At 71.2% G+C, this 224,853-nt stretch carries 212 protein-coding genes and 1 pseudogene (2 of these 213 only partly in view); 108 read left to right on the top strand and 105 right to left on the bottom strand.

Going from position 1 to position 224,853, the window contains the following annotated elements; translation table 11 throughout:
• Both ACQP2T_RS25470 and ACQP2T_RS25475 read left to right on the top strand, forming a co-directional pair.
• A protein-coding gene (locus ACQP2T_RS25470; RefSeq protein WP_433518545.1) for an ATP-dependent Clp protease proteolytic subunit crosses the window boundary here: on the top strand, positions 1-514 show its 3' portion. Its footprint begins 104 nt before the window's first position; only the last 514 of its 618 coding nucleotides appear in the window; the start codon falls outside the window, past its left edge; its stop codon occupies positions 512-514.
• 228 nt (positions 515-742) lie between these two features.
• A complete protein-coding gene (locus ACQP2T_RS25475; RefSeq protein WP_433518546.1) occupies positions 743-1,504 on the top strand; it encodes a TSUP family transporter in 762 nt (253 codons plus the stop codon).
• An 81-nt stretch (positions 1,505-1,585) separates the two neighbouring features.
• On the opposite strand, the gene ACQP2T_RS25480 is transcribed toward ACQP2T_RS25475, so the two are convergent.
• Positions 1,586-2,734: an MFS transporter gene (locus ACQP2T_RS25480; protein WP_433518547.1), complete on the bottom strand. Its 1,149-nt coding sequence runs from the start codon at positions 2,732-2,734 to the stop codon at positions 1,586-1,588.
• A gap of 70 nt (positions 2,735-2,804) precedes the next feature.
• Positions 2,805-3,554, bottom strand: a complete 750-nt coding sequence (locus tag ACQP2T_RS25485; RefSeq protein WP_358186136.1) for a DeoR/GlpR family DNA-binding transcription regulator — start codon at positions 3,552-3,554, stop codon at positions 2,805-2,807.
• Between the two features lie 56 nt (positions 3,555-3,610).
• Here ACQP2T_RS25485 and ACQP2T_RS25490 point away from each other — a divergent pair, with 56 nt between their 5' ends.
• The 3 genes from ACQP2T_RS25490 (at position 3,611) to ACQP2T_RS25500 (ending at position 5,465) form a co-directional block, all read left to right on the top strand.
• On the top strand, positions 3,611-4,582 hold the full coding sequence (locus tag ACQP2T_RS25490; RefSeq protein ID WP_433518548.1) for a helix-turn-helix transcriptional regulator: 972 nt from the start codon (positions 3,611-3,613) through the stop codon (positions 4,580-4,582).
• An 83-nt stretch (positions 4,583-4,665) separates the two neighbouring features.
• Positions 4,666-5,226 carry a LysE family translocator gene (locus ACQP2T_RS25495; protein WP_433518549.1) on the top strand — a complete coding sequence of 187 codons (561 nt, stop codon included), beginning with the start codon at positions 4,666-4,668 and terminating at the stop codon, positions 5,224-5,226.
• Positions 5,227-5,252: 26 nt separating this feature from the next.
• Positions 5,253-5,465: a hypothetical protein gene (locus ACQP2T_RS25500; protein WP_225291204.1), complete on the top strand. Its 213-nt coding sequence runs from the start codon at positions 5,253-5,255 to the stop codon at positions 5,463-5,465.
• Here the strand turns inward: ACQP2T_RS25500 and ACQP2T_RS25505 are convergent.
• Both ACQP2T_RS25505 and ACQP2T_RS25510 read right to left on the bottom strand, forming a co-directional pair.
• Positions 5,462-5,920, bottom strand: coding sequence for a GbsR/MarR family transcriptional regulator (locus ACQP2T_RS25505; protein ID WP_433518550.1), 459 nt, complete (start codon positions 5,918-5,920; stop codon positions 5,462-5,464). The two genes, ACQP2T_RS25500 and ACQP2T_RS25505, sit on opposite strands and share 4 nt — an antisense overlap.
• 186 nt (positions 5,921-6,106) lie before the next feature.
• Positions 6,107-6,979, bottom strand: a complete 873-nt coding sequence (locus ACQP2T_RS25510) for an SCO6745 family protein (protein WP_433518551.1) — start codon at positions 6,977-6,979, stop codon at positions 6,107-6,109.
• Between the two features lie 96 nt (positions 6,980-7,075).
• Here ACQP2T_RS25510 and ACQP2T_RS25515 point away from each other — a divergent pair, with 96 nt between their 5' ends.
• Complete coding sequence (locus ACQP2T_RS25515; protein WP_433518552.1) at positions 7,076-7,600, top strand: CGNR zinc finger domain-containing protein; 525 nt, start codon at positions 7,076-7,078, stop codon at positions 7,598-7,600.
• Positions 7,601-7,731: 131 nt separating this feature from the next.
• Here the strand turns inward: ACQP2T_RS25515 and ACQP2T_RS25520 are convergent, their stop codons facing one another.
• Positions 7,732-8,310 (bottom strand): TetR/AcrR family transcriptional regulator, encoded by a 579-nt coding sequence (locus tag ACQP2T_RS25520; RefSeq protein ID WP_433518553.1) that lies wholly within the window; start codon positions 8,308-8,310, stop codon positions 7,732-7,734.
• A gap of 17 nt (positions 8,311-8,327) precedes the next feature.
• Positions 8,328-9,833 carry a serine/threonine-protein kinase gene (locus tag ACQP2T_RS25525; protein WP_433518554.1) on the bottom strand — a complete coding sequence of 502 codons (1,506 nt, stop codon included), beginning with the start codon at positions 9,831-9,833 and terminating at the stop codon, positions 8,328-8,330.
• A 203-nt stretch (positions 9,834-10,036) separates the two neighbouring features.
• On the opposite strand from ACQP2T_RS25525, the gene ACQP2T_RS25530 reads away from it, so the two are divergent.
• Genes ACQP2T_RS25530 through ACQP2T_RS25540 form a run of 3 tightly spaced genes read left to right on the top strand, consistent with a single transcriptional unit; the run spans position 10,037 to position 12,760 of the window.
• Positions 10,037-10,615, top strand: coding sequence for an ArsR/SmtB family transcription factor (locus tag ACQP2T_RS25530; protein WP_433518555.1), 579 nt, complete (start codon positions 10,037-10,039; stop codon positions 10,613-10,615).
• Positions 10,612-12,090, top strand: coding sequence for an MFS transporter (locus ACQP2T_RS25535; protein WP_433518556.1), 1,479 nt, complete (start codon positions 10,612-10,614; stop codon positions 12,088-12,090). Before ACQP2T_RS25530 ends, ACQP2T_RS25535 begins: the two co-directional genes overlap by 4 nt.
• A gap of 55 nt (positions 12,091-12,145) precedes the next feature.
• Positions 12,146-12,760 carry a YigZ family protein gene (locus ACQP2T_RS25540; RefSeq protein ID WP_433518557.1) on the top strand — a complete coding sequence of 205 codons (615 nt, stop codon included), beginning with the start codon at positions 12,146-12,148 and terminating at the stop codon, positions 12,758-12,760.
• 135 nt (positions 12,761-12,895) lie between these two features.
• Here the strand turns inward: ACQP2T_RS25540 and ACQP2T_RS25545 are convergent, their stop codons facing one another.
• Positions 12,896-14,140 carry an isochorismate synthase gene (locus ACQP2T_RS25545; RefSeq protein ID WP_433518558.1) on the bottom strand — a complete coding sequence of 415 codons (1,245 nt, stop codon included), beginning with the start codon at positions 14,138-14,140 and terminating at the stop codon, positions 12,896-12,898.
• A gap of 217 nt (positions 14,141-14,357) precedes the next feature.
• Here ACQP2T_RS25545 and ACQP2T_RS25550 point away from each other — a divergent pair, with 217 nt between their 5' ends.
• Positions 14,358-15,194, top strand: coding sequence for an SGNH/GDSL hydrolase family protein (locus ACQP2T_RS25550; protein ID WP_433518559.1), 837 nt, complete (start codon positions 14,358-14,360; stop codon positions 15,192-15,194).
• Positions 15,195-15,255: 61 nt separating this feature from the next.
• Here ACQP2T_RS25550 and ACQP2T_RS25555 read toward each other — a convergent pair whose 3' ends face one another.
• Positions 15,256-15,969: an HNH endonuclease family protein gene (locus ACQP2T_RS25555; protein ID WP_433518560.1), complete on the bottom strand. Its 714-nt coding sequence runs from the start codon at positions 15,967-15,969 to the stop codon at positions 15,256-15,258.
• A 203-nt stretch (positions 15,970-16,172) separates the two neighbouring features.
• Here ACQP2T_RS25555 and ACQP2T_RS25560 point away from each other — a divergent pair, with 203 nt between their 5' ends.
• Positions 16,173-17,078: a S1C family serine protease gene (locus tag ACQP2T_RS25560; protein WP_433518561.1), complete on the top strand. Its 906-nt coding sequence runs from the start codon at positions 16,173-16,175 to the stop codon at positions 17,076-17,078.
• A gap of 7 nt (positions 17,079-17,085) precedes the next feature.
• Here ACQP2T_RS25560 and ACQP2T_RS25565 read toward each other — a convergent pair whose 3' ends face one another.
• The 5 genes from ACQP2T_RS25565 to ACQP2T_RS25585 form a co-directional block, all read right to left on the bottom strand.
• The gene (locus tag ACQP2T_RS25565; protein WP_433518562.1) at positions 17,086-18,438 is read right to left on the bottom strand and encodes a glycosyltransferase family 4 protein; all 1,353 of its coding nucleotides are present in this window, start codon (positions 18,436-18,438) and stop codon (positions 17,086-17,088) included.
• Between the two features lie 156 nt (positions 18,439-18,594).
• Positions 18,595-21,705 (bottom strand): S41 family peptidase, encoded by a 3,111-nt coding sequence (locus ACQP2T_RS25570; protein ID WP_433518563.1) that lies wholly within the window; start codon positions 21,703-21,705, stop codon positions 18,595-18,597.
• Positions 21,706-21,765: 60 nt separating this feature from the next.
• Positions 21,766-21,894: a hypothetical protein gene (locus tag ACQP2T_RS25575; protein WP_433518564.1), complete on the bottom strand. Its 129-nt coding sequence runs from the start codon at positions 21,892-21,894 to the stop codon at positions 21,766-21,768.
• A gap of 113 nt (positions 21,895-22,007) precedes the next feature.
• Positions 22,008-24,110 (bottom strand): GTP-binding protein, encoded by a 2,103-nt coding sequence (locus tag ACQP2T_RS25580; RefSeq protein ID WP_433518565.1) that lies wholly within the window; start codon positions 24,108-24,110, stop codon positions 22,008-22,010.
• 230 nt (positions 24,111-24,340) lie between these two features.
• Positions 24,341-25,417: an Rv2578c family radical SAM protein gene (locus ACQP2T_RS25585; protein ID WP_433518566.1), complete on the bottom strand. Its 1,077-nt coding sequence runs from the start codon at positions 25,415-25,417 to the stop codon at positions 24,341-24,343.
• Between the two features lie 133 nt (positions 25,418-25,550).
• Between ACQP2T_RS25585 and ACQP2T_RS25590 the strand changes: the two genes are divergently transcribed.
• Positions 25,551-25,832 (top strand): DUF3040 domain-containing protein, encoded by a 282-nt coding sequence (locus ACQP2T_RS25590; RefSeq protein WP_397305355.1) that lies wholly within the window; start codon positions 25,551-25,553, stop codon positions 25,830-25,832.
• A 456-nt stretch (positions 25,833-26,288) separates the two neighbouring features.
• Entirely contained in the window at positions 26,289-26,984 is a 696-nt protein-coding gene (locus tag ACQP2T_RS25595; protein ID WP_433518567.1) for a PadR family transcriptional regulator, read from the top strand.
• Positions 26,985-27,065: 81 nt separating this feature from the next.
• On the opposite strand, the gene ACQP2T_RS25600 is transcribed toward ACQP2T_RS25595, so the two are convergent.
• The 7 genes from ACQP2T_RS25600 to ACQP2T_RS25630 all read right to left on the bottom strand — a co-directional run bounded on the left by ACQP2T_RS25600 (position 27,066) and on the right by ACQP2T_RS25630 (position 34,969).
• Positions 27,066-28,646 (bottom strand): penicillin-binding transpeptidase domain-containing protein, encoded by a 1,581-nt coding sequence (locus ACQP2T_RS25600; protein WP_433518568.1) that lies wholly within the window; start codon positions 28,644-28,646, stop codon positions 27,066-27,068.
• A gap of 74 nt (positions 28,647-28,720) precedes the next feature.
• Positions 28,721-29,380, bottom strand: a complete 660-nt coding sequence (locus ACQP2T_RS25605) for a lysophospholipid acyltransferase family protein (RefSeq protein ID WP_358443064.1) — start codon at positions 29,378-29,380, stop codon at positions 28,721-28,723.
• A 248-nt stretch (positions 29,381-29,628) separates the two neighbouring features.
• Entirely contained in the window at positions 29,629-30,225 is a 597-nt protein-coding gene (locus ACQP2T_RS25610) for an NUDIX hydrolase (protein ID WP_433518569.1), read from the bottom strand.
• A 36-nt stretch (positions 30,226-30,261) separates the two neighbouring features.
• Complete coding sequence (locus tag ACQP2T_RS25615; RefSeq protein ID WP_433518570.1) at positions 30,262-31,005, bottom strand: siderophore-interacting protein; 744 nt, start codon at positions 31,003-31,005, stop codon at positions 30,262-30,264.
• Between the two features lie 130 nt (positions 31,006-31,135).
• The gene (locus tag ACQP2T_RS25620; RefSeq protein WP_433518571.1) at positions 31,136-31,660 is read right to left on the bottom strand and encodes a PadR family transcriptional regulator; all 525 of its coding nucleotides are present in this window, start codon (positions 31,658-31,660) and stop codon (positions 31,136-31,138) included.
• Between the two features lie 208 nt (positions 31,661-31,868).
• Positions 31,869-34,340, bottom strand: coding sequence for a polysaccharide lyase family 8 super-sandwich domain-containing protein (locus ACQP2T_RS25625; RefSeq protein ID WP_433518572.1), 2,472 nt, complete (start codon positions 34,338-34,340; stop codon positions 31,869-31,871).
• An 8-nt stretch (positions 34,341-34,348) separates the two neighbouring features.
• Positions 34,349-34,969 carry a TetR family transcriptional regulator gene (locus tag ACQP2T_RS25630; protein ID WP_433518573.1) on the bottom strand — a complete coding sequence of 207 codons (621 nt, stop codon included), beginning with the start codon at positions 34,967-34,969 and terminating at the stop codon, positions 34,349-34,351.
• A 61-nt stretch (positions 34,970-35,030) separates the two neighbouring features.
• Between ACQP2T_RS25630 and ACQP2T_RS25635 the strand changes: the two genes are divergently transcribed.
• Entirely contained in the window at positions 35,031-37,007 is a 1,977-nt protein-coding gene (locus ACQP2T_RS25635) for a HelD family protein (RefSeq protein WP_433518574.1), read from the top strand.
• A gap of 114 nt (positions 37,008-37,121) precedes the next feature.
• Complete coding sequence (locus tag ACQP2T_RS25640) at positions 37,122-37,472, top strand: hypothetical protein (protein WP_433518575.1); 351 nt, start codon at positions 37,122-37,124, stop codon at positions 37,470-37,472.
• Between the two features lie 61 nt (positions 37,473-37,533).
• Here ACQP2T_RS25640 and ACQP2T_RS25645 read toward each other — a convergent pair whose 3' ends face one another.
• Positions 37,534-38,505 carry a tyrosine-type recombinase/integrase gene (locus ACQP2T_RS25645; RefSeq protein WP_433518576.1) on the bottom strand — a complete coding sequence of 324 codons (972 nt, stop codon included), beginning with the start codon at positions 38,503-38,505 and terminating at the stop codon, positions 37,534-37,536.
• Between the two features lie 21 nt (positions 38,506-38,526).
• Positions 38,527-39,708, bottom strand: coding sequence for a cysteine desulfurase-like protein (locus ACQP2T_RS25650; protein ID WP_433518577.1), 1,182 nt, complete (start codon positions 39,706-39,708; stop codon positions 38,527-38,529).
• A gap of 42 nt (positions 39,709-39,750) precedes the next feature.
• Between ACQP2T_RS25650 and ACQP2T_RS25655 the strand changes: the two genes are divergently transcribed.
• The 3 genes and pseudogenes from ACQP2T_RS25655 to ACQP2T_RS25665 form a co-directional block, all read left to right on the top strand.
• A complete protein-coding gene (locus tag ACQP2T_RS25655; protein WP_433518578.1) occupies positions 39,751-40,803 on the top strand; it encodes a winged helix DNA-binding domain-containing protein in 1,053 nt (350 codons plus the stop codon).
• Positions 40,804-40,834: 31 nt separating this feature from the next.
• Positions 40,835-42,259 carry a WS/DGAT/MGAT family O-acyltransferase gene (locus ACQP2T_RS25660; RefSeq protein WP_433518579.1) on the top strand — a complete coding sequence of 475 codons (1,425 nt, stop codon included), beginning with the start codon at positions 40,835-40,837 and terminating at the stop codon, positions 42,257-42,259.
• A 461-nt stretch (positions 42,260-42,720) separates the two neighbouring features.
• Positions 42,721-43,629: pseudogene (locus ACQP2T_RS25665) on the top strand (RNA polymerase sigma factor); the annotation flags it as partial.
• Here the strand turns inward: ACQP2T_RS25665 and ACQP2T_RS25670 are convergent.
• Entirely contained in the window at positions 43,626-44,312 is a 687-nt protein-coding gene (locus ACQP2T_RS25670) for a class I SAM-dependent methyltransferase (protein ID WP_433518580.1), read from the bottom strand. The pseudogene ACQP2T_RS25665 and the gene ACQP2T_RS25670 sit on opposite strands and share 4 nt — an antisense overlap.
• Positions 44,313-44,550: 238 nt before the next feature.
• Between ACQP2T_RS25670 and ACQP2T_RS25675 the strand changes: the two genes are divergently transcribed.
• From ACQP2T_RS25675 to ACQP2T_RS25705, 7 genes are read left to right on the top strand one after another with little or no spacing between them, the layout of a single operon-like run.
• Positions 44,551-44,805 carry an acyl carrier protein gene (locus tag ACQP2T_RS25675; RefSeq protein WP_358443030.1) on the top strand — a complete coding sequence of 85 codons (255 nt, stop codon included), beginning with the start codon at positions 44,551-44,553 and terminating at the stop codon, positions 44,803-44,805.
• Positions 44,802-46,151 (top strand): aminotransferase class III-fold pyridoxal phosphate-dependent enzyme, encoded by a 1,350-nt coding sequence (locus ACQP2T_RS25680; protein WP_433518581.1) that lies wholly within the window; start codon positions 44,802-44,804, stop codon positions 46,149-46,151. Before ACQP2T_RS25675 ends, ACQP2T_RS25680 begins: the two co-directional genes overlap by 4 nt.
• Before the next feature lie 47 nt (positions 46,152-46,198).
• Entirely contained in the window at positions 46,199-46,618 is a 420-nt protein-coding gene (locus ACQP2T_RS25685) for an acyl-CoA thioesterase (protein ID WP_433518582.1), read from the top strand.
• Positions 46,602-47,078: a 3-hydroxyacyl-ACP dehydratase FabZ family protein gene (locus ACQP2T_RS25690; RefSeq protein ID WP_433518583.1), complete on the top strand. Its 477-nt coding sequence runs from the start codon at positions 46,602-46,604 to the stop codon at positions 47,076-47,078. Before ACQP2T_RS25685 ends, ACQP2T_RS25690 begins: the two co-directional genes overlap by 17 nt.
• Entirely contained in the window at positions 47,075-48,283 is a 1,209-nt protein-coding gene (locus tag ACQP2T_RS25695; RefSeq protein ID WP_433518584.1) for a beta-ketoacyl-[acyl-carrier-protein] synthase family protein, read from the top strand. The genes ACQP2T_RS25690 and ACQP2T_RS25695 overlap by 4 nt, the downstream gene beginning before the upstream one ends.
• The gene (locus tag ACQP2T_RS25700) at positions 48,273-48,887 is read left to right on the top strand and encodes a hypothetical protein (RefSeq protein WP_433518585.1); all 615 of its coding nucleotides are present in this window, start codon (positions 48,273-48,275) and stop codon (positions 48,885-48,887) included. The genes ACQP2T_RS25695 and ACQP2T_RS25700 overlap by 11 nt, the downstream gene beginning before the upstream one ends.
• Positions 48,884-50,482 (top strand): class I adenylate-forming enzyme family protein, encoded by a 1,599-nt coding sequence (locus tag ACQP2T_RS25705; protein ID WP_433518586.1) that lies wholly within the window; start codon positions 48,884-48,886, stop codon positions 50,480-50,482. The genes ACQP2T_RS25700 and ACQP2T_RS25705 overlap by 4 nt, the downstream gene beginning before the upstream one ends.
• A 126-nt stretch (positions 50,483-50,608) precedes the next feature.
• Here the strand turns inward: ACQP2T_RS25705 and ACQP2T_RS25710 are convergent, their stop codons facing one another.
• The 4 genes from ACQP2T_RS25710 to ACQP2T_RS25725 all read right to left on the bottom strand — a co-directional run bounded on the left by ACQP2T_RS25710 (position 50,609) and on the right by ACQP2T_RS25725 (position 56,016).
• The gene (locus ACQP2T_RS25710) at positions 50,609-52,495 is read right to left on the bottom strand and encodes a non-ribosomal peptide synthetase (RefSeq protein ID WP_433518587.1); all 1,887 of its coding nucleotides are present in this window, start codon (positions 52,493-52,495) and stop codon (positions 50,609-50,611) included.
• Entirely contained in the window at positions 52,492-53,256 is a 765-nt protein-coding gene (locus tag ACQP2T_RS25715) for a thioesterase II family protein (protein WP_433518588.1), read from the bottom strand. The genes ACQP2T_RS25710 and ACQP2T_RS25715 overlap by 4 nt, the downstream gene beginning before the upstream one ends.
• On the bottom strand, positions 53,253-55,331 hold the full coding sequence (locus ACQP2T_RS25720) for a condensation domain-containing protein (RefSeq protein WP_433518589.1): 2,079 nt from the start codon (positions 55,329-55,331) through the stop codon (positions 53,253-53,255). The genes ACQP2T_RS25715 and ACQP2T_RS25720 overlap by 4 nt, the downstream gene beginning before the upstream one ends.
• 82 nt (positions 55,332-55,413) lie before the next feature.
• Complete coding sequence (locus tag ACQP2T_RS25725) at positions 55,414-56,016, bottom strand: TetR/AcrR family transcriptional regulator (RefSeq protein WP_433518590.1); 603 nt, start codon at positions 56,014-56,016, stop codon at positions 55,414-55,416.
• Between the two features lie 70 nt (positions 56,017-56,086).
• On the opposite strand from ACQP2T_RS25725, the gene add reads away from it, so the two are divergent.
• Positions 56,087-57,067: an adenosine deaminase gene (gene add / locus ACQP2T_RS25730; RefSeq protein ID WP_433518591.1), complete on the top strand. Its 981-nt coding sequence runs from the start codon at positions 56,087-56,089 to the stop codon at positions 57,065-57,067.
• Between the two features lie 72 nt (positions 57,068-57,139).
• On the opposite strand, the gene ACQP2T_RS25735 is transcribed toward add, so the two are convergent.
• Complete coding sequence (locus tag ACQP2T_RS25735) at positions 57,140-57,748, bottom strand: PepSY domain-containing protein (RefSeq protein WP_433518592.1); 609 nt, start codon at positions 57,746-57,748, stop codon at positions 57,140-57,142.
• A 104-nt stretch (positions 57,749-57,852) separates the two neighbouring features.
• Here ACQP2T_RS25735 and ACQP2T_RS25740 point away from each other — a divergent pair, with 104 nt between their 5' ends.
• Both ACQP2T_RS25740 and ACQP2T_RS25745 read left to right on the top strand, forming a co-directional pair.
• On the top strand, positions 57,853-58,557 hold the full coding sequence (locus tag ACQP2T_RS25740) for a CTP synthase C-terminal region-related (seleno)protein (RefSeq protein WP_433518593.1): 705 nt from the start codon (positions 57,853-57,855) through the stop codon (positions 58,555-58,557).
• A 53-nt stretch (positions 58,558-58,610) separates the two neighbouring features.
• Positions 58,611-59,048 carry a DUF5335 family protein gene (locus ACQP2T_RS25745; protein ID WP_433518594.1) on the top strand — a complete coding sequence of 146 codons (438 nt, stop codon included), beginning with the start codon at positions 58,611-58,613 and terminating at the stop codon, positions 59,046-59,048.
• A gap of 43 nt (positions 59,049-59,091) precedes the next feature.
• Here ACQP2T_RS25745 and ACQP2T_RS25750 read toward each other — a convergent pair whose 3' ends face one another.
• The 4 genes from ACQP2T_RS25750 to ACQP2T_RS25765 form a co-directional block, all read right to left on the bottom strand.
• Positions 59,092-60,969, bottom strand: a complete 1,878-nt coding sequence (locus tag ACQP2T_RS25750; RefSeq protein WP_433518595.1) for an alpha/beta fold hydrolase — start codon at positions 60,967-60,969, stop codon at positions 59,092-59,094.
• A 71-nt stretch (positions 60,970-61,040) separates the two neighbouring features.
• Entirely contained in the window at positions 61,041-61,616 is a 576-nt protein-coding gene (locus tag ACQP2T_RS25755; protein ID WP_433518596.1) for a TetR/AcrR family transcriptional regulator, read from the bottom strand.
• A 36-nt stretch (positions 61,617-61,652) separates the two neighbouring features.
• Positions 61,653-62,729, bottom strand: a complete 1,077-nt coding sequence (locus ACQP2T_RS25760; RefSeq protein WP_433518597.1) for a zinc-dependent alcohol dehydrogenase — start codon at positions 62,727-62,729, stop codon at positions 61,653-61,655.
• Entirely contained in the window at positions 62,726-63,934 is a 1,209-nt protein-coding gene (locus ACQP2T_RS25765) for a mandelate racemase/muconate lactonizing enzyme family protein (protein WP_433518598.1), read from the bottom strand. The genes ACQP2T_RS25760 and ACQP2T_RS25765 overlap by 4 nt, the downstream gene beginning before the upstream one ends.
• Before the next feature lie 126 nt (positions 63,935-64,060).
• On the opposite strand from ACQP2T_RS25765, the gene ACQP2T_RS25770 reads away from it, so the two are divergent.
• From ACQP2T_RS25770 to ACQP2T_RS25795, 6 genes are all read left to right on the top strand, one after another.
• Complete coding sequence (locus tag ACQP2T_RS25770) at positions 64,061-65,179, top strand: cellulase-like family protein (protein ID WP_433518599.1); 1,119 nt, start codon at positions 64,061-64,063, stop codon at positions 65,177-65,179.
• A gap of 109 nt (positions 65,180-65,288) precedes the next feature.
• Complete coding sequence (locus ACQP2T_RS25775; protein WP_433518600.1) at positions 65,289-66,593, top strand: extracellular solute-binding protein; 1,305 nt, start codon at positions 65,289-65,291, stop codon at positions 66,591-66,593.
• Complete coding sequence (locus tag ACQP2T_RS25780) at positions 66,590-67,474, top strand: carbohydrate ABC transporter permease (protein WP_433518601.1); 885 nt, start codon at positions 66,590-66,592, stop codon at positions 67,472-67,474. The genes ACQP2T_RS25775 and ACQP2T_RS25780 overlap by 4 nt, the downstream gene beginning before the upstream one ends.
• Entirely contained in the window at positions 67,471-68,280 is an 810-nt protein-coding gene (locus ACQP2T_RS25785; RefSeq protein ID WP_433518602.1) for a carbohydrate ABC transporter permease, read from the top strand. Before ACQP2T_RS25780 ends, ACQP2T_RS25785 begins: the two co-directional genes overlap by 4 nt.
• Positions 68,277-69,413, top strand: coding sequence for an ABC transporter ATP-binding protein (locus ACQP2T_RS25790; RefSeq protein ID WP_433518603.1), 1,137 nt, complete (start codon positions 68,277-68,279; stop codon positions 69,411-69,413). The genes ACQP2T_RS25785 and ACQP2T_RS25790 overlap by 4 nt, the downstream gene beginning before the upstream one ends.
• Entirely contained in the window at positions 69,410-70,189 is a 780-nt protein-coding gene (locus ACQP2T_RS25795; protein WP_433518604.1) for a FadR/GntR family transcriptional regulator, read from the top strand. The genes ACQP2T_RS25790 and ACQP2T_RS25795 overlap by 4 nt, the downstream gene beginning before the upstream one ends.
• A 28-nt stretch (positions 70,190-70,217) precedes the next feature.
• Here ACQP2T_RS25795 and ACQP2T_RS25800 read toward each other — a convergent pair whose 3' ends face one another.
• Both ACQP2T_RS25800 and ACQP2T_RS25805 read right to left on the bottom strand, forming a co-directional pair.
• Positions 70,218-71,375, bottom strand: coding sequence for a winged helix DNA-binding domain-containing protein (locus tag ACQP2T_RS25800; RefSeq protein WP_433518605.1), 1,158 nt, complete (start codon positions 71,373-71,375; stop codon positions 70,218-70,220).
• Positions 71,376-71,430: 55 nt separating this feature from the next.
• Complete coding sequence (locus tag ACQP2T_RS25805) at positions 71,431-72,102, bottom strand: TetR/AcrR family transcriptional regulator (protein ID WP_433518606.1); 672 nt, start codon at positions 72,100-72,102, stop codon at positions 71,431-71,433.
• Between the two features lie 72 nt (positions 72,103-72,174).
• Between ACQP2T_RS25805 and ACQP2T_RS25810 the strand changes: the two genes are divergently transcribed.
• The 3 genes from ACQP2T_RS25810 to ACQP2T_RS25820 all read left to right on the top strand — a co-directional run bounded on the left by ACQP2T_RS25810 (position 72,175) and on the right by ACQP2T_RS25820 (position 75,070).
• Complete coding sequence (locus ACQP2T_RS25810; protein ID WP_433518607.1) at positions 72,175-73,659, top strand: FAD-dependent monooxygenase; 1,485 nt, start codon at positions 72,175-72,177, stop codon at positions 73,657-73,659.
• 93 nt (positions 73,660-73,752) lie between these two features.
• A complete protein-coding gene (locus tag ACQP2T_RS25815; RefSeq protein ID WP_357649752.1) occupies positions 73,753-74,337 on the top strand; it encodes an ArsR/SmtB family transcription factor in 585 nt (194 codons plus the stop codon).
• Between the two features lies 1 nt (position 74,338).
• The gene (locus tag ACQP2T_RS25820; protein ID WP_433518608.1) at positions 74,339-75,070 is read left to right on the top strand and encodes an SRPBCC family protein; all 732 of its coding nucleotides are present in this window, start codon (positions 74,339-74,341) and stop codon (positions 75,068-75,070) included.
• Positions 75,071-75,224: 154 nt separating this feature from the next.
• On the opposite strand, the gene ACQP2T_RS25825 is transcribed toward ACQP2T_RS25820, so the two are convergent.
• Positions 75,225-76,712: an FAD-dependent monooxygenase gene (locus ACQP2T_RS25825; RefSeq protein WP_433518609.1), complete on the bottom strand. Its 1,488-nt coding sequence runs from the start codon at positions 76,710-76,712 to the stop codon at positions 75,225-75,227.
• A gap of 94 nt (positions 76,713-76,806) precedes the next feature.
• Between ACQP2T_RS25825 and ACQP2T_RS25830 the strand changes: the two genes are divergently transcribed.
• On the top strand, positions 76,807-77,454 hold the full coding sequence (locus ACQP2T_RS25830) for a TetR/AcrR family transcriptional regulator (RefSeq protein WP_433518610.1): 648 nt from the start codon (positions 76,807-76,809) through the stop codon (positions 77,452-77,454).
• A gap of 44 nt (positions 77,455-77,498) precedes the next feature.
• Here the strand turns inward: ACQP2T_RS25830 and ACQP2T_RS25835 are convergent, their stop codons facing one another.
• Positions 77,499-78,299, bottom strand: a complete 801-nt coding sequence (locus ACQP2T_RS25835; RefSeq protein ID WP_433518611.1) for an aminoglycoside phosphotransferase family protein — start codon at positions 78,297-78,299, stop codon at positions 77,499-77,501.
• 416 nt (positions 78,300-78,715) lie between these two features.
• On the opposite strand from ACQP2T_RS25835, the gene ACQP2T_RS25840 reads away from it, so the two are divergent.
• Positions 78,716-79,468 carry a PIG-L family deacetylase gene (locus ACQP2T_RS25840; RefSeq protein ID WP_433518612.1) on the top strand — a complete coding sequence of 251 codons (753 nt, stop codon included), beginning with the start codon at positions 78,716-78,718 and terminating at the stop codon, positions 79,466-79,468.
• Positions 79,469-79,526: 58 nt separating this feature from the next.
• Here ACQP2T_RS25840 and ACQP2T_RS25845 read toward each other — a convergent pair whose 3' ends face one another.
• The 3 genes from ACQP2T_RS25845 to ACQP2T_RS25855 are packed head-to-tail and all read right to left on the bottom strand — an operon-like array spanning position 79,527 to position 81,249.
• Positions 79,527-80,354, bottom strand: coding sequence for a TetR/AcrR family transcriptional regulator (locus tag ACQP2T_RS25845; protein WP_433518613.1), 828 nt, complete (start codon positions 80,352-80,354; stop codon positions 79,527-79,529).
• Positions 80,355-80,400: 46 nt separating this feature from the next.
• The gene (locus ACQP2T_RS25850; RefSeq protein WP_433518614.1) at positions 80,401-80,625 is read right to left on the bottom strand and encodes a hypothetical protein; all 225 of its coding nucleotides are present in this window, start codon (positions 80,623-80,625) and stop codon (positions 80,401-80,403) included.
• A 36-nt stretch (positions 80,626-80,661) separates the two neighbouring features.
• Complete coding sequence (locus tag ACQP2T_RS25855; protein WP_433518615.1) at positions 80,662-81,249, bottom strand: winged helix-turn-helix domain-containing protein; 588 nt, start codon at positions 81,247-81,249, stop codon at positions 80,662-80,664.
• 197 nt (positions 81,250-81,446) lie between these two features.
• Here ACQP2T_RS25855 and ACQP2T_RS25860 point away from each other — a divergent pair, with 197 nt between their 5' ends.
• The 7 genes from ACQP2T_RS25860 to ACQP2T_RS25890 all read left to right on the top strand — a co-directional run bounded on the left by ACQP2T_RS25860 (position 81,447) and on the right by ACQP2T_RS25890 (position 88,867).
• On the top strand, positions 81,447-81,968 hold the full coding sequence (locus ACQP2T_RS25860) for a MarR family winged helix-turn-helix transcriptional regulator (RefSeq protein ID WP_433518616.1): 522 nt from the start codon (positions 81,447-81,449) through the stop codon (positions 81,966-81,968).
• A 118-nt stretch (positions 81,969-82,086) separates the two neighbouring features.
• Positions 82,087-83,406 carry an NtaA/DmoA family FMN-dependent monooxygenase gene (locus tag ACQP2T_RS25865; RefSeq protein WP_433518617.1) on the top strand — a complete coding sequence of 440 codons (1,320 nt, stop codon included), beginning with the start codon at positions 82,087-82,089 and terminating at the stop codon, positions 83,404-83,406.
• An 87-nt stretch (positions 83,407-83,493) separates the two neighbouring features.
• Positions 83,494-84,648 (top strand): LLM class flavin-dependent oxidoreductase, encoded by a 1,155-nt coding sequence (locus ACQP2T_RS25870; protein ID WP_433518618.1) that lies wholly within the window; start codon positions 83,494-83,496, stop codon positions 84,646-84,648.
• The gene (locus ACQP2T_RS25875) at positions 84,645-85,457 is read left to right on the top strand and encodes an LLM class flavin-dependent oxidoreductase (protein ID WP_433518619.1); all 813 of its coding nucleotides are present in this window, start codon (positions 84,645-84,647) and stop codon (positions 85,455-85,457) included. The genes ACQP2T_RS25870 and ACQP2T_RS25875 overlap by 4 nt, the downstream gene beginning before the upstream one ends.
• On the top strand, positions 85,454-86,623 hold the full coding sequence (locus tag ACQP2T_RS25880) for an LLM class flavin-dependent oxidoreductase (RefSeq protein ID WP_433518620.1): 1,170 nt from the start codon (positions 85,454-85,456) through the stop codon (positions 86,621-86,623). The genes ACQP2T_RS25875 and ACQP2T_RS25880 overlap by 4 nt, the downstream gene beginning before the upstream one ends.
• Positions 86,624-86,969: 346 nt before the next feature.
• Complete coding sequence (locus ACQP2T_RS25885; RefSeq protein WP_433518621.1) at positions 86,970-88,235, top strand: sensor histidine kinase; 1,266 nt, start codon at positions 86,970-86,972, stop codon at positions 88,233-88,235.
• Positions 88,223-88,867: a LuxR C-terminal-related transcriptional regulator gene (locus ACQP2T_RS25890; protein ID WP_433518622.1), complete on the top strand. Its 645-nt coding sequence runs from the start codon at positions 88,223-88,225 to the stop codon at positions 88,865-88,867. Before ACQP2T_RS25885 ends, ACQP2T_RS25890 begins: the two co-directional genes overlap by 13 nt.
• Before the next feature lie 2 nt (positions 88,868-88,869).
• On the opposite strand, the gene ACQP2T_RS25895 is transcribed toward ACQP2T_RS25890, so the two are convergent.
• On the bottom strand, positions 88,870-89,235 hold the full coding sequence (locus ACQP2T_RS25895) for a VOC family protein (RefSeq protein WP_433518623.1): 366 nt from the start codon (positions 89,233-89,235) through the stop codon (positions 88,870-88,872).
• Between the two features lie 17 nt (positions 89,236-89,252).
• Between ACQP2T_RS25895 and ACQP2T_RS25900 the strand changes: the two genes are divergently transcribed.
• The gene (locus ACQP2T_RS25900; RefSeq protein WP_433518624.1) at positions 89,253-90,503 is read left to right on the top strand and encodes an RNA polymerase sigma factor; all 1,251 of its coding nucleotides are present in this window, start codon (positions 89,253-89,255) and stop codon (positions 90,501-90,503) included.
• Between the two features lie 11 nt (positions 90,504-90,514).
• On the opposite strand, the gene ACQP2T_RS25905 is transcribed toward ACQP2T_RS25900, so the two are convergent.
• The 7 genes from ACQP2T_RS25905 to ACQP2T_RS25935 all read right to left on the bottom strand — a co-directional run bounded on the left by ACQP2T_RS25905 (position 90,515) and on the right by ACQP2T_RS25935 (position 96,003).
• Positions 90,515-91,159, bottom strand: a complete 645-nt coding sequence (locus ACQP2T_RS25905) for a LuxR C-terminal-related transcriptional regulator (protein ID WP_433518625.1) — start codon at positions 91,157-91,159, stop codon at positions 90,515-90,517.
• 37 nt (positions 91,160-91,196) lie between these two features.
• Positions 91,197-92,309, bottom strand: coding sequence for a sensor histidine kinase (locus tag ACQP2T_RS25910; protein ID WP_433518626.1), 1,113 nt, complete (start codon positions 92,307-92,309; stop codon positions 91,197-91,199).
• A 102-nt stretch (positions 92,310-92,411) separates the two neighbouring features.
• Positions 92,412-93,623 (bottom strand): MFS transporter, encoded by a 1,212-nt coding sequence (locus ACQP2T_RS25915; RefSeq protein ID WP_433518627.1) that lies wholly within the window; start codon positions 93,621-93,623, stop codon positions 92,412-92,414.
• A 152-nt stretch (positions 93,624-93,775) separates the two neighbouring features.
• Positions 93,776-93,925 carry a hypothetical protein gene (locus tag ACQP2T_RS25920; RefSeq protein ID WP_433518628.1) on the bottom strand — a complete coding sequence of 50 codons (150 nt, stop codon included), beginning with the start codon at positions 93,923-93,925 and terminating at the stop codon, positions 93,776-93,778.
• 83 nt (positions 93,926-94,008) lie between these two features.
• Positions 94,009-95,220: a cytochrome P450 gene (locus ACQP2T_RS25925; protein ID WP_433518629.1), complete on the bottom strand. Its 1,212-nt coding sequence runs from the start codon at positions 95,218-95,220 to the stop codon at positions 94,009-94,011.
• A gap of 37 nt (positions 95,221-95,257) precedes the next feature.
• Positions 95,258-95,809, bottom strand: coding sequence for an FAD-dependent oxidoreductase (locus ACQP2T_RS25930; RefSeq protein WP_433518630.1), 552 nt, complete (start codon positions 95,807-95,809; stop codon positions 95,258-95,260).
• Entirely contained in the window at positions 95,806-96,003 is a 198-nt protein-coding gene (locus ACQP2T_RS25935; protein WP_433518631.1) for a ferredoxin, read from the bottom strand. The genes ACQP2T_RS25930 and ACQP2T_RS25935 overlap by 4 nt, the downstream gene beginning before the upstream one ends.
• Before the next feature lie 175 nt (positions 96,004-96,178).
• On the opposite strand from ACQP2T_RS25935, the gene ACQP2T_RS25940 reads away from it, so the two are divergent.
• Entirely contained in the window at positions 96,179-96,799 is a 621-nt protein-coding gene (locus ACQP2T_RS25940; protein ID WP_433518632.1) for a TetR/AcrR family transcriptional regulator, read from the top strand.
• Positions 96,796-97,485 carry a helix-turn-helix domain-containing protein gene (locus ACQP2T_RS25945; protein WP_433518633.1) on the top strand — a complete coding sequence of 230 codons (690 nt, stop codon included), beginning with the start codon at positions 96,796-96,798 and terminating at the stop codon, positions 97,483-97,485. The genes ACQP2T_RS25940 and ACQP2T_RS25945 overlap by 4 nt, the downstream gene beginning before the upstream one ends.
• Before the next feature lie 330 nt (positions 97,486-97,815).
• Here ACQP2T_RS25945 and ACQP2T_RS25950 read toward each other — a convergent pair whose 3' ends face one another.
• A complete protein-coding gene (locus ACQP2T_RS25950) occupies positions 97,816-98,970 on the bottom strand; it encodes an RtcB family protein (protein ID WP_433518634.1) in 1,155 nt (384 codons plus the stop codon).
• Positions 98,971-99,167: 197 nt separating this feature from the next.
• On the opposite strand from ACQP2T_RS25950, the gene ACQP2T_RS25955 reads away from it, so the two are divergent.
• Positions 99,168-99,905 carry an aspartate/glutamate racemase family protein gene (locus tag ACQP2T_RS25955; RefSeq protein WP_433518635.1) on the top strand — a complete coding sequence of 246 codons (738 nt, stop codon included), beginning with the start codon at positions 99,168-99,170 and terminating at the stop codon, positions 99,903-99,905.
• A 4-nt stretch (positions 99,906-99,909) separates the two neighbouring features.
• Here the strand turns inward: ACQP2T_RS25955 and ACQP2T_RS25960 are convergent, their stop codons facing one another.
• Positions 99,910-100,854 carry a pentapeptide repeat-containing protein gene (locus ACQP2T_RS25960; RefSeq protein WP_433518636.1) on the bottom strand — a complete coding sequence of 315 codons (945 nt, stop codon included), beginning with the start codon at positions 100,852-100,854 and terminating at the stop codon, positions 99,910-99,912.
• Between the two features lie 223 nt (positions 100,855-101,077).
• Here ACQP2T_RS25960 and ACQP2T_RS25965 point away from each other — a divergent pair, with 223 nt between their 5' ends.
• The 6 genes from ACQP2T_RS25965 to ACQP2T_RS25990 all read left to right on the top strand — a co-directional run bounded on the left by ACQP2T_RS25965 (position 101,078) and on the right by ACQP2T_RS25990 (position 106,471).
• Complete coding sequence (locus tag ACQP2T_RS25965) at positions 101,078-101,689, top strand: biotin transporter BioY (protein WP_433518637.1); 612 nt, start codon at positions 101,078-101,080, stop codon at positions 101,687-101,689.
• Positions 101,690-101,696: 7 nt separating this feature from the next.
• Positions 101,697-103,271, top strand: a complete 1,575-nt coding sequence (locus ACQP2T_RS25970; protein WP_433518638.1) for a class I adenylate-forming enzyme family protein — start codon at positions 101,697-101,699, stop codon at positions 103,269-103,271.
• Positions 103,271-104,422 (top strand): thiolase family protein, encoded by a 1,152-nt coding sequence (locus tag ACQP2T_RS25975; RefSeq protein WP_433518639.1) that lies wholly within the window; start codon positions 103,271-103,273, stop codon positions 104,420-104,422. The genes ACQP2T_RS25970 and ACQP2T_RS25975 overlap by 1 nt, the downstream gene beginning before the upstream one ends.
• Positions 104,423-104,515: 93 nt before the next feature.
• A complete protein-coding gene (locus tag ACQP2T_RS25980; protein ID WP_433518640.1) occupies positions 104,516-105,190 on the top strand; it encodes an energy-coupling factor ABC transporter ATP-binding protein in 675 nt (224 codons plus the stop codon).
• Positions 105,187-105,792, top strand: a complete 606-nt coding sequence (locus ACQP2T_RS25985) for an energy-coupling factor transporter transmembrane component T family protein (protein WP_433518641.1) — start codon at positions 105,187-105,189, stop codon at positions 105,790-105,792. The genes ACQP2T_RS25980 and ACQP2T_RS25985 overlap by 4 nt, the downstream gene beginning before the upstream one ends.
• A 151-nt stretch (positions 105,793-105,943) precedes the next feature.
• A complete protein-coding gene (locus ACQP2T_RS25990; protein WP_433518642.1) occupies positions 105,944-106,471 on the top strand; it encodes a DUF6939 family protein in 528 nt (175 codons plus the stop codon).
• A gap of 21 nt (positions 106,472-106,492) precedes the next feature.
• Here the strand turns inward: ACQP2T_RS25990 and ACQP2T_RS25995 are convergent, their stop codons facing one another.
• Together ACQP2T_RS25995 and ACQP2T_RS26000 are read right to left on the bottom strand one after the other, a co-directional pair.
• Positions 106,493-106,708, bottom strand: a complete 216-nt coding sequence (locus ACQP2T_RS25995) for a heavy-metal-associated domain-containing protein (protein ID WP_433518643.1) — start codon at positions 106,706-106,708, stop codon at positions 106,493-106,495.
• Entirely contained in the window at positions 106,705-107,154 is a 450-nt protein-coding gene (locus ACQP2T_RS26000; RefSeq protein ID WP_433518644.1) for a nuclear transport factor 2 family protein, read from the bottom strand. Before ACQP2T_RS26000 ends, ACQP2T_RS25995 begins: the two co-directional genes overlap by 4 nt.
• Before the next feature lie 81 nt (positions 107,155-107,235).
• On the opposite strand from ACQP2T_RS26000, the gene ACQP2T_RS26005 reads away from it, so the two are divergent.
• Positions 107,236-107,901: a TetR/AcrR family transcriptional regulator gene (locus tag ACQP2T_RS26005; protein WP_433518645.1), complete on the top strand. Its 666-nt coding sequence runs from the start codon at positions 107,236-107,238 to the stop codon at positions 107,899-107,901.
• Here ACQP2T_RS26005 and ACQP2T_RS26010 read toward each other — a convergent pair.
• The gene (locus ACQP2T_RS26010) at positions 107,867-109,090 is read right to left on the bottom strand and encodes a PucR family transcriptional regulator (RefSeq protein ID WP_433518646.1); all 1,224 of its coding nucleotides are present in this window, start codon (positions 109,088-109,090) and stop codon (positions 107,867-107,869) included. The two genes, ACQP2T_RS26005 and ACQP2T_RS26010, sit on opposite strands and share 35 nt — an antisense overlap.
• A gap of 141 nt (positions 109,091-109,231) precedes the next feature.
• Here ACQP2T_RS26010 and ACQP2T_RS26015 point away from each other — a divergent pair, with 141 nt between their 5' ends.
• The 3 genes from ACQP2T_RS26015 to ACQP2T_RS26025 all read left to right on the top strand — a co-directional run bounded on the left by ACQP2T_RS26015 (position 109,232) and on the right by ACQP2T_RS26025 (position 112,482).
• Complete coding sequence (locus ACQP2T_RS26015) at positions 109,232-109,834, top strand: hypothetical protein (RefSeq protein WP_433518647.1); 603 nt, start codon at positions 109,232-109,234, stop codon at positions 109,832-109,834.
• Between the two features lie 166 nt (positions 109,835-110,000).
• Positions 110,001-110,528 carry an MFS transporter gene (locus ACQP2T_RS26020; RefSeq protein ID WP_433518648.1) on the top strand — a complete coding sequence of 176 codons (528 nt, stop codon included), beginning with the start codon at positions 110,001-110,003 and terminating at the stop codon, positions 110,526-110,528.
• An 85-nt stretch (positions 110,529-110,613) separates the two neighbouring features.
• A complete protein-coding gene (locus ACQP2T_RS26025; protein ID WP_433518649.1) occupies positions 110,614-112,482 on the top strand; it encodes a bifunctional copper resistance protein CopD/cytochrome c oxidase assembly protein in 1,869 nt (622 codons plus the stop codon).
• A 21-nt stretch (positions 112,483-112,503) separates the two neighbouring features.
• Here the strand turns inward: ACQP2T_RS26025 and ACQP2T_RS26030 are convergent, their stop codons facing one another.
• Positions 112,504-114,804, bottom strand: coding sequence for a beta-glucosidase (locus ACQP2T_RS26030; RefSeq protein ID WP_433518650.1), 2,301 nt, complete (start codon positions 114,802-114,804; stop codon positions 112,504-112,506).
• 223 nt (positions 114,805-115,027) lie between these two features.
• Between ACQP2T_RS26030 and ACQP2T_RS26035 the strand changes: the two genes are divergently transcribed.
• On the top strand, positions 115,028-116,038 hold the full coding sequence (locus tag ACQP2T_RS26035; RefSeq protein WP_433518651.1) for a LacI family DNA-binding transcriptional regulator: 1,011 nt from the start codon (positions 115,028-115,030) through the stop codon (positions 116,036-116,038).
• A gap of 52 nt (positions 116,039-116,090) precedes the next feature.
• Here the strand turns inward: ACQP2T_RS26035 and ACQP2T_RS26040 are convergent, their stop codons facing one another.
• A complete protein-coding gene (locus tag ACQP2T_RS26040; protein WP_433518652.1) occupies positions 116,091-116,828 on the bottom strand; it encodes a phytanoyl-CoA dioxygenase family protein in 738 nt (245 codons plus the stop codon).
• Between the two features lie 93 nt (positions 116,829-116,921).
• On the opposite strand from ACQP2T_RS26040, the gene ACQP2T_RS26045 reads away from it, so the two are divergent.
• Positions 116,922-117,782: an AraC family transcriptional regulator gene (locus tag ACQP2T_RS26045; RefSeq protein ID WP_433518653.1), complete on the top strand. Its 861-nt coding sequence runs from the start codon at positions 116,922-116,924 to the stop codon at positions 117,780-117,782.
• Here ACQP2T_RS26045 and ACQP2T_RS26050 read toward each other — a convergent pair.
• Positions 117,754-119,835 (bottom strand): alpha-galactosidase, encoded by a 2,082-nt coding sequence (locus ACQP2T_RS26050; RefSeq protein WP_433518654.1) that lies wholly within the window; start codon positions 119,833-119,835, stop codon positions 117,754-117,756. The genes ACQP2T_RS26045 and ACQP2T_RS26050 overlap by 29 nt on opposite strands.
• 511 nt (positions 119,836-120,346) lie before the next feature.
• On the opposite strand from ACQP2T_RS26050, the gene ACQP2T_RS26055 reads away from it, so the two are divergent.
• The gene (locus ACQP2T_RS26055; RefSeq protein WP_433518655.1) at positions 120,347-126,484 is read left to right on the top strand and encodes an RHS repeat-associated core domain-containing protein; all 6,138 of its coding nucleotides are present in this window, start codon (positions 120,347-120,349) and stop codon (positions 126,482-126,484) included.
• 42 nt (positions 126,485-126,526) lie between these two features.
• Here ACQP2T_RS26055 and ACQP2T_RS26060 read toward each other — a convergent pair whose 3' ends face one another.
• Positions 126,527-127,162 (bottom strand): TetR/AcrR family transcriptional regulator, encoded by a 636-nt coding sequence (locus ACQP2T_RS26060; RefSeq protein WP_433518656.1) that lies wholly within the window; start codon positions 127,160-127,162, stop codon positions 126,527-126,529.
• Positions 127,163-127,272: 110 nt separating this feature from the next.
• Here ACQP2T_RS26060 and ACQP2T_RS26065 point away from each other — a divergent pair, with 110 nt between their 5' ends.
• A complete protein-coding gene (locus tag ACQP2T_RS26065; protein WP_433518657.1) occupies positions 127,273-127,758 on the top strand; it encodes an RDD family protein in 486 nt (161 codons plus the stop codon).
• On the opposite strand, the gene ACQP2T_RS26070 is transcribed toward ACQP2T_RS26065, so the two are convergent.
• Both ACQP2T_RS26070 and ACQP2T_RS26075 read right to left on the bottom strand, forming a co-directional pair.
• Positions 127,755-128,528, bottom strand: coding sequence for an alpha/beta fold hydrolase (locus tag ACQP2T_RS26070; protein WP_433518658.1), 774 nt, complete (start codon positions 128,526-128,528; stop codon positions 127,755-127,757). The genes ACQP2T_RS26065 and ACQP2T_RS26070 overlap by 4 nt on opposite strands.
• Positions 128,519-129,721, bottom strand: a complete 1,203-nt coding sequence (locus ACQP2T_RS26075) for an MFS transporter (protein ID WP_433518659.1) — start codon at positions 129,719-129,721, stop codon at positions 128,519-128,521. The genes ACQP2T_RS26070 and ACQP2T_RS26075 overlap by 10 nt, the downstream gene beginning before the upstream one ends.
• Positions 129,722-129,801: 80 nt before the next feature.
• On the opposite strand from ACQP2T_RS26075, the gene ACQP2T_RS26080 reads away from it, so the two are divergent.
• Complete coding sequence (locus ACQP2T_RS26080; protein ID WP_433518660.1) at positions 129,802-130,668, top strand: LysR family transcriptional regulator; 867 nt, start codon at positions 129,802-129,804, stop codon at positions 130,666-130,668.
• Between the two features lie 13 nt (positions 130,669-130,681).
• Here the strand turns inward: ACQP2T_RS26080 and ACQP2T_RS26085 are convergent, their stop codons facing one another.
• The 3 genes from ACQP2T_RS26085 to ACQP2T_RS26095 form a co-directional block, all read right to left on the bottom strand.
• The gene (locus tag ACQP2T_RS26085; RefSeq protein WP_433518661.1) at positions 130,682-131,155 is read right to left on the bottom strand and encodes a hemerythrin domain-containing protein; all 474 of its coding nucleotides are present in this window, start codon (positions 131,153-131,155) and stop codon (positions 130,682-130,684) included.
• 90 nt (positions 131,156-131,245) lie between these two features.
• Complete coding sequence (locus tag ACQP2T_RS26090) at positions 131,246-132,277, bottom strand: hypothetical protein (protein WP_433518662.1); 1,032 nt, start codon at positions 132,275-132,277, stop codon at positions 131,246-131,248.
• A complete protein-coding gene (locus ACQP2T_RS26095) occupies positions 132,264-133,250 on the bottom strand; it encodes a LuxR C-terminal-related transcriptional regulator (protein WP_433518663.1) in 987 nt (328 codons plus the stop codon). The genes ACQP2T_RS26090 and ACQP2T_RS26095 overlap by 14 nt, the downstream gene beginning before the upstream one ends.
• A gap of 148 nt (positions 133,251-133,398) precedes the next feature.
• Between ACQP2T_RS26095 and ACQP2T_RS26100 the strand changes: the two genes are divergently transcribed.
• Positions 133,399-137,367 (top strand): S8 family peptidase, encoded by a 3,969-nt coding sequence (locus ACQP2T_RS26100; protein ID WP_433518664.1) that lies wholly within the window; start codon positions 133,399-133,401, stop codon positions 137,365-137,367.
• A 77-nt stretch (positions 137,368-137,444) separates the two neighbouring features.
• Here ACQP2T_RS26100 and ACQP2T_RS26105 read toward each other — a convergent pair whose 3' ends face one another.
• From ACQP2T_RS26105 to ACQP2T_RS26125, 5 genes are all read right to left on the bottom strand, one after another.
• On the bottom strand, positions 137,445-138,386 hold the full coding sequence (locus tag ACQP2T_RS26105) for an esterase/lipase family protein (RefSeq protein WP_433518665.1): 942 nt from the start codon (positions 138,384-138,386) through the stop codon (positions 137,445-137,447).
• A gap of 116 nt (positions 138,387-138,502) precedes the next feature.
• Positions 138,503-138,709 carry a helix-turn-helix domain-containing protein gene (locus ACQP2T_RS26110; protein ID WP_433518666.1) on the bottom strand — a complete coding sequence of 69 codons (207 nt, stop codon included), beginning with the start codon at positions 138,707-138,709 and terminating at the stop codon, positions 138,503-138,505.
• Positions 138,676-141,543 carry an AAA family ATPase gene (locus tag ACQP2T_RS26115; RefSeq protein WP_433518667.1) on the bottom strand — a complete coding sequence of 956 codons (2,868 nt, stop codon included), beginning with the start codon at positions 141,541-141,543 and terminating at the stop codon, positions 138,676-138,678. Before ACQP2T_RS26115 ends, ACQP2T_RS26110 begins: the two co-directional genes overlap by 34 nt.
• A gap of 81 nt (positions 141,544-141,624) precedes the next feature.
• Positions 141,625-142,101 carry a hypothetical protein gene (locus ACQP2T_RS26120; protein WP_433518668.1) on the bottom strand — a complete coding sequence of 159 codons (477 nt, stop codon included), beginning with the start codon at positions 142,099-142,101 and terminating at the stop codon, positions 141,625-141,627.
• 75 nt (positions 142,102-142,176) lie between these two features.
• The gene (locus tag ACQP2T_RS26125) at positions 142,177-142,587 is read right to left on the bottom strand and encodes a winged helix-turn-helix transcriptional regulator (RefSeq protein WP_433518669.1); all 411 of its coding nucleotides are present in this window, start codon (positions 142,585-142,587) and stop codon (positions 142,177-142,179) included.
• A gap of 129 nt (positions 142,588-142,716) precedes the next feature.
• On the opposite strand from ACQP2T_RS26125, the gene ACQP2T_RS26130 reads away from it, so the two are divergent.
• On the top strand, positions 142,717-143,454 hold the full coding sequence (locus ACQP2T_RS26130; protein WP_433518670.1) for an SDR family NAD(P)-dependent oxidoreductase: 738 nt from the start codon (positions 142,717-142,719) through the stop codon (positions 143,452-143,454).
• A 110-nt stretch (positions 143,455-143,564) separates the two neighbouring features.
• On the opposite strand, the gene ACQP2T_RS26135 is transcribed toward ACQP2T_RS26130, so the two are convergent.
• The 5 genes from ACQP2T_RS26135 to ACQP2T_RS26155 all read right to left on the bottom strand — a co-directional run bounded on the left by ACQP2T_RS26135 (position 143,565) and on the right by ACQP2T_RS26155 (position 147,663).
• Positions 143,565-144,200, bottom strand: a complete 636-nt coding sequence (locus ACQP2T_RS26135; RefSeq protein ID WP_433518671.1) for an SRPBCC family protein — start codon at positions 144,198-144,200, stop codon at positions 143,565-143,567.
• Between the two features lie 55 nt (positions 144,201-144,255).
• Positions 144,256-145,152, bottom strand: a complete 897-nt coding sequence (locus ACQP2T_RS26140) for an AEC family transporter (protein WP_433518672.1) — start codon at positions 145,150-145,152, stop codon at positions 144,256-144,258.
• Positions 145,153-145,242: 90 nt separating this feature from the next.
• Complete coding sequence (locus tag ACQP2T_RS26145; RefSeq protein ID WP_433518673.1) at positions 145,243-146,055, bottom strand: SAM-dependent methyltransferase; 813 nt, start codon at positions 146,053-146,055, stop codon at positions 145,243-145,245.
• Positions 146,056-146,199: 144 nt separating this feature from the next.
• The gene (locus ACQP2T_RS26150) at positions 146,200-147,105 is read right to left on the bottom strand and encodes a CHRD domain-containing protein (RefSeq protein WP_433518674.1); all 906 of its coding nucleotides are present in this window, start codon (positions 147,103-147,105) and stop codon (positions 146,200-146,202) included.
• Between the two features lie 195 nt (positions 147,106-147,300).
• Entirely contained in the window at positions 147,301-147,663 is a 363-nt protein-coding gene (locus ACQP2T_RS26155) for a nuclear transport factor 2 family protein (protein WP_433518675.1), read from the bottom strand.
• A gap of 178 nt (positions 147,664-147,841) precedes the next feature.
• Here ACQP2T_RS26155 and ACQP2T_RS26160 point away from each other — a divergent pair, with 178 nt between their 5' ends.
• Positions 147,842-148,375, top strand: coding sequence for a hypothetical protein (locus ACQP2T_RS26160; RefSeq protein ID WP_433518676.1), 534 nt, complete (start codon positions 147,842-147,844; stop codon positions 148,373-148,375).
• A gap of 70 nt (positions 148,376-148,445) precedes the next feature.
• Positions 148,446-149,075, top strand: a complete 630-nt coding sequence (locus ACQP2T_RS26165) for a TetR/AcrR family transcriptional regulator (protein ID WP_433518677.1) — start codon at positions 148,446-148,448, stop codon at positions 149,073-149,075.
• 7 nt (positions 149,076-149,082) lie between these two features.
• On the opposite strand, the gene ACQP2T_RS26170 is transcribed toward ACQP2T_RS26165, so the two are convergent.
• From ACQP2T_RS26170 to paaA, 8 genes are all read right to left on the bottom strand, one after another.
• On the bottom strand, positions 149,083-149,967 hold the full coding sequence (locus ACQP2T_RS26170) for a 3-hydroxyacyl-CoA dehydrogenase family protein (RefSeq protein WP_433518678.1): 885 nt from the start codon (positions 149,965-149,967) through the stop codon (positions 149,083-149,085).
• Positions 149,964-150,704, bottom strand: coding sequence for an enoyl-CoA hydratase/isomerase family protein (locus tag ACQP2T_RS26175; protein WP_433518679.1), 741 nt, complete (start codon positions 150,702-150,704; stop codon positions 149,964-149,966). The genes ACQP2T_RS26170 and ACQP2T_RS26175 overlap by 4 nt, the downstream gene beginning before the upstream one ends.
• Positions 150,701-151,879 carry a thiolase family protein gene (locus ACQP2T_RS26180; RefSeq protein WP_433518680.1) on the bottom strand — a complete coding sequence of 393 codons (1,179 nt, stop codon included), beginning with the start codon at positions 151,877-151,879 and terminating at the stop codon, positions 150,701-150,703. The genes ACQP2T_RS26175 and ACQP2T_RS26180 overlap by 4 nt, the downstream gene beginning before the upstream one ends.
• A gap of 54 nt (positions 151,880-151,933) precedes the next feature.
• Positions 151,934-153,025, bottom strand: a complete 1,092-nt coding sequence (paaE, locus tag ACQP2T_RS26185) for a 1,2-phenylacetyl-CoA epoxidase subunit PaaE (RefSeq protein WP_433518681.1) — start codon at positions 153,023-153,025, stop codon at positions 151,934-151,936.
• A gap of 1 nt (position 153,026) precedes the next feature.
• Complete coding sequence (paaD, locus tag ACQP2T_RS26190) at positions 153,027-153,485, bottom strand: 1,2-phenylacetyl-CoA epoxidase subunit PaaD (RefSeq protein WP_433519833.1); 459 nt, start codon at positions 153,483-153,485, stop codon at positions 153,027-153,029.
• A gap of 92 nt (positions 153,486-153,577) precedes the next feature.
• Positions 153,578-154,486, bottom strand: a complete 909-nt coding sequence (gene paaC / locus ACQP2T_RS26195) for a 1,2-phenylacetyl-CoA epoxidase subunit PaaC (RefSeq protein ID WP_433518682.1) — start codon at positions 154,484-154,486, stop codon at positions 153,578-153,580.
• 77 nt (positions 154,487-154,563) lie between these two features.
• The gene (gene paaB / locus ACQP2T_RS26200) at positions 154,564-154,857 is read right to left on the bottom strand and encodes a 1,2-phenylacetyl-CoA epoxidase subunit PaaB (RefSeq protein ID WP_433518683.1); all 294 of its coding nucleotides are present in this window, start codon (positions 154,855-154,857) and stop codon (positions 154,564-154,566) included.
• On the bottom strand, positions 154,854-155,852 hold the full coding sequence (gene paaA / locus ACQP2T_RS26205) for a 1,2-phenylacetyl-CoA epoxidase subunit PaaA (RefSeq protein ID WP_433518684.1): 999 nt from the start codon (positions 155,850-155,852) through the stop codon (positions 154,854-154,856). The genes paaB and paaA overlap by 4 nt, the downstream gene beginning before the upstream one ends.
• Before the next feature lie 161 nt (positions 155,853-156,013).
• Here paaA and paaZ point away from each other — a divergent pair, with 161 nt between their 5' ends.
• Positions 156,014-158,068 carry a phenylacetic acid degradation bifunctional protein PaaZ gene (gene paaZ, locus ACQP2T_RS26210; protein WP_433518685.1) on the top strand — a complete coding sequence of 685 codons (2,055 nt, stop codon included), beginning with the start codon at positions 156,014-156,016 and terminating at the stop codon, positions 158,066-158,068.
• Position 158,069: 1 nt separating this feature from the next.
• A complete protein-coding gene (locus tag ACQP2T_RS26215; protein ID WP_433518686.1) occupies positions 158,070-158,894 on the top strand; it encodes an enoyl-CoA hydratase/isomerase family protein in 825 nt (274 codons plus the stop codon).
• A 102-nt stretch (positions 158,895-158,996) separates the two neighbouring features.
• Here the strand turns inward: ACQP2T_RS26215 and ACQP2T_RS26220 are convergent, their stop codons facing one another.
• The 3 genes from ACQP2T_RS26220 to ACQP2T_RS26230 form a co-directional block, all read right to left on the bottom strand.
• Positions 158,997-160,151, bottom strand: a complete 1,155-nt coding sequence (locus ACQP2T_RS26220) for a M20 family metallopeptidase (protein WP_433518687.1) — start codon at positions 160,149-160,151, stop codon at positions 158,997-158,999.
• Between the two features lie 94 nt (positions 160,152-160,245).
• Positions 160,246-161,682, bottom strand: coding sequence for an aldehyde dehydrogenase family protein (locus ACQP2T_RS26225; RefSeq protein ID WP_433518688.1), 1,437 nt, complete (start codon positions 161,680-161,682; stop codon positions 160,246-160,248).
• 37 nt (positions 161,683-161,719) lie between these two features.
• On the bottom strand, positions 161,720-163,282 hold the full coding sequence (locus ACQP2T_RS26230) for a GMC family oxidoreductase (protein ID WP_433518689.1): 1,563 nt from the start codon (positions 163,280-163,282) through the stop codon (positions 161,720-161,722).
• A 132-nt stretch (positions 163,283-163,414) separates the two neighbouring features.
• On the opposite strand from ACQP2T_RS26230, the gene ACQP2T_RS26235 reads away from it, so the two are divergent.
• Complete coding sequence (locus ACQP2T_RS26235; protein ID WP_433518690.1) at positions 163,415-163,891, top strand: GbsR/MarR family transcriptional regulator; 477 nt, start codon at positions 163,415-163,417, stop codon at positions 163,889-163,891.
• Here ACQP2T_RS26235 and ACQP2T_RS26240 read toward each other — a convergent pair.
• On the bottom strand, positions 163,888-164,397 hold the full coding sequence (locus tag ACQP2T_RS26240) for an Lrp/AsnC family transcriptional regulator (protein ID WP_357952087.1): 510 nt from the start codon (positions 164,395-164,397) through the stop codon (positions 163,888-163,890). The genes ACQP2T_RS26235 and ACQP2T_RS26240 overlap by 4 nt on opposite strands.
• A 120-nt stretch (positions 164,398-164,517) precedes the next feature.
• Here ACQP2T_RS26240 and pdhA point away from each other — a divergent pair, with 120 nt between their 5' ends.
• From pdhA to ACQP2T_RS26265, 5 genes are all read left to right on the top strand, one after another.
• A complete protein-coding gene (pdhA, locus tag ACQP2T_RS26245) occupies positions 164,518-165,624 on the top strand; it encodes a pyruvate dehydrogenase (acetyl-transferring) E1 component subunit alpha (protein ID WP_433518691.1) in 1,107 nt (368 codons plus the stop codon).
• Position 165,625: 1 nt separating this feature from the next.
• Entirely contained in the window at positions 165,626-166,642 is a 1,017-nt protein-coding gene (locus tag ACQP2T_RS26250; protein ID WP_433518692.1) for an alpha-ketoacid dehydrogenase subunit beta, read from the top strand.
• Positions 166,639-168,309 (top strand): 2-oxo acid dehydrogenase subunit E2, encoded by a 1,671-nt coding sequence (locus ACQP2T_RS26255; protein ID WP_433518693.1) that lies wholly within the window; start codon positions 166,639-166,641, stop codon positions 168,307-168,309. Before ACQP2T_RS26250 ends, ACQP2T_RS26255 begins: the two co-directional genes overlap by 4 nt.
• Before the next feature lie 104 nt (positions 168,310-168,413).
• Positions 168,414-169,469 (top strand): histidinol-phosphate transaminase, encoded by a 1,056-nt coding sequence (hisC, locus tag ACQP2T_RS26260; protein ID WP_433518694.1) that lies wholly within the window; start codon positions 168,414-168,416, stop codon positions 169,467-169,469.
• A gap of 183 nt (positions 169,470-169,652) precedes the next feature.
• On the top strand, positions 169,653-170,471 hold the full coding sequence (locus tag ACQP2T_RS26265; RefSeq protein WP_433518695.1) for an SDR family NAD(P)-dependent oxidoreductase: 819 nt from the start codon (positions 169,653-169,655) through the stop codon (positions 170,469-170,471).
• Between the two features lie 189 nt (positions 170,472-170,660).
• Here the strand turns inward: ACQP2T_RS26265 and ACQP2T_RS26270 are convergent, their stop codons facing one another.
• The 5 genes from ACQP2T_RS26270 to ACQP2T_RS26290 form a co-directional block, all read right to left on the bottom strand.
• On the bottom strand, positions 170,661-170,969 hold the full coding sequence (locus tag ACQP2T_RS26270; RefSeq protein WP_225291077.1) for a MiAMP1 family antimicrobial peptide: 309 nt from the start codon (positions 170,967-170,969) through the stop codon (positions 170,661-170,663).
• Positions 170,970-171,110: 141 nt separating this feature from the next.
• Positions 171,111-171,863, bottom strand: a complete 753-nt coding sequence (locus ACQP2T_RS26275) for an SDR family NAD(P)-dependent oxidoreductase (RefSeq protein ID WP_433518696.1) — start codon at positions 171,861-171,863, stop codon at positions 171,111-171,113.
• 129 nt (positions 171,864-171,992) lie between these two features.
• Positions 171,993-172,631, bottom strand: coding sequence for an HNH endonuclease family protein (locus ACQP2T_RS26280; protein ID WP_433518697.1), 639 nt, complete (start codon positions 172,629-172,631; stop codon positions 171,993-171,995).
• Between the two features lie 212 nt (positions 172,632-172,843).
• Positions 172,844-173,362, bottom strand: coding sequence for a GNAT family N-acetyltransferase (locus tag ACQP2T_RS26285; RefSeq protein WP_433518698.1), 519 nt, complete (start codon positions 173,360-173,362; stop codon positions 172,844-172,846).
• Positions 173,363-173,431: 69 nt separating this feature from the next.
• Entirely contained in the window at positions 173,432-174,004 is a 573-nt protein-coding gene (locus ACQP2T_RS26290) for a carboxymuconolactone decarboxylase family protein (protein WP_433518699.1), read from the bottom strand.
• Between the two features lie 80 nt (positions 174,005-174,084).
• Between ACQP2T_RS26290 and ACQP2T_RS26295 the strand changes: the two genes are divergently transcribed.
• Positions 174,085-174,444 (top strand): winged helix-turn-helix transcriptional regulator, encoded by a 360-nt coding sequence (locus ACQP2T_RS26295; RefSeq protein ID WP_433518700.1) that lies wholly within the window; start codon positions 174,085-174,087, stop codon positions 174,442-174,444.
• Between the two features lie 16 nt (positions 174,445-174,460).
• Here the strand turns inward: ACQP2T_RS26295 and ACQP2T_RS26300 are convergent, their stop codons facing one another.
• Both ACQP2T_RS26300 and ACQP2T_RS26305 read right to left on the bottom strand, forming a co-directional pair.
• Positions 174,461-175,501, bottom strand: coding sequence for a LacI family DNA-binding transcriptional regulator (locus ACQP2T_RS26300; RefSeq protein WP_433518701.1), 1,041 nt, complete (start codon positions 175,499-175,501; stop codon positions 174,461-174,463).
• Positions 175,485-177,956 (bottom strand): glycoside hydrolase family 3 N-terminal domain-containing protein, encoded by a 2,472-nt coding sequence (locus ACQP2T_RS26305; protein WP_433518702.1) that lies wholly within the window; start codon positions 177,954-177,956, stop codon positions 175,485-175,487. Before ACQP2T_RS26305 ends, ACQP2T_RS26300 begins: the two co-directional genes overlap by 17 nt.
• A gap of 277 nt (positions 177,957-178,233) precedes the next feature.
• On the opposite strand from ACQP2T_RS26305, the gene ACQP2T_RS26310 reads away from it, so the two are divergent.
• The 4 genes from ACQP2T_RS26310 (at position 178,234) to ACQP2T_RS26325 (ending at position 181,904) form a co-directional block, all read left to right on the top strand.
• Entirely contained in the window at positions 178,234-179,571 is a 1,338-nt protein-coding gene (locus tag ACQP2T_RS26310) for an extracellular solute-binding protein (protein ID WP_433518703.1), read from the top strand.
• Positions 179,568-180,494 (top strand): carbohydrate ABC transporter permease, encoded by a 927-nt coding sequence (locus ACQP2T_RS26315; RefSeq protein WP_433518704.1) that lies wholly within the window; start codon positions 179,568-179,570, stop codon positions 180,492-180,494. Before ACQP2T_RS26310 ends, ACQP2T_RS26315 begins: the two co-directional genes overlap by 4 nt.
• A 1-nt stretch (position 180,495) precedes the next feature.
• Positions 180,496-181,389 (top strand): carbohydrate ABC transporter permease, encoded by an 894-nt coding sequence (locus ACQP2T_RS26320; RefSeq protein WP_358541287.1) that lies wholly within the window; start codon positions 180,496-180,498, stop codon positions 181,387-181,389.
• A 188-nt stretch (positions 181,390-181,577) separates the two neighbouring features.
• Positions 181,578-181,904 (top strand): STAS domain-containing protein, encoded by a 327-nt coding sequence (locus ACQP2T_RS26325; RefSeq protein ID WP_433518705.1) that lies wholly within the window; start codon positions 181,578-181,580, stop codon positions 181,902-181,904.
• A 36-nt stretch (positions 181,905-181,940) separates the two neighbouring features.
• Here the strand turns inward: ACQP2T_RS26325 and ACQP2T_RS26330 are convergent, their stop codons facing one another.
• From ACQP2T_RS26330 to ACQP2T_RS26345, 4 genes are all read right to left on the bottom strand, one after another.
• Positions 181,941-182,591, bottom strand: a complete 651-nt coding sequence (locus tag ACQP2T_RS26330; protein ID WP_433518706.1) for a hypothetical protein — start codon at positions 182,589-182,591, stop codon at positions 181,941-181,943.
• An 81-nt stretch (positions 182,592-182,672) separates the two neighbouring features.
• On the bottom strand, positions 182,673-182,966 hold the full coding sequence (locus ACQP2T_RS26335) for a hypothetical protein (RefSeq protein WP_358199743.1): 294 nt from the start codon (positions 182,964-182,966) through the stop codon (positions 182,673-182,675).
• 3 nt (positions 182,967-182,969) lie between these two features.
• Positions 182,970-183,287 carry a hypothetical protein gene (locus ACQP2T_RS26340; RefSeq protein WP_357952112.1) on the bottom strand — a complete coding sequence of 106 codons (318 nt, stop codon included), beginning with the start codon at positions 183,285-183,287 and terminating at the stop codon, positions 182,970-182,972.
• An 89-nt stretch (positions 183,288-183,376) separates the two neighbouring features.
• Complete coding sequence (locus tag ACQP2T_RS26345; protein WP_433518707.1) at positions 183,377-183,808, bottom strand: hypothetical protein; 432 nt, start codon at positions 183,806-183,808, stop codon at positions 183,377-183,379.
• A 259-nt stretch (positions 183,809-184,067) separates the two neighbouring features.
• On the opposite strand from ACQP2T_RS26345, the gene ACQP2T_RS26350 reads away from it, so the two are divergent.
• Together ACQP2T_RS26350 and ACQP2T_RS26355 are read left to right on the top strand one after the other, a co-directional pair.
• Entirely contained in the window at positions 184,068-185,285 is a 1,218-nt protein-coding gene (locus tag ACQP2T_RS26350; protein ID WP_433518708.1) for a cytochrome P450, read from the top strand.
• Positions 185,286-185,299: 14 nt separating this feature from the next.
• Positions 185,300-185,494: a ferredoxin gene (locus ACQP2T_RS26355; protein ID WP_433518709.1), complete on the top strand. Its 195-nt coding sequence runs from the start codon at positions 185,300-185,302 to the stop codon at positions 185,492-185,494.
• A 9-nt stretch (positions 185,495-185,503) separates the two neighbouring features.
• On the opposite strand, the gene ACQP2T_RS26360 is transcribed toward ACQP2T_RS26355, so the two are convergent.
• Positions 185,504-186,151 carry a TetR/AcrR family transcriptional regulator gene (locus tag ACQP2T_RS26360; protein WP_433518710.1) on the bottom strand — a complete coding sequence of 216 codons (648 nt, stop codon included), beginning with the start codon at positions 186,149-186,151 and terminating at the stop codon, positions 185,504-185,506.
• A gap of 187 nt (positions 186,152-186,338) precedes the next feature.
• Between ACQP2T_RS26360 and ACQP2T_RS26365 the strand changes: the two genes are divergently transcribed.
• Together ACQP2T_RS26365 and ACQP2T_RS26370 are read left to right on the top strand one after the other, a co-directional pair.
• The gene (locus tag ACQP2T_RS26365; RefSeq protein WP_433518711.1) at positions 186,339-187,793 is read left to right on the top strand and encodes an MFS transporter; all 1,455 of its coding nucleotides are present in this window, start codon (positions 186,339-186,341) and stop codon (positions 187,791-187,793) included.
• Between the two features lie 59 nt (positions 187,794-187,852).
• A complete protein-coding gene (locus tag ACQP2T_RS26370) occupies positions 187,853-188,518 on the top strand; it encodes a TetR family transcriptional regulator (RefSeq protein WP_433518712.1) in 666 nt (221 codons plus the stop codon).
• Positions 188,519-188,575: 57 nt separating this feature from the next.
• Here the strand turns inward: ACQP2T_RS26370 and ACQP2T_RS26375 are convergent, their stop codons facing one another.
• From ACQP2T_RS26375 to ACQP2T_RS26405, 7 genes are all read right to left on the bottom strand, one after another.
• The gene (locus tag ACQP2T_RS26375; RefSeq protein WP_433518713.1) at positions 188,576-189,760 is read right to left on the bottom strand and encodes a tetratricopeptide repeat protein; all 1,185 of its coding nucleotides are present in this window, start codon (positions 189,758-189,760) and stop codon (positions 188,576-188,578) included.
• Positions 189,757-191,178 carry an AAA family ATPase gene (locus tag ACQP2T_RS26380; protein ID WP_433518714.1) on the bottom strand — a complete coding sequence of 474 codons (1,422 nt, stop codon included), beginning with the start codon at positions 191,176-191,178 and terminating at the stop codon, positions 189,757-189,759. The genes ACQP2T_RS26375 and ACQP2T_RS26380 overlap by 4 nt, the downstream gene beginning before the upstream one ends.
• Before the next feature lie 112 nt (positions 191,179-191,290).
• On the bottom strand, positions 191,291-192,241 hold the full coding sequence (locus tag ACQP2T_RS26385; protein ID WP_433518715.1) for a catechol 2,3-dioxygenase: 951 nt from the start codon (positions 192,239-192,241) through the stop codon (positions 191,291-191,293).
• Between the two features lie 12 nt (positions 192,242-192,253).
• Positions 192,254-193,399 (bottom strand): 4-oxalomesaconate tautomerase, encoded by a 1,146-nt coding sequence (locus tag ACQP2T_RS26390; RefSeq protein WP_433518716.1) that lies wholly within the window; start codon positions 193,397-193,399, stop codon positions 192,254-192,256.
• Positions 193,400-193,433: 34 nt separating this feature from the next.
• Complete coding sequence (locus ACQP2T_RS26395) at positions 193,434-194,144, bottom strand: 4-carboxy-4-hydroxy-2-oxoadipate aldolase/oxaloacetate decarboxylase (RefSeq protein ID WP_433518717.1); 711 nt, start codon at positions 194,142-194,144, stop codon at positions 193,434-193,436.
• Positions 194,141-194,929, bottom strand: a complete 789-nt coding sequence (locus tag ACQP2T_RS26400; protein WP_433518718.1) for a PIG-L deacetylase family protein — start codon at positions 194,927-194,929, stop codon at positions 194,141-194,143. Before ACQP2T_RS26400 ends, ACQP2T_RS26395 begins: the two co-directional genes overlap by 4 nt.
• Before the next feature lie 62 nt (positions 194,930-194,991).
• A complete protein-coding gene (locus ACQP2T_RS26405; protein ID WP_433518719.1) occupies positions 194,992-195,642 on the bottom strand; it encodes a GntR family transcriptional regulator in 651 nt (216 codons plus the stop codon).
• 147 nt (positions 195,643-195,789) lie between these two features.
• Between ACQP2T_RS26405 and ACQP2T_RS26410 the strand changes: the two genes are divergently transcribed.
• Both ACQP2T_RS26410 and ACQP2T_RS26415 read left to right on the top strand, forming a co-directional pair.
• Positions 195,790-197,148, top strand: a complete 1,359-nt coding sequence (locus ACQP2T_RS26410) for an MFS transporter (RefSeq protein ID WP_433518720.1) — start codon at positions 195,790-195,792, stop codon at positions 197,146-197,148.
• A gap of 186 nt (positions 197,149-197,334) precedes the next feature.
• On the top strand, positions 197,335-198,027 hold the full coding sequence (locus ACQP2T_RS26415) for a GntR family transcriptional regulator (RefSeq protein WP_433519834.1): 693 nt from the start codon (positions 197,335-197,337) through the stop codon (positions 198,025-198,027).
• A 60-nt stretch (positions 198,028-198,087) separates the two neighbouring features.
• Here ACQP2T_RS26415 and ACQP2T_RS26420 read toward each other — a convergent pair whose 3' ends face one another.
• Positions 198,088-198,837, bottom strand: a complete 750-nt coding sequence (locus tag ACQP2T_RS26420; protein WP_433518721.1) for an SDR family NAD(P)-dependent oxidoreductase — start codon at positions 198,835-198,837, stop codon at positions 198,088-198,090.
• Positions 198,838-198,993: 156 nt separating this feature from the next.
• Here ACQP2T_RS26420 and ACQP2T_RS26425 point away from each other — a divergent pair, with 156 nt between their 5' ends.
• From ACQP2T_RS26425 to ACQP2T_RS26475, 11 genes are all read left to right on the top strand, one after another.
• On the top strand, positions 198,994-199,548 hold the full coding sequence (locus tag ACQP2T_RS26425) for a TetR family transcriptional regulator (RefSeq protein WP_433518722.1): 555 nt from the start codon (positions 198,994-198,996) through the stop codon (positions 199,546-199,548).
• A 109-nt stretch (positions 199,549-199,657) separates the two neighbouring features.
• Entirely contained in the window at positions 199,658-201,730 is a 2,073-nt protein-coding gene (locus ACQP2T_RS26430; RefSeq protein WP_433518723.1) for a hypothetical protein, read from the top strand.
• Entirely contained in the window at positions 201,723-204,035 is a 2,313-nt protein-coding gene (locus ACQP2T_RS26435; RefSeq protein WP_433518724.1) for a TOMM precursor leader peptide-binding protein, read from the top strand. Before ACQP2T_RS26430 ends, ACQP2T_RS26435 begins: the two co-directional genes overlap by 8 nt.
• Before the next feature lie 8 nt (positions 204,036-204,043).
• On the top strand, positions 204,044-205,819 hold the full coding sequence (locus tag ACQP2T_RS26440; RefSeq protein ID WP_433518725.1) for a SagB family peptide dehydrogenase: 1,776 nt from the start codon (positions 204,044-204,046) through the stop codon (positions 205,817-205,819).
• Positions 205,791-205,967 (top strand): thiomuracin/GE37468 family thiazolyl RiPP peptide, encoded by a 177-nt coding sequence (locus ACQP2T_RS26445; protein WP_433518726.1) that lies wholly within the window; start codon positions 205,791-205,793, stop codon positions 205,965-205,967. Before ACQP2T_RS26440 ends, ACQP2T_RS26445 begins: the two co-directional genes overlap by 29 nt.
• A 205-nt stretch (positions 205,968-206,172) precedes the next feature.
• Positions 206,173-208,803: a lantibiotic dehydratase gene (locus tag ACQP2T_RS26450; protein WP_433518727.1), complete on the top strand. Its 2,631-nt coding sequence runs from the start codon at positions 206,173-206,175 to the stop codon at positions 208,801-208,803.
• On the top strand, positions 208,800-209,873 hold the full coding sequence (locus ACQP2T_RS26455; protein ID WP_433518728.1) for a lantibiotic dehydratase C-terminal domain-containing protein: 1,074 nt from the start codon (positions 208,800-208,802) through the stop codon (positions 209,871-209,873). Before ACQP2T_RS26450 ends, ACQP2T_RS26455 begins: the two co-directional genes overlap by 4 nt.
• Positions 209,874-209,880: 7 nt before the next feature.
• Positions 209,881-211,068, top strand: coding sequence for a thiopeptide maturation pyridine synthase (locus tag ACQP2T_RS26460; protein ID WP_433518729.1), 1,188 nt, complete (start codon positions 209,881-209,883; stop codon positions 211,066-211,068).
• A 92-nt stretch (positions 211,069-211,160) separates the two neighbouring features.
• Positions 211,161-212,756, top strand: coding sequence for an AMP-binding protein (locus ACQP2T_RS26465; protein ID WP_433518730.1), 1,596 nt, complete (start codon positions 211,161-211,163; stop codon positions 212,754-212,756).
• 205 nt (positions 212,757-212,961) lie between these two features.
• Positions 212,962-215,313: a CoA transferase gene (locus tag ACQP2T_RS26470; RefSeq protein WP_433518731.1), complete on the top strand. Its 2,352-nt coding sequence runs from the start codon at positions 212,962-212,964 to the stop codon at positions 215,311-215,313.
• A gap of 103 nt (positions 215,314-215,416) precedes the next feature.
• Complete coding sequence (locus tag ACQP2T_RS26475; protein ID WP_433518732.1) at positions 215,417-216,199, top strand: enoyl-CoA hydratase/isomerase family protein; 783 nt, start codon at positions 215,417-215,419, stop codon at positions 216,197-216,199.
• A 57-nt stretch (positions 216,200-216,256) separates the two neighbouring features.
• Here the strand turns inward: ACQP2T_RS26475 and ACQP2T_RS26480 are convergent, their stop codons facing one another.
• Together ACQP2T_RS26480 and ACQP2T_RS26485 are read right to left on the bottom strand one after the other, a co-directional pair.
• The gene (locus tag ACQP2T_RS26480; RefSeq protein ID WP_433518733.1) at positions 216,257-216,598 is read right to left on the bottom strand and encodes an indolepyruvate ferredoxin oxidoreductase subunit alpha; all 342 of its coding nucleotides are present in this window, start codon (positions 216,596-216,598) and stop codon (positions 216,257-216,259) included.
• A gap of 33 nt (positions 216,599-216,631) precedes the next feature.
• Positions 216,632-217,603 (bottom strand): NAD(P)/FAD-dependent oxidoreductase, encoded by a 972-nt coding sequence (locus ACQP2T_RS26485; protein ID WP_433518734.1) that lies wholly within the window; start codon positions 217,601-217,603, stop codon positions 216,632-216,634.
• Positions 217,604-217,852: 249 nt separating this feature from the next.
• On the opposite strand from ACQP2T_RS26485, the gene ACQP2T_RS26490 reads away from it, so the two are divergent.
• The 9 genes from ACQP2T_RS26490 to ACQP2T_RS26530 form a co-directional block, all read left to right on the top strand.
• Positions 217,853-219,139 (top strand): Rieske 2Fe-2S domain-containing protein, encoded by a 1,287-nt coding sequence (locus ACQP2T_RS26490; protein ID WP_433518735.1) that lies wholly within the window; start codon positions 217,853-217,855, stop codon positions 219,137-219,139.
• Entirely contained in the window at positions 219,139-220,107 is a 969-nt protein-coding gene (locus ACQP2T_RS26495; RefSeq protein ID WP_433518736.1) for a hypothetical protein, read from the top strand. Before ACQP2T_RS26490 ends, ACQP2T_RS26495 begins: the two co-directional genes overlap by 1 nt.
• Positions 220,104-221,417 (top strand): M20 family metallopeptidase, encoded by a 1,314-nt coding sequence (locus ACQP2T_RS26500; protein WP_433518737.1) that lies wholly within the window; start codon positions 220,104-220,106, stop codon positions 221,415-221,417. The genes ACQP2T_RS26495 and ACQP2T_RS26500 overlap by 4 nt, the downstream gene beginning before the upstream one ends.
• A 10-nt stretch (positions 221,418-221,427) precedes the next feature.
• Positions 221,428-222,285 carry an alpha/beta fold hydrolase gene (locus ACQP2T_RS26505; protein WP_433518738.1) on the top strand — a complete coding sequence of 286 codons (858 nt, stop codon included), beginning with the start codon at positions 221,428-221,430 and terminating at the stop codon, positions 222,283-222,285.
• Between the two features lie 2 nt (positions 222,286-222,287).
• Positions 222,288-222,422: a hypothetical protein gene (locus ACQP2T_RS26510; RefSeq protein ID WP_433518739.1), complete on the top strand. Its 135-nt coding sequence runs from the start codon at positions 222,288-222,290 to the stop codon at positions 222,420-222,422.
• Positions 222,423-222,430: 8 nt separating this feature from the next.
• Complete coding sequence (locus ACQP2T_RS26515; protein ID WP_433518740.1) at positions 222,431-223,309, top strand: alpha/beta fold hydrolase; 879 nt, start codon at positions 222,431-222,433, stop codon at positions 223,307-223,309.
• Positions 223,309-224,265, top strand: coding sequence for a quinone oxidoreductase family protein (locus tag ACQP2T_RS26520; protein WP_433518741.1), 957 nt, complete (start codon positions 223,309-223,311; stop codon positions 224,263-224,265). Before ACQP2T_RS26515 ends, ACQP2T_RS26520 begins: the two co-directional genes overlap by 1 nt.
• 180 nt (positions 224,266-224,445) lie before the next feature.
• Positions 224,446-224,658: a DUF2933 domain-containing protein gene (locus tag ACQP2T_RS26525; RefSeq protein WP_433518742.1), complete on the top strand. Its 213-nt coding sequence runs from the start codon at positions 224,446-224,448 to the stop codon at positions 224,656-224,658.
• Positions 224,655-224,853: the beginning of a heavy metal translocating P-type ATPase gene (locus ACQP2T_RS26530; RefSeq protein WP_433518743.1), read on the top strand. The gene runs 2,369 nt beyond the window's last position; only the first 199 of its 2,568 coding nucleotides appear in the window; it begins with the start codon at positions 224,655-224,657; its stop codon lies beyond the right edge, outside the window. Before ACQP2T_RS26525 ends, ACQP2T_RS26530 begins: the two co-directional genes overlap by 4 nt.

The following is a 224,853-nucleotide window of genomic DNA, read 5'->3' on the forward strand; positions in this document are numbered from 1 at the left end:
GGGCACGCCGATCGACGACACGAGCGCCAACGACGTGATGGCGCAGCTGCTGACGCTGGAGTCGCTCGACCCCGACCAGGACATCAACATGTACATCAACTCGCCGGGCGGCTCGTTCACCGCCATGACGGCGATCTACGACACGATGCAGTTCGTCCGGCCGGAGATCCAGACCGTCTGCATCGGCGAGGCGTCCTCGGCCGCCGCGGTCCTGCTGGCGGCGGGCACGCCGGGCAAGCGCGCCGCCCTGCCGCACGCCCGCGTCCTGTTGCACCAGCCCGCCACCGAGGGCGGCCGGGGTCAGTCGAGCGACATGGAGATCCACGCCATGGAGATCCTGCGCATGCGCGACCAGCAGGAGGCCATGCTGGCCCGGCACACGGGCAGGACGGAGCTGGAGATCAGGAAGGACATCGAGCGGGACCGGATCTTCACGGCCGAGCAGGCGCGCTCCTATCACCTGATCGACGACATCTACGCCTCCCGGAAACGGACACTGACCACCACCCGCTGAAGCGCGGAACCGGACGCCGGCCGCAACGTCGGCTGAAGGGCGGATACGGCTACTGGCAGTTGTCCGCTGAAGCTGGGCGACGATGAGGATCTGCGGGGCGGCCTGCTTGAGCCGGGTGTGTAGCGGCCGCCCCGAGCCCTTCGGGGCAAAGGGGCATCCCTCCTGTCCGACCACTAAAGCGGGACATATACGCTTCTGGCGGTTCTCGGGGGAAATCGGGGGAGTGGCGTGCCGCTGGAGCATGTGGTGCTGGTGTTGGCGGCTGCCCTGTGCGCGGGCTGGGTCGACGCCGTCGTGGGTGGTGGCGGGCTGGTGCAGCTGCCCGCGGTGATGGTGACGGGCATACCGCCCGTGCAAGCGATGGCCACCAACAAGCTCTCCTCGGTCTTCGGCACCGCCTCGGCCGCCATGACCTACGCGCGCACCACGAAGCTGGACCGGGCGGTCGCGCTGCCCGGCGTGGGGCTGGCCGTGGTCAGCGCCGGGCTGGGCGCCCTGGCCGCGGCCGCGATCTCGGCCGAGGTGCTGCGCCCCGCCGTGATGGTGGTGCTGGTCGGCGTGGCCGCCTTCGTGACGCTGCGTCCGGCGATGGGCTCGGTGCCGCAGCCCCATCTGCGGACGAACGGCCGCGTCGTGGCGGCCGTGATGGTCGCGGGCGTGGGCATCGCCTTCTACGACGGCATCATGGGGCCGGGTACGGGGACGTTCCTGATCATCGCGTTCACCACGATCCTCGGGCTCGACTTCGTGTCGGCCTCCGCGTCGGCGAAGATCATCAATACCGGGACCAACCTGGGCGCGCTGTTCGTGTTCGGCTGGCAGGGGCACCTGCTGTGGGGGCTGGGCCTGGGGATGGCCGTCTGCAACGTGGCGGGCGCGCAGCTGGGTGCCCGCATGGCGCTCAAGCGCGGCACGGGCTTCGTCCGCGTCGTGCTGTTGTGCGTGGTGGTGGCCATGGTGATCAGGCTGGGCTGGCAGCAGTTCGGCTAGGGTCCGACTCGACCGGTCAGGACCTGGACGTGTCCGGCTGGGACCCGACCGGCTGGGCCTCCACCGCTGGGCCCCGGCCGGCTACGATCCGACCGGCTCGGTCGTACGAGTGCGCAGCGCGGTCGCGGCCAGCGCCACGAACGCGGCCAGCAGCGCCGGCACGGCCAGTGCCCGAGGCAGCCCGGAGAGTTCGGCGATGCCCCCGATGAGCACCGGCCCGGACAGGAATCCCAGGTAGCCGATGCTCGCCACCCTCGCCAGCGCCCGCCCCGCGAACGCCGGGTCACGATGCCCGGCGGCGGAGAACACCTGCGGCACGATGCACGACAACCCCGCCCCGAAGCACCCGAACCCGGCCACCGCCGCCACCGGATGCCCGATCGTCAGGGCCAGTCCCAGCCCGGCGGCGGCCAGCAGCCCGCACCCGCGCACCAGCGCAACCGGCCCGAAGCGGGCGGCCAGCCGGTCCCCGGCCAGGCGTCCGGCCGTCATCATGATGGAGAACGCCGCATATCCCGCCGCCGCGAACCCCGCGGACGCGGCCAGGTCCTCCCGCAGGTAGACCGAGCTCCAGTCGGCCGCCGCGCCCTCGCCCACCAGGCAGCAGAAGGCCAGCACGCCGAGGAAGAGGATGCCCTTGGGCAGTCCCGGGCGTACCCCGTCTGTCGAGATCACCGGGGCGGGGCGGGAGCGTAGCGCCCAGGCCGCCGCCCACGCGGCCAGGAGCGCGATCACCGCTCCGACGGACAGGAAGGTGACGGCGGGGGAGAGCGCCAGGTGCGCGAACAGGCCGCCGGCCGCGGCGCCGGCGAACCCGCCGATGCTGAACACCGCGTGGAACGACGACATGATCGGCCGCCCCCAAGCGCGTTCCACCTCCACCGCGTTGGCGTTCATCGAGACGTCCAGCACCCCGTGCACCACACCGAACCCGAACAGTGCCGCGGCCAGCGTGCCCAGGTTGGCGGCGTAGGCGGGCAGGACGAGCACGACTCCTTGGAGCAGCGCGGCCGGGATCATGACGCGGCTGCTGCCGTAGCGGTCGACGAGGCGGCCGACCGCCTGCATGCCCACCACGGCTCCGGCGGCGATGGCCAGCAGTGCCAGGCTCAGCCGCCCGTCGCTCAGCCCGAGGCTCTCCTTGATGGCCGGAATCCGGGCCGTCCAGGTGCCCACGGCGGCCCCGGCGAGGAAGAACAGCAGATAAACGGCTACCCGGGCGCGTTTCACGGCGACTCCTGTACGAGACGGACGGCTACCCGGGCTTTAACGGCGAGACGGATGGCGACCCCGGAACGCTTCACTGGGACTCCTGGACGAGGCGGACGGCGACCCCGGCGGCCGCCAGGGCGTCGTGCTGCTCACGCGGAATGCCGTCGTCGGTCACCACCACGTCGAGCCGCGAGATCGGGCAGACCGCGCCGAACGCCGTCCTGGCGAACTTGCCCGAGTCGCACGCCACGATCACCCGCCTGGCGGCGGCGATGGCGGCCTGCTTGACGGCCACCTCCGGCAGGTCGTGGGCGGTCAGCCCGTGCTCGGCGGACAGTCCGCAGCAGCCGATCACCGCCGTGTCGAAGCGCAGGGCCTTGATGGAGGTCTCGGTCAGGGGGCCCATGAAGTTCAGCTCGCCCTGCCGTACCTCTCCGCCGGGCAGCACCAGACGTACGCGTGGCGCCGCGGCCAGCAGTGACACCGACTGGAGCGCCAGCGGCAGCACGGTGAGCCGGCGGTCCAGCAGCGCGCGCGCCACTTCCAGCGCGGTCGTGCCGCCGTCGAGCAGCACCGCCTCGCCGTCGGCGATCAGCCCGGCCACCTCGGCGCCGATCCGCTGCTTGGTCTCCACCGCCTCGCGCTCCCGCACGCCGAACGGCGGCTCCTCGCCGCGCAGCAGCAGCGACAGAGCGCCGCCCCTGACCCGGCGGAGCACGCCCTGCTGGGCCAGCTCGTCCAGGTCGCGGCGGATCGTCATCTCCGACACGCCGTGCTCGGCGGCCAGTTCGGCGACCGAGACGCTGTCGTGGGTGCGGAGGGCGTTCATGATGGACATCACACGTTCCATGTGTTCATACAAACACGAATAATGTGCGCAATACAATGGGGACCATGCGCGCCAGCCGTCTGCTCTCCCTCCTGCTGCTCCTGCAGGCGCGCGGCCGGATGACCGCCACCGACCTGGCCGCGGAGCTGGAGGTGTCGGTCAGGACCGTCTATCGCGACGTCGAGGCGCTGTCGGCCGCCGGCGTTCCGGTCTACGCCGATCGCGGCCCGGCGGGCGGTTACCAACTGCTCGACGGCTACCGCACCCGGCTGACCGGGCTGACGGCCGAGGAGGCGTCGTCGCTGTTCCTGGCCGGCCTTCCCGGGCCCGCGGCCGAGCTGGGGCTGTCGGAGGTGGTGGCGAGCGCGGAGCTGAAACTGCTGGCCGCGCTGCCGCCCGAGCCGCGCTCGCACGCCTCCCGGATGCGCGAGCGCTTCCTAATGGACGTACCCGGCTGGTATCGCGACGCGGACGACGTGCCGCACCTCAGCGAGGTGGCCGCGGCGGTCTGGGAGCAGCGGCGGCTGCGGATGACCTACCGGCGCTGGGGCCGGCAGGACGTCGAGCGGGAGGTGAACCCCTACGGGCTCGTGCTCAAGGGCGGCTCCTGGTATTTGATCGCCGCCCCCGACGGGCAGAGGCCGCGCACCTACCGGGTGGCGCGCATTCTGACGCTGGAGACCCTGCCCGGCGGGTTCGACCGGCCCAAGGGCTTCGACCTCGGCGATTTCTGGCAGGACTATTCGCGCGAGTTCCGCGAACGCATGTACACCGCCGAGGCCGTCATCAAGGTCGCCCCCGGCACCGACAGCCTGCTCGCGTACACGATGGGCAACGACGTCGTCACCGCCGCCCTGGCCGAGGGCGGCGAGCCCGACGCGGAGGGCTGGCGCACGCTCACCGTACCGATCGAGTCGCTCACGCACGCCCGCTGGCTCCTGCTGCGGCTCGGGGCGAGCGTCGAGGTGCTCGGACCGCCCGAACTGCGCGCGCTGATGGCCGAGGCGATCGCGGAGCTCGGAAAAATCTACGGCTGAATCCGGGCATTTCTGCCACGATGCCCCACATGTATCTCATCGCATTCGTTGGCGCGTGCATCTTGGTGGCGATGGTTCCCGGGGTGAGTACCGCGATCATTCTCAGACAGACCCTGCGGGCCGGGCGCGGTTCCGGCCTGGCCGCCACTCTGGGCAACGAGGCCGGCATCCTCATCTGGGGGCTGGCCGCCGCGTTCGGCCTGTCGGCGCTGGTGCTGGCCTCGCAGGTGGCCTACGACGTGATGCGCGTCGCGGGCGCGGTCCTGCTGGTCGTGATGGGCGCGCAGTCGCTCTGGCAGGCCCGCCGCAAGGACGCGCCGCCGGTCGAGGTGGACGCGGTCAGCGGGCGGCGCAGGTCGTTCCTGGCCGGATTCGGGACCTGCCTGGCCAATCCGAAGGCGGCGGTGTTCGCGATGTCGTTCCTGCCGCAGTTCGTGCCCCGCGGGCAGAACGTCCCGCTCACCCTGGTCACGCTCGCCGTCGTCTGGGTGCTCGTGGACCTGCTCTGGTACGGCCTGCTCATCTGGACCGTCGCCAAGGCCAAGGCGTTCCTCGGCCGCCCAGCGGTCAGGCGGCGGCTGGAGCAGATCTCCGGCGTCGTCCTCATCGGCCTCGGCCTGAGGCTCGTCCTGGATTCGCGATGAGCGGCCGCTGGACTTACGTTAAGGGCATGACGAACGACCTCGCGACGCTGATGCGGCAGGCGCAGGACGAGGATCCGCTGCGGGCGCTGCAGGCCACCACTGCCTTGCGGCACGAACTCGAGCGCATGGAGGCGGTGCAGGTGCGCCGGGCCAGGGTGGCCGGGCTGCCGTGGGCGCAGATCGCCAACGCGATCGGGGTGAGCAAGCAGGCCGTGCACAAGAAGTACGGCAGGGGCTAGCGTTCGCGCCATTTGTCGAGGAGCTGGGGCAGCTCTCGCTCCACGAACTCGAAGTAGTCGCGCATTCTGGCCAGGTTCGCCCCGGCCACGGTGCCGTCGCCGCCGACCGCCTCGACCGCGGCCGACGCCTCGCCGGTGATCTGCCGGAAGATCGGCATCTTGGTCAGCGTGAGCTCGTACCAGGCGTCGTCGGGCAGGCGGTAGACGTCGCGGCGGGATCCGGGCACCGGCTCGCGCACCACCAGGTGCATCTGCGTGAGCAGACGCACCGCGCCGGAGATGGCGGCCGGGCTGACGCCGAGCCGCTCACCGAGCTCGGCGGCCGTCAGCGTCCGCTCCTCGGCCGCCATCATTGTGAACAGCACCCGCGCGGCCATGGGCGGCAAGCCCCAGTCGGAGAAGATCCGCGCCATCCGCTCGACCGTGTGGCGCACGGCCTCCTCGTCACGACTCACAGGCGGATTCTACGGGCTTCACAAACGGGCGAAACTTCCGGCGTGTTCGCGCAGGGTGAGGGCGGCCGGTGTTCGCGCAGGGTCAGGGCGGCCGCACCTGCACCGACGACCAGGGCACCGAGATCGGCATCTGGCAGTCCGCGCCCGGCTTCTGACCGGGCGGGCCGCTCGGGGAGGGTGCGCCCGTCAGTCGGGGACCTTCACGGTGGCGATGCCGAGCGTGCTGGTCATCGGGAGGATGCCCGCCTCGAAGACGGCTCCCAGAACGGGCTGGATGAGCTGAGCCAGCCGATCGGCGCGCTGCTCGCCCAGCTGCCGCCACGGCTCGGCGGCCAGGTCGTCGGTCATCCGCTCGACCTGGTCGCGCAGCGCCCGGCCCTGGTCGGTGGCCTGGCCCTCGGCGTCCACCAGGCCGCGCCCGGCCAGCCGGTCCTGGGCGGCGGCCCACTCGCTCTCACTCCAGCCGCGCCCGGCGAAGTTGGCCACCGGGGCGCCGCCTATCGCGGCCAAGGAGACCAGCGACTCGCACGGGTCCAGCTCCGCCGCCTGCAGCGCCACCAGGTGTCCGTCGCCGCGGTGCTCACGCAGCACGGTGGCGGCGTGCCAGAGCGCCAGGTGCGGCTCATCGGGCCAGGGCAGGTCCAGGTTGGCCGCGGCGAACGGCCGTCCGCCCACCGTCACGCTCTCCGCCACCCGCCGGGCCAGCTCGGCGGCCTCGCCGAGCGCCTCGACCCCGTCGCCGAGCAGGGTCCGATAGGTACGGTCCACGGCCCGATGGCGGGCCGGCAGCACCTCCGCGGGACTGGCGGTGTCCCAGACGGCCGGAACATGTTCGGCGATCGTCCGCGGGCTGAAGCTGTAATAGGTGGCGAAGGCCAGGTTCGTGCCCGCGTGGCCCAAGGGCGCGGTGCGGTAGGCGAAGTAGCTCGGCCAGCGCGACTCCACGTCGTAGCCGATCGCCGCCGCCTCCTCGAAGGCCTGCGGGGAGAAGTACAGCGCCGCGTGGATCGGCTCCAACTGGTGCCACATGCGCCGGGCGAGTCTGCCATCGATGGACATGCCGATTCCTCACTGTCTAGGTAAGCTACGGCAGTGACGATAGACTCCTGGCGCATCACTGGTCAATCGCAAATAGACAGTTATGTTGGCCGGTGGGTGGAGCTCGCCGTCCTCCTGGTGAACGCACTGGCCGTGGGCGAGGCGCATGGGCGCGACCTTGAGCCGCCGGGCGACGGGGCCGCGCGCCATGCCGCCGTACTCGATGCCACGGCCCGCCTGGAGCGGCCGCCCGCCGGGGCGCCGACCGCGGCCGACGCCGACCACCTGGCGGCGGTGGCCGCCGAGCTGCGGCCCGTCTTCGGCGGCGGTCCCGACTCCGTCGCGTCGCTCAACGCGCTGCTGGTACGGTACGCGGCCGTCGCCCACCTGAGCGGAGAGCCGCCCATGCTGGCCTTCCACCAGCCGGGAGCCTCACTGGTCGACGCGTGGGTCGCCGACATCGGCACGGCGCTGGCCATGGTGATCGGGGTGGGGCAGGGGGTACGGCTCCGGTCGTGCGAGGCGGAGGGGTGCTCGCTGGTCTTCTTCGACGTGACGCGTAACGCCTCGCGGCGGTTCTGCGGGCTGTCGTGCCAGAACCGCGCCAAGGCCAGCGCGTATCGGGCCCGGCGGCGGGCCTAGGGCGGCCATGGTTTTCCGGGTGGTTCGTCACGCAACCGGGCTCCATCCGTGTGACGGTCCGTGGTGGCTGGTGTCCTTTTGGAGGGATGCCCCCTTCGGGGGGAGAGGGCGGTCCGTGCGTGGCGGGGAGACTATCGGCGGTTGAGTGCGAGAGGTAGCACGACGTGGTCCACGAGTCGCCGGGCCAGCTCGCTGTCGACGGGCTCGCCGCTCACCAGCGCCCGGAAGAACAGGACCGCCGGGCCCACCTGCCACAGCAGGTCGGTGTCGGCACTGCGGGACAGCTCGCCCCTGGTCCAGGCCCGCTCGAACACCTCCAGCGTCAACCGGCGGCGCGTCGCGACGTAGTTCTGCTGCACCGCGCGTGCCAGGTCGGCGTTGTGCAGGATCTCCCCGACCAGCCCGGCGACGACGTCGCCCAGCCGGGCCAGCTCGCCCACCAGCGACTCCATCAGCCCGAGCAGATCGGCCCGCAGCTCACCCGTGTCGGGCGCCACCGGCGTGGTGGAGACGGCGTTGACGAATGCCGCGACCACCAATTCCGCCTTGGACGGCCAGCGCCGGTAGACGGTGTGCTTGCCCGCCTTCGCGCGTGCGGCCACGGCGTCGATGGTCAGCCGGTCGTAGCCGGTTTCGCGCAGCACATCGAGCACGACGCCGAGTAGTTCGGCCTCGCGCGCCGGCCCGCCCCGCAAGGGCGTCACGGACATGACTTCAAGAGTAGGCGTCAGCGCTGCCAGACTGTCAGATCCATAGTGATGTAGTTGCTGTCACCCTCGCTGACCTTCGTCACCTTGACGAGACCGATCGTGCTCTGGCCGAAGACGCACACGAGTCTGCCTTTGGCCTGGTCGACGTCGTAGTAGTCCATGTATTTGGTGTTGTCGACACACGCTTGGAAGGTGCCGATCTGCCCGGAGTCGAGCACGGCCATCTTGTCCGCTCTGAGGCCGGAGGAGCTGTATCCGACGTCGCCGTCGTTCTCCGTCGGGTGAGTGGGGTCGTCGGTGAAGTTGACCTCGTAGTAGCGGGTCACGTTGATGCCCTTGTACGTGCCGAGCAGCGTCCCGGCTTTCGCCCCGGCCACTGAGCCTTCGGTCGCCGTGCCCTCGGGACTCGGCGTGCTCTCACCGGTGTCAGGGGAGGGCCCGGTGGTGGCCGTAGTCGCCGGTGCCTGTTGGGTGACCGTGACGGTCGTGGCGGGCTGGGCGAGCGGAGTGCCGTCGGCGGCGCCCGGCCTGATCAGCATGGCCGTGGCGGTCGCCGCGACCACCGCGGCGGCCACGGCCGCACCCGCCACGACGCCGAGCCCGAACGTCCGCCGCGTGCGGGCCGGGGGAGGCGAGGGCGGGGCCGCGTAGGCGGGCAGGGCGTGCGTGAGAGGCGGCGGCAGCCACTCGGGCCCAGGGCCGGGCTGCGCGTAGCGTTCGAGCTCGGCGACCAGGGCGCGTGGCGTCGGCCGGTGCGCGGGGTCCTTGGCCAGGCAGCGGGCGATCAGGTCGCGCAGCTCCGGCGGACAGCCGTCGAGCTGCGGCTCGTCATGCACCACACGGTAGAGCACCGCCGGGTCGGGGCCCTCGCCGAACGGCGTACGGCCCGTCGCCGCGAACAGCGCCAGACCTCCCAGCGCGAACACGTCGACCGGCGGCGCGGCAGGATGCCCGAGCGCCTGCTCGGGAGCCATGAACAGCGGCGTGCCGATGCGGATGCCCGTGCCGGTCAGCGGGGTCGCGTCGACGGCCTTGGCGATGCCGAAGTCGATGACGCGGGGGCCCTCGGGGGACAGCAGTACGTTCGAGGGCTTGAGGTCGCGGTGCACCACCTGCACGGTGTGGATGGCCTGCAACGCCTCCGCCACGCCGCAGACCATGGTCAGGACCGTCTGAGGCGGGAGCGGGCCGTGCTGGGCGACGGCCTTGTCCAGCGAGGGCCCGGGTACGTAGGCGGTGGCCAGCCAGGGCGTCCTGGAATGGGGATCGGCGTCGACGACCGGCGCGGTGTAGAGGCTCTGCACCCGCAGAACCGCGGCGACCTCCTGCTGGAACCGCCTCCGGAACTCGGGATCGCCGGTGTATTCGGCACGGATCACCTTGACGGCCAGGAGCCTGCCGCTCTGGGTGCTGGCGAGGTAGACCTGCCCCATGCCACCGGCTCCCAGTCGCGCCACCAGGCGATAGCCGCCGATCTCGGGAGGGTCTTCAGGGGCGAGGGGTGTGAAGGGGGGATTCACCATCGCACTTTACCACGCTAATAAATCTACAATGTAAAGGCCAACGCCGCTCGCCGATGCCGCGCGGAAGACGGCCAGCGTGACCTGGCGCTCGGCCACGCGCCGGCCGCACTTACGAGCGGCGTCGACGGCGGAGTTCAGCGATTGCCAACATCTCTTCGCGAAGAACTCTTTGCGAAGAGATGTTGGCAATCTAAGGTGGGGGCATGACGTCAGTCGTAGTTCTCGATGCCAAAGGCCTGCGGGCCCTCGCCCACCCGGTGCGGGTGGAGCTGGTCCAGTTGCTGCGCAAGTACGGCCCTTCGACGGCCACCCGGCTGGCCGAGCGCCTGGGTGTCAACTCCGGTACGGCCAGCTACCACCTGCGCAGGCTGGCGGCTGCGGGTTTCGTCGAGGAGGACACCGAACGCGGGAACGCGCGGGAGCGGTGGTGGCGCGCGGTGCACGAGGTGACCCGGCTGACCGACATCGACCTGGCCAGGCAGGAGCCCGAGGCGCTGATGGCGTACCTGCGGTCCGTGGCGGCCGCGCACGGCCTGCTCACTCAGCGCGCGCTGAACGAACTGCAGACCATGCCCCGCCCCTGGATCGACGCCTTCGACATCAGCCACTGGGCGCTCCGCCTCACTTCGGACGAGGCGGGGCGGATGCGTGAGGAGCTGCTGTCCGTGATCGACCGCTACCGGCGCGACGCGTCCGAGCAGACGGCCGAGGGTGCCGAACGCGTGTCGCTGGTCATGCACCTGCTGCCGGAACCGGACGGATCGGAGCCGGATCCGTCATGACTCCTCCTGTGACCGGACGGTCCTTACGCCCGCTGGCCGGTGTCCTGGCCGCCATGGCGATGTCGCTCACCGGCACCCGGGTGTCGGCCATCGCGCTGCCGTGGTTCGTGCTCGTCACGACCGGCAGCGCCGCCATGACCGGGCTCGTGGCCTTCTGCGAGATGGCGCCGTACGTCCTGGTCAAGCTGCTCGTGGGGCCACTGGTCGATCACCTGGGCCCGCGCCGGGTCTCGTGGGTCGCCGACGTGGTGAGCGCCGCCGGAGCCGGGGCCGTGGCTCTGCTGCACACGCTCGATCAGCTGGCCTTCCCGGCGTTGCTCGGGCTGGTGGCGCTGATCGGCGCGGCGCGCGGGCCCGGCGACCTGGCCAAGGAGATCATGGTGCCGGAGGCGGCCGAACGTGGCCGGATACCGCTGGAGCGGGCCGCGGCACTGTCGGGCGTCACCGAACGGCTGGCCGCCACCTTGGGTCCGGCGATGGGCGGGGCACTGGTGGCGCTGGCCGGTTCGCTGGTGGGGCTGGCGCTCAGCGGGGCCTGCTTCGCGCTCGGCTCCGTCGTCATCGTGTGGGCGCTGCCACGCGCCCAGGCACGGTACGCGGGTGCCCCGATCTCCGCTCAGACACCCGGCGCTCGGGACGCTCCGACCTCCGGCCAGACGCTCGGCACCCAAGGTGCCTCGCCCTCCGGCCAGACGCCCGGCACCCAGGGCGGCCAGGACCCCGTACGGGAGCCTGGCGAGGGCTCGGTCCGCGACTCGGCGGGCGGTGAGGGGGAGCGGGGGGCTGGTGGTGAGGCGGAGCGGGCCGCGCCGGGCTACTGGCGGCGATTCGCCGAGGGGGTCGCCTTCCTGCGTGCCGAGCCGATGCTGCTGGCCCTCAGCCTCATGGTCGCTGTGACGAACCTGCTGGACGCCGCGTTCGCCCAGGTACTCGTGCCGGTGTGGGCCCGGGAGTCCGGCCACGGCCCGGCCGTGATCGGGCTGAACAGCGCCGCCATGGGATTGGCGGCGGTCGGCGGGAGCCTGGTGGCCGCCGCGGTGGCACACCGGATGCGGCGGCGGGCGGTGTTCTTCGTGGCCTTCCTGGTGGTGGGGCCGCCGAGGTACCTGGTCCTGGCGATGGACGCGCCGGTGTGGGTGATGCTGGTCGTGTTCGCGGTGAGCGGGCTCGGCGGAGGGCTCATCAACCCGATTCTGGGCGCCATCCAATTCGAGCGGGTGCCGCGACGGCTGCTGGGGCGGGTCAACGCGCTGGGAGACTCGCTGGCCTGGGCCGGGATTCCGCTGGGCGGGCTCATGGCAGGCGCGGCGGTGGCCGCCGCCGGACTGTCACCGGTGCTGGTCGCGTGCGGGGCGGTCTACTTCCTCACCATCGGGCTGACCGGGTTGCGGCGTGAATGGCGGCAGATGGACCAGTCCCGTGGCGTGAGCTCGCGCACGGCGCCGGCATCAGTGGAGAGCGGCCGTAGCCCATGACCGGGCGGGGGATGCCAGCCCCAACGGCCTGTCCGGCGAGCACTAATCTGTGGACGTGTCCTCCTATCTCACTCTCAGCGCCGCCATCGAGCACGAGACGGAGGCCCGCCGCTCCCGCTTCATCTGCGCGGTAGCCCCGGCGAGGACACCCGCGGAAGCCTCGGCCTTCATCGCCGAACGCCGCCACCTGCACCCGAGCGCCTCCCACAACTGCACGGCCTACGTGATCGGCGACGACCGGAAGGGTGACGACGACGGCGAACCAGGCGGCACGGCGGGCACCCCCATGCTCCAGGCCCTGACCGGCAGAGGGTTCAACGACGTGGTGGCGGTGGTGACCCGCTACTTCGGCGGCACCCTCCTGGGCGCCGGCGGCCTGGTCCGCGCCTACAGCTCCGCGGTGACCGAGACCCTGGACCAGGCACGACCAACCAGGATGATCCCGGCGACGCTCATCGACGTGACAGTGGCCCACGACCAGGCGGGCCGCATAGAGAACGACCTACGGGCATCGAGACACCCCATCAGGGAGGTGTCCTACGGCAGCAAGGTCGTTTTCACGGTGGCGGTGGCGGACGACGAGACCGCCGCCTTCGCGGATTGGCTGGCCACTCTGACGGCGGGCAGGGCTCAGGTGACACCGGGCAACAGAATCCACGTAGCCGGGTAAGAATGCGGCCGTAACGGCGGCCGGCCCTGTGCGGGCTCAGCGGCCGTGTCCCTGGAGGCCCTCAGCCACGTACGGCGTCTGGGGCCTCCTGTGCTTGCCGTAACAGAAAATCAGACCGTAACAAAAACCGGCAGTTCACCCCTCGAGGGCGTATTGCATCACGCGGAACTTCGCTTGCGCCTCGGCGAGCTCGGAGCTCGGGTCGGAGTCGCCCATGATGCCGGCGCCCGCGAACAGGCGCGCCCGGCGCCCCCGGACGATCCCCGACCGCAGCGCGATCCCCCACTCCCCGTCCCCGTGCGCGTCGATCCACCCGACCGGACCCGCGTAGCCCGCGCGGTCCATCCCCTCCAGCTCCCGGATCACCTTGATGGCGGTGTCGGTGGGCGTGCCGCCCACAGCCGCGGTCGGGTGCATGGCGGCGACCACGTCGAGCACCGACGCGCCGTCGGCCAGGCGCCCGGTGACGTGGCTGGCCAGGTGCTGGACGTTGGGCAGCATGAGCAGCTCCGGCTCGTCGGGCGTCTGCAGCGACGAGCACAGCGGGGCGAGCGTCTCGCGTACGGACGCGATCGCGCACTCGTGCTCGTGCCGGTCCTTGGCCGAGGCGAACAGCGCCGCGCCGCGGGCCAGGTCGTCGGCCGGACCGGTGCCGCGCGGCGTGGTGCCGGCCAGGACGAGCGACTCGATCTCCTTGCCGGTGCGCCGGATGAGCAGCTCGGGGGTGGCGCCGACGAGCCCGGCGACGGAGAAGGTGTAGCAGTCGGGATAGCGCTGCGCGAGGCGGTCGAGCAGGAGGCGTACGTCGATCGGCCGCTCGGCCGTGGCGATCAGGTCGCGGGCCAGGACGACCTTCTCCAGCTCGCCCTCGCGGATGCGCCGGGTGGCCTGGGCGACGACATGCTCCCATTCGGGGGCGGACAGGCTGCCGTCACCGTAGCTGATGCGGCCCGGATCGCGTACGGGCGTGAGGGGTTCGAGGCGCGCGTCGCCGATGGTGGTGAGCCAGGCGCGGCCGTCGCGCCGGGCGAGTACGGTCTGGGGCACGACGAGGACGGAGCCGGCGGCGTTCTCGTCGAAGGTGAAGGAGCCGAAGGCGACGGGCCCGACCCCGGGCATCCCACCGGGACCGTCGAAATAGCCGTCCATGTGGGCGTCGCCGAACAGGTCGGCGAGCCACCGGCTCGCCCAGGCGAACCGGTCGGGACCTGCGGGAACGGCCACCCGCGCGGCCTCACCCCAGCCGACGAGTCCTTCGCCGTGCCGGATCCAGGCATAGGGGGCGGCGGTCCGGGGCAGGGAGGCCAGCAGGTCACCGGGGTCACCTATGGGGGCGGTGCGAACCGGTAGCGGGCGGGTGGTTCCGAGCGCGACACTCACCCAGACACTCTATGCGGGAACTGAACACGTTCGACTGGGACCCCCGTGAATGACCGGTTACGGTCAATGAACCCAGATAAAGGGGGAACCCGCATGATATTCGGAGCATCCCCATCGGATCATGACTGTCAAGCAGCGATATGAACACGGTCCCGAGATGGCAGATGTTGCCTTGACGACATAGTCGGCCTCCGCGCCCATCCCTACTTTGGGCCGCATGATCACTCGTCTCGCACCCCTCTTCGCCGCTGCCCTCGTTCTTCTCGGTTCCGGTACGGCACACGCGTCGTCCTCGGCGGAGCCTGTCCCAGAGATCATGGCGGCGTTGGGAGACTCGATCTCGGCGGGGTTCAACGCGTGCGGCTGGTACGTCTCGTGCACCTCCCGCTCCTGGTCGGCGGGGGACAACACCGAGGTGACCAGCCATTACCTGCGGCTGGCCGGACTGAGCCGGTCGATCATGGGGCACAACCGCAACTTCGCGGTGCCCGGGTCGACGAGCGCGGACCTGATGGGCCAGGTGAAGCAGGCGATCACCGCAAAGGCGACATACGTCACAATTCTCATCGGCGCTCAGGACGCCTGCAAGCCAGCGGAGAAGGACATGACGCCCGTGAACGTCTACCGGCAGCGGCTCGACGCGGCTCTGGCGGAGTTGCGGGCCGGGGTGCCGGGGGTCAGGGTGTTCTTCGCCAGCATTCCCGACCTGCGCAGATTGTGGCAGGTCGGAAAGAGCAACGCGCTGGCGCGCACGTTCTGGACACTCGGCCGGATCTGCCCCACGATGCTGGCCTCCCCTTCGTCGGCCAAGCGCGCGGACGTGGCGCGCCGGGCCCGGGTCCGGGCGCGCGTGATGGCCTACAACCACGAGGCCGCCGAGGCGTGCGCGACGCTCGGAACCGCGTGCCGTACGGACGGGGGCGCGGTGTTCGCCTACCCGTTCACGCTCGACTACATCAGCAAGTGGGACTACTTCCACCCCAACGCCCAGGGGCAGCGGGCCCTGGCCCAGTTGACGTTCAAGAGCGGCTTCGAGTGGATCGACGTGCTCTGAGCGGCGCTGGTCATCTGGGCGGTGCTGGTCTACTAAGCGGTGCTGATCTTCTGAGCGGCGGTCAGCGGCACTGGGCGAGCATGGCGTTCTTGTCCGCGCGGGTGACGGGCAGGTCGTACTTGAGCGCGACCTGGGCGAAGCGGGTGACGTAGGCGCAGCGGATACGGTGTTGCGGCGGCAGCCAGCCCGCCGGCCCTGAGGCGTCCTTCTGCTCGTTGGCGGCGCCGTAGACGGGCAGCAGGTTGAGCGGGTCGTTGGCGAAGTCCACGCGCTTGGACATCGACCAGCGCGGCGTGCCCATCCGCCAGCCGTAGGCGAGCGGGATGACGTGGTCGACCTGGATCTCGTCGGCGTGGGCCTTGCGCCAGTCGATGGTCCGGCCGGTGTAGGGGTCGGTCAGGACGAGGGAGACGACCTCGCAGCGGGAGCCCTGGCGATACTTGACGTCCTGGCCGTCGCGGGCGAGCAGGTCGTCGCGGGTACGGCAGCCGTTGCGGGCGTACGGGACGCCGGTGGCGGTGTCGGCCCAGTTGTCGCCGTACCTGGTCCGCTCGTAGCCGGTCTTGGGGCCGCGGCCCTTGACCCGGAGCCGCTTGATGAGGGTGCGGGCGCTGGCCCGGTCGGCGTCGGTGGCGATGGGGGCGAGTCCTGGGCGGGTTCCGCTGGTGTTGGTGAGGGGGCTGGACGCGGTGGCCGGGCTGGTCTTGGTGCCGCTGACGAGGGAGACGACCAGGACGCCCCCCGCCAGTAGGGCGACCGTTTCCTTTGTGCTCAAGTACGCCTCCGGGGATTCTTGGGCACAGGTTCTCTAGAGATCAATTCCCGACATTGTGGTGTTTGACACAGTGAGAGGTTTGAGGCGGCAGAGAGAGGGGTGTGTGGCGCACGGTCCTGTTGATCCGGGCGTGGATCTTCATGGGTGGTGGCCGTTTTCTCAGTTGCGGAGTAATGATGTAAGCAACTGAGAAGGGTGTCGTCATGGATGATTACTCCCGCGTCGTCTCCTCGGTGGCGGCCGAGCTGCTGCCGAGGGTGGCCAGTGTCCGGGCGGATCGGGGCAGCGGGTCGGCGGTGGTCTTCACGGCCGACGGGTTCCTGCTGACCAACGCGCACGTGGTGGGCTCGTCGAAGGCGGGCACGGTGGCGTTCGCCGACGGGTCGTCGGGTGAGTTCCTGGTGGTGGGGCGCGACCCGCTGTCGGATCTGGCGGTGATCAGGGCGCAGGTGCCCACGCCGGAGCCCGCCGTCCTGGGTGACAGCGACGAGCTGGTGGTGGGACAGCTCGTGGTGGCGGTGGGCAGCCCGTTGGGGCTGGCCGGCTCGGTGACGGCCGGCGTGGTGTCGGGACTGGGGCGGTCGTTACCGGCCCGGAGCGGTCAGGCCGTACGCCTCATCGAGGACGTGATCCAGACCGACGCGGCCCTGAACCCCGGCAACTCCGGAGGAGCGCTTGCCGACTCGCGGGCGCGGGTGGTCGGCGTCAACACGGCCGTGGCCGGCGTCGGGGTGGGGCTGGCCGTGCCGGTCAACAGCACGACGCGGGCGATCATCGCCACGCTGATCAAGGACGGCCGGGTACGACGGGCCTACCTCGGGCTGGTGACCTCGCCGGCGCCGCTGAGCGAGCCGCTGCGGCGGCGGACCGGCCAGGACAGCGCGCTGCGGGTGGTGGAGGTGATGCCCGGATCGCCCGCCGACCGGGCCGGTCTGCGGGCGGGGGATCTGGTGCTGAGCGCGGACCGCCATCCGGTGGGCGACGCGCAGAGCCTGCAGCGGCTGATGTTCGCCGAGGCGATCGGGCGGCCCCTGCCGATCACGGTCCACCGCAACGGGGCGCTGGTGGACGTCATCGCGGAGCCGGTCGAGCTGACGAGCCGCACTTAGCCGGCCGTCAGGAGGACCACGGAGTCCGCGCGGGCTCGGCCGGCGCCGCTTCCGCGGGTGCCGATTCGGCTGGCGCTGGTTCCGCGGGCGCGGGCCGCGCCGGCTTGACGTAGGTGCCGTTGCGGCGGGCCAGGAGCTCCTCGAACAGGGCGTCCCACTGCGCGCCGATGACGTCCCCGTCGTACGTGCGCGCCGTCTCCAGCGCTCCGGCCGCCAGGCGGCGGCGCAGTTCCTCGTCCTCGATGGCGCGCAGGAGCGAGGTGGCGAGGTTGGCGTTGGTACGCGGCTTGACCAGCAGCCCGTCGACCTCGTCGGTGATCATTTCCTTCGGCCCGTGCGGGCTGTTGAAGCTGACGATGGCCAGCCCCTTGGCCATGGCCTCCAGGATGGTCATCGGGAAGCCCTCGTGGCGCGAGCTGAGCACGAAGATGGACGCCTTCTCCAGCTCGGCGCCGACGTCGGAGGTGGCGCCGGGCAGCTCGATCTGGTCTTCGAGACCCGCGTCGATCACCTGCTGGCGCAGGTTGTCCTCCTGGGGGCCGGCGCCGTAGATGCGCAGCTTCCAGTCGGGGTGGGTCTTGGCGACCTCCTCCCAGGCGACGATGAGCCGGTGGAAGCCCTTGAGGCGGGTCAGCCGGCCGACGGCGATGACGACCTTGGAGTCGAGCTTGGCCACGTCGCCGGTCATCGGCGGCACGGCGTTGGGGATGCGGATCAGCCGCTTCGGCTTCTTGGGCAGGGCGGCGCGGTAGTCGCGCAGGTCGGCCTTGGTGAGGGTGGCCAGCGCGTCGAAGCGGCGGTAGCGCCACTTGATCAGCTCCTGTACCGCCTCCGGCTGGGTACGCAGCGCGACGTGCTCCTGGCCGATGGTGATGACGCTCGGCAGCGCTAACTGAGCCATCGCCAGGTTGAGGCCGGGCCTGGTGGAGATGAGGATCCCGGTGTCGAGCGAGCGGATGTAGCGGGCCAGCTTCAGGTCGGTCCACAGGTTGAAGCGGTGGAAGGCCGACTCTTCCGGCGGGATGAGCTTGCTCGGCCTCTTCGACAGCATGGCGCGTACCGGATCCGGGCCGGGGTTCAGCCGGTCGTCCAGGAAGCGGAACTTGACCCGTGGGTCGATCGGGAAGAAGGGCTCCTCAGCCTCCTTCAGGATGCTGACGATCTCCACGTCGTGGTTCTCGGCCAGATAACTGGCGAGGTTGAAGACGGTCCTGATCGTGCCGCCCATGCCGTACGCGTGCAGGATCAGAATCCTGACCTTGTCCGTGGACGGCGGCGGCGCTTTGCGCACCTTGCGGCGGTTGTAGCCCTTGTACAGCCGGACCATCGCCGACTTGCCCTTGCGTGCCAGTGCGCGCACCTGAGAAGTCCCCCTTGAACCGAGAGTGTCCCTACACAAGTGGCCAATGACGATGTGTGCGAATTCGCCACCGGCTTATTGTCCCGCTTCGGTGGAGTGTCCTGTCCATCCCCGAGGACTAACCCCACGCATGATCTATAGACGTTGCAAATCCTCTTAAGGTTGCATCCGTGGCCGATGTGTTGGATCCGGGGTGTGCGGGGGGTGTTCGGCCAGCAGCCCGAGAATCACGTCGATGGCCTTTTCGAGCTGGGTGTCCGTGCCCGCCGCGTAGTCCTGCGGGGTGATGTCGATCTCTATGTCGGGGTCGGTGCCGTAGTTCTCGACCTGCCAGCCGACGTCGTCGAAGGCGAAGGAGAACTCTGGCTGTGTGGTGACAGTGCCGTCGGCCAGCCGGTGCCGCGGCCAGATGCCGATGACCCCGCCCCAGGTTCGCTTGCCGACGAGCGGGCCGAGGCCCCGCAGCTTGAAGGTGTGGCTGAAGATGTCGCCGTCGGAGCCGGCCCATTCGTTGGTGATGGCGACCAGCGGACCGCGCGTCGACTCCGGCGGGTAGGGCTCGGGGTCTCCCCAGCGGGGATAGTCGTAGCCGAGTCTGCGGCGGGCCAGCTTCTCCAGCAGCAGCGCCGAGACGTTGCCGCCGCCGTTGAAGCGGACGTCGACGATGAGCGCGTCACGGTCGTGCTCGGCCAGGAAGCCGCGGTGGAACTCGGCGAACCCGTCGGTGCCCATATCGGGAATGTGTACGTATCCGACGCGGCCGTCCGAGCGCTGATGGCAGCGGGCGCGGTTGAGGTTGACCCAGTCGCGGTAGCGGGCGGGCCCCTCGTCGGCGATGGCGCGTACGACGGCGGTGAAGACGCGATCGTCGCGGCGCAGAGTGAGCTCGACCTCCTCGTCGGCCTGGTTGACCAGGCGTTCGTTGGGGGTGGCGGTCTCGCCGATGGGGGCGCCGTTGATCGCCAGGACCGCGTCGCCCGGCCGTACGTCCAGGCCGATCCGGTTGAGCGGGGAGGTGGCCTCGGGGTTCCACGCGTCGCCGGTGACGATGGCGCCGATGTGGTAGACACCGTCGTGATAGTCCCAGTCGACGCCGAGCTTGCCCTGCGTGTAGTCGGGGCCCGGCCGATACTCGCCGCCGCTCTCGTAGGCGTGACTGGTGGCCAGCTCCCCGTGGAGCTCCCACAGCAGGTCGGAGAACTCGCCGCGGGTGCTGACGCGTTCGACGAGCGGCAGGTAGCGCTCGTAGACGGCGTGCCAGTCGACGCCGGCCATGTCCTCGGTCCAGAAGTTCTCGAGCTGCAGGCGCCACGCTTCCCGGAACATCTGCCGCCATTCCGCCGCCGGGCAGACCGACACCTTGATCCGGGACAGGTCGATCCACCCGGTTTCGCGGCCCGGGGTGTCGCCGTCGTCGTCGGGCGTCTCGGTGGCCTTCAGCACGCGCAGCCGGTGGCCCGCCCGGTACAGGAGCGTTTTGTGATCGCGGCCCAGCTCGAAGTCGCTGACGCCGCGGGCGAAGGTCTCGCTCTCACCCTTGGTGAAGTCGTACAGATCCAGAATGCTGTCACCCTGCAGCGGACTGCTGAGAATGAGAGCCTTGCCCGGCAGCCCGGCGACGCGTTCGTAGCGGCCTTCCGGCAAGGGGAACGCGGTGACGCGGCGGGACAGGCCCTCGAGGTCGACGCGCAGCGGCTCGGGCTCGCCCTCCTCCTCTTCCTCCTCGTCGTCCTTCGCTCCCAGAGGGCGGGGGTTCGGGACGAACGGGTCGGGGACGTCCTGTCGCAGCGCGATGGCGTAGGGGCGGGTGCCGAGGGGGAAGCCCAGGTCGAACTGGAGCTGGTCGTAGACGGGAGAGAAGACGCGCTGGCCGATGAAGTAGAGATAGCGGCCGCGCGGGTCGAAGGCGGGGCGGGAGTCCTCGAGCAGGGGCTCGGTGGCGGCGACGGTCTGGCCGGTCGCGGGGTGGTGCAGCATGATCGCGGCGGTGTGGGCGTTCAGCGGGGTGGCGTACGCGAGCCAATGGCCGTCGTGCGACCAGGCGGGGTCCGCCGGCGGGCCGTGCGGGTTGGCCTCGACGAGTACGGCCCGCCCGGTGGCCAGATCGACGAGGTGCAGCTCGTCGCGGTGGTTGGTCACGGCGACGCGGTCGTGGGCGGGATCGGGCACCAGCGCGGTGATCCGCCCGAGCCGGGCGATCTCCGGGGCGGCCGGGTCGCCGAGGATGACCAGCCGTTCCTCGTCACCGTCGTCGCTGGCGGCGGCGATGAGGCGGCGGCCGTCGTTGAGGAAGGTCAGGAAGCGGTAGCGGACGCCGTCGGGCTCGCCGTGCTGCCGGACCGGCCCTTCCCAACCGGCCATGGTGTACGCCTTGCCGCGGGCGGTGACGGTCAGGGCGCTGCCGTCGGGAGTGAGCGTGGCGCTCTCGAGGTAGTCGTCGGCCTCCACGAACCTGCGGTTGCGCTGGGTCCTGGAGCTGGCCAGCCGTACGTCGATCCGCTGGGGCGCGTCCCCGGGATCGAGCAGGTAGAGGTCGGCGCCCGCGTGGTAGACGAGGCGGTGGCCGTCACCGGACAGATTGCGGGCGTAGTAGTCGTCGTGGTGGGTGTGCTTGCGCAGGTCGTCGCCGTCCGGAGTGCAGGAGTACACGTTGCCGACGCCCTCGTGATCGGACAGGAAGCAGACGCGGTCACCGCTCCAGCAGGGCGAGGCCAGATTGCCGGGCAGCCGGATGAGCCGGCGGAAGCGGCCTTCACCGTCGGGGTCGATCCACAGATCGCCGACGGTGCCGCCGCGGTACCTCTTCCAGCGCGCGGGATCGGCGGTGTTGCGGCCCAGGACGATCATGCCGCGGGGGCCGTGGGCGATGGAGTTCGCCGGTCCGTACGGCAGGCGGTGCGGCACGCCGCCCGGCGCGACCCGGTGCAGCCACTTGCGGCCCTCGAACGGCTGGCACTCGTCGCTGGCGTACAGGATGCGGCCCTCGGGGTCCCAGCCGGTCACGGTGCAGCGGGCTCCGTGATAGGTGACCCGCCGGGCCGCGCCCCCGTCGGCGGGCATGACGTACACCTCTTCCGGGCCCTCCTCGCGCCCGACGAAGGCGAGCTGGTCGCCGCGCGGCGAGATGCGCGGGTAGCCGGCCTCGGCGAGCCCGGCGGTCAGACGGAAAGCGCGCCCCCCGAGGGCGGAGACCATCCACAGGTCGTCCTCGGCCGCGAAAACGACCACGTCCTGGAAGATAGAGGGGAAGCGCAGGTAGGCGGACATGTGTGCTCCGTGATCAGGCAGCCGGGACTCCGGCCGCGGCTGCCTGATCCTTTCACCGCGTCAGGACATGTCCGGCTTCCTGGGCTCCTTCTTGGCGTCCTTGACGTCCTTGTCCGGGCGGGCGGGTTTGATCGTCTGTTTCTTGGTCTTGCCGGGCTTGGCGGCCGGCTTCTTGTTCGTCTGAGCCATTGGTTCCCCCTGAACAGATGATGTGGGATAAGTACATCAACCGCCTTAGTACCCATTTCCGGCAGAAAACCGACATGTGAAGTAACTGTCAGTGGACAACTGGTGACATATCGTTACCTTCGGGCGGGACGATCACCGAAGGGCCGCGACCACCACACGCCCTCGCCATGCGACAGGCCGGGCAGCGCCAGCTCGAACTCACGCACCGCCACGGCCGGGATGTCGCCGCTGACCAGCCACACCGCCTCCCGCCGCACGGCATCGGCCACCACGGCGCCCAGCGCCGCCAGCCGTACGGTCGCCGCGCTCAGCGACTCCGGCGGCACCTCCAGCTCGAAGCGGTGGCACGGCTCGTACACCCGGGTGCCCGCCTGGCGCAGCGCCCGCCGCAGCACGTTCGTCGTCCGCCCCCGGAAGTCGGCCGCCGTGGTGACCGGGCTGTCATAACCGGTTCTGGTCAGCGTGACCAGGAGGTCGGTGACCGGCCAGCCGTGCGGGCCCTCGGACAGCGTGTCGCGTACGGTGTCCTCGATGGCCCGGTGGAAGGCCAGCGGCAGCGACCCCAGATCCACACCCAGCCGATATCCGACACCGGACCCGATGGCGGCGGGCTCCACCCGCAGGCCGACGGTGGCGACGAAGTCGTTACGGCCGTGGCGGGCGATCTCCTCGACGACCTCCGCCCGGCGGGCGGGCCGTTCGAGATAGACGGGCCGGGTCGGCTCGAACACCGCCTCCACCCCGAACTCCCCGGCCAGCGTCTCGGCGATGACCTCCTTCTGCACCTCCCCGTAGAGCAGGACCGACGTCTGGCCGCCGGGCAGGGCGCGGGTGCCGATCAGCGGATCCTGCTCGGCCAGGGCGGCGAGCGCGGCATGCAGCCGGCCCTCCTGCCCGGGAACCCGCGGCCTGACCACCGTCTCCAGACTGGGCGCCGGGAAGTGCCCACTCTTGGGCGTGTCCTCTGGTGGGGTGCTGAGGCGGCCCTCTGCTGAGGTGCCGAGGCGCCTGTCCGGCGCGGTGCCGAGGTGATCGTCAGGCGCGGTGCCGTGGCGGCCGTCTGGTGGGGTGTCGAGGCGGCTGCTTGGCGGGGTGCTGAGCCGGTCGCTTGGCAGGAGGCCGAGGTGGTCGCCGACCCGGACCTCGGGCACGCCCCACACCTTCGCGATGTCCCCGGCCACCGCCTGCGACTCCGCCGACCCGGCCACGCGCACCGCGGTCGGCCGCCCACCGTACTCCTCCACCGTCCCGTCACGGCGAAGGCGATGGAAGGGCACCCGCTGCCGCGCCCGCAGCACGCCGGACCGCATCCGCAGATAGGCGACCTTCTCCCCGGCGGTGCCCCGCTCGATCGCGAACACGGTCGCTTTGAGCGCCTCACCCGACGCGGTCGTGCCCGACCCGGCCGTGCCCGCTATGGCGGAGCTCGTTTCGGGCGTGCCTGGCAGGGCCGTGGCAGGCAACAGCCGGAACCCGTCGAGCAGATCGCCGACACCCCGCCCGGTCATCGCCGACCCGAACAGCACCGGATGCAGCACCCCGTCGGCGCACTGCCGGGCCATCGCCGCCCACACCTGCCGGCCGTTCGGCGCCCGCCCCTCGACAAGCGACTCCAGGATGCCGTCGTCATGCTCGGCCAGCATCTCGGCCACCTGGCCGCCAAGGGCGGAATCGCCGGAACCGTCCGCCTCGTCCGGGCCGATGATGCGGCGCGTACGGGCATCCGGACCGCCGATCTCCTCGACGGTGTTCAAGGCGACGGTGTACGGCGAGAGCCACCGCCGAATGTCCTCCAGCAGCTCCCGCTCCCTGGCCCCGGCCCGGTCGATCTTGTTGACGAAGATCAGCGTAGGCACCCGCAGCCTGCGCAGCGTCTTCATCAGCAGCCGCGAGTGCGGCTGAACCCCTTCGACGGCCGACAGCACCAGCACGGCGCCGTCGAGCACGCCGAGCGCGCGTTCGACCTCGGCCACGAAGTCGGCGTGGCCGGGTGTGTCGATGAGGTTGACCCGTAGGTCGCCCACGGTGAAGGAGGCGACGGCGGTGCGGATGGTGATGCCGCGGCGCCGCTCGATCGCCCCGCTGTCGGTCTGTGTGCTGCCGTCGTCGACGCTGCCCAGCCGGTCGATCGCGCCGGTCTGGAACAGCAGCCGCTCGGTCAGGCTGGTCTTACCCGCGTCTACATGCGCGAGGATGCCGATGTTGAGGATGTACATGCGTGGTCGAAGCCTCGAGAACTCTCGTGCCAATGGGGCGCTGGGAGACTCGAAGGCACCGCATTACATACTCCTGCTGGTCGGCGTCAGAAACGGCCTCATGATGGCACCGGGGTCGGCCGCGTGGCCAGCGATTTATTTCGCCGCTCACTCACCCGCCGGCCCGTCACGGGTCGGAGAGGCCGAGCCGCCACACCACGGGCCGGGGAGGTCGAGCACTACCGCACCTGTCACAGGCCGGGGAGGCTGAGCTGCCGTGCCGTCGGGACGGGCCGGGCCTGTTGAGCGGGCTCGGGGTGGGCTTGCGGAGCGAACTCGGGGCTGGACGGGAGCCGGCGGGCTGATGCCGCGCTCGCCCGGCCGACACCGTGGCGTCGGGCCAGCTCCTTGACCTGGTCGGTGATGCGCCGCTGATAGGCCTGCGGAGCGTAGGCGCCCCTTCCGTACAGCTCCAGGTAGCGCGGCACGAGCCGAGGATGCTCGCGCGACAGCCACCCCAGCCACCACTCGCGCGCCCCGGGCCGCAGGTGCAGGACGATGGGCGCCAGGTGGGTGGCGCCCGCCTGAGCGATCTCCTTGACCGTGCGTTCGAGCTGTTCGGGGGAGTCGGTGAGGTACGGCAGGATCGGCGCCATCAGCACGCCGCAGGGGATGCCGTGGTCGTTGAGCGTGGCGCAGACCTCCAGCCGTCGGCGCGGGGCGGGGGTGCCGGGCTCGACTGAGCGCCACAGGTCGGGGTCGGCGAAGCCGACCGACACGCTGGCGCTCACCTGGGTGACCTCGGCGGCCTCGGTCAGCAGGTCGAGGTCGCGCAGGATGAGCGTGCCCTTGGTGAGGATCGAGAACGGGTTCGCGGCGTCGCGCAGGGCGGCCAAAATGCCCCTCATCAGCCGATAACGGCCCTCGGCTCGCTGGTAGCAGTCGACGTTCGTGCCCATGGCGATGGGGCCGCCCTGCCAGCGGGGCGCCACCAGCTCCTTGCGGGCCAGTTCGGCGGCGTTGACCTTGACCACGATCTTCGAGTCGAAATCGGCGCCGGCGTCGAGGTCGAGGTATTGGTGGGTCTTGCGCGCGAAGCAGTAGACGCAGCGGTGGCCGCAGCCCCGATAGGGGTTGATGGTGTGCTCGAACGGAACCCGGCTGGCCGCCGGCACCCGGTTGATGATCGAGCGGGCCTGGATCTCGTAGAAGGTCATCCCCTTGAACTCGGGAGTGTCGAACGTGCGGGTGACCGCGCCACGGGCGAACAGCGGCACGGCCGGATCGTCCCGGCCGGAGTCGGCCAGGCGCAGGTTGTCCCAGCGCATCCCATGATTAGAACAAAAGTTCGATGAAGATCGCAAATGAAAAGAGGTGGCAATTACCTGCTTGGGCGGGGGCTAATGATCTTCATGGTTGGGCAGAAACCCGGCACAGAGCTTGCGTTCCGGAGGTGCACCCATGGCCTGGTCGCAGGACGAGGAGCGGATGCTGGCACAGATCGAGCAGCACCTCGTCGACGACGATCCGCGACTCGTGGCGAGGTTGGAGTCGTTCAACGAGCGGGCTCGTCGCAGCGAGGAGAAGGTCGACGGGCAGTCCGGCCGCCGGCGCAGGCCGCGCCGCTCGACGGTCATCATCCTGATCAGCTGGCTGCTGATCGCCACTCTGGTCGCGACGCTGCTGATCATGGTCCTGCAGCACGAGGCCGCGACGGCCCTCGCGCTGGCCGCGTCGCTCTAGCGCATCTCCCGAAATATCCGGCGTTTTGTGACGCCCGTACGCCAGACACCACGCGCTGTGCACCCAACGCCGTGCCCATGCCCGTGCTCTGTGCGCCAGACGCTGTAAGCGAGACGCCAGGCGCCAGACGCCGTGCCCCGTGCGCCGCGCGCCGCGCGTGAGACGCCGTGCCGAGGCACCAGAGCGCCAGACGCCGCGCGCCGCGAGACGCCGTGCCCGAGGCGCCGTGCCCGAGGCGCCAAACGTCGTGCGCCAGACGCGAGACGCCGTGCGCTAGGTGCTGACGCAGTGCGTCGGAACGCCGCCGCGTACGCCGACCAACTCGGCGATGCCAGACACCGTGTGCAGTGCCCGCAGGCCGCGATCTCGCCCGCCTGGCGACACAAGCCCTATTGCTCCAGGAATACTCGCATGCGTATAGTCGCCCACGAATATTCGTCTACGAGGATGGTGTGGGTGGCGCAACGACGCCGGGTGGCCAATCTGCTGGCCCTCGCCGTGCTCACGGTGGTCGCGGAACGACCGATGCATCCGTACGAGATGGCATCCGTCCTGCGGGCCCGTGGTAAAGACCGCGAGACGCCCATCAAGTGGGGCTCCTTCTACACAGTGGTACGCAATCTGGAGAAGCACGGTTTGATCAAGGCCACCCAGAGCGCCCGGCAAGGGGGCCGGCCCGAGCGGACCGTCTACCGCATCACCGCCGACGGCCGCGAGGAGGCCGAGGACTGGACGCGCGAGCTTCTGGGGACTCCTGAGCGGGAGCCGACGGGGTTCGAGGCCGGGCTGTCGGTGATGGGCGGGCTCGACCCTGACGAGGTCACCGCGCTGCTCCGGCGGCGGCTTGCGCTGCTCCGTGACCGGATCGCCGTCCAGCGCGAGACCCTGGAGGTCGAGCGCGGCGAGATCCCGCGGCTGTTCCTCATCGAGTCCGAGTACGCCTTGGCCATGAGCGTGGCCGAGGAGGCGTGGACCGGAGCGCTGCTGGCGGAGCTGACGATCGGCACGTTCCCCGGCATCGACCAGTGGCGGGTCTACCACCAGAACACCCGCCCCGCGCCGGTCACGACGGGCCCCGCGGCAAGGGGCCACGCGGACGAGACCGGTCCGATGGAAAGAGTCCGCCTGGACAGAGGCGGCCTGGCAGGCTGATCGGGTCACAGAGGAATGTGACCCGATGTCCAAGCAGTCACAGAGGAACGTGACCGCCCGGGCATAGGCGGGCAGATCAGGTCACAGTTGGCGCAGGAAGGTGGCCGCCACCGGGGCCGCCACCTTGCCCCCGGTGCCGCCGCCCTCCACCACCACGGCGAAGGCCACGTCATCCTTGAACCCCATGAACCAGGCATGAGTCTGGAGCTTGTCGCCGGTGCCGTACTCCGCCGTGCCCGTCTTGCCGCGAGTGCCCGAGGGCAGCCCGGACGCCTTGGCGGTGCCCTTGGAGACGACGGCGGCCATCATGGCGTGCAGATTGGTTTTGACGCCCTCCGGCAGCGGCTGCTCGGCCGCCTTCTGCTTCAGGTCGGGCACCAGCGTGGGCGGCCGCCAGGTGCCGTCGGCGATGGCCGCCGCGACCGAGGCCATCGACAGCGGACTGGCCGTGATCCTGGCCTGTCCGAACGATTCGGCGGCCAGCTCGGCGTCCGACTCCGGTCTGGGGAAGCTGGCCTTGGTGGCCGGCACCCCGATGTTCAGCGGCTGGTTGAACCCGACGTCCTCGGCCACCTTCAGCAGCTTCTCGGCACCCAGCTGCTTCTCGGCCAGCGGCGCGAACGTGGTGTTGCAGGAGTGCGCGAAGGAGTCGAGGAACGACAGCGACCCGAACTCCTCCTTCTCGGAGTTGCGGATCTTCAGCCCGCCCACCGTCGCGTACATCGGGCAGGTCACCTTGTCCTCCGGTGACATCCCGGCCGCCAGCAGCCCGATCGCGGTGACGGCCTTGAACGTCGAGCCCGGCGGGTAGCGGCCGTCGAGCGCCCGGTTGAAGCCGCCCTGGTTGTTGACCACGGCCAGGATCTCGCCCGTGCTCGGCTTGATCGCGACCATCGAGGTGGGCTTCTTGACGTCCTTGACGGCGGCGACCGCGGCGGCCTGCGCGCGCGGGTCGAGCGTCGTCTTCACATCCTCGCCCCCGCTGCCCTCGACCGTCTGCAGCGTCTTGTCGCCGACCTTGATCTCGGTCGCCGGGGTGCCGGCCAGCTGCTTCTGGAACGTCTCCTGCAGCCCGCTGCCCTTGCCGACGGTCTGGCCGACCTGGTAGGCGGAGCCGAGCTTGGCCACGTCCTTCTTGGTCGCCTTGTCGAGGTAGCCGACGAGCTGCTGCACCGACCCGCCGGCCGAGCCGTCGTCGATGCGGCCGCCGTCGGCGTCGGTGATCTTCGCCCGGTCGGGCCAGCGCGTCTTGAGCGCGAACGTGGCGCCGGCGGTCAGCGACGGGTGCAGGGTCTTGGGCGTCCAGTCGACTTTCCAGGCGCGATCGGCCACCTTCAGGTCGATCTGTCCCTCGTAGGTCCAGTCGCCGATGTTCTTCAGCTTCAAGGTCGTGGTGTACGGCACGCGGGCCCGGTCGTCGCCGGACTTGGTGACGGTGCCGAGCTTGACCGAGGTCGACTCGACCGCGAGGCCGGTGCGCATCTGGTCGTACGCCGTCAGTTGCTGCGGCGCGGCCAGCGTGGCGCTCATGGCCGCCTTGTCGCCCGACTGCCAGGCGGCGGCGAAGAGCCGCGCCGTCTCGGCGGGTGTGCCTCTCGTATGAAGCACGTAGTACGCGCCACCGGCAGCGGCCCCCGCCGCCAGCACGGTGACACAGGACACGATCGCGATGGTGCGGCCACGCGCCACTGGTCAGCCCCCATGGTCATCGACAGGTTGCAGAGCTTAGCGACAAATTAGGACATATTGCTGGCAGCTTTGAAGCTCGACGCATAGGTCGGCACGTATTCCTGGCCGGACAGCTCCCGGATCGCGGCCATGATCTCGTCGGTCACCCGGCGGCGGTCGCGGGCCTTGCTGTGGTCGCCCTCGAACCGCATCGGCGCGCCGATCGTGATGCCGATCCTGGCCGGGCGCGGCATTTTGGCGCCGACCGGCAGCACGCGTTCGGTGCCGCTGAGGGCCACCGGCAGCACGGGCGCGCCCGTCTTGAGCGCCAGCCAGGCCACGCCGATCTTGCCGCGGTAGAGGCGGCCGTCGGGGGAGCGGGTGCCCTCGGGGTGGATCCCGAACAACTCGCCGCGGTCCAGCAGGTCGGCGGCGGCGTCGAGCATCTCCTGCGCGGCGTGCGCGCTGTCGCGGTCGGTGGGCAGGCTGCCGCCCAGGCGCATGAACCAGCCGGAGACCGGGTTGCCGGAGAAGTATTCCTTCTTGGCGGCGAACGTCACGTGCCGCGGCAGCAGCGCGGGCAGCAGGTAGGAGTCGAGCACCGACAAGTGGTTGGCGGCGAGAATCGCCGGTCCCGTCCTCGGCACGTGCGCCGCGCCGGAGATGTGCGGACGGCACATCGCATGGGCGATCGGCGTAGCGGCGAACTTGACCACTTCATATAGCAACGGGCTCTCCTGGATGATCGGCGGTCCGGCCACCCACCCTAGAGCAGGCGCCCCGGCCGGAACCGGGGCGCCTGAAAAGCCTAAGGCCGATGTGGCGGTCGCCTCCTCGGCGAGATGCACAACACGGCTCCAGCCGAACGGTATTCCGTGAAGGCGGTAATTTGCGGCCCGGGGGACACAGACCACATCGGCCATTCGATGCTAACGGACATCCGGCTGCACGTATTCCACCGGCCCAAAAGAAACGGTCAGGTTCTGGTCCAGTGTGGTTGGGCGACGTCGAAGACCCGCAGCTCACGGCCACGCAGAGCGACCTCCGCGAACTGCCACAAAATCGCCCCCGTCGGCGCGTGGACCACGATCGAGGGCCCCAGCGGCATCTGCAGCAGCCCACCGCGCCAGCGCGGCACCCCCGGCGCCAGGAACCGCTCCAGCGGCACCGCGTGCACCGAGGCCACCTCGTGCGCGTCGGCGACCGGCCGCTGCTCCCCGCCGAAGGCCACCACAGGCGTGATGACGAACCCGGAGTCGGTGACGAAGTCGTCGAGCAGCCCCGCCACCTCGACGCCGGTGACGGCCGTCTCCTCGGCCAGCTCCCGCAGCGCCGCCTCGACCGGCTGCTCGCCGTCGTCGAGCCGCCCGCCCGGCAGCGCCCACTGCCCGGGATTACGCCCGCGCGGCGCCCGCCTGATGAGGATCGTGTACGGCAGGCCGGCCGGGTCCCTGAGCACGCACACCGTCACGGCAGCCCGGCGCACCCCCTCGGCCGGCGGCACCTCCCGGCGGTCGAAGGCGGTCAGGCGGGTGGCGACCAGCTCACGCAACTCGTCGATCGGAGGAAGCACCAGCCCAGGATCTCACGCCCGCTATATACACGTATGTCAGTCGAGTCCGCGCTTGCCAGGCGCCCAGAAGGGCTTCGTCCGGACGTCCCCGCGCTGCCAGCCCCGCTCGCGCACGAGATGCGCGCGGACGGCCTGGATCGTCCGCGCCTCCCCGGCGAGGTAGGCCACCCCGGGCTCGTCCGGCAGGTCGAGCTTCCTGACCGCCTCCACCAGCAGCTCGGAGCTCGCGGCGGACGCGCCGTCGCGGCAGACCCGGGTGAGCTCGCGCGGCAGGTCCAGGTGGTCGCCGGGCCCATCGGCCTCCACGGCCCCGAACACCGTCTCGCCCAGCGGCATCGCGCGCAGCATCGCGCCGAACGCGACCGACGCCGTCTCCTCCCCGGCGAACAGATGGTAGGGCGCGGGGCGTACCACGAGACTGCCCTCCGGCTTGGTGAAGGCGACCTCCTGGCCGGGGCGGGCGTTCCTGATCCAGGTCGTGCCCGGCCCGTCGCCGCCGTGGTCGAAGCCGATCAGCTCGATGGTCTGCCAGCTGGGGTCGTGGTGCCAGATCGAGTACGTACGCAGGGCGTCGGTGATCTCGCCCCGTAACCACGTACGGGCGGCGAAGATGTCGTTGACCGCCAGCCGGACGTGCTGGCCGGGGGTCCACTTCAGCCCGCTCAGGGCCTCGCCGCCGATCCTGACCTTCCGCATGCGCGGCGTCACCTGCTCGGTCTCCAGCACCTCCCCGACGACGAACAGCCGGTCGCGCAGAGCGCGGGTGATGGTCGTCTTCATTTCAGCTCCTTGCTGAGTGCGTACAGGCTGCGCGCGTACGGGCTACGGGCTGAGCGCGAACGTGCGGACGGGCTTGTGCGCGGACCTGTGGCCGGGCTGAGCGCTGACCTGTGGAGCTCAGCGCGGATGGTCAGCGGCGGCGGGGGTCCAGCTGCTCGATCCGGCGGCGGGCCTCGATGAAGATCGTTTGGATCTCGTCGACCACCCTGGGGTCGCCGTGCGCGTGGGCGAGCGTCTTGACCGCGGCCTTCACCAGGCGCAGGGCCGGGCCGATGATCTCGGCCGCCTCGGGTTCGCGGAACATCCCCCACTCGCTCCGGCTGGCCGCCCGCGCCCAGAGCCGGTCGATCTCCTCGGCCTGCTCACCGACCACGCTCTGGCCCGCCTCGGTGATGTGGTGCACCTTGCGGCCCTCGGCCGCCTCGACCCGGACGAGGCCCTCGTCCTCCAGCATCTGCAGCGTCGGGTAGATGGAGCCCGCGCTGGGCTCGTACGTCCCGTTGAACCGGTCGGCGAGGCGGTTCATCACCTGATAGCCGTGGCCGGGCTGCTCGGCGAGCAGGGCCAGGATCGCCAGGCGCAGCTCACCGGGCCCGAAGAAGCGCCCCGTCGGCCCGAGACCGCCTCCGCCGGGCGCGCGGCGTGCGTTCATCATGGCTCGGATGCTATATCGAACGATATAACGAAGTAAACCTCAGCTCCGCGTGAAAGCGAGCCCCTGTGCGTCGTGGCGGGCGGTGGCGGGCACGCTGCTGCGGTCGCTGCGGACCGCGTAAGCCTCAGCTCTGGGCGAGGGTCAGCCTCCATGTGTCGTGGCGGCGGTGAGGGTCGAGCTGCTGCGGTCGCTGTGGACCGGGTAAGCCTCAGCTCCGGGTGAAGGTCAGCCCTCGCGCGTCGTGGTGGGCGGTGAGGGTCACGCCGCTGTGGTCGCAGCGGACCGACTGCAGCAGGGGAGTGTTGGACAGGACGGTGACACCGGGGTCCGCCCAGCGCGCGGCCGTGGCCGCCGCGTCCGCGCCGGGGAGGACCAGGCACGCGTACGTGGCGTCGGCCGGGCGCGGGCCGTGGTCGAAGCCGACGGTGAACACCTCGGCGGTCAGCGTTTCGGTGGACCCGGTCGCGGTGATGTCCGCCCAACTGCCGCTCCGGCGCTCCACCCGCGCCGACAGCGACCCCCGGTCGGACAGCGGCAGGTAGCCGATGCGCCCCTGATGCACGAAGGGCTCGGTCGTCCCAAGCCCGGTCATCCCCGGCCCGATGGTCCCCGCGCCGGTCATCTCCGCGCCGGTCGTCCCCGCCCTCGTCATCCCCGGCCCGGTCGTCCCCGGCCCGTCGGTCAACGGCCCGATGGTCAACGGGCCGGTTGCCAGGCGCTGGTCGATCGTCGTCACCACCCGGTACGTGGCCGACGGTGCGGTGATCCCGGCCCCGAGCGCGACGAAGACGTCATCGAAGCAGAACCATGCCTTCCAGCCGTCCGCGATCCGGTCGGTCCCCGCCAGACGCATCACGGCCATGCCGTGGCGGCCATCCGTCCAGCCGTCGACGTCCGGTGACGCGCCGTGCCGGTCGTTGGGACGGGGGAGGAGCGCCGCCGGGTCCGAGGGTTGCTCGGCGGTCACACCGGGCAGCCGCGCCCAATCCCAAAGCGGGATGACGGCTCGGTAGCCGTCCTCCGGCCCGTCGCCGACTCGGATGGGGGCGACGCCGTCGCCGAGGTGGCGGCCACGCAGGTTCTCGCCGTTCATGCTCTCGGTGGGCGCGGTGCGGGTGGACGACATACGCACCGACACCGACCAGCCGGGTCGCCGGTGCACGAGGTAGTCGGAACGCGGGTAATAACGACATCCAACGGGCCCGGCAGCGGGTCGTGCGGCCTCGGTCCTGGCAGCGGGCTGTACCCCTTCGGTCCCGGCAGGGAGCCGTGACGCCTCGGACCCGGCACCGGACCCGAGAGCGGGTCCTGCAGTGTCCCTGGGAGTGGGGCTGGGGGTGGGTCCTGCAGTGGAGCCGAGAGCGGTCCCAGCAGCGGCCTCAGGAGTGGAGCCGGGGGCGGGCTCTGCAGCGCACCCGAGAGCGGACCCGAGAGCGGTCTCGGGAGTGGAGCCGAGAGAAGGCCCTGTGGCGGACCCGAGAGGGGTCCCGGCAGTGGCCTCAGGAGTGGACCCGAGAGCGGTCTCGGAAGCGGGCCTGGCAGCGATCCCGGCGGCGAGGCCCGCAGCGGTCACGGCAGTGCGTTCCGCGGGCGGCTGTTCGGCCTCGGCCAGGCGTTGTTCGAACGCCGCCAGTTCGGCCTGCCGGGGCGCACCGGACGCGCGCAGGCGGCGGATCGCGGTTCGCAGGTCGGGGGTGGGTCGGTGGGCGTCCGCTCGGGTGATGTTGCGGCCCATGGTGGTGAAGTCGAAGGCGCCCCCGTGTATCGCCCACTGCAGGCCCTCCAGCAGGAAGTCGGTGAAGAAGCCCACCTCGGCGCCGCCGAACGCCCACGGTGTGCCGTACACCACATAGATCCACAAGCCCAGGTCGGCGGCCAGCGCGAAGCCGTAGCCGCCGGAGTAGAGCTGCGCGCCGTGCTGGTGGAAGCTGAAGTCGTCCTGGATCCCCTCGCCGTGGGTCGGCCGCAGGGTCGTCGCCATCCGCGCGACCGCCGAGGAGAGCAGGTCGGCGTCGTCCACCAGCAGGCCGTGGCGCAGGACGACCGCCTGGGTCCAGACGAGGTTCTGGCCGGTCATCTCCCAAGAGCTCGCGCAGCCCGCGAGCCAGGCGCCCCAGGCCGTGCGCTCGGCCGGGTCGAGCCGGTCGGCGAGCAGCAGGAGGGCGTCTCCGGCCAGTTGGGGTGCGGCGATCTCGTTGTACCACCAGTTGGCGCTGCGCGGCCCGTGGCGGCGCCAGGCGTCCAGGGCGCTGAGCGCGCTGGGGTGGTGCTGTGGGGTGAGTGCCAGGGAGAGGGTCCTGGACAGGTGTTCCAGCGGCGCCCAGTTCCGGCCGTCGCCTCGGTCGGCGTAGTCGAGGTCCGGCCAAGTGCCATCAGCGCCGAGCCGGCTCACCAGAGGACTGGGCCCGTCGGTGCCGGGGCCGGCTGGCGAGCCGAGGACAGGGCCGGCCAGGAGGTCGGGGACAGGGTCGGCCGGTGGGCCGGAGATGGGGCTGGTCGGGAGGCTGAGGACAGGGTCGGCCGGCGGGCCGGGGGTGGGGCCGGTCAGGAGGGCGGGGTCGGCCAGGCCGGTGGCCGCGCCGACGGCGGTGGTGCCGGAGGCGGTGTCCAGCAGCTCGTGCCGCAGCCGAGCCCTGGCCGTTTCGAGGGCCGTTTCGAGGGTCGGTTCGAGGTCTGGCATGTCGCTCCTCAAGCGGGTCGATCGTGGCGCAGCAGGGCGAAGGCGCGGTCGGCGCGGCGTACGGCCTCCGGCTCGACCTCCGCCAGCGCGCGCCCCTCGGCCAGGGCCTGCCAGTTGTACTTGGCCAGTACCCGATGCGCGGCCAGCACCTGCGCCGCCAGCAGCGAGGCGGTGAGGGCGTCGGGGGTCTCCGGAGCCTCCGCGAGCGCTGCGGCCAGGGCGTCCTCATCCATCGACATGTAGTGCAGCAGGCGTACGGCGACGCTGGGCGTGCCGAACACCATGCGGCGAAAGGCGATCACCTCCGGCTGGTCGTTCAGCCCGGTGACCGGGTCGTGCCGGGCCAGGGCGTCGAGGAAGTGCCGGTGCAGGGCCGTCAGCGGATGCTCGCCGGCCGTGCGCTGCCGCACCACCCGCGCGAACTCGCCCTGGTGGTCGCTGATGCGGTGCAGGACGAGGTCCTCCTTGGCCGGGAAGTACTTGAACAGTGTCGGCTTCGACACCCGCGCGGCGGCGGCGATCTCGGTGACGGGGACCTCGTCGAAACCACGCGCCAGGAAGAGCGAGATGGCCGCCGTGGAGATGGCCTCGCGCACGTGTTCCCTCTGCAACTGCCGAAGTCCTGTCATGAGGTCACTCTACCAAAGTGTTAACCTGGTAAAAGTCTTAACCGAGTTAACTGGAGGTGAGATGGCGACGCTCGACGAGGAGAGGCGATACGTCGAACAGTGCGGGGCCGGGCTGCGCAGGATGCTCGACGCGGCGCGCGACAACGTGATCGTCGGCGAGAGCGTGGCGGGCGACCGCTACAGCGCCGAACGGCTCGGCCGCCACCTCAAGAGTCTGGCCAAGGAGCTGAGCGAGGAGCCCGAGGGTCCGCCGTTCTTCGGACGGCTCGACTTCGGCGGCGATTCCGCCGAACACCGGGGGCGCAGCTACCACATCGGCCGGCGGCACATCACCGGTGAGCACGGCGGCCCGCCGGTCGTCATCGACTGGCGGGCGCCCGTCTCGCGGGCGTTCTACCGGGCCGGCGCCCGCGACCCGCTGGGCGTCGAGGTGCGCCGCCGATTCGGCTGGGCCGGCACCACATTGACGTCCTTCGAGGACGAACGGCTCGCCCAAGGCCAGGAGACCGAGAGCCGGATCCTGGCCGCTGAGATCGAACGGCCGCGCGTCGGCCCGATGCGCGACATCGTCGCCACCATCCAGCCCGAGCAGGACGACCTGGTCCGTGCCGGGCTGGCGGAGTCGATCTGCGTGCAGGGCGCGCCTGGCACCGGCAAGACGGCCGTCGGCCTGCACCGGGCGGCGTTCCTGCTGTACGCGCACCGGCAGCGGCTGGAGCGCTCAGGGGTGCTGGTGCTGGGTCCCAACCGGGCCTTCCTCGGATACATCTCGGCGGTGCTGCCCGCGCTGGGCGAGGTCGACGTCGAGCAGACCACGCTGGAGCGGCTGCTGGGCACGGTCGCGGTCACGGCCACGGACAGCCCGGCCGCCGCGCTGGTCAAGCACGACGCGCGGATGGCCGAGGTCCTGCGCAGGGCCCTGTACGGGCGCATCAGCAGACCGGTCGAGCCCGTCTCCGTCGCCGACGGCTCCTACCGGTGGCGGGTCGGCGAGGACGAGCTGCGCCGCGTCGTCGACGACACGCGGTGCGAGGCCATGCCGTACGCGATCGGGCGTGAACGGGTGCGCGCCCGGATCATCGAGCTGATGCGGCGCCAGGCCGAGCTGCGCGGTCACACCGGCAACGCCGTCTGGACGCGCAAGATCGGCAAGGCGCTCACGCCGTTCCTGGACGAGATCTGGCCGGCCGTACGCCCCGAGGAGCTCCTGTGCGCGCTGCTGAGCGACCCGGAACCGGCCGCCCCGATCCTGACGGCCGACGAGCGGGCGGCCATCACCTGGGCCCGGCCGCCGCGCGGCCACAAGAGCGCCAAGTGGTCCGAGGCCGACCTGGTGCTGCTCGACGAGATCGCCGGGCTGCTGGAACGGCCGCGCGGCTACGGCCACGTCATCGTCGACGAGGCGCAGGACCTGTCGCCGATGCAGTGCAGGGCGGTGGCCAGGCGCAGCGAGCACGGCTCGATCACCGTGCTCGGCGACCTGGCTCAGGGCACCACGCCTTGGGCGGCCGCCTCCTGGTCGCGGCAGCTGGAACTGCTCGGCAAGCCGGAGGCCGGGATCGTCGCGCTGACGACGGGGTTCCGGGTGCCCGCGGTGGTGGTCGGCCCGGCCAACCGGCTGCTGGCGGCGCTCGACGTGGACGTGCCCGCCACCACGTCGTACCGCACCGACGGCAGGCTGCTCCTCACCCGGGTGACCGAGCTGGAGAAGGGGGTCGTCGCGGCCGCGCGTGAGGCGCTGACCTTCGAGGGGTCGATCGGCGTGATCGCGGCCGACGCCGACGCCGGCCAGCTCACCGACGCCCTGTGGAACGGCGGCCTCGACATCGGCGAGCGGTTGAGCGTGGTGCCCGCCTCGATGGCCAAGGGCCTGGAGTACGACCATGTGGTGCTGGCCGAGCCCGCCGCCATCGTCGAGGCTGAGGCGCGCGGTCTCAACCGCCTGTACGTCGCGCTCACCCGCGCGGTCTCCCGGCTGGATGTGGTGCACTCCCGGCCGCTACCTCTCGATGTCTTTACAGCCGCCGAAATCACCTGAGTCACCAGATGTCGTAGCCTGATCCGCTCGACAGGACGACTGACACGGTGTGTGATGGCCTCACGTCAGGAACGGGCCGCCGACTTGGTTGTGTTCTCGAGAGGAGCCCAGATCGTGACCTCCCCCCAGGATCAGCCCCCGGGCGACGATCCGTCCCGCCGTGAGGCCCAGTGGGCGCAGCAGCCGCCCCCCGGGCCGCCGCCTCCGCCCCCTTACGAGCAGGCGCCGTACGCGCAGCCCGGCCAGAAGTCGGCCGGGCAGTTGCTGTCGATCATCGCGTTCGTCTGCGCGGCGATATCCCTGCTGTTCATTCCCATTCTGTTCGGCCTGGCCGGGATCGGGCTGGGCATCGCGGGCCACACGCGCGGCGAGACGCTGGGCAAGTGGGCCGCGGTCACCTCGGGTGTGGCGATGATCCTCGGCATGGTCATCGGCTACATCGTGGTGGCCAACATGAACACCTGATCCGGCCGTCCCCTGCCTGCCGCCCGGTCAGGACGGCAGGCAGGGACAGCACCTGGAAGGTTCAGCGGAGCGGTCGCGCGGCAGGCAGGCGGAGCCGGTCGACGGCCTCGCGGCGGGTCTTCTCCGGGCGGCGGTCGTAGCGGGCCGTGGTCGCCGGTGACGAGTGGCCGACCAGCGCCTGGGCGGTGGCCAGGTCGACGCCCGCGTCCAGCAACTCGCCGATGAAGGTGCGACGGAAGTCGTGCGCCGTACGCCGGGACGCCCCCGCCTCGCCCAGCCGCCTGGCCAGGATGTCGGCGATGCCCTGCCCGGTCAGCCCGACGGGGCGGCCCTCGCGCGTCCGCACGCGGCCCATCCTGCTGATCGGGCTGAACAACGCGCCCGCCTCGTCGCCCCGCACCGCCAGCCACCGCTCGACCAGCCCGATCGCGTCGGTCGTCAGGTAGACCATCCGCTCCTTGTCGCGCTTGCCGCGGACCCGGAGCGAGCGGGCGCCCGGGTCGTAGTCGGACAGCGACAGCCCGCCGATCTCGGCGCGGCGGCAGCCGGTGGAGTAGAGCACCGCGATCAGCGCCGCGTCGCGGATCCCGGCGGGCGAGTCGTCGCAGGCCGACAGGGCCGCCCCCACGACCTCCGGCGGCACGTGGTGACCGGTGGGCAGACGGCTCTGGCGTACCGGAGCCAGGTCGGAGGCGCGCGCGTAGTCCTCCGCGCTGCTCTGCCCGAGCCGCCACGCCTCCTTCAGCACCCGGCGCAGCGCCACCAGGTGCTTGTTGACGTAGGCCGCCGACCACCCTTGATCGGTCAGCAGGGTGCGAATGCGTACCGTGTGCTCGTAACGCAGCAGATGCCACGGCTGGCCCGCGCCGCTGGCCGCCTCGTCGCCGGTGAGCAGGCGGGCCAGCCGGTCGAGGCAGCCGCGCATCGTGCGGCGCGACTCGGGGCTGGTCAGCGAGTCGAGGTAGACGTGATAGGGGTCGCGGGCCGGCTCGACGAGCGTGGTCGGCAGGCCCGGTACGGCGGGCAGGCTCACCCGGCGATCTTAGCCCCGCGCTCACTCCTCCAGGCGGGTCACGGCCTTCAGCAGGCGGTCGACGTCAGAATGGTCGTTGTAGTGCACCAGACCGACTCGCACCGCGCTGCCGGAGTCGCGGATGCCCAGCGCGCCGGTCAGCTCCCAGGCGTAGTTGTGGCCGTTCCACACGTTCACCCGGCGCGCGGCCAGCGCCTCCGCGACCTCGCGGGGAGTGCGCCCGGCGACGGTGAAGTAGGCGGTCGACGTACGCCTGGCGGGCTTGCCGTACAACGTGACGTGCGGCATCGCCTCCAGGCCCTCGATCAGCACGGCGTACAGCTCCTGCTCGTACACCTCGGCCGCCGACAGCGAGGTGAGCAGCCGCTCCCTGCGCGTCCCGGTGCCGGGGACCATGGTGGCCAGGTGGTTCACCGCGGCCGTCACGCCGGCCAGGTCGGCGAAGGGGGATGTGCCCCACTCGAAGCGATCCGGCACGGTGTCGGGGGAGGAGGCCAGCTTGTCCGGTCTGATCGTCTCCAGCAGCGCCGGATCGGCGATGACCGCGCCGATGTGCGGGCCCGACCACTTGTAGGCGCTGGTGGCGTAGAAGTCGGCGCCCAGCTCCGCGACGTCCACGGGGCCGTGCGCGGTGGCGTGCACGCCGTCCACGTAGGTCAGCGCCCCCGCCGCGTGCGCCAGCGCGGTGATCGCGGCCACGTCCGGGCGGGTGCCCAGCACGTTGCTCGCGGCGGTCACCGCCACCAGCCTGGTGCGCTCGCCGATCAGGTTCGCATACTGCTCCACCGGCAGCTCCCCGGTCGCCGGGTCCACCTCGGCCCAGCGGATCGTCGCCCCGGCGCGCGTGGCGAGCTGGATCCAGGGCCGTACGTTGGCGTCGTGGTCGAGCCGCGAGACCACCACCTCGTCGCCGGGGCCCCAGCCCAGGGCCAGCGCGCCGGCCAGGCGATAGGTCAGCGTCGTCATGTTCGGTCCGAGGATCACCCCGTCCGGCCGGCCGCCGACCAGGTCGGCCACGGCCGCGCGGCAGGCCGCCACGATCTCGTCGGCGCGGTGGCTGGCCTCGAAGGCGCCGCCCGCGTTGCCGATACCCGTACGGTAGGCGTTCACGATGGCGTCGATCACCGACTGCGGGACCTGGGTGCCCGCCGCGCCGTCGAGATAGGCGTGGCCGTCGTCCAGGGCGGGATAGGTCGCGCGCACCGATTGAACAGGGAATTTAGTGACAAAGGGCATGATGTGTTCATGCTCACCCTGAGAGAGCTCAACCGGGCCACCTTGGCACGGCAGCATCTTCTTCGCCGCCACCAGGGCGGCGTGGCCGCCGTCGTCCACCGCCTGGCCGGGCTGCAGGCGCAGGAGCCGCGCCCGCCGTACCTGGGAGTGTGGACCCGGCTCGACGGGTTCGCCCGCGCCGACCTGCACGCGGCGCTGCGCGCGCGGACGCTCGTGCGCGCCACCATGATGCGCGCCACCCTGCACCTGGTGACCGCGGCGGACTTCGCCGAGTTCCGGCCCCTGTTACAGCCGCTGCTCGCCGCCGCGGCGCGCCGTTTCCCGGAGGTCGACTTCGCCGCCGTCGCGGTGGCGGCCGAGCGGTTGCTGGCCGAGGGGCCGCACACGTTCAACGAACTGCGGCCGAGGCTGGAGCGGGAGTTCCCGGGCGTCTACGACCGGGCGCTCGGCTACGCGGTGCGCATGATGGTCCCGTTGATCATGGTGCCGACCGAGGACCGGTGGAGCTTCCCGCGCGAGGCCGCCTTCGCCCTGCCGGGCGTCGAGCTCGCCGCGGAGCCGGACATCGGGACGCTCGTCGAGCGGTACCTGGCCGCGTTCGGGCCGGCCACCGCCGCCGACATGCAGACGTGGTCGGGGCTGAGCGGGCTCAAGGCCGTGCTGAACGGCATGCGCGACCGGCTGGAGGTGCTGGTGGACGAGCGCGGCCGGGAGCTGTTCGACCTGCCCGAGGCGCCCAGGCCGGAGGGGGACGTGCCGGCACCCGTCAGATTCCTGCCCGACTTCGACAATCTGATGCTCGGCCACGCCGACCGCACCCGCGTGCTGGCCGAGGAGCATCGCGGCGAGGTCGTCACCAAGAACCTGCGCGTCCGCGCCACCTACCTGGTCGACGGCTTCGTGGCCGGGACCTGGCAGATCAGGCGCACGGGTAAGAAGGCCACGCTGCTCCTCACGCCCTTCACCGCGGTGCCGACCGAGGCGCTGGAGGAGGAGGCGATGGCCCTGCTGGCCTTCGCCGAACCCGACGCGGAGGCTCGCTCACTTGAAGTAATGGGCTGAGTCTGATTTGTTCGGGTCGGAGGTATGAGCCATGCCGCAGCTGACCGCCCTGGATGCCCAGTTTCTCCATTTCGAGACAGCGACGAACATCGCCAACATCGCCGGCCTGGCCATCCTGGACGGCGATCTCAACCGCGCCGACCTCCAGGCCCTGCTGGAACGGCGCCTGCCGTACGTGCCCGCGATGCGGCGCAAGCTCGCGTTCGTGCCCCTCGGGCTTGACCACCCCTACTGGGTGCAGGAGGACGACCTCGACCTCGACTATCACGTACGGGAGATCGGGCTGCCGCCGCCCGGCGACGACCGGCAGCTGGCCGACCAGGTGTCCCGGCTGCACGCCCGCCGCCTGGACCGCCGCAAGCCGCTGTGGGAGATCTACCTGATCCACGGCCTGTCCGGCGGCCGCATGGGGCTCTACACCAAGATCCACCACGCGGCCGTGGACGGCATCGGCGGCGCCGACGTACTGGCCGCCCTCCTCGACATGGGCCCCATACCCGCGTCGGCGCCCGCGGTCGCGCCCGAGCGCGACTCGGAGCCGCCGGGAGCGGCCGAGATGGTCCTGCGCGGGCTCGCCAGGCTGGCCGGCAATCCGGCGCAGGCGGTACGGTTCGCCGCCCGCGCGATGCCGCACCTGGACGAGATCCCTGTCGTGTCGTCGCTGCCGGGTAGCCGGATGGTGTCGGGGCTGGCCCGCCGGGTCGCCGGCTCCGGGCAGGCCCCGGAGCTGCCGTCGCTGCCCGCGCCCAAGACGCCGTTCAGCGGGCCGGTCTCCGAGCATCGGCGCTTCGCGTTCGTCTCGCTGCCGCTGGAGGAGATCAAGCAGGTGCGCAAGGCGTTCGGGGTGACGGTGAACGACGTGGTGATGGCCGTGTGCGCGGGCGCGCTGCGCCGGTGGCTGGCCGCGCACGGCGGCGTCCCGCGCCAGCCACTGATCGCCGGGGTGCCGTTCTCGCTGCGGGAGGAGGGGACGGGCGGCAACCAGGTGACGTTCATGACGGCGCCGCTGGCCGTCCACCTGGAGGATCCCGTGGCGCGGCTGCAGCAGGTGCGGCTCGCCATGCAGCGGATCAAGGACAGGTTCTCGCTGGCGCCCGCGCGGTGGCTGCGCGAGCTGAGCGAGTCGATGCCCGCCGCCCTCATGGGGCTGGCGTCCAGATCGGCGTTCGGCCTGGTCGGGCAGACCGCGCCGCCCATCAACGTGGCCATCTCGAACGTACCGGGCCCGCAGTTCCCCCTGTACGTGTGCGGTGCCCGGCTGCTCACCCACTATCCGGTATCGGTGATCACCGACGTGAGCGGCGGGGTGAACATCACGGCCTTCTCCTACGACGGCTCCCTGGACATCGGCGTGGTCACCGACCGGGAGATGGTGCCCGACGCGTGGGAGCTCGCCGACGATCTGCGCGGGGCGCTGGACGAACTGCTCAACGCGGAACAGCACCTGCCGCAGTAGCGCGCCCTGCCTCGTTTTCCACCGGCGGCTTTCACCGGTCGCCGGGCGGGCGCCGAGCATGGCCGGGCAGCGGGTAGCTTGGAAGATGATGGTGGGACTGAGGCCGGACACGCGTCTCGTCGCCTTAACGAGTATGGCGGCGAGTTCACTCTCGCCCTGCCCCGCGCGGCCACGGCGAACCTCTTACGACGGACAGGTGCCGAATCCCCCGCGCGCGGGAAGTAACCGATGATGGCCATCTTCGCCCCCCGGGCCGCGGTCGTCCAGCCGGACCCGCGCATCAGGAGCAGCCGGACAGCGTGGTCGACGACCCGCCGCGTCTCCCGCTCCCTCGCCCCCGAGGGACTTCTTGGTCCGAGATCGATATTCGCCAGTCGAACGACCCGAGCGAGGAGAGTGTCTTGTCCCAAGCAGCAGAGGTTCTCGAGCTAGACGAAAACATCGCCGACGGCGCACCCGTCGCCGGCGCTGACTCGGTCAAGGCGTACCTTAAGGAGATCGGGCGGGTGCCGCTGCTCACCGCCGAGCAGGAGATCGACCTCGCCAAGCGGATCGAGGCGGGACTCTTCGCCGCCGAGCGCCTCAGCACGGAGCCCGATCTGCCCGGTCAGCTCCGCGCCGACCTCGAATGGATCGCCTGCGACGGCCTGCGGGCCAAGGAACGCATGCTGGAGGCCAACCTGCGCCTGGTGGTGTCGATCGCCAAGCGCTACACCGGGCGTGGCATGCTCTTCCTCGACCTGATCCAGGAGGGCAACCTCGGGCTGATCCGTACGATCGAGAAGTTCGACTACCGGCTCGGGTTCAAGTTCTCCACCTACGCCACGTGGTGGATCAAGCAGGCCATCACCCGGGCGATGGCCGACCAGGCGCGGACGATCCGCATCCCGGTCCACATGGTCGAGATGATCAACAAGGTGGCGCGGGCGCAGCGGCGGCTGTCCGGCGAGCTCGGCCGCGAGCCCACGCCCGAGGAGATCGCCGTCGAGACCGAGCTGCCCATCGACCGGGTCGCCGAGGTGCAGGGCTACGGCCGCGAGCCGATCTCCCTGCACACGCCGCTGGGCGAGGAGGGCGACAGCGAGTTCGGCGACCTCATCGAGGACACCGAGGCCGTCTCCCCGGCCGACGCGGTCTCGTTCACCCTGCTCCAGCAGCAACTACGGGCGCTGCTCGACGAGCTGTCCGAGCGCGAGGCGGGCGTCATCTCCATGCGCTACGGCCTGAACGACGGCAAGCCGATGACCCTCGACGAGATCGGCAGGATCTACGGCGTGACCCGCGAGCGAATCCGGCAGATCGAGGCCAAGACCATGTCCAAGCTCCGCCACCCGTCGAGGGCTCTGGCGCTGCGCGAATACCTCAGCTAGGCCGCTCGGCTCGGCTGGGGGCGGGCGGTCAGCCACGTCCGGTCGGGGGTCAGGAAGCGGTCCACGACCAGCCCGGACTCGGCCAGAGCCGTGGTGAGCTGGTCGTCGCTGAGCGGCCGCTCGACGATCGACTGGGTCCAGAGGCGGCCGTCGGTCTCGTACCTCAGGGTGAGATTCATCAGATCCCGCCCTGACGGGGCGAACTCGGTGATCGTGGTGGTGAACCCGGGCGGCCCGAAGGTCGTCCCCACTGACCAGGTGGCGCGTACGTCCAGCGGAATCCACTGGATCACCACCACGCCGTCGTCACGCACGTGGCGGCGGCAGCAGTCGAGGAAGCGCCGCCTGGTCGAGACCAGCGGCACATGAATCAGCAGCGAGGCCAGCAGCACGGCGTCGAAGCGCCGCTCGAGCGCGAGGTCCTCGATCCGCGCCTGGACCCGCTCCGCGCCCTCGACCCTGGCCAGCATCTCGGCCGACTCGTCGACGGCCACCACGTCATAGCCGAGGGCGGTGAGGGCGTGCGTGATCCGGCCCGCGCCCGCGCCCAGTTCGAGGATCGACCCGCCCGCGGGCACGCCCCGCTGAATGATCTCCGGTTCGCCCGCGGCGTCGATCGCGGCGTAGAACTCCACCGGTGAGCCGTCGGAGGTGAACACCCCCGGTCCAGTGCCCGTGTTCATATGCGCACTGTAGATCGGAAAGGCGGCCCGCTGGGGTAATTCCCATTTCCGCTTCATCCTGTGGAATTCCTGTGAACTCCGTGACGCCGGATGCAATTGACGAACAACATCGGTTGGTTCATGCTGGGCGGTGTTGGCGGCCAACAGCCCCGGGATTCCGCGGCCGACCTGCTATTCCGTGACGAAGCTGCCACGTCCTGTGCTGTTCTCTTTACCATGCGCTTTGTCCGGAGGTGTAATGGAGATCGAGGGCACCATAAAGAAGATTCTGGCGACCGAATTGTTCGTCGAGACGCCGGCCGAGGAAATCAGCGACCACGAGAGCCTGCGCGACATCTACGGGCTCGATTCTCTGGGATTCACCGAACTCCGCGTGCAATGTGAGGACATCTTCGATGTCCGCGTCTCGGACGAGGACTTCGTACCCGAGAACTTCCGTACCATCGCCGCCCTCGCCGCGCTCATCCGGCGTTTGCAGGGCGGCGGGACGTGAACCACGCGAGCCCGCACTGCCTGCACTTGGATCACTACGGTGGCAGCCGGCTTCCGTTCGTGTCGGTCGGTGGCCGGGGCGTGCGGCTGCGGCTGGCCGAGCGCGGCGGCGTCGGGGAGCCGTTCGAGGTCATCGACGCCTCCGGCGGGTACGCCAGCGCCTGCCTCGGGGCCGGGCACCCGGCCGTGCTGCGCGCGTTGACGCGCGCGGCGACGGATCTCGGGTACGCGACGGACGAGATCGAGGTCGCCGAACGCACCCGCCTCCTCGCCGCGACCCTCGGCCCCGGCGGGCTGTGGTGCGACCACTTCCCACCGGGCGAATACCACGCGTCCGGCCGCAACTCCGGCTCCGAGGGCATGGAACTGGCCCTGCGGCTGGTCCTGGAGTCGAGATACGACCACCGACGGACGCGGCCCGACCCGGAGCGGGGCGGCCGCGATCTCGTACTCGCCTTCCAGGGCGCGTGGCACGGATGGACGGGCGCGCTCACGCCGTTGCTCAACCGGCGCCACTTCCGCGTAGGGCTCCCGGGGATGGCCGCCGACGGCCCGTACGGGCTGACGGTGGAGCACCTTCCGTTCGGAGTCCCGGAGCCGTTGCGCGAGTTCTTCGACCGCCACGGAGAGCGCCTGCTGGCCGTCGTCGTCGAGCCGGTCCAGGGTGACGCGGGCCTGCTGGTCCCCCCGCCCGGCTACCTGCGGACCCTGGCCGCGCTCGCCGCCGAGCACGGGGCGTTGCTGGTGGCCGACGAGGTCCTCACGTTCGCCAAGACCGGCCGGTTCTTCGCCATGGCGGACGAGGACGGCCCGATCCCCACCGATGTCACCGTCATCGGCAAGAGCCTCGGCATGGGCGTGCTGTCCACCTCGATGGTGATCGCCAGGCGGTCGCTGACCGTACGGCCGTCCGGTGCCGTGGCCACCTCCGACCTGCGCCCGCTGACCTGCGCGGTGATCCACGACGGCCTGCGGCTGATCGAGGAGGAGAAGCTGCTCGAACGCTCGGCCGAGCTCGGCGCGCGGCTGACCGCGCTCCTCGGCCGGGAGGTGCTCGACCGCTTCCCCGAGACCTATCGCGGGCTGCGGGGTACGGGGCTGCTGCAAGGGCTGGAGCTCACGGAGGACGCCGCGGACCGGCTGCGTGAGCTGCGGTCGCACATCATCAGGGCGGGCTGCTACATCGAGTTCATGGCCGGGGCGGGGCGCCGCTCCCACGGCCTGCCGTACGTCTTCCCCACCATGCGTGTGGCACCGCCCCTGGTCACCAGCCCCGCCGAGGTGGAGGAGCTGGTCGCCGCGATTCGGCGGGGGACGGAGACGTTCCTCGGTACGGCGGCTCGGTGAGCGGGCCGACGAGTGGGCCGCGGCCGCTTCGGCGCCGGGTCGAGCACGTGGACACAGACGCCGCTGGGGTTGTCCACTTCACTCGATATGCCTCCCTCATCGAGACCGCGTTGCTGGAGGACCTGGAGGCGATGGGCGTCGGCACCCGCCTGATGAGCGAGCACCAGCTGCAGCCGGCCGTGACCGAACTACGCATGCGCTACGGAGCCGCCGCCCGTTTCCTCGACCGGATCGAGGTACGCGCCGACGTCGACCATGTGGGCGGGGCCTCCTGGCGGGTCTCCGGCACGGTACGCCGCCTGCCCGACCCTCCGGACGACGGGGCCGGGCCGCTGCTCGCCTCGGGCACGCTCGTGCTGTGCCTGGTCAACGTGGCCGACGGCAGTCCGGCGCCGCTGCCCGCCGTATTGCGCGCCGCGCTGCGCGCCCAGCTGAGCGAAGAGAGGGCCGATGGCCGAGACGGGTGAGTCGACCCTGGGGTTCACGGAGATCAAGCAGTGGCTGCGGCACCGCCACCCCATGATCTACATCGACCGGGTGCTCGACTACGCGCCGGGAGAGTATCTGCGCAGCATGCTGTCGGTGTCCGGCACCATGGATGCCATCGCCGGGCACTTCCCCGAGCGGGGCATCTACCCCGGCAGCCACCTGGTCCAGGCCATCGCCCAGTCGGGCATCATCCTCTACCAGATGAGCACGTCGAAGCTGGCCGACGACGAGATCACGCTCATCGGCTCGGCGCACAGCCGCTTCCACCGCATCGTGGTGGTCGGCGACCAGGTGATCTTCGACGTGCGCAGCGACAGGATCATCGGCAACACCTTCCACTTCTCCTGCCGGGCGACCGTGGAGGGCCAACGGGTGGCGGCCTTCCGCGGCTCCCTCATCCGGGTCACGGTCGAGCAACTCGGGCGGCGGCTGTGGTGAACGTCTGGGTCACCGGGATGGCCTGGTCCACCGCCCTGGGCGACAGCCTGGCCGGGGTGTGGCAGCGGCTGCTCGACGGGGACGACGGGTTCCGGGAGGTGCCGTCGGAGCACCGGCTGCGCAACCCGCTCGCCGCGACCCTGACCGACCCGCCGCCGGAGCTGAAGCCGTCGTCACGGCAGCGGGCGCTGGCGGAGAGCACACTGTCGCGCGCGCTCGCCGACGCCGGGCTCGCACCCCGCTCGTTGGACGTCGGTGAGTTGCCCGGGACCATGCCCCGTTCTTCGGATGTCGGCGGGCCGTCCGGGGCCACCCTTGGCGCGGTGGTGGATCCGTACCCCGTGCTGGGCACCAGTTTCGGGGCGCACCTGGACGACGAGGACGGGGACCTGTACCAGTGGGCGGCCGACGTCGCCGCCGCCGTGGGGCTGCGGCTGCCGCCCGTCGCCGTCAGCACGGCCTGTTCGTCCGGGTCCGACGCGATCGCCGTCGGCGCCGAGGTGGTCCGGTCGGGAGCCGCCGAGGTGAGCGTGTGCGGCGCGGCCGACGTGGTCACCCCGGCCAAGCGGCTCGCGCACACCGTACTGGGCACGATGTCGCCCACCCGGCTGCGCGCGTTCGATCGCCGGGCCGACGGGACGCTGCTGGGGGAGGGCGCGGGATTCGTCGTACTCGAACGCGAGGAGTCCGCCCGCGCCCGAGGCGCCGAGCCGTACGCGGTGCTGGCCGGAACGGGGGCCGCCAACGACGGAGCGGGCATGACGGCGCCCGACCCGGTCGGCAGTGGGGTCGGCCTCTCCGTGCGGCGCTGCCTGGCCGCCTCAGGGATCGCCCCGGAAGACATCGCCGTGATCAACGCCCACGGGTCCGGAACACCCGTCAACGACGCCGCCGAGTCGGCCGCCCTGACCGGGCTGTTCGCGGGGTGCGCGGCGCCGCCAGTGGTGTTCGCGACCAAGGGGGCGCTGGGGCACACCCTCGGCGCCACAGGCGTGCTGGAGGCCATCGCGGTCGTGCTGGCGCTGCACTACGGCACGGTGCCGCCGGTCGCGGGCCTGGAGGAGGTGCTGGAGGGGTTCCCGCTTCCGGTCTCCGCCGGTCGGCCTGGCGGGCTGCGGCCCGGGGCGGGGCTCAGCCTGACGCTCGGCTTCGGCGGGTTCATCACGAGCCTGGCCTTCACCAGGGGAGCGCGGGATGTACGGTGATCACCCTCTCGGTCCGTTCGGTATGTCCGGTGATCGCCCCGGCCTGGCCACCCTGGCGCACGGGCTGTGCGAGACCGGTGACCTGGCGGCGGCCGGGCGCCGGACCGCCTCCTTCTATGCCGACCCGGCGGCCTGGCTCGTGGTGGCCGCGGTCGAGGCGGCGCTGGCCGGGGCACCGGAGGCGGTGCGTCGGCGGGTGGCCGATATCGGCGCCCTGGCCGTCAGCGACCACGGGACCCGCCACACCATGCGCTCGGTCGCCGACACGGCCGCCCGGGGCCGCGTCTCCCCGCTCCGCTTCGCCGGCGCGAACCCCAGCTCGCTGGCCGGCCTGCTCTGCATCACGCTCGGCTTCCGCGGCCCCAGCCTGCTGGTGTGCATGCCACCGGAGCGCGCGGGGCCAGTCGTGGCGCTGATCGCGGCGGGCTGGCTGGCGACCGGCCAGTGCCGCTACGTCGCCGTTGTCGAGCACAGCGCGAACAACGGCCACCACACCGCCGCCGCCCGCATTCTGGCCCCGGCACCAGCTCGCCACACCGCCGCCGCGCGGGCGCGAGCAGCGAGGCGCGGCGATGCCGATGGCCAGATCCCAGGTCCGGGATGAGCGCCGACGACCTTGGCCCGCCGCTCGGCGAGGTGGAGACCTACCTCGCCGAGCGAGCCGTTGACGTCGACGGCGGCGACGGTGGAGACGTTGGTGGTGGTGGCGGCGGTGGCGGCGGTGGCGCACAGCCTGGCTCGGCGACGCCCGTCGCGGCCCTCGCCGAGCTGTTCGCCGAGCTGACCGATCGGCGCGGGACCGGTCGGCCGGGGACCGAGCACTTGGGGACCGATCGGTTGGGGAACGTCGTGGTTCTCGCTCTGCCGAGCGGGACGGCGTTGCTGCGGCACCTGTTCGGCGCGCTGCACGGCGGGGCGGTGCCCGTCGCCGTCCCGCCCGCCATGCCCGCGGGTCGCCTGGTGGAAGTCGCCCGCCGTCTCGGTGCCCGCCTGCTGGTCACCCCCTACGGCAGGGCGGTTCCCGGTACGGAGGTCAGGCGCTTCGGCCGTACCGCCGTCGCGACCCTCCCCGGTCCCTGGCAGTACCACGAGCCCGGCCACGTGATCATCCTGACCTCCGGGACCTCCGGCATCTTCAGCGGCTGCCTCCACCGGGCCTCATCCCTGTTCCGGAACGCCACCAGGCACGCCGGGGCGGTAGGGCTGCGGGCCGACGACACGATGCTGGTCACGCTGCCGCTGAACTTCTCCTACGCCCTGGTGGCCCAAGCGCTGGCAGGCCTGGTCACCGGTGCCCGCCTGGTGGTCACCGGGCCGCCGTTCAGCCCGCGTGGCTACCTCGACGCCGTAGGCCGCCACGGCGTGACGAGCTCCTCGCTAACCCCCTTCCTCCTGCGGAACCTGGTGCCCGGCGAGCCGCCCCGGGGCCTGCGCATGCTCACCGTGGGCGGCGACGCCCTGCCGTCGGAGGAGGTCACCGCGCTGGTGCGGGCGCGGAGCGACCTGGAGGTGTACATCACGTACGGCCTGACGGAGGCGGGACCACGGGTCAGCACCCTGGCCGCGCATCTCGAACCCGCTGACCGGCACGGCTCGGTCGGCCGCCCACTGCCCGGCGTCGGGGTGTCCCTGCGTGACGTACGCGACGGGGTGGGGGAATTGCTGGTGACCTCCGACACCGTGCTCGTGCGGCGGGTCGGCGCCACCGACGGCCGTACCGCCCCGGGGGAGGTCGCCACTGACGGCCGCGTTCCCGACCCCCAAGCCGCTCCGGGGCAGATCGCCACCGGGGACCTGTTCCGTCTCGACTCGGATGGCTATCTCTACTTCGCCGGCCGCATGGGGGACTCCTGCGTCGTGGACGGGGTCAAGGTGTCGCTGCCGTCGGTACGCCGTCTGGCCATGAGGCTTCCCGGAGTCGTGGCCGCGACCACCCGCCTGTGCCCCGGCCGCCGGGCCGGGCACGCCGGTGACGATGGGCAGGGCGCTCACGCAGGTGACGACAGGCGCGGCACGCACACGGGCTCCGACGAGCACACCGAGCACGACGGGCAGCGTTTCGTCCTGGAGCTGTACATGCGCGACGCCACCGATGACGCGGTGCGGCGCGTCCGGGCCGAGCTGCACCGCTTCCTGCTCCGCGCCGAACGCCCCTGCCGGATCCGGGGCATCCCCGCCCAGGAGGCCGCCTACAAGTGAGACGGCGGCCTACCGGTGAGTGCGGCGGGCTACAAGGGACACGGCCGCCGACCGTGAGACGGCTCCTCCTCGAATGCAGGAGGACGCCTACAGGTGAGACGGCTCCTCGTCGATGCAGGAGGCCACCTAAAAGCGGGACGGGTCCTCATCGATGTAGGCGGCCAGTTCGCGCACGGTGGGATGCTCGAAGACGGCCCGGACGGGGATCTCCACCCCGAACTCCCCGATCACCGCCGCCGCGATCCGGACGGCCATGAGCGAGTGGCCCTTCAGCTCGAAGAAGTCGTCATCGGCACCCAGCTCCTCACGCTCGAGCACCTCACGCCAGATCGCGGCCAGCCGCCGCTCGGTCTCGGTCTCGAACGCTCCCCGGGAGCGGGCTCCCGAGGTGAGCGTGTTCGGGTCCGGTAGCCGGTTCCGGTCGATCTTCCCGGTCGTGGTGAGGGGGAGCTTGTCGAGCATGACGTACGCGGCGGGCACCATGTACGCGGGCAGGACGGATGCCACGTGGCGATGCAGCACCCGCACATCCACCTTCGCCGCCGAGACCGGCTCCAGATAGGCGGCCGGATGCACGGTGCCCTGCTCGTCGCTGAAGACGCCGACGGCGGCCTGCGCCACGCCCGGCTCGGCCCGCAGCACGGCCTCGATCTCGGCCAGTTCGACGCGGGCGCCACGGATCTTGACCTGATGGTCGCGGCGGCCGAGGAACACCAGCGCGCCGTCGGGCCGCCTGCGCGCCAGGTCCCCCGTCCGGTACATACGCAGGCCGGACTCGTCCTTCGCCGAGAAGACCGCAGCGGTCTCCGCGGGCCGTCCCAGGTATCCGCGGGCCAGGAACCGGGTCCTGATCCAGACCTCACCCTCATCACCCGAAGCACCCGAAGCACCCGAAGTGCCGAAAGCGGCGGAAGCGTCCGAGGCATCCGAAGCGCTGCGCAGCAGGGTCTCCACCCCGGGGATGTCGCGGCCGATGGGGATGTCCCCGGCGCAGTCCGGTTCGACCAGGTGGAACGTCGCCACGGTCGTCTCGGCCGGGCCGTACATGTTGTAGACCGCCGTTCGCGGGAAATGGGCGCGTACCTGGTCGACGGTGGAGCTGTGCAGCGGCTCCCCGTACAGGCTGACCGCCCGCATCCCGAGGTCGGGCGGCTCGCCCGCGCTCTCCCGGGCCAGCAGCAGGCGGCGGATGAGTGTGGGCACGCAGAACACGTGCGTCACCTCGCGGCCGCCCAGCCATGGCAGGAGCTCGGCGCCGTCGGGCTTCACCGTGGGCGGCGGGATGACGATCGCGGCGCCGGCGTCCAGGGCGCTGAGGATCTCCAGGTATGCGGCGTCGTAGCTGAGGCGGGCCAGCTGCAGCATGTGCGATCCAGGGCCCAGCCCCGTCTCCGAGGCGAGCCAGCGGGCGAAGTGCAGGAGGTTCCCGCTGCGCTGGACGATGCCCTTGGGCCGGCCCGTGGAGCCCGAGGTGTAGACCAGGCAGCTGGTGTCCTGCGGTACCGTCTCCGCTCGCGGCCCGGACGGCGCGGCCGAGACGACCGCCGCCTCGTCGCCCTGGACGGTCACCACCGCTGAAGGCGCCCCTGCGGCCCGGTCGCCCTGGACGGTCACCACCGCTGAAGGCGCCCCCTGGACGGTCGCCACTGTGGAAGGCGACCCCACCGCCCGTTCCGCGCCGTTCGGCGTCGTCACCAGGCCCGTCGGGTGACAGTCCTCCAGGATCGCGCGGTGGCGGGCGGCCGGCTGGTCCTCGTCGAGCCAGACGAAGGCGACGCCGGCGGTGAACGCGGCCAGCATCGCGGCGATGCCGGTCGCGCCGTCGGGCAGCGCCATCGCCACGACGTCGCCCGGACGCAGGCCCGCCGCCACCAGCGCCTCGCGGTAGCGTTCCATCCGCGTGGCCAGGCCGTGGTAGGTCAGGACGCCCTCGGCGGACACGACCGCCGGGCTGCCGGGGGCCTGGGCGGCGTGCTCCGCGACCCGCTGGCCGATCTCCGCGTCGAACATCATTCTCCCTCGGCGATGAGTCCCGCGGCGGCGACGCGGGTGATCTCCTGGACGACGAAAGCCTCTCCTTGCCGTACGACGAAATGGCCGGTGGGCACCGCCCCGACCGAGCAGGCGCCAGTGGTGTAGCGGCGCCACGCGGTGACATCGTCCGGCGACAGTGCCGGGTCCTCGGCACCCACCAGAACGCGGACCGGACAATGGAGCTGCGGCTCCACGGATAACGCGTACCCCTGCAAGAGCCGCATATCCGCTCGTAGATCCCGGAGCACGAGCGCCTCCGCCGCCGGATCATCCAGCGCCGCGCCCACACCCCCATCGCCGTCGCGCAGGTACGACAGCAGTACCCGGTCCGCGCCGTTCGCGGCGTAGAGGTCGAGCGTCTCCGCCCAGCGATGTGGCGGCGCCGACGAGATGAACAGGCAGGCCGTGGGGGGCGTACCCGGTGCCGCCCTGGCCGTCTCGAAGGCGAGCAGGGCGCCCAGGCTCTGGCCCACCATCATGTACGGCGGCGCCACGTCCGTGAGCGCGGCCGCGATCCGGGCGGTGAACGTCGCGAGATCGGCCACGGGGGGTCCGGACCGGTCGCCGGGCCGAGGCATCCGCACGGCCAGGACTTCGACGTCGTCGGGCAGCGCGCGGGCGAGTGAGGCGTACGACAGCGCGTCACCGCCGGCGTGCGGGAAGCAGACCGCGCGCAGTGTCGCGCCGGGTCTGCGGCGCGGCGTCCAGAAACAGGCCGTCGCCGCTGCTGACGTGCTCACGAAGCCTCGCTCGGTGGTTCGGCGGCCACGAAGAAGATCATCGGTTCGCCCGGAACCGGCGCGACCGGACCCGACACGGTCGGGCCTGGTGCGTTCCCGACGGGCGCGGCCAAATCCGGCGCGTTCCGGTCGGGCGCGGCCAAATCTGGAGTGCTCCGGTCGGGCGCGGCCAAATCCGGCGCGTTCTGGCCAGGTGCGGTCAGGTCCGGCGCGTTCGGGCCGAGCGCGTTCGGGCCGAGCGTGGTCAGGTCCGGCGTGGTCAGGTCCGGCGCGGTCAGGTCCGGCGTGGTCAGGTCCAGTACGTGCAGGGACGGGGCTTCACCGGGGGAGGGCTCGTCGTTCCAGAGGAAGGTGCCGGGCACCAGGAAGCCGGGCAGCCGCCGGCGGAGCCGGGCGCGCAGTTCGGGCCGGGCCGGTCGGGTCGCGCCGGGCACGGCGGTGAGGCGGGCCGTGAGCTCGCCGCCGTCCCCCGCCGAGACCGCGGCCGCCGCGATCGACGGTTCGTCGAGCAGCGCCCGCTCGATCACCTCGGCCGGCACCCGGTAGCCGCGGACCACGAGTTCGGCGTCCGTACGTCCCAGAACGTCCAACCCGCCGCCGGCCCCCATGCGGCCGAGCAGCCCCGTGGGCGTCCCGTCGAGCCAGACCTCGCCCGGCACCCCGTACGGCAACGACACCCCATGCTCGTCGCGGACCGACACCCGAACCTGCCGAGCATCCCCGCCGAGCAGCGCGTACGCCCCGGACAAGGGCTGCTCGGGGTCGCCGCACAGCAGGCGCAGCACCCGCACGTAGTCATCGGCCAGCCCTGCGACCGTCTCATCGTCGAACAGGTCGGCGTTGAAGGAGATATCCATGACCATGTCGTCGTCGGCCTGGTCCAGCAGGTGGACCTCCAGGTCGAAGCGGGTGGTGGGCTGCGAGACGTCCCGGCCCCAGATCCGGGCGGCGAGGTCGCCCCAGCGTGTCTCGGTGCCGAACGCCGGAGCGACCAGAATGTGGAAGATCACCTGGACCAGCGGGATGTAGGAGGGGTCGCGCCGCAGGGACAGCCGGTCGACCAGGACGTCGAAGGGCAGCAGGTCGTTGTCGTAGGCGTCGAACAGCGCCTCGCGGGCCGCGGCGAGCACCGCGAGGAAGCTCGGATCTCCGGACAGATCCACCCGTACCGGCAGCGTGCCGACGAAGAAGCCCACCGTCCCGGCGTACTCCGGCCGCGAACGACCGGCCACGACCACGCCGATCACCAGGTCGCTCGCGCGGGCGTAGCGGGCGAGCAGGACGGCGAAGGCGGCGTAGGCGACGGTGTACGGCGTGACCCGGTGCGCCGCGGCGAAGGACCGCAGCGTGGCGGTCACGTCCACCGGCACGGGCGTGACAAGCTGGCCGCCGCGGAAGTCCTGGATCCTCGGCCGCGGCCGGTCGGCGGGCAGCGTGATGAGTTCGGGCGCGCCCGCCAGCCGCCGCCGCCAGTATGCGAACACCCGCTCGGCCGCGGGGGAGTCGGCCAGCTCCGCCTGCCAGCGGGCGTACTCGAGGTAGCCGGCCGGTGGCGGGCCGAGGGGCCGGCCCGTGTACAGCAGCCCGAGCTCTTCGTCGATGATCGGCACCGACCAGCCGTCGATCACGATGTGATGGACGCACAGCAGGAGCACGTGCAGCTCGGGGGTGACGCGCAGGAGGTGGGCCCGGATGAGGTCGTCTCGCGCGAGGTCGAACGGTCGCGCCAACCACAGCTGGGCGAACTCCGTCGCCGCCGCCTCCCAGCCGGGTTCGCCCGCGAGATCGGCCGCCGCCGACTCCAAGCCGAGATCGGTGCTGGGCAGCTCGACGTCGAAGGGGGTGCCGCTCACCACCGCGCGGGCCACCCCGCCGTCGGCGGGGAACCTCATGCGTAACGCGACGTGCCGGTCGGCCAGCGCGCCGAGGGCCCGGCGCAGCGCCGCCACGTCCAGCGGCCCGCGCAGCTCATAGCCCCGGAGGACGTTGTACTGCGGCGAATCCGGCGCGAGCTGCTGAAGAAACCACAGCCGTTGCTGAGCGGGCGACGGCATCGGCTCGTGTTCTTCCGGCATCGTCTCCTCACCTGTGAGAGAGGCGAAGTGGCTGGTGTACCGGAGATCTCTGCAAGGAGGCTCTATCAGCCTTCCGGGCTTGTCAAGCGGCCGGTCGGCGCAGCCCGTCCAGGCAGATCTGGATGATCGGCTCGGCCAGCTCCGCCGCCGGTAGCCGGGAATCCACCAGGCACTGCAGCAGGCAGCCCTCGATGGTCCCCACGATGACGGTCGCGTGGCGCTCGTCCAGGCCCTCACGCAGCACGCCTTCCTTCGCGGCCTGGCGCAGGAGCTCGGTGATCACGGCCCGCGCGTCGCCGTAGACGGCCGCCATGTCCACCAGCGAGCCCTCCGAGTCACGGGAGGCCGCCCACAGGTCGACCATGATCCGGGCGGGCTCGCGCCGCGCGGTCAGCACGCCGAGCACCTCGCGTACCATCTCGGCCAGCCGCTCCAGAGCGGGCCCGCGCCCGTTGAGCGCCCGGTCGAAGATGGCGGCCGACATGGTCCGGTAGCCTTCGAAGGCGGCTTCCAGCAGCGCGTCCCTGCTGTCGTAATAGAGATAGACGCTGCCCTTGGCGATGCCCGCCTCGGCGGCGATGTCGTCGATGCGGGTGGCGGCGAAGCCCTTGCGGGCGAACACCCGCACCGCCGCGGTGAGGATCTCTTTGCGTCGCGCGGCCTTGTCGACCGTCCTGGGGGACATATGATCATTATGACTGACCGGTCAGTCAATATCCAAATCGAGATGCGGTCTGTCCGATTCCCTGGCTAGGGTGCTGACAGTGAGAGACGTACGGCTGCTGCCCAAAGCCCACCTGCACGTTCACCTGGAGAGCACGGTACGCCCCGAGACCTCGCGCGAGTTCGGCGGACCATCCGGGCGGGGCGGGCCGTTCGCCACGTTCCGGGAGTTCGCCGATCATCGGGCGCTGGTGCGCGGGCGGTTGCTCACGGCCGAGCACTTCCGGCGGGTGGCGCTGGAGTTCTGCGAGGACGAGGCGGCCCAAGGCACCCGCTACGCGGAAGTGTCCTTCACCGCGGCCTCGCACGGCGAGCGGCTCGGCGCGCCGGAGATGCCGCTGGAGGCGGTGCTCGACGGGCTGGCCGAGGGGTCGCGCCGCTACGGGATCGAGTGCCGGGTGCTGCTCGACCACTCCCGGCGGCGCTCCGTAGACCGGCTCTGGCAGACGTTGCGGCTGGCCACCCGTTACGAGGCGGTCGTCGGCATCGGGCTGGCGGGCGACGAGAGCCACCCGGTGGCGCCGTTCGCGGAGGTGCTCGACGCGGCCCGCGACGCCGGGGTGCGCCTGGTGCACCACGCGGGGGAGTTCGGCGGGCCGGACAGCATCCGCGAGGCGCTCGCCATCGGGCACGCCGAGCGGATCGGGCACGGCGTACGCGTCCTGGAGGATGAGGCCGTGGTCGCCGAGGTGCGGGAGCGCGGGGTGCCACTGGAGGTCTGCCCCACGTCGAACGTCCTGCTCGGCGTCGTCCCCACCCTGGCCGAGCATCCGCTGCGGCGGCTGAGCGCGGCGGGGCTGGCGGTCACGCTCAACACCGACGGCGAGACCGACCTGGCCGGCGAGTACACGCTGGCGCGGGAGGTCTTCGGGTACGACGACGCGGAGCTGGCCGGGTTCGCCCGGGCCTCGATCGACGCCTCGTTCGCCGGGGAGGAGCTCAAGGCGGGGTTGCGGGCGGGGGTGGACGCCTGGCTGGCGGACTCGGGCCCGGCTTCGGCCTCGGGTCGATGACTCGCCGCGCTCGCCGGCGCTGAGGAGGGGTGCGCTGACCGTCGGGGGTGCGGTCAGCGCTCGCGTCCCCGATCAGTCCGAGTGGCTGTCCTTGGTCACCGTGCCGTCGGTCGCGTCAACCGTCATGTCCTGCTTGGACCCGTTGGGCGGAACCACGTCCACCTCCCAGACGATCTTGTCCCGGTGGCTGTCCAGGTTGATCTCGGTGATGCGGCCTCCCGGCACGGCCGCGAGGACCTTGGCCGCCGCCTGCGCGTAGTCGATCTTGGTGGCCTTGACGCGGTCGAGGTAGCGGGCCTTGTCGCCGGCGTTCTCGTCGTCCTCCGCCCGTGGGCCGCTGACGACCTTGGCCTTGTCCGATTCGACGTCCATCTGGTGTTCGACGCCCTTGTCGTCGACGACCTGTACCTCCCAGAGGCTGCCGTTCTCCTCGGTCTCCATCGAGACGAGCGTCGAGCCGGGCACGGCCTTCATCGCGGCCTGCCCCACCTCCTCCAGCTTCTTCACCGAGCGCTTCTGCGAGTCGGTTTGTGCGCCGTACTTGGGCGACTCGGTGGCGGCGATGTACGGCGTGGGGGGAGCGCCGAACTCCCCGGTCATTTGACGGGCGTCGCCCCCGCAGGCGGTCGCCGTAAGCAGCGCCGCGCCGGCCAGAGCGCCCCCGATGATCGTTTTATTCATAGGGCGACACTTATCATTTCCGCAGGTCGAACGGTGTGAACGACATGACCGACGCCGCGGCGCGGACTTGGCTGTCCGGTCCGCCGTACTCGATAGTGGACGCCATGGCTCCTTCCTTGATCGTCGCCGTCGTGGGCGACTTCGACCCGACATTCCCTACGCACGCGGCCACGAACGACGCGCTACGTCACGGCTCGGCCGAGTTGGGGATCGAGATCGAGATCCAGTGGCAGGCGACCGAGGCGCTGGAACGGGATCTGTCGGCCGTACGCGCCGCCGACGCCTTGCTGTGCGCGCCCGGCAGCCCGTACCGCAGCCTGACCGGGGCCGTCGCCGCCCTGCGTCACGGCCGCGAGCAGGGCGTCCCGACGCTGGGCACCTGCGGCGGCTTTCAGCACATGGTGATCGAGTACGCCCGCCACGTGCTCGGGTTCGAGGACGCCCAGCACGGCGAGTACGACCCGTACGCCTCGGAGCTGTTCGTCTCCGCGCTGACCTGCTCGCTCGCCGGCAAGACCATGCCCGTCAGCCTCGTGGAGGGCTCACAGGCGGCGGAGTTGTACGGCCTCACGGAGGTCGAGGAGCAGTATTACTGCAACTTCGGCCTGGAGCCCGGTCATCGGCGAACCCTGCACGACGGAGGGTTCCGGGTGACAGGCGTCGATGAGGAGCAGGAGGCGCGGGTGCTGGAGCTTCCCGGACATCCCTTCTACGTGGCGACCCTGTTCGTGCCGCAGGCCCGATCGACACCGGAGCAGCCGCATCCGCTGCTCACCGGGCTGCTGCGGGCGGCTCTCCAGAACCACTGAAAGGCAGGACCTACCCGACCGTGTGATGTGCGAGCGCGTGCGGTCCGACCAGCATGGAGGAGATCGCGGGCCCGTCTCCGGAGGGAAGGAACCGTCAGATGACTGAGGAGCGACCCGAGCTGCCGCGCGAGGAATGGCGCCGGTTCTTCGACAACCTGTCAAGGCAGTATGAGGGCTCGGACGTGACCGTCGAGGTGCTGAGCCGGACGTTCGGCGATCTCATGCAGGCCGAGAAGCTCCCGCTCGCCTATCTCGAGTACGACGACAAGGACGACATCTTCACCGTGGCGATAGGCGGGCGGGACGGGCGGTATCCGGTGGTGCTCGCTCACCTCATCCAGCGGCCGCAGACGATATTCGCCGATATCGTATTCGCCGATACCGGCGCGCCCGACATGCCCCGGGCCTTCGACATCGTGGACGCGGAAGGCACGCAGACGATCATCATGCTCCATGATCCCGCGGTGTGGAGCGGCCCGCCGACCTTGTGACCTCAGCCCGGCGCGCCAGGCGGGTCCACCCTGACCGCCCTGGTCAGCGGCCTGATGCCGACGTCCGGCGGGTCGCTTCGGCGGCGACGCGCCGCATGACCGAGACGATGGCGGCGGGGTGCGTGAGGTGCGGGTGGTGACCGGTGCCGGGGATGGTCGTGACGGTGGCCGGACCGGGGTCGGCGATCAGCGGATCCAACTGGCCGGCGATGAGGTGGATCGGGACCGAGTCCGTCTCGCTGAGCAGGGTTTGGAGGGCGGCGCGTTCGGCGGGCTGGTTGGCGTCCCGGAGGAGGCGGGCCGTACGGCGGGCGACGCCGGGCCGGTGCAGCTGGGCGGCGGCGCTCGCCACGGCCCGGCGGGCTTCGTCCGAGGACGTGCCATCGCCGAGGAGCGAGGTCGCGAGACGGCCGGCGGAGATCCTCTTGAGGAGCGGCGTGGCGAGCGCCGGTGTGCGGAGCGGTCTCGGGGCCGCCTCCTGGAGGAAATAGGGGGAGACGAGGACCAGGGCACTGAGGCGATCGGGATGGGCGGCGGCGTAGCGGAGCGCCGGTGCGGCGGCCGCGGAGTGGGCGACGATCACGGGCCGGGTCCGTACGGGCGCCAGCAGATCGGTGAGCCAGGCCTGCGAGGTGGCCGAGGTGGGGGCCGAGCGGCCGAGTCCCGGCAGGTCGGCGACGAGGGCGGGTGCTCCGTCCAGTTCACTGAGCACGCCCTGCCAGGACTCGCCGTCGAGGGGGAGTCCGTGCAGGAGTACGAATCCGGGCGAGGTCCTGTCCCCGGCGACGTAGGTACGGGATCCGCCGACATCGTGGAAGCCACCGGGAAGCACGGCAGGAGCCGTCCCGAACCGGTCCGCCACCAGCCGATCGGCCCAGCGGCGCAGCGCGGTTTCGACGGGCGGCTGCCGGAGCCCCGCCGCCTCGGCGATCCGCTCGGCTGAGGCGGTGTCGTAACGGTCCTCGCTCAGGAAGGCCAGGGTCTCGGGATCGGCTCCGGTCAGCGCGGCCGGGAGGCGGCGGATCAGGGACACGGGCACGAGGGTTTTCGGCGCGCGTACGCCCAGGTGGGCCGCGAGCAGGCGTACCAGGTCGGGCAGGTTCGGGGTGTTCTGGTCGAGCACCCAGTGCCGGCCGCCGGGCTCCGGGTCGTGCTCGGGGATCGCGGCCATGAACGACGCGAAGTGATCCACGGTCTCCACGGGCACGAACGTACGTGCGGTTCCCGGCAGCGCCGGAAGACGGCCGTTCCACAGGTCGCGGACCACCTCGGCCAGGCCGATGTACTGGCCGGCCTCGCCCGTGGTCGAGTGGCCGATCACGGCGCTCGGGTTCACCACGGTCAGCGGGACCCCCAACTGCTCCGCGACGACCCGTACGGCGGCGTCCGCCTCGGTCTTGGAGCCCTCATAGGCCCCTTGGCCTCGGTAGAGCTCCGCCAGCTCGGCCTCCGGGAGCGGATACCGAGCCCGTGGGCCCAGCCCGACCCGGTAGCCCGACACGTGGATCAGCCTGCGCAGTCCGGGCCGGGTCGCGGCCCAGCGCAGCACATTGAGGGCACCCTCGACGTTGACCGTCCTGGCCTCCTCGCGCCCCAGCCCGAACCGGTAGATGGCGGCGGCGTTGACGACATCCAGTACCCCGGCGAGCCGCGCGTCGTCCGCCGCGCTCAACCCCAGACTCGGACCGCCCGTGAGATCACCGGCCACGACCGTGAGCCGCCCGGTCCCCGCGCCGTGACCTTGCAGCCAGACCCGCAACTCGCCCTCGCCACCCGCGCCCCTACGGCCCTGAGCCGGGTCGCGGATGACGGCCGCGACCGCCCGGCCCTGTTCGAGCAGGCGCAGCACCGTCCATCTGCCGATGAAGCCGGTCGCCCCGAACACCACGGCGTCCGGCGTGCTCCCTGAAGTCTCGTCCATTCCACGTTCCTCTCTAGACCGATCTACATAATCCGTGGACAACAAAAAACGCCCGACCCCAGCGAAAAGGATCAGGCGGTGCCGAGCAGTTTGGCGATACGTCGGCTGGTCTGCTCGATAGGAGTCCGGCTGCGACCGGCACGAGCCAGCACCAGCGCGCCCTCGATCAGGGCGAGCACCGTCGCCGCGAGCTCATCCGCCTCGGCCGCGTCATGACCGTCGGCCCGCAGGGCGTCGGCCAGTGCCCCCTGCCAGCCCGCGTAGATGTCCCCGCAGATCGGCTGCAGGACGTCGTTGGTCGCGGCGACCTCCAGGGCCACGGTCGCCACCGGGCACCCCTTGGCATAGCCGGCGGCCACCATCCTGTCGGCCAGCGCCGCCAGCAGTGCCTCGATGAGCTCGCGGGAGCTGGGCGCCGTCGAGGCCAGCTCGACCACGATGTCGTCGACCTCGCGCCCGGCGGCGGTGAGGGCCTCGCTGACCAGCTGGTCCTTGCCGCCGGGGAAGTGGTGATAGAGCGACCCCCGAGGAGCTCCCGCCACCGCGAGCACCTCATTGAGCCCGGTGCCGTGGTAGCCCTTGGCCTCCACCAGCGTCCGAGCCGCCTCGATCAGCCGCGCCCGCGTCTCATCACCCTTGACCGCCACGCCATCGAGAATAGACCGATCTGCATAATTCGCAAATCACCCCATGCCGACAATGGTCTTCACGATGTCGCGCGGCGGGTCGGCCAGCCCGCGTGCCACGGCCTCGGACAACGGGACGGTCCGCGTGGGCAGCCGATCGACCCGGATCTGCCCGCCGTGCAGCAGGGCGACCGCGGCCCGCAGATCGGTGTCCCACCGGTGGGAGGCCGACCCCACGACCCGCTTCTCGCCCAGTACCACGTCCAGCGTGGGAAAGGCGGCCGGCTCCGGCGACACGCCGAGCAGGACCACGCTCCCGCCGCGCCGGCACAGCGACAGCGCGCTCTCCACCGCGGCCGCCGGCCCCGCGCTCTCCACCACCGCGTCGGCGCCGCGCCCATCGGTCAGCTCCCGTACGGCTTCGAGGGCGGCGTCCTGCGCCACACCGACCAGGCCGAACGACCGGGCCAGCGCGCGGCGGCCCGGATCAGGATCGACCGCGACGACCGTCGCCGCGCCCCGGCACCTGGCCACCTCGGCGACCAGCAGGCCGACGGCCCCGGCGCCGACGACCGCGACCACGGCCCCGGACACGTCGCCGGCCTTGTCGAGCGCGCGGACGGCGACCGCCGCCGGCTCGGCGAAGACGGCGACGGCGGCGGGCAGGCCATCGGGCAGCGGGACACAGCGCGCGGCCGGCGCCACCAGGTATTCGGCCAGGCCGCCGTCGTCCTGCAACCCGAGCGCCGCGCCACGCTCGCACAGCGGGTAGTCGCCGCGGGCGCACCACCAGCAGTGGCCGCAGCCCAGCACGACGTCCGGCACGACCGCGGTGCCGGGGGCGAGGCTCACGCCGGGGCCGGCCTCCGCCACCACGCCGACGACCTCGTGCCCCAGGGTGAGCGGCGCGGTCCGGCCGGTCAGCGGGTGCGGTTCGACCGGCACCACGACCGGCCCGAACCGGTACTCCTCGATGTCACTGCCGCACAGCCCGCACAGCGTGACCGCGATCAGGACCTGGCCAGGGCCCGGCGCGGGCACCTCGGTCTCGACCAGCCGCACGTCGCCGCGCCCGTACCAGCGCAGTGCGGCCATCCGCCCCCTGCTCACGGCCGGATCCCCGACCACGCTCACGGCCGGGTCCCGGACAGGCGGGTGGTGACGTCGGCGCGTTCGGTGAGGCCGGGGGCGAGCTCCACCCCCAGCCCTGGTCGTCCCTCCAGGCTCACCCAGCCATCCTCCACCAGCGGCAGGCCCGTCGCCAGCTCTTGGTACCAGGTGTGCTGGAAGGCCCGCACGCTCTCCTGGATCAGCGTGTTGGGCTGGCTCAGGGCGAGGTGGACGCAGGCCGCGAAGGAGATCGGGCCGGTGCAGTCGTGCGGCGCGAAGGGGATGTCGTACGAGTCCGCCAGCGCGGCGATCTTGCGAGCCTCCGTGAGCCCGCCCGCCCAGCCCATGTCGATGATCGCGACCCGGATCGCCGATCGCTCCAGCAGTGCGCGGAAGGACCGCTGCCCGGTCAGCGTCTCGCCGGTGGCCAGCGGCGCCGCCGTCGACGCCTGCAGTGTCGCGTAGGAGCCGTGGCTGTCGGACCGCAGCGGGTCCTCCACCCACAAGGGATCGAACCGCTCCAGCTCGCGCACCAGCTCGACGGCCGCGTACAGGCTCCACAGCCCGTGCAGCTCGACCATGACCTCCATCTCGGGCACGGCGTTCTTGATCTCGTCGAGCACCCGCAGACCGGCGCGCAGGTCCGCCCGGTCCAGCCGCATGCCGCCGGTGCGCTCGGCCGCCTGGTCGAAGGGCCACACCTTCATGGCGCGGAAACCCTCCTCCCACAGGGACTTGGCCAGCTCCGCCGGCCGCTCCAGGAAGCCCCGCAGATCGTCGTAGGCCGACGCCGCCGCCAGCCCCCAGTTGGACACGGCCTGGCGCGGCTCGTTCTTGATGTAAGAGGAGCCGGCACAGGTGTTGTAGACGGGGAGGCGTTCGTGGAAAGGCCCGCCGAGCAGGCCGGAGACCGGCTGCCCCGTGGTCTTGCCCAGCAGGTCCCACACGGCGAGGTCGACCGCGCCGTTGCCGCGCGTCTCCACGCCGCTGCCCTGGAAGCCGACATGGCCGGTGAGCAGCCGGCGCAGCCGCTCCGGGCCGGGCACCGGGGCGCCGACGAGGAGGGGTGCGACGGTCTCGTGCAGATAGGCCTCGACCGCCTCGGCCCCGAAGAACGACTCGCCGAGACCGGCCTGCCCGTCGTCGGTGTGCAGCCGCACCAGCAGCACGTTGGGCTGAATCGAACAGCGGATGGTCTCCAGTCCGCTCACGACGGCTCGGGTACTCATGATTCCAGGACCGTATCTGGTAATACCAGTAAGCCGCAAGAAACAAATCACTCTTGACAGTGGCGCTACTGCCAGCAAAGCTCTAGCAATCTGGTAAGACCACGGTCCGGACGGATGTTGAGAACTATGACGTTGACCGGCAAACCTCTGGCGATCACCATGTGGGACTTCTCCTGGCTCGAACGGCGCTGGGACGGTGCCGGGTACGAGGACTGGGACCGCGCGCTGGACGAGCTCGTCGAGCGCGGCTACGACGCGGTGCGCATCGACGCCTTCCCCCACCTGGTGGCGGCCGATCCGCGGCGGACCTGGCGCCTGCTGCCCGTCTGGCACTTCGAGCAGTGGGGTGCGACCGAGCCGGTGTCCGTACGGGTGCTGCCCGAGCTGCTGGAGTTCATCCAGGCATGCGCGAGCAGGGGCCTGCGGGTGGCGCTGTCCTCCTGGTTCCGCCGGGACGAGCTCGACACCCGGTCCCGGATCCGGACCGCCGCCGACCTGGCCGCCGTCTGGGACGTCACGCTGACGGCCATCGAGGAAGCCGGTCTCGCGGACGCGATCTACTACGTCGACCTGGTGAACGAGTGGCCGCTGGCGATGTGGGCGCCTTTCCTGTACGGCAACGACGCGGACGCCGCCGCGCTGTCCCGAGCGGACGAGCGGGTACGGAGCTGGACGCGCGAGGCGATCGGCACCCTGCGCGCCAGGCATCCGCGCCACCGCTACACGCTGTCCTTCGCCACCGAGACCACCGGCGCCGACGGTGAGGACCTCACCGAGCTGGACCTGCTCGAACCACACGTGTGGATGACGCCGCAGGCCACCGGCTTCTACGACGAGATCGGCTACGACCTGGAGCACTCCCAGTTCGACCCGCGCGCCTACGAGCCGCTGTCCGGCCCGGCCGAACGCCTGTACCGGGCCGACCCGGCGCGGTGGGCCGGCGGCCTCACCGACCACATCCGGCGGGTCGCCGAGTGGTCGCGGTCGGCCGGCAAGCCGCTGGTGACGACCGAGTGCTGGGCCATCGTCAACTACAAGGACGGGCCAGGACGGGACTGGGGCTGGATCAAGGAGCTGTGCGAGGTCGGGGTACGCGCCGCGCTGGCCACCGGCCGCTGGGAGGCGCTGTCGACCAGCAACTTCTGCGGGCCGCAGTTCGCCGGCATGTGGCGTGACGTGGCCTGGCACCAGAGCATGACCGACGCCATACACGCGGGGGCAACCGAATTCACCGCCGTTCCGTGAGCGGCCTTCTCTGTGAGCGGCCCCTTCCCTGAGCGGCCCCTTCCCTGAGCGGCCCCTTCCCTGAGCGGTCTCACCCCACAACGGCTCGTGTCCTGAGAGGAACGAACACATGAGTGCCATCCCCCGTCGAGACCTCCTGCGCGGCGCCGCCCTGCTCACGCTCGGTGGCGCGGCGAGCCAGCTCACCCTGACCGGGTGCGGGTCGTCCGAGCCGCAGGCCGGCTCCAGCAAGACCGGGCCCCAGGGCCAGGTCGTCGTCTGGATGCACGAGGAGCCCGCCAACACCAAGTACTTCAACGCCAAGATCGCCGAGTACCAGAAGCAGTTCCCGAAGGTGTCGATCAAACCCCTGTACGTCCCGATCGCCAACCTCGACACCAAACTCTCCACGGCGTTCACCACGGGCGCGCCGCCCGACCTGATCAAGGTCGGCGCCTGGACCCTCGCCGAACGGGCCTCGAAGCAGCAGCTCGCGCCGTTGCCGCCGGCCGAGTTCGGCGCCGCGTCCATCGACGCGCTGAAGGGCAGGTTCGAGACCAACGCCTTCGCCGCGCTGACCTACGAGCAGCAGGTCTACGGCACGCCGATCGACTTCAACTCGGTCCACCTGTGGTATCGCCGCGACCGCTTCGAGAAGGCCGGGCTCGACCCCGACAAGCCCCCGACCACGTGGGAGGAGGTCGCCGAGTTCAGTAAGAAGCTCACCAACGCCGACGGCTCCCAGGTCGGGCTCCAGTGGCAGCTCGCCGACAACATCTGGGCGATGCTGAACTTCATCCCGCTGATCCGCGGACTGGGCGGGCAGATCATCGACGAGGGCTCCCGGCGCGGCACGCTGAACACGCCGGAGGGCATCAAGGCGCTCGAATACTACGGCAGCCTCGGCAACCCGAAGCTGAGCGACCCGGTCGGCGCGTTCGGCCTGTTCGCCAAGGGCACCTCGGCCATGCTGATGTCCGGCCGGTTCACCTCGAGCCTCATCCCGGCCATCAACCCCAACGCCAAGCTCGGCCAGACCTTCGACAGCGCCCTCGTGCCCAGCTGGGAGGGGAAGGAGAAGGTGGCCGCCGGCTACTCCTGGGGATGGTTCGTCGCCAAAAAGGCGAAAAATCCATACACGGCGTGGCATTTCATTAACTGGCTGCTCAAGGGGGACAACGTCAACCAGCAGCTGGCCGCCACCGGCCTGGTCACGCCGACGGCCGGCTGGCAGAAGCTGCCCGCCGCGAGCGACAAGGCCAGCCAGCAGCTGGAGCAGCAGATCCCGTACACCGACTTCGGCCCGGTGCTCCCGCAATGGACCGAGACGATCAAGGCTCTGCTCGACGCGCTCGAATCGGTGATCCACAAGCAGGCGCCCGCCCAGCAGGCCGCGACCGCCTTCGACGCCGCGGTGGGACGGATCCTCAAGTGATCGGCAGCAGGGCCCGCACCATGAGCGCGGTCGAGGCCCGCGCCGGCGCGGGCCTCGCCGCCCCGGCGATCGTGTACTTCGTGCTGTTCTGGGCGCTGCCCGCACTCGCCGCGCTGTACCTGAGCTTCACCTCGTACGACCTCTCCGGCACCCCGCAGTGGGTCGGGCTCGACAACTACCGCGAGATGGTGACGAGCGACGAGTTCTGGAGCAGCGTATGGGTGACGCTGCTGTACACGGTCTTCGCGGTCGGCCCGACGATCGTGATCGCGCTGGTCGTGGCCGTGCCGCTGGCCAAACCCGGCAGGTTCCGCGCCTGGCTGCGCGGGCTGGTCTTCATACCGGCGGTGATGCCGCTGGTCGGTGCCACCGTACTGTGGCAGGTGATCTACTCGACCGGCGGCCTGGCCGACGCGCTGGCCGGCGCGGCCGGGGTCGGCCCGCGTCCCTGGCTCACCGACTCCGACTACGCCATCTGGGCGCTGCTCGTGATGGTCATCTGGAAGTACGTCGGCCTGTACGTGATCATCTTCGTGGCCGGGCTGCAGGCCCTGCCCGCCAACGTCTTCGAGGCCGCGGCCATCGACGGCGCCCGTACGCTGCGTACCTTCTTCCTGGTCACCGTGCCGCTGCTGCGCCGGACCTTCACCTTCGTGATCGTCGTGGCGGTCACCGGGGCCATGCAGTCCTTCGTGCCCGCCTACCTGCTCACCAAGGGCGGCCCGGTCAACGCCACCCAGGTGCTGCCCCTGTACCTCTACAACAACGCGTTCTCCTTCTCCCGCTTCGGCTACGCCTCCGCGATCGCGATCGTCCTGCTGGTCGTGCTGCTGGTGTTCGCATTTACCCAGTTCACATTGGTCAGGAGTGACGACGAATGAGAATCGGCCGGTCGCTCAGCACCGTGGCCCTCATCGGCTTCGTGGCGCTGATGCTGCTCCCGCTCTACTCCATGATCGTGCTCGCGTCGGCGCCGGACGACACCGACCTGTCCGGGCTGAGGTTCACCGGCTTCGCGCTGTTCGACAACATCGGCGAGATCATGTCCGACGGCCGGTTCCCGCGCTACCTGATGAACAGCGTCCTGATCGCGTCGGCGGTCTCCGTGCTCGACGTGGCGATCTCGGCCGCCGCCGGGTACGCGCTGGCCCGGCTGCGCTTCCCCGGCCGGGCCGCCCTGCTGAACCTGGTGGTCGTCGCGCTGTCCCTGACCCCGGCGGTCGTCATGATCCCGGTGTTCGTCATGCTCAGCGAGATCGGCTGGCTCAACAGCTACCAAGGGCTGATCGCGCCGTTCGCCGCCAGCGCGCTGGGCGTCTTCTTGGTGCGGCAGTTCGCGCTGGGCATCCCCGTGCAGATGCTGCACGCCGCGCGGGTGGACGGGGCCAGTGAGCTGCGCATCTTTCTCCGCATCGCCGTACCGCTGCTGCGGCCGGCGCTGCTCACCGTGCTGCTGCTGCAGTTCCTCGCCCAGTGGGACAACCTGATCTGGCCCTTGATCGCGGCCAGCGAGCAGGACCTGTGGACGCTGCCGCTGGCGCTGTCGTCCTTCGAGGGGGAACACGGGATCGTCTACCACCTCCAGACCGCGGCGGCGCTCATCTCGATCCTGCCCCCGCTCGTCCTGTTCTCCTTCCTGCAGCGTTACTACGTCTCAGGTCTCACCCTCGGAGGGGTCAAACGATGACCGACGGCATCCGCGTCGAGCGGGTCACCAAGCGCTACGGCAACCAGGTGCTGTTCGCCGACATCGACCTGCACGTACGGGACGGGGAGTTCCTGGTGATCGTCGGCCCGTCCGGCTGCGGGAAGTCCACGCTCATGCGCATCGTCGCCGGCATCGAGCCGGTCAGCGCCGGCCGGGTAACGGTGGGCGGGCGGGACGTCACCCACGCCCACCCCGGCGACCGCGGGATCGGCATGGTCTTCCAGGACTACGCCCTTTACCCGCATCTGAGCGTCGAGGGCAACCTGGCGTTCGGGCTGCGCGCCCACCACGTGCCGAAAGAGGTCATCCGTCAGCGGGTGGCCGACACCGGCCAGGCCCTCGGGCTCACCGACCAGCTCAAGAAGAAGCCCGGACAGCTCTCCGGCGGCCAGCGGCAGCGGGTCGCGCTCGGCCGCGCCATGATCAGGGAGCCGGCCGCGTACCTGATGGATGAACCGCTGTCCAACCTGGACGCCGCGTTGCGCGTGCAGATGCGGGCCGAGCTGATCGAGTTCCACCGCCGCACCCGGGGCACCGTCCTGTACGTGACGCACGACCAGGTCGAGGCCATGACCATGGGGGACCGGGTCGCGGTGCTCAACGAGGGCGAGTTCGCGCAGATCGGCACCCCGGCCGAGATCTACGAGAAGCCGGCCAGCGTGTTCGTCGCCACGTTCCTCGGCAGCCCCCGGATGAACCTGCTCGACGCCACCGTACGCCCGGCCGACACGCACATGGAGCTGACCAGCGGCGAGCTGAGCTGGCGGCTGCCGCGCGAGGGATTGCCCGCGGACCTGCCCGAAACGGTGCAGGTCGGGTTCCGGCCGGAGTCGGTCCGGCTGCCCGTCGACACCGGTACTCCCGCCTATGAGCTGGCGGCGACCGTGTCGTACCGGGAGAACCTCGGCAACGAGAGCATCTTCCACCTCCGCGACAGCACCGGACGGACCATCATCGCCCGCCTCCCGCCCCGCAGCGGGCCGCGCGACGGCGAACACGCGACCTTCCAGGTGCCGCTCGCCGATCTTCATCTCTTCGGCCCTGATGGGCGGGCGTGCTGGCACGGCACCGAACTCGCCGGCGACGGCCAGCCGCTACCGTGGTCGGCATGACCGCTGGGCGGGGGAAGAAACCGTCGACGACGAATCTCGGCACACTCATCGCCGTACTCGAGAACCGGATCCTGACCGGACAGTGGGCACCTGGTGCCCGCCTGCCGTCCGAACGCGATCTGGCGACCGAGTTCACCGTCAGCCGCCCCGTCATCCGGGAGACGCTGAAGGCCCTGCAGGAGCGCGGGCTGGTCGAGGTCTCGCCGCAGCGCGGCAGCTTCGTCCGCCAGTACACGGCCGAGAACCTGATGCGGCCGATGAACCTCGCGGCCCGCGCGGCGGGCGTCACGGCCCGGCAGCTCATGCGGGCCCGCGTCATGCTGGAGACCGAGGCCGCCGGCCTGGCCGCGGTCAACGCGACCAAGCAGGACCGGACCGACCTGCTGCGCATCCACCAGCTGTTCGCCCAGCCGGGCAACGTGCACGCCAGGGCGCGCGTCGACCTCACCTTCCACGAGACCATCGCGCGGGCCTCCGGCAACCCGGTGATCCACATGATGTTCACCGCGATCCAGGACCTCACCTACGGCCTGATGCTGCGCAGCCTCAGCGATCGCGAGGTACGCGCGGCCGGGGAGCCCCTGCACACCGTGATCCTGGAACACATCCTCGACCGCGATCCCGACGGGGCGCGCGAGGCGATGCGACGGCACCTCGACATCGCCGGGGACCTCTACGGGCCGGACCTGGACACCAGCCTGGCCGAGGTCATCGAACACCAGCTCGCGACGCACCCGGCCGACGAAAACGTGACGGCGGACTCCGCCCCCGCCTGACACGTCATCGCGGTACCCCCGGGCAACGTCAGGCGTGGCCGCCCACGGTGATCGGCCCGAGTGTCAGCTGCGGCTCGCCCTCCAGGATCTGTCCGGTGAGCGCCACCTGCTCGTCGAGCTCGCGCAGCTGGGCAGGGGTGAGCTCGCGCAGCGACTCCACCGTGACGGCCAACCGGCGGCCGGACCGCCGCTGATGCCACACTCCCGCCACCTGCCCGTCCACGAGCAGCACCGGGAAGTTGCCCGCCTGGCCGCCGTTCAGCGCCCGCCCGGCGGCCGGGCCCGGGTACAACAGCTCGCGCGGCCTCCCGGCCACGACATAGGCATCGAAGTACGGCAGCAGCCGTACACCCCTCGGCGGCTCGTCCGGCACCTCGGTGTCACCGGCCGCCACCCAGGCCGGGACGCCGTCGAACAGCACCTGCTCAGGCTCGGCCGCCGCGAAGCCCGCCGCCGCCCACTTGACCGGCGCCCCGATCCACTTGGCGAACTGCTCGGGCGTGGCGGGACCGTATGCCCTCAGATAGGCGTTGACCAGCTCGACCAGGTGGTCGTTGGCCGGCTCGGCCGAAGGCTCGTCGACCGGGCGGCAACCCTCGGGCGGGGCGGTATAGGTGACCTTGCGCCCCCTCGCCGGGCCGAACACGAACGCCCCCCGGTGCGCCGCCGTCGCCATCGCCTGCCGCCAGCGCGGCCACATGGTCTGGAAGGCGGGCATGACGAGATCTCCGGCCCACGGCCCCGTGGTGGCCACGACCGCGTCGCTCAGCTCGTCGATCGTCAGGGCCGCTCCGGTCATCAGCACCTCGCGGATCGCCTCCACGACCTGGTCGGTCTGCGCGGACGTCATGCGTACGTCGTGGGCGAAAACCGAGTACGCGCCCGGCAGCGTCGACAGGGCGCCCACCCACATCGGCAGGTCGCGGGCGGGCAGCAGGTGTACGGTGCCGCGCGGGCCGTGCGTCTTGACCAGGGTGCGCCCGCCCCACAGCGCCTCGCGCACCCCGGTGCGGGTGACGCCGTCGAGGCGGAGTCCGATCGACAGCTCGGCCGCCGACATCACCTGGGCATGGGCGCCGCACATGGCGGCGACCACGTTCGCCGCAGTGGCGTCCTTCGCGGGGGCGGCCAGGCCGTGCCGCTCCAAACGCCTGGCGCTGACCTGGGACCACGACATCTTCATCATGCGATCGACCCTAGGGAGTAATGCGGCAAATTTCGTTCCGCATTGCGGGCCGGGTTCAAGGCTGGTGGGCGCGGACGATGAGGTCGGCGGCTTCGGCGGCGATGGCGTGCCGTCGCGCGGGTGGCAGGGGCAGCATCCCGTACGCCGTCTCGACCCGCGCGTCGGTGATCACCAGGTGCAGGAACTGGCGGGCTGCCCTGGCCGGGTCCGGCACCCGCAGCCTGCCGTCACCGTCGCAGGCGCGCAGGTAGTCCACGACGCCGCTGTCCAGCGACGAGGAACTCGCCCGCCAGGTGCGCTGGAGCTCCGGATGGTGGCCCACCTCCGCGATGGTCAGCCGGTGCAGCGCCGCCACCCGCGGCGACAGCGCGATGTCCAGCGTCCGCTCACCGATTGCGGTCAGGTCCGTACCAGGATCGCCGGTAAACGCGTCCCGGCCCGTGGGGCTGTCGCCGGCGGACGCGCCACGGTGGGCCGGGCCGCCTGGTGCCGCCGCGGCCCGGCCCGGCGCGCCTCCCATCGCTGACCTGGCCTCCTGGACGGCGGCGAGGAAGAGCTGTTCCTTGTCGCCGAAGTGCCCGTAGACGGTCTGTTTGCCCACCCCCGCCGCCGCGGCGATCGCGTCGACGCTCGCGCGGGCGTAGCCCAGGTCGGTGAAGACCTGGATGGCGGCGTCGAGGATGGCCCGGCGCTTGGCCGGTGAGCGTCGCGGGCCGTGGTCGGCCATGGCTTGTCCCCACTTTCTCCGAATGGGTACTAGTATACGAGACTAGACGGTCTAGTCTAGTTTGGAGGGCGCATGGACGCCGATGTTGTGGTGGTCGGAGCCGGACCTGTGGGTTTGCTGCTGGCCGCCGAGTTACGGCTGGCCGGGGTAACGCCGCTGGTGCTGGACCGGCTCGCCCGGCCGACGAGCGAGCCGAAGGCACGCGGGATCGGGCCGCTGGCCGCGGAGGCGCTGCGGCGCCGCGGGCTGGGGGACGACCTGGCGAAGTTCCAGGAACAGGGGCTCGCCGACAAGGCACGCGACCACGGAAGTGAGAAAGGGCACTTCGCCCAGATCCACAAGATCGACCCCGATCTCCAGGAGGAACCCGAGCGGATCGGCGCGCTGATCTGGCAGCCGGACCTGGAACGGATCCTGACCGAGCACCTGGCCTCGCTCGGCGTCACGGTCCGGCGCGAACACGAGGTGACGGCCCTGGCCCAGGACGACTCCGGCGTCACCTTGACCGTACGGACCTCGGAGGGGGAGCGGCACGTCCGCGCGGCGTACGTGGCGGGCTGCGACGGCGGCCGATCGACGGTACGGAAGCTGGCCGGGTTCGACTTTCCCGGCACCGCCCCCACGAGCGTCGTACGGCGGCTGATCGGCGACATCGCGGGCATGGAGCGGCTGCCCGCACCGGGCTGGCAGCCGACGGGGATGCTGATGCGCGCGCCCGGCATGGTGGCGACGGTCGAGCACGACGGCTTCCCCGAGGACCGCGAGGCGCCGCTGACCGGGGAGGAGATGCGCGACAGCCTGCTCAGGGTGACGGGCGTGGAGGTCGAGGTGACAGCGGTCCGCGACACCCTGCGCTTCACCGACGTCGCCCGTCAGGCGGCCACCTACCGGCTCGGCCGCGTCCTGCTCGCGGGCGACGCCGCCCACGTCCACTCTCCCAACGGCGGCCAAGGGCTGAACCTGGGGCTGATGGACGCGGTCAACCTGGGCTGGAAGCTGGCCGCCACGGTCACCGGGCGCGCGCCGGACGGCCTGCTCGACACCTACACGGCCGAACGCCATCCCGTAGGCGCCGCCGTCCTGCACAACACCCGCGCCCAGTCGGCGCTGCTGCGACCCGGAGCGCACGCGGCGGCCATGCGCGACATCGTGTCGGACCTGCTCGACCTGCCGGAGGTCAACCGCTACTTCGGGCGGCTGCTCAACGGGCTCGGCACCCGCTACGACCTCCCGTACCCGGCAACCCACCCCCTGGCCGGCCGCCCCTGCCCCGACCTGCGGCTCACGCCGCCTTCGTGTGGCACGCGGACCCTCGCCGAGCTCGCCACGCCGGGCCGGCCGCTGCTCGTCCACGCGCCGTCGCAGCCCGAGATCGCGCAGGCGGCGGCCGCCTGGCGAGGAGCGCTGGATATCGTCGAGGCGACCGTCGAGGACCGTGACGGCCTGTCGGCCGCCTTCGTCCGCCCCGACGGCACGGTCGCCTGGGCCTCCGGCGCCGGCCCGGCCGACACCACCACCCTGACGGCGGCCTTCCACGCTTGGCTGCCGCCCGCCTGACGCCTCAAGTCCTCTGCTCGGCGGCCAGAAGGGTCGGCCGCCGAGCAACCAGGATTTCTTGACAACAACTTTTTTCGGTGCCATCGTTTCACCATGTACGAAGTGGCGGTGATCGAAGACCCCGCGGCGGCCGAGGCGTCGCTCGACCCGATGCGGTCGAAGCTGCTGGCCGAGCTGGTCGAGCCCGGCTCGGCCACGTCGCTGGCGGCCAGGGTCGGCCTGGCCAGGCAGAAGGTCAACTACCATCTGCGCACGCTGGAGCGGCACGGGCTGGTCGAGCTGGTGGAGGAGCGCAAGAAGGGCAACGTCACCGAGCGGGTGATGCAGGCCACGGCCGCCTCCTTCGTGATCTCCCCGGTAGCGCTGGCCGCGGTGCAGCCCGATCCCGAGAAGGCGCCCGATCGGCTGTCGGCCCGCTGGCTGCTCGCCGTCGCCGCTCAGCTCGTCCGCGACGTCGGGACGCTGATCACCGGCGCCACCGAGGCCCGCAAGCGGGTGGCGACGTTCGCGATCGACGGCGAGGTACGGTTCGCCTCGGCGGCCGACCGCGCGGCCTTCGCCGAGGAGCTGGCCGACGCCGTGACCGCCCTGGTGAGCAAATACCACGACGAGACGGCCGAGGGCGGTCGCGACCACCGGCTGGTCGTCGCCGTGCACCCGTCGCTGAAGGAGCGCTGAGGTGGGACATTCCTTCGAGCTTCCCCAGGAGGCCGAGGTCGGGGCGACCCCCGAGGAGGTGTGGGCGGCCATCGCGACCGGCCCCGGCATCGACTCGTGGTTCATGGGGCGCACCGAGGTGGCCGACGGTGTGGTGCGCACCGCCTTCGGCCAGTACATCCCCGAATCCATCGTCACCGCCGAGGAGCCGCCCGCCCGGTTCGCGCACGGAAGTCCGACGGCGGAGGACGGCCGGTTCGTCGCCTACGAGTTCCTCGTCGAGGGGCGCGACCAGGGCAGCACCACGCTGCGCATGGTGACCAGCGGCTTCCTGCCGGGCGACGACTGGGAGGCCGAGTTCGAGGCCATGTCCAGGGGGCTGGAGATGTTCTTCGCCACTCTGGTCACCTACCTGACGCACTTCCGCGGCCGGACCGCCACGCCCGTCACCGAGTTCGGGCCGCCCGTCGCCGACTGGCCGCGCGCCTGGGAGATCCTGTACGACGCGCTCGGCACCCCGGGCCACGCCAAGCCGGGCGACACCGTACGGTTCGCGCCCGCAGGGCTCCCCCCGATCGAAGGCGTCGTCTACTACGCCAACGCCCAGACGCTCGGCGTGCGGACCCAGGACGCGCTCTACCGGTTCCTGCAGGGGTTCGGCGGCTCGATGGTCGCCGCGCACCACCTTTTCGCCGGCCCCGGCGACCAGGGTCCGGCCTGGCGCGCCTGGCTCGGTCATCTTTTCGGCGAGTGAAAAGCCTGGACAAAGTCACGGCCCCGTATGGGACCTGACGTCGGGCGCCGCCCTGGTCCTGCGCGCGGCGGGGGAGGCGGTGCCCGGGTAGCGGTCGAGGAGGGCTTCCGGGACCGCCGGCAGGATTCCTGTCGGCCGTCCCGGCCTCGCGGCGTCAGTGCGTCGCGGCCACGTGTTCGGCCAGTGCGGCCGCCAGGGTCCGCTCGCAGGTGGCGGCGTCGTCGGCGGCCCAGCACACGTAGCCGTCGGGCCGCAGCAGCAGGGCCGCCGCGCCCAGGTCGTCCGCGCACTTGGCCCGTACGAGATCGACCCGCGCGGGCAGCCGGAACTCGGCCGGGACGATCCCGGCCAGGTCGAGCAGGACCGCGTGCCCGGCGCCGAACAGCCCGGACAGGCGGGTCGACGCCGAGCCGACGAACAGGTCGGCGTCCGGCACCCGCTGCCCGGCCAGCGGATGCTCGCCGCCGAGGTCGTAGCCCAGCGACAGGCCGGACATCAGGCCCGCCATGTGGCGGTTGGCGTCCGGCAGCCGCAGCAGGTCGCTGAAGATCTCGCGCAGCGCGGCGACGTCCGCGCTGGGCCGAGGCGCGCTCAGTACGCGCTGCGCGGACGTGTGGTGCAGCACCTGGGCGGCCACCGGATGCCGTTCGGCCTGGTAGCGGTCCAGGAGGCCCTCGGGCGCCCGGCCCTGGAGGTTCGCGGCCAGCCGCCAGCCGAGGTGGATCGCGTCCTGCACGCCGAGGTTCAGGCCCTGCCCGCCGAACGGCGGGTGGATGTGCGCGGCGTCGCCCGCGAACAGCACGCGGCCCGCCCGGTAGTCCGCCAGCTGCCGCGTCGCGTCGGTGAAGCGCGAGGAGTTGTCCACCGCGCGCAGCACGGTCTCCTCGCCATAGACGGCCCGTAGCGCGGTGGCGACCTCCTCCTCCGTGACGGGCGCGTCGCGGTCGTAGTCTCCCTGCTCCTCGCTGCCGAACGTCAGCCGGTAACGCTCGCCGCCGATGGGAACCAGCATGGACCAGTAGCCGCCGCCCTCCCGGATCAGGCTGCTCATGTGGCCGAGCGTCTGGGGGACCGACGCCGACGTGGCGGACAGCCGGACGTCGGCCAGCACCGCCACGAACGTCCCGTCCCGGCCGGGGAAGGGCATGCCCAGCAGCTTGCGTACGGTGCTCCGCCCGCCGTCGCACGCCACCAGGTAGTCGGCCCGGAACCGCCGATCACCGGCGCTCACCGTCACCCCGTCGCCGTCCTGCTCGACCGCGGTGACCCCGGCGTCACGCACGACGCGCGCGCCTCGGGCGGTCGCGGCCTCCTCCAGGACCTCCTCGATCTCCCACTGCGGAACCGCGATCGGGTACGGATGCCGGGTCCGCCACGGCTCGCAGTCCAGCGGCACCGGCAGGGCCGCGAAATGGCCGCCGACCGGTTCGCGTACCAGAGCCCGGCTCAGCAGCGGCTCCACCAGCCCGCGCAGCTCCAGCAGCTCCAGCGTGCGGGGCTGGACGGCGCCGCCCTTCATCTGCTTGATGCGCTGGGGCAGCTTCTCCAGCACGAGCGTGTCGACCCCGGCCAGCGCCAGCTCGTACGCCAGCATCAGGCCGGTCGGCCCGGCACCCGCGATGACCACCTCGAAGTCCTTCATGACCCGCCCTCTTCCTGTGGTTCGATCGTCTGAGTGCGAATATATACCCAGTGCAGAAAAAGTCCAAGTGCAGGTTTCTGGTAAGGTGACGAGCGTGACGAACGAGCCCGGACTGCGCGAGCGTAAGAAGCAGCGGACACACGCCGCGATCTCCGAGGCGGCGATCGAGCTGTTCCTGAGGCACGGGTACGACCAGGTGTCGGTGGCCCAGGTGGCGGAGGCGGCCGAGGTGTCCAGGCGCACGCTGTTCGCCTACTTTCCGGCCAAGGAAGATCTCGTGGTGCAGCGGTTCGCCGACCACGAGACGGAGAGCGCCCGGGTGGTCGAGTCCCGCGCGGCGGACCTCACGCCGCTGGAGGCGCTGCGGGTGCACTACCTCGACGCGCTGGCCAGGCGTGATCCGGCCAGCGGGCTCAACGACATACCCGCGATCGTGGCGCTCTACCGGATGGTCTATGAGACCTCGTCGCTGGTCGCCCGGATGCACCGCTTCCAGGCGGCGGCCGAGGAGGCGCTCGCCGGTGCGCTGCGGGAGACGGCGGGCGCCGACGACCTCAGCGCTCGCATGGCGGCCGTCCAGATGCAGGCGGTCCACTGGACGCTGACGAGGGACAACGCCATGCGGCTGGCGGGCGGCGAGAGCGCGGACGAGCGCTACCCGGGCGCGGTGAGCGACGCCGAGCGGGCATACGCCCTGCTGGCCAACGGGCTGGGCCACCTGGGCGCGCCGGACCCTCAGTGAACCGGGTGGCTGCCGTTCGGTGAACGGCAGCCACCGTTGTTCGATTACGCCGCGAGGGCGTTCTCCAGGAGCGGCCGGTGGCGCAGCATCCACGCCGCCGCCCGCGCCCGCCAGGCCAGGGCCCACAGCGGGCCCGGGTCCGTGCTCTCGGGCGTGATCCGCGACTTGACCGCCTCAGACGCGCAGTCACGGATGGCGAACTCGATCATCCGCGTGACGAAGCCGTCGCGTTCGGCGGCGGGCAGCCCGTAGCCGTCGAGGAAGCGGCGCAGCTGGCCCGCGCGCGCCTCCGCGCCGGGCAGGCCCTGCCGTTCGGCGACGTCGTCGTCGTGCAACTGGGCGTTCCACCACGCGGCACCCGCCACGTCGTCCAGCCGGTCGATCGGACCGGCGCTGGTCCAGTCGATGTACGCGACCGGCAGGCCATCGCGGGCCACCGTGTGCCACGGTCCCGTGTCCCGATGGCTGATGATCGCATCGGGCGCGGAGCTGTGGAACGGCCACGGCTGCCACACCGCGTCCGGCGGCGGCCGGAACCCGGCCGTCGCGTCGTGGAGCTCGCGCAGCAGGCGGCCCGCCTGCCACACGCCCTCGTCGGACCAGGCGTGCGGGTGGACGAAGCCGCCGTCGATGTAGGTCACGGCGTCTCGTCCCTCCTCGTCGTAACCCTCGCCGACCAGGCGTGGGCTCCCGGTGAAGCCCGCGTTCTCCAGGTGCCGCAGCAGCGCGTGGACGCTGTCCGTCCACGGCTCGGCCGGGCGCAGCACGACGTCGCCGTGCCGGACCACCGGCGTGGGATTGCCCTCGGCGCCCAGCAGAGGCTCGAAGGATGGTTGGGAAGACACTCTTGCTCCTCGTGATCGTGATGGAAGATCACTCCAACGCGAGGAGCCCGGTACGCCTCAGGCGGCCTCTCGCGTCGAAGTGTGAGCCGAAACTTCGCCGAGGACCTTGGTGGCCATGTGCCACACCTCCTGCTGGATCGCGGGATACCGTCCCGGCCGACGCTGCCACAGCCGGGGAAGGCTGAGCAACGCATTTGTCCGCCGGTGAGGAGAAGCCCGGCGTGCGGGGCCATTCGGGCCGTCGCCGCTTGCGGGCTGTCACCGTTTACGGCCGTCACCGTTTACGGTCGTCACCGCTTGCGGGCCGTTTCCGCTTTCGGGTCTTGATCGCTTTCGGCCGGTATCGGGTTTTGGATCGGTATCGGGTTCAGGCCGGTATCGTCGTCAGGCGTCGGGCCGATGATCTAGGGGGATCCGTGACCGAGCCGAGCCTGCTGTGCGTGCACGCGCATCCTGACGACGAGGCGTTGTGGACCGGCGGGACGCTCGCCCGGTTCGCCGACGCGGGCGCCAGGACGGGCGTCGTCACCTGTACGTGGACCGAGGGCACGCGCCGGGTCGCCGAACTGGCGCGCTCGCTGGAGATCCTCGGCGCGGGCGAGCCGCGACTGCTCGGGTACGCCGACGGCAACGCCGGGCTGTCGGCGCCGGGCGCCGCCCGCTTCGTTGACGCGCCGCTGGACGAGGCGGTTGGGCGGCTGGTCGGGCACATCCGGGACTTCCGGCCCGATGTGGTGATCACCTATGACGGGTACGGCGGTTACGGCCATCCGGATCATGTCCACACGCACCGGGTGACCCTGGCGGCCGTCGAAGCCGCCGGGTATGACCAGCTCTATCCCGCCGCCGGCCCACCGTGGCGGCCGGGTGCGCTCTATCTGGTGACCCTGCCCCGGTCGATCGTACGGTCCGCCTGGCAGGACCTCTTCGGAACCGCGCCTGGCGGAGACCAGACGCTCCCCGGGATACCCGACGACGAGGTCACCGCCACCGTCGACGTCCAGCCGTGGGTGGAGCGCAAGTGGGCGGCGGTGCGGGCGCACGAGTCGGAGATCGAACGCGGCGCCTCGATGGGGCTGCTGACCGCGCTGCCCGAGGCGACACGCGACCGGTTGCTCGCCACCGAGTGGTACACCGGCGGCGACCCGAAGCTCAGCCTGCTGGTCTGACGCGCGGCGGATCAGACCCCGCCCGGGGTCAGCGCGGCGGATCAGACCGCGTCCGGGGTCAGCCCGCCGGTCTGACGCCCGCCCGGTCGATGGCCGCCTCGATTCCGTCGAGGACCACGGTGAGTCCGGCGGCGAAGGCCGGTCGTGCCTTGTCCTCCAGGTATGTCGTGGTCTGCCCGGACTGCGGGGTTTCGGGGGACGGCGGGGGAGGCGGGTCGTCGGTCTCGATCCAGGCGACCATCGGGAATCGTTCGGCGAAACCGGGAGCGACCTCTTCGAGCAGGGCCGATCGGGCGTACCACCACTCCTCGTCGGACACCCCGGTCGCCGTCGGCGCCTGCCGTGACTCCGCGACCGTCCTGGCCGCGCCCCGGACGAAGTCGGTCAGCAGCGAGACGACGCCCCGGAGCGGTCCTGCGCGCAGCCCGGTCGCGCGCAGGACGCCCACCATCGTCTCCATCATCACGAACTCGTTGGGCCCCAGCACCGGCCGCGCCTGCGACACCTGCAGCACCCACGGATGACGTACGTAGAACGCCCGGACGTCCTCGGCCCACGAGGTCACGGCCGCCCGCCAGCCTGGTCCGAGGTCGTAGCCTGTGGGCAGCTCGGCCAGGGCGTGGTCGTGCATCAGGTCGATCAGCTCGCTCTTGCTGGGCACGTACGTGTAGAGGGCCATCGCCGTACGGCCGAGGCGTTCGCCCACCGCGCGCATGGACAGGGCCGCCATGCCCTGCTCGTCGGCGACCGCGATCGCGGCGTCCACGATCATGTCCACGCTCAGCCCCGGCTTGGGGCCGGGCCCGGTGCGTGGTCCCGGTCCCGTCGCGCGCCACAGCAGGGCCATCGAGCGGCGCGCGTCCCCCTGGCCGGCGAAGACCACCACCTGACGACTCCTTACGGGCGCGACAATCCCTTACGCCATAAGGATATCAGTGGTGATCACCGAAGCGCGGGACGGTGCGCGCCGGCTGCCGGGGCAGGCTGACCAGGCGCAGGCCGGCCGACACCATGGTCCAGCCGAGCGCCGTCACGCCGGCCGCCCACCTGGGCGGGAGCTCGCGCCGGCGGTCTCGGAGCAGGCGCCACCTGGCGGCCTCGGCCCGCAATTCGGCTGCTCTGTGGCGTTCGGCGTAGAGGTGCATGTCGGCGTGCATGTGCCGACCTCCTGGAAGTCTCGGGGGCCATGACGCTCAGGCCCGGAACGGGAATCCGAAGAACTGCAGGGCGACATGCTCGCGCCCCTCGCTGTCGCCCGCCGCCTCGGCGGCTTTGCCGCGCGCCCACCACTTCTCGACGACCGCGTCCATCTCCTGGCCGAGCAGTCGCAGCTCCTCGGCGGTGAGCGAGGCCAGGTATTCGCTGGCGAACGCGGCGCCGCGCCACTCGGCGGGCCATGCGGGCTGCTCGTCGAGGTAGCGCTGGTACATCTCGCTCTGCACCCGGTAGGCCGCGCGGGACAGGGCGGTCCGGGCGGCGACGATCTCCGGGCCGTCCTCCGGGGACGGAGTCCTGGCGCTGACGTGCTGCGCGGCGATCTGCCACCAGCGCTCCCTGGCGTCGCCGGTCTGCGGCGCGGCCTCCTCGATGAGGCCGTGCGCGGCGAGTTTGCGCAGGTGGTAGCTGACCAGGGAGACGGCCTCGTCGACCTGGTCGGCCAGCTGGGAGGCGGTCGCCGTGTCCGCCACGATCAGAGCCCGGTAGAGCTTCAATCGCAGTGGGTGGGTGAACGCCTTGAGCTCGTCGAGATCGCTGAGGCGGCGCGTCTCATGCGTGGCCATGGCTCCACTCTAGAAGCGAAAGGAAAATTGCGCAAATAAAGTTGCGCATATCCAAGTCATCGCCCAGGGGGGTTGTGGGTCGTTCGGGGGCCCGCAGTGCCGTGGTTGGTTCGGGGGGCGGCTATCGCGGGCCCAATAGGTTCGGGGGACTCTATGGGTTCGGGGCCGACTGTCGCGGGCCCAATAGGATCGAGCGCATGAACGGCGCGCCTGAAGAGCAGGCATCTGACCAGTCACGGGACGCGATCGACGTGATTCTGGAGCAGTGGCGCCGTGAGCGGCCGGATCTGGATCTGTCGGCCATGGCGGTGTTCGGCCGGATCTCGATGGTGGCGCGGGTCGCGGAGGCGGCGGTCGAGCAGGTGTTCGCGCGTCACGGGCTGCGCCAAGGGGAGTTCGACGTACTGTCCGCGCTGCGCAGGGGCGGGCCGCCGTACACCCTGATCCCGTCGGAGCTGTCGGCGACGCTGATGATGTCGCGGGCCGGCATGACCAACCGCCTCGACCGGCTGGAGGCGGCGGGGCTGGTCGAGCGGAGTCTCGACCCGGCCGACCGGCGCAGCTTCCGCATCGCGCTCACCGAGGAGGGGCGGCGGGTCATCGACACCGCGCTCACCGAGCACGCCGCCAACCTGGCCCGGTTGGCCGCCGACCTGCCGCCGGACGACGCCACCGAGCTCACCCGCATCCTGCGCGGCCTGCTGACCCCACCCGGCTAAAGCCGTCGCGGCCGCGCCCGGGGCTCCCTTGACATAAAAACCCTCTTTTCCTACTGTTTATGTAGGCATTCAAGGGAGGTGCGATGTCCCACTCCACTCACCCGAACCTCCGCGACCGGTGACGCGCAAGCAGATCCATCTCGCGGCCCACTTCCCCGGCGTCAACAACACCACGGTCTGGGCCGACCCCCGCTCCGGCAGCCAGATCGACTTCGCCTCGTTCGCCCACCTGGCCAGGACGGCCGAGCGGGGCAAGTTCGACTTCTTCTTCCTGGCCGAAGGGCTGCGGCTGCGCGAGCTCAAAGGCCGCATCCACGACCTCGACGTGGTCGGCCGCCCTGAGGCGCTCACCGTGCTGAGCGCGCTGGCCGCCGTCACCGAGCGCCTCGGGCTCGCGGGCACCGTCAACGCCACCTTCAACGAGCCGTACGAACTGGCCAGGCGCCTGTCCACGCTGGACCACCTCAGCGACGGCCGGGCCGCCTGGAACGTGGTGACCACCTCCGACGCCTTCACCGGCGAGAACTTCCGGCGCGGCGGCTACCTCGACCGCGCCGACCGCTACACCCGCGCCGCCGAGTTCGTCCGCCTCTCGCGCGAGCTCTGGGACTCCTGGCAGCCGGGCGCGCACCTCGCCGACAAGAGCCGAGCCCAGTTCGTACGCCCCGCCGCCATCGGAACCGTTCGCCACGAGGGCCCGCAGTTCACCGTCGAAGGGCAGTTCACCCTGCCGCGCGGCCCCCAGGGGCATCCCGTCATCATCCAGGCCGGGGACTCCGACGAGGGCAGGGAGTTCGCCGCCGCAACGGCCGACGTGATCTTCAGCCGCCACGGCACGCTGGAGGACGGCCGGGCCTTCTACGCCGACGTCAAAGGCCGCCTGGCGCGCTACCACCGCGAGCCGGACCAGCTGAAGATCATGCCCGCCGCCACGTACGCGCTGGGCGACACCGAAGAGGAGGCCGCCGAGAACGCGGCCGCCATTCGCCGTCAGCAGGTCGGCCCGCAGACCGCGACCGCCTTCATCGAGCAGGTGTGGGGTCGTGACATGTCGGCCTACGACCCGGACGGGCCCCTGCCGGACGTCGAGCCCGGCCTGTCGGAGGGCGTCTCGCAGGGGCGGGTGCCGTTCGGCGACCGGGCGGCGGTGGCCGCGAAATGGCGGGCGCTGGCCGAGGAGAAGAAGCTGACGATCCGCGAGCTGGTGATCGAGGTGACCGGGCGGCAGACGTTCGTCGGGACTCCGGCGGGCGTGGCCCGTCAGATCGACGAGCACGTGCAGGCGGACGCGGCGGACGGGTTCATCCTGGTGCCGCATCTGACGCCCGGAGGGCTCGACGAGTTCGTGGACCGCGTGGTGCCGCTGCTGCAGGAACGCGGCGCCTTCCGTACCGACTACACCGGCACCACCCTGCGCGAGCACCTGGAGCTGCCATGACAGCGCCCGGCACCGCCCTCCGCGAGCACTTGGAGCTGTCGTGACAGCGAGCACCGTGACCATGCCCACCAGAAGGATGGTGCCCTAGTGACCCTGCATCTCGCCGTCGCGCTGGACGGCGCCGGCTGGCATCCCGCCGCCTGGCGCGAGGCGTCCGCGCAACCTGAGGCGATCTTCTCGGCCCGCTACTGGGCGGCGCTGGTGGCCGAGGCCGAGCGGGGGCTGCTCGACTTCGTCACGATCGAGGACTCGCTCAGCCTCCAGTCGACCCTGCCGGACGGGCCTGACGCGCGGGCCGACCAGGTGCGCGGGCGCTTCGACGCGGTGCTGCTGGTCGCCCGGCTCGCGCCGCTCACCAGCCGGATCGGGCTGGTGCCGACGGCCACGACCACGCACACCGAGCCGTTCCACGTGGCGATCGGCATCGCCACGCTCGACCACGTCAGCGGCGGGCGAGCCGGGTGGCGGCCGCAGATCTCGGCCAGAAGCACTGAGGCGGCGCATTTCGGCCGCCGCCCGTTTCCCCGGCTGGACGGGCCCGTCTCGATCGATGACGAGCACGTCCGGGCGCTGTTCGAGGAGGCCGGTGACGCGGTCGAGGTCGTACGGCGGCTCTGGGACAGCTGGGAGGACGACGCGGAGATCCGTGACCTGGCGACCGGCCGTTTCATCGACCGGGACAAGCTTCACTACATCGACTTTGCCGGGCGGTTCTTCTCGGTGCGGGGGCCGTCGATCACGCCTCGGTCGCCGCAGGGCCAGCCGGTGGTCACGGCGCTCGCCCACGCCCGCCTGCCGTACGAGTTCGCCGCGAGCGGCGCCGACGTCGTGTACGTCACGCCGCACTCCGCCGACCAGGCGCGCGTCATCGTCGAGGAGGTCAGGGAGCTGTCGGCGGAGCTGCGGGTCTTCGCCGACCTGGTGGTGTTCCTGGGCGACGACGCGGCCGAGCGGAAGGCCCGTCTCGACGGGCTCGACGGGGCCGAGCTGCGCTCGGACGCCGCGATCTTCACCGGCACCCCGGAGGAGCTGGCGGAGCTGCTGCTCCAGTGGCGGCGGGCCGGGATCGAGGGGTTCCGGCTGCGCCCCGGCGCGCTGCCGTACGACCTGGAGGCGATCACCCGGGGGCTGACGGCGGAGCTGCGCGGGCGCGGGGCGTTCCGGCGATCGTACGAGGCCACGACGCTGCGCGGGTTGCTCGGCCTGCCGCGCCCGGCCAGCCGCTATGCGGAGGTGTCATGAAATTTCTGGCCATCACGTTAATCGTCCATAACGACAAGAGGTCGCACACCGAGCGGTTCCGCGAGGTCGTCGACAACGCGGTGCTGAGCCACATCGCGGCCAAGACGTCCAGGATCCGGCTGTTCACCGCGGTCACCACGCTGAGCCTGCTCGATCCCGTACGCGCCTTCGAAGACTACGCCCTCTGGCGGGAGGACAAGGTCACCTGGGCGGGCCGGTTCCGTCCCGCCCTGACCGAGGCCGAGACCTGGCCCCGGCCGCTCCAGCGCTCGATCAGGGTCTGGCACGGCAGCGCCACCAGCAAGGAGTCGGTGGACCTGGCCGCCTACTACGGCGACCCGCTGTTCTCCGCGAACGTCACCAACCCCATCGAGCCGTACGCCGACCTGATCGACCACTACCGCAAGCAGTGGGTCCGCTACGGGCACGACCCGGCCGACGCGCTGGTCGGGGCGGGGACGGCGGGCTACTACGCGGCCCGCACCTCGCAGGAGGCGATCGAGACCTACCGGCCGATCTTCGACGCCCGGCTGGCGCTGTTCGCCAAGCTCGGGATCGAGCCGGTGTTCGCCACGCTGGAGGACGCCATCGAACGCAGTTCGATCCTGGTCGGCAGCCCGCAGCAGATCATCGACAAGGTGCTGCGCTATCACCAGCGGTTCGGGCACGAGGTCATGCACCTGCACGCCGACGCCGACGGGCTCACGACCAAGCAGCACCGGGACGCGCTGGAGCTGTTCCAGGCGGAGATCGCGCCCGTACTGCGCCAGGAGATCCCCAGCAGGCCGTTCCCCGGAGGTGCCGCGTGACATTGTCCATCCTCGACCTCGCCCCCATCTCCTCCGGCGGCACCGCGCGTGACGCGCTGCTCAACACCATCGACCTGGCCCGGCGGGCCGAGACGTTCGGCTACCGCCGCTACTGGCTGGCCGAGCATCATTTCGCCCCCGGCGTGGCCAGTTCGGCCCCGGCCGTGCTCATCGGCCTGGTGGCGGCGGCCACCGGCCGGATCAGGGTGGGATCGGGAGCCGTGCAGCTCGGGCATCAGACGCCGCTGTCGGTGGTGGAGCAGTTCGGGCTGATCGACGCGCTGTATCCGGGCCGGATCGACCTCGGCATCGGCCGCTCGGGCCAACGCCGCGCCGAACTCGCCGCCGAGGCCGCGCCGGCGAAGCCCTCGCTCGGCGAGCTTGCGCCCGCGCCCGCCGCACCACCGGCATCCGGCGGCGCCGCGCCCGGCGGAGAGGCGGCGGCGGGGCGGGTCATCGACGGGCTGCTCATTCCACCGCCGTTCGACTGGTCCAGGCTCGCCGCCCACCCGCAGCTGGCCTTCCACGCCTCGCTGCTCCAGCAGCCCGGCGCTCAGACGCCCGACTTCGCCGAGCAGATCGACGACGTCATCGCGTTCCTGACCGGCGACCACCAGGCGCACGCCGTCCCCGGCGAGGGGGCGGAGGTGGAGCTGTGGATCCTCGGCAGCAGCGGTGGCCAGAGCGCCCAGGTGGCGGGCGAACGCGGGCTGCCGTTCGCGGCCAACTACCACGTCAGCCCGTCCAGTGTCCTGGAGGCCGTCGAGGGCTACCGGAAGGCGTTCAAGCCGTCGAAGGCCCTGGCCGAGCCGTATGTGATCGTGTCGGCCGACGTCGTCGTGGCCGGCGACGACGCGACCGCGCGGGAGCTGGCCAAGCCGTACGGGCTGTGGGTACGCAGCATCAGGACCGGGGCGGGCGCCAGGACGTACCCGACACCCGAGGAAGCCGACGCGCACGTCTGGAGCGCCGAGGACCTGGCGCTGGTGAAGGACCGGATCGACACACGGTTCGTCGGCACGCCCGAGGCCGTCGCCGAGCGCCTGCGCGTGCTGCGGCGGGTGACGGGCGCCGACGAACTGCTGGTCACGACCATCACCCACGACCACGCCGCCCGCGTACGCTCCTTCGAGCTGCTGGCCGACGCCTGGGACGGCCGCGCATGAAGCGGACCCTGGTCGTCCTCATGCTCGTTCCAGCCGTGGCAGGTCTCGGCCGACGGGCTGACCTACACCTTCGAGGTGCGCGACGACGTGACCTTCCACGACGGCACGAGGTTCGACGCCGCGGCGGTCAAGGCCAACCTGGAGCAGTTCCTGGTGCCGGGCTACAACGTGGCCGTCGCGGCGATCCAGCTGGCCACCTTAGGCGGAGGGCGCGGTCGAGCAGGTGTTCCAGCGGCCCCGGCACCCCTACACCCGTGCCCCGGTGGACGCCGTGCCCCGCCTCGGTTAGCGGAAGGTGGAGTGTGCTGTAGTGCGGAGGGCGTCCGCGACTCAGCACACTTGGGGCGTGCGAAACCTACTGCGGGGGACCCGATACCTCCTGGGCGGCCTGCCGTCCGCCATGGCCACGTTATTGGTGCCGCCACTGCTCGCCGCGGTGGCGCTGTCGTCCGGTGTCGCCGGGCTCGGGCTCTTCGCGTTCCCCCGGACGATGGTCGCGCTGCGCCGCTGGGCCGAATGGCACCGAGGCCGGGCCGCCGCGTACCTCGGCGTCCGGGTGACCCCGCGCGAGCTGGTCCTGGGCGACGGGCTGCGCGCCCGGTGGCGGCAGGTGCTCGACGACCCCGAGATCAGGCGTGACGCCCGCTGGACGCTGCGCCAGATCGTCACCGGCATCCCGGCCGGGATGGGCGCGCTCGCCCTCGTCGGCACCCCGGTGCTCACCTTGGTGGCGGCCCCGCTGTGGTGGCTCTTCCCCGCCGGCGAGCCGCTGCGGCTGCTGATCGGCATCCCGGTGACCGGATGGGGGAGCGCGCTGGGGCTGGCAGCCGGTACGGTCGCCGTCTTCGGGCCGCTGTCGTGGTGGGCGGTGCCGCGGCTGGCGGGCTTCCACGCGCGGGGGTGCGTGGCCGCACTGGAGCCCACGGCCGAGGAACGGCTCACCGAACGCGTCGACACGCTGACCGAGAGCCGGGCGGGCGTACTCGACGCCCATGGTGCGGAGCTGCGCCGCATCGAGCGGGACCTGCACGACGGCACGCAGGCCAGGCTGGTCGCCATCGCCATGCGGCTGGGGGTGGCCAGGGAGTCGTTGCCCGACGATGCCGGGGCGCTCGCCGCGCTGCTCCAGGAGGCGCACGAAGGGGCCGAGGAGGCCATGACCGAGCTGCGCGAGGTGATCAGGACGATGTACCCGCCGATCCTGGCCGACCGCGGGCTCGAAGGGGCGCTCGCGGCGCTGGCCGCGCGGGCCGGCATCCCGGCCGAGGTCGAGCTCCAAGACCTGAGCGGCGGCGCGGCCCCGGCCGCGGCCGGCACGTTGGGCAGGCTGCCCGCCTCGGTGGAGGCCGCCGCCTACTTCGTCGTGGCCGAGACGCTCACCAACGCCGCCAAGCACAGCGGCGGCACCCGGGTCCTGGTCCGGTTGACCCGCGACGGCGGCCGGCTGCTGGTCGAGGTGACCGACGACGGGGTCGGCGGCGTGAACGAGGCGCTCGGCACCGGCGTCGTCGGCATCCGCCGCCGGGTGGCCGCACTCGACGGCACCGTGCTCGTCTCCAGCCCGGCCGGCGGCCCCACCGCCATCACGGTGGAGCTGCCGTGCGAGTCGTGATCGCCGAGGACAACGTTCTGCTGTCCGCCGGTCTGGAACTCCTGCTGGGGCGCAAGGGGATCGAGGTCGCCGCCATCGTCACCGACGAGCCGGGCCTGGTGGCGGCCGTGGCCGAGCACCGGCCCGACGCCGTCATCGCCGACGTGCGGCTGCCCCCGACGTTCCGAGACGAGGGCATCCGCGCCGCACTGGAGATCCGGCGCGCGCACCCCGGCCTGCCGGTGCTGGTCCTGTCGCAGTACGTGGAGAAGGTGTACGCCAGGGAACTGCTCTCCGACGGCCGTGGCGGCGTCGGCTACCTGCTGAAGGACCGGGTGAGCCGGGTCAGCGAGTTCGTCGACGGCCTGCGCCGGGTCGCCGGCGGCGGCACCGTCATGGACCCGGAGGTCATCGCCCAGCTCATGGCCGGGGGAGGCGGGAGCGCGATCGACGCCCTCACCAACCGCGAACGCGAAGTGCTCACCCTCATGGCCCAGGGCCTCGGCAACACCGAGATCGGCACCCGGCTGTTCATCACCGACAACGCCGTCCACAAGCACATCGGCAACATCTTCGCCAAGCTCGGCCTGCCACAGGCCGACGGCGGTCATCGCCGGGTGCTGGCCGTACTGGCGTACCTGAACAGTTCGTGAGCTCAGTCCAGCTGGATCACCGACAGCCAGTTGCCCGCCGGGTCCTTGAACCAGGCGATCAGCGGGCCGCTCACCCGGTTGACACCCTTGTCGTCGGTGCCCTCCAGCCGCTCGAAGACGACCCCGCGCGCGACCAGCTCGTCCACGGCCTTGTCGATGTCGCTGACGGGGAAGTTGAGTATCGTGAAGGTCGCCGGCGTGTGATCCTTCTTCGGGTAGACGATCGTGTCGCGGTCGCCCGCGATGTGCAGGGTGAGGATCCCGTGCTCCTCGGAGACGCGCAGGCCGAGGGTCTCGCCGTAGAAGCGCTTGGCGGCCGGGATGTCGTCGCTGGAGAAGCCGCTGAAGGCTCTGGTGTTCGCGAACATGATGGTTTCCTTCCGTCATGGGGGACGTAGAACCCGGACGGCCGAATTCGACACGTTTCGAGGGGGAAATTTTGGACGGGCTGCTGCGAGAGCTGGCGCCGCAGGTCCTCGGCGCGGTCGTCCGGCGCTACGGCGACTTCGACCTGTGCGAGGACGCCGTGCAGGAGGCCCTGCTCGCGGCCGCCGTCCAGTGGCCCGACGAGGGTGTGCCCGCCAACCCCAAGGGCTGGCTTATCACCGTCGCCGCCCGCAGGCGGATCGAGCTGTGGCGCAGCGAGTCCGCCCGGCGGCGCAGGGAGGAGTCCGCCGCCGCCCTGGCACCGCCGGAGCCGGATCCGTCGCCCGCCGTGGACGACACGCTCACGCTCCTGCTGCTCTGCTGCCACCCCGCGCTCACCACGGTCTCCCAGGTGGCGCTGACGCTGCGCGCCGTCGGCGGGCTGACCACCGCCGAGATCGCCCGCGCGCTGCTGGTGCCCGAGCCGACCGTGGCGCAGCGCATCAGCCGGGCCAAGCAGCGCATCAAGAGCAGCGGTGCCGAGTTCACGCTGCCCCCGGAGGACGAGCAGGCCGAGCGGCTGGTCGCGGTGCTGCACGTGCTGTACCTGATCTTCAACGAGGGCTACACCGCCAGCTCCGGCGGCAGGTTGCACCGCGTGGAGCTGTCCGGCGAGGCCATCCGCCTGACCCGGCAGCTCCACGAGCGCCTGCCCGGCGACGGCGAGGTGGCCGCGCTGCTGGCCCTGATGCTGCTCACCGACGCCCGCCGCCCGGCCCGCACCCGGCCCGACGGCGGGCTGGTGCCGCTGGCCGAGCAGGACCGCGGCAAATGGGACGCCGAGGCCATCGCCGAAGGAGTCCAGCTGATCACCAAGACGCTGGCCGCCGCGCCGATCGGCCCCTACCAGGTGCAGGCGGCCATCGCGGCCGTGCACGACGAGGCGCCGCGGGCCGAGGACACCGACTGGCGGCAGATCCTCGCCCTGTACGACCTGCTCGACGGCATCGCGCCGGGGCCCATGGTCACGCTCAACCGGATCGTCGCCGTCGCCATGGTCCACGGGCCGCTCGCCGGGCTGGAGGGGCTGGCGAAGGCGGAGACCGATCCGGCGCTCGCCGGGCATCACCGGCTGCCGGCCGTACGCGCGCATCTGCTGGACCTCGCGGGCGACCGGGAGGCGGCGCGCACCCAGTACGAGCTGGCCGCCCGCCGCACGCTCAACCTCCCCGAGCAACGCTATCTGGAGTCGCGCGCCGCCCGGCTCTGACCGGCCTCGCCTCAGTTGTCGAGGTGGCGCAGGATGGCCAGCACCCGTCTGCTGTAGGCGGGGGTCACGGGCAGGTCGAGCTTGTCGAAGATGGCGTTGACGTGCTTCTCCACCGTGCTCAGGGAGATGTGGAGGTTCGTGGCGATCGCGGCGTTGGTGAAGCCCTCGGCGAGCTGCCGCAGCACCTGCGACTCGCGTTCGCTGAGCGTACGCAGCGGGTCCACGCGGGTGGTGCGGGCGAGGAGCTGCCGGACCACTTCGGGGTCGATGACGGTCCCGCCCGCACGGATCCGCTCCAGGGAGCCCAGGAAGTCCGCCACCTCCGACACCCGGTCCTTCAGCAGGTAACCCATGCCCTCGGTGGCCTCGGAGAGCAGCTTGGCCGCGTACGTCTTCTCCACGTACTGCGACAGGACCAGCACACCCACCGACGGCCAGCGCGCGCGGATCTCCAGCGCCGCGCGCAGGCCCTCGTCGGAGTGGGTGGGCGGCATCCGCACGTCCACCACCGCGACCTCCGGCCGGTGCTCGGCCACCGCCTCGATCAGGGACCCCGCGTCGCCGATCGCGGCCACGACCTCGTGCCCGGCCTCCTCCAGCAGCCTGATCAGGCCCTCACGCAGGAGTACGGCGTCGTCGGCGAGGATCAGCCGCACGCCCCCTCCTCGGGCGGCGTCGTGCCGCCGGTCCGGATCAGCCGCACGGTGCCTCCTTCGGGAGGCTCGCCCGGATCCTGGTGCCGCCGCCGGGCGGGCTGTCGACCTCGAACCGGCCGTCGAGCGCCATCACCCGCCTGGCCAGCCCCGACAGCCCGCCGCCCGCCGGGTCGGCGCCGCCCCGGCCGTCGTCGGAGACCACCACGCGTACGGCCCGCTCGTCCTCGCTCAGCACCACGCGGATGCCCCGCGCCCGCGCGTGCTTGACCGCGTTGGTGATCGCCTCCCTGGCCACGAAGTAGAGGGCGGTCTCCACCTCCGAGACGGGCCGCCCGGCCAGCCCGTAGTCGACGGTCACCGGCACGCACGAACGTTCGGCGACACCGGCCAGCGCCGTGCGCAGGCCCAGCTCGTCGAGCGCGGTCGGGTAGATCCGCCACGCCACGCTGCGCAGCTCGTCGAGCAGTTGCCGGGACTCGGCGTACGCCTGGTCCACCAGCTCGGCCGCCCCGGCGGGGCTGTGCCGGGCCCGCCCGAGCAGCATGGCCAGCGCCACGCCGCGCTGCTGCACGCCGTCGTGCAGGTCCCGCTCGATCCTGCGCCGCTCGTCGTCGACCACCCGCACGATGCCGGACCGGCTGACGGTCAGCTCGGCGATGCGCCGCCGCATCAGCTCCTGCGGCCCGGGACCGAGGAAGCGTACGGCCAGCCGCCGCTCGGTCGCCACCAGCAGGCGGCACCAGAACCCGCCCAGAGCCAGCATCAGCACCCCGCAGGCCAGGCCGACCGCCCAGCTGTGCATCGACAGCTTGATGCCCGGCAGGTCGAGCGCCACCGGCGCGTAGTCGCCGGAGAACAGCACCCACATGCTGCCGCCCAGGAACAGCAGGGCCAGGAACAGCAGGGCCAGCGCGAGATAGCCCCCGAGCACGCCGACCAGGGCACGCAGCGCGAGATAGCCGTGACCGGGCGCGGCCCCGTCGGTCTCCTGCCCGAACCAGGCGGCCAGCCGGGCCCGTTCGAGCGCCACCATCCCCGGCGCCCACCTGCTCCGGTACGGCCAGGCGAAGGTCCACAGGGCGAGGGCGGCGGCTCCGGTGACCAGCCCGGCCAGCACTCCGGTGAGCTGCCTGAAAACAATGCCTGCCACGCTCGCGAAGTCTAGGCGCTGCGACGGTGCGGCGGCGTGGCACGCCCGGGGTGGGCAGGCGTGGGGCGCCGGTCAGGCGTCGACTTGTCCGTAGGGCGTCGGTCAGGTGTCGACGGGCAGGCGGCGGGCGGCCACGCCCGCCCAGCCGAGGCCCAGCGCGGTGATCAGGAGCACTCCCGCGGCCCCCGCGCCCGCCGCCACCAGCCCGGCCGCGCCCGGGATGAGGATCTGCCCGGTACGGTTGCCCGCGAGCCGGAGCGACATCGCCCGCCCGCGCAGACCGGGCGGCGCGGACTCGGCGAGCCACGACATGGTCATAGGCTGTCCCACCCCGAGCCCGAACCCCAGGACGAGCAGCACGCAGGCCAGCAGCCACAGCGGCATCGGCAGCGGCGTGAGCGCCATGGCCAGGGCCGCCGCGACGGTGCCGGCGACCAGGAGACGCCGTCTGCCGAAGGCGTGCGAGAGGCGGCCGAGGAAGAAGCGTGACCCCATGGAGGCCACGCCGCGGATCGCCAGCAGGACGCCCACCACGCCTGAGGCGAGCCCTTGCTCGGTGCCCAGCGCCGGCAGGTAGGCGAGTGTGATGTCGACCGCGGCCAGCACCACGCAGCTGGTCACGAGCGCGTGCGCGAGACCGGGCAGCCGCAGCAGCGAGCGCACCCCCGTGGCGTCGCCGCCGGCCCGCGAGGTGGCCCGCGGACTGCCGGTCAGCAGCGCCGACAGCACGACGAGCGCGGCGGCGAGCCCGCAGGTCCAAAGGTAGATCCGGCCGGTGTCCGGGATGGCGTGGGCGCCGCCGAACGCGATGATCAGGATCGGGCCCACGGCCTGCCCGAGCGAGGCGGCGAACGTGTAGTGCCCGAAGGCGGTGTCGTGACGGCCGCGCTCGGTCACATTGGCCACCAGCGCCTGCTGGGCGATGACACAGCCGAGATGCCCCGTGCCGAGCAGGACGCCGCCGGCGATCAGCCCGGGGATCGTGTGGCCGAAGGCGAGGAAGGCGGCGCAGGCGGTCGTGAGCAGGATCGCGCCCGCCACGGCCATGCGCCGCTCGCCGTACCGGTCGGCCGCCTGACCGGCGGGGATGGCCAGCAGGAGCGGCGCGACGGCGAAGCTGGCGCCCAGCACGCCCAGCCATGCCGTAGAGACGTGCAGCTCGATCGCCCCGTACGACATGGTCGGCCGCAGCACGAACGTCACCACCTGCGTTCCCACGGAGTGGGCCAGCAGCAGGGCCATCTGATTACGCCGATGCCAGGTGATCACGCACTCCAGCCGGTCGCGCGCCTTCTCCACGGCCGGCGGGGCCACCTGTACGTCACCGCCTCAACCTATCGCAACAACCCCAGAAGGCGAGAAAAGGCGAAATATCGGCTAAAACGCCATCGGTGGGAACGGGCCTTCGGAGACCGTCAGCCGGGCCGGGGTCTACCGCTATGTCAAAGGGCGGTTCGTGAGGGAGGTCAGCTGGTGGATGTCGTGCCGGTGTCCGACTTCCACGTCCGCCAGTCGCCGTCGGCCCTCTCGCGTGGATGGAAGGGGAGCAGGTCGAGCTCTCCGTGTCCGGCGCCAGGCCCGAGTAGCAGTCCATCGGTCAGATTCGGCTCGTTCATGGCTTCCGTCCGGGGCCTCCAGCCAGTTCTCCAGCGTCATCAGGCCCGGGTGGGCGGCCCGCGGTGCCAGGAAGTCGGGGTCGTCACCAGGCGACCGGCAGTTCGTGGACGCCGTAGGCGGACATGTCATGCCGGAACTTCACGTCCTCCAGCGGCACGGCCAGGCGCAGCCCCGGCAGTCTGCGCAGCAGGGCGGGCAGCGCGACCTGCAGTTCCACGCGGGCCAGGTTCTGCCCGAGACACTGGTGGATGCCGTAGCCGAAGGCCAGATGCCCGCGGGTGTTGCGGCCGAGGTCCACGGTGTCGGGCTGGGTCAGGAACGCCGTGTCCCGGTTGGCGGCGGGCAGGTTGACGGTCACCGCCTCGCCGGCCTGGACGAGCTGTCCGCCGATGGTGAGATCCTCGGTGGCCACCCGCACGATCATGTCCTGGGCGATGGACAGATAGCGCAGCAGTTCCTCGACGGCGTTCGCCACCACGGCCGGGTCGTCGGTGTCGCGGATCTGGGCGGCCTGATCCGGATTCTGCAGCAACGCCAGCGTGCCCAGGCCGATCATGTTGGCCGTGGTCTCGTGCCCGGCGAACAGCAGGATCATGCCGTTCATGGCGGCTTCTTCGCGGCTGAGCTCGCCCGTGGCGACGCGCTCGGTGAGCAGGCGGCTGATGAGGTCGTCGCCCGGCTGGCGTTCCTTGTGCTCCACCAGGCCGAGCAGGTAACCGAACAGCGCCCCGCTGGCCTGCGCCTTGTCCTCCGGTGAGGCGTCGGCGCGGTTCATGGTGGCGCTGTGCCGCTGGAAGAGCTCGTGGTCGTCGTACGGCACTCCGAGCAGGAGCGAGATCACCAAAGACGGGAGCGGCAGTGCGTACTCGCGAACCAGGTCCGCCGGCTGCCCCTTGCTGATCATCTCGTCGAGGAATCGCTCGGCCATCTCGTGGATCTGCGGGCGCATCGCCTCCACGCGCTTGACTGTGAAGTCGGCGGTGAGCATGCGGCGCAGCCGGGCGTGGTCGGGGTCATCCATCCGCGGGAACGCCGGGACCTGCGTGTGCGGGAGCACGGACGGGTATCGCCGGGCGTCGGCGCTGAGCCGCGGGTCGCCCAGGACCGCGCGGACGTCCTCGTACCGGGTCACCACCCAGGCGGTGTGGCCGCTCCACAACCGAACTTGCCGCAGGCCGTCGGCCTGGCGCCAGTCGGCGTATTCGGCGGGCGGGTCCAGGGGGCAGCGCTGGGACCGTATCCCGGGGAAGACCGGAAGGCCGGCGTTGTCGTGGGCGTCGGTCGTGATACTCATGGAAAACTCCTGAAAGTGTCGTGTGCGGGTCGGCGAGTTACGCGGCCGCCGTGTCGGCGATGGCGGTGGCCCATGGGGTTCGAGCCGCGATGAGGGCGCGCCAGGTGCGCAGGATCCTGGGTGACAGACCGGCGGCGAGCACTCCGTCACACACCAGCCCGTCGCCCAGGGCCAGCCCGCTGCCGTCCAGCCATGCGGTATTCGGCACCGAGCCGATGGCTACCAGCACGTCGTCCGCCGACAGGGCCGTCTCATCGGCCAGCCGCACCCCTGTGACCGCCCCGCCTGTGCTGACGATCTCGGCGCCATCGGCCAGCGCCACGCTCCTGCCGCTCGGGTCCAGCCCGATCGCGGGCGCGCCCAGACGCAGGTCCAGGCCCAGTGCGTCCATCTCCGCCTTGTCGCGCAGGACGAGCCGGTCCGGCTCCCGCTCCCCGGTCAAGACCTGTTTCGACAGCGGCGGACGATCGTAGGGCAGATGCGGCTCCTCGCCGACAAGCGTGATCACACCCCCGTACCCGGCCCTGCGTAGCGCCTCGGCGGTGGCCAGCCCGCCTGCCGAAGCGCCGCCGATCACGATCCGGTTCATGACTCGGCCAGATGGATCGCGGCGGCCGGGCAGACCGCGGCCGACTCGCGGACGGCGTCGTGCAGGTGTGGCGCGGGCCTCTCCTCCAGCAGCACCACGATGCCGTCCTCCTCACGCTGGTCGAACACCTCGGGCGCGATCAGCACGCACTGCCCGGCAGCCACACATTTGTCGGCCTCGATGGTCACCTTCATCTGGTCCTCCTCCCTCCGAGCACATCGGCAATGGCCCGGAAACCGGCGTGCGGCGCCCGCACCAGGCCGGTCGGCACGCCGGTACGACATCCCGAAATCGGGAGTCAACTCTCACATGGCGCCGTCACGATAGCATGAGAAATGAGAGTTGTATCTCGGTTGCTATCCTGAGGTGGTGACCACCGAAGCCCCCAAACCGTTGCGCGCCGACGCGGCACGCAACTTCGACAGGATCGTGCGAGCCGCGCGAGAGATCTACGCCGTACGCGGCCCCGAGGCGCAACTCGACGAAATCGCCCGCCACGCCGGCGTCGGCAATGCGACGCTCTACCGCCATTTCCCCGACAAGACGGTCCTGGTCCGCGCAGCCCTCGACCTGGCCTTCGCCGAAGAGATCGCCCCCGCCATCGAACAGGCACTGAGCGATGACGATCCCAGGCGCGGCCTGGTCACCGTGCTCGAGGCGACACTGTCCATGGCGGCCCGCGAACACAACATCCTGGCCGCCGCCAGGAACGCCGGCGCCATGACCGCCGAAGCCGGCACCCGCTCCTTCGAGTCGCTGACCCTGCTGACCCGCCGAGCACAGCAGGCCGGCCTCATCCGTGCCGACCTCGTGCCCGACGACCTGCCCCGCATCGTGGTCATGCTCCTGGGGCCGCTGTGGACCATGGACCCTCACAGCGACGGCTGGCGGCGCTACCTCTCACTCATCCTCGACGCCCTGGCTCCCGACGCGGCCACCCCTTTGCCGGCCGCGGTGCCGCTACAGCAGCCGGACAACTGGCTCCTTTGACACGCCGGGCCTCCCACCCCTGCCGGCCTGGCACCCTGCTGTGGGTACGGCCAGGACAGGCCCACCGCTTCCACCGCCCCGGCAGCCTCGATGGCAAGGTGGTCCTGTTCACCGCCGACTTCCTACCCGATCTCGGCAGCGCGCTGCCGCGGTGCACTGGCTGGCTCGCCGCTCCCGGCTGGACCCCGGCCGGACCCGACCTCGCCGCCATCTCCACCACGATCGACCAGATCGCCGCTGAACGGGCCGTGTCCGCCCACGCGATGCCCGTCGCCCTGCTCCGCCACCTGCTGGCCGTCCTGCTCCTGCGGATCGATCGGCTGCCAACCGAGGACGACCGCCGCGTCGACTCCGCCACCGCCGAACTCTTCGGTCGGTTCCAGGCCGAGCTCGAACGCTCCTACGCCATCACCCGTTCCGCCGAGCACTACGCCGCCCGCCTGGGCTACACCGTCAAACACCTCACGCGCGCGTGCGCCGCCGCCGCCGGCCGCCCCGCCAAACACCTCATCGACGCCCGCGTCGTCCTAGAGGCCAAACGCCTGCTCGCCTACACCGAGGTCCCCGTCGCCGACATCGGCCGCCGCCTCGGCTTCACCGACCCCACCAACTTCGGCAAGTTTTTCGCCCGCCACACCCACACCACTCCCGGCGCCTTCCGCCGAATACAGAAGGCATCGGGCTGAAGCAGCCCCTCGTCATCGGTGGCAGTGAGGAACCGACCGGCGCCACCTTCCCCGAACCTTCATCACAAAGCGGGGCTGAAAGGCTTGCACGAAGGGTTACGGGATGACTTCCGTTATCTGGCAAGATGGCGATCACAGGCCAGGCGTGAGCTGGGCGGCCGTCGTCCGGCACTGACGTTTCGTTTCCCGGTTATCTGGCAACTCGGCGGATGGTGGAGGCGTACCGAATGGATCCGGTGATCGCCGAGTAGCCCGGCCGCGCCCACCGCTCGCCCGCTATCTCGACGACTTCCTCACCGACCTGGCCAACGCCGGCGCCTCCGCCCACGCTCAGCCCTTGTAGTTGAAGATCTGGCGCAGCGTGTGTTGCACGGTGACGAGGTCCTTCTGATCTTCCATGACCTGGTCGATCGACTTGTACGCTTCCGGGTGCTCGTCCACCAGCGCCCCGGCGCGGTCGGCGTTCCAGGTGCGGTCGCCCATCGCCTCGGTGAGCGAGGCGGCGGTGAGCTTCTTGCGCGCCTCGGTGCGGGACATGCGCCGTCCCGCGCCATGGGAGCAGGAGTTGTAGGAGGCGGCGCTGCCCAGGCCGGTCACGATGTAGGAGCGGGTGCCCATGGAACCGGGGATGATCCCCTCGTCCCCGTCGGCCGCCTTGATCGCTCCCTTACGGGTGATCCACATGTCGCGGCCGTGGTGGCGTTCCATCTGGGTGAAGTTGTGATGGGCGTTGATCGTGCGCAGCGCGGCACCGTGACCGACGACCTGGAACAGGGAGGCGACCAGCACCTCGGCCATGCGGCCGCGTGAGGCCATGGCGTAGCGCTGGGCCCACAGCATGTCCTCGATGTAGGCGGTGAACTGCGGCGTGCCCTCTACGAGGTAGGCCAGATCCGGGTCGTCCAACTCGATGAACCACTGCTTCATCAGCTTCTTCGCCTGGCTGATGTGCTTGGTGGCGAGCTGGTTGCCGATGCCGCGCGAGCCGGAGTGCAGCACCGTCCACACGTGGTCGCGCTCATCCAGGCAGACCTCGACGAAGTGGTTGCCGGAGCCGAGCGTCCCGAACTGCGCGATGACCGTGTGCTCCTGCTTGCCCGTCAGTGAGGTGCCGGGCGTGCCGATCGCGTTGAGTGAGGCGTCGGTGGACGGGTCGTCATGACCCTGGCCGACGCCGGCCGGGATGCGCTGCTCGATGAGCGGCATGAGCGCGGCCAGGGTGTCGGGCAGATCCGCGGCGGTCAGGTCGGTCTCGGTGGCGACCATGCCGCAGCCGATGTCCACGCCCACGGCCGAGGGGATGATGGCGCCCTGGGTCGGGATGACGGAGCCGACGGTGGCGCCCATCCCGACGTGCGCGTCCGGCATCAGCGCGACGTGGCTGGGCACGAAGGGCAGGCGGGCGGCGCGGGCGGCTTGTTCGATGGCGTCCGGCTCGATGTCGCTCGCCCATGAGATGAGTCCGGGTGCTACCCGCTGCGGCATGAGGGGCTGCCTTTCTGGTCGATGATCTCGTAGCAGCGTATTCGACGGGAGTGCGGTGATCGCTACTGGTTTGTTGGGCGGCGAGCGACTCGGAGAGCAGCCTGTGACGGAGCTCCGCCAGCCGCGCCCGGGGCGGTCGGCTGTGGCACCTTGGGCGGTGGTGGGCGAAGGTTCCCGCCATCGGAGGAGTGATCACTATGCGGCATCTCGGCATTCTCGCCCACAGCACCGAAGGGGCGGCCCTGTGCTTCCTGGCCTACTGCCAGGAGGGGTTTCGCCGGGTGGGCCGGCATGAGCACCCCGATGTGACCCTCGATTACATCGCCTTCGGCTACAGCATGCCCGCGTGGGACGCGGGCGACTACGACTCGATCAGGGACACGCTGGCCGTCAGCGTGGGGCGGCTGGCCCGGGCCGGGGCCGACTTCTTCGCCTGCCCGGACAACACCGCCCACCTGGCGCTCGAACGGCCCGGCGCCGATCTCGCCCTGCCCGGCCTGCACATCGCCGAGGTGGTCGCCGACCAGGCCGTTCGCGACGGGCGGACGAAGGTCGGCGTCCTGGGTACGGCGTACACGATGGACAGCGAGCTCTATCCGGAGGCGCTCGCCGCGCGTGGGATCGCGGCGGAGGTGCCGGATCCGGACGACCGGCGGATCATCAACGAGATCATCTTCGCCGAGCTCGTGAGCGGGGTGTTCACCGAGGACTCGCGGCAGGAGTACGTGCGCGTCATCTCGCGGCTCGCGGAGCGGGGGTGTGACGCCGTCGCGCTCGTCTGCACCGAGATCCCGCTCCTGGTGACGCCCGAGGTGTCGCCGCTGCCCACGCTCGACTCCACCCGCCTCATGGCCGTCGCCGCGTACGAGGTCGCGGCCGGTCATCGGCCGCTGCCCACCTGGCGTGGAGGGGGCTTGGCCGCTGCCCGGAGCTGACCGGTCACGGCCACTTCGTCTGGGGGTCCCAGCGGACGATCTTCTTGAGCCGGGCGGTGGGCGGCAGTCCTTTGGCGCCGGTCAGGTTCGCGCGCTTGAAATTGGTGCCCGTCAACGTGGCGCCCGTCAGGTCGGCGCCCCTCAGGTCCGCGGCGTAAAAGATGGTGTCGGTCAGGTCGGCGTTCTCCAGGGATGCCTTGGTCAGGTCGGCGAGGTTGAAGTTGGCGCGAGCGAGCTTGGTGTTCGTCAGCCAGGCGGAGGAGAAGTCGGAGAAGGGCATGACACTGCCGGACAGGTCCGCGTCGAAAAGTGCGGCTCCGGAGAGGACCGTGCCGTACATCCTGGCTCGCGGCAGGTAGGCGTTGCTCAGATCGGCGTCGCCGAGCTTGGCGTGTGACAGGTCGATCCATTCCTGCTTCGGGTTGGCCGGACGGACCCGGCCCAGCACGGTGAGCATGGTCCGAACATCTCTCGCCTGCCCGTAGTTCTTCTTGGTCGACGTGCGGCCGTTTCCCACGACATAGCTGGCGAGAACGTCGACGGTCGTCTGCCGGTAGTCGGGGACGTCCCTGCCGATGTTCTCGAGAGCGTAGGCGGCGCCGATCCGCACATCCATGCTCGCGCTGCCGAGTTGTTCGACGGCCCTGGTGAATCGGTCGGTGACCTGGCCCTTCTGTGCGACTTCGAGACCCTTCCTGGCGATCAGCAACTCCTCACGGGAGGCCTCGACCGATTTCGCGGTCTGCGCCAGTCCCTGCGCGGTCAGCAGCAGCCCGCCCAGCACGCCGATGGTCGTGCCGATCTGCAGCACGGTGGCGATGAGCTGGCGTCGGCTGTCTCGGGCCGCGCTGTGCAGCTCAGCGCGTTCCTTGGGCTGGAGGGTGTCGAATTCCGCCCGGGGCAGGGGAGCGGTCGCCCGTTCGTCGCGTCTCCAACGGAACCACGTCATGGGCAGATTGTGTGATCAGGCCCGCGGATTGGCGAGAGTAGGGCCTTACTCAAGTTGGGCCCAGCCGGGGACCCCGGCCGCGTGGCGCATCTCCGGGTGTGACATCTATGGCAGGTGAATGTTGTGGCATCCCTCCATGCGTGCCCCAGGACGTTGTGGTGTGAGATCGGATCCGCACACCTATGAGAAGTTCCGTGCACCTACGAGAAGTGGAGGCGGCGACATGCCGAGGCTCACCGGGGGAAAGGGTTTCCCCACCGGCGACATCGCCCGGATCAGCGTCTTCGCGGCGCTGATCGCCGCGCTCGGCCTGCCGGGCACCCTGAACCTGTTCGGCAACGCGGTCCCGATCACGCTGCAGACGTTCGGCGTCATGCTGGCGGGCACGATCCTGGGCTCGTGGCGGGCCGCCCTGGCCGTCGCCGTACTGCTCGTGCTGGTGGCCGCGGGCCTGCCGTTGCTGGCGGGCGGGCGTGGCGGGCTGGGCGTGTTCGCGGGGGCGTCGGCCGGATACCTGATCGGCTGGCTGCCCGGCGCGGCCGTGACCGGCTGGATCGTCGAACGCGGCGGTCATCGGCCGGGCATCGTCCGGCTGGTGGTGGCCTGTGTGGTCGGCGGCATCGGGGTGATCTACCTGATCGGGCTGCCCGTGCAGGCGGCTGTCACCGGCGTCCCGCTGGGCCGGACGGCGCTGCTCAGCGCCACGTTGTTCCTGCCCGGTGACCTGATCAAGGCAGTGCTGGCGGCGATTGTGACGAAAGGTACTCAACGGGCATACCCTGACGCGGTCCCGGCCGTACATCGCGAACGGCTCCGCGCCGGCAAGGAGGGCTGAACCGGTCATGCCGGTCGCCGCACAGGTATTGCGCCACGCTTCCGACCACCCGCACCGCCTCGCGGTGTGCGGCCCGGCGGGCGAACTGAGCTACGCCGAGCTCGCCCGGCGCATCCGCGACGCTGCGGCGCACCTGACCGCGCCGGGCGTGGCCGCGCCGGGCCTGACCGGGTCGGGGTTGGGCGGTGGGGCACCGGCTGGGCCGGGGCTGGGCGGTGGGGCAGTGGCGGCGCCGGGGCCGGGCCGTGGAGTGCAGGCCGGGCCGGGCTTGGCTCGCGGGGCACTGGTCGCGATCAGTCTGGCCGACCCGGTGGACCAGCTCATCGCCGCACTGGCGACGGACCTGGCGGGGGGTACGCCGCTGCTGTGCGACCCCACCTGGGACGAACGCGTACGGGCCGCGATCCCCGCGGACCGCCACCTCGACAGCCTCCCGCCCGCTGGGGCGAACGACGTTTTGTCATCCGCCGAGGCAGGCGAATGGTCATCCGCCGAGGCGGGCGAGCGGCCATCCGCTGAGACGGGCACGCTGATTCCTCACACGGCGAAGTGGCCGGACCCGGAGGACGGTGATCGGGCCTGGGCGTGTTTCAGCTCCGGGAGCACCGGCCGTCCTCGCGCCGTGGTCCGCACGCGCGTGTCCTGGACCGCGTCGTTCCCATGGTTGAGCGAGCTGGCCGGGATCGGGCCCGGCGACGTCGTCCTGGTGCCCGGACCCCTGGGCTCCTCCCTGTACGGCTTCGCGGCCGTGCACGCGCTGGCCGTCGGCGCCACGGCCCTGGTGCCGGGCCGCTGGTCGCCCGGCGCCCTGGGCGAGCAGCTCGGCCGGGCGACCGTGGCCCACCTGGTGCCGCACTGCCTGCCGGCCGTACTGGACGCACTGGAAGAGGGCGCCCCGCTGCGGACCGTAGTGATCGGTGGGGCGGCTTTGCCCGCCGGGCTGCGGGAGCGGGCGGCGGACGCCGGTGTACGGGTGGTGTCCTACTATGGCGCGACCGAGCTGTCCTTCGTGGCCGCCGACGTCGACGGCGCGGGGCTGCGCCCTTTTCCGGGTGTGGAACTCCAGGTCAGGGCCTTGCCGGGCCAGACGCTCGGCGAGGTGTGGGCGCGGTCGCCCTGGCTGGCCGAGGGCTATCTGGCCGGCGCGGCGGGCCCGCTGCGGGTGGACGGCGATGGGTGGATGAGCGTCGGCGACGTGGCCGAGCCGTACCTGCCGGGTGAGGTCCTGCGGCTGCGCGGCCGGGGCGACGGCGCGATCCAGACCGGCGGCGCCACGGTCGTGCCGGAGGACGTCGAAGAGGTGCTCAGGAGCGTGCGGGGGGTGGGCGACGTCGTGGTGGTCGGCTCGCCGCACCCTGACCTGGGCGCGGTGGTCACGGCGATCGTCGAGGTGGGCGCCGGGACCCCGCCCTCGCGGGCCTCGCTCGAGGCCGTGGCCCGCGGCGGGCTGGCCGCGGCGCAACGGCCTCGCCGCTGGTACGCGGTGGACAGCCTGCCCCGCACCTCGGCGGGCAAGCCGGCCCGCGGCCTCCTCACCGCCCGCCTGGCCGGCGGCGATCCTGACCTGTGGCGGCTCACCTGATGCGATCGGACATCGCGCCGGTCATCGTGGCCGCGCGCCGTACGGCGATCGGGACCGCCGGGCACGCCTTCAAGGAGGTGACCGCCGACATGCTGGCCTCGCCCGTCATCGAGGCGCTGGCCGGTGACATCGCCGGCCTCGGCGTGCCGATCGACGACGTGGTGCTCGGCAACTGCATGGGTCCGGGCGGGAACCTGGCGCGCGTGTCGGCGCTGGGCGCGGGGCTGGGCGAGGCCGTTCCCGGTGCCACGGTGGATCGGCAGTGCGGAAGCGGGCTGGCCGCGATCCTGATGGCGGGTCAGGCCGTGGCCAGCGAGGAGATGGAGCTGGTCATCGCCGGTGGGGTCGAGAGCGCCTCCACCGCGCCGCTGCGGGCGCACCGGGGGAGTCCCGCCGTGCCGTACGAGCGGGCGCCCTTCACCCCGGCCGGCCACCCGGACCCGGACATGGGCGCCGCGGCCGAGGCGCTGGCCGCGGCGCGCGGCGTGGATCGGGCCCGCCAGGACGACTACGCGCGCGCGAGCAACGCCAAGGCGGTGGCCGCGCGGGAGGCCGGACGGTTCGCGGCGGAGATCGTCGAGGTCAAGGGGCGGACGGAGGACCAGCGGCCCCGGGTGTTGCGGCCGGAGTCGATGTCGCGGTTGCCCGCGGCGTTCGTCCCCGGAGGGTCGGTGACGGCCGGGAACTCCTCGCCGGTCAGCGACGGGGCGGCGGTGGTCGCCCTCACCACGGAACGCCTGCGCGCCAGGGCCGGGCTGCCGGGCCTCCGGCTGCGGGGCGGAGCCGTCGTCGGCTGTGATCCCGAGCTGCCCGGCTGGGGGCCGGTGCCCGCCGTACGACGGCTGCTCGGCCGTACCGGAGTGAGCATGGAACAGATCGCGGCGGTGGAGATCGTGGAGGCGTTCGCGGCCCAGACGCTGGCCGTCACCGACGCGCTCGGGCTCGACCCGCTCGGTGCCGACCGGGACCGGGTCTGCGCCGACGGCGGCGCGCTGGCGCTCGGCCATCCGTGGGGGGCCACAGGAGCCGTAGTGGTCACCCGGCTTTTCACGCGGCTCGTACGGTCAGGCGCGCCGCCGGGGACGCTGGGGCTGGCGACGGCGGCGGTCGGGGGCGGCCTCGGCGTCGCCGCCCTGTTCGAGGTGGTGTGAGGCAGTGAGCAAGCCGGTCGAGATGCCTGCGTGGTGTGGCGAGGCAGTGACAGAGCCAGGCAGTGAGCTGGTCGAGATGCGTAGGTGGTGCGGGTGATCGAGCTGGACGACGTGCGGGTCCGGCTCGGGCAGCGTGAGGTGCTGTGCGGTGTCACGGCCCGCCTGCCCGAGCGGCGGATCGGCGTGATCGGGGCCAACGGGTCGGGCAAGAGCACGCTGGCCCGGCTGCTGAACGGCCTGGTCCTGCCGGCTTCCGGCACTGTCACCGTCCTCGGCGACGACACCCGCCGCCACGCGGCCAGGATCAGGCGGCGCGTCGGGTTCCTGTTCACCGACCCGGACGCGCAGATCGTGATGCCGACCGTGGCCGAGGACGTCGCGTTCTCCCTGCGCCGGCACAAGCTGCCGCGCGAGGAGGTCCAGCGCCGGGTCACGGACGTGCTGGAGAGGTACGGCCTGGCGGGCCACGCCGACCACCCCGCCCACCAGCTGTCCGGCGGCCAGAAGCAGCTGCTCGCCCTCTGCTCGGTCCTGGTGCTCGAACCCGAGATCCTCGTCATGGACGAGCCCACGACCCTGCTGGACCTGCGCCACTCCCGGCTGGTCGCCGACGTGCTGCGCGAACTGCCGCAGCAGGTGGTCGTGATCAGCCACGACCTGGCGCTGCTGGCGGACTTCGACCGCCTGCTGGTCATGGACGAGGGGCGGGTCGTGGCCGACGCCGCGCCGTCGGCGGCCATCGACCATTACCGGAAGCTCATGTCGTGAACGGGCTCACCGGCGCCTACGTCCCAGGGGATTCGCTCCTGCACCGTCTCCCTGTGGGGGCGAAGCTCGCGGGCTTGGCCGCCTTGTGCACGGTGCTCGTCCTGTTGCGCGCGCCGGTGTCGATGGCGGTCGCCGCGCTGGTGGTGGGGGTGCTGTTCGCCATCTCGGGGGTGGGTGCGGCGGCGGTCTGGGCGCAGGTGCGGCCGGTCCGTTGGTTCGCGGTGGCGCTGTTCGCCGTGCAGGTGGTGTTCGCGGACCTGCCGTCGGCGATCACCTCGGTGACTAGGGTCGTCCTGGCCGTCGCTCTGGCCGGGCTGGTCACCCTGACGACGCGGACGGAGGCCATGATGGCGTTCCTGGAACGTTGTCTGTCGCCGGCGCGGTGGGTGGGGCTGGATCCGTTCCGGTTGTCGTTGCTGCTGTCCCTCACGATCCGTAGCGTGCCGGTCATGGCCGAGCTGGCGACCCGCGTACGGGAGGCGCAGCGCGCCAGGGGAGTGCAGTGGAGCGTGCGGGCCTTTGCCGTGCCGCTGGTGGTGAGCGCGTTGCGGCACGCGGACGCATTGGGCGAGGCCCTCAGCGCCCGCGGCCTGGACGACTGACGGCACTCAGCTGCTTCTGCATGGGCTGAGTACGGCCAGCATTCCGAACTCGTCGGGCCGTGCTGAGGACGTCTCGCGCGGGCGATAGACGGTCAGCGAAGTAAATCTCACTTCGAGCAGAACTGTCACACCCATATGGCAACCTCCCTCCATGCCTGTTCACGTTGCGAGCCGCCGCCGCACCACTCTCCACCGAGACTTCCCTGACGCACTGATTCTCGATGTGACATCACGGGCTGCCGAGCCATGGATCCGCCTCAGCCCGTTCTACCCACATGGCGGTATCCCGGTGCCCGGCCATCCGGGTCGAACCTCACAATCCGTCGAAGGCGTCTGGCAGGCGTTGAAGGTGTTCACCACCGAACAGGAGGACTTCACCAAGCTCGACATCACCACGATGAAGGGGATCAAGCGAACGGTCCGACGACTCGGCCCGCCGCTCGGTCACCGGCTTGACGGCCGTCTGCTCGGCTATGAGGAGGCCAGGCGCGTTCTCTACCTCCCGACCTATCACTGGGTGCTCAACCACCGAACTTCCGAACTCATCGACGAGCTTCGTGAGATGAGCAGTCATCGAACCGTCGTATTGCTCGACTACACGACCAACGGGGATATAGGAGACCTCTCGACGCCACTGTCACACGCGGCACTCATCGCGCAACGCATCCGAGAGACCTGACCCGCCACGCATCGCTCCCGCCTACCCGTTCGCGTGGGTGAGTTCGTAGCCGGCCTCTTCGACGGCCGCGCGCACGTCCTCCGTGTCGAGGCCCTCGTCGCTGGTCACCGAGACCCTGCCCGTATCGACGTCCACCGCGACGGCGGTGACGCCGGCGATGCGTTCGATCTCCTCGGTGACGAAGGCGGCGCAGTGCCCGCAGGTCATGCCGACGACGGTGTAACTGCTCTCGGTCATGCCGATGCGCCCCTTTCGCCGGACGCGCCGGACGCGGCGGGCGCCGCCTGGTCCGGGTCGGCGGCTGGAATGGTCCGAGTGAGCATGTGCGCTTCGCGCATCCGCCCGTCGGCGGCGAACCGCCCGAAGAAGCAGACCTCGATCGCGAAGTACCTGTCACGCCGCTGGACGTGCAAGGTGTAGCGGGCGGCGATCCGGTCACCGCTCGCGATGGCCTCGTGCACCTCTGTCCGGTTGCTGGGTCGGGTCTTACGTATCGGGCGGGTGTGCGCGATGAGTTTGTCGCGGTCCATCCGGTGTCCGTCGGCGACCTGGACGATGCCGGGGGCGTGGTAGCGGTCGAAGATCAGCGCCGGATCCTCGTCGCTCTGCACCAGCTCCTCGTGAAAGGACAGGAAGAAGTCGGCGATGAACTGCTTCGGGTCGGTGCCGGCAAGTGTGCGCATGGCGCTCCCGTTGACTGGACGTACGATCTCTTACGCGCTGTAAGATATGCCGAGATCGACAACTTTGACAAGGTGTAAGAAATGCCCTCGCTCCCGGTTCACAACCGTCGTGCCGATGCCCGCCGCAGCAGGGCCGCCATCCTGGACGCCGCCCTCCAGATCCTCGACGCCCAGCCCGACGCCGGAATGGAAACGATCGCCGCGACTGCCGGTGTGACCCGCCAGACCGTCTACGCCCACTTCCCTTCTCGAGAGCAGTTGCTGCTGGCGGTCGTCGACCGGATCACCGAGGAGGTCGCCGCCGCCATCGATGCCACCGAACCCCAGACCGGACCGGCCACCGATGCTTTGCTGCGCCTGCTCGACGCCAGTAATCAGACAGCTCACCGATACCTCGCACTGCTGCAGAGAATCAGCGCACTGCCGGTCAGCCCGCAAGCCGACCACGACAGGCACTCGCCTGTCGCCGACCGGATCAGACAGGTGATCGAGCGCGGCCGGCGGACCAGCGAGTTCGACGACCGGCTCCCGCTCGGCTGGCTGGTCGCCGCCACCGTGAAGCTCGCCCACACCGCGAGCGAGGAACAGCAAGCCGGCCGGATGTCCGGCCAGGAAGCCGAACACGCGCTTCGCAGCAGCCTGCTCCGTATGCTCGGCGCGGCCTCAGAAGAAGCGGCCACAGAAGAAGACGGTTCATCTCGCTTCGGCCGGTTCACCGGGCCAGCAGGCGCGCCACCGCCGTGCTGAGCATCCGCACGCCGAGGGTCGACCCGGGCTCCAGGCCGGTCACCTTGCGAGCCCGCTGCAGCCGGTAGTCCAGGGTGCGCGGATGGATGCGCAGCGCCGCCGAGGCGGCCGCGCGGTTCATGTTGTTGCGGTAGTAGGCGTGCAGGGTCGACACGAGGTCCGGCCCGTTGGACAGCCGCCGGGCGAAGGCGCGCAGCCACGCGTCGATTTCCGGTGTGTTCGCGACGGCCATCTCCACGAACAGGTCGGCGAGGACGTACAGGCGCGCGGGCCGGTTCTCCATCGGTGCGACCCGGCTGGCCTCCCGCGCCCAGGCGAGGGATTCGGCGAGCCGACCGGTCACGCCCTCCACCGAGGCGATCTGGCAGGCACGCCCTAGCATCGCCACCGCCGAGCGCACTTGCTGCAGCGCCACCGTACGATCCACGGTGCCGGGAGTCAGGATGACCAGCTCGCCGCAGCTCAGCCAGGCGACCAGCGAGCCGGCGGCGAGCGCGTTCACCACGGCGGAGCGGGCCTGTTCGGGCACGGCGGGGGCGGGGAAGCGCAGCACCGACACCGCGTAGCGGGCGGCCACCAACGGCCGCAGCGGGTCGGCCGGTCGCGGCTCCACCGGCTCGTCCGCGAGCAGGGCGCGGGCGAGCAGTTCGTTGCGGGTCGCCAGCGTCCGTGACCGGCCCACCCCGTCGGTGTAGCCGTGCAGGTACGCCCTTCTGGCCCGGACGCTCTGCGCGCCGATCCAGCCGAGCATCCGCAGCAGCTCGTCACTGTCCTCCGGGCCGGCCACCTGGTGGATCTCCTGGAGCGTGAGATGCGTGTGCAGTCCGAGTACGCGCTGCTGCGACAGTACGGACAGCCCCAGCTCGGCACGCTGGCGGCCCACCGACGAGATCGTGGACAGGTCGTCGTCGTTGAGCGGCAGCCGCGCTGGTGCCAGGTCGAGTCTGCGGGACCGGATGAAGACCGCGAAATCGTACATGCTCGCCTGGTGGTCACGCTCGTCGCTGAGGTTCGCGATGTCGTGGTATTCGGGGATCTCGCGCAGATACGCCGACACGGCGTTTCTCGCGTGGTCCTCCACTTGCTCACGTAACGACACGAAAAGTCCGCCCACGTTCCGTTCCCCCTCAACGGTCAGGTTCGGTGCTTGCCCCCTGGCGTATTCGTCGTCCCGCTCGTCGTGGATCAATGCTCTTTACGCGTACGCGCAACAGCGCGTGGAAGGTTGTGTCGCCGCCACGAAGACCTGCTCGACGGCCGGATTTGATACTTGGCAGGCCGCGGCGTGGATCGGCCGCGGCGCCATCCACCCTCCGACGAAGGGATCGGTATGCGACTGCGTCATCTCGTCCTGACCGTGCTGCTGGCGTGCCTGAGCGCGACCTGGCTCGGCGCCTCACCCGCCCAAGCCGCGCCGCTCAAAGTACAGTCGGTCGACGCTTATCTGGGCGGCGTGGACCTCAACGGTTACTGCAGGTCGATCGGGTACGACGGCGCCAAGAAGGTGGTCAACCATTTCGACGGCTGGCGGTGCTACATCGGCACCACCGAAGTCGGCCTCTCGGTGGCCGGCGCCTGCCAGTGGCAGTTCAGCCCGCTCGTGGCCGCCGGCTATCCGGTCACCGCGTCGACCAACGGCAACAGCGCCGGTGAGTGGAAGTGCCACGCCACGGCGGGAACGACCGAGTTCTTCAAGGGCATGAACCTGGCGGGCTTCTGCCAATCGATCGGCTACAACGGCGCGAAGCACTTGGGCGACAATGTGACCGGCTGGGTCTGCACCAGGAACGACGGTGCTCAGATCCGCCTCGACCTGCATGCGGCCTGCACCTGGCAGCACGCTGACAAGGTCTCCCAGGGATGGACCTTGATAGGGGTCTGGGAAGGCTACGGCGACTCGTTCAAGATCAATTGCCGGAGCGTGCACGCCTGACGATCACGCGTGATCAGCGCGCCGGTGGTCCCGATTGCGGGTGCCCCCGGCGCGCGCCACCTGTTTATGAGCCTAGAAAAGCTGAAATTTCGGATAAAACGTCATAAGTGGGAACGCGCCTCACGGCGGGCCGCTCGTGTGGGAGCATTTGGGCACCATGCGAGCCATGCTGCCGTTGCGATTAGCGCGGTCGGCCCTCTTCGCGGCCGTCTGTGTGACGCTGGCCGCCCTGGCCCACGGGTTGGCCGACGGCACTCTGCCGGGTCCCGGTCAGCTCGCGCTCGGCGCCGGGCTCGTGACGGCGGGCGCCGCCGCGCCGGCCGGCCGGGAGCGCGAACCGGTCGCGATCGCCGTCCTGCTCGGCTCGGCGCAAGTCCTCCTGCACGGGCTGTTCTCCTGGCACAATGCCCCCGCGCCCATGCCGCCCGGACACGGACCGGCCACCGACCTGGGCATGGTGCTCTGCCACCTCACCGCCACTCTGGTGACCGGATGGTGGGTGGCCAAGGGCGAGACCGCGCTGTGGGCGGTGCTACGTCGGCTGGCCGTACGCCTGCTCCTGATCCTGGCGCCGTGCCCCGCATACCCACTCACTCCACCGGCGCCCGCCTATCGCTCACCCGGCGGACCGTACGAAAGCGTCCTGCGTCACGCGCTCGTCCGGCGTGGACCGCCGCTCCCGGCTGCCTTCTGACCCCCCGTCCCGCAGCCACGTGGAGATCACCATGCCGTCAACCCCCCGATGCCGTCGACCCTTGCCCGCCGGCACCTGAGCAACCGTGTCCACTTTCCGAGGCGGGGCGACGCCGGCCCGCCGATACGCCGTCGTCGCCGTGGCCGCCGGAGTCCTGGTGCTGGTCGCGGCCCTGCTGTTCGGCGGAAGCGTGCCGCAGCCGTCGATACCTGGCCTGCCCAAGGCGGGACCGTTCACCGACTGGGGGATGCCCCTGGCCCGGTTCGCCTACGACCTGTGCGCCTTCGCCACCGTGGGAACGCTGGTGGCCGCCGTGATCCTGACGCCGCGCGGCACGCCGCAGGCCGCCGCCTGCCTGCGCGCCGCCGGCCGCTGGGGGCTGGGCTGGGCCGCCGCCGCGGCGGTGACGTACCTGCTGACGATCTCGGAGGTCGTCGGGCTGCCGGTCACCGACCTGTTCGAGAGCCCGTCGATCCTGTCGTTCGGCACCACCGTCCCGCAGACCCAGGCGCTGCTCATCGTGGCCGCGGCGGCGGGGGTGGTGGCGATCGGCACCAGCCTGTGGCGTTCGCCCTGGTGGAACGCCTTCCTGTTGGCGGTCGCCGTCTTCGCGATCCTGCCGCCCGCCTACGTCGGCCACGCCGCCTCGGCGGGCGACCACGACATCGCGATCTCCGCCCTGATGGCGCACCTGGCGGCGGTGGCGGTGTGGGTGGGCGGCCTGGCCGCCGTCCTTGTCCACTTCCGGCGGTCGGACCGGCTCACGGAGGTGGTGCCCAGGTTCAGCACGCTGGCCCTGGCCTGCTTCGGCGCGGTGGCCGTGTCGGGCGTGGCCAGCGCCTGGGTGCGCCTCGACGCCGTCGCGCAGCTGTGGCAGACCCGTTACGGCCTGCTCGTCCTGGCCAAGGCGGCCGCGCTGGTGGCCCTGGGCGTCTTCGGCCAGAACCATCGCCGCCGTACCGTCGCGGGCCTGGCCGAACGCCCGGTACGGCGCACGTTCGTCCGCCTGGCCACCGGCGAGGCGATCGTCATGGCGGCGGCCGTCGGGCTCGCGGTCGCCCTGTCACGCACCCCGCCGCCGCCCTCGGAGGGCGGCGGCGGCCACGACCACCTCCTGCTGGAGTACAACCTGCCGCCCTTCTCGATCGGCGGCCTGCTCACCGAGATCAGGCTGGATCCGCTGATCCTGCTCCTGCTGGCCGGCCTCGCGATCGGCTACCACGTCGGGCTGCGCCGCCTGGCCCGCGACGGGATCGTGTGGCCGCCAGGCCGTACCGCCGCGTGGCTCGCCGGGCTCGCGGTGCTGGCGTTCGCCCTGCTCAGCGGGGTGGGCGGCTACGCCCGCGCGATGCTCTCCGCGCAGGCGCTGCAGTACGGGCTTGTCGCGCTCGTGGCGCCGCTGCTTCTGGCGCTCGGCGCGCCGCTGACGCTCGCCGCCCAGACCACCACGGACCGGTCCCAGTACGGTGACGTGACCCGCGCGATCCTGGACAGCCGCCTGGCCTCGCGACTCACCCATCCGGTGACCGTCGCCGCCACGCAGATCGTGCCGATGGCGGTGCTGTACGGGACCGGCTGGCTGGGGCAGTCGTTGTACAGCTACGCGCTCCATCTGCTCACCCTGGCGGTGCTCTTCTGCGCCGGGGCGTTGTGCTTCTGGGTGCTGGCCGGGGTGGATCCGCTGCCGCGCCCGATGACCTGGCCGGCACGGGTGCGGCTGCTCGCGGTGGTCGCCGTGGCGCAGCTCGCGCTCGGGCTGGCCCTGCGGTTCGGGCCGGGGGTGGGCGTGGACTGGTTCACGCTGGTGTCGCCGCCGGGAGTGTCGGACCTGTCCGCCGACCAGCGGACCGCCGGGCTGACGGTGCTGGTCGTCGCGGCCGTGGTGCTCGTGGCGCCGGTGGTACGACTGGCGTCATGGCGGCGAGCCGCTCAGCGGAGAAGGACGCTCGTCTGAACGACCGTGGTCAGCGGTCGCTCAGCGGGGGACGACACTCGCCTGAACGACCGTGGTCAGCCGCCGCTCCGCGCCGGTGATCTCGTACACCGGCCCGGTCAGTGTCACCGACCGCTCGGCGACGACGTCGGTGACGGAGCGGCGGACGGTCACCGTCACCTCGCCGGGCTCGACGACCCGCCGGCCGTCGCGCCCGGTGAAGGCCAGCAGCCGCGTCGGCACCTCGAAGCCGAGCGACGCCCGCTCGCCGGGCGCGAGCTCGACGCGCGCGTATCCGACCAGCTGGGCGACGGGCCGGGTCACCGAGGCGACCACGTCCGAGGCGTAGACCTGCACGATCTCCGCGCCCGCCCGCTCACCCGCGTTACGGACGACGACCGAGCAGTGGATCGACCCGTCCGCCGCCGGGGCGCTCGCGGCCACGGACACCTCGTCGTAGGCGAAGCTCGTGTAGCTCAGCCCGTGACCGAACCCCAGCTCCGGAGCGGGGTCGATGTTGCTCACCGAACCGGCCGCGCCGAGCCGGGGATGCAGGTAGCTGTACGGCTGCCCGGCGGATGAGCCCGGCATGCTCATCGGCAGCCGCCCCGACGGGTTGACGGCTCCGCTGATCACCCGGGCGATGGCCCCCGCGCCCTCCTCGCCGGGGAAGAACGCCTGCACCACGGCGGCGGCCTCGCGCAGGATGCCCGGCACGGCGTAGGCCCGGCCGGTCAGCAGGACCGCCACGACCGGAGTGCCCGTGGTGAGGACCGCGTCGGCGAGCGCCTGCTGGGCGCCGGGCAGGTCGAGGGTGTCCACGTCGCAGCCCTCGCCGGAGGTGCCCCGGCCGAACAGGCCGGACCGGTCGCCGAGCACGAGGATCACCACGTCGGAGTCGGCCGCCAGGTCCACGGCCGCGCCGAACCCCGCGCGGTCGCCGTCGTCGACACCCGTGCCGTGCGCGACCCGCAGCACCGCGTCCGGGAACTCCGCCCGCAGGGCGTCGAGCGGCGTGGGCGACTCGATGCCCGGCTCGACCTCGGGAAAGTGCGGCAGGACGTGGTTGACGAAGGAGTAGCAGCCGAACAGCGCGGTCACGCTGTCCGCGTTCGGGCCTATGACGGCCACGCGCCGTCCCGCGGTGTCGCCGAGGGGGAGCAGGCCGTTGTTCGTCAGCAGCACGATGGACTCTTCCGCCAGCCGCCGTGCCAGCGCCCGGGATTCGGCGTCGTCCAGGTCGACGGGCCCCGAAGGGACCGGCGCGTAGTCGTCGTCGAGCAGGCCGAGCTTGGCCTTCTGCAGCAGCACCCGGCTCAACGCCCGGTCGATCAGCGATTCGGCGATCCGCCCGCTCGACACGGCCCGCTTCAGCGGCGCCAGGTAGGCGACCCCGGTGGGGAGCTCGACGTCGATCCCCGCCGTGAGCGCCTGCACGGCGGCGTCCTCGGCGTCGGTGGCGACGGCGTGCAGCGTGTGCAGGAAGGCGACCGCGAAGTAGTCCGCGACGACGGTGCCGTCGAAACCCCACTCGTCACGCAGGATCCGGGTGAGGTAATGGTCGTCCGCGGCGATCGGGATCCCGTCGATCTCGGCGTAGGAGTTCATCACCGAACCCGCCCCCGCGTCCCGGATCGCCACCTCGAACGGGAACAGCAGCACGTCGGCCACCTCACGCGGCCCCGCGTGGACCGGGGCCAGGTTCCGCCCGGCGCGGGAGTTCGAATAGCCGACGAAATGCTTCAACGTGGCGATCACGCCCGCGGACTGGAGCCCCCGCACGTACGCCGCCCCGATCGTCGCGACCTCGTACGGATCCTCGGACACGCACTCCTCGACCCGTCCCCACCGCTGGTCGCGAATCACGTCGAGCACGGGAGCGAGCCCTTGATGAACGCCGAGCGCGGCCATGCTCGCCCCGATCCGCCGGCCCATCCGCTCGACCAGCTCGGGGTCGAACGACGCGCCCCAGGCCGGCGGGACCGGATAGGTCGTCGCCCGCCAGGCCGCCAGCCCGGTGAGGCATTCCTCGTGCGCCAGTGCCGGGATGCCGAGGCGGGTGTGGTCGAGCAGCCATCGCTGCCGCGCGGCCAGCAGGGTGCTCGCCCACTCCGGATCGACGGGCCGGGTCCCGTAGTGCCGGGTGATCTGCCCGAGTCCGTGGCGGGCGAACTCCTCGAACGCGACGTCCTCGCCCTGCATCGAATCCTGCAGCGGCGCGACGACGCCCTCTTCGCGATTGACGTTCAGCCACACGCCCACGAGCTGCGCGAGCTTCTCGTCGAGCGACATGTCGGCCAGCAGGTCGCCGACGCGTCGCGCTCGACGCTCATCGATCGTCATGCACGCACCCTCACTGTTGATCCGGCACTCGAGGCGCCCGGCATCGTCTTGTCGGAAAGTTTCTGGATAAATTTCCGAAAAGATTGCCGGGACACTGGCGCTTCGTTACGGTAGGTTCCGGCTTGTGGCCGTGTCAACACTTGCCCCATGCGCCTGATAAGCGCAGGTCGATGAGTATCTGCGGATCAGACGATTTTCCGAAAGTCGACAAACGGGAGGTACTGTGCCCCGACCCACGCTCTCCGATGTCGCGGCGGCGGCCGGGGTGTCGGTCCCGACGGTCTCGAAAGTGCTGAGCGGCAAGAAGCACGTCTCCGCCGCCACCCGCGGCAAGGTGCTCGAAGCGGTCCGGGCCTCCGGGTACGAAGCGCTCCGCCCGCCCAGCGCCCCGCAGGTCGGCCTCGTCGACCTGCTCATCGACGGACTCGGCTCGCCCTGGGCGGAGGTCCTGGTCAAGGGTGCGGAGCAGGCGGCCGCGCGCTGGGGATTCTCGCTCGTCGTGACCTCCTCCGCGCGCGCCGACTTCGACCTGCGGCGCTGGATCGGGATGGTGCGCAAGCGTGGCACCGACGGCATCGTCCTGGTGCTCTCGCGCGCCAACCAGGAGGAGATCGCGGCGGTCGAAGAGCTGCTGCGGGTCCCGCTGGTGCTCCTGGATCCGGTCGGCAAGCGCGGCCCCCGGCTCTCGACCGTCGGCGCTACCAACTGGTCGGGCGGAGTGATGGCGACGACCCATCTCCTGGAGCTGGGGCACGAGCGGATCGGCTTCATCGGCGGGCCGCTCGACACGCAGTGCACCCTCGACCGCTACGAGGGCTATCTGGCCGCGCACCGCACCTTCGGCGTCGAGCCGCCGGCGGACCTCACGCGGTTCGCCGACTTCCAGGTCTCCGGCGGCAAGACGTTCGGCGCCGAACTGCTCGACCACCCCGACCGGCCCACGGCCATCTTCGCGGGCTCCGACCTGCAGGCCGCGGGCGTCTACCAGGCGGCGGCCGAGCGTGGCATCCGCATCCCCGACGAGGTGTCCGTGGTCGGCTTCGACGACTCCCCGCTGTGCGAGATGCTGTCCCCGCCGCTCACCACAGTCCGTCAGCCGCTCGACGACATGGCCAACGAGGCGGTCCGGCTGATCACCGAAGAGCTGGCGCACCGCGGGGGTTCGGCCGGCACCCGGATCGAGCTCGCCACGACCCTCATCGTCAGAGGCAGCGCGACGCGCCGACCCGGGTGAGGCCGGGCGTCAGGTCTGGCGGCCGCGCCGACCCGGGTGATGCCGGGGCCGATCAGCGAGCGAAGCTGGGGAAGTGCTCGTCGGGCAGCGGCAGGCCGGGGGTGAGGCCGAGGGGGTCGGTCAGCACGTGCGCCGGTTCGGCGGCGAAGACCGCGTCGGCGTCCATGTAGATGACCACGTGCGCGATGCGTGGGTCGTCGGTGAAGTTGGGCGTGGCGCAGTGCGCCAGGTACGAGTTGTGGAAGGTGCAGTCGCCCGCCTTCAACGGGACGGTCACCCGCTGCCGCCACCGCAGCTCGGGCGCGATCCGGAAGAGGTCCTGGCCGTCCGTCAAGTCCTGGGCGCGCAGGTCCTGGAGATCCTGCGATCCGGGCACGAACGTCATGCAGCCCCGCTCGACGGGCACGTCGACCAGCGCGATCCAGGCCGACAGGGCGTGCCGCGAGCCGGTGTGCGGCCAGTACGGCTGGTCCTGGTGAAACTCGGTGGCCGCGCCGTTGTGCGGCTTCTTGATCAGCAGCTGGTCGTGCCAGAGCCGCAGCGGCACGCCCGCCAGGCGGGTCGCGAGCGCGGCGAGCCCCGGGTGCAGGGTGAGTTCGCGCAGCGTCTCGTCATGCTGCCAGAGCTGCAACAACTGGACGAAGATGTCGCCCTCCCGGTTGTCCCGCACGGTCTCCTGGGCGGCCAGCGCCGCCTTGGCGTAACGGGCGGCCTCCTCGCGCGAGATCACCTGGGGCAGGTGGATGAAACCGTCACGTCGGTACGCGGACACCTGAGCGTCGTCAAGCATGTTCTTCTCCCTTGTCGGTGGTGCCTCCACTCTTGCTGTGCGCTGCCGGGGCGGGCTAGGACGGGGGTTGCTCGCATGTAGCACAATCCTGATGTGCACCGCGTACGACGCGACGACGTCTTCACCCCCGACCGGCCGCCAGTGGTGGCGGAGCGGCACGAGCTGGCCGCCGACAACAGCGCCCACAGCCACGACTTCCTGGAGCTGGCCGTGGTCACCAGGGGGACGGCCACACACGTCTCGGCCATCGGGGAGCAGGGGCTGAGCCGCGGCTCGGTCGCGCTGCTGCGACCCGGCGACTGGCACGGCTACCGAGACTGCCGCGAGCTGGTGGTGCACAACGTGTACGTCGGTCCGGAGATGTTCCAGCGGGAGCTGGCCTGGCTGCGGGCCGAACCGCATGTCGGCCGGCTGCTGCACCGCTCGGGGCATGTGTCGCGGCTGGACGACGGGGCGCTCGCGGTGGTGGAGGCCGCGCTTCCGGCGGCGGTCGGCGGGCACATCACGCAGATGGGGGCGCTGCTGTGCCTGCTGGGTGGGGCGGCGGCATCCCTGGCCTCGCTGGCCTCGCCAGGCGAGCCCGCCGCCGGGAGCGCGGGGACGCACCCCGCGGTGCTGCTGGCCGTACGGGAGCTGGAGGGCGACCCGCGGCGGGACTGGTCGGTGGACGACCTGGCAGCGCTCGCGCGCGTCTCGGCCGCCCACCTGGCCAGGACGTTCACCGCCCAGCTCGGCATCTCGCCGATGGCGTACCTGAACCGGTTGCGCGCCGAGCGGGCGGCGGCGTTGCTCATCGAGACGGACCTGCCGGTCGCGGCGATCGGCAGGCAGGTGGGGTGGAGTGACCCCAACTACGCCAGCCGCCGCTTCCGGCAGTTCTTCGCGATGAGCCCGTCCGGTTACCGAGCCAGGTTCAGCGCACCCGCTATCCCTGAACGGCCTCCAGTTCGATGACCAGCGCGGTGGCGGGCTTCAGCGCCGGGGACGGCAGCCCGAGCTCGGCCAGGACCGAGCCCCGCAGGCGTACCGGGGCGGCCGTCCATTCCGGCAGCCCGACACCCGTGGGCAGGCGGCCGGCCACCCGCACCTCATAGACGGCCTCGGGGTCCAGTCCGGGCAGGCGCAGCGGGGACGGGCCCATGGCCACCCGGGAGGCGAGCTGTACGCAGGCGAACACCGCGTGCCCGTCCCGGACCACGCCGTGCAGCAGCACCGCCGGGTCGGGATGGTCGGCGCGGACCACGGTCCCGCCGTGCAGCGTCGGCCGCAGCCGCTTGTGCAGGGCGATCCATTCCGCGAGCTCCTCGCGTTCGGCCTCGCTCGCCGACGTCAGGTCCCACTCGACGCCCATGTGGCCGAACAACGCGGTGGCGCAGCGGAACGACAGCGGCAGCGACCGGCCGGTGACGTGGTCGCGGGGCGCGCCGACGTGGCTGCCCATCAGCTCCGGCGGCACGAGCAGGCCGGTCCAGCGCTGGATCGCCTGCCGGTCGAGCGCGTCGTTGCTGTCGGAGGTCCAGACCCGGTCGGTACGGGCCAGGATGCCGTAGTCGATCCGCGCGCCGCCGGACGAGCACGACTCGATCTCCAGCTCGGGATGGCGGCGGCGCAGCTCGTCGATCAGCCGGTACGCGGCCACGGTCTGCGCGTGCACACCCGCCACGCCGTCGTGGACGGGCTCGGCGATGTCGCGGTTGTGGTCCCACTTGATGTAGTCCAGCTCGTACTCGCCCACCAGGGTGCTGATGCGGTCCAGCAGGTAGTCGAAGACCTCCGGCCGGGCCAGGTCGAGCACGTGCTGGTTGCGCTGCGGCGGCGGGAGCCGGTCGGCGCGGCCGAGCACCCATTCGGGGTGCTCGCGGGCGAGGTCGGAGTCGAGATTGATCATCTCCGGCTCGAACCAGAGCCCGAACTGCATGCCGAGCTTGCGTACGTGCTCGGCCAGCGGGTGCAGGCCGTCGGGCCACACCCCCTCGTCCACGTACCAGTCGCCGAGCCCGGCCTTGTCGTCGCGGCGGTGCCGGAACCAGCCGTCGTCGAGGACGAACCGCTCGATCCCCACCTCCGCGGCCCGGTCGGCCAGCGCCAGCAGCCGGTCGAGGCCGTGGTCGAAGTAGGTGGCCTCCCAGTTGTTCAGGGTGACCGGACGGGCCGGGCGCGGGCCGCGCGAGCGCAGGTGACCGTGCAGCCGCCCGGCCGCCGGGTCCAGCCCGGAGTCCGACCAGGTGAAATAGACCAGCGGCGTCTCGTACGTCTCGCCCTCGCCCAGGATGATCTCGCCGGGCGCGAGCAGCTCGCCGGCCGCCAGCAGCGTCACCCCCTCCGGCAGCCGCTCGACGTAGTGGATGTGGTCGCCGCTCCATCCGGCGTGCGCCGCCCACACCTCGCCGTGCCGGAACCCGAACCCGCCCGTGCCCGCCACCAGCAGGCCCGTGCCGTCGTGCCCGGTGCGCCCGCGCCGGTTCTCCCGCGACCAGACGCCGTAGGCCAGCGGCCGGCGCTGCGGCACCTTCTCCAGCGCCCACCGCCCGGTGAAGTCGAGCAGCTCATCCGCCCGCGCGGGCAGCGGCAACGCACAGGTCAGCTCCTCCACGCGGTACGGTTCGGCGGCGGTGTTGGTCAGCGCGTGCCGCATCGTGACCACGCCGCCCGCGTCCATGGCCACCTCGCTCACCAGCCGGAGCCCCGCCCGATCGTCGGTCGCGGTCACGGTCACGCTGCCGCCCGCACCGGGCGCGGCCCGCGTCTCGACCAGGCCGTCGAGGCTCCACCTGACCGGCCGATGCGCGGACGTACGGGCTCCTGACAGGCCCGGCCGGCCGTACCAGCTGTCGCCCTGGAGCGGCACCAGCGGCGGCGCGGGCGTCAGAGAGGCCAGCGCGGGCAGGAGGTGCTCCTCGGCGACCGCGCCGATGTCGGCGCCGAAATGGCGCACTCGCGGCAGGCCGGAGCCCGCGACGTCAAGGACGAGACAGGTGCCTGCGGCGGAAAGGATCACGGGGGACACGTCGGGCTCCTCACACTCGGACGGGCGCCGGGCCCGCTTTCGTGTAAGAGGTTCGCACGGTGCGCCGGTCGACCCGCGAGCAGGTGCCGCGGTTGGCGCGCCGGGCGACAAATCGCAGCTTCTCGCTCGCGGAACCGGGACGGAAGAAGAACGGAAGAAAAACGGAAGATCATTCTCTTAACGTCGGCCTCGACCTGGTAGACGAAGCGATGACCGAGTGCCGGTGCCTCATGACGGCACCGGATGAAGATGGAAATCGGGCGCATGGCCATCGCGGCCGGCCAGGACGGGACGGCGACCCTCCGGCTCACCCCGCGTCACGACGGCGTGCTGAACCCCCCACAGATTGTCCCAAAGCCGCACACCAGTCCCGACTCGTCCCGCAGATTGGGTGAGCTCCATGGATGAACCGTCCGAGTTAGACCTGCCCGAATCCCATTGGAATCGCTTTCAGCAACCAGCACGTCCATCGCCGTGGCCGCGGCGGCTGGCGACCATTCTGGCCGTCATCATGGTCGTGCCGCTGACGCACGCGATGCCCGCGAGCGCCGCGCCGCGCTCGGCCCCGGTCACGCAGAAGGACACCCCGGTCCGCGGGCGGGCGGTCCCGGTGCTGCCCATGACGCCCGATCAGGCGGCGAAACAGGCGTGGAAGGCCCCACCCGGCGTCTCCTGGCCGAAACCGCAGGCCGTCGAGCTGGACGCGACCGGCAGGACACAGACTCTGATCGCCGGCTTCCCGGTGCGACTCGCCCCGCCGAAGTCGGCGGCCAAGACGAGTGCGGACAAGACGGACAAGACGGCTGAGGCGGCCACTCCTGATCGGGTCCGCGTCGAACTGCTCGACACCGCTCCGACGGGTCTGCTCGGGCTCGCACTGCGGGTCTCGCCCGGTCAAGGCCTGGCGGCCAAGAGCGGGAAGACCCGTCTGGAGATCGACTACTCCGGGTTCCGTTACGCGTTCGGCGGCGACTACGGCGCCAGGCTGCGCATGGTGCGGCTGCCGGAATGCGCGCTGACCACCGCGGCCGGGTGCCCCCGGCCGGAACCGGTACCCAGCGACAACGACACGAAGTCCGGCAAGCTGTCCGCCGACGTCGACCTGCCGGCGTTGTACGCGGTGACGGCCGCGCCGTCGGGCTCGTCCGGCGACCACTCCGCCACCTCGCTGGCCCCCTCCGCCGACTGGAGCGTCGGCACCCAGTCGGGTGACTTCAGCTGGAGTTACGAGCTGCGGGCGCCGCCGGCGCTGGGCGGTGACGAGCCGGAGATGTCGATCGCCTACTCCTCGCAGAGCGTGGACGGTCGCACGGCCTCCACCAACAACCAGCCGTCATGGGTGGGCGAGGGCTTCGAGCTGACCCCGGGCGGTTACATCGAGCGGCGCTACAAGTCGTGCATGATCGACGGCAAGAAGACCGGCGACCTGTGCTGGGACCAGGAGAACGCGACGCTGTCCCTCGGCAACTCCTCCGTGGAGCTGGTCAAGGACGCCACCAGCAAGCAGTGGCGGCCCAAGCGCGATGACGGCACCCGGATCGAATACCTCACCGGAGCCGTGAACGGCGACAACAACGGTGAGTACTGGCGCGTCACGACCGCCGACGGCACCCAGTACAGCTTCGGGCTCAACCGCCTGCCCGGCTGGGCGTCGGGGAAGCCGGAGACGAAGTCCACCTGGACAAATCCGGTGTTCGGCAACAACAGCGGCGAGCCCTGCTACTCCAGCACCCCGGCCAACGCCTGGTGCCAGCAGGCCTACCGGTGGAACCTCGACCTGGAGGTCGACACCCACGGCAACGCCATCACCTACTGGTACGAGACGGAGAAGAACTTCTACGGGCGCAACATGAAGCCCGAGCTGGGCACGGAGTACGTGCGCGGCGGCTATCTCACCCGCATCGACTACGGCTACCTGCGAAACGAGCTGTTCGCCAAGGCGCCGGCGGCCCGCGTGGTCTTCGACGTGGCCGAGCGCTGCCTGCCCAGCGGGACGATCACCTGCGCCGCCGACCAGCTCAAGAAGGAGACGGCGAGCCACTGGCCGGACGTCCCCTTCGACCAGATCTGCGGCTCGGGCGTGAAGTGTACCGAGCGGCTCGCGCCGACGTTCTTCAGCCGCAAGCGGCTGGCGAAGGTCACCACGCAGGTGCTCAACACCGACACCGCCAAGTGCTCGGGCGCGCAGTACTGCCCGGTGGACTCCTGGGCGCTGGCGCACCAGTTCCCCGCCACCGGTGACGGCCTCAGCCCGTCGCTGTGGCTGGCGTCGATCCAGCAGAGCGGTCACGTGGGCGGCACGATCACGCTGCCGAAGATCACCTTCATCGGTGTCCAGCTGCCCAACAGGGTGGACGCCACCGAGGGCCGCGCCCCGCTGGTCAAGTGGCGGGTCCGGGCGGTGAACAACGAGAGCGGCGGCGAGCTCCGGATCAACTACGCCCCGGCCGACTGCAAGCCGGGCGACCTGCCGGCCGCCGACAAGAACACCCGGCTCTGCTTCCCGCAACGGTGGGCCCCGCCGGACGAGGGCGAGGTCACCGACTGGTTCCACAAGTACGTCGTCAAGCAGACCCTCGAGGTGGACCGGGTCGCCGGTTCGCCGCCGGTGGTCACCGACTACGAGTACCTGGACGGCGGCGCCTGGCGCTACGCCGACAACATCCTGGTCAAGCCCGCGCACCGCACCTGGTCGGACTGGCGCGGGTTCGGTCGGGTGCGCGTCCGCGAGGGCGATGGCCAGGACGGCAAGCGCACACTCACCGAGCTGAGGTACTTCCGCGGCATGGACGGCGACCGTCTGGCCGACGGGTCCAAGCGCGACGTCCAGGTCGTGGACTCTGAGGGTGGCAAGCTGGACGACCTCGACCAGTACGCCGCCATCCAACGGGAGGAGATCCTCTACGACGGCGACGGCGGCGCGATCCTCTCCGCGACGGCGGAGGAGCCGTGGTCGCTGAAGACCGCCCAGTCCACCCAGGACGGTGTCACCAAGACCGCGTACATCGTCGAGAAGAAGTCGATGGTCAACCGCGAGGCACTGGCGGGCGGCAAGTGGCGGCGCGTCGGCGAGACCCGCTCCTTCGACGAGCACGGCCTGCTCACCCAGGTGGACGAACAGGGCGACCTGGACACCTCCGACGACGACCAGTGCACGCGTTTCACCTACGCCCGCAACGACACGGCCTGGATGCTCGACTACACCAGCAGGATCCAGAAGGTCGCCGCCGGCTGCGGCGCCGGAGTGGCCAAGCTGGCCGCCGGTGACGTGATCTCCGACGAGCGGGTGCAGTACGACGGCAAGCCCTACGGCCAGGGGCCGGTCAAGGGCGACGTCACCACCATCCAGCAGACGGCCGGAGACGGCACGACCATCACCAACTCGGTCCTGACCTACGACACCTACGGGCGCACGACCAGCGAGACCGACGCGGTCGGCACCAAGGTCACCACCACCTACTCACCGGCCTCCGGCGCCCCGGCGACCGAGGTCAGGGAGACCAACCCGCTCGGGCACATGGAGCGCACCTTCCTCGAACCGGCCTGGGGCGAGCCGGTGGCCGAGATCGACGCCAACGAGCGGCGCACCGACATGGAGCACGACGCGCTGGGCCGCCTGGTCAAGGTGTGGCAGGCCGACCGGAGCAAGGCGGCGAACCAGTCGCCCAACACCGAGTACTCCTACCTGACCCGTACCGACGGCCCGAACGTCGTCACCACCAAGACGCTGCGGGGCGACGGCGGCTACACCACCAGCTACGAGCTGTACGACGGCCTGCTGCGCGACCGGCAGACCCAGGAGCCCGCCCCGCGCGACGACCAGACGCAGGACCCGGCGCTGCGCGACGGGCGCACGATCACCGACACCTTCTACAACTCCTTCGGCGAGGTGACCAAGAACAACAGCGGCTACTTCAGTCCGGGCGAGCCGTCCACCGACCTGCTCGGGGTGGCCGACACGGACGTGCCCACCCAGATGGGCTACCTGTACGACGGCGCCGGCGACGTGAGCGCACAGGTCCTCCGGGCCAAGGGCGTGGAGAAGTGGCGGGCCGGTGTCACGCAGGAGGGCGACCGGGTGCACATCACGCCTCCGCCCGGCGGCACCGCCGTCACCCGCATCGGCGACGCCGACGACCGGCTCATCGAGCTGCGGCAGTACAAGGGCGCCACGCCGACCGGCGAGTACGACGCCACCAAGTACGCCTACGACAACGCGGGCCGGCTGTCCACCGTGACCGACGCGGCCGGCAACGTCTGGCGGCACACCTACGACCTGCGCGGACGGGAGATCAAGAGCGAGGACCCGGACAAGGGCGTCACCACCTTCACCTACAACGACGCCGACGAGATGCTCACCTCCACCGACGCGCGCGGTAAGACCCTCGCGTACGACTACGACGTGCTGGGCCGCAAGGTGGCCACCCGCGAGGGCTCCAAGGACGGCCCGCTGCTCGCGGAGTGGAAGTACGACGAACTGGCCAAGGGGCACCAGAACGCCAGCATCCGCTACATCGGCGGGCAGGCGTACAAGGCGGAGATCAACGCGATCGACGCCGAGTACCGCGCCCTGCGGGAGACCGTCACCGTCCCCGAACGAGAGGGCAAGCTGGCCGGTTCGTACGTTCTCAACACCCGCTACACCCTCGACGACCAGGTCCAGTCGGTCAGCTTCCCGGCCGCGGGCGGGCTGGCGGAGGAGTCGGTCGTCTACACCTACGACGAGCTGAGCCAGCCGACCAAGGTCGCCGGTCTGTCGTCGTACGTCACGGCCGCCCGCTACTCCAAGATGGGCGAGACCCTTCAGTACGAGCTGAGCGCCGGCGGCAAGAAGAGCTGGCTCACCTTCACCCACGACGAGGTCACCCAGCGGCTGACCCGGACGCGACTCGACCGCGAGAACGCCCCGGAGAGCGATCTGGATCTCAACTACACCTACGACCCGGCCGGCAACATCACCAAGATCGCCGACAGGGCGGGTGGCCAGTCGCAGGACACCCAGTGCTTCACCTACGACTACCTGCGCCGCCTGACCTCGGCGTGGACCGCCACCGACGACTGCGCGAGCGGCTCACCGCAGTCCGGCAAGATCGGCGGCGTGGCCCCGTACGCGACCAGCTACGCCTACGACGTCACAGGCAACCGGATCAAGGAGACCAAGCACGCCTGGGGCGGCGGCCAGGAGTCGGTCCGCACCTCCACCTTCCCTAAGCCCGGCGAGAAGCAGCCACACGCCCTGCAGTCGGTGGGGGCGGACACGTTCGCCTACGACGAGACGGGCAACACCACCAGGCGCAAGGTCGGAACCACCGACCAGACCCTCGTCTGGGACTCCGAGGGCAACCTCGAGTCGGTGACGGAAGCGGGCAAGACCACCTCGTTCGTGTACGACGCCGACGGCGACCGGCTCCTGCGCAAGACGCCGACGGACTCGACGCTCTACATCGACGACATGGAACTGCGCCTCGACAACGCCAAGGACGTCGTCGAGTGCACCCGCTACTACACCATCAACGGCGAGCCGGTGGCGGTGCGCACCCCCGACAACAACGTCTACTTCCTGGCCTCCGACCACCAGGGCACGGCGCAGGCCGCCGTCAACGCCGGCACCGGCGAGGTCGCCGTCCGGAGGATGACACCGTTCGGTGAGGACCGCGGCACTCCACCACCGTGGTGGCCAGGCCAGCGCGGATTCGTCGGCGGCGTCCAGGATCACTCGATCGGGCTGGTTCAGCTCGGCGCCCGCGAGTACGACGCCAAGAACGGGCGGTTCCTGTCCGTCGACCCCGTCATCGACGAGGAGGACCCGCAGCAGTTCAACGCCTACGCCTACGCCAACAACAGCCCCGTCACCATGAGCGACCCCGACGGGCAGTGGGTCTGGCTCGCCGCCGCCGTCATCGCCAGGCTCGCGGCGCGGGCATGGGCCAGGAAGCTCGCCCAGATCGCCCTGAGACGAGCGATCGCCGCCCGCAAGGCCCTGCTGCGGGCCCTCGCCAAAGCGGCCAGGAAGCTGAAGGAGGCACTGGCCAGGAAGAGAAAGGCGCTGAAGGAAGCGAGAGAGGCCGCGGCGAAGGCCAAGAAGAAGGCGAAGGAACTGGAAAGGCGGAAGAAGGCGGAAGAGGCCAAGAAAAAGGCGGAGGAGATGCGCAAGAAGGCCGCCGAACAGGCGCGCAAGCGCAGAGCCGCGAAGGCCCAGAAGCAGGCCAAGAAGGCCGCGAGACAGACCAGGAGGCACGTGAAGAAGGTGACCAACGGGCGGGTGACCAGGCTCCCCTCCAGACCCGCGTCACGCCCACGTCCCGCCAGGAGACCGACCAGCCACCGGGCGGCACAACGGCAGTCGCCGCCCAAGGGGACCCGCTCGGCCGCCGTGCGGCCGGGACAGGTCTACGGCAACAACGGGGTCTCGCAGCCGACCCAGTCCGTCTCGGTGTTCCGCAACGGGAAGATGTATCCGGACGGGGAACCGCCGCCCAACCTGATCCCGCCCACGAATTCGGGCCAGGGCATGAGGCAGGACTACAGGCAGCTGGATGAGGCAGAGGAGCGAATAACGAAGACCGGCGCCGTCAGCGAAACCGCGGCCCGTGTGTTCCGTTACTTCGACCAGAGCGGCCTTGACGACTTCTTCGGAGGACTGTTCTGATCCAACCGGCGCGGGGCCCTGGGGCCCCGCGCCGACCCGGCTTCAGGGCTTGGCGAGGTCGAGGACGTGCCGGGCCGTGGCGTCCAGGAGCTCGGGGGCGGGCGGGCCGCCGTGGACGAGCGCCTGGTAGTAGAGCGGGCCGAGCAGCACACTCAGCAGGGTGTCCACGGTCGGCTCGGGCACCGGGCGGCCGGTATGGCGTTCGAGCACGGCGCGCAGCCCCGCGAGGTCGCGCTCGCGCTGCTCGCGCAGGAACCCCTCGCGCAGCGCCCCGGCGGTGGCCTGGTCGGTCTGGGCGTGGCCGAGCAGCGCCCGCAGAACATGGCCCGACGGCACCTCGAAGAACCCCGCGATCCGGCGGAGCTGCGCTTTCAGCTCCTCCTCGGCGTCTTCTCCGCCCCCCGGCCAGGCCAGCGCGTCGCGGGCGTCGTCGGCCAGGGTGTCGAGGAGGATGTCGACCTTGGACTTCCACCAGCGGTAGACGGTCTGCTTGGCGACCCCCGCCCGGGCGGCGATGCCCTCGATGGTCACCCCGTTGAACCCCCGCTCCACCAGGAGATCGTCGGCGGCGTGGAGCACCGCGAGCCGGATGCTCTCGCTGCGCTTGGGGCCTGTCCGGCTCACCACGGCCGTCCGTCCCTCGGCGGGGTCGGCGTTTCGGTCGGCGGGGATGGTCATTCGTCCTCTCGGGTACGTCTCGGCACCTCGATTCTGGCATGCCCCCAGTCCGTGGAACGCGATGGAACGCCCTATGGAGAGACCACTACTCAATCAGCCGGAGTGAATCCATGTCCGAGTCAGTGTTGCGTGATGGCCCGCCCTACGGCCACCTGGCGCAGGAGTTGCTCGCGGGACGGTGGCGGCGGCTGTTCGCCGGTCTCGCCGATGCCGTCATCTTGGGCTGGCTCACCGGGCCCCTCCTGGCGCGGGCCGGCGTCTTCGAGCCGATGGACCCCGCGAAGGACTTCGCCGACTTCGTCTTCCACCTGGACTGGCGCTGGCTGATCGCCGGGGCGTTCGTGTGGTACGCCTACCACTGGCTGCTGGTCGGCTACTGGAACGGCCGGACCGTCGGCAAGAAGGCGCTCGGCATCCGCGTGGTGCGCGAGAACGGCGCCCGGCTCAGCCCCGCCATGGCGGCGGGACGCGCGCTGATGACCGGCTTCTACGCCGCGCTGGGCCTGACCGTGATCGACCTCGTCTGGATCATGTTCACCCGGCGCAGGCACGCGCTGCACGACCTGGCCGCCAACACGGTGGTCATGATCGGCTAATCCAGGAAGTCCAGGACGGCGGGACCCGCGACCTCGCGGAACTCCTCGAAGTAGGCGTGCCTGGCGCCGGGGATGAGACGGAGCGTCGCACCGGGGATGCGGCCCGCGAGCAGGGGCGCGTTGGCCGCCGGGTTGAAGACGTCGTCCGTGCCGTGGACGATCAGCGTGGGCGCGGTGATGCCGGGCAGCGCGTCCCAGGCGTCGTGCCCCGCGCTGGCGGCCAGGTGCCGCCGACGGGCGAAGGCGGGCATGCCGGTAGCGCCGAGAGTGGTGTACGGGCCGGGGTGGGTGGCCAGCCAGGCCGGGGTGTACATCAGCTCCAGCAGCGCCCGCCGCGCCGCCCGCCGGTCGGGCTGGGCCAGCGACTTCTTCACGGTGTTGTCCCGTTCGAGGCCGTGCGCGCCGCCGGGCGAGGTGCAGCCGAGGATCAGCGACCCCACCCGGTGCGGATGGTCGGCGGCCAGCCACTGGGCCACGCGCCCGCCCATCGAGGTGCCGTACACGTGGGCCCGGTCGGCGCCCAGGTCGTCGAGGACGGCGACCACGTCGGCCGCGAAGCCGCGGGTGGTGTAGGGGATGTCGGGCTTGTCGCTGTCGCCGGTGCCGCGGTAGTCGAGGGTGACGGTGGTGTGGCGGTCCTCGAAGTCGTCTCTGACGCCGTCCCACCAGTGGTGGTCGTTGGCCTGCCCGGCCAGCAGGACGAGGGGTTCGCCCCGGCCGCGGATCTGGTAGGAGACGGCGACGCCGTCCCCGGTGACGGCTACCGGCATGATCGTGTGTCGAAGCGGCGGGCCAGGTCCAGCAGGAACCCGGCGCCGACGAGCAGCCCCACGGAGACGGTGATCACGCTCGACCAGCCGCCCGTCTCCCACCGGTAGGCGGCCAGCGAGCCGAAGACCGAGCTACCGGCGTAGTAGGCCAGCAGGTACAGCCCCGCCGCCTGGCCCACGCCGACGCCGACCCGGTGGGCGCGGTCGGAGACCCAGCCGCTGACCACGGAGTGCGTACCGAGGAAGGCGAAGGTCACCATGGCCAGTCCGATCACGATGGCGGGAAGTTGGGGTGCGGCGGTGAGCAGCGTACCGGTCACCAGGAGCGCGACACCCAGCAGGGCGGCCAGGCCGAGCCCGCGCCGCAGCGCCAGCCGCCCGGCGGCCAGCGGCCCCGGCACGCCGACCGGATAGGCCAGGAACACCAGCGCGCCCGCGCCGCCCAGCAGATAGGGCGCCGCCTCCAGGCGGAAGGTCAGCGCGTTGCACAGCCCGACGAACGCCCCCATCGTCGCCGCGCTGACCAGGCACAGCGCCACCAGGGACGGGTCCCGCAGCGTGAGCGCGGTGTTGCGCAGCAGGTCGCCGAGCCGCGGGCTGGAGCGTTCGAAGTGCCGCGACGGCGGCAGCAGGACCCACAGGCCGATGGCGCAGAGCAGCGTGACGACCCCCACGATAGCGCTGGCACCGCTCCAGCCCCACACCGCCTGGACCGGGCCGGGCAGCAACCGTCCCGCCGCCCCGCCGAGGGCCGTGCCGGTGATGTAGGTGGCGTTGGCCCGTACGTGGGACCCTTCGGGCATCTCCTCACGCAGGTAGGCGAGCGCCACGGCGGGCAGCCCGGCCAGCGCGACGCCCTGCAGCCCGCGCAGGACCAGGAGCGAGTGCCAGGTGGGCGCGAACGCGGTGGCGATGCCCAGGACCGCGCAGCCGGTCAGCGACCACCGCATGATCACCACCCGGCCCACCAGGTCGGAGATCGGGCCGACGAACAGCAGCGCGACCGCCATCGTGATCGTGGCCAGCGACAGCACCGCCGTCGACTCCGACGCGGAGACCCCGAAGTGGTCGGCGACGCCGGGCAGCAACGGCTGAACGTAGTAGAGCGCCAGGAAGTTGGCCAGGCCGCCGAACATCAGCCCGTACCTGATCCGGAGGGAGGCGCGATCCCCTGACACGCGAGTCGAGAGCACCCGTCGAGCGTGCCCGCTCAGCGCTGATGCGCAAAATGCACAATTTGCCGGAGCTGATGCGAAAGGTGCATCATCGCAGGATGGAGCTGCAGACCCTGCGCTGGTTCCTGACGCTGTGTGACACGGAGAACATGCGCGACACCGCGGCGATGGAGGGGATCAACCAGTCCACGCTGTCGCGGGCGCTCGCCCGGCTGGAGGCCGACCTGGGGGTCGAGCTGTTCCACCGGCACGGGCGCCGGCTCGCGCTCAACCGGTTCGGCCTGCTGTTCCGCGAGCACGCCGCCCGCGCCGTGGACGAGCTTCAGGGCGCGCGCCGCCGCATCGACGCCCTCACCAACCCGGACACCGGCCTGATCCGGCTGGGCTTCCTGCACTCGGTGGGCCGCTGGCTGGTACCGGAGATCCTCCGCGACCTGCGGGCGGGCACCCCCGGCATCCGCTTCGAGCTGCACCAGGGCTTCGCCAGGGAGCTGTTCACCTGGCTGGCCCAGGGCGACATCGACGCCGCCCTGGTCACCCCGCCGCCGGAGGGCAACCCCGCGCGCTGGCACCCGCTACGTGAGCAGCGGCTCTGCCTCGCCCTGCCCGTCGAGCACCCGCTCGCCGCCGTCCCGGGACTGACGCTCGCCGACGTACGCGACGAGCCGTTCGTCGCCTTCGCCCCGACCACGGACCTGCGCCGGGTGATCGACCGATTGTGCGAGGAGGCCGGGTTCGAGCCGGTCATCGCGTTCGAGAGCGAGGAGATCGCCACCGTGCGCGGCCTCATCGGCGCCGGGCTCGGCGTGGGCGTCCTGCCGCTGCCCGCCTCGCCGGAACACGACGACCCCACCTACCGTCCGCTCGTCCCGGCCCAGCACCGCCCCATCGGCCTGGCCTGGAACCCGCTGCCTGCCCCGACCGCGGCCGCGGCCCTGTTCGTCGACCACGTGACGTCCGGCTGAGACCAGGCACGGCCTATTGCGAGGCGCTCTTGACAGCGAGCGGCTCGGCGGGGGCCTCGGCCTTGGCGGCTTCCATGCGCTCGCCGAGCTCCCGCAGCTCCTTGCGCCCCATCGCGGCGCGGACCTGCGGGAACCAGTCCTTCTCCTCCTCCTGGACGTGGTGCCGGACGTTCTCGATCAGCACCGTGACCTTCGCCTTGAAGTGCTCGTCCTTCGGATCGAGGTCCTTCAGCTCGGACAGCAGCCACACCACGACGTGGTGCTCCTCGACGCTCTCCAGCACGTGGTCGCTCGTCTCCGGCACCTTGACGCGGGCGGCCGGGTAGAAGTACTCCTCCTCGATGTAGGCGTGCGTGACCAGCTCCTTGGTGATCTGGTCCACGAGGCGGCGCTTCTCGGCGTAGGCCCGCTCTCCGGCCTTCTCGAACTTCTTGAACAGCCCCTCGACCGTCTTGTGGTCGTCCTTCAGCAGCACGATGGCGTCCATCGCATCTCCTTCGCTCCCTCGTCCGGCGTGCTGGCCGTCTGCCCGGGGCCGGTCGGCCAAAACGGTAAGGGAACCGCGCTCCGCCGAGCCTCAGTCCTCCGGCGGCGGAGGGTGGCGGAAGGCGGCCTGGACGCCCGCCTGGAAGCGGGTGTGGGCGCCGAGCCTGCTCATCAGGTTCGCGATGCGCCGCTCCGCCGTACGGTAGCCGACGCCGAGCTGCCGGGCGATGGCCTCGTCGGTCAGCCCGGCCACCAGGAGCGCGATCAGCCGCTCGTCGTCGTCCGCCGAGGCGCGCGCCCGCGCGGGTGGGGCCGCGCCGGGCGCCGGAGGCCGCAGGCGCAGCGGCAGCGCCCGCTGCCACAGCCCTTCGAACAGCCGGCTCAGCGCCTCCAGCAGCCCGGACGGGTGGACCACCAGGGCGGCGTCGGCGTCGGGGTCGTCCGGGTGGTGCCGTAGCAGCAGCAGGGCGAAGCGGTCGTCCATGAGGTAGAGCTTCATGGGCAGGCTGGGCAGCACCCGCGCCTGCTGGCCCGCCCCGACCATCGTCTCGATCTGGCGCAGCGCCCCGATCCGGTCGACGAACCCCCGCTCGTAGATCATGCGGCTCGTGACGCCCCGGTCCAGCAGTTCGCGCTGGGCCGCCACGCTGCCCGGCGGGTCGAAGTAGGGCGGCTTGGACAAGCAGCGCAGCTGATGCCAGGCGGCCCGCTGGATCTGGGCGTGCCGCTGCTGGACCGCCCGCTGCCCGGTCACGACCTCGACGACCGCCGGCGGCGTCTCCCCGGCCGCCCGGCGGCGCTGGAAGGCCTGGTCGAGCTCGCCCGCGCGCTCGCGGGCCCGCAGCAGCTCCCGCTCCGCGGTGACCAGGAGCACGTCGAGCGCGGCCTCCGGGGCGACGGCGGCGTAGTGGGCGCCGGATCGGGTGATCAGCCCCTTGGCCTCCAGCGCGGCGAGCACGGCGGGCAACTGGTCGGCGCGCAGCCCGGCCGGCGCGCCGAGCGAGGCGATCCGGGCGGTGGTGGCCGGCGAGCCGTCGATGAGCAGCTCGTACACCGCCTCCTCGTCCGGGGTGAGCCCGGCCGCGCCGAGCGCGCCCGCGCCATCCCTGTCATTCCGCGGCATCGTGTACGCCCTTCTCATCGGCCAGCCAGCCGCGCAGGACGGCCTGGTAGCCGGCCTGGAAGCGGGTCTGGGCGTCCAGCTGGATCATCATGGCGTGCACGTGACGGCGTACCGTGCGGTCGCTCCAGCCGAGGTGGGCCGCGATGGCCTTGTCCGTCTGCCCGGCCACCAGCCGGGCCAGCAGGTCGCGCTGCGCGTCGGTCGGGCTCCTGGTCTCCGGCAGCCGGGCGCGCCCATGGCTGACGTGCAGGGGCACGGCGCGCTCCCAGTACATCTCGAACAGCGCCGCCAGGGCGTCGAGCAGCGTCGAGTCGTACACGACCAGAGCCGACTCGACCATCTGCAGATCATGCCGGAGCGGCACGAGGGCCATGGGGTAGTCGCTGAGCACCAGCTTCATCGGCACGTCGCCGACGCGCACCTGCTCGCCCGCGGCGATGTAGTCCACGATGGTCTTCAGCGTGCCGCGCATCTCGATGGCCCGCCGGTCGTAGACCACCCGGTAGTCCACGCCGCGGTTCAGCAGGTCGAACTCCTGGGTGTTGCCGCCCACCTCGCCCGCGTACGGCGGCGCGTCGAACATCCGGATCTCCCGCCGGGTGCCGCGCTGCAACTGCTCGAAACGGCGCAGCACCGCCTCCCGCCCGATCACCACCTCCACCAGCCCGCCCGACTCCTGAGCGGGCGTGGTGAGGTGATAGCGCGTGGACAGCTGGGCCACCCGCAGCCGGGCGTCGGCCAGGGCGCGGGCCCGCTCGCGGATGAGCGCGTCCAGCCCCATCTCCGGCGGTACGACGACGAACCGGGGCGGGTCCTCGGGCAGGCGGGCGATCAGCCCCAGCTCCTCCAGCCCGACGGCCAGGCCGGGAGTGCCGGCGAGCTCGTCCAGCTCTTCGAGGGTGACAGGGGAGCGCTCGACCAGAGCCTCGTAGAGGGCCTGCTCCGCCGCTGACAGGCCGAGGATGCGCAGCATCCCAACATGATCACCCAAAACCCCGCTTCCCGGTCGTCCTTTTCCCGTCATTGGCGGGAAAAGGACGACGAGTCACCTTTTCAGGATATTTCTTGACATGTCATGGTTCGGGAGAGTCGATCATGCCTGCTATCCCGCGAGGAGAACCATGACTCGTCAACGATGGCGCAACCCGTCCATCGGGCTTTTAGCGCTGGGGCTGGTGCTGTCGACCGGTATGGCCGTAGAGCCGCCGGCCTCGGCCACCCCCGCACCCGCCCTTTCCGGCCAGACCGCCGCCGCCGTCGAGTCGTCCGGAACACCGGCCAAGGACGCGCCGAAGATCACGCTGATCACCGGTGACGTGGTCGCCTACGACACCGGCCCCGGCGGTACCCCGCGTCACCAGGTCACCCCCGCCAAGCGGCCCGACGGCGCCCCGGTGAACTTCATCTCCGTCCGCGATCGGGACTCCTATTACGTCTTCCCCTCCGACGTGATGGACCTGGTGTCGTCGGGCCGCATGGACAAGGGCCTGTTCGACGTCGCCTACCTGGCCAAGAACGGCTACACCGACAAGGAGAGCGCCGGCCTGCCGCTGATCGTCCAGTACGGTCAGGCCAAGCAGGCGGCCAACACCCTGTCGGCGCAGGCCGACGCCCTGCCCGCCACCTCCGCGCCACGCGGGCTGCCCAGCGTGGGCGGCGCGGCGATCCGGGTGGACAAGCAGGCGGTCCAGCAGTTCTGGAGCGCCGTCGATCCCCCCGCCACAGACAAGAACGCCAAGGCCCAGCTCGACCGAGGCGTCTCGGCCATCTGGCTCGACCGCAAGGTGCAGGCCGTACTCGACAAGAGCGTGCCGCAGATCGGCGCGCCGGAGGCATGGGCCGCCGGGCTGAAGGGCGAGGGCGTCAAGGTCGCGGTCCTCGACACCGGCATCGACCTCGGCCACCCCGACCTCGCCGGCCGCGTCGCGGCCAGCGCGAACTTCACCGACGAGGCGGACGTCCAGGACGGCCACGGGCACGGCACCCACGTCGCCTCCACGATCGCGGGCAACGGCGCCGCCTCCGACGGCAAGTACACCGGCGTCGCGCCCAAGGCGTCGCTGCTCGTCGGCAAGGTCATCGACAAGAGCGGCAACGGCGACGAGTCGGACATCATCGCCGGCATGGAGTGGGCGGTCGGCCAGCAGGCCAGAGTGATCAGCATGAGCCTCGGCGGCTGCTGCTACACCGGGCCCGACCCGATGAGCCAGGCGGTCGAGAACCTCAGCGCCCAGTCGAAGTCGCTGTTCGTCATCGCGGCGGGCAACGACGCACTCAACCGGAAGATCGCCTCGCCGGGCTCGGCGCCGTCGGCGCTGACCGTGGCCGCGGTGGACGGTTCGGAGAAGCTCGCCGAGTTCTCCAGCAAGGGCCCGGTGCTGGCCGACTACAGCCTCAAGCCGGACATCGCCGCCCCCGGCGTCGGCATCGTGGCCGCGCGGGCCGCGGGCACCACGATGGGCACGCCCGTGAACGACCGTTACACCGGCGCGTCGGGCACCTCGATGGCCACCCCGCACGTCGCGGGCGCGGCCGCGCTCCTGGCTCAGAAGCACCCCGACTGGACCGCCGCCCAGCTCAAGAACGCGCTCACCAGCACCGCCCGCGACGACGGCTACGGCTCGTACGAGCAGGGCGCGGGCCGGGTGGACGTGGCGCGCGCCGTGAAGCAGGCGGTCACCGCCTCGGGCAGCATCGACTTCGGCCGCATGGACTACCCCCACCCCGCTCCCGTCACCAAGACGCTCACCTACACCAACGACGGCGACCAGCCGGTGACGCTGACGCTCAAGACCGGGCTCAAGGCCCACAAGGGCACCGCGTCCGCGCGTACGCTCACCCTGGACCACGACACGGTCACCGTCCCCGCGCACGGCACCGCGCCCGTCGCCGTCACCTTCGACCCGTCGGGACCGGACACCTGGTACGAGGGCTTCGTGCACGCAACCGACGCGAGCGGCGTGAGCGTCAACACCGCCGTCGGCGCGTTCGTGGAGCCCAAGAAGGTCACCATCAAGACCCGGATGGTGCTGCCCGACGGCGCGACCGACGTGCAGGGCATCCCCTGGGCGATCCTGCGTACCGACGACCGCGACGACCTCGACGTCGAGTGGTACCCCGGCAGCGGCACCGAGACCGAGACGAAGGTGTACGCGGGCACCTACAGCGCGAACTCCGGCATCAGCTGGCGCGGGAGCGACGGGCAGTGGAACATCGGCCTGCCGTCGCAGCCGGAGTTCGAGGCCACCAAGGACACCACGATCACCCTCGACATGCGCAAGGCCCGCCAGGTCACCCAGAAGACCCCGGACCCCACCGAGGTCTACAACTCGCAGTACGCCTCCGAGCGTGAGGCGGCCAACGGTGTCGGGTCCGTCCGCTTCGAGTCGGCCTACCCCACGTACGGGCTGCACAACTACTGGCTGCTGCCCACCCGCACGATCACCCAGGGCACCTTCGACGTCGCGGGACAGATCCTGCGCGGCGCCCCCGTGATCAGCATGAAGGCCGACAAGCTCACCCTGACTCCCCGCTACCAGAGCCTGGCCGAGGACGTGCCCAAGCTGAACGGCCGCAGCACGCTCACCCTGGTGTCCGGGGGCCGCGGCCAGGCCGCCGAACTCGCCGGCGCCGGCGTACGCGGCAAGCTCGTCCTGCTCGACCTGTCCGACCTGTGCCCGGCCACCGGCTGCACGGGCGACGCCCTCGACCGGGTCAAGGCCGCGGCCGACGCCGGCGCGGCCGGGGTGCTCGGCTACGGGGCGGTCAACCGGCCCTTCCTCGACCTGGCGAAGTACTGGCCGATCTACCCGATCCCGACCATGAGCCTGCCCGCCGGCGAAGGCCGCGCGCTGGCCGCGCTGCTCGCCAGGCGGCCGGTGAGCATCCAGGCCGAGGGCGTCACCGCCACGCCGTACATCTACTCGCTGCTCCTCCACGAGCGCCTGCGCGTCCCGGCCAAGCTCGACTACGAGCTCGGCAGGCGCAACCTGTACGAGATCAAGAACCGCCTGCACGCTGACCGGCCCGCCCTCGCCTCCATCCTCTGGTCGGCGACCGTGGTGACCCACCCCGGCTGGCTGCTCGGCCCGCGGTTCGGCTCCTCCTGGCCCGCGCAGAGCACCGTGACCGAGTATGTCGGGCCGGTCTCGCGGGACGTGTCGTGGACCCGCGAGACCCAGCTGACCTACCCCGAAGGCAACGCCTCCGGCCAGAGCTCCGGGATGTGGGCGACCGCCGTGGACGTCTACCCGACGGCCGGTGGGAAGACCGAGGAGTGGGGCGCCCAGCCGCGCGTGCCCGGCAACCCGGTGTTCTCCGACCTGACCCGCTCCACCGGGACCACCACGTGTTTCCCCTGCCGCAACGGCGACACGTTCGTGGCCGCCCTGCCGATCCTGGGCCCGGAGCCGAACCACCAGGAGGCGTTCACCTGGAACGCGCGCTTCTACGAGGAACACGGCGGCAAGGACGAGCTGCACCTCTACCGTGACGGCCAGGAGATCCCCATGGTCGAATCGGGCACCAGCGGCCCGGTCCTGATCCAGATGCCGAGGTACGAGCTGCCGGAGGGCGAGGCCCGCTATCGCCTCACCGACAAGTTCCACACCCCGAAGCCGCTGCAGAAGTACGCCACCGACGTGGCGACGGAGTGGACGTTCAAGTCCAAGCGCCCGACCGGCGGGTTGCAGACGCCCAGCGACGGCCTGTGCGTCGGCTGGTTCTTCGCCAGCACCCTCGCCCCGTGCGAGCCGGTCCGCCGGCTCAACCTCCGCTACGACCTCGACCTCGACCTGGACAACACGACCGCGGCGGCCAGGCCGCACAAGATCACGGTCACCGGCTACCAGGGCTCCTACGACGTGCCCGACGCACGCCTCGGCAGCCTGAAGCTCTGGGTCACCTACGACGACGGCGCCCACTGGAAGCCCGTCACCACCGCCAAGAAGAACGCCACCTCCTACACCGCCACCATCGCCCACCCCGCCCTGTCGGCCACCAACGGCACCGTCGGCATCCGCGCCCAAGGCGTGGACGCCGAGGGCAACACCATCGACCAGACGATCACCCGGGCCTACGGCCTGAAGTAACACGAGAACGGGTCGGCACGCCGGGCGTGCCGACCCGTTTTCGCTTTTTTCGCTAATCGCTTTCTTCGCTAATCGCTCTATTCGCTCTGCTGGTTGTACAGGCCGTCCATGGCCTGAAGGAGTGGCGCGGGGTACGAACCCGACCCCGCGTCACTCCGCTGCCCGCCCCACGACGCCTGCCACGCGCCGGTCGAGGTCGTCCGCATGGCGGTGTGACTCAGCGTCCCGCCGTCCGCGTTCTTGTCATAGACCGCCCAATGGTGGGCAGTGCGCTTGTTGGTCGCCGAATCGACGCTGACCGTGTCGTCATGGCTAGAGGCGAGGAAGGTGTAGTCCGTGCCCATCTGGGAGAGTGGCTGCTTCGACAGCCAGCTCAGGAAGCCGCTGCCCGGACGCATGTCGCTGCACTGCTCATGGGTGATGGCGCACGCGGTCACCAGCGCGCTGCCGATGCCCTGGTGCGGCGTGGAGAGCGTGACCATGTCCTCGATGTACAGGTACGGGGGCCAGCCGCTGGGCCACCCGGCCGCGCCGATGTTGTTCAGATCGACATTCAGCCCGCTCAGGTCGGGCGGCGTCTTGCCCACGCCGTACCTGTTGACGCCCTCGATCGCGGCCTTGGCGACCAGGCCGCCCATGGAGTGCGCCACGACGTCGATCGCCGTGTCATGGCTGGAGTAGAAGTAGTAGACGGTCCACGCGAACTGGCGGCCGATCTCCTGGATGCGGGAGTCGGTGGTGCCCTGATATCTGATGTCGCAGTTGGTGGCCTTGTTGTAGTAGCCGAACGTACGGACGTCACCCCAGCCGTTGGCGTTCAGCAGGTTCTTGGCGTCCTTCCAGCTGCTGGCGCAGTTGGTGTCGGCCTCACGGTCGAAGCCGTGGACCAGGAGGGTGACCCGCTGCCCGTCCTCGCGCGCCGGCGCGGCGGAGGCGGCCGGTGCGGTGGCGATGAGGGCGGCCGCGACCAGGACCCCGACCAGGGGCAGGGATAAGCCGGATCTGACTAGTCTGTGCATCCACGCGCTCCGTTTCCGTGAGGTCGGAAGCACGGTAAAGCGCGGGCGATCATCCGCGAATCGGTCGGCGCGCGGCGCCTCGCCGGTCACGCGGGCTCGCGACTAAGTAGCCGCGGTCACTCACCTAGGTCGAGGTCGCCGAGCTGGGCTCGGGAAGCCACACCGAGCTTGGGAAACGCTTTGTACAAATGATGTCCCACCGTACGCGGGCTGAGGAACAGCCGCGCGCCGATCTGCCGATTGGACAGCCCGGCCGCCGCCAGCCGTACCACCTGACGCTCTTGGGGCGTCAGCCGGTCGAGCAGGCCGCCGCTCCTGGACACGGCGGCCTCGCCGGCCGCCTCCAGCTCGCCGTGGGCGCGGCGGGCCCACGGCGCGGCGCCGAGCGCGTCGAACGCCTCGAAGGCGGCGCGCAGCCGCCGCCGCGCGTCCGAACGTCGGTGCGCGCGCCTGAGCCACTCGCCGTACAGCAACTCGTTGCGCGCCTGCTGGAACGGCTGATCAGCGGGTACGGCCACAGCCCGCGCGAAGTGCCTGCCCGCCTCGTCGCCCTCGGCCAGCAGCCCCCTGAGCCGGGCGGCGACCGCGTTCGCCCACGGGCGCTCCACGACGGCCGCCCAGCCCGCGAACCTGGCCGCCGCCCCCTCCGCCAGATCCGCCCGCCCGGCGCGGACCGCCGCCTCCACCAGGTCGGGCGCCGCGCAGAGCGCGACCACGGGATGGCGCTGGCCCGCCGTCCGGAGGTGGTCGAGAGCGGTCCCGGCCCGGCCCTGGCCCAGCTGGGACAGACCGAGCGCCCAGGCGGCGAGCGCCCTGGTGGCCTCGACGTCGCCGTCCGCCTTCGCGGCCAGCTCCAGGCAGCGCTCCTCCGCACGCCGACGGCGGCCAGCCAGGCCAGCAGGCCGTGCAGATGCCCGGCCCGATGGGCCTGGTGGATGTCGGAGGCGACGGTCAGCGCCTCGGACGCGGCGGCCGACGCCTCGCGGTGCCTGCCGCGCAGCATCTGGGCCTGCGCGAACAGCGCCAGCGCCTGGGGGAGCAGACCGATGAGGCCGCGCTCGCGACACCGGGCGACCAGCGACTCGGCCAGCCCGTGGGCCGCGACCTCGTCGCCCGAGACGATGCTCAGGGAGGCGGCGAGGGGCAGCAGATCGGGGGAGTCGCGCGCGAGCCGGGCGGCGGCGCGGATGGGGGAGAGGTCCGCCACGGCCTGGCCCTCCACGAGCCGCGCCATGACCGCCATCCCGGCGGCGAGCACCTCGGGCCTTTGGGGTAGTGGTCGCGGTCCGTCTGGCGGTTGCGGTCCTTCCGGACGCGGTGATCGCGGCGCTTGTTGCTGCGGCGGCTGCGGTCCGTCTGGCAGCGGTGGTTGTTGCCCTTTTGGGAGCGGTGGCGGCGGCTCTTCCGGTTGCGGTGGTTGCGACGCTTTTGGGAGCGGCGATGCGAGCGCGCTGAGTCGGTGGTCGGCGTCGTGGGCGAGCTTGGGGTCGGCGGCGAAAGAGGCGTAATGAATCGCCTCGGCCAGCATGCGGGCCGCGAGCGCGGGGTCGGCGGTCCGTACGTGCTCCGCGCCCTCGGCCAGGATCCGGCCCGCCGCGCTCGGCGAGCGCTGCTCCACCTCCACGCAGGCACGTACCTGGGCGAGGCAGGCGAGCTCGGCCGGGGTCGTGGCGAGCGGCGCCGCCCGGTCGGCCAGCCCGGCGGCCCGCTTCAGCTGACCCGCCTGGACCGCCAGCTCCGCCGCCGCGATCAGCCTGCGTGCCGTGCGGGCGGTGTCGGCGGTGAGGTCGGCGGCCCGCTCGTACGCCACGGACGCGGCGGCCGTGCCCTGCCGGTCGCGCGCCCGTAAGGCGGCCCGTTCCAGCTCCCCGGCGACCCTCTCGTCCGGGCCGGTCGCGGCGGCGGCCCGATGCCAGGCCCGCCGATCGGCCCGCGCCTGACTATCGAGGGATTCGGCCGCGTGATCGTCCAGGGACGCGGCCGTCCAGTTGTTCAGGGGCGTGGTCGTCTGGTCGTGCAGCGACCCGGCTGTTCGGTCGTGCAGGGGCATGGTCGTGCGGCCGTCCAGGGATCTGCCCATGGGGTCGCCCAGGCACCTGCCCGTCTGGTCGCTCAGCGACTCCGCCAGCGCCAGATGGGCCGCGACCCGGCGGAAGTACGGCGCCCCACGGTAGGCCGCGCTCCTGATCAGCGGGTGCCGGAACGACAGCCCGGCCGCCGAGAGCTCGATCAGCTCCTCGCGTTCGGCCAGCGCCAGGTCCGCGACCGTCGCGCCGAGACGGGCGGCGGCCCGCAGGATCAGGTCCAGATCCCCGGTGTCGTCGGCCGCCGCGACGAGCAGCGCCGCCCTGGCCGGCTCGGGAAAACGGTCGATGTAAGCCTCGAACGTGGTCCGCACCCGGTCCGACAGCGGCCCCGACTCGCCCGCGAACGGCAGCGGGCTCAACCGGCCCGCCCGCTGCTCAGGGGTCAGTACGGCGGCGAACTCGATCAGCGCCAGCGGGTTGCCCGCCGCCTCGTCGAGGACCCGGCGTCTTACCTGCGGCACCAGGTCGCGAGCCTGATCGGCCAGGAACTCCGCGGCCACCGCCGCCTCCAGCCTGCCCAGCCGCAGCTCGGCCACCCCGTGGGCGGCCAGCGCCCCAGGGCGCGGGGTGGCCGCGCCGTCCCGGAGGGCGAACAGCATGACCACGCCCTCGGCGTCGAGCCGCCTGGCCGCGAACAGCAGCGCGTCGGCGGAGGCGTCGTCGAGCCACTGCGCGTCGTCGACCAGGCACAGGATCGGCCCGTCGCCCGCGAGGTCGGACAGCAGCGTGAGGGCGGCCAGCCCGACCAGGAACCGGTCGGCCACCTCGGCGGGCGCCGCCCCGATCGCACCGCGCAACGCCGCCGCCTGACCGGGCGGCAACCGTTCGGCATGCCCGAGCACCGGCCGCAGGAGCAGATGGAGAGCGGCGAACGGCAGCTCGGTCTCCGACTCCACCCCCAGCGTGCGCAGCACCGGCCAGCCGGCGGCCCGCCCGGCGGCGTAGCCGAGGAGCGCCGACTTGCCGATGCCGGTCTCGCCCTTGACGACGACCGCGCCGCTGCGTCCGGCCCGCGCGGCTTCGAGCAGCGCGTCGATCTCGGCCTGCTCGGCCCCGCGTCCGTACAACATCCGGCCTCCCGACGATCAAGTCAGGGAGTCAGTATGGGACCTCGACAAGCCTTCGGTGCGACAAAGGCGCCATCGCGGGTTTTATCCGCAGTTGCCCCACTTCGCACGGCCTCCGCTGGCGACGGCCGGGTCGTGGCCGAGCGGCTTGATGGTGCCCCAGAACTTCACGCACCTGCCCTGGGCCCAGTACCTCACCGGTCCCGCGTAGGACTTGAAGTTGCCGCGGTTGGAGCGCACGATCGGGTCCTGCTTCGTGTCCTTGACCGGCTTGGCCATGATCGTGAGCTCGGCGCTGACCGGAGTCCTCGTGCCGACGAAGCTCGACTTGACCGTGACCACGCAGTTGTAGCCGTTGCCGCGGTTGTAGAGCAGGTAGACCGTGCCGTAGCGGCGGCCGCTCGAGGTCTTGACCGGCTGCGTGCCGCCGGTGATGCGCCCGTAGCCGGCGCCGCAGATGCTCTCCGGGCTCGCCGCCGCGGCGGCGTTCGCCGGGCTGGCAATGACACCGCTGAGGCAGAGTGCCGCCGTAAAGATTGCCGCCTTTGTCGGCATTCTCACCTGATTGTCCCTTCATAGACCACTTTACTGATGATCTCGACAAGCATGCCCGAAATTTGGTTATCGGTCCAGGATCTAGGGATTAACGGTGGGTGGCGGCCCATACACGGGCGTGATGTCAGAGCCGGCTCGGCCGCCTTGCCGTTCGTGAGCTGCCTGGGCGGCGACGATGGCGTTCGCGTGATTCCGGATCCAGTCGAACAGTGCCTGGAGGGGCTCGGTGATCCCCTGGCCGAGGTCGGTCAGCGCGTAGCTCACCTGCGGCGGAGCGGAGGGCGTGACGGTGCGCAGGACGAAGCCGTCGCGAACCAGCGTGCGCAACGTCTGGGAGAGCATCTTCTCGCTGATCCCCTCGATCTTGGCGCGTAGCTCGTAGAACCGCAGCGGCCGCTCGCGCATCGCCGTCAGGACCAGCACTCCCCAGCGACTGGTCACATGATCGAGCACCATGCGCGCCGGGCATTCTCTGTGAAAAGCGTCACTCACCCGTCACTCCATGCCTCTGTGATCTGAAGGCCGACCAGATGGTTAGGGACGAACTCCAAGGTACGTACTTACCTAGGGAAAGCCCAAAACCTATCGTCAGCCCCGTTACCCAGGCAACGGAGGCATGACATGCAACGCATCGCCCTCATCACCGGCGCCGGCCGCGGCATCGGGGCCGCGACCGCCCTCGAACTGGGCCGTCGCGGGTTCCACGTGATCGTCAACTATCACCGCGACGCGGCGGCGGCCGCCTCGGTGGCGGCGGAGATCGCGGTGAACGGCGGCAGCGCGCAGGCCGTTCAGGCGGACGTGTGCGACCCCGGCCAGGTGGCCGGCATGGTGGCCGTCTGCGAGCGGGTCGACGCCCTCGTCTGCAACGCCAACATCAGCCCAGCCTTCGCTCCGCTGGCCGAGCTGTCCTGGCCGGACTTCTCGGGCAAGGTTCTCGGGGAGCTGTCAGCCGTCTTCCACGTCACCCGGCAGGTCCTCGACCTCATGCGGAAGCAGGGCGAGGGCCGGATCGTCTACGTCTCCAGTCTCAGCGCCGACCTGGTACGCCCCGGCACCATCGCGCACGCGACCGCCAAGGCCGCGCTCAACACCTTCGCCCAGCACGTCGCCGCCGAAGCCGGGGGGTGGGGGATCGCCGTCAACACTGTGGCCCCCGCCGGCGTACGTACCGAGGGCAGCGCGGCCATGCGCACCCCTCAGGCGGAAGCGGCGCTGGCCCGCCGCTCGGTCCTGGGCCGGATGCTCGACCCACGGGATGTGGCCGCGGTGATCGGTTCGGTCCTCGACGGCGGCTTCGGCGCTGTGGCGGGTGCCCACATCCCCGTGGACGCCGGCTACCGCGTCCTGCCCGGCTGAGGACAGGACGCGGTAAGGGTGTCACCTCTCGAACGTGACCGCCCGGCCCGTCACAGTTGGCGTTGTGACCGCCTGGCCCGTCGCAGTCGGCCTTGTGGCCGCCCGGCTCGTCACAGCCGGCCGCTCTCGATGGCCTCCTTCAGCGCCACCTGGGTCTGCTGGTGGGAGGAGACGCCGTTGGTCACGGTGAAGTCGATGAGCAGGACGTTCGCCTCGAACGTGAGATGCTCGGTCACCCTGGTCCGGCCGCCGTCCAGGTCGGTGAAGTCGATCCGCTGGTGGGTGACGACGTTGGGCATGGTCCAGGTGTCGGTCTCGTAGAAGTACTCCGCCGCGTGGACGCGCTGCTGGGCGTGCGTGTTGACGGTGACGGGCACCCCGTCGGTGACCGGGACGTCCTCGACGGCCGTGAAGTTGACGTAGCGCAGCCCGTCCTGGACGTAGTCGGCGTGGGTGGCGACGCGCTTCAGGAAGGGGTGCAGGCCGATGTGGTGGTTGATGTCGGAGTACGCCGCGAAGACGTGGTCAATGGGGGCGTCGATGTCGATCGGGAGGTCACGGGTGACCGCGGTCCGGCCGTCCAGCGGGAGAGGGCCGGTCAGGTGCTCGTAGAACCGGTAGGTGTCCCAGGCGAGCTGCCACTGAGTGGCGAGCACCGGGTCGCTGTCGGCGCGGGCGGGGGTGCCGGTCAGGACGAGGGTCACGATGAGCAGCGGGGTGGTTAACAGGCGCAGAAGTCTCGACACGGGTACCTCATGGAGCAGAGTTCGATGGTACGAGTACCTTCTACCCAAACAACGATCACTTTAGGGCGAGCGCGCCCCCGCCCCCGGCCAGCACGGCGATCACCGAGAGGGTGGCCAGCGACAGGACGCTCGAGACCAGGATGGTGTCGCGGGGCAGCTCGGTGGGCCGCCCGTACTCGGCGGCGTAGACGTAGGTGTTCTGCGCGGTGGGCAGCCCGGCGAACAGGACGGCCGCGAACAGCGCGTGGCCGTCGAGATGAAGCAGGAACCGCCCGACCAGGAACGCCACCAGCGGCTGGACCAGCAGCTTGAGCGTCACCACCGGAGCGACCCGGCGCCAGGCGACGGCCGAGCCGTTCAGCGACATGCCCAGCGCGAACAGCGCCAGCGGCACCGCCGCGCCGCCGAGCAGGTTCAGCGGCCGCATCACGGGTTCGGGCAGCTGCCAGCCGAGGGCGGACATGCCCAGGCCGAGCACCGAGGCCACCACGATCGGCATCCGCAGCGGGGCCAGCAGGGAGGAGCGTTCGACGCCCAGGCCCAGGAAGATCAGCGGAGACATCACCAGCACCTGGAAGATCAGCACCGACACCACGAAGGTCGCGTCGTGCAGGACGTACAGGCCGATGGGGATGCCGAGGTTGCCGGCGTTGACGTAGGCCGACGACATCGCCCCGATCACCCGGTCGGGCAGCTTGCCGCGCAGCGTCACGAGCGCGAGCACGCCGACGAAGACGGTGCTGATCGCGAAGGCGAGCAGCGGCCGCGGCTGGATCTGGCTGAGCGGCGTACGGCTGAGCGTGGTGAACAGTACGGCGGGCATGGCGATGGTGAACGTGAACCCCGTGAGCGCCTGCTGGAACTGCCCGCTCGCCACCCGGAAACGCCCGGTCAGCCACCCGAGGGCGCCGATGATCCAGATGGGGGTGAACGCCGTCACTACCGTAAGCATTGGACACACCGTACCTATCGCCGAAACGCGCGCCGAGGGCGGGTCGTCCTGCGGAGTCCAGGTCAGCGGCGGAGGCGGCGGTCACGGGCCTCAGGGTTTGCGGCCGATTCCGCAGAAGCCCGGCACCTCGGCGGGTTCACCCCAGGGAGTGGCCTCGACCCGCCACCGTGACATCGAGACCAGGCCGGGGTCCACCATCTGCAGGCCGTCGAAGAACCGGCTGATCTCGGCGTGCGTGCGGGGGGTGATCGGGTCGGCCTTCTTGTTCCATTCCTGTTGGGCCTCGGCCTGCTCGGTTGCTTCACCGTCGAGATCGAGGGTGGCATGGGTGATCGCCAGGTAGCTGCCTGGGCTTACGGCGTCCAGCAGACGCATCACGATCTGGTGCACCTGGTCGAAGTCCGGGATGAGATGCAGAATCCCCAGCAGCATGATCGCGACTGGCTCGTCGAAGTTCAGCGTCCGCGCCGCCAGCTCCAGAATCTTGTCCGGGTCGCGCAGGTCGGCGTCGATGTAGTCGCAGACCCCCTCCTCAGAGCTGCTCAGCAACGCCGAGGCGTGCAATAACACGAGGGGATCGTTGTCGACGTAGACGATCCGGCACTCCGGGGCGACCCGCTGGGCGACCTCGTGGGTGTTGTCCATCGTCGGCAGGCCGGTCCCGATGTCCAGGAACTGGCGGACGCCCTCGCCGGTCAAGTAGCGCACAGCCCGGCCGAGGAAGGCGCGGTCGGTCCGGGCGATGTCGACGATCCCGGGAAACATCTTCTTGTACTGCTCAGCCGCTTCGCGGTCGACGGGGTAGCAGTCCTTGCCTCCGAGGAGGTAGTTCCACACCCGCGCTGAATGCGGCCTCGTGGTGTCGATCTTGCCGAAGAAGGTCTGGCCCGGGATGTCGGTCATGGGGGGTCTCCTGCGCCGGTTGGTCCTGGTTGTAAACCCCTAACGTAACCGCATGAGGCGCTCCTGAGCGGCAGCTGAGCGTACGGATGCGACGGCAGCGCAGGGGCCGGCCCTGGTGGGCCGACCCGCGCGTTATCGGGGGTCCTACCAGCCGCCGCCGTGGAGCTGGCCGCGCACCGCGCCGCCGGGGAACTCGCCGGTGTGCAGGTTGACGTACCAGTTCTTCGGGTTGTGCTTGATCCCGCCGGCCACCTTGGCGGAGGTGCTCGCCGTGCCCGCGATGCCGTTGATCCCGGCGGGCAGGCCGTTGGCGGCGCTGAAGAAGTTCACGACCACGGGGCCGTTCTTGCCCTTCTTGCCGCGGTGGATGTGCCCGTTCGTCGGCGCGCCGATCTTCTTCCAGGCGGTGGCGAAGTGCACCTGGGTACCCTTGACCCAGACGAGCCAGGCGGCCCGCCCGTCCTTGTCGCCGACCTTCGTACCGGGCGCCGGGACCTCCTGGCGGCCGTCGGCCGAGGCGGTGAGGGTGGAGCGCGAGCCGTTCGCCAGCACCGACTCCAGCGCCACCGGGCGGATCTTGTAGAGCTGGGCGCGGACGGCGCCGCCGGGGAACTCGCCGGTGTGCAGGTTGGCGTACCACTTCTTGGGGTTGCTCTTGATCCGGTTGAGCAGGCCGGAGTCGCTGACCTTGACGGTCCCCTTCACGGCGCTCAGGCTGCCGGGCAGCGCCTCGCCGAAGAACGGGATCTTGACGTCGCCGTTCTTGCCCGCCTTGCCCTGGTGGATGTGGAACGCGGTCGGGGCGGCGATGTTCTGCCAGCGGATGGCGTAATCGACCTGGTCGCCATGGATGCGGAACACGGCGATGGCGCCGCCGTTCTTGTCGCCGACCTTCGCGCCCGCCGCGGGCACCTCGTTCTTGCCCTGCAGCGAGGCGGCCAGGTAGACATCGGAGCTCGTACTCGCCTGCGCCGCGGCGGGCGCGAGGCCACCCGCGACCAGAGCGGTGGCGAGAACCAGGCCGGGGACGGTGAGGATGCGCTTCGTCATGATGACCCTTTCAAGCGCCTCGAGGGTGAGGCTCTTAGCTGTGTTGACGCACGGTTGTACGGGGTGCGGCAGCAGCCGGGTTCAACGACGGAACGTGTAGAAATACGCATAAAAAAGGCGGCGCAGATATTGATTTACGATGTAAAAGCGCACGCCGCTTAAAGCGATCTTGCAAGGCAGAGAGATCCGACCTGACTAAGTCGCGTAGACGGGTGCGAGGTCGATGAAGATCCGGTAGTCCGAGATCAGTCCGTCGTCGCGCGTGCGCCAGATGGACACGGCCGCGACGCTGACGTCCTTGCCGTCGAGCCGCCGGTAGGTGACCTCGGTCTCGGCGATGGTGTCGGCGTCCACCTGCCAGCTCCTGACGATGCGGTGCCGCAGGCCGCCGATGGTAGAGAAGAACGTCCGCAGCCCGGCGGCGATGGCCGCGCGTCCCACCGTCGGCTCGGCGTTGCCGAACACCAACGTGGCGTCCTCGGCCAGTAACTGGGCGAACTTGTCGGGGTCGAATGTGTCGACCACCTGGAAAACGCGTCGCGCCACATCGTCGGACATGCCGATCATTCCTTACGTGGTCGTCGGGGCCGCTGGTGAGGACGATACGGAATCAAGCGCCATGCGCAACTATCACGAAGGTGGCTGTCTCGTCGCCGCGAATTCCTGCCTTCTGGTGAATAACGGATAGGCGATCTATGTTTGGTCTGATCGCGCGACCCTCAAGGAGATGTTCACGATGAAGAGACTTCTCGAAGGAACCCCATTACGCACCGGTGTCGTCGCGGCCGTCGCGCTGGCCGGTGGCCTGCTGACCGCTTCCCCGGCCGCCGCCACAGCGGTCGGCGAGCGTATCGTCGCGCCGGTTTCTCAGACGGCCGCCGCGTCGCGTCCCCGCAATGGCAGGATCCTGTACGACCGCGTCAGCGGCGGCCAGGGCACGCTCAAGATCAAGAACGGCACCTCCAGGGACGGCGTCGTGACGCTGGTCAAGGGCAGGACCAAGGCGATCAGCATCTACGTACGCGCCAGGTCCAGCGCCAGTGTCAGGGATGTCAGGGACGGCACGTACCGGGTCTACTTCACCACCGGCTCCCGGTTCAGGGTGTCGAAGGGCAGGTTCAGCCAGAGTGCCGTGTACCAGCGGTTCAACGATCGGCTGAGGTTCACCACGACCGCCACATCGAGGAGCGTCTGGACTCTGACCCTCAACCCGGTCAGGGGCGGCAACGCGCGGACCACCTCGATCAACCCCAAGGACTTCCCGGCGTGAGCGCGCGGCCGGTCGTCAGCGGGTAAGGCGGCCACCGGGGCGCCTGAACTGCCGTGAGATCCTTTCTTTCGTGACGACGACCGAGCCCGCCGAGCCGACCCCGCGCCGTGGTCGTGGCCGTCCCGGCTACGACCAGGCCGCGATCCTGCGCACCGCCGTGGAGCTGTTCAACCGCAAGGGGTACGACGCCACGAGCATGGGAGACCTGGCCAAGGAGCTCGGACTGACGAAGCCGGCCATCTACCACCACGTCACCAGCAAGGAGCAACTGCTCAGCCAGGCATTGGACGACGCTCTCGACGAGCTCACCGCCGTCGTGACCGCGGCCGCTCGCGATCGGGCCGGGGCGACGGCGTACGAGCGCCTGCGTGAGGTGGTGCGGCGCAGCGTCGAGGTTCTCGTGGCACACCAGCCCTCCGTCACGCTCCTGCTCCGGGTGCGCGGCAACAGCGGGATCGAGCTGGCCGCCCTGGAGCGGCGCCGCTGGCTCGACGACCGCTTGGCCGCGCTCGTCGCGGACGCCGTCGCGGAGGGCTCCCTGCGCGACGACGTGCCGCCGACGCTGGTGAGCCGGCTGCTGTTCGGCATGGTGAACTCGCTGGTCGAGTGGTATCGCCCGGACGGTGTGTACGACGCGGCGACGGTCGCCGACGCCATCACGGTCGTCGCCTTCGACGGCTTGGCCCGCCACCAAGTCTGAACCCCGCTCACCACGTATAAAAGCCCTGGCCCGTCTTGCGGCCGAGGTGTCCTGCGGCGACGAGGTCGCGCAGGATCCGCGGCGGCTCGAAACGGGGTCCCAGCTCGCGCGCCAGGTGTTCGGCGATCGCGAGCCGCACGTCGAGTCCGACCACGTCGGTGGTCCGCAGCGGTCCCATCGGGTGGCGGTAGCCGAGGGTCATCGCCGTGTCGATGTCGGCCGCGCTCGCGACGCCCTCCTCCAGCATCCGCATCGCCTCGAGCGCCAGGCAGACGCCGAGGCGGCTGCTCGCGAAACCCGGCGAGTCCGCGACGGTGATCGGCGTCTTGCCGAGGGCCGTCACCCAGTCCTGCGCCCGCGTCACGAGCGCCGGCTCGGTGCGCGGCCCGGTGACGATCTCGACGAGGTCGCTCACCGGGACGGGGTTGAAGAAGTGCAGCCCGAGAAAGCGGCCCGGCGCGGCCAGAGCGGCGGCGAGCCCGCCGATCGACAGGCTGCTGGTGTTCGAGGCGAGCACCGCGTCCGGCGCCCGCCGCTCGACCAGGGTGAGCACCTCGGCCTTGAGCGCCGCGTCCTCCGGGACCGCCTCGACGACGAGCTCGCACGGGGCCAGCTCGCCCGGGTCGGTGGTCGTCCGCAGCCGGGCCAGGGCGTCCGGGAGCGGGATTTCGAGCTTGCCTTTGGCGTGGGCCTTGGCCAGGCTGTCGCCCACCCGGGCGTTTGCCTGGTCAGCCGCTTCGGGGCCGTTCTCCACGACGATCACGTGGCTGCCCGAGGCCAGGAACGCGTGCGCGATTCCGGACCCCATCCGCCCACCGCCGAAGACACCCACCGTCCGTGGCAGGGCGCCACCGGTCGCGTACTGCGTCTGCGTCTGGGCGTCGCCGGTCATGAGCTTCGCTCCTGTCGCCGGTTCAGGAATGCCGTCATACGGGTGTGTTTCTCCTCCGTCTCGAACAGGACCGCCTGCGCGAGGTCGTCGACGAACGGGTGCGCGGTCCGTGGGGCGTGGAAGACGGCCTTGGTCAGCCGCGTCGCCAACGGTGCCCGCGCGGTGATGCGGTCGGCGAGCCGATGTCCCGCGGCCAGCAGGTCTTCGGACTCCACGACGTCGTTGAGCAGGTACACGGCCCGCGCCTCCTCAGCCGTGAGAACACGGCCCGCGAGCAGAATCTCCTTGGCGAGGGGTTCCCCGACGAGCTCGGCGAGGCGCCAGGCCGCGCCGGCCGCCGCGACGATGCCGAGGTCCGTCTCCGGGTTGCCGATCCGCGCGCGCGGCGTGCCGATGCGGAAGTCGCAGGCGTACGCGAGCTCGGCCCCGCCGCCCAGGGCGTACCCGTCGATGAGGGCCACGGTCGGCATCGGCAGCCGGTGGATGCGGTCGAAGATCTTCGAGTTGATGCCCCGCAGCGCGTCCTCCCGGTTTCGCTCGCGGAGCTGGGCGATGTCCGCTCCGGCGGCGAAGGCCGGCCCCTCGCCGGTCAGGAGTACGACGCGCGGCTCCTCTTCGACGGCGGCGCACGCCTGGTGGAGCGCGGCGACCAGCTCACGGTCGATCGCGTTGCGGACCTCGGGCCTGTTGAGCCGCCACACGACCCGGTCGGCGCCTTCTTCGACGATCAGCGTCATGGCCGCTCCACCAGGAGAGCGCTGCCCTGGCCGACGCCGACGCACATGGTCGCCAGCCCGCGCCGGCCGCCGGCGCGTTCGAGCCGGCCGAGCAGGGTGACGAGGATCCGGGCCCCGGACGCGCCCAGCGGATGCCCGAGGGCGATGGCTCCGCCGTCGGCGTTGACCACGTCGAGGTCGAGCCCGAGATCGCGGACGCAGGCGAGGGACTGCGCGGCGAACGCCTCGTTCAGCTCCACGGCGTCGAGGTCGTCCACGCTCCACCCGGTACGCTCGAGCACCTTGCGGGTCGCCGGGACCGGGCCGATCCCCATGATCTCCGGCGGCACTCCGGCGTTCGCCGCCGCCACGAGCCGGGCTCGCGGGGTCAGGCCGGACTGTTCGAGAAAGCGCTCGCTCACCACGACGACGGCCGCGGCGCCGTCGTTGAGCGAGCTGGAATTGCCGGCGGTGACGACCCCGTCAGGACCGTTGACCGGTCGCAACCGCGCCAGCCGCTCCAGGCTCGTGTCCGGCCGTGGCCCCTCGTCGACGTCGACGACGCCCGCGCCGACCGGTACGGGGACGATCTCGTCGGCGAACCAGCCCTCCTTGATCGCCGCGACGGCCCGCTCGTGGGAACGCAGCGCGAACGCGTCGAGCTCGTCGCGGGTAAGACCCCAGCGCTGAGCCACCGTCTCGGCGGTCTGCGGCATGGAGGCGGTCGTCGCGGCGTCGAAACGGGGGTTGGTGAACCGCCAGCCGATCGAGGTGTCGAAGGACGCACCCGGCTTGGCGAACGCCTTGGCCGGTTTCTCGGTCACCCAAGGCGCCCGGGTCATCGACTCCACCCCGCCCGCGACGACGACATCGACGTCACCCGCCGCGATGAGGGCGCGCGCCGTCGCGACCGCGGTGAGGCCGGAGGCGCAGAGCCGGTTGACCGTGAAGCCGGGCACCGAGTCGGGCAGGCCCGCCAGGAGAGCGGCCATCCGGGCCACGTTGCGGTTGTCCTCACCGGCCTGGTTGGCCGCGCCGAAGACCACCTCGTCGACGAGACCGGGGTCGATGTCCGCCCGGGCGACGGCCTCGCCCACGACGAGGGCGGCGAGATCGTCGGGGCGGACGTGGGCCAGCGCGCCGCCGTAGCGGCCTATCGGCGTCCGTACGCCGGAGACGACGAAGGCTTCGGTCACGAAGAGCTCCTGTGATCGGGAAACGCAGAGAACATCGGACAGTGAAAGCGAAGGTCAGGCGTCGTAATCGACCGTAACCTTCTCGCTCACGGGAAACGTCTGGCAGGTAAGGACGAACCCGGCCGCCACCTCGGACTCTTCGAGGGCGTAGTTACGGCGCATGTCCACCTCACCCTCGCGGACGACCGCGCGGCACGTCCCGCAGACCCCGCCCTTGCAGGCGAACGGCAGGTCGGCCCGCGTCGCCTGGGCGCCGTCGAGGAGCGTCGTCTCCCGGGAGACGGCAGACGTCGTGCGCAGGCCGTCGAGCACCGTCGTCAGCACGCTGCTCGCGCCGGTCGTCATCTTGTCGTCCCGCCGCGGCGGTGGCGGGGGCGCGTCGGCATAGAAGAGTTCGACGTGGACGTTCCGCGCGGGGACGGCGAGCTCGGTGAGTACGGTCCGCGCGTCCTCGACCATGCGCAGCGGCCCGCACAGCCAGACGTGATCGAAGGTCTCAACCGGAACCAGCTGGGTGAGCAGGCGACGCAGCCGGTCGCCGTCGAGCCTCCCCGAGAACAGCTCGACCTCGCGTGGCTCGCGCGACAGCACGTGGACGACCTGGAGCCGGGGGCCGTACCGGTTCTTCAGGTCGCCGAGTTCCTCCGTGAACATCACGGTACGGCTCGTCCGGTTGCCGTACAGAAGCGACACCTGGGCGCCGGGATGGGCCAGCACCGTGGAGGCGACCGACAGCATCGGGGTGATGCCCGACCCGGCGGCGACGCACAGGTGCCGCTCTCCCAGCGCCGGGTCGGCCCGCCACGAGCCGGTCGGAGCCCGCACCTCGATCCGCGTTCCCGGCACCACCTCGTGGACGAGCCAGGAGGAGAAGAGCCCGTCCGGTATCTCGCGGACCCCGATACGCGGCGGGGCGCCGGCCGGTGCGCAGATCGAGTACGACCGCCGGTGCTCCTGGCCGTCCACGAAGCGGCGCAGGGTGAGGGACTGCCCGGCCCGGAAGTCGTACACCTCGCGCAACTCCTCCGGCACCGCGAACGTGATCGCCACGGCGTCCTCGCACAGGTGGTCGACCGCCGCCACGGTCAGCTGGTGGAAAGCGGCGGACGCCCGGGTCGTCGCGCGGCCGGGCGCGAGCGTGCTCATCTCATATCTCCTTGACATGCTCGAACGGCTCAAGGCAGTCGGTACAGCTGTAGAGGGCCTTGCAAGCGGTGGCGCCGAATTCCGAGACCACGCGGGTGGCCGTCGAACCGCAGCGCGGACAGGCCGGAGCGAGCCGCCGCGGCCCGAGCGTGAGCGCCACCGGCCCACTCGGCCGCCGGGCGGGGCCGGGGGCCGACAACCCGGCCTCCCGCAGGGCGGCCCGTCCCCTCTCGGAGATCCAGTCGCTCGACCAGGGCGGGTCGAGCACGACACGCACCTCGACACGGGGGAATCCCGCGTCGTTCAGCCGATGGACCAGGTCGTCGCGCATGGTGCCCATGGCCGGGCAGCCGGTGTAGGTAGGGGTGATGGAGGCGACCACGACCTCGTCGCCGTCCGTTGTCCGCTCGACGTCGACACCGCGCAGCACACCGAGGTCGGCGAGGGTCAGCATCGGCATCTCGGGATCACGCACCCGCCCGGCGACCTCGACGGCCCGCTCCCGTCCACTCACCGGCACCCCCTCAACCCCGGCGGATCGGTCTTGGGCGGTCACCAGCGCCCGCTCGGGTGTGCGCGTGCGACCACCTGCATCTCGGCGAGCAAGCCGCTGAAGGCCTCGGTGTGCGCGCCGTGCCGCCCGCCGTCGCCCGCCAGGGGCGGACGGTCCGGGCGGGCGACGCCGCTCATGGCGAGCACCTGGTCGAGGATGCCGTCCACCTCAGCGCGGATGGTCGCGGGGTCGACGCCGACCCCGGCCCGCGCGAGCGAGAGCTCGACGGGGTGCGTGGCGACCAGTTCCGGCTGGTACGGCCACAGGTCGCCGAGGGCGGTTATGAGCCTGCGGCGCGACTCCTCGGTGCCCTGCGCCAGGGTCAAGAACCAGCGGGCCGCCCAGTCCCGGTGGTAAGTGAGCTCCTTGACGCCCTTGGCCGCCACGTGGGCCAGCACCGTGTCGGTGCTCGCGCGCAGCCGTTCCAGCAGCGCGAGCCGGGCCACCGAGAACAGCAGCAGACGTGCGACGACGTGCGCGAAGTCGCCGTTCGCCACCTCGGCCAGGCGTACGTTGCCGAACTGCCCGGCATCACGGAAGAACGCCAGCGCGTCCTCCGCGGGCACCGGCGAGCCCTCTGGGAGAGCGGGCACGACGCCGGGGTCGGCGGCGGCCGCCCGCGCCAGGAGCAGGCGTGCCTGCCCGAGGAGGTCGAGGGCGATGTTCGCCAGGGCGATGTCCTCTTCGAGGTCCGGCGCCCGGCTGCACCACTCGGACAGGCGCTGCGACATGATCAGCGCGTCGTCGCCGAGCATGAGGCAGTACGCGGCGAGTTCGGCGTGGTCGACGCCGTCGGGCACGGTCGTGTCGACGCCGGCCAGCGGGTCCTCGAAATCGGTGCCGAACGCCCACTGCGCGGAATCCCCGCCGATCAGGCCGTCGAAGACGCTGCCGTGGTCGTCGCTCATGGTGGTCCGCCTTCCGGACGTGTCGGTGGACTGGATGGATCAGGTGGATCGGGTGGGCGGGGGAGTGGTCGGCCGGGTCACATGTGCGGCACGTTCTCCGGAATCTCGTAGAACGTCGGGTGCCGATAGACCTTGTCGCCGTTCGGCGCGAACAAGGGGTCCTTCTCGTCCGGGCTGGAGGCCGTGATGGCGTCGGCCCGTACGACCCAGATGCTCACGCCCTCGTTGCGCCGCGTGTAGACGTCGCGCGCGTGCCGCAGGGCCATCGCGTCGTCCGGAGCGTGCAGCGACCCGACATGAACGTGGTTGAGCCCGCGCTTGCTACGGACGAACACCTCGTAAAGCGGCCATTCCCGCCGGTCGTGGCTCATAGTGCACCGGCCTCGGCGGACGGACCCACCGACGTCGAGCCGTTCGCCTCGGCGGAGCGGTTCGCGAATGCCGACGCCGCCTCGCGTACCCAGGCGCCGTCCTCGTGGGCCGTCCGGCGGTGGCGCAGGCGTTCGGCGTTGCACGGCCCGTCGCCGCGGATGACCGCGGCGAGCTCCGCCCAGTCCGGGTCACCGAAGTCGTGGTGCCCGCGCTCCTCGTTCCAGCGCAGGTCGGGGTCGGGCAGCGTCACCCCGAGGGCGTCGGCCTGCGGGACCGTCATGTCGACGAAGCGTTGGCGCAGCTCGTCGTTGGAGTTGCGCTTGACGCCCCACGCCATCGACCGCGCGCTGTTGGGGGACTCGCCGTCCGGCGGCCCGAACATCATCAGCGACGGCCACCAGAACCTATCGACCGACTCCTGGACCATGGCGCGCTGGGCGTCGGTGCCGCGCATCATCGTCATGAGCAGCTCGTAGCCCTGCCGCTGATGGAAGGACTCCTCCTTGCAGATGCGGATCATGGCACGCCCGTACGGTCCATAAGACGTGCGGCAGAGCGGCACCTGGTTGCAGATCGCGGCTCCGTCGACCAGCCAGCCGATCGTGCCGACATCGGCGTAGGACAGCGTCGGGTAGTTGAAGATCGAGGAGTACTTCTGCCGGCCGGCCAGCAGCAGCTCGGTCAGCTCGACGCGGGAGACGCCGAGGGTCTCGCACGCCGAGTACAGGTAGAGGCCGTGCCCGGCCTCGTCCTGCACCTTGGCCAGGAGGATCGCCTTGCGGCGCAGGGATGGGGCGCGTCCGATCCAGGCGCCCTCGGGCTGCATGCCGATGATCTCGGAGTGCGCGTGCTGGGCGATCTGGCGTACGAGCGTCCTGCGGTAGTCGTCCGGCATCCAGTCGCGGGGCTCGATCCGGTCGTTGCGCGCGATGGTCGCGTCGAACCCGGCCCGCAGCCGCTCCTCCAGTTCCGGCTCCGCCGGAGTCGTGGTCATCTTTCCTCCGAGACATCTGTCGTATTTACTTATCGCTCGGTCAGTAATACCATCGCATGGGTCGGGGGTCCCGCGCAACAGGTCGCGGTGACGGGGAATGTTCTAGAGGACCGATGCCCCCCGCCAACCGCGGAACCGCAGAACCGCAGAGAGGAGACAGCGTGAGCGCGCTGCTGGAGAGCTACGCCGCCGGACGGTGGTTCCGGGCGGCGGACGACGGGCAACCTCTGCTCGACGCCGCCACGGGTGAGGAGGTCGCGCGAATCTCGAGCCGGGGGCTGGACGTCGCCGCGATGGTCCGGCACGCCCGGGACATCGGCGGACCCGCGCTGCGATCCCTGACCTTCCACGAGCGGGCGGCCCTGCTCAAGGCGCTGGCCAAGCACCTGCTCGCGCGGAAGGAGGAGCTCTACGCACTGTCCGTACGGACCGGAGCCACCTCACGGGACACGATGATCGACGTGGACGGCGGCATCGGCACCCTGTTCAGCTACGCGAGCAAGGGCGTCCGCGAGCTGCCGAACGACACGGTGTTCCTCGACGGCGGCCTCGAACGCCTGGGCAAGGGCGGCACCTTCGTCGGCCAGCACGTCTACACCTCGCGGCCGGGTGTCGCGGTGCAGATCAACGCCTTCAACTTCCCGGTCTGGGGCATGCTCGAGAAGCTCGCCCCGGCCTTCCTCGCCGGATTGCCGTCGATCGTCAAGCCCGGTAGCCAGACCGCGTACCTCACCGAACTCGCCGTCCGGCTGATCATCGAGTCGGGGATCCTGCCCGAGGGGACGCTCCAGCTCGTCGCCGGCGGCGCGGGCGGCCTGCTCGACGAGCTGACGATCCAGGACTCCGTCGCCTTCACCGGCTCGGCGCACACGGCGGGAGTCCTGCGCCGCCACCCGAACGTGCTCGACGGCGGCGTCCTGCTCGGCGTCGAGGCCGACTCGCTCAACTGCTCGATCCTCGGGCCGGACGTGCTGCCGGACGATCCGGAGTTCGACCTGTTCGTCAAGGGCGTCGTCACCGAGATGACGGTCAAGGCGGGGCAGAAGTGCACGGCCATCCGCCGGGTGCTCGTACCCGAGGCGATGGCCGACCAGGTGGTCGACGCGCTCACCGCCCGCCTGGCGAAGGTGACCGTCGGCGACCCGCGCAACCCGGACGTACGGATGGGCCCGCTCGCCGGGCTCGCCCAGCGCGACGAGGTACGCAAGGCCGTCGAAGCGCTCACGGCGGGCACCGAGGTGGTCTTCGGCGACCCCGAAGGCGCGGCCCTGCTCGACGGCGACCCCGAGCGCGGCGCCTTCATGACGCCGCTCGTGCTGCGCGCGCGCCCCGGCGCCGGCGAGCCGCACGACGTGGAGCCGTTCGGCCCGGTGAGCACCGTGCTCACCTACGACGACGTCGAGTCGGCCGTCGCCCTCGCCGCACGGGGCAAGGGCAGCCTCGTCGCCTCCGTCGTCACCCACGACCCGCAGGTCGCGCGGTCCGTCGTACTCGGGCTGGCGCCCTGGCACGGTCGCGTCCTCGTCCTGGACAGGGATGACGCCGGGGAGTCCACCGGGCACGGCTCGCCGCTGCCCGTCCTGGTCCACGGCGGCCCCGGGCGGGCCGGGAGCGGTGAAGAGCTCGGCGGCATCCGAGGGGTGCTGCACCACATGCAGCGCACCGCCGTACAGGCTTCCCCGGACCTGCTCACCGCCATCACCGGACGGTGGACGACGGGCGCCGCGCGCGTCGACTCCGGTGTCCACCCCTTCCGGAAGTCCCTGGCGGAGCTGCGCGTGGGCGACACGATCGCCTCCGCGCCGCGGACGGTGACGCTCGCCGACGTCGAGCACTTCGCCGAGTTCACCGGGGACACCTTCTACGCGCACACCGACGCCGCGGCCGCCGCGCGGAACCCGCTGTTCGGCGGCATCGTCGCCCACGGGTACCTCGTCGTGTCCCTGGCCGCCGGTCTCTTCGTCGACCCGGCACCCGGACCGGTCCTGGCGAACTTCGGCGTCGACGGACTCCGCTTCCTCACCCCGGTCAAGCCCGGCGACGCGATCGACGTCGCGCTGACCGTCAAGCAGATCACCCCGCGCGGCGGCGCGGACTACGGCGAGGTCCGCTGGGACGCCGTCGTGTCCAACCAGGACGGCCAGGCGGTCGCCACGTACGACGTGCTGACCCTCGTAGCGAAGACCTGGCCGGCGACGTCCGCGCCGGAGGTCTGACATGCCCGGACCGAGCCAGGACGCGACCCCGGTCGTCCTCGAGACCCCGGTCATCCTCGAGCGTGACGGGGCCGTAGCCGTTGTCACCCTGAACCGCCCGGATCGCCGCAACGCGCTGGACGCCGGGACGAAGACGGCGTTGCGCCGCGCGCTTGAGGAGGCCACGTCGGACGACACCGTCCGCGCCGTACTGCTGACCGGCGCGGGCAGCGCCTTCTGCGTCGGTCAGGACCTCGCCGAGCACGCGGCCGCCCTCCGCGCCGACGCGGAGCACGCGTTCGACACGGTCGAGGAGGACTACGCGCCGATCATCCGGCTCGTGGCCACGATGGGCAAGCCGGTCGTCGCGGCCGTCAACGGTACGTGCGTCGGCGCGGGGCTGGCCCTCGCGCTGGCCTGCGACCTGCGCGTCCTCGCCGAGGAGGCCGTCTTCGCGACGGCGTTCACCGGGATCGGGCTGACGTGCGACTCCGGGCTGTCCACTACGCTCCCCCGGGCGGTCGGCGAGGCCCGGTCCAAGGAGCTCGTCCTGCTCGGCGAGTCCTTCACCGCTCAACAGGCCGTCGCGTGGGGGATCTCGGGTCGCGTGGTCCCACGCGCGGACGTCGGTACGGCGGGCCGTGAGCTCGCGGCCCGGCTCGCGACCGGGCCGACCGCCGCCTACGCCGCCTCCAAGTTGCTGATCGCACAGTCCTGGGGCCGGGACCTCGGGACGGTGCTCACGGCCGAGGCGCGCGCCCAGGCACAGCTGGGCCGGACCGCCGACCATACCGGAGCGGTCGAGGCGTTCCTCGCCAAGCGCAAACCCGTCTTCGAGGGGCACTGAGTCACCACCCCTGGGGCGCTGAGCTCACGCCTCTCCGGTACGACGTTCGCCCCGGTCACCAACGAGGTGACCGGGGCGAACACGGGCTCCTGGACCGAGGGCTCAGCCGTGGGAAGCCCGCCGAGCGGACGCGGCGTGGGCGAGGTCGATGGCGGTCCACGCCATGGCGGTGGCGCCGTCCAGGACTGCCCTGTCGGCGGCCGGAGTGACGCAGGCCGCGGTGAACTCGGGCTGATGGTTGACCGCGGGCAGACAGTCCAGCCCCAGCATGGGATGGATGGTGGGAACGACATGGGAGACGTTCCCCATGTCCGTGGCCGCGCCGGCCGGAGCACCGCCGGGCAGATCCGGGAAGACGCGCCCCAGCGCCTCGGCGTTGGCCCGGTACAGCCGCAGCATCCCCGCGTCGGGCCGCAGGTCGGCGTAGTCGGGGCCCAGGGGAGTGACCGTCAGCTCGCACCCGGTGGCCACCGCTCCCGCCTCGAAGCAGCGCCGCACGCGTGGCTTGAGCTCGGCCAGGGCCTCCAGCGTGGCGGCCCGGACGATCCACCGCCCGTGGCTGGCGTCGGGGATCACGTTCGGCGCGGTGCCGGCCTGGGTGACGATGCCGTGGACGCGGTCACCGGCGCCCGTCTGCTGGCGCAGCAGCCCGATCGCCACCTGCGCGACGGTCATCGCGTCGGCGGCGTTGACGCCCAGCTCAGGGTACGCGCCGGCATGGGCGGGCTTCCCACGGTAGGAGACCTCGAACTGGGCGACGGCCGAGCCGGGCATCGCCGCCATCTCGACCGCGGCGGGATGGACCATCATCGCCGCGTCGAGCCCCGCGAACGCGCCGCGCTCCAGCATGAGGATCTTGCCGCCGCCGCCTTCTTCGGCCGGAGTGCCGAGGACGGTCACCGTCAGCCCGAGATCGTCGGCCAGTCCGGCAAGTCCGACCGCGGCGCCCACTGCCGCGGCGGCGATGATGTTGTGCCCGCAGGCGTGCCCGATCTGGGGCAGGGCATCGTATTCGGCGCAGATCCCGATGTGCAGCGGACCCGTTCCCACGCTCGCCCGTACGGCGGTGGGCAGGTCGTAGCAGCCGTGCTGGACGTCGAAACCGGCGGCGCTCAGCGCGTCCGCCACCCACACGCTGGCCCGCGTCTCCTCGAAGGCGAGCTCGGGGTGGGAGTGGATGCGATGGGACAGCTCGACCAGGCGGCTGCTCCAGGAGCCGACGGCGTTAGCGGCATGCCGCTTGGCGCCGGCCGTCACCCCACCTCTCGCCGCAGCCACATCCCCGGCGCCCATTCTCGCTGGGCCTGCTGTCACCGGGTCCGCTCCCACCGCGTCCGCTCCCGTTGGGTCGTCACGTGACCGGGGCGGTCGGGGCAGACGGGGCGGTGTGGACCGAGACGGGGCGAGTGGCCGCGTCATAGGCGGCCCGGGATCCGGTCGCCCCCATGCCGCTGTCACCCGCCGGCTCGTACAGCCGCCCGGGCCCGCCGCCCTGCCACTGGTTGACCCACACGACCCCGGCGGGGATGTCGTGAGCCGCGGCCATGTGCGCAGGGTCGTTGGTGTACACGGTGGCGGCGAGGCCGAAGCGAGTGCCGGCCGCCTTCTCCAGCCCCTCCTCGAAGGAGGAGACGACCTCGACCGGGGCGAGCGGGCCGAAGGTCTCCTCGGTCATGACCAGCATGGAGTCGTCAACGCCGGTGAGCACGGTGGCGGGGTAGAAGAAGCCCTTGCCCTCGGGCACCGTCCCGCCCGTGCGGACGGTCGCGCCGCGCTCCACCGCGTCGGTGACGTGCCGGTCCACGATGTCGCGCTGACGCCGGTCGACCAGCGGGCCGAGCACCGTGCTCTCGTCGCGCCCGTCTCCCAGGGCGTAACCGCCGGCGACCTCGACGAGGGCGTTGACGAACGCCTCGGCGATGTCCTGGTGCACGTAGACGCGTTCCATGGACGTACAGATCTGGCCGGAGTTGGCGAACGCGCCGAACGCGATCGCAGCGGCGGTCGCGGCCGGGTCGACGCCCGCGTCCACGACCACGGGGTCCTTGCCGCCGAGTTCGAGGATCGCCCGGTGCAGCAGGGCCCCGCTCTCCGCGCCGACCCGGCGTCCGGCCTCGACCGAGCCGGTGAAGTGGACGAGCCCGATCCGGTCGTCCGCGACCAGCGGCGCACCGGCCCGGGAGTCGCCGAGCACCAGGTTCACCACGCCGGCCGGCAGATCCATCAGCTCCAGCAGCCGTACCGCCGACATGGGGGAACGCTCGGACGGCTTGAGCACGACGGTGTTGCCCGCCGCCAGCAGCGGGGCGAGCGCCCCCAGCGCCATGGGCACCGGGAAGTTCCACGGCACGATGACCGCCGTGGCGCCGAGCGGCTTACGCAGGATCGTGGTGGCGCTCCCGCCCGGACCGGCGAGGGTCTCCTCGAACGGGTAGTCCAGGGCTTCGGCCACCGCCGCCTTGAACCCTTGCGCCGCGCCCCCGATGAAGGTACGGCCGAGCGCTACGGGCTTGCCCATCTCCCGGCATTCGAGCTGCGCCAGCTCCTCGGCGTGCTCGGCGATCGTGTCCGCCCACCGCGACAGGCGCTCCACGCGCTCGGCGACCGGCAGTGCCGCCCAGGCCGGGTGCGCCTGGACGGCCGCGTCGACGGCCAGGCGGACGTCCTCCGGCGAGCCGCCGGGGGAGCGGCCGACGACCTCTTCGGTCGCCGGATCGATCACGTCGTGGAACGCGTCACCACGCGAGTCCTCCCACATGCCGCCGATCAGGTTCTGCAGGGTCTTCACGGAAAGGTGCTCCTTGCCAGGTAGGTAGGGGGCGGGCTCAGCCGAGACGGTCGGCCATGAGTTCGCCGACCATGATCGCTGCCAGGTTGGTGTTGGCCCGTGGGACGGAGGGGAGGATCGAGGCGTCGACCACACGCAGCCCGTCGACCCCGAGCACGCGGCACGACGGATCGACCACCGTGGCGGCGTCGCCGGGCGCGCCCATCCGGCAGGTGCTGGTGCCGTGCTGGGCGTCCACGGCGGTGGCCAGGAGGTGGTCGTCGAGTTCGGCGTCGTTGTCCAGCACCGCGAACAGGCGGCTGTTGCGGGCCTCGACCGAGCCGTCGAGGATCGGGGCGACCTCGGGGCCGCGCGCCATCTCGACGAGGGCGCGGACCCCCTGACGCAGCCGCTCCAGATCGCGGGCGTCCGACAGCATCCGCTCCCGTACCTCGGGCTGGGCCTCGGGGTCGGCGGAGGTCAGTGTCAGTACGCCGCGTGAGTGGTTCTGGTTCAGCCACACGCCGAAGCCGCCAGCCGGGAACCGGGTGTCGGCGGCCTCCATGGACAGCACGTTCTGGTTCAGCGAGACGAACATCATGTCGTGCGGCAGACTCCCGGGGCCGCTGGTGTAGCGGACGCAGACGTTGGTGTGGCGGTCGTCGGCCGTCTTGATGGCGGCCTCCGAGGTCAGCGGCAGCTCGACGACGATCATCGGATGGTCCTGCATGCCGAGGCCGACCGGCAGGTCCCGCCGTACCGTGATCCCCAGCCGGCGCAGGTCGGCGGCCGGGCCGACCCCCGACCGCAGCAGGATCGCCGGGGAGTGGATGACACCCGCGCTGAGCACGATCTCGTCCGCGTACTCGGTCGTCGCCGTCCCGTCCACGATCACCCGGACTCCCGTGGCGCGGTCGCCGTCGAAGACGACCTGATCCACCAGGGCCCCGCCGCGTACGGTGAGGCCGGGCAGGGACCGGCCCGGTTCGAGGTAGCCGTCGTTGACCGTGACCCTGCGCCCGGCGCGCGAGTTGATCGGGTAAGGCGAGACCCCGATCGCTCCGGGCGCGTTCACGTCCGGGGCCCAGGGGTGTCCGGCGGCCAGCGCGGCGGCCGACAGGGCGGAGTCCACCGCCCCCCACTGTTCCCGAGGCATCCGGAAGATCGGCGTCGGCCCGCCGCGCCCGTGGTACGGCTCGTCCCCGAACTCCGCGTCGTCCTCCAGCTTCGCGAAGTAGGGCAGCACGTCCCGCCACGACCACCCGGCGCAGCCCGCGGCGGCCCAGTCGTCGAAGTCCTCCATCGGCGGGCGGATCGCGATCTGCCCGTTGATCGACGAGCTGCCGCCCACTCCGCGCCCGCGCCAGTACGGCGCCTGCGCCTGCTTGTCGGTCCGGGAGGAGCTGACGCCCATCCAGACCAGGCCCTCGGTGGCGCTGGGATCCAGCAGCGCGCGGACGGGGTTCGGCGACCGCCACGCCTCGTGCATCTGCGCCGACCGGTAGTCGGGCCCGGCCTCCAGAAGCAGGACGCGCTTGCCCCGCTCGGCGGAGCGGACGGCGAGTGCCGCGCCGGCGGAACCGGCTCCCACGACGATGATGTCCCAGCCCGTGCCTGTCACGGCGAACCTCCTGCATTCGGGCAGCGCGGCTCCGGACATGCCCGAGCCGCTGTTAGCCGGTAGACTGCCCTCCAACGGAAAGTTCAGTCAATAGTGAAAGTTCATTTTTTTCTGAGCGATGGGAGTCCGGTGGTGTCCAGCCCCGTCGGCGACGATGCGGTGAATCCCCTGATCGACGACTTCGGGCTGCACATCGGCCGGGCGATGGGCTGGCCGCCGATGGCCGGCCGGGCCGCGGGCGTCCTCATGCTCAGGGAGGCGCCGATGACGATGGCCGAGCTGCAGGACGCCCTGGACGCGAGCAAGGGCTCGGTGTCGGAGACGACGCGCCTGCTGGTGGTCAGCGGAACCGTGCGGCGCTTCAAGGAGCCGGGTTCCCGGCAGTACGTCTACGAATGGCGCGACGACGCCTGGAGCGGCTGCCTGCAGCACCAGCTGGAGCAGACGGCCGAGTTGCTGACCCTGGCCGAGAGCGCGCAGCTGCGCGCCGCCGACCTGCCCGAGCGGCAGGGGGCGCGCCTGCGGGAGATGCACGAGTATTACACCTTCATGGTGCGCAGCCTCGACGCGCTTCTGGAGGAGTACAAGGCGTCCAGGGGCGCGCGCTAGCTCTCCCGCGCCCCCCAGTCCGTGCCCCGGCCGCGGGCCTCGTCGAACACCAGCCAGGTCCGGGTGGCCCGGACGCCGGGGACGTCCTGGATGCGTTCCAGCACCACCTGCCTGAGCGCCGCGTTGTCCGGCGTCCTGACCAGGACCAGGACGTCGTAGTCGCCGCCGACCATCGCGAAGTGCTCGACGTACGGGATGCTTCGCAGCCTGGCCGACACCGTACGCCAGGAGTTCTGCTCGATGGTGACCGAGACGTACGCGCTGGTGCCCAGACCCGCTTTGTGCGGGGCGAGTTCGGCCGTGAAACCGGTGATCACCCCGTCGTCCATCAGCCGCGTGAGGCGGGCGTAGGCGTTGGCGCGGGAGATGTGGACCCGCTCGGCGAGCGTCCGCATCGACATCCGGCCGTCACGCAGCAGCTCGGCGATGATCGCGCGATCAACCCCGTCTAGTTTGCTGGCCGAATGTCCCGGCCAGCCCCCCTCAACGCCCTCGTCGGCTGACATTTGGCCCTCCCCGCGTCCCCATTGAACCCATTTGTCGCTCATCATGCCTGATGTCTTGAACAGATGGTTCTGGAGGCCGACGCTTTCCTTGTCAAACGTCCAGAGAAAGAGAGCGTCGCCATGTCCGTGCGGACGCGCCGTCAAGCGGTCGACGGCCTTCTCCCCTCACCCGAGCCGGTGCGCTTCATCGCCGAGGACGGTACGGCCGTGCGAGCGCCCGCCGGTTACCCGGCGCCCGCCGATGAGCAGTTGCTGGAGGCGTACCGCCGGATGGTCCTGGGCCGCCGCTTCGACCGTCAGGCCACCGCGCTGACCAAGCAGGGCCGCCTCGCCGTCTACCCGTCCAGCCGCGGGCAGGAGGCCTGCCAGATCGCCGGCGTGCTCGCGCTGCGCGAGGACGACTGGCTGTTCCCCACCTACCGGGACTGCGTGGCCATGGTCTCCCGCGGCATGGACCCCGTCGAGGTGCTCACCCTGCTGCGGGGCGGCTGGCACTGCGGGTACGACCCCGCCGCCACGCGGGTCGCGCCGCAGTGCACGCCGCTTGCCACCCAGACCGTCCACGCGGTCGGCATGGCCGAGGCACTGCGCCGCAAGGGCGAGGACGGCGTCGTCATGGCCTTCATCGGCGACGGCGGAACCAGCGAGGGCGACTTCCACGAGGCGCTCAACTACGCCGCGGTCCTCCACGCCCCCGTCGTGTTCTTCGTGCAGAACAACAAGTACGCGATCTCGGTACCCCTGGCCAGGCAGACCGCGGCCCCCGCGCTCGCGTACAAGGGGATCGGCTACGGCATCCCGTCCGAGCAGGTGGACGGCAACGACCTCGTCGCGGTGCTGTCCGTCCTGACCGAGGCCGTGCGGCGGGCGCGGACCGGCGGTGGCCCCTTCCTGGTGGAGGCGCACACCTACCGCATGGACGCCCACACCAACGCCGACGACGCCACCCGGTACCGGCAGACGGAAGAGGTCGAGCGGTGGGAGTCGGCCGACCCCCTCGCCCGCCTGGAGACCTATCTGCGCGGCCGGGGCCTCCTGGACGCCGAGGCCGTCGCCGCCGCGCACGCGGCCGCCGAGGAGTACGCCGCCCGCCTGCGCGACGAGATGAACGCCGACCCGGAGACGAACCCGTTCGAGCTGTTCGACCACGTCTTCGCCGAGCCCACACCCCAGCTGCGCGAGCAGCGGGCGCTGCTGGCGTCCGAGCTGACCGCCCCGGAGGACTGACATGACCACGATGACGATGGCGCAGGCGCTGAACACCGCGCTGCGGGACGCGCTGCGCGAAGACGAGCGGGTTCTCGTCTTCGGCGAGGACGTGGGCCCGCTGGGCGGCGTCTTCCGCGTCACCGACGGGCTGACCAAGGAGTTCGGCGAGGATCGGTGCTTCGACACCCCGCTGGCCGAAGCGGGGATCGTGGGCCTCGCGGTGGGCATGGCCATGGGTGGGTTCCGCCCGGCGGTCGAGATGCAGTTCGACGCCTTCGCCTACCCGGCCTTCGAACAGATCGCCTCACACGTGGCCAAACTCCGCAACCGCACGCGCGGGCGGCTGTCGCTGCCGATGGTGATCCGGATTCCGTACGCGGGCGGCATCGGCGGTGTCGAGCACCACTGCGACTCCAGCGAGGCCTACTACGCGCACACGCCGGGACTGAAGGTCGTGACCCCCGCGACCCCGGACGACGCGTACTGGCTGCTGCGCGACGCCATCGCTGACCCCGACCCGGTGATCTTCATGGAGCCCAAGCGCCTGTACTGGTCCAAGGGCGACATCACGCCCGCCGACCGGCGCGCCGGGGGGTTCGGGCAGGCGGTGGTACGGCGCGAGGGACGCGACGCGACCCTGGTCGCCTATGGGCCGAGCGTCCCCGTGGCCCTCCAGGCCGCTGACGCCGCGTCCCAGGACGGCATCTCCCTGGAGGTGGTGGACCTGCGGACGATCGTCCCGTTCGACGACGAGACCGTCGTGGCCTCGGTACGCAAGACCGGCCGCTGCGTGGTGGTCCAGGAAGCCCAGGGCTTCGCCGGGGTGGGGGCGGAGATCGCGGCCCGCGTACAGGAGCGCTGCTTCCACTCCCTGGCCGCCCCAGTGCTGCGTGTCTCGGGATTCGACATCCCGTATCCGCCGCCCATACTCGAGCACGCGCATCTGCCCGACGTCGACCGGATCCTCGACACGGTCGACCGGCTCCAGTTCGGCGACGAGCCCGATCTCCTGCACCTGTCCCGGGAGGCGTCATGACGACCACTGCGGCGCGGCAGGTGTTCCGCCTGCCCGACCTCGGCGAGGGCCTGACGGAAGCCGAGATCGTCGTATGGAAGGTCGCCGTCGGCGACAGGGTCGAGATCGACGAGATCGTGGTGGAGGTCGAGACCGCCAAGGCGGCCGTGGAGGTGCCGGTCCCCTTCGCCGGGACCGTCCTGCGGCTCCACGCGCAGGCGGGCACCGTCCTGACGGTCGGCGAACCACTCATCGAGGTCGGCCCCGCGACCGCCGACCAGGACACGGCGACCACCATTGACCAGGACACGGAACCCGCGGCGGCCGTCGACCAGGACACGGATCCGGCCGCGGTCCGCTACCGCGAGGAGGAGCAGGCCGGCTCCGGCAACGTCCTGATCGGGTACGGCACCGGCCGCACATCCGGCACACGGCGGCGTCGCGGCGGCTCCCGGCGCACCGACCGGAAGGCCCCCGAAACGGCACCGGAAGCGTCCGCCTCTCCTCCTGCCGCCGAACCCGAGCGTGCCGCCCAGCCCGAGCGTGCCGCTCAACCCGAGCGTGCGGGCCAGCCCGAGCGTGCCGCCCAGCCCGAGCGTGCCGCTCAACCCGAGCGTGCGGGCCAGCCCGAGCGTGCGCCGGAGCACGCGCCGCAGCACACGCCGGGACAGGCCCCGCGCGTGGTCTCTCCGCTCGTTCGCCGGATCGCCCGCGAGCACGGTCTGGATCTCGCCGCCATCACCCCTACCGGACCTCGCGGCGTGATCCTGCGCCGCGACGTCGAGCAGGCCATCGCCGACCTCGGCAAGGCAGCCGGAGACTCCGCCGCATCGCCCGCGCCCTCGCTCTCCGCGACGGGAGCGGCGCCCGCGTCTGCGCTCCCCGCGACCGGAACGATGCCCGCGGCGCCGGGCGGAACGCCGCCCGCGTCTCTGGGCGGCGCGGCAGGAGCGGTGCCGCCCGCGTCCGCGCTCGGCTCGGCCGGGACGGCGTTGAGGGCGGAGCGGATCCCCCTGCGCGGCCTGCGGCGGGTGGTGGCCGACAAGCTGACCCGCAGCCGCACCGAGATCCCCGACGCCACCACCTGGGTGGACGTCGACGCCACCGGCCTGCTCGCGGTGAAGGACGCGCTGCGACAGGACCGCCCGGATCTCGGCATCGGCCTGCTCGCGCTCCTGGCCCGCATCTGCGTGGCCGGCCTGCGACGCTTCCCCGAGCTGAACTCCTCGGTCGACACCGGCCGCGCCGAGATCGTCCGGCACGGTCACATCAACCTCGGCTTCGCCGCGCAGACCGATCGCGGTCTGGTCGTGCCGGTGGTCCGGGACGCGCACCTGATGACGACCGCGGAACTCGCCGCGGAGCTGACCCGCCTCACCGGCCTGGCCCGCTCGGGCGGACTGCCTCCCACGGCGCTGACCGGGGGTACGTTCACGCTCAACAACTACGGGGTCTTCGGCGTGGACGGATCCACTCCGATCATCAACCATCCCGAGGCGGCGCTCCTCGGCGTCGGCCGCGTCATCGACCGCCCCTGGGTGACCGGCGGCACGGTCGTACCCCGCAAGGTAACCCAGCTGTCACTGACCTTCGACCACCGCGTCTGCGACGGCGGCGCCGCCGGCGGCTTCCTGCGCTATGTGGCCGACTGCGTGGAGAACCCCGCGATCCTCCTCGCCCACGTGTAGCGACCGGCACAGACTCGCCCACGCACAGACTCGCCCACGCACAACGACCGGCACCGAACGCTCGCCACCTACTGCGACCGGCACCGAAAGGAAGTGAGACCCACGTGGTCCATGTACGTCCGTCCCTGATCGGACTCCAGTCCTACGTGCCGGGACGCAAGGTGCCCGGAGCCGTCGTCCTGGCCAGCAACGAATGTCCGTACGGTCTGCTGCCCAGCGTCGCCGCCCGGCTCGCCCGGCTGACCGGCGGCCTGTCCCATTACCCGGACATGGGCGCCGGCCACCTGCTCCAGGCGCTCGCCGACCACCACGGCGTGACCCCCGACCGCGTCGCCGTGGGAGCGGGCTCCTCCGAAGTCTGCGGGCAACTGCTGCACACGGTGTCGGCGCCGGGTGGCGAGGTCGTCTTCGGCCGGCGGTCGTTCGAGGCGTACCCCATCCTGACCGCGGTGGCGGGCGGAACGGCCGTACCGGTGCCGCTGCGCGACCACGTCCAGGACCTTGAGGCCATGGCGGCGGCCATCACCGAACGGACCCGGCTGGTCTTCGTCTGCAACCCCAACAACCCGACCTCGACGCCCGTCGGCGAGAGCGCCCTGCGCGCCTTCATCGACCGGGTGCCCGAGCACGTGCTGATCGTCGTCGACGAGGCCTACCACGAATACGCCGATCCGTCCGTCGTGCCGGACGCGCTCGCGCTCTTCGGCGACCGGCCGAACGTCGTCGTCCTCAGAACCTTCTCCAAGGCGTACGCGCTGGCTGGGCTGCGGATCGGCTATTGCGTCGGGGCGCCCGAGATCATCGCGCAAGTACGCAAGACGCAGACCCCGTTCAGCGTCAGCGCCCTCGCCCAAGAGGCGGCGATCCTCGCGCTCCAGGAGCACGAGGAGGTCGCCAGGCGGGTCGCCCGCACGGTCGAGCAGCGCGAGCGCGTCACTCGTGAACTCCGGGCCCTCGGCTATGACCTGCCCGCCTCCCAGGCGAACTTCGTGTGGCTGCCGCTCGGCCAGGACAGCACGGCCTTCGCCGACCACTGCCTCGCCAACGGGGTCATCGTCCGCGCCTTCTCCGGAGAAGGCGTCCGCGTCACCATCGGACTGCCGGAGGAGAACTCGGCCTTCCTCACCCTGGCCGAGACCTGGAGACCGGCCTTCACCTAGCCCATCCAGCTGATTGACGAGGAAGCCGAGGTCGGCCGTTACCACCGGCTCGAGCGGCTGATCCGTCGTGCCCTGAGGCGCGCAGTTTGCTTCGAGGCTCGAAGCTGTTACCTTGGTCCTTGCTTCGAGGTTCGAAGTAAATAGCGACGCCGAGCACGAACATGCTGAGGAAGCGATACGCCCATGTACAGGTACACCGGCATCACCGCGCTCGTCACCGGCGCCTCGAAGGGTCTCGGCGTCGCGTACGCCCATGAACTCGCCCGACGAGGCGCCGAACTCGTGCTCGTGGCCCGCTCCGGCGACGCGCTGCGCCGGGTCGCCGACGAGATCCAGAAGGAGCACGGGGTCGAGGTCACGACCGAGGCGGCCGATCTCGCCGATCCCGACGGGGTGGCGCGTCTGATCGCGGAACTCGACCGGCGGGGCCGCACCGTCGATCTCCTGGTCAACAACGCGGGCGCGGGCGCCATCGGCCCGTTCCTGAGCTCCTCGCTGCGGCGCAACGTCGACTCCGTCGAACTGAACGCCATTGCCCTGATGAGCCTGACCCACGTGCTCGGCAACCGCATGGCGGAGCGGGGGCACGGCGGAATCATCAACGTGGCCTCCACGGCCGCCTTCCAGCCGATGCCGTACCAGGCCAGTTACGCGGCGACGAAAGCGTTCGTGCTGTCGTTCACCGAGGCGCTGGCCGAGGAACTGCGCGGCACCGGGGTGCGGGTCATGGCGGCCCACCCCGGAGCCACCGCCACGGGGTTCTTCGACGCCACGTCCGCCACCATGAACCCGGCGTTCACCGACACGCCGGAGGATGTCGCGGTCAAGACCCTCGACGCCTTCGCCAAGGGCGTCGTCAACTCCTACCCCGGGCGGGCGATCAACAGGTCGGCGACCTGGCTCTCCCGCGCGTTGCCCCGCGCCACGGTCGCTCGGTTGACGGGGCGCCTGAACCGGGCCATGGGGTTGCACCGCGCCCAGGACCTCGACGTCTCGTCGTGATCGCGTGCCCTTGAAGACAGCGGAGCGTGTCGCGGTCCGGCTGCCCGTCGCGGTGCGGGACGTACTCGATGAGAGCGACCACGAGCCGGCGGGGAGCTGACACCCGGCCCCTGGGGCGTGCGGATCCTCGTGGAGCGCTGATGCCACGGAGGGCGCCCGCCGAGCGGACGCCCCCCGTAACCGCTCAGGTCAGCACACGATGAAGATGCTCTGCCAGCCGACCGGCGTACGCTGCTCCGCGTTGCGGTTGGAGGGCAGCTCGAAATGCATCACGCCCTGCGCGTTGGGCTGGTTGTACATGCGCCCGGACTGACCGTCGCCGTACCACTTGTAGGACCCGTGGAAGGGGATGTTGGACACCCCGCACGCGTCGAGGACGACCGACCTGCCGGTGAAGCCCCGGCCTTCGTAGGCGATGTACTGCGAGGCGTAGGCGGCACTGGCGGTGAGGGCGATGATTCCGGCGGTCAGGGCGGGTACGAGGAGGATTCTCTTCACACTGCTCCTTGGTGCAGGTTTCCGCTGGGCGAGCGTGGCTCGCCGTAGGACGCCCTCCATCATGTACGGAAAGTAGCCGAGGCGACACTTACTGTGACGACAGGCTGTGCTCGCCCCGGCCACCAGCGCGGGATCCCGGGTTCAGCGCAGGTAGGAGGCGCCGTTGAGGTCGAGCACCGTGCCGCTGACGAACTCCGCCTCGGCCGAGGCGAGATAGCGCACCGCCGCCGCGACCTCCTGCGGCTGGGCGATCCGGCCGAACGGGCTCTGCGCCTCGACCCCGGCCCGGTTCTCCTCGGTCAGGATGGAGGCCGCCATGTCGGTCTCCACGAAACCCGGCGCCACCGAGGAGACCGCGATGCGGTGCGGGGCGAGTGCGATGGCCAGCGACTGACCCATCGCGGTCAGGCCGGCCTTGGCGGCGGCGTATCCCGGCGCCAGCGGCTCGCCCCGGTAGGCGCCGCGGGAGGCGACGTTGACGATGCGTCCGCCGCGGCCGCGCTCCACCATGTGCCGGGCCACGCACCAGGAGACGTTCGCGGCGCCGAGCAGGTCCACCTCGACGGTCCGGCGCCAGATCCGCTGCCAGGACGCGTAGTCCACGGTCAGCGGATCGTGGAAGAGGTAGACGGCGGCGTTGTTCACCAGCACGTCGATGCCGTCGAGGGCGTCGATCGCCGCCGAGACGAACGCGGCGACGGCCTCCGGATCCGCTATGTCTCCCTGGACGACGGTGTGGCCGTCGCCGTCGAGCGCCGACCTGACCTCCTCCGCCTCGCGGGGGGAGTCCCGGTGGTGGATCGCGACCCGGTCGCCGCCGGCGGCGAAGATCTTGGCGATCTCACGGCCGATCCCACGCGACGATCCGGTTACGAGCACGCCTCGGCTGTCCACGATTGACCTCTTTCCCGACAGAATTCCGGCGGTACGCCGTCGGGACACGCTAATGCAGCATGCCGGACAACAGAGGAGAAGGCACGACGCCCCCGCTTCCTCGAAGGCGTCGTGCCGTTGGGCTGGGAGTCAGCAGGAGGCGAGCATGCTGCTCAGTGCCGTCTTCTCGGCGCTGTCGATGGTCAGGCTGTAGTACCACTTGACCTGGATCCAGGATCGGGCGTACCGGCAGCGTTCGGCGGTGCGTGGGGGCTGCCATTCGGCCGGGTCCTGGTCGCTCTTGGACTGGTTGACGTTGTCCGTCACGGCCCACAACTCGGGGCCGCCCAGGTCGTTGGCGTACGTCTGGCGCTGGGGGGTCGTCCACGCCCACGCGCCCGACGCCCATGCCTCGGCCAGGGGGACCATGTGGTCGATGTCGACGTCGGAGGCGGCGGTCCAGGTCGCGCCGTCGTAGGGGCTGTACCAACTGCCGGAGACGGCCGCGCAGGCGGAGTCGGTCACCACGTTGGTGCCGTCGCGCTTGAGGACCTCTTCGCGGGTGTTGCAGGTTCCGCTCTGGGTGATCCAGTGCGGGAACAGGTCGCGGTCGTAGGTACTGCTGTGGGATTCGGCGGCCACGGTGAGGGTGGCGAGCCGGGAGGTCGCGGTGGCCGCGGACGGGATGTTCGGCGGGGTCGCCGCAGCCGGTTGCGTGGTGATGGCCAGGGTCAGGAGGGTGACGCAGGTGATGTTGAAGGCAGCCGATAACGCACGCTTGCGGTGCATGAGGGGTGGGCCCTTCTGCCGCCGTCCTCGGACGGGCGCAGCTGGCTCATCGGAGGCGAGGAGGGCGGGCACCTTGACGGTGACAGCGTCCGTTTGGTCAATAAATGGCCAGGTTTGCCGAGCGACAAAGTGGACGTTGGTCTATTCCTGACACTGGTCGTCATGGAGACGCCGCCGGGCTGGTCAACGTTGGAGCATCGTTCACCGGGCCGTCATGGGAGAGCGCCTCGGGCGGGTAGGCGCCGTACGTACCAGTCGTGGTCGTCCTGGCCCTGTCTCAGGTAGGTGAAGCCGGCTCGGCCGGCCACCGCCGCCGAGGCGGTGTTCTCCGGATCCACCCTGATGACCGCCTGGGTCGCCCCGGCGGCCGCCGCGTGCAGGCAGGCCAGCCGCACCGCGCGGGTGGCGATGCCACGGCCGCGCCAGGCCGGGTAGAGCCCGTAGGCGAGATTGACCTGCCCGGGGGCCAGATACGGCTGGTCGAACCGCACGTCGATCGTCCCCGCGAGGGCCCCTTCCGTACGTATCCCGAACGTATGGACGGGCCCACCGGCTGCCCACCGCTCCAGGCATCGGCGTATGTGCGCCTCGACCGTGGCCCGGGTCCCTGGTCCTCCGTTGAGCCAGCGCACCAGCTGGTCGTCTTCCCCGGCCAGGTGGGCGTCGACGTCATCCAGGCACAGGGGGGAGAGGGTGACCGTACCGTCGGACAATCTCGATATCTCGGGCATCTGGCGAGTCTTCGCCGGCCCGTACGGGTCGCGCCACTGAATAATTGCCTGCCTGCCTCGGGAAGGCTCTCAGCTCGCGGGAGCGAAGTCGGCGAACCGTGGGGCGTGTGGCTCGTGGGGCACGCGTGCCGCGGTCGCGGCGAAGCTGATCGCGTGGTACCAGCCGCAGAGCATGAGGAGGTCGAGGAGTTGGCCGTCGTCCATGACCTCCGCGAGCCGGGCCCACAGCGCGTCGTCGATGTCGCAGCTGTCGTGCAGGGCGTCGACGGCCTCGATCAGCAGGCGTTCTCGCGGGGACTCCCAGCACGGATCGCTGTGCGTCCCGTGCGTCACCGAGACGACCTGGGCGGTGGTCAGCCCGACCCGCTCGGCGAACATCGACACATGAACGCCCCACTCGTACTCGCAGCGGCACCGCGCACACGTACGGGCGATCGTGATCTCCCGCTCCCGCATGGTCAGCGTCAGCTGACGGCCCAGCTCGTAACGGCCCCATCCGTGCATCGCACCGGTCATCGGAAGATTGCGGGCGAACATCCGGAACAGCCCGATCGGCGGAACGCCCGCCGGCATCATGCTCTCCAACTGCGCCCGGACTTCGGGCTCGTACGGCGGCTCCACCAGAGCTATGCGCGGCGGCATCCACCCTCCCCTGAGTGTTTCGGAAATCGAAACGAACGCCCCGATGCTATTGTTTCGGAAATCGAAACACAAGGAGGAATATGCCGGCGAATCGGACTCCGCTTCCTGGCCGGCCCGTTCGCGGCTCCGCGACCGGCCGGCCGCTGATGGCCGCCATGGACCTGCTGAGCCGGCGCTGGGCGCTGCGGATCATCTGGGAGTTGCGAGACGGCCCGCTCGGCGCACGCCCTCTGCTCGCACGCTGCGAAGGGCTTTCCTCTAGCGTCCTGTACCAGCGCCTCGACGAACTGACGACCGCCGAACTGGTCGCTCCCAGCCAGGCGGGCTACACGCTGACCGTCGTAGGGGCGTCGCTCGGCCCCGCCCTTCGGGAGCTCAACGTCTGGGCCGACACCTGGGCCGAGACCGTCCACGCACGCTCACCTGAACAGCCCCACTGACCTGGCGGCCCAAGCCTCAGGGGGCCGAGGCGCCGGAGGCGGGCGATGCCGGAGCGGTCGAGCCCCGGACGATCAGCTCGGTGGCGAGTTCCACGTGGTGGGAGTCGATCTTCTCGCCGGCCGCCAGGCGCAGCGCCGTGCGCAGGGCGACGCCGCCCATCTCGCGCAGCGGCTGGCGGACGGTGGTCAGCGGGGGTGAGGCCATCGGGGCGAGCTGGGTGTCGTCGAAGCCCACGACGCTCAGGTCCTCGGGGATGCGCAGGCCACGCGCCCGGGCGGCCTCCATGACGCCCAGGGCCATCTCGTCGTTGGCCGCGAAGATCGCCGTCGGAGCCTGGGCCAGGTCGAGCACCGCCGCGCCGGTGACCATGCCGTCGTGGTAGTGGAAGCGCCCCGTCTGTACGTATGCGGGCGGCACGGGCACTCCCTCCGCCTCCATGGCGGCGCGGTAGCCGTGCAGGCGGGCTTGATTGCAGGCCGCGGACGCCGGGCCACCGAGGTAGGCGATGCGCCGGTGCCCGAGGGAGAGCAGGTGCTGGGTCGCGGCGAAGCCACCCGTGAAGTTGGTCGACCCGATGCTGGTCACCCGGACGCTGGGCAGGTTCAGCGGGTCGATCACGACCAGCGGCAGGTGGGCCCGGGACAGGGCGGTCAGTTGCGCCGATGTCAGCTCGCTGGTCACGGCGATCAGCGCCCGCCGACCGGCGGAGATCAGAGAGCGGACCCACCCAGGGGTACGCTCCCTGCCTCTGCGGATGCTGATGACGACCCCGATGCCTACTTCGGCTCCGGCCTCGACCGCGCCTTGGATGATCTCGGCGGAGTACGCGGTCAGATCCGTGTCGAACTGCACCTCGATCGTGCCGACCCCGGTCGCCTCGGTCCGGCGCGGTGACGGCGCGACGTAGTCGTGCTGCTGCAGCAGGGACTGCACCAGGGAGCGGGTCGCCGGCGCGACGTCGCTGCGGCCGTTGAGCACCTTGGAGACGGTCGCGACGGACACGCCGGCCGAGGCCGCCACGGTGGCCAGCGTGGCCCGCCTAGGACTGACCGGCATCTCTGCCCTCCTGTTTCCCTGCGACTTTCCCTGCGACGGGGTCCACGTCCACGGGTTCCCCTGTGACGGGGTCCACGTCCACGGGGGTGATGAGCCGTCGGCCGCGACCGACGACCCGCAGCGGGCCGGTCAGCCGGACGACGCCGCGGCACGGCAGGTCGGCGGCGGAGGTGCCGACGAGCACCTCGACGTCCCCGGGCTCGACGATCCGCCGCAGGTCACGGCCGGTGAAGGCGGTCCGGTCAGCGTGTACGTGAAAGCGTACGCACGCACTCGTACCCGCCTCCAACCGGACCCGCGCGAACCCGGCCAGCTGCCGCACCGGCCGGGTGACCTGGGCGAGCACGTCGTGCAGATACAGCTGGACGACCTCCTCGCCCGCCCGGTCACCGGTGTTGCGGACGCGGACCGACACCGTGAACTCGCCGTCCGTGGGCACCTCGGCGTCGCTGATCAGCAGGTCGCCGACCTCGAAGGAGGTGTAGGAGGTGCCATAGCCGAAGGGGAACAGCGGAGTGGGATCGAGGTTGCTGATGCCGTGGCTGTTGAGGCCCAGCGGCGGCTGCAGATAGGTGCCCGGCTGCCCGCCCGGCCGGCGGGGGATCTGAACGGGCAGCCGGCCGCCGGGCTGCACCCGGCCGGACAGCACGCCGGCGATCGCCGCCGCGCCCTCCTCGCCGGGCATGAACGCCTGGACGAGGGCGGCCGCCCCGGCGTGCACCTCGCCCAGCGCGTACGGACGGCCAGAGACGACGACCACGACGACCGGTGTCCCCGTGGCGGCGAGCTCGGCCAGCAGGTCCTCCTGCACCCCGGGCAGCCGCAGGTCCTCGGCGTCGCAGCCCTCGCCCGAGGTCCCCTGCCCGAACAGGCCCGCGAGGTCGCCCACGACGGCCACGCACAGGTCCGCCGCGCGGGCGGCGGCCGTCGCGGCGGCGAAGCCGGAGCGGTCCTCGCCCCGCACGTCGCAGCCGCGTTCGTGGACGATCTCGGTGTCCGGCAGCTCGATCCGCAGGGCGTCGAGGATGCTGGGCGCCTCGAGGCCGAGCCCGAGGCCGGGGTGGCGGGGCAGGACGTGGTTGGGGAAGGCGTAGCAGCCCATGAAGGCGCGCGGCTCGGCCGCGGCGGGCCCGACGACCGCGACGCGGCGCAGCTCCTCCGCGCGCAGGGGCAGCGCGGTGCCGCCGTCGAGCAGGACGATGGACCGCTCGGCCATCTCGCGGGCCAGCGCCCGGTTGTCCGGCGAGTCCAGGTCCACCGTGGCCGCCGCGGACACCGAGTCCTCGGGCGTCCAATCCTGGTCGAGCAGCCCCAGCTGGACCTTCTGGGTGAGCAGTCGGCGCGCGGCCCGCTCCACCAGGGCTTCGGGCAGCTCGCCCCGGCGTACCCGCTCCACCAGGTGCCGGCCGAAGCCGAGGGTGTCGGGCAGTTCGACGTCGATGCCCGCGCTGAGCGCCAGGACGCCGGCCTCGTCGGTGTCGGCGGCGACCTCGTGCATGGTCGCCAGGAACGGTACGGCCCAGTAGTCCGAGACGACGGTCCCGGTGAAGCCCCACTCCTCGCGCAGCAGGTCGGTCAGCAGCCAGGAGTCGGCCGCGGCCGGGACGCCGTCCACGTCGGAGTAGGAGTTCATCACCGAGCGCGCGCCGCCCTCGGCGATGGCCGTCTCGAAGGGCGGCAGGATCATGTCCATCAGTTCGCGGCGGCCCATCGGGACGGGACCGTGGTTGCGGGCCGCCCGCGCGGCGGAGTAGCCGGCGAAGTGCTTGAGCGTGGCGATGATCCCGGCGCTCTCCAGGCCGCGGACGTAGGCGGCGCCGAGCATCGAGACGAGATAGGGATCCTCGCCCATCGTCTCCTCGACCCTGCCCCAGCGGTAGTCGCGCACGACGTCCAGCACAGGGGACAGGCCCTGGTGCACGCCCACGGCGCGCATGTCCCGCCCGATGGCGGCGGCCATCCGCTCCACGAGGCCGGGGTCGAACGTCGCGCCCCACGCGATGGCGGCGGGGTAGACGGTCGCGCCGTACGTCGTGAACCCGGTCAGGCACTCCTCATGGACCAGCGCCGGAACGCCGAGCCGGGACCCTTCGACGACCAGGCTCTGCAGACGGACCACCTCCGCCGCGCCCTCGGCCGCGGTCACCGGCCCGCTGCCGAAGACGCGGGTCAGATGACCGAGCCCGTGGCGGCTCGCCTCCTCCAACGGGATGGTCCCAGAGGCGGCGAACACGTCCTGCATCGGCGCCACATTGAGGCTCACCTCCGGGTCCGGATCGGGCTGGTCGGCCGGCCGCATGTCGTTGCCCACCCACCGGCTGCCGAGCTGGCCGACCTTCTCCTCCAGGGTCATCTCGGCAAGAAGGGCGTCGACCCGTTCGGCCACGGGGAGCGTCTGGTCCTGCCACGGGCGGAGAACCCGCTCCGCCGCCAGGGGCCGATCTACAGCCGTCATCTGCTGCTCTCCTTAGTGCCGCAATATTTCGCAATGTTTCGGCGCCGTCAAGTGATCTTTACGGGTAGTGCTTGCCGGGCGTTCCTGGGTCTTGACACGTCAACAGCCGAAATCTAGATTGACGGCCGCGCGGTCATTTCGCAAATGTTTCGAGAACCTACTTAAAAGGCGGATTGGGGGAGAGGCATCGGGGGGTGCTGCTCCACGACCGCCGGCCACCGCATCCGATGATCAACGAGCCGCGGCCCGCCCCCGGCATTCGAGTACGGAGATCAGCGTGGAGTCCAGGACAACGTCTCGCCGCACCTTCCTCAGCCTCTCGATGGGCCTGCCCCTGGGCGCCGCGCTCGCCGCCTGCGGCAGCTCCGGCCCCACCAAACCCGGTGCCACCGGTGGTGGTGGCGGCAACAACGCCACCTACTGGTACCTGTCCACTCAGCCGCAGGAAGGCATCCGCACCGCCGCCATGGAGCGGTTCAACAAGGCCAATCCCAACGGCCAGATCACCGGGACGACCTTCCAGAACGACGCCTTCAAGACGAAGATCAAGACGGCGATCGGGGCCGGCCAGGCGCCCACCATCATCTGGGGCTGGGGCGGCGGCGGCCTGCGCAGCTACGTACAGGCCGGCCAGGTCGAGGACCTCACCTCGTGGTTCGGGCAGAACGCCGCGGTCAAGGACCGGCTGTTCCCGTCCTCGTTCGGGGCCGCGACGGTGGACGGCAAGATCTACGCGATGCCGTGCGAGACCGTGCAGCCGATCGTCCTGTACTACAACAAGAAGCTCTTCGAGCAGATCGGTGCCCAGCCGCCCCAGTCCTGGGGCGACATCATGGACCTGGTGCCCAAGTTCAACGCCAAGGGCATCGCGCCGTTCTCCCTCGGCGGGCAGTCCCGCTGGACGAACATGATGTGGCTGGAGTTCCTCTTCGACCGCATCGGCGGCTCCGAGGTGTTTCAGGCCGTGTTCGACGGCCAGAAGGACGCCTGGTCCAACCCGGCCGCCATCGACGCCCTGACCAAGATGCAGGCCCTGATCAAGGCCAACGGGTTCATCAAGGGCTTCTCCTCGATCACCGCGGACTCCAACGCCGACCAGGCGCTGCTGTACACCGGCAAGGCCGCGATGATGCTCCACGGCGGCTGGACGTACGGGAGCATGTCCGCCGACGGCGGCGACTTCGTCTCCGGAGGCAACCTCGGCTACATGAACTTCCCGCCGGTCGACGGCGGTAAGGGCGACCCCAGCGACACGGTCGGCAACCCCGGCCAGTACATGTCGATCTCCTCCAAGGCGAGCCCGGAGCAGAAGGAGATCGCCAAGAAGTTCTTCGCCTCGCTGCTCGGGGACGAAGAGGTCAAGGCGTGGGTGGGCGTCGGCTCGGTGCCGATCGTCAAGGGCGCTGACAGCGCGTTCGCCTCCTCCAAGGACGCGGAGTGGCTGAAGTTCGTCTACGGCATCGCCAGCAATGCCAAGACCTTCGCCCAGTCCTGGGACCAGGCGCTCAGCCCCACGGCGGCGGAGGTGCTGCTCGACAACATCGCCAAGCTGTTCCAGCTGTCGATCTCGCCGCAGCAGTTCACCACCAACATGAACGCGGTCATCGGCAAGTGACCACGATTCCGACCTCCGCCGGACCAGGTCAGCCATCGGCCCGGGCGCGAGGGGGACGCAATCTCCCCCTCGCGTGGCTGACCGTTCCGGCGCTGGTCTTCTTCGTGGGCTTCGGGGTGATCCCGCTGATCGGGGTCCTCGGGCTCAGCTTCACCACCTGGGACGGCATCGGCGACATCCACTTCTCGGGCTTCACCAGCTGGCAGGCCGTCCTCACCGACCCCGGCCTGCCGCACGCGCTGTGGGTGACGTTCCTGATCATGGCACTGTCCTGGCTGGTGCAGACGCCGGCGAGCATACTGCTCGGGGTGTTCCTGGCCGGGGCCCAGCGCTACCGCGCGGTGCTGTCGGTGCTGTACTTCATCCCGCTCCTGCTCAGCTCGGCGGCCATCGCCATCACCTACAAGGCGCTGCTCGACCCGAACTTCGGCCTCGGCGCCGGACTGAAGATCGCGCTGCTCAGCCAGGACTGGCTCGGCCGGCCCGGTCTCGCCCTGGGCGTGGTGGTCTTCGTGGTGTCCTGGCAGTTCATCCCGTTCCACTCGCTGATCTACCAGGGCGGCGTACGGCAGATCCCGCAGTCGATGTACGAGGCCGCGGAGCTGGACGGCGCCGGACGGGTCCGCAAGTTCTTCAGCATCACCCTGCCGCAGCTGAAGTACACGATGATCACGTCCACGACCCTCGTGCTCGTCGGCTCGCTGACCTTCTTCGACCTGATCTTCGTGCTGACCGCAGGCGGTCCGGGTGACGCCACCCGGGTGCTCGCCCTGGACATGTACAAGCGGGGCTTCCAGGCCAACCTCATGGGCCCGGCCAGCGCGATCGCCCTCATCCTCGTCCTCGTGGGCCTCGCCCTGTCGCTGTTGCTGCGCCGGCTCGGCGGCGGCAAGGCCGACCACAGCCAGATGGAAGGGGCCTGACATGGGGACGACCCTGACAACACGCCCTGAGCGGACCAGCGCCCAGCGGCCCCGGCACGAACGCGACGCGCCCGCCCGGCACTGGAACTGGCTGGGCGGCGCGACCGGGTGGCTCTGGCTGGTCGTCGTGGTGGTGCCCATCTACTGGATCGTCATCACCAGCTTCAAGACGCAGAGCAACTACTACGCGATGAACCCGCTGGCGCCGCCGACCGAGCCGACCCTGGCCAACTACCGCATGGTCATCGAGTCCGACTTCATCCAGTATTTCGTCAACAGCCTCATCGTCACCGTCGGCGCGGTGATCCCCGCGGTCGGCGTCTCCTTCATGGCGGCCTACGCGATCGTGCGGGGCTCCTCCTCCCGCCGGTTCATCCGGTCGGTCAACTCCCTGTTCCTCATGGGCCTGGCCATCCCGCTGCAGGCGACGGTCATCCCGATCTACCTGATCATCATCCGCCTGCACCTCTACGACACCCTGCTGGCGATGATCCTGCCGTCGATCGCCTTCGCGATCCCGCTGTCGGTGCTGGTCCTGTCCAACTTCATCCGCGACGTCCCGAAGGAGTTGTTCGAGTCGATGCGGATGGACGGCGCCACCGAGTGGGGGACGCTCTGGCGCCTGGCCTTCCCTCTGTCCCGCCCGGCCGTGGTGACGGTGACGATCTACAACGCCCTGACGATCTGGAACAACTTCCTGCTGCCGCTGATCCTCACGCAGAGCCCGGACAAGCGGACCCTGCCGCTGGCTCTGTGGACCTTCCAGGGCCAGTACAGCATCAACGTGCCGGCCGTGCTCGCCTCGGTCGTCCTGACCACGCTGCCGATCCTGACCCTGTACGTGGTGGGCCGGCGTCAACTCCTCAGCGGCCTCATGGCGGGCTTCAGCAAATAATCACGTTAAATATCCCTTTTTAGTTAACGAATTCCCCAATACACCATTCCGAATGCTGGCTGCGAAATGCGATAAACTCATCCCACCGAGGACGTTTCGTGCGTTGGCACTCAGGTCAGCGTCGCCCACGGGTCTCTCCAGAGGCATGGACGGGGCACGCTGAGCTCGGACCTCGATGGGGGATCATCATGACCATCACGCACGCCGTACCGCTTCCCAGGGCCGGCGGAGCGTCCGCTCCGACCACGATCCAGGTGAGCGGTGAGATCGACATCTTCACCAGCAAGGAGCTCCGCCAGGGCTTGGTGGCGGCTCTGACGACGTGCACCAGCACGCTCATCATCGACCTGTCGGGGGTGTCGTTCTGCGACGCCACCGGCCTGGGCATCCTGGTCGGCATCCAGCACCGCGCCCGGGCGCAGGGCATCACGCTCGCCCTGGCCGGGCCCCGCCCGTTCATGCTCAATCTCCTGCGCGTGTCCGGGCTGGACCGCAGCCTGCCGATCGTGCTGTGACCCCTATCTCCCCGGGTCCTCGGAAATCGGAAACGGTCAGTCGGCGATGTAGCCGATCGACTGGACGTCGTACCCGCGCGTGATCGAGCCCTTGAGGTGCATCAGCAGGGCGCCGCCCTCGTAGGAATAGGCGCAGCTGTAGCCCTTCGGCTCCTTGGTGCAGCCCTGGAAGTAGTAGGTGACGCCCTTGGGGTCGTACTTGACGCGGAAGAGCTTGGCGACCGCCTGCTGTGAGGCAACCTCGAGGCCGAGGTTGCGATCACCCTGGTGCCAGGCCGTGAGCAGCTGCTTGGCGGCCACCGCCGGCTTGGTCACGTGGCGCGACTGGTAGACCCGGGTCACCTTCGAGCCTGAGACGATCATGAGCAGGCCGTTGAGCCCGCCCGGCACCCGCACACTGGTGTGGACGAACCGGCACGCGTTGCCGGCGCAGCCCGCGAACTCGTCGGGCGCGCGGTAGACGTAGGAGAAGATCGAATTCACCGCCGCCGGAGTGGCCACCTTCGCGGCCGCCGCGCGGTCGCGCCGCAGCCACGCGTGGAACAGCTTGTTGGACACCTTCGCCGGTGTGGCCGCCGGTGCCGCTGTGTTCTGGGCGGCGGCACCGGCCGCCGCCGGGGAGGATGTGACCAGTAGCGCGGCGACCGCGGTCGCCGCGCCGGCACCGAATAACCATCGTCGTGACATACCGGCGACGCTAACGACACCCGCTTGCACGGAGATTGACACCGGCTTGGCCGGTGCGCCGCCGGTCGGCCAGGACCGTGGCTAGAGGGTGGAGGACTCCTCCGTCACCAGGGCCCCGCTGGAGGTGTCGACCCGCATGTGCACCGGGCCGCTGATCAGCGAAGGGTCCACGTGCAGCGTTCGCAGCGCGGCGTAGTCCAGCCCGCGATCCCTGGCCAGCGCGAGCGCCCGCTCGGCGACCACGCTCTCCGGTGTCTCCTCGACGCCCTCCATGTCCACGACGTGATGGACATGCTGGATCACGCCGTCGGCGTCATAGAGGACGCAGCTCTTGACGTAGGCGACCCGACCGCCGCCCGTCGACCTGAATTCCATCTCTCACCCCCAGAAGTCGAGCCGCGCGAGCAGCCAGCCGGTCTGATCCGTGCCTGTGGCGATAGCCAGAGTGACGCTGCTGACGCGGTCGAAGACCAGCGGCGGCCACGAGGGCCACTCGCCGAAGTCCACGTCCTGGTCGGCACCGGAGTCCAGCCTGCGCCGGAAGTGCTTGATCCCCGCGTACTGCGTCCCGCCCCCGGTCGCGCCGTACAGCGAGACCGACGTGCCGACCAGCGCCGGGGGAAGGTTGACATCGACCGTGTGGTAACCGTTTCCCCAGGCGGAGAACCAATGCCAGTCGATTCGAGTGACGGCCATCGCGCCCCCTCTCTCTTGGTTGTCCCGTTAAGCCAAGAGTGAGGAGGAATGGGGCGCCGCACCTGAGTAGACCCCTACCCATTCGGGCCTCAGGAGTGGACGGCGCGGATCTCCGTGACGGTGAACTCGTCGACGATGTGCTGGTTCTGCAGCAGGAACCCGACCATGCCCGCCACCGCCTCCGCGCCCAGCTCGGCGCGTATCTGCCCGCTCAGCAGGTAGACCAGGGGGGTCGACGGCTGGTCCAGCGCGAAGCGGCGGCCGTGGCGGTGTACGTCGTGCAGGGTCTTGATCGGGATCGGCCGCGCCGAGGTGAACCAGACCGCGACCTCCCACAACGGCAACGCCGGATCGGCGTCGGCCGAGACCTCGTAGCAGGTGACGCAGCCGTGCCCGGCGTGCTGCCCGTGCGGGCAGGTCCACTGGGCGATGTCGGCCCGGCTCTGGTCGTGGCTGCTCAGGATCGCCGCCTGCGTCACGCGCCGGCGCGCCGGTCGTCGCGGGCCCTCGGACGAGGGCAAATAGTCATTGCCGATGATCGGAGTCCCTTCGTTACCACATTTCCGATCTCTTGAGCCTAGCTCCCACGCGACGCTGCGCGACGGCCCCGCGCCCGACGGTCGCCCGTCGCCGGTCAGCCGCACCACCCGCCGAACCGCGAAGCCCGTTATGCACCAAAGGCGGCCCGGAAGGGCATCCGAGGGCCATTTCAAGGAGGTTGCCTTAATAAAGCAGCCGACTTAAGGTGAGTTCGATCAGGTTCCCGAACTGGAGGGCACGATGACTGCTGAGGCGATTCCTGACTATCCCTTCACCCGGGCCACGGCTCTGGAGCCCCCCGCGGAGCTGGCGGAGCTGCGGGAGAAGTGCCCTGTCGCGCACGTCCGGCTGCCCAGCGGTGACGTGGCCGGGCTGGTGACCCGCTACGACGACGCCCGCGCGGTGCTCTCGGACCAGCGGTTCAGCCGCAACCTCGCCCGTGAGGGCGCCGCCCGGATGGCCACCACGAAGGACGGCGGCCTGTTCAACCGGCGCAAGATGGGCAGCGAGAACATCAGCGAGGGGGAGGGGCACCTGCGGTGGCGGCGGCTGCTCAGCCGCTGGTTCACGGTCCGGCGGATGGAGGTGTGGCGCCCCAGGATTCAGGCGATGACCGACGACCTGGTGGACGGCCTCGTGGCCAAGGGCTCCCCGGCGAACCTGTCGTCCGGGCTGGGCCTGCCCCTTCCGGTGCGCGTCATCTGCGCGCTGGTCGGCGCGCCTGCCGAGGACCAGGACAAGTTCGCCCACTGGTCGACCACCATGCTGACCCTGACGCGTAACACCCAGGAGGAGGTCGACCAGGCGTACGAGGACTTCAACTCCTACGTCTCCGACCTGATCGACCGCAACCGGGCGAACCCGGGCGACGACCTGCTCAGCGAGCTGACGCAGATCACCGACAGCGAGGACGGCCGCCTCAGCCACGCCGAGCTGATCGCCACCGTACGCGGGCTGCTGCTGGCCGGGCACGAGACCACGTCCAACATGATCGCCATCATGGCGGCGATGGTGCTCTCCGAGCGGGAGCGCTTCGAGGCGGTGATCGACGATCCCGAGCTGATCCAGGGCACGGTCGAGGAGGTGCTCCGCATGGACAGCACGCTCTCGGCGATCGGCGTGCCCCGGTTCATCACCGAGGACGTCGAGCTGAGCGGCGTGACGGTGCCGGCGGGGACGACGTTGATCCCCAGCGCGCCCGCCGCCAACCGGGACCCGCGCAAGTTCCCCGAGCCCGAGCGGTTCGACCCGCGCCGGCAGGCCAACCAGCACCTCACTTTCGGCGCTGGGCCGCACTTCTGCATCGGCCAGCCTCTGGCCAGGATGGAGCTTCAGGTCGTGCTGGGCACGCTGGCCCGGCGGCTGCCGAGTCTGCGGTTGCGGGACGCGCCCGACGACCTCAAGCTCCGTACCGGAGGGATGTCCGGCGGGCTGCAGGACGTCTGGGTCACGTGGTAACTGGAGGGCCCGTCATGAAGGTGATCGCCGACCAGGACCTGTGTTGCGCCAGCGGGATGTGCGTGATGACCGCAGACCAGGTCTTCGACCAGCGCGAGGAGGACGGTGTCGTCGTCGTGCTGGTCGAGGCGCCCCCGCCGGAGCAGCATGAGGCGGTGCGCGTCGCGGCCGCGGGGTGCCCCGCCTCGGCCATCCGGCTCGTGGAGTGACATCTCCGATCAGGGAGTGGCGGTGACCGGGGCCAGCCACAGGCCGGTGATCGCGTCGATCATCCCCGTCGCGGCGGCGTCCCAGGTCGCGTGCGGGGTGGCCGTGCCCTCGTGCAGCGCGCGTTCCCGCTCGGCGCACATGTGCACCAGCAGGTGCCGGATCATGTCCTTGCGCTCCTGTCGTACCTGCTCGGGCAGGTCGGGTACGAGCCGGGAGATCCCGTCGAGGGTCTGCCGCAGCGACGAGGACGTGATCGTGTCGTCGGTGACGAGCTTGCGGAAGGCGGGGTCGGTGGTGACCTGGGCGGCGAAGCGGGCGTACCAGGTCGGGGTGCCCAGGTCGGCTATGTGTTCGGTGACGGGGCGTACGAGGCAGGCGATCCACTCGTGCAGGCCGGCCGAATCCGTGATCGTCGTGAGCATCTCGGCCCGCCGCCGCTCCATCGGCTCGGCGTGCCGGCGGACGATCGCGAGCACGAGATCGGTCTTCGTGCCGATGTGGTAGCCGACCGCGGAGTTGTTGGCCTGCCCCGCCGCCTCGCTGACCTGGCGGTTGGACACCGCCACCACCCCGTGCTCGGCGAACAGCCGCTCGGCCGTCGTCACGAGCAGCTCACGGGTCTCGCCGCCACGCTCGGGCTTGGTCGTGGTCACCATTACCTCCGCACGGTCGTGGGAGCACCGTAGAGGGATCGCCTTGATTAAGTCAACTGCTTGACTCTATTGAGGCGACCGCCTTACGGTTATGATGGCCGCCGCGCGATCTTCGCGTACCCGAAAAAGGGTGCAGACGTGAGTGCAGGGTCATATAGCCCCATATCGCAACGATCGAGACAGGACGTCGATGACGACGCTGGTCCCTGGGACCGAGGTGCGGGCGCCACGCGGCGGCCTGACGGTGGCGGTGCTGGCGTTCGCCGGCATCGTGGTCGCGCTCATGCAGACCTTGGTCATCCCGCTGGTCCCCCAGCTGCCGACCCTGCTGCACGCCACCCCGTCGAACACCTCCTGGGCCATCACCGCCACCCTGCTGGCCGGCGCCGTGGCCACCCCGGTGTTCGGGGGCCTGGGCGACATGTACGGCAAGCGGCTGATCCTCGTGCTCTGCCTCGGACTGCTGGTGACCGGGTCGGTCGTCTGCGCGCTCAGCAACTCGCTGCCCCCGATGATCGTGGGCCGGGCCCTTCAGGGCGCGGCCGCCGGCGTCATTCCGCTGGGCATCAGCATCATGCGTGACGAACTGCCTCCCGAGAAGCTCGGCTCGGCGATCGGGCTGATGAGCTCCTCGCTGGGCGTGGGCGGCGCCCTGGGTCTGCCGAGCGCCGCGTTGCTCGCCGAGAACATCGGCTGGCACATGCTGTTCTGGGTCTCGGCGGCGCTCGGCGCCGTGGTGGCCGGACTGGTGCTGGCCGTCGTGCCGGAGTCGCCGCTGCGCACCGGTGGCCGCTTCGACGTGCTGGGCGCGGTCGGGTTGACGGCCGGACTGGTGTGCCTGCTGCTGCCGATCTCCAAGGGCGGTGACTGGGGCTGGACCAGTGGCACCGTTCTGGGACTGTTCGCCGCCGCCGCGGTCATCCTGCTGCTGTGGGGTGTGTGGGAGCTCCGCGTGCGGCGGCCCCTGGTGGACCTGCGGATCACCGCCCGCCGCCGGGTGCTGGTGACGAACCTGGCCTCCATCACGGTCGGCTTCTCGATGTTCGCGATGTCGCTGGTGCTGCCCCAGGTGCTGGCGATGCCGGCGGCCACGGGATACGGCCTCGGCCAGTCGTTGCTGGTGATCGGCCTGTGCATGGCGCCGGGCGGCCTGGTGATGATGGCCACCTCGCCGCTCGCGGCGCGGCTGTCGGCCGCGCGGGGCCCGAAGGTGTCGCTGATGGCGGGCTCGCTGGTGATCGCCGTCGGCTACTTCCTGGGCATCGTGCTCATGGGCGGGGTCTGGCAGATCGTCGTGTTCACCTGCGTCATCAGCGCCGGGGTCGGCATCGCGTACGCCGCCATGCCCGCGCTGATCATGTCGGCCGTCCCGGCGTCGGAGACCGGCGCGGCCAACGGCCTGAACGCCCTCATGCGCTCGATCGGCACCTCCACCTCCAGCGCGGTGATCTCGGTCGTCCTGGCCAACATGGTCATCCGCTTCGGCCCCGCCGAACTGCCGTCCCTCACCGGCTTCCGGGTCGCCATGCTCATCGGCGGCTGCGCGGCGCTGGCCGCGTTCCTGATCGCCGCGTTCATCCCGAGCGGCCGCGATACGGGTAATCTGGCCCCGGTGGAGGCAGGGACCGCGACCAGAGCGCGGTGAACCAGAGCGTTTAGTGAACAAGGGCGAGGTCGGGCAACGGTCATGAAAGTCAGTGCGACGTGACGCTCTCCGAGACGGCCGCCTCGATCTCGCCCCGATCCGCGCTCGCCAGGGACAAGCTGATGCACACCGCGGAGCGGCTCTACGCGGAGCACGGGTTCGCCAACGTGTCGATCAGGAAGATCGGCGAGGCGGCGGGCCAGCGCAACAAGTCGGTGGTGCAATACCACTTCAGCACCCGAGACGAGCTCATCCACGCGATCCTGGCCCGGCACATGGCCGCGATCGAGAAGCACCGCGTCGCGATGGTGGCCGCGCTGAGCGAGTCGGGCGAGATGTCCCTGCGGGACTGGGCCACCTGCCTCGTCCTGCCGAGCATCGAGCATCACATCGACGTGGGCACGCCGTCCTGGTACGGCCGGTTCCTCGCCCAGGCCGTCGTGGAGCCCAGCCTGCGCGAATACACGATCCAGGCGCATCTGAACATGCCGTCCTTCCGCCGCCTGGAAGAGCTCGGCCAGCCGCCCGGGCGGGCCGCCGATCCTGAGCTCTCCGCGCAGCGGGGCGCGATGATCCGGCAGCTGATCGTCCACATGAGCGCCGAACTGGAAGCCGACCTGGCCGACCGCCGGGCCGACCCCGGCACCGCCGAGCGGGCTTGGCGGCGGCTGGGGGACAACCTGATCACCGCCATTACCGGGCTCAGCTCCGCCCTTCGGGCGTAGCGCCGGCCGCGGTGGCCGAGGCGGCGGCGAACCGCCGGCCGGGTGTGTGCCGGACGCCTAGCCGTGGTGGCCGAGCACGCGCCGTACGCCTGCCGCGACCCAGATCGTGGCCAGCCCGGCGTATACGCTCAGCAGCGCCACGCCCGTCGCGGCCAGGATCGTCGCCATGACGATGGCCACGACGAGCAGGCCCGTCCAGCCGTACAGGATCGCCCGCCCACGCGCCGAGCCGGTGTGCACGGCCTCCTGTACCGCGGTGACCAGGGCCATGACCGCCACGCCCGCGGTGCCGATCGTGTCCTGGCCGAGCGCCACGCCCAGCACGAGCACCGCCACTCCCACGGCCACCAGGCCGCAGCACAGCACGGCCACGCGGGCCTCGGCGCCCTCGAAGAGCAGCCGGGTGGCCTTGGCGCGGGCCAGCCGCAGCGTGGTCCACGCCTCGGTGACCCACGCCGCCCAGTGCAGGAGCGCGATGATGATGAAGACCACGATCAGCGGCGGGACCGCGGGCAGCAGGAACACCAGCCGGCCGCCACGGAACCCGCCCCGCAGCCGCGCGAGCCGCCGGTAGAGCGGATTGCGCTGCTTCAGCGCCGTCACCAGGAGATCCCTGGCCTGGTCGAAGCCGGGGTCGAGGCGGAGCACCTCGCGGAAGGCGTCCGCCGCCTGCCGGGGATCGCCGAAGGCCAGCGCCGCCCGGCCGTACGCCAGGTGCGCGATGGCGCTCTCCGGGTCCAGCCCCACGGCGTCCGCGGCGGCGGCCGTGGCCTGCTCCGCCTCCCCGAGCTCGGTGAGCGCCACCGCCAGCAGGCTCACCAGGTCGGACTCCTGCGGGTCGATGGCCAGCCCGCGCCGCGCCGCCTCGGCCGCCTGGGTCCACTGACTCTTGGACACATGGACGCGGGCCAGCAGCTCCCAGATCGGGGCGTACTCGGGCTCGAGCTCAAGGGCCACGTGGAGGGCGGCCATCGCCTCGTCGGGCCGGCGGGCGAGCTGATGCACCTGTCCGGCCACGTAGTGCGTGAGCCACTGGTCGGGCGCCAGCCGGATCGCCTCATGCGCCTCTTCGACCGCCTCGGCCACGACGCCCTGCTGGGCGAGGGCGAGCGCCAGGAAGGAATGCGCGGTGATGTGCTGCGGATCCTGGGCGAGCGCGCCACGCAGCTCCCGCTCGGCCTCGGCCGGACGGCGCATCCCCAGCAGGGTCCGCGCCCGCTGTACCGGATCGGCGGTGGTCACCACTTGGCTTTGACCCAGGGCAGCAGCTCGTCCCAGGCGCCGGAGTCGTTGGAGTGCATCACGTAGTTGCGCGCGGTGGCCATCCATTCGCGCACCGCGGTCGGCCGTACGCCCTGAGCCGCGGCCAGCAGGTCGGGCGTCGACAGCGGGATGGGACGGCCCGCGCTGATCGACTGCTGGAGCTTGACCTCCACCGCCCGGTCCACCACGCCCTTCAGATCCGCGCCGACGAAATGGTCGGTGACCCGCGCGACCGCGTCGAAGTCCATCTCCGCCAGGGGCTTGTCGCGGCACAGCAGGCGCAGGATGGCCGCGCGGGCCGCCGGGTCGGGCGGCGGGACGAACACCGGCTGGTCCAACCGGCCGGGACGGCGGAACGCCACGTCCACGTACCAGGGGGCGTTCGTGGCCGCCAGCACCAGGACCCCCTCGTTGGCGTTCTGGTCCACGCCGTCGAGCTCGGCCAGGAACTGGTTGACCAGCTGCCGCGTGTGCGCCTGGCGCATGTCCGAGCGGCGGGCGGCCAGCGCGTCGACCTCGTCGAAGAACAGCACGCACGGCCGGTTGCGCCGGGCCAGCTCGAACGTGGCCCGCAGGTTGCGCTCGCTGGAGCCGATGTACATGTCCAGGATGTCGGCCAGGCCCACATTGACGAACGACGCGCCGAGCTCTCCGGCGGCGGCCCTGGCCAGGTGCGTCTTACCCGCTCCCGGCGGCCCGTACAGCAGGACGCCGCCACCGGCGCGCTTGCCGTAGGCGGCGAACAGGTCCGGCTGCTGGATCGGCAGCAGGAGCTTGACCCGCAGCGACTCCTTGACCGCCTCCATGCCGGCCACGTCGGCGAAGCTGAGCTTGGAGCGCTCGACCTCGGCAGTGGCCCCGTCCACCGGCGTGGGCGCCGACGTGGACGCTGGTGCGGCGTAAGCCTGTCCGGTGGGAGGGGGCGGTGCGGCGTAGGACTGCCCGGGAGGCGCTGGTGATGCGGCAGGCGCCGGTGCTCCGTACGGTGGGGCGGGCGGGGCCGACAGCCGGGCCGCCAGGTCGGCGTCTCCCACGGACGGGTCGCGGGAGACCGCCTCGTGGTAGCGGTAGCCCGCCCGCGCCGTGTCCCCCTCGCCGAGCAGCGCCCGCGCCGCCAGCACGCCCACCTTGGGCGGGTAGCCGGGCGAGGCCAGCAACGGCTCGAGCGCGGCCAGCGCGGCGCCGTAGGCGCTCTGCCGGACGAACGCCTCCGCCAGCCCGGCCATGATGCCCGCGTCCTTGGGCGCGAGCACGAGCGCGGCGCGGTATTCGGCCTCGGCCTCGCCGAGATACCCCTTGGCCAGGAGCTGCCCGGCCAGGTGCTGCCGCAGGGGAAGGTTGTCCGGGGATAGGCGGGCCGCCTCGCGGAGCGCCTGGAGACCGGCATCGTCGAGCACGTGCCGTCCCTTCTGTAGCGGGTGGTTTCGGTCGGTCCTGAACTACGCAAGATACCGAAATCAGCCCACACCGGGGCGCATAGGGCGTGGGACCTCAGGTCCTTACGGCATCTCAGGCCAGGGGAGGGGTGCCGTGCGTGTGGAAGGAGTCGATGGTCTTCAGCCCCCAGGCCTGTCCCTTGGCCCGCTCCTCCTCCGTCCAGGTGATCAGCGGCCAGTCCGGGGCCAGCACCAGGCGGGTGAGCGGGTTGCACAGCTCGATCCGGTTGCCGCCGGGCTCGTAGACGTACAGGAAGAACGTCTGCTGGATGGCGTGCTTGTGCGGTCCCGTCTCGATGTGGACGCCGTTGTCGAGGCACAGGTCGGCGGCGCGCAGGATGTCCTCGCGGCTGTCGGTGGCGAACGCGACGTGGTGCAGGCGCCCATGCGAGCCCGACCAGTCCTCGGTGTAGACCAGGTCGTACGACTTGTTGGTGAACGTCAGCCACTGCGCGCTGAGCCTGCCGCTGTCGAGCACGATCTGCTCGGTGGGCCTGGCCCCGAGCAGCCGGTGGGTGAAGTCGGCGTTGGGGGCGACGTCGGCGGCGAGGAAGTTGACGTGGTCGAGCCGCCGTACACCGACACCCTGGCCGGGCTTGGCCTGCGGCTGGTTCTTGAGCCCGGGGCGCAGCTCGGGGGGCGCCTGATACCACTCGCTCTCCCAGTAGAGGGCGATCTCGTGCCCGTCGGGGTCGTGGGTGACGTACAGGGGGCCGATCCCGGGCTCGTCCTCCACCCACGCGCCGGTCAGGCCGGCGTTCTCCAGGGCCTTGACCCGCGCGTTCAGCGCCTCCTCGCTCGAGGTCCGCAGTGCCGTACGGCTGATGCCGGAGGTGGAGTGGGCGGTGAGCGTCAGGCTGTGGTGTTCGTAGTCGTCCCACGTACGCAGGTGGACGGAGTCGCCGGAACGGCCGCTCTCGGTCATGCCGAGCATCTGGGTGAAGAACCACAGGCTGCGGTCGGGGTCGGGGGTGAGGAGCCGGACATGGCCGAGATGGGCGATGTCCCCCAGCGGCGGGGCCATAGCAGAGCCTCTCTAGGAGTCGGACGGGCGTGGGTGGACCGTGCCGTCGAAGATCTTGCGGGCGGTGCGGACGACGGCCGTGCGCACCGCGTGGGGGGAGCCTGACGGCCCTTGCTCGACGACGGTCTCGACGTCGAGGAACCCCGTCGGATGCTCGACGCGCAGCCGGTCCCCGGCACCGGCGAGCGGATGCTCGACGGTCAGCCGATCCCCGGCACCGGTGAGGACGGCCAGGTCGTGGCCGATGCCGCCGTCGACCAGCAGCCCGGCCGCGACGCTCGCCGCGCCCAGCACGCCGATGGCGGTGTGGCAGCGGACCGGGATGAACGTCCGGGTGCAGACGGCGCCGCCGTCGCGGGGCGGCGCGAGCAGGGTCAGTTTGGGCACGGTCGTGTCGCGTACGTCGCCGAGGCCCATCAGCTTCCCCGCCGCCAGGCGTATCTCGCGCAGCCGGGCGGCGAGCGCGGCGTCGGCCTCCAGTTCCGCCGGGCTCTCGTACCCGGTGACGCCCAGGTCGGCCGCCCGCGCGAGGACCACCGGCATGCCGTTGTCCACGCACGTCACCTCGACGCCGGCCACCTCGTCGCGGGCGCGGCCGGTCGGCAGCAGCGGCCGGCCGCCCGTGCCCCCGATGAACTCGATCACGATGGCGGCGGCGGTGCCCGGCACGCCGGAGATCTCCGTCGAACCCTCGTAGCTCACCACCCGGCCCGGGGTCGGGAAGGTCGCCGCGGCCAGTTCGCCGGTGTTGAGCATCCGGATCCGCACGGTGGTCTCGCCGTCGCCTACCGGGACCAGCCCGCGCTCGACGGCGAACGGGCCCACCCCGGCGAGGAGGTTGCCGCAGTTCTGCCGGTCGGAGACCTCGGCCGTCTCGACGCCCGTCTGCAGGAAGAGGTAGTCGACGTCCGCGGCGTCGTCGCCGGAGCGGGAGACGACGGCCACCTTGCTGGTCAGCGGGTGCGCGCCGCCGAGGCCGTCGATCTGGCGCGGGTCGGGGCTGCCCATGACGCGCAGCAGCAGGTCGTCGCGGGCCGCCCGGTCCGCGGGCAGGTCCTCGGCGAGGAAATAGGCGCCCTTGGAGGTGCCGCCGCGCATCAGCGCGCACCGCAGGCCGCGCTCGCGGTCCCCGTCACCGTCGCGTTCGCCGGAGGTCACGCGGCCACTCCCTCACGCCCGTCCGTCTCGGCCGTCATGTGGCCGTCTCCGCGCGTCCGTACTCCTCGGCCGTCACGTAGCGCACGCCGAGCCGGGACAGCGTCTCGCGCAGGCCGTACCGGTCGAGGCCGAGCTCGCCCTCGGCGAAGGCCGCCCGCGTGGCCTCCTCCTTGGCGGTCCGCGCCGCCGCCGCCTTCACGGCCGTGGCGACGAGGTCACGGGGTACGCGCAGCACACCGTCGTCGTCGGCGAGTATCGCGTCGCCGGGCCTGATCACCTGGCCGCCGATCACCACGGGCACGTTGACCGACCCCGCGCCGGCCTTGACCGTGCCCTGCGCGCAGACGGCCGCCGACCAGGCGGGGAACCCCATCGCGCGCAGCTCCGCAGTGTCCCGTACACCTGCGTCGATCACCAGCCCGCGCACGCCGCGCCGCCGCAGCGCCGTGGCCAACAGCTCCCCGAACAGCCCGTCGGTGGACGGCGAGGTCGTCGTGACCACCAGCAGGTCGCCCTCGCGGCACTGCTCGACCGCCGCGTGGATCATGAGGTTGTCGCCGGGCCGGCACAGGACGGTGACCGCCGTGCCGCCGACGCGTACGCCCTGCTGGATGGGCCGCAGCCCGGGACCGAGGCTCCCCGTACGTCCCAGGGCCTCGTGCACGGTGGCCACGCCGAAGCGCGCCAGCGCGGCCACGTCGGCGGCGTCGGCCCTGGGCGGGTCGGTGACGATCACCCCGGTCATGCCAGGACCCCCGTCACCTGGGGGAAGGGGCGCATGTACGCCTCGCCGTACGTGGTGTGGGGCAGTCCCAGATTCGGGCCGGCGTTGCGCTTGAGCTGCACGCCCCGACGCGTGGCCAGGTCGGTGTAGTAGTCCCACAGATGCCGCTGGGCGGGCAGGCACTCCATCGCCTTGCGCTTGGTGTCGAAGACCTCGGTGATGTCGAGCAGCACCTGTGGGGTGAAACCGCACATCTCCGGCTGGTGGGGCTCGAAGAAGAACACCGGCGGCGCGCCGAGCGGCTCGCCCGGCCCCGGGTAGCCGATCGCCTGCGCCAGGATCCGGGCCTGCAGCGCCATCCGGGCCGCCGCTGGGTGGTCGCCGTTGTACGGATCCTCCAGCGGATGCGTGAGCACCACGGTCGGCGTCACCTCCCGGTAGAGGCGTACGAGCTCGTCCGTGAGCTCGGGCGTCTCCCGTAACGGGTAGTCACCGGCGTCCAGGAACCGGATGTCCGCCCCCAGAGTCGCGGCGGCCTGCTCGGCCTCGGCGCGCCGCAGTCGCTTGATCTCTTCGAGGGATCTGCCCTCGCGCCAGGCCTTCGCGGACTCGCCGCGTTCGCCGAAGGACAGGCACACGATGGTCACCTTCTCGCCCCGCGCGGCGGCCAGGGCGATCGCCCCGCCCGCCCGCCAGACGAAGTCGCCGGCATGCGCGCTGACCACCAGCGTGGACCGCACCGCCGGCGTGGTCTGCACGGCCGGCGTGGACTGCGCCGCGGCCGCCGGGCTCGCGTCGTCGGTCATGATCGCTCTCCTCGGGGTAGGGGTCGGCTTCGGGCCTGCTGGTTTGGCGCCGCCGGACGGCGCTATTCGCGCAGGGCCGCGATGACGCTGGCCAGGTGGGCGTGCGCGGCCTCCTGGGCCGCCGCCGGGTCGTGGGCGCGGATCGCCTCGATCAGCGCCAGGTGCTCGTTGAGGGACTTCTGCGGCCGGCCGGGCCGCAGGGCCAGCTGGAAGCGGTGCCGGACCAGCTGGGCGTTGAGCCGTTCCAGCAACTCGACCGCCACCTGCTGCCCGGAGATGTCGCGGATGTAGGTGTGCAGCTCGTGGTTGAGCGCCGAGTACGTCAGCGGCTCACCGTCGGCGACCGCCTTGGCCATCGCCTCGCCCATGGCGGCGAGCTCGGCCAGCTGCTCGTCGGTGGCCTGCGCCGCCGCCTTGGCCGCGCACAGCCCCTCCAGGACCATCCGGCACTCGGTGATGGCGACCGCCTCCTCAAGGGTGACCACCCGGACCCGGGCACCCCGGTTGGGGATGCGCTCGACCAGCCCTTCGGCGGTCAGGTCGATCAGCGCGGCCCGGATGCCGCCTCGGGTCACGCCGAACCGCTCCGCGAGCTCGTGCTCGACCAGACGCTGGGCGGGCGCCACGTCCCCCCGCGTGATGGCCTCGCGCAACGCCGCCAGAGCACGCAGTTTCGCCTGTTCGCCGCTGATCGGGCCGTCTTCGTACGGCATCGGTCGCCCTTCTCTGTGAGTGCTTGATGAGGCTAAATCTAGGGCGACAAAATTGTCAACAATCTTGTTAGCCATATTGCCAACATGATTGTCGCGAGTTACGGTCGGCGGCACTCCCACCCCCCAGGAATCTCCGAGAGGAACCAGATGTCCTCAACCCCACCGGCCGTCGCCTCGGGGCGGCCCACCAGGCTCGTCGCCCTGGTAATCGGCTTGTGCTGGATGGTCGTGCTCTTCGACGGGCTCGACATGTTCATGTACGGCGCCGTACTGCCCAAGATGCTCGACGACCTCACCCTGGGACTGACCCCCGCGCGGGGCGGCGAGATCGGCAGCTACGCCACCTTCGGCATGCTCGTCGGCGCGCTCGCGGCGGGCACCGTCACCGACTGGGCGGGCCGCAAGAAGGTCATCGCCGGATGCTGCGCGCTGTTCTCGATCGCGTCGGGCGTGTGCGCCGTCGCACCTTCGCTCGGGGTGTTCGGCTTCGGCCGTCTCCTGGCCGGGCTCGGCCTCGGCGGCCTGCTGCCGATCGCGATCGCGATGGTCGTCGAGTACGCCCCGCGCGGCCGCGGCAACCTCATGATCGGCCTGCTGATGACCGCTCACCACGCGGGCGGCATCCTCGCCTCCGCGCTGAGCCTGTGGCTGGTCGGCCCCTTCGGCTGGCGCTCGTTGTACTGGGTGGGAGTCGTGCCGCTGATCCTCGCGGTGCCGCTCGTGGCGCGCTTCCTCCCCGAGTCGCTGGGCTTCCTGGTGGCCCGCGGGCGCCGCGACGAAGCCGAGGCGCTGGCCCGCCGGCACGGCGTCGACCTGGCCGAGTTTCCCGCGAGCGGCGACGCCTCGGGCACCCGCGCCGACCGGTGGGCCGCCCTGCGCAGCCTGTTCCAGAACTCCCTGTGGCTACCGACCCTGCTGTTCTGGCTCGCCTCCTTCGGCGGCCTGCTGCTGGTCTACGGCGTGAACACCTGGCTGCCGACCATGATGCGCGCCAACGGCTACGAACTGGGCTCCGCGCTCGGCTTCCTGCTCGTCATCAACCTCGGCGGCATCGTGGGCATGCTCGTCGCGGGCCGGATCGCCGACCGCTTCGGTGCCACCCGCGTCTCCGCTCTCTGGTTCGCGTTCACCGCCGTCGGCACCTTCCTGCTGGGCGTCCGCATGCCGCTGCCGCTCACCTACGTCGTCGTCTTCCTCACCGGGGTGTGGCTGTTCAGCGCCCAGACGATGGTGTACGCGGCGGTCGCCGGGCGCTTCCCCACGGAGAGCCGGGCCACCGCCCTGGGGTGGACCGCCGGGATGGGCCGCTTCGGCGCGGTCTTCGGGCCCTGGCTCGGCGGCGTTCTGCTGGCCAACCACGCGCAGAGCTGGGGCTTCACCGTGTTCGCCGTCACGGCGGTCTTCGGCGCGATCATGATCACGCTGAGCGGCCGGGGCGGCAGGCCGTCCACTCCCGCCGCCCCCTCCGTCTCGTCCGGTCGGCCGGGTGACGCGGTGGCGACCTGACGCGGTGACAGGCACGGCTTTCGGGGGGCCGCGCCTGCCCGGCCACCGCCCAGTCGCTGCCTGTGGGCGGAAGCGTCGAGGATCCGGGTTTCGAGGTTTTAGCTGCCTTCGGAGAACGGTTAACCGTTGACGGGTAACATTTACCGTCTACGGCAAGCAACGATAGTCTCCGTTCGGGTGGACAACATGGGAGGCGAGCTGGTGACGATCATCAATCCGTTGCGCAATCCACCGCTCGGAGATCAGTTGCTCGTCCAGCTCCGCTCGCTCATCGTGCGCGGCGAGCTGGGTGTGGGCACGCATCTGGTCGAAGGCAGGATCGCGGAGCGCTTCGGGGTGAGCCGCGGGCCGGTCCGCGACGCGCTGCGCCAGCTGGAGATCGAAGGGCTGGTCGAGACGCGCAAGCGGGGCGTCTTCGTCCGCGGCCTGTCCGACCAGGACCTCCTGGAGCTCTACTCGCTGCGCGGCGCTCTGGAGAGCCTGGCCATCCGGGAGACGATCGTCCGCCTTGAGAGCGCCGACTGGGGGCAGATCGACGAGGCTCTCGACCAGATGCGGATCGCGGCCGATCCCGCCGATCCCGCCAAGTTCGCCGCCGCCGATCTCGACTTCCACAGCGGGTTCTACACGCTCGGCGGCAATCGCTGGCTCACCGCGACCTGGGCGCTGCACCGGCCGCTGTTCGCGGCGGTGATGGAGATCACCAACACCGATCGGGAACTGGCCAGTGTCGCCGACGATCATGTCGGCCTGAGGGACGTCGTCCGCTCGGGCGACGTCGACGCCGCGCTGGCCGCGCTCACCGCCCATCTCGACGGCTCCTGCGGCCGGATCCGCACGACGCTGAGCGAGCGTCCGCGCCCACAACCCGCCTTCTGACCCGCGCGCCTGGCCGCCCCTCGCCGCCGTGGATCCGAAGACGTCCTGACCGGCGCTCGCTCAGCCGGCCGACCAGCCGCCGTCCACCGGGACGATCGCGCCGTTGATGAACGAGGCCGCGTCGGAGGCGAGGAAGAGGGCGGCGTCGGCCATTTGCTCCGGCTTGGCCATGCTCTCACCGAGGGCGAGCACGGGGCCGAGACGGGCGGCGCCGGCCGGGTCGAAGGTGGTGTTCGTGGCGATGCCGGTCATGGTGGGGCCGGGCAGGATGGCGTTGCAGCGGATGCCGCTCTTGGCGTACGCCCAGGCCACGCTCTTGGTCAGGCCGACCACGCCATGCTTGGAGGCGGTGTAGGCGGCCCCGGCCGTGCCGCCGCGGATGCCGGCCTCGGAAGCGGTGTTGACGATCGCGCCGCTGTTCTGGCTCAGCATGTACGGCAGCACCGCGTGCGTGACCAGGAACGTGCCGGTCAGGTTGACGCTCAGCACCCGCTCCCACAGTGAGAGCGGGATGTCGGCGGGCAACGCCATGGTGTCCATGATCCCGGCGTTGTTGCACAGCACGTCGATGTGCCCGTACGTGCTGATCGCGGTCTCGATCAGCGCGGCCACCGAGGCCTCGTCGGAGATGTCGGCCGCCACGCCGATGGCCGCGTCACCGAGGTCGGCGGCGGTCCGCTCGGCGCTGCCGGAGTCGATGTCGCAGGCCACGACGCGGGCGCCGGCCTTGGCGAAGGCGACCGCCATGGCCTGCCCGATCCCGGAGCCCGCTCCGGTCACCAGGGCGACCTTGTTGTCAAAGGTGCTCAAAGAGATGGTCCTTTCGATCGGGCAAGCGGTGGCAGGCCATAACCGGACAATCGTGTCCGGTGACAACGTAATGGTTGGGCCTGATATGTGTCGAGAGGGGTGGATGCATGAAGTCGAACAGCCGGACTCTGATGTCCGGTTGCTATCGTTGCTGCCATGCCTGACGTACGCCGGATGAACAGAGGGCCCGGCGCCGCGGCCGGGAACCGCGCGGCGCTGATCGCGGCGGCCCGCGACGTGTTCGCCACCGCGGGCTACGACGCGCCGCTCAGCATGGTCGCCCGCACGGCCGGCGTCGGCCAGGGCAGCCTCTACCGGCACTTCCCCGACCGCGTCAGCCTCGCGCTCGCCGTGTTCGAGGAGGGGGTGACCGCGCTGGAGGCGCTGGCCGCCGAACCGGGTGCCACTCTCGACGACGTACTGGCCCTGATCACCGAGCAGGCCATCGCCTCGACCGCGTTCATCGACATGGTGCGCGTGCCTCCGGCGGATCCCCGTCTCATCGCGGTGCGCGACCGCGTGGCGGACCTGCTGACGGACAAACTCGCTGAAGCCCAGCGCGCTGGACGGATCCGTCCGGACCTCACGCCCGAGGATCTGGTCATGGCCGTCGGCATGCTCGCGGCGGCCCTCGTCCAGCGGCCGGCACCTGCCCGCCGAGTCGCCGCCGCACGGGCATGGGGGCTGTTACGCAAGGGGCTGGACGCCTGACCGCCTGCGCTTTTGGTCCACCGGATACTGCATGACCTCAACTGATGACTATCAGTAGTCGATAGATTACTCTTTGCATGGGCAAAGTTGATGGGCATCAGGAGATGGCGTGCGACCACGGCTGCGGGACGACGTCCGCTACGTGCCCTCCGACGAGGGCGCGTACATCCATGCCGACCACGGGGCATGCACGCTGAAAGGCGCACAGGCATACGAACTGCTCAAGAAGCTCGCCCCCTACCTGACCGGCGAACACACCCTGACCGAGCTGGTCGCCGCCCTTCCCGCCGACCGCCGCCTGATGGTCGTGCGCCTGGTCGAGACGCTGGCCGGTCAGGGATTCGTCGTCGAAGCGGCGGATGAGGAGCCGCACGGCCTGAGCGAGTGCGAGCGGCGGATCTACGCCGCCGAGATCGCCTTCGTCCGCCACCGTCTGGGCTCGGCCGAGCGGCGGTTCGAGCGGCTGCGCGAGGCGCGCGTCACCCTGGCCGGGCACGGCCCGGTGCTGCTCGCCCTGCTGGAAGCGGGCCTGGTCTCGGGCTGGCGGCAGGTCCGCGTGGCGGCCCCCGCGGAGGAAGCCGCGAAGCTGGAGTATGCCGCGGCCAGGGCTCGGCGGGACGAGGCACAGCGGGTACGCGTGGACACCGCCCAACCGCTGTGGGCCGACGCCGACGTGGTCTTTCAGATTGGTACGGAGACGGCCGACCTGCTCGCGACGGCTCAGGCGTGCCCGGCGGGCGCTTCGCTGGGCCAGATCCTGCTCCGCCCCACCGAGGCATGGATCGTCGGCCCCGGCCCAGCGGCCCCGGCCATCTCGTGCTGGCTCCGTCTGGGTGGTCTGCCGCACCACGATGAGCACGACGACGGCACAGACCTGCTCGCCGGTCCGGTCCCGGCGGTGCTGGCCGCGCAACCGGCCCTGTCGTGCTTCGCCCACCTCACCGGGCTGGCCGAGGGGCAGCAGGGGCACGCGACGGCGACCCGGGTGGACCTGCACACGCTGGAGATGCGCCGTCATCGGGTGGTGCCGTGGGTGTCCGCTGTTCCGTACCGCGAGGGAAGGGAGGGGTCGGCGCCCGGCGTACTACTGGACGGCGCTGACGGGTTGCGCGCGACGGTCGAGCGGCTCCAGGCGGCCGAGCCGATTTCGCCGGAGGAGTTGCTCGAACGGGCGACGCGATATGTGGACCCCCGCACCGGGCTGCTGGGGACCTTGGATGAGGAAGACCTGGTCCAGGTCCCGGTGTCGGTGTGCCGGGCCGTCGTCTCCGACCCGCGCCGGATCTTGCCCAGCTGGGCGCCCGCGCCGCGAGTTGTCGGCTGGGGCCGGGATCGGCGAACCGCGCGGGTGCGCGCCCTGCTGGCCGCCTGTGCGACGTACGGCGTCCTGACCGCCGAGAACGCCGAGACGTGGGGCCTTGAGCCGCTCACCGGCCGCCCGCGCCGGGTGCCCGCGCCCTCCTTCACCGTCGGGGGCCGACCGCCGATCGGCGTGGGCGCGGGACTGTCGTGGGCGGCCGCGCTGGCGGCCGGGCTGCGTTCGCATGCCGAGGTGCTGCTGCTGAGCATCCAGGCCCTGGCTGGGCCGTGCTCGCACGCCGAGATGCCGCTGGACACGGACGCCACGACTGGGGGGTGCTCGCATACCGAGGTGTTGCCGGAGACTCACGCTTCGGTCGGGGGGTGCTCGCATACCGAGGTGCTGCCGGACGCCCACGCCTCAGCCGGGCGGAGCTCGATGCCGGACACCGACGCCAGGGTCGGTGCTCGCGTATCGCCAGAGGATGTCGCGGACGCCGAGGCCGCCCACCTGCTCGCACTGCTGCGGACCGCGGGGGAGCGACTTGAGATCCGCGACCTCACCGGCGTGCTCCAGATCCCCGCCTATGCGGTGGCCTACGGATCCGCGATCTCGGTGGCCTGCGCCACCACACCAGGGCTGGCGTTGCGGGACGCGGTCGAGCGCGCGCTGCTGGCCTGGCAGGCGCGCACCGCCCGCCAACCGGCCTACGCCGACCCGGTGCCGTCCTGGTGGGCGGGCGAGGAGCCGCCGGAATGGAAGCTCCTCGCGGAGGCGCTGCAGGCGGCCGGGCATGTGCCGGTGGTGGTGCCGATGCACCACGACGCGGCCGCGGCCGAACTGCTGCCGTACGTGGTGCGAGTGGTGCTGTGTGATGACTGACGCGCCGGCCGATCCGGTGCCCACCGGTGAACCGCAACTGGCCGGTCCTGCGCCGTCCGGTGAACCGCACCACGTACTGGCTGGTCCTGCGCCGTCCGGTGAACCACAGCTCGTTCTGGCCGGCCCGGTGCTGAATGGCGAGCACAGCCCTGCACCGGCCGGCCACCTGCCGACCGAGGAGCGCCGTTCTGCGCCGCTGCGAGTGGCTCTGCTGGGGTCCGGCCGCCTGCGCGACGCCATCGCGTCGGCGCTGCCGCAGCCGCCTGTCTCAAACCACGCCCCATCCACAGGCGCCCAGCTGTCGGATGCCCCACTCATGGGCGCTCCACTGACAGAGGCCGCCTACGACATCGGCACGCCGGACGTGCTCGTGACAGCCCACGATGCCGACGACACGCGCCACTACCAGCGCGTCTACCGGCAGGCGGTCGCCGCGCGTATTCCCTGGCTGCCCGTACGGACAGACACCGGATGGGTGCTGATCGGCCCGGCCGCCCGGCCGCCCCGACCAGGCTGCCCCCTCTGCGCCGAGCGCCGCCGCGCGAGCAACCGGGCGGACGCGCGGGCCCGGCGCGCGCTGCGAGAGCAGTACGGTCAGGAATTGGTCGCCCGGCCATGCGCCTTGGTGACGCCCCTGCTGGCCGCCGCGGTCGGGGCGCTGGTGGCGGCCGAAGCCGACCGGTTGCACCGCGATCCGGCCTCCGCGCGTACCGATCGGGCGCTGTTGCGGATCTCCATCGAGACCGGGCTGCTCACCCGGCATCCCCTGCTGCCCGACCCGCTCTGTCCGGAATGCGCCGACCTGCCGGAGGATCGACCTCGCGTCCCGGCCCTAGGCCCGTCACCCAAATCCGACCCGTACGTCTTCCGGCTACGGAGCCTGACCAGGCGTCAGACGGAGCTGGAGCGGCTGTACGTGGACGCCGAGACCGGCCTGATCCAATCCCTGGCAACGGGGACGGCGCGTGGCAGCGCCACGGCGGTCGCCCACCTGCGTCCGGCCATCGCCCGCCACGACAGCAATCACGGCTACGGCCGATCGCGCGACTTCGCCTCGGCGCGGCTCACCGCGATGGCCGAGGCGCTCGAACGTCACGCCGGCCTGCGTCCCCGAGGCCGCCGTACCGTCGTCCACGCCCCATACGCGGAGGTGGCCGATCACGCCCTGGACCCGCGCACGCTGGGCCTGTACCCGGACGACTGGTACGGCAGGCCGGACTTCCCCTTCGTCCGCTTCGACCAGGTACGGCCGACAGCCTGGGTATGGGGCTACTCCTTCGCCCGTGCCGAGCCGCTCCTCATACCGGAGAGCTACGCCTACTACGGCCCACGGCCCGAGGGCGATCTCGGATTCGCCTACGAGTGTTCCAACGGATGCGCGATCGGCGGCTGCCTGGCCGAAGCGGTCTTCCACGGCCTGCTGGAGGTCGCCGAACGGGACGCGTTCCTGACCACCTGGTACACCCGCCTGCCCGCCCCGCGAGTGGACCTGGACTCGGCTGCGGACCGGAGCATCCCGATGACCGCCGCCCGGATCCGCCACGACCTCGGCTACGAGGTGATGGTCTTCGACATGACCCTGGAGCAGGGCGTACCGGCCTTCTGGACGATGGCGGTGGACCGGGTCGGCGGCCCCGGCCGGCCGTACACGATGTGCGGCGCCGCCGCCCACCCCGACCCCGAGCATGCCCTGGCCTCAGCGCTGGCCGAACTCGGACCCGGCATCGAAGGCTTGACGCGCCGCTACGACGCCGAGCGGGCCGCGTGCTTGCTGGCCGCGCCCGACCGAGTACGCGAGATGGACGACCACGCCCTGCTCTACGGGCATCCCGACGCCTTCGGGCGGCTGGCGTTCCTGCCCGCCGACGGACCGCGCCTGCCGATCGCCGGAAAGACCTGGCCTGCCCGCGACCTCCTGCCCACCTACGGCCCGCATCTGTCGATCGCTCGAAAGACCTGGCCTGCCCGCGATGAGCCGCACGTTGACGTGCCGCGCCCGCCGATCACCGGAAGGACCTGGCCCGCCAGAGACGACCTGGCCGGTGACCTGGCCGAGTTGGTCGGCCGCTATCTGGCGACCGGGCTGGACGTGATCGCCGTCGACACCACCGGTTCCGAGCAGCGCGCGGGCGGCTTCGCCTGCGCGAAGGTGCTGGTGCCCGGCACCGCGTCGATGACCTTCGGCCACCGCTTCCGCCGTACGCACGGTTTGCCCCGTCTGCTGTCGCTGCCTCGCCTGCTCGGCCATCGGGAGCGCGACCTGTGCCCTGGCGAGCTCAACCCCGACCCCCACCCGTTCCCATGACTACCGCCATGGACGCGGCAGGCGCGGCGATCCGCACGTATCTGGAGGCCCTGCGGGGTCGCGCGCCAGGCCCGGCCGACTGGAGCGCCGCCCCGGCGCGGTACAAACGCTACTTCGGTGCCACCCGCCTCCCACTGCCCTCCGGCCCGGTCGGCGAACTGCTGCGTGACCTGCTCGGCCTGGTCCGGGTCGACTGGGTCCATCCGGTCGACGAGCAGGGGCGGCCGGCCGAGGGAGCGCCGAGGATCACCCTGGGCCGTCCGGCGCCCTCTGGCGGCGGGCTCTATCCGATCGAGGGCTACCTCGCCACGGGCGGTCCCGGTCTGCCCAGCGGTTTGTTCCACTACGACCCGGTGCATCACGCCCTGGAGACGCTGCACTCCGGCGACCACCGCCAGGCACTCACCGGCCTGCTCGCCGCGCCCCCGCCCGAGCCACCCGATCTGGTGCTGGTGCTGTCCGCCGTCTTTTGGCGTACCGGTTTCAAGTACGGCGATTTCGCGTATCGCCTGCAATGTCAGGAGATTGGAGTCCTCGCCGCCCAGGCCGTCGCATTCGCCGAGAAGCTGAGCTTGGGGGCATCGGTCCATCTGCTGTTCGACGACGCCGCAGCTGACCGGCTGCTCGGTCTGGACACCGCCGCGGAGAGCGTGCTGGCCGTGCTCACTCTCACAGGCGCCCCCCATGAGCCGGTACGGCAGGCCGACGCCGCCCACTCCCCGCGTTGGTCCCCAGCCGATGATCTCGCGTCCCGGCCCGCCCACTCCCTGCGTCGGCCCACAGCCGATGGTCTCGCCCCTTGGCCCGTGGACCCGCCGCCGATCAATGACCGGCTGCCCTACCTGGCCGCTCTACACGCCGCCACTCGGACCACTGTCGCGGCGTGCGATGGCCGCCCTGCCGATCCCGAGCTCACCGCCTCTCATACCACCACGTCGGCGTGCGATGGCCGCCCTGCCGATCCCGAGCTCACCGCCTCTCGTACCACCACATCGGCGCGCGATGTCTGTCCCGCCGATCCTGAGCCCAGCGCGACGCCAGGAGGAGAACCACGGTTCTCGTTGCCGGACGTCACCCCCATACGGCTCGCCGACGGCATTCCCCACCGGGCCTCGCCCATCGTCGGATACCGGCCCGAGCCGATCAGCGCCCAGGCGCTCGCCCAGATCCTCGCCGCCGCCTCCGCCACCTACCCCGGTGACTTGTCCTCCATCTCGCCGACGATCACGCTGTGCGTGCTCGCGCTGCGCGTCCAGGGCCTGCCGGTGGGGGCCTACCACTACGACGCCGAACAGCGGGCCCTGCTACGGATCGCCGCCGAGCCCGCCGCACGGATCACCGGCGGACCACTGGCGCCCAACACCCGCGTCGCTCTGCGGAGTGCGGCGGCGGTACTCGTTCCGGTGGGCGACCCGCTGGGTGGTGTCCAGTGCTTCGGTGACCGCTGGTACCGCCTTCAGCAGGCCGAGACAGGCTTGGCCGTCCACCGCGCCACGCTGGCCGCCGCCGCGCTCGGTCTCACCTCACGCATCCACTCCGACGGCACCACCCCCGCCACTGAGGTGGCACTCGGTCTGACGGGCAGTCGCAGGCAGGCGTTGAGCTTCCTGCTGCTCGGCCGACCCCCCACAGGCCCGTCGCTCATCCGGCGTCTCCCCGCTCCGGCGGTGGACGGCGTCGGCTCAGGCGACGGCACCACACCTACGACAAGCGTGGGTGCCATCCATCCCCCATATGAAGGGAGAAAGGAAAACCATGTCCGACAAAATCCAGCTCGACCTTGACGGTCTCGTGGTGGACAGCATCGAGGTGCTGCCCGCCGACTCCATCGAGCTTCTTACCACGGGCCACGGCATGACTGAGAACGCCGCGTCGTTCGGCTGTTTCTGCGGCGGCGGTAGCTGCCTGGCCCTCCCGTCCGACGAGATCTGACCGAGATCACGTCCTGATCAGGTGTGCCCGAGCCCGAGGGCGCGGGCACACCGCTCCGCCGTCGCGAAAGCCAGGAACGACCCGAAAGGCCCGATCGGCCCGATCCGTCCGATCGGTCCGATCGGTCCGATCGGCTTGAACGGTCCGATCGGTCCGATCGGCTTGAAGGGTTCGACCGGCTTGAACGGCTCGAAAGGTGATGCGCATGCCCCAGAGCAGCCACGCGGACCAGGGCGAGGCTCGCTCGGTTCTCTCGCCCGTGTTCGGGGTGCGGGTGGCGGGGATGGCGGTCGGCGACCTGGAAGACCTGCGCTTCACCCGCACCTGGTCGCTCGTCGACGAGCTGCTGGATTTCTCGGCCATGGTGGCGAGTGAGGGTGCGGCCCTGTCCGAGGCACTGCACGAGGTGATCGGCGACAACGCTCGGCCCGACCTCAAGCCGCTGCTGGTCGCGCTGCGCCGGGCGCTGTTCAGTACGCGTGCCCCGCAGGCTCGTACCCGATCGGAGGAGGTGCTCTGGGCGCTGCCGGACGGCCTCGGCCAGCGGATCACGGCGTGGCTGGACCATCTGGAGCGGCGTGACGAGCTGGAGGGCGCGCTGCCCGGCGTGCTGGCGGCGGAGCGGCGCGAGAAGACGACGCGGCTGCGCGAGGTCGTCGCCGCCGACGCCTTCCGCCACGGCCTGGCCCAGAGCAGCCCGGTGCTGTCGGCCGAGCTGGACAAGTGGCTGGCCGGCCAGGCGGACGCCGTACCTGGGCGGCAGACGCTCCTGCGGCTGACCCGGTATGTCGCCCGGGTGGCGGCCAAGACCAGCCCGTACGCGACCTTCACCGCCGCCGGGTTCGGCCACTGGACGGAGCACGGACCGGCGGTGGTTCCCGCTCAACGTCTGGTACGTCGGGGTGTGGCCGAGCTGCACCCGTTCGTCGTCGAGCGGATCTGGCAGGCGCTCGCCGACCGGCCCGAGCTGGTCGACCGCGTACGGCTACGGGTCAATCCCTCGGCGACAGAGGACGAGGGCCGGATCTGGTTCCTGGGCGCCGGTCCGAGCGAGCCGATCAGAAGCGTGCCGGCCGTCGACGCCGTACGCGCCGTGCTGGACGCCGTCCGTACCGCGACGCACCCGACCGGGCAGGCGCTGCGTGCTCGTTACGGACACGACGGGCAGGTGGCGCGGGTCGTGGCGGTCCTGCTGGAGGCGGGGCTGCTGGAACGGCGGCGTCCCTACGCCGACCAGTCCGGCGACCCCCTCGGCGAGCTGATCGCCTGGCTGCCCGCCGACCACCCCGCCGCCGCCGCGCTTCGGCGGCTCGACGAGGCGGTGGCCACCTACCCCGATCTGACCTGTGCGGCCGAACGCGCCCACCGGGCCGAGCAGATCGACGAGCAGGCGCGGAGCCTGAGCCTGGGGGAGGGACCGGTGCGGCTCGTCACCCCGAGCCCGGAGACGACCCTGTTGATCGGCGGCGTGACCCGATGCGGCAAGGAGCGGTGGCGGCCGGTCTTCGACGATCTGGACGCCGTACGCGAGCTGCTGGGGCTGCTGGACATGGACCTGCCGGTCAAGCTGGCAGCCACCGCTCTGTTCCGGGAGGAATACGGGCCGTCCGCGTCGGTACCGTTCCTGAGGTTCTACCGGCAGGCCCACCAGACCGCCGAGCTGCGAGCCCTGCTGCACCCGCCGCCGGGCGGGAACCCCGGGGACGGCGCGCCCGCCCTCGCCGAGCTGCGCCGCCAGACGTGGCGGACGCTGCGGGCCGCGAGCGAGGACCCGTCGGGGGTGATCCGGGTCGATCCCGCGCTGGTGCGCAAGCTCGCCGCCGGTTGGCCGCGCTACGTCCGCGCGCCCCGCTCCATCTGCTGTTACGGCCAGGCGCTGACCACGCCGCAGGGACCGGGCCTGGTGGTCAACACCATCGCCTGCGGGTACGGCCGGGGGCTGGGCCGCCTGCATCACCTGCTGGCGCGGGTCACCGACGAGATCCCCGTGCGGGACCGTCACGAGACCCCCGTGCCGGACCGCCACGAGATCTCCGCGCTCGACCGTCACGAAACCCCGGAGCTCGACCGCCACGAGGTGGCCGAGTGCCTGGCGGCGTTCGGTACCAGTCTCAATCTGCGGCCGGCGGTGGGGCGGGCGATCGACTACCCCTTCACCACAGACGACAGCCCGGACGCCCTGACACCGGCGCAGCTGCGGGTCAGCTACGAGGCCGAGCGTGAGCTGGTCGTGCTGCGCGATGCGGGCGGTTCCGAGGTACGTCCGATGCATCTGGGGCTCCTCGCCCCCTATCTGCTGCCTCCCGCGTACTCGTTTCTGGTGCGCGTCTTCGGCGAGCCACCGGTGGCGCTGCCGCCCGGACAGCGGCTGGGCGGCGGTCAGGAGAGCGGCGGTCAGGAGAGTGGCGGCGGGGAGAGTAGCGGTGGGTGGCGGTGGCCGCGGTTGGAAGTCGGGCGGGTCACGCTGGCCCGCGCCCGCTGGCGGCTGCCCGCCGGGGAGCTGCCCACCCCCGGCAAGGGGGAGGGCGAGGCGGCCTACCTGGTGCGGTTCGCCCGTTGGCTGGCCGAGCACGGCATTCCGCGCCGGTTCTTCGCCCGGGTCCTCCCCGCGGACAGGGCGAAGGGGTTTTTCACCAAGGCACGCAAACCGCTGTACGTGGACGCGGCCAACTGCTTCCTGCTGTTCGACCTGGCCCGCGCCGCGAGCGACCCCGGCGATCTGGTGGTGCTGGAGGAGGTGCTGCCCGACCTCGCGGACAATCCGCGCTACGGCGACGACGAGAGGCGCGTCACCGAGTACATGTTCCAGCTCACCGCCACGGGAGAACGCCCATGACCGCTCCCGTGGGATCTGGTGCGGTGCCGGGTTGGATCAGCGCCCACCTTTTCCACGCGGGGTCCCTCGACAACCTGATCGCGCAGGTGATCGCGCCCCTGGAGGGGGAGCTGCGGGAGGAGCTGGCCGGGTTCTTCTTCCTGCGCTACTGGGAGGGTGGCCCTCACCTGCGGCTCAGGGTGAAACCGCGGGGTGGCGGCGACGCCGGGCGGATTCGCGGCCTGATCCGGCGGCGGGCCGACGCCTACTTCGCCGAGCATCCGTCGGTGCGCGACATCCCTTCCGCCGACTACCAGGCGCTGGCGGCCCGCCTCGCCCACGCCGAACGCCGGGCCGACCACGAGGACCGCCTGTACGCCAACGACTCGGTGGAGTTCATCACCTACCTGCCCGAGCACCACGTCTACGGCGAGGGAGCCCGCATCGCGGCCGTGGAGGAGCATTTCACCGACTCCAGCCGTCTTGCCTGCGAGATCCTCGCCACTGGCCCCGCTCAAGGGCGGCGGGTGGCGATCGGCCTGGCCGCCTACACCCTCACCATGGCCGCCTACCTCCCCGACCCGCAGGTCGCGGCACAGGCCTTCGCGCTCCGGCTCGGGGCCACTCCGGTGCCACCTGACGTGGAAGAGGTCTTCCGGCGAGAGGCCGGCGGCCTGCTGCGGCAGACGCGGCGGCTGTGGAACCGGCCGATCCCAGGGCCGCTGGCAGCCTGGTCGTCCTCCATCCGTACCCTGCGCGACCGCCTGACCGAACTCGGCGCCGCCCTGCCCGACCCGGCCGACCTGGGGTCGCCGGCGGCCTTCCTGGCCAGCGCACTGGAGCCTCCTGCCAACGTCAGCGCACGGGCGCCCTCAGCCCATGCCATTGCCGGGGCGCTGGAGCAGTCAGCCCCTGCCGTCGCCAAGGCGTTGGAGCCCCCAGAGCTCGGGGCCCTCACGGCCCGTGCCGTCCCGTACATCCTGTTGCGCTGCACGCACCTCCTGCACAACCGGTTGGGCATCACGCCCGCCGCCGAAAACCGCCTGGCCCTGCTGACCATGCGCACTCTGGCCGCACTTCACGAGAGGTGAATTCGCCATGACCCCCCTCCAGCCGTCCCGCTGGCACAGCGTCCACATCTCCTACCACGACGTGCCAGGCCAGGATGACCTGCTGCTGGACGCCGTCGGCCCGCTGCTGCGCCACCTGAGCGGCACCGTCGAGGCCGTCCACGTGCTACGGCACTGGCGCCGGGGTCCCCACCTGCGGCTCAATGTCAAGACCGACCCCGCCACCTGGGCGGATACCGTACGGCAAGCCATCGACGAAATCATCGGCTCCTACCTGCGCGCCCACCCCTCCACCGCCGTCCTCGACGAGCGCGCGCTGCTCGCCCAGCACCGGGTGCTCGCCGAACAGGAGAAGGATCCCGGCCCGCTCACCCCCTGGTATCCCGACAACTCCCTCCACAACGCCCCCTACGACGCCCGGCACCAGGCGCTGGACGAGGACGCCGCCGACCTGCTGGCCGACTTCCACACCGACAGCACCCCGCTGCTGCTCGACATGTTGCGACATGTCCGTTCGGGCCAGGACACCAAGGAGGGCCTGGCCATGGCGCTGATGCTGGCCACCTCCCACACCGCCATGGGTCCGATCACCCGCAGCTTCGTCTCCTACCGCTCCCACGCCGAAGGCTTCCTGGCCCGCTGCGCCGACCCCGGCGCCGTACGGGCGGGCTTCGAACGGGACTACCAGGCCCGGCGAGACGAGCTGACCGGCAGGGTGCGCGCGGTCATCGCGACCCTCGACGGCACTTCCGCAGCCCAAGGAACGGGCGCCCAAGGAACAGGGACCCAAGCCACAGGCACCGAAGGCACAGGCACTGTAAGCACCAGCGCCCAAAGCGCCACCGGCGCGCCCGTCCCTTTCGTCGGTGAATGGGCTGACCTGATCGCCGAGTACGGCCGCCGCGCCCAACCGCTGATCGCCCGCGGCCGGCTCATCCGCCCCGGCACCCACCAGGAGGCACTCGCCATCCCGAGACTCAGCGATTTCCACCGGCTGATGTTCTCCAGCCACACCTACCACGACCGGGTCTTCGCCGATCCGGACTTCCTGCGCTACCGCGTCCTGATCAACTACACCTACCTGCAGAACACCCGGCTCGGCATCACGCCGCCGGCCCGCTTCCGCATCTGCCACCTGGCGGCCAACGCGGTGGAGGAGGTCTACGACCTGTCGGCGCTCGGCCTGATCCGCGCGTTCGTCGAGGCCCACCCGTGAAATTCCGTGCGTTCGGCGAGGCCCAATCCTGAAACCTCCACCCGCTGTCGTCTCCTGGATGAGGCATGGGACATCCTCACATAGTGCCGATCGTGAGGGAGACCATGGAAAACGCGGACGATGTCACGGCCTCGCCCGAGACGATGCTCGACGTGCTGGAGCGTCGCGCGGCCGTCGCGCCGGAGACGGAGCTCGTGCGGTTCGAGGATGGCACGTCGCTCCGCGTCGAGGAGTGCCGGGCGCGGGCCACCGCCGTCGCGCGTGGGCTCGCGGGTCTGGTGTCCCCTGGCGATCGGGTCGTCACGTGTCTGCGTCCTGGTCCGCGGTTGGTCGAGGTGATGTTCGCCCTGGCCAGGCTCGGTGCCGTCGAGGTGCCGCTGGCCCTGGACGCCCGGCTTCCCACGGCTCGGCACCTCACCGGGGCCACCGGGGCGCGCGTGCTCATCGCCGGGACGGACGCCGTACATGACAATCCCGACCTCGTCGCCCTGGCCGCGGAGATGGAGCGCGTGGTGCTCGTGACCGAGCGGGCACGGGCCGAGCTGGCGGGGTCGGTGGACATGGACGACCTGCTCGCCGCGCCGCGCCGCCTGCCGGAGTGGCGTCCGGGACCGGCGGATCCGGCCGTCGTCATGGCGACCTCGGGCACCACCGGCCGGGCCAAGGGCGCGCTGCTGCCGCACTTCGCCGGCGTCCGGCAGGCCAGGCGGGTGGCCCGGGCCATGGGGTACGAGCCGGGGGACGTGCTGTTCAACGTGTTCCCCTGGAACCACATCAACGTCAGGCACGCGGGATTGCTGCCCGCGTTGATCTCCGGTGCCACGCTGGTGGCCCACTCGCGCTTCTCCGCCTCCCGGTTCTGGGACATCTGCCGGCGGGAGGGGGTCACGGCGTTCAACTTCATGGGCGCCGTGGCGGCCATCCTCGAACGGGCTCCGGCCACCGAGTCCGACCGTCTCCACCAAGTGCGCCGCGCCTATGGGGGACCGGCACCGGAAGCCCTGACGAGGCGTTTCCAGGACCGGTTCGGCGTGCCGCTGCTGGAGGCGTACGCGTGCACCGAGCTCGCCGACGTGGCGGTGAGCACGGCCGGTGTCCGGCGGCCGGGCTCGGCCGGCCGGCCCGTCCCGGAGTACGAGGTGGTGATCAGGGACGAGGACGGCCGGCCGCTCCCGGCGGGACAGGTCGGGCAGATCACCGCGCGGCCCAGAGCGGGGTCGATCATCTTCAGCGGGTACGCCGGCGACGACGCCGCCACCGGGAAGGTCCTGCGCGACGGCTGGTTCACGACCGGGGACCGTGGCCGGCTCGATGACGACGGCTTCCTCTATTTCGCCGGCCGCCGCGCCGACGTCATCAGGCGGCGCGGCGAGAACATCGCCACCTGGGACGTCGAGCAGGTGGTGGCCGCGATGCCCGGTGTCCTCGACGTGGCCGCGGTCGGTGTGCCCTCCGAGCTGACCGAGGAGGAGGTGCTGGTGGCGGTGAGCGCCGCGCCCGGAGCCGTCGTCCGGGCGCCGGAGGTGTACGCCTGGTGCCTCGACCGGCTCCCGCGCCACGCCGTTCCGCGTTACGTGCGCGTACTCGACGACCTGCCGCGCAACGCCGCCACGAAGGTCGTCAAGGGTGAGCTGCGCGGCGCCGGAGTGCCGCCTGACGCGTGGGACGCTGGCGTGGGGATCGCCTGACCGATCGGACGCGTGGGACGCGGGCGCGGCGATTGTCTGACCGATCGGACGCGTGGGACGTCGGCGCGGGGATCGCCTGACCGCGAGGGCTGTCGGACAGACCGGGATGGCCACCCGGACCGCTGGACAGACCGGGATGTTCGCGTCCCGGCGATTCGGCCCTCTACGTTCGAGCCGTCAATACGTGCCGCTGAGAGGAGCGGGTGTGCCGGACAGGTTGCGGGTTCTGGACCTCACCGACGAGCTGGCCTTCAACGGGGCGAGGCTGCTGGTGGGGCTCGGGGCCGACGTCGTACGCGTCGAACGTCCGGCCGCCGCGGTGCTGTCGCGCGCGGAGACCCTGCACTGGCACGCGGGCAAGCGGGTCGTGGGCGTACCCGAGAGCGCCGAGGCGCTCGACGGGCTCGTGGCGCAGGCGGACGTGGTGATCGAGAGCGGCCCGCTCGAAGAGCTCGCGGGCGTGCGCGCGGGATCCGGCGCGGTGTCGTCGCGCTGGCCGCGGGCCGTCCATGTCGTGGTCACGCCGTTCGGCACGAGCGGCCCCCGGAGCGCCTGGCGAGCCGACGATCTAGTGGCCGCGGCCGCCGGTGGCATGGGCTGGCTGGGCGGGCAGCCCGGCGGGCAGCCCAAGCCGCCGCCCCGCGAGCAGGCCACCCAGCTCGCGGGGGCGCACGCGGCCATCGCGGCGCTGCTCGGCGTCATCGCCCGCGACCGTACCGGGCGGGGGCAGCTCATCGACGTCTCCGTGCAGGAAGCGGTGGCCGCCACGCTGGAGACGGCCGCCATCTCCTGGATCCACGCCGGCCGGTACCCCTCCCGCAACGGCGGGGTGTACGAGCACGTGGCGCACCGCGTCTTCCGCGCCGCGGACGGTCATGTCGCGGGCGGTTACTCCGGCAGTGATCGTATGTGGACGGATCTGCTCGCCTGGATGGCGGAGTCGGGCGAGGCGGCGGACCTGACCGAGGAGAAGTGGTCTGATCCCGTCTTCCGCTGGCGGGGCCGTGAGCACGTGGACGAGATCGTGGCCAGGTTCGTGGCGAAACGCTCCGCCGCGTCGGTGGCCGAGGAAGGACGCGCTCGGGCGCTGCCGTGGGCCGAGGTCGCCACGGCGGCGCGCCTGCCCGCCAACCCCCAGCTCGTCGCGCGCGGCTTCTTCACCCGCGTCCTGGGCGAGGGCCTACCGGAGGATGGTGTCACGGACGTGGGCTTCCCCTTCCCCGCCGCGGAGCCACCGCGCCCGGTACGCCTCACCGAGCCGCTTCCCGCCCCCATCGAGGCCCCCTGGCGGACCGCGCACCCCCGGGGCCGCCGGGCGGCGACGGGCACCGGGCGCCCGCTGGCCGGGGTCCGTGTTCTGGACCTGACCTGGGTGCTCGCCGGCCCGTACGCGACCAAGACGCTGGCGGAGCACGGCGCGGACATCATCAAGATCGAATCTCGGCACCGGCAGGATCCCACGCGCTTCGCCCCGTCGATGAGACTGCGCCCCGACGCCGGTTTCGACGACAGCGGCTACTTCATCAACTTCAACCGGGGCAAGCGCGGCGTCGCGCTCAACCTGCGTACCGAGCCGGGCCGCGAGGTGCTGCGGCGGCTCGTCGCCGAGTGTGACGTGGTCATCGAGAACTTCAGCCCCGGCGTGCTCGCCAAGTGGGGGCTGTCCTACGACCGGATGGCGGAGCTGAACCCGGGCGTCATCCTGGTGTCGATGGCCGGGGTCGGGCAGAGCGGGCCGTGGCGGGACGCGGTGACCTTCGCCGACACACTCGCCGCCATGTCCGGGCTCACCAGCGAGACCGCCGACCCCGGGGAAGGTCCGCAGGGGCTGACGTTCGGGCTGGGGGACATGGTGGCCGCCAACTCGGCCGTCCTGGCCGTGCTCGACATGATCGCGGCCGGTCGGGCGGGTCATGTGGATCTCTCCCAGCTGGAGGCGATGGCCGCGTCGATGGGACCGGCCGTACTCGAGGCCGAGCTCGGGGACTCGCGTGCCGAGGCCGGGTCCGGGGACCCGCGTGCCGTGGTGCGGCCCAATCGGCATCCGCGGATGGTGCCGCACGGTGTCTATCCGACCAGCGGCGACGATCGCTGGCTCGCGCTGGCCGTACGCGTGGACGAGGAATGGCGGCGCCTCGCCGAGCACACCGGAGTGCCGGAGCTGGCCGCGCTGGCCTCTGCCGGGCTGGAGGAGCGGCGCGGGCGCGAGGACGAGATCGACGACGCCCTGGCGGTCTGGTGCTCGCGACACGACGGCCGATCACTGGCGGCCGAGCTGCAAGGGCTGGGCATCGCCGCCGCCGTCGTCGCCACCGGGCGGGACCTGGTGGAAGCCGACGAGCACCTGGCCGCGCGTGGCTTCTACCCGGTGCTGGATCACCCGATCGCGGGTCCGGTACGGCACGAGGGCATCGTGATCCGCATGTCCGACACCCCCGGAGCGCTCACGGCACCGGCGCCCCTGCTCGGCGAGCACACCGACATGGTGCTGAAGGAGTTGCTCGGCATGGACGAGGCGGAGCTCGCCCGGCTACGTGACGCGGGCGTCCTGGAATGACACCAGGTACGCGACCGCGGTGTCCTGGAATGACACCCGCCCCCTTGACCCACGACCTCCTCCCCGCGGCTGAAGCCCGGGGTCTCGACACTTTGGAGTCTCGATGAACCAGCCGAACCGGCCGGTCCTGGACGTACGGCGCGACGGGGGGACGGCCACGATCGTCATCGACCGGCCGCCCGCCAACGCCGTCGACCCCGCGATGATCGAGGAGTTCTTGGAGATCATCCCCGAGCTGGCCAAGGACGTCACGGTCCGCTGCCTCGTCATCCGCGGCACCGGCCGCTTCTTCGTGGCGGGGGCGGACATCGCCGTGATGCGGGACCTCTCGACGGCCAACCATGTGAAGATGCGCCGCTGGATCGAGGTGCAGCGCCTGCTGGAACTGGCGCCCAAGCCGGTGATCGCGGCGATGAACGGTCATGCCCTGGGCGGCGGCGCCGAGCTGTCCCTCGCCTGTGACCTGCGCATCCTGGCGGCCTCGGCGACGATCGGCTTCCCCGAGATGAACCTGGGCCTGTTCCCGGGGGCGGGCGGCAGCCAGCGCCTGCCGCGCCTGCTCGGCCCGCATCGGGCCAAGCGGCTGATGATCGACGGTACGCGCTTGTCGGCGGGCGAAGCGCTCGATCTGGGGCTGGTCGACGTGGTGGCCGACGACCAGGACTTCGACCGGGTGGTGGCCGAGCACGCCGAGAGCCTGGCGGTCAAGCCGACCGGGACGATCGGCCTGCTCAAGCACGTCGTGGACGCCGGGTACGGCCTGCCGATCGAAGAGGCGCTCGAAGTGGAGCGCGAGGCGGTCATGGAGCTGATCCACACCGATGACGCCGCCGAAGGACTCCAGGCGTTCCTGGACAAGCGCCCGCCCCGGTTCACCGGACGCTGACGCCGTACGCTGAAGGCCGCGGATGTCCGAAGTGCTCACTCCGGACATCCGCGGTTTTCAGCCGTCGTAGCCGGTCACCAGCGCGGTGTCGGTGTTGAGGTCGCCGACCTTGCGGGCGCCTCCCGGGTTGCCGAGCGGTTCGTCGCGGCCGGGCAGTACCTCGGTGAAGAAGTCCTTGGCGTCCTGGAGGAAGAGCGTGCGCGTCTCGTCGCCGCGCGCCGTACGGTCGACGAAGATCGCCTCAACCGGGCACTCCGGCTCGCAGGCCCCGCAGTCGATGCACTCGGCGGCGTTGATGTAGCTCTTGCGGTCGCCGACGTAGATGCAGTCGACGGGGCACACGTCCACGCACGCGCGATCGTTGACGTCGATGCAGGCCGGGCCGATGACATAGCTCATGGATCTCTCCTGTCTTCTGGGTGGGGTACGGGGTCAGGCGGCGTCTGTGGAGTGGCCGGGGAAGAGGCCCAGTTCGGGGTCCAGTTCGACGGCGGCGTTGTTCACCGCGGTGGCCACCTCGCCGAAGCCCACCGACATCAGGCGGACCTTGCCCGCGTGCTCGGTGAGGTCGCCGGCCGCGTACACGCGGGGCAGGTTCGTTCGCATGCGCTGGTCCACCAGGACGGACCTGCCGCGCAGCTCCAGGCCCCAGTCCGCGAGCGGGCCGAGGTCGCTGATGAATCCGAGGGCCGCGATGACGGAGTCCGCGGGCAGGGCCCGGTCCCCCTCGCCTCGCGTACGCAAATGCGCCTTCTCGACCCGCTCGCCGCCCGACAGGGAGACCACCTGGCTGTCGATCACGATGCGCACCCCCGCGACCCGGGCGGCCTCGACGCCCGCGGCGTGCGCGCGGAACGCGGCCCGGCGATGCACCAGGGTCACCGACCTGGCCAGGGGCGCGAGGGCGAGCGACCAGTCGACCGCGCTGTCCCCGCCGCCCACGACGACGACATCGCGACCGGCGTGTTCCGACGGGTCCGGCACGAAGTACGTCAGCCCCCGGCCGAGCCATTCCTCACCGGCCGGCAGCGGGCGCGGGGTGAACGTCCCGATGCCCGAGGTGAGGATGACGGCCTGCGCGTGTACGGCCGTGCCGTCGGACAGCACCACCACGGGCCGCTCATTCTCGTCACGACGCAGCTCGACGGCCTGCCTGCCCAACAGGTAGACCGGGTCATAAGTCGCCGCCTGGGCCGTCAGCGCGTCCACCAGCGAGCGTCCGAGTATGCCGGGGATGCCGGCCACGTCCCGTACTTCCTTCTCCGGGTACAGCGCCGAAATCTGCCCGCCGACCTGAGGCAACGCGTCCACGACCACGGACCGCAAGCCGCGGAAGCCCGCGCAGTAGGCCCCGTAGAGGCCGGTCGGTCCCGCTCCGATGATCACGATGTCGGTCTGGATCATGCTGATTCCACCTGGGTCCTCCCGGTAGTCGCCTGTCAAGCCAGGGAAGCTACACACCCCGGCGACGGGAACTCGCAGGTCGCGGACCGCTGACCGGAACGCGGCTCGCTCAGTGGGACACGGTCCGCTGGGCGGGATGATCCGCTGGGCCGCCCGGCCGCGCCGGTGGTGAACTGCGTGTCGTGGCCGAGCGGCGCGTCTGAACGCCTCTACCGGCCACCCGACAAGCCATGGGAAGCGGAGGCGAGAATGAGTGCAGAGGCGGGTGCGCCGGCTGCGAGCGGGGGTGTCGCCAGACGCCGGCCGTCACGACGGGGCAAGCTGCCCGGACGCCAGGACTGGTCGAGCTGGCCCCACTACCAGGGTGCCGGCAGCGGGTTTCGCGGCTACTGGTATCCGGTGGCGTTCTCCTCGCACATCACGGGAAAGCCCAAGGCGATCACCCTGCTCGGCGAGCGCATCGTCGTCATCCGTGACGGCGGCAAAGCGTACGCGCTCAAGGACCGGTGCCCGCACCGGGGCGTGCCGCTGAGCTACGGCAACCAGCAGTTCCCCGGCACGATCTCGTGCGCGTACCACGGCTGGACCTTCGACCTGGAGACCGGCGATCTGAAGGCGGCGATCACCGACGGGCCGCAGTCGCCGATCTGCGGCAAGGTGACCCAGCCCACCTACGAGGTCGAGGAGCGCCTCGGCATGGTGTGGATCTTCGTGGGGGACGGCGAGGACGCGCCGCCCATCGACGACCAGCTCCCCGAGGAGCTGCGCGACAACCCCGCCGTGATCGGCGCGCGCATCCAGGCGCGCGAGGGGAACTGGCGCTTCGCCTGCGAGAACGGCTATGACGAGGGCCACGCGAAGTACCTGCACCGCACCGCGCTGTGGCGGCTGTTCAAGGCCATGCCGGTGTGGAACGAGACGCGGATCGAGCGCCGCGGCCGCTGGATCTACCGGGTGCAGGAGGCCCAGCACTGGGACGCCGACTTCCCAGGTCTCGGCCGGTGGAACAACCAGGCGTGGTTCAAGCTCAAGCCGCCGAAGCAGGTCGCCAACATCGGCAACACCGGCAGCCACCGCAAGGTGAACCCGGCCATCGCCGCCGAGGACTTCCCCGGCTTCGCCTCGGTGAGCATGCCGGGCGTGCTGCGCATCGTCTACCCGACCTTCATCCACTACGAGTTCTACGTGCCCGTCGACGCCGACAACCATCTCTATGTCGGCGCGATGGCCAACTTCGAGAAGGGCGTCAAGACGCTGCCCTTCTACGCCAAGTATCTCGGCGCCGTCCGCTGGCTCTTCCACGGCCAGTTCTCCGGCCAGGACAAATGGATGGTCGAGGTGACCGACGCGCCGCCGGAACGGCTCTATCGTCCCGACGACTCGCTCCTGCAGTGGCGCAAGCTCGCCGAGGACGTCACAGAGGAGCGCATCGAACGGCTGCGCGCCTCCGGGCTCGCCGTCGACGACCCCCGGCCGCCGAAACAGGACGCGCAGTCTCCGAAGCAGGACGTCCGGCCGCCGAAGCAGGCCGGCTGATGGCCAGGATCGTCCTGGGCGTGGGCGCGTCCCACTCCACGCTCATGAACACGCACTGGGACCAGGTCGAGCACAAAGACGACGCCGAACGCTTCCGCGACGCGCTCGGCACGGCCCGCGACGCCCTCGCCGAAGCCCGCCCCGACGTGGCGATCATCATCGGCTCGAACCACTTCCGGGGCTTCTGGCTGGACCTGATCCCCGCCTTCACCCTCGGGGTGGACCAGGTCGTCTCCTCCGGAGAGGCCGGGACGCCGTCCGGGCCCCAGCGCACCGACCCCGCCGTCGCCCAGGCCGTCGCCGAATCCCTGGTTTCGGCGGGCACCGAGGTGGCGATCTCGGCGAAGCTGCAGATCGACCACGGCCAGAGTCACGCGATCCAGTACCTCCTGCGTGACCTCGACGTGCCGGTGATCCCGCTGGTGGTCAACGTGTTCGCCACGCCGCTGCCGCTCATGCGGCGCTGCGTCGAGCTGGGGCGCAACATCGCCGCCGCGGTGGCGGCGCTGCCGGACGAGCTGCGGGTCGCCGTCATCGCCTCGGGCGGCCTGTCGCACCGGCTCCCATGGCCGAGCCGCTGGCAGGACCCCGAAGGAGAGGACGAGGAGTTCCTGGTCGAGGCCTGGCGCGAGGGCCGGGGCGACTGGCAGCGGTACGACGCGCGCAGGCGGCAGATCATCACCGCCGCCCGGCCGACCATCTTCCCGGAGTTCGACGAGGAGTTCCTCGCCGCGCTGGAGAAGGGCGAGCTGGCGCGGTACGCGGACCTGTCCACGGCGGAGATCGAGGCGGTGGCCGGCAACGGCGGCCAGGAACTGCGTACCTGGCTGACCATGGCGGCGGCACTGGGCTTCGCACCCGGCCGGAGGCTGGCCTACGCGCCGATGCCGGAATGGCTGACCGGCATGGGCGTCGCCGTCATCGAGCCCGCCGCCGTGCCTGCCGCCGAGCCCGCCCGATCAGCATGAACGGGGCCGAGCGCGAGCGGCTGGTGACCGAGGCCCTCGCCACGATCACCGAGGCCCGGCTGCGCAAGGCCGCGGTGGAGGTCACCTCCATCGCCAGCCCCACCGGAGGGGAGGAGCCGCTGGCCCGGCGGCTGGCCGAACGGCTCGCCGCCGCGGGCCTGGAGTCGCACCTGCAGCGCATCGACGACGGCCAGGCCAACGCGATCGGCCGGCTGAGGGGCGATGGTACGGGCGCCGACCTCATGCTGTACGCCCCGATCGACACCCTGACCACCGGCGACCCGGACGAGGACGTGCCGTGGATCGGCCCTGGGCTGCGGCCCGACATGCGGGCCGAGGCCCAGTGCGACGGCCCCTACGTCACCGGCCTCGGCGCGAGCAACCCCAAGGGCCACGCGGCCTGCGTCCTCCTCGTGGGCGAGGCCCTGGCCTCGGTGGGCGTACGGCCCGCCGGAGACCTGCTGGTCGCCTTCGGGGCGGGCGGCATGCCGACCAACGCCATCGACGGCACCGGCCGCCTGAACACCGGGCAGGGCGCCGGCTGCTCCTTCCTGCTCGAACGCGGCTGGCAGCCCGACTACGCCGTGATCGCCAAACCGGGCGACTTCGTCGCGCACGAAGAGGTCGGTCTGTGCTGGTTCGAGATCGTCGTACCGGGGATCCACACCTACGCCGGCAGCCGGCACCGCCTGCCGTACCAGAACCCGATCGTGACCGCCGCCAAGGTGGTGACGCGCCTGGAGGGGTGGCTGGCGGCCTATCCCGAGCGTCACCGCACCGCGACGGCCGCGCCCCAAGGGATCATCGGCTCGATCGCCGGCGGCTGGGAGCGCATGCCGGCGGTCACGTCCGCGGCCTGCCGCATCCGTCTCGACCTGCGGATCGCGCCCGGCACGCCGCCGCTGGCGGCCAAGCGGGAGCTGGCGGAGTACGTCCGCGGGCTGTCGGCCGAGCTGGGCGTGGCGCTGACGGTCGAGATGGTGCTGGCCATCCCGGGCACGCGCACACCGCCGGAGGACTGGGTCGTCCGCAGTGCCGTTCGCGCCTGGGAGAGCGTGGCCGGGCGCCCGCACGAGCCCATCGACGGCAACAGCGGCGCGACCGACGCCAACATCCTGCGGGCGCGGGGGATCCCGACCGCCCGGGTGGGCATGCCGAAGGTCGTCTCCAGCGAGTTCGACGTCGACTTCGCCCGTGGGATGAACACCGTCGACGTCAGAGCCATGCGCCGCCTGTGCGAGGTGCTCGTACGGGTGGCGGTCGACACCACCACGCGGACGCGCGCCGAGATGGACGAGACCAATGATTAAGGGAGGCGATATGGAACCCCCCACCGGTTCGTACGCCGACGCCGACGGCGTCAAATACCACTACCTCGACCTGGGCTCGGGGGCGGACACGATCTTCCTGCACGGCGGCGGCCCCGGCTGCACCGGATGGAGCGACTTCGGCCCGGTCGCGCCCCTGTTCGCCGCCGACCGCCGCTGCCTGATCGTCGACATCCTGCAGTACGGCAAGTCGGAGAAGTGCCTCATCACCGGCCCGATGTGGGACTTCCACGCGGCCAAGACCGTCGCACTCATGGACACGCTGGGTGTGGAGAAGGCCGACTTCGTCTGCAACTCCTGGGGCGGCACCATCGCGCTGTGCCTGGCCGCCCGCTACCCCGAAAGGGTGCGTTCCCTGGTCATCACCGGCAGCATGCCGGTGTTCTACGGCCCGCTCGCCCCCCTGCCCGAGGGCGGCCGCCGTGGCCGCAACGCGCGGGACGTCTACTACGGGGGCGAGGGGCCCACGCGGCAGAAGATGCGCGACCTCATCACCCGGCTGGAGTGGTACGACGGCGACCGGTTGCCCGAGGCCACCCTGGACCTGCGCTACGAGCAGAGCCTGGACCCCGGGGAGCGGGAGCTGGCCGCCATGTCGGACTCACCCCGCGGCGAATGGCAGGACCTCACCGCCGAACTGGGCCAGATCCAGGCGCCCGCGCTGTTCCTCTGGGGCATGCAGGACGCCTTCCTCACCCCCGACTATCCGCTCATGCTCGCCCGCATGGTGCCGCGCGGGAACCTGCACATCATGGACCACGCCTCGCACCACCTGCAGGAGGAACGACCGGGCGCCTACCACGCGGTGGTCACCGGGTTCCTGAACTCCCTCAAGGACCCATGGAGATGAGCATGTCCAGATCGACGAAGCTGCTGATCGCCGTGCCGGTCGTCGCACTGGCCGTGATCCTCGGCCGCCTGCTCGCGGCCCGCAGCAACACCCAGGTGCACCGCATCAACCAAGACAAGCCCGCCCTCGACCGCTGAAGGTGACGATGAGTATCTGGACCGAACTGAGCCCCCTGAGCCTGAGCGTCTCGTACGTGGACGCCGCAGGAGTGCCTACCCGCAGCCTCCGGGCCGGGTCGGGCGAGCCCGTGGTGTTCCTGCACGGGACCAGCGGCCACCTCGAGGCGTTCACCCGCAACCTGCCCGCGCACGCGGCGGACTACGAGTGCCACGCCATCGACATGCTGGGCCACGGCTACACGGGCAAGCCCGACTACGCCTATGAGATCCCGCGCTATGTCGATCACCTGCTGGCCTACTTCGACGCGGTGGGCATCGAGCGCGCCCACATCGTGGGGGAGTCGCTCGGCGGCTGGGTCGGCGGGCGTACCGCGATCGACCACCCCGACCGCGTGGCCAGCCTGCAACTGCTCTGCGCGGGCGGGACGGTGGCCAACCCCGAGGTCATGAAGCGGATCCGGACGAGCACCCGCGAGGCCGTGGTCAGCGATGACGTGGAGCTGACCCGCAAGCGGCTGCGGTTGCTGATGGCCGACCCGGCCGACGCCACCGAAGAGCTGGTGGAGGTGCGCCACGCCATCTACCACGAGCCCGAGTTCGTGAACAACCTCGACAATCTGCTATGCCTGCAGGACATGGACACCCGCCTGCGCAACATCCTTCGCCATGACGATCTGGCCAAGATCACCCAGCCCACGCTGATCGTCTGGGGCCGCAAGAACCCGTTCGGCGACGTGCCGGAGGCCACCGCCATGCACGAGGCCATCGCGGGCTCGGAGCTGGAGCTGTTCGAGGAGTGCGGCCACTGGCCGCAGCACGAGCAGGCCGCCCGCTACAACCCCCTCAGCCTGGCCTTCCTGGCCAAGAGCTCGGCGGCGGGCTTCTCCGGCAAGGGACGCGGCTGATGCGCGGGGCCCGCTTCCACGAGTGGGGCGCCCCGCCGATCGTGGAGGAGCTGCCCGAGCCCGTACGCAAGCCCGGGGAGGTGCTGGTCGAGGTACGGGCGGCGGCGCTGGGGCATCTGGACCTGACCGTCGCCGGCGGGTCCTTCGGCATGAAGCCCCCGCTTCCGTACGTGGGCGGCGTCGAGGCCGCCGGCGTGGTCCTGGAGTCCGACACCCTGGCTCCGGGTACGCAGGTGCTCCTTCGCGGTGGCGCGCTCGGCCTGCTGCGCGACGGCTGCTGGCGCGAACGCCTCAGCGTCTCTCCCAAGGCCGTCACCCCGCTGGCGTCGCCGCTGCCTCCGGAGGTCGCGGCGTCGTTCTTCGTACCGACAACCACGGCGTACGTCGCCCTGAACGACGTCGCCCGCCTGGAGCCGGGCGAGGAGGTCATCGTGACCGGCGCGGCCGGCGCGGTCGGCGCCATGGTGGCTCAGCAGGCCCGGCTGGCCGGAGCCACGGTGACCGGGGTGGTCGGCCGGGCCGGCCAGCTCGGCCAGGTGCCCGAGGGGATCCGCGGGGTGGTCACCGACGACGCCGAGGCGGTCGCGGAGCTGGCGGCGGCGCGCTCGGCGTCCCTGCTGGTCGACACGCTCGGGGGGAGCGCACTGGTCGAGCGCTCGCGCTGGGTCCGTCCCGGCGGCCGGGCCGTCGTGATCGGCTACGTGCTGGGGGCCTCCGTCACCGTCGATCTGCCGTCCTGGCTGCTCGACGATGTGGCGCTGCTTCCGGTGAACATGGTCCGGCACGAGCGGCGCGCTCGCGAGGTGGCCCCGGCGCTGATCGAGCGCCTGGCCGCGGGGGAGCTCAGCGTGGAGGTCGAGCGGTTCGACCTGTCCGAGATCGCGAAGGCCCTCGAACTGCTGCGCGAGGGCAGGTTGCGCGGCCGTGCCGTGGTCGAGTTCGGCGCGGGGGCTTAGCGCACTCCGTACTGATAGGGAGGAGGTCTCAGGGGTTCATCTACTACGGCCGGTAGCACTCCGTTGATGGGACTTTCGACCCCTATCATCAGGACGTTCTTCTATAGCACAGGCGAAGCCTCCGTCGCATGCTAGCGAGAGCATAGTAGAGAAGGACGACCACCTGCGGAGGTCATCACGATGAAGCAGCACCTGATCCTGGCGGCTGTCGCCGCCGTGGCCGTGATCGTGGCGCTCTGGGCCGGCGCCCCGGCGAGTACGGTCCTGTTCGTAGTCGCCTTGCTGGGCTGCCCGCTCATGATGCTGATGATGATGCGATCCATGAGCGGCCACGACGGCGACGCCCAGCATGACCGTCAGGGCGAGGATCACAAGAAGGCAGGGCAGTCGTGACCGCCACCGACTGGGTCGTGATCGGCGTCTCCCTGGCCTTGCTGGGTTTCCTCGGCTGGTACTTCTTCGGGCCGAGGAAGAGCAGCCTGGCCGAACTGCGTGACGGAGTACAGGAGATCGAGATCGTCGTGCGCGGCGGCTTCTCGCCGGACATCATCCGGGTACGGCAGGGCACCCCCACGCGGCTGACCTTCA

The sequence above is a fragment of the Nonomuraea sp. CA-143628 genome (genome assembly GCF_050942315.1).
GTDB lineage: Bacteria > Actinomycetota > Actinomycetes > Streptosporangiales > Streptosporangiaceae > Nonomuraea.

Bases quoted from the DNA above. Each gene is read 5' to 3' on its own strand.
- ACQP2T_RS25485 (WP_358186136.1), bottom strand. From the start codon at position 3,554: ATGTCCATCATGAACGCCCTCCGCACCCACGACAGCGTCTCGGTCGCC.
- ACQP2T_RS25490 (WP_433518548.1), top strand. From the start codon at position 3,611: ATGCGCGCCAGCCGTCTGCTCTCCCTCCTGCTGCTCCTGCAGGCGCGC.
- ACQP2T_RS25500 (WP_225291204.1), top strand. From the start codon at position 5,253: ATGACGAACGACCTCGCGACGCTGATGCGGCAGGCGCAGGACGAGGAT.
- ACQP2T_RS25510 (WP_433518551.1), bottom strand. From the start codon at position 6,979: ATGTCCATCGATGGCAGACTCGCCCGGCGCATGTGGCACCAGTTGGAG.
- ACQP2T_RS25520 (WP_433518553.1), bottom strand. From the start codon at position 8,310: ATGTCCGTGACGCCCTTGCGGGGCGGGCCGGCGCGCGAGGCCGAACTA.
- ACQP2T_RS25525 (WP_433518554.1), bottom strand. From the start codon at position 9,833: ATGGTGAATCCCCCCTTCACACCCCTCGCCCCTGAAGACCCTCCCGAG.
- ACQP2T_RS25530 (WP_433518555.1), top strand. From the start codon at position 10,037: ATGACGTCAGTCGTAGTTCTCGATGCCAAAGGCCTGCGGGCCCTCGCC.
- ACQP2T_RS25535 (WP_433518556.1), top strand. From the start codon at position 10,612: ATGACTCCTCCTGTGACCGGACGGTCCTTACGCCCGCTGGCCGGTGTC.
- ACQP2T_RS25550 (WP_433518559.1), top strand. From the start codon at position 14,358: ATGATCACTCGTCTCGCACCCCTCTTCGCCGCTGCCCTCGTTCTTCTC.
- ACQP2T_RS25560 (WP_433518561.1), top strand. From the start codon at position 16,173: ATGGATGATTACTCCCGCGTCGTCTCCTCGGTGGCGGCCGAGCTGCTG.
- ACQP2T_RS25570 (WP_433518563.1), bottom strand. From the start codon at position 21,705: ATGTCCGCCTACCTGCGCTTCCCCTCTATCTTCCAGGACGTGGTCGTT.
- ACQP2T_RS25575 (WP_433518564.1), bottom strand. From the start codon at position 21,894: ATGGCTCAGACGAACAAGAAGCCGGCCGCCAAGCCCGGCAAGACCAAG.
- ACQP2T_RS25580 (WP_433518565.1), bottom strand. From the start codon at position 24,110: ATGTACATCCTCAACATCGGCATCCTCGCGCATGTAGACGCGGGTAAG.
- ACQP2T_RS25585 (WP_433518566.1), bottom strand. From the start codon at position 25,417: ATGCGCTGGGACAACCTGCGCCTGGCCGACTCCGGCCGGGACGATCCG.
- ACQP2T_RS25590 (WP_397305355.1), top strand. From the start codon at position 25,551: ATGGCCTGGTCGCAGGACGAGGAGCGGATGCTGGCACAGATCGAGCAG.
- ACQP2T_RS25615 (WP_433518570.1), bottom strand. From the start codon at position 31,005: ATGAAGACGACCATCACCCGCGCTCTGCGCGACCGGCTGTTCGTCGTC.
- ACQP2T_RS25620 (WP_433518571.1), bottom strand. From the start codon at position 31,660: ATGATGAACGCACGCCGCGCGCCCGGCGGAGGCGGTCTCGGGCCGACG.
- ACQP2T_RS25625 (WP_433518572.1), bottom strand. From the start codon at position 34,340: ATGCCAGACCTCGAACCGACCCTCGAAACGGCCCTCGAAACGGCCAGG.
- ACQP2T_RS25630 (WP_433518573.1), bottom strand. From the start codon at position 34,969: ATGACAGGACTTCGGCAGTTGCAGAGGGAACACGTGCGCGAGGCCATC.
- ACQP2T_RS25635 (WP_433518574.1), top strand. From the start codon at position 35,031: ATGGCGACGCTCGACGAGGAGAGGCGATACGTCGAACAGTGCGGGGCC.
- ACQP2T_RS25655 (WP_433518578.1), top strand. From the start codon at position 39,751: ATGCTCACCCTGAGAGAGCTCAACCGGGCCACCTTGGCACGGCAGCAT.
- ACQP2T_RS25660 (WP_433518579.1), top strand. From the start codon at position 40,835: ATGCCGCAGCTGACCGCCCTGGATGCCCAGTTTCTCCATTTCGAGACA.
- ACQP2T_RS25670 (WP_433518580.1), bottom strand. From the start codon at position 44,312: ATGAACACGGGCACTGGACCGGGGGTGTTCACCTCCGACGGCTCACCG.
- ACQP2T_RS25675 (WP_358443030.1), top strand. From the start codon at position 44,551: ATGGAGATCGAGGGCACCATAAAGAAGATTCTGGCGACCGAATTGTTC.
- ACQP2T_RS25690 (WP_433518583.1), top strand. From the start codon at position 46,602: ATGGCCGAGACGGGTGAGTCGACCCTGGGGTTCACGGAGATCAAGCAG.
- ACQP2T_RS25700 (WP_433518585.1), top strand. From the start codon at position 48,273: ATGTACGGTGATCACCCTCTCGGTCCGTTCGGTATGTCCGGTGATCGC.
- ACQP2T_RS25705 (WP_433518586.1), top strand. From the start codon at position 48,884: ATGAGCGCCGACGACCTTGGCCCGCCGCTCGGCGAGGTGGAGACCTAC.
- ACQP2T_RS25710 (WP_433518587.1), bottom strand. From the start codon at position 52,495: ATGATGTTCGACGCGGAGATCGGCCAGCGGGTCGCGGAGCACGCCGCC.
- ACQP2T_RS25720 (WP_433518589.1), bottom strand. From the start codon at position 55,331: ATGCCGGAAGAACACGAGCCGATGCCGTCGCCCGCTCAGCAACGGCTG.
- ACQP2T_RS25725 (WP_433518590.1), bottom strand. From the start codon at position 56,016: ATGTCCCCCAGGACGGTCGACAAGGCCGCGCGACGCAAAGAGATCCTC.
- ACQP2T_RS25735 (WP_433518592.1), bottom strand. From the start codon at position 57,748: ATGAATAAAACGATCATCGGGGGCGCTCTGGCCGGCGCGGCGCTGCTT.
- ACQP2T_RS25740 (WP_433518593.1), top strand. From the start codon at position 57,853: ATGGCTCCTTCCTTGATCGTCGCCGTCGTGGGCGACTTCGACCCGACA.
- ACQP2T_RS25745 (WP_433518594.1), top strand. From the start codon at position 58,611: ATGGAGGAGATCGCGGGCCCGTCTCCGGAGGGAAGGAACCGTCAGATG.
- ACQP2T_RS25750 (WP_433518595.1), bottom strand. From the start codon at position 60,969: ATGGACGAGACTTCAGGGAGCACGCCGGACGCCGTGGTGTTCGGGGCG.
- ACQP2T_RS25765 (WP_433518598.1), bottom strand. From the start codon at position 63,934: ATGAGTACCCGAGCCGTCGTGAGCGGACTGGAGACCATCCGCTGTTCG.
- ACQP2T_RS25770 (WP_433518599.1), top strand. From the start codon at position 64,061: ATGACGTTGACCGGCAAACCTCTGGCGATCACCATGTGGGACTTCTCC.
- ACQP2T_RS25775 (WP_433518600.1), top strand. From the start codon at position 65,289: ATGAGTGCCATCCCCCGTCGAGACCTCCTGCGCGGCGCCGCCCTGCTC.
- ACQP2T_RS25785 (WP_433518602.1), top strand. From the start codon at position 67,471: ATGAGAATCGGCCGGTCGCTCAGCACCGTGGCCCTCATCGGCTTCGTG.
- ACQP2T_RS25790 (WP_433518603.1), top strand. From the start codon at position 68,277: ATGACCGACGGCATCCGCGTCGAGCGGGTCACCAAGCGCTACGGCAAC.
- ACQP2T_RS25795 (WP_433518604.1), top strand. From the start codon at position 69,410: ATGACCGCTGGGCGGGGGAAGAAACCGTCGACGACGAATCTCGGCACA.
- ACQP2T_RS25800 (WP_433518605.1), bottom strand. From the start codon at position 71,375: ATGATGAAGATGTCGTGGTCCCAGGTCAGCGCCAGGCGTTTGGAGCGG.
- ACQP2T_RS25805 (WP_433518606.1), bottom strand. From the start codon at position 72,102: ATGGCCGACCACGGCCCGCGACGCTCACCGGCCAAGCGCCGGGCCATC.
- ACQP2T_RS25810 (WP_433518607.1), top strand. From the start codon at position 72,175: ATGGACGCCGATGTTGTGGTGGTCGGAGCCGGACCTGTGGGTTTGCTG.
- ACQP2T_RS25815 (WP_357649752.1), top strand. From the start codon at position 73,753: ATGTACGAAGTGGCGGTGATCGAAGACCCCGCGGCGGCCGAGGCGTCG.
- ACQP2T_RS25825 (WP_433518609.1), bottom strand. From the start codon at position 76,712: ATGAAGGACTTCGAGGTGGTCATCGCGGGTGCCGGGCCGACCGGCCTG.
- ACQP2T_RS25850 (WP_433518614.1), bottom strand. From the start codon at position 80,625: ATGCACGCCGACATGCACCTCTACGCCGAACGCCACAGAGCAGCCGAA.
- ACQP2T_RS25855 (WP_433518615.1), bottom strand. From the start codon at position 81,249: ATGGCCACGCATGAGACGCGCCGCCTCAGCGATCTCGACGAGCTCAAG.
- ACQP2T_RS25860 (WP_433518616.1), top strand. From the start codon at position 81,447: ATGAACGGCGCGCCTGAAGAGCAGGCATCTGACCAGTCACGGGACGCG.
- ACQP2T_RS25875 (WP_433518619.1), top strand. From the start codon at position 84,645: ATGAAATTTCTGGCCATCACGTTAATCGTCCATAACGACAAGAGGTCG.
- ACQP2T_RS25895 (WP_433518623.1), bottom strand. From the start codon at position 89,235: ATGTTCGCGAACACCAGAGCCTTCAGCGGCTTCTCCAGCGACGACATC.
- ACQP2T_RS25900 (WP_433518624.1), top strand. From the start codon at position 89,253: ATGGGGGACGTAGAACCCGGACGGCCGAATTCGACACGTTTCGAGGGG.
- ACQP2T_RS25920 (WP_433518628.1), bottom strand. From the start codon at position 93,925: ATGAACGAGCCGAATCTGACCGATGGACTGCTACTCGGGCCTGGCGCC.
- ACQP2T_RS25925 (WP_433518629.1), bottom strand. From the start codon at position 95,220: ATGAGTATCACGACCGACGCCCACGACAACGCCGGCCTTCCGGTCTTC.
- ACQP2T_RS25930 (WP_433518630.1), bottom strand. From the start codon at position 95,809: ATGAACCGGATCGTGATCGGCGGCGCTTCGGCAGGCGGGCTGGCCACC.
- ACQP2T_RS25935 (WP_433518631.1), bottom strand. From the start codon at position 96,003: ATGAAGGTGACCATCGAGGCCGACAAATGTGTGGCTGCCGGGCAGTGC.
- ACQP2T_RS25950 (WP_433518634.1), bottom strand. From the start codon at position 98,970: ATGCCGCAGCGGGTAGCACCCGGACTCATCTCATGGGCGAGCGACATC.
- ACQP2T_RS25955 (WP_433518635.1), top strand. From the start codon at position 99,168: ATGCGGCATCTCGGCATTCTCGCCCACAGCACCGAAGGGGCGGCCCTG.
- ACQP2T_RS25960 (WP_433518636.1), bottom strand. From the start codon at position 100,854: ATGACGTGGTTCCGTTGGAGACGCGACGAACGGGCGACCGCTCCCCTG.
- ACQP2T_RS25965 (WP_433518637.1), top strand. From the start codon at position 101,078: ATGCCGAGGCTCACCGGGGGAAAGGGTTTCCCCACCGGCGACATCGCC.
- ACQP2T_RS25970 (WP_433518638.1), top strand. From the start codon at position 101,697: ATGCCGGTCGCCGCACAGGTATTGCGCCACGCTTCCGACCACCCGCAC.
- ACQP2T_RS25975 (WP_433518639.1), top strand. From the start codon at position 103,271: ATGCGATCGGACATCGCGCCGGTCATCGTGGCCGCGCGCCGTACGGCG.
- ACQP2T_RS25990 (WP_433518642.1), top strand. From the start codon at position 105,944: ATGCCTGTTCACGTTGCGAGCCGCCGCCGCACCACTCTCCACCGAGAC.
- ACQP2T_RS25995 (WP_433518643.1), bottom strand. From the start codon at position 106,708: ATGACCGAGAGCAGTTACACCGTCGTCGGCATGACCTGCGGGCACTGC.
- ACQP2T_RS26000 (WP_433518644.1), bottom strand. From the start codon at position 107,154: ATGCGCACACTTGCCGGCACCGACCCGAAGCAGTTCATCGCCGACTTC.
- ACQP2T_RS26005 (WP_433518645.1), top strand. From the start codon at position 107,236: ATGCCCTCGCTCCCGGTTCACAACCGTCGTGCCGATGCCCGCCGCAGC.
- ACQP2T_RS26015 (WP_433518647.1), top strand. From the start codon at position 109,232: ATGCGACTGCGTCATCTCGTCCTGACCGTGCTGCTGGCGTGCCTGAGC.
- ACQP2T_RS26020 (WP_433518648.1), top strand. From the start codon at position 110,001: ATGCTGCCGTTGCGATTAGCGCGGTCGGCCCTCTTCGCGGCCGTCTGT.
- ACQP2T_RS26030 (WP_433518650.1), bottom strand. From the start codon at position 114,804: ATGACGATCGATGAGCGTCGAGCGCGACGCGTCGGCGACCTGCTGGCC.
- ACQP2T_RS26040 (WP_433518652.1), bottom strand. From the start codon at position 116,828: ATGCTTGACGACGCTCAGGTGTCCGCGTACCGACGTGACGGTTTCATC.
- ACQP2T_RS26055 (WP_433518655.1), top strand. From the start codon at position 120,347: ATGGTCGTGCCGCTGACGCACGCGATGCCCGCGAGCGCCGCGCCGCGC.
- ACQP2T_RS26060 (WP_433518656.1), bottom strand. From the start codon at position 127,162: ATGACCATCCCCGCCGACCGAAACGCCGACCCCGCCGAGGGACGGACG.
- ACQP2T_RS26065 (WP_433518657.1), top strand. From the start codon at position 127,273: ATGTCCGAGTCAGTGTTGCGTGATGGCCCGCCCTACGGCCACCTGGCG.
- ACQP2T_RS26070 (WP_433518658.1), bottom strand. From the start codon at position 128,528: ATGCCGGTAGCCGTCACCGGGGACGGCGTCGCCGTCTCCTACCAGATC.
- ACQP2T_RS26080 (WP_433518660.1), top strand. From the start codon at position 129,802: ATGGAGCTGCAGACCCTGCGCTGGTTCCTGACGCTGTGTGACACGGAG.
- ACQP2T_RS26085 (WP_433518661.1), bottom strand. From the start codon at position 131,155: ATGGACGCCATCGTGCTGCTGAAGGACGACCACAAGACGGTCGAGGGG.
- ACQP2T_RS26090 (WP_433518662.1), bottom strand. From the start codon at position 132,277: ATGCCGCGGAATGACAGGGATGGCGCGGGCGCGCTCGGCGCGGCCGGG.
- ACQP2T_RS26095 (WP_433518663.1), bottom strand. From the start codon at position 133,250: ATGCTGCGCATCCTCGGCCTGTCAGCGGCGGAGCAGGCCCTCTACGAG.
- ACQP2T_RS26100 (WP_433518664.1), top strand. From the start codon at position 133,399: ATGACTCGTCAACGATGGCGCAACCCGTCCATCGGGCTTTTAGCGCTG.
- ACQP2T_RS26105 (WP_433518665.1), bottom strand. From the start codon at position 138,386: ATGCACAGACTAGTCAGATCCGGCTTATCCCTGCCCCTGGTCGGGGTC.
- ACQP2T_RS26115 (WP_433518667.1), bottom strand. From the start codon at position 141,543: ATGTTGTACGGACGCGGGGCCGAGCAGGCCGAGATCGACGCGCTGCTC.
- ACQP2T_RS26130 (WP_433518670.1), top strand. From the start codon at position 142,717: ATGCAACGCATCGCCCTCATCACCGGCGCCGGCCGCGGCATCGGGGCC.
- ACQP2T_RS26140 (WP_433518672.1), bottom strand. From the start codon at position 145,152: ATGCTTACGGTAGTGACGGCGTTCACCCCCATCTGGATCATCGGCGCC.
- ACQP2T_RS26145 (WP_433518673.1), bottom strand. From the start codon at position 146,055: ATGACCGACATCCCGGGCCAGACCTTCTTCGGCAAGATCGACACCACG.
- ACQP2T_RS26150 (WP_433518674.1), bottom strand. From the start codon at position 147,105: ATGACGAAGCGCATCCTCACCGTCCCCGGCCTGGTTCTCGCCACCGCT.
- ACQP2T_RS26155 (WP_433518675.1), bottom strand. From the start codon at position 147,663: ATGTCCGACGATGTGGCGCGACGCGTTTTCCAGGTGGTCGACACATTC.
- ACQP2T_RS26160 (WP_433518676.1), top strand. From the start codon at position 147,842: ATGAAGAGACTTCTCGAAGGAACCCCATTACGCACCGGTGTCGTCGCG.
- ACQP2T_RS26170 (WP_433518678.1), bottom strand. From the start codon at position 149,967: ATGACCGGCGACGCCCAGACGCAGACGCAGTACGCGACCGGTGGCGCC.
- ACQP2T_RS26175 (WP_433518679.1), bottom strand. From the start codon at position 150,704: ATGACGCTGATCGTCGAAGAAGGCGCCGACCGGGTCGTGTGGCGGCTC.
- paaE (WP_433518681.1), bottom strand. From the start codon at position 153,025: ATGAGCACGCTCGCGCCCGGCCGCGCGACGACCCGGGCGTCCGCCGCT.
- paaD (WP_433519833.1), bottom strand. From the start codon at position 153,485: ATGCCGATGCTGACCCTCGCCGACCTCGGTGTGCTGCGCGGTGTCGAC.
- paaC (WP_433518682.1), bottom strand. From the start codon at position 154,486: ATGAGCGACGACCACGGCAGCGTCTTCGACGGCCTGATCGGCGGGGAT.
- paaB (WP_433518683.1), bottom strand. From the start codon at position 154,857: ATGAGCCACGACCGGCGGGAATGGCCGCTTTACGAGGTGTTCGTCCGT.
- paaA (WP_433518684.1), bottom strand. From the start codon at position 155,852: ATGACCACGACTCCGGCGGAGCCGGAACTGGAGGAGCGGCTGCGGGCC.
- ACQP2T_RS26215 (WP_433518686.1), top strand. From the start codon at position 158,070: ATGCCCGGACCGAGCCAGGACGCGACCCCGGTCGTCCTCGAGACCCCG.
- ACQP2T_RS26240 (WP_357952087.1), bottom strand. From the start codon at position 164,397: ATGTCAGCCGACGAGGGCGTTGAGGGGGGCTGGCCGGGACATTCGGCC.
- pdhA (WP_433518691.1), top strand. From the start codon at position 164,518: ATGTCCGTGCGGACGCGCCGTCAAGCGGTCGACGGCCTTCTCCCCTCA.
- ACQP2T_RS26250 (WP_433518692.1), top strand. From the start codon at position 165,626: ATGACCACGATGACGATGGCGCAGGCGCTGAACACCGCGCTGCGGGAC.
- ACQP2T_RS26255 (WP_433518693.1), top strand. From the start codon at position 166,639: ATGACGACCACTGCGGCGCGGCAGGTGTTCCGCCTGCCCGACCTCGGC.
- ACQP2T_RS26265 (WP_433518695.1), top strand. From the start codon at position 169,653: ATGTACAGGTACACCGGCATCACCGCGCTCGTCACCGGCGCCTCGAAG.
- ACQP2T_RS26280 (WP_433518697.1), bottom strand. From the start codon at position 172,631: ATGCACCGCAAGCGTGCGTTATCGGCTGCCTTCAACATCACCTGCGTC.
- ACQP2T_RS26285 (WP_433518698.1), bottom strand. From the start codon at position 173,362: ATGCCCGAGATATCGAGATTGTCCGACGGTACGGTCACCCTCTCCCCC.
- ACQP2T_RS26290 (WP_433518699.1), bottom strand. From the start codon at position 174,004: ATGCCGCCGCGCATAGCTCTGGTGGAGCCGCCGTACGAGCCCGAAGTC.
- ACQP2T_RS26295 (WP_433518700.1), top strand. From the start codon at position 174,085: ATGCCGGCGAATCGGACTCCGCTTCCTGGCCGGCCCGTTCGCGGCTCC.
- ACQP2T_RS26300 (WP_433518701.1), bottom strand. From the start codon at position 175,501: ATGCCGGTCAGTCCTAGGCGGGCCACGCTGGCCACCGTGGCGGCCTCG.
- ACQP2T_RS26305 (WP_433518702.1), bottom strand. From the start codon at position 177,956: ATGACGGCTGTAGATCGGCCCCTGGCGGCGGAGCGGGTTCTCCGCCCG.
- ACQP2T_RS26320 (WP_358541287.1), top strand. From the start codon at position 180,496: ATGGGGACGACCCTGACAACACGCCCTGAGCGGACCAGCGCCCAGCGG.
- ACQP2T_RS26325 (WP_433518705.1), top strand. From the start codon at position 181,578: ATGACCATCACGCACGCCGTACCGCTTCCCAGGGCCGGCGGAGCGTCC.
- ACQP2T_RS26330 (WP_433518706.1), bottom strand. From the start codon at position 182,591: ATGTCACGACGATGGTTATTCGGTGCCGGCGCGGCGACCGCGGTCGCC.
- ACQP2T_RS26335 (WP_358199743.1), bottom strand. From the start codon at position 182,966: ATGGAATTCAGGTCGACGGGCGGCGGTCGGGTCGCCTACGTCAAGAGC.
- ACQP2T_RS26340 (WP_357952112.1), bottom strand. From the start codon at position 183,287: ATGGCCGTCACTCGAATCGACTGGCATTGGTTCTCCGCCTGGGGAAAC.
- ACQP2T_RS26350 (WP_433518708.1), top strand. From the start codon at position 184,068: ATGACTGCTGAGGCGATTCCTGACTATCCCTTCACCCGGGCCACGGCT.
- ACQP2T_RS26355 (WP_433518709.1), top strand. From the start codon at position 185,300: ATGAAGGTGATCGCCGACCAGGACCTGTGTTGCGCCAGCGGGATGTGC.
- ACQP2T_RS26360 (WP_433518710.1), bottom strand. From the start codon at position 186,151: ATGGTGACCACGACCAAGCCCGAGCGTGGCGGCGAGACCCGTGAGCTG.
- ACQP2T_RS26365 (WP_433518711.1), top strand. From the start codon at position 186,339: ATGACGACGCTGGTCCCTGGGACCGAGGTGCGGGCGCCACGCGGCGGC.
- ACQP2T_RS26385 (WP_433518715.1), bottom strand. From the start codon at position 192,241: ATGGCCCCGCCGCTGGGGGACATCGCCCATCTCGGCCATGTCCGGCTC.
- ACQP2T_RS26395 (WP_433518717.1), bottom strand. From the start codon at position 194,144: ATGACCGGGGTGATCGTCACCGACCCGCCCAGGGCCGACGCCGCCGAC.
- ACQP2T_RS26400 (WP_433518718.1), bottom strand. From the start codon at position 194,929: ATGACCGACGACGCGAGCCCGGCGGCCGCGGCGCAGTCCACGCCGGCC.
- ACQP2T_RS26405 (WP_433518719.1), bottom strand. From the start codon at position 195,642: ATGCCGTACGAAGACGGCCCGATCAGCGGCGAACAGGCGAAACTGCGT.
- ACQP2T_RS26410 (WP_433518720.1), top strand. From the start codon at position 195,790: ATGTCCTCAACCCCACCGGCCGTCGCCTCGGGGCGGCCCACCAGGCTC.
- ACQP2T_RS26415 (WP_433519834.1), top strand. From the start codon at position 197,335: ATGGGAGGCGAGCTGGTGACGATCATCAATCCGTTGCGCAATCCACCG.
- ACQP2T_RS26425 (WP_433518722.1), top strand. From the start codon at position 198,994: ATGCCTGACGTACGCCGGATGAACAGAGGGCCCGGCGCCGCGGCCGGG.
- ACQP2T_RS26435 (WP_433518724.1), top strand. From the start codon at position 201,723: ATGACTGACGCGCCGGCCGATCCGGTGCCCACCGGTGAACCGCAACTG.
- ACQP2T_RS26440 (WP_433518725.1), top strand. From the start codon at position 204,044: ATGGACGCGGCAGGCGCGGCGATCCGCACGTATCTGGAGGCCCTGCGG.
- ACQP2T_RS26445 (WP_433518726.1), top strand. From the start codon at position 205,791: ATGTCCGACAAAATCCAGCTCGACCTTGACGGTCTCGTGGTGGACAGC.
- ACQP2T_RS26450 (WP_433518727.1), top strand. From the start codon at position 206,173: ATGCCCCAGAGCAGCCACGCGGACCAGGGCGAGGCTCGCTCGGTTCTC.
- ACQP2T_RS26455 (WP_433518728.1), top strand. From the start codon at position 208,800: ATGACCGCTCCCGTGGGATCTGGTGCGGTGCCGGGTTGGATCAGCGCC.
- ACQP2T_RS26460 (WP_433518729.1), top strand. From the start codon at position 209,881: ATGACCCCCCTCCAGCCGTCCCGCTGGCACAGCGTCCACATCTCCTAC.
- ACQP2T_RS26475 (WP_433518732.1), top strand. From the start codon at position 215,417: ATGAACCAGCCGAACCGGCCGGTCCTGGACGTACGGCGCGACGGGGGG.
- ACQP2T_RS26480 (WP_433518733.1), bottom strand. From the start codon at position 216,598: ATGAGCTATGTCATCGGCCCGGCCTGCATCGACGTCAACGATCGCGCG.
- ACQP2T_RS26485 (WP_433518734.1), bottom strand. From the start codon at position 217,603: ATGATCCAGACCGACATCGTGATCATCGGAGCGGGACCGACCGGCCTC.
- ACQP2T_RS26490 (WP_433518735.1), top strand. From the start codon at position 217,853: ATGAGTGCAGAGGCGGGTGCGCCGGCTGCGAGCGGGGGTGTCGCCAGA.
- ACQP2T_RS26495 (WP_433518736.1), top strand. From the start codon at position 219,139: ATGGCCAGGATCGTCCTGGGCGTGGGCGCGTCCCACTCCACGCTCATG.
- ACQP2T_RS26500 (WP_433518737.1), top strand. From the start codon at position 220,104: ATGAACGGGGCCGAGCGCGAGCGGCTGGTGACCGAGGCCCTCGCCACG.
- ACQP2T_RS26505 (WP_433518738.1), top strand. From the start codon at position 221,428: ATGGAACCCCCCACCGGTTCGTACGCCGACGCCGACGGCGTCAAATAC.
- ACQP2T_RS26510 (WP_433518739.1), top strand. From the start codon at position 222,288: ATGTCCAGATCGACGAAGCTGCTGATCGCCGTGCCGGTCGTCGCACTG.
- ACQP2T_RS26515 (WP_433518740.1), top strand. From the start codon at position 222,431: ATGAGTATCTGGACCGAACTGAGCCCCCTGAGCCTGAGCGTCTCGTAC.
- ACQP2T_RS26520 (WP_433518741.1), top strand. From the start codon at position 223,309: ATGCGCGGGGCCCGCTTCCACGAGTGGGGCGCCCCGCCGATCGTGGAG.
- ACQP2T_RS26525 (WP_433518742.1), top strand. From the start codon at position 224,446: ATGAAGCAGCACCTGATCCTGGCGGCTGTCGCCGCCGTGGCCGTGATC.